We start from the raw sequence: 229,457 nt of genomic DNA on the forward strand, positions 1-229,457 counted from the left end.
AGGTGCAAGCACCCGTGCTGCCGTTCGACTTGCATGTGTAAGGCATGCCGCCAGCGTTCAATCTGAGCCAGGATCAAACTCTTCAGTTTAAACCTGTTACTGTTTTCGGTTCTCTCGAACCGGTCGCTCACTCAAAGCTGACAGGTCATTGAATAAATTCAAGAACCTGACTTACTTTAGTGTGAGACTCTTGATACTTTTGCTGCTCCCGACCTCGCTCCGGAGAACAAGGTCAGGCCGCCACCGCATCAAGCGCCCACACTTATCGGCTGTAAATTTTTAAAGATCGATCGCGAAAACCACCGACAAACTGCGTTACTGCCCGGCGTTTTCTGCGTTGCTGCGTCAGCAGCAGAGAAACGAGATTCTGAAGACTGCCCGGCGATCTGTCAACAGGTTTTTTTACTTCCTTCACCCTGCCGCTCAACTTCCAGTCACCCGCAGACCCAGTCGCCACAAGGCTTTCGCCCGGGCTTCCCGTCTCCCCGCGCCTTCATCGAAAGCGCGAAAGACCGGAATTCTAGTCATGCAGGTGACATCTTGCAAGCGGTTTTTTGACGGGCTAGCAAAGCCGGACTGAACACGGCTTGCCTGCTCCATATAGCAGTCGCCATAGTGCCTCCGGCCGGTACCTTCCGAGTCCGCGCCAACGACGATCACGCATCGCGCCCGCGCCCATCCGACGCGCCCCTGCTGTCCAATCCGATGGCGCGCACGGAACCGACTAGAATATAGGGTTCTCTGCACCCCAACTCACAGATTTATGCGCTCGCGAATCGCCAAACGCCTTCCTCCTGACGCCGACAAGCTCGTCGGCCTCTCGCTCGCCCTGTTCGCCTCGGGCAGCCGCACCGAAGACCGCTTCTGGGAGGCCAAGCTCGACACGCTGCTAGCGAAGGTCGTGCGCAACGGCAATCAGACTACGCTCGACGCCGCGCTCGATCATCTGCAGCAGAATCACCCGGACGCCTACGGCGCGCTTGCCGATATGGCCGAGACGCACAGCGAATCGTTCATCGTCGAACACGACGGCGTGCAATACGAGGCGTTGCTCGTCGCCGCGCCGGTGCTGGCCTGGACGCGCTATGTCATCCCTTCGGGCCCGCTGAAGGCCGAGGGGGCAGACGCGCTGCGCACCCATCTGCAGGCCCACGTGCTCGCGAACGGCACGCGCGTCGCGATGGCCCCTTATCTCTATAGCATCGACCAGTTGCCGCGCCACCATGTCGAAACCTGGCGCCTCGCACAACAACTTACGCAGGCGGCGCTGAGCGGCGCACCGCCGAAAATCAGCTCGGGTGAATTGCCGGAAACGTCACCGATCCTCGCCGATCCGCGTTTCCTGCTCGCTGTCGTCGCAGCACCCGTCGGCGCCCCGCTCTTCCGCTGGCAGGAAGAGGAGCACGGCTCGCGCATTGAGCGCGGTCAATGCCTGGAGCAATGGGCCACTCAGGGCGGCGCCAACCTTGCCGTCGTCATGCCGGGCTGCGAATTCGAGTGCCTGCTGCCGGACGCCTACTACTCCGCCTGCCGCGACGCGGACGAGCGCGTGCGCCCGCACACGATTCGCACCGCGGTGCGCTATCTGCTCGACACGATCGGCGCGGGCGCGCAGGACTTGCGCGCCGTCGTCGCCGGCTTCGGCGAGCGCCGTATCGACGAATACCGCATCGGCTTCACGAAGCGCGGCAGCAATGATGTGCTGTATGGCGTGGTCTGGCCGCTCTATGGCCGCGAGAACGGCGACGCCGACATCGACGAAGAACCGACCGAGGAGAGTGTCAGCAGTGGTCCGCTCGAAGAGATCGTTGCGCTGTTGAAGGAATCGGGTATCACCGACATCCGTCGTCACGCCGGCCGTTTCGAGCCGGAATATTGCGATGACTGCGGCGTTCCGCTCTATGCGGATCCACTCGGCGAGATCGTCCACGCCGAGATGCCGGAAGATGCTGAGCCTGTACAGCCACACTTCCACTAAGACAACTCCAAAATTCCTACCCGGTCCCGCCTGTGTGCGGGACTTTTTTTTGCCCTATGTCTTATGCCTTTTGGACAGGCCGCCAGCGCTCGACCTTTTTGTCATCATGGTGGTGTTGGTCTAGTTCACCGCCACGTAGAAGCGGTGCGCGTTGCACAACATTTCGAGAGACCGTCAACGAGAGGAGGGCAAATCCATGCGGTTCGTTGTACTCAATCCGGACGCCGAAAGGCGTGAAGGGCTCAAGGCGCTGTTAAGACAAATCGACCGTCGCGCACGCTTCAATGACGCGCCGGACTGGCGCAGCGCTGAGCGCGCCATGCAACGCTTCACCCCAAACCTGATCGTGATCGACTGGCACGACGGCATTCGCGCCGGCGAGTTGCGTCACTTTGTCATGCGGCACCGCAGCCTGCCCGTGGCCATCCTGGTAGACAGCACCGAGACGCCCACGAGCGTGCGAGCGCTCATCGACGAAGGCGCCCGCGGCATCATCCGGCGCACAACGGACTCCATCCTGATCGTGAAGTTTCTGGAACTGATCATGCTCGGCGGTGATCATCTGCCCGCCGACGTGCTCGGTCCGTGCACGCCTTGGCCCCTGCCGCCCCGGCGCAACGCCAAGGCCGCCGCACAGGCCCGCAGGGTGCGCCCAAAGGTCCACTTGTCGCCGCGACAGGAGCAGATCCTGCGCTGCGTCCATATGGGCAATACGAACAAGATGATCGCGAGAGCGCTCGGCATCAGCGAGGGCACGGTGAAAGTCCATCTGACAAGCATCTTTCAGCAACTCGGCGCGCCCAATCGCGCGGCGGCCGTCGCGATCTACAACGGATTGCTCGCGAACCATCTGCAGGTGCTGCGCGCGCAGTGCGAGCGGCCGGCGAAGCCCAGGCACGGCGAGCACGGCCCGGTGCCGTTGCGCGCGCGCGAGGATCTGGCGTTTCGCTATCCGTTGCTGTCAGGCGACAGTGCGGAGCCGTTGCCCATCGCGGCGGAGCCGCAGGCGCCTTATGGCGACCCTGCCGCGGCGCAGCAGGTGCGTCCCGTCGAGGCCCAGGACGCCAGCGAGAGCGCGGACGAGGAAGCCCTGGTGCTCGCTCGCGCACACGTCTTGCCCTCCAACGAGTAATATGAAGCCCATGGGGTTCCTATTTACGCCGCTTCCGCTCTGGGTTGCTGTCGGTGCCTGCATTGTCACCGCGGTGTTGCTCGCGCTCGCGCTGTGGAAGAACCCCTTCAAGCGTCTTCAGGACGCGACGCTCCAGCACGTGTGGCTCGCGATCGTCGTCGCGATCTCGGTGCTGTGGGCGAGCAACGCGTGGCTTGAAGACGGCACCGTGCTGCACCTGCTCGGCGCCACGCTCGTGGTTACGCTATTCGACTGGGGGCTCGCGCTCGTCGCCATGGGCGTCGTCGTGGGGCTCGCCGCACTCGTCTTCGACGCCCCTTGGGAAGGCATCGCCCTCACCTTCCTGATATTCGGCGCGTTCCCTGTCGCGATTTCGGCGCTGCTGCAACGCGCCTGCACTGCGTGGCTGCCGCGCAACCTCTTCATGTTCATCGTCGGCCAGGGTTTCGTCTCGCCGGCCATCGCCGTTTCGGCGGCGGCTTATCTCGCGCTCGGCACCCATGTCGCACTCAACGGTGGATCAGCGATCACCGTGCCCGCGGGTTATGCATTTAGCGTGTTTCTGCTCGCTTCGGGTGAAGCCTGGTTCACGGGCATGGCAACGGCGTTGATTGCCGTCTACCGGCCGACCTGGGTCACCACGTACGACGTGCGCCGCTATCGGTTGGGCGGGCCGCGGACCTGAGCCGCTGCTTGCGCCGATAGCTCCGCCGCCAGCAAGGTGATGGCGGGCGCGACGACACGTCGCGATCGGCCGGCAGTGCATACGTAGCAGCGCTTGCGCCGATCCCTCCGCTCAGACAGAAGAAAATAATTGTTTCCGGATTGAACTCAACCCGGCTGTGCCGCATCTTACGGTGCCTGATGTCACACCCTCTTCCCTAGTAAGCAGATGGACTGCAACCATGCATCCCGCCGGCTGTTGTTCGTAGCCGGTCAACTGGCGGCGTGCGCCGCGAGCCTCATGCTCATCGTCGCGCCAGCCGCGCGGGCCGATCAACTCGATCAACACAACAATCTCGTCAATCAGTTCGTCACCCAGCTGCACGCGGACCCGCTAGTCGCGGACTGCGCGGCGCACGGCGATTTCGTAGCAAGCACGTCGGCGGCGCTCGATCACGTCGAGTTTCCGCCGAGTTCGTTCGACAGTGCGCACTCGAGCATGACGCCGTGGAACGACTCATTCGACGAAGGCAAGCAGCGCGTGAAGGTCGACACGATCGTGACCGTCGACGGCATCGGCATTCCCAAAGATAGCGGCAATGCGCCCTACGATCTGAAGTTTCGCTGCGGCTACGTCGGGCAGCAGATGCTCGCGTTCAGCTGGAACGATCCCGTCCCGCCAGCGCACGCCCGCAGCGAGCGCGGCACGGCGTCGCAGGGCGGCGCACACGCTAAGGGCAAGCATTCGACCAAGAAGGCCACCGGTTCGAAGAAGGGGACACCGGGCAAGTCGAGCCACAAGTCGTCGACGAGTGGCACGAAGTCGGCCAGCAAATCGACGAAATCGACAACGAAATCCACTGCAAAGAAAACGACTTCCAAGAAGAAGACGACGGCTCACTGAAAGTCGTCGGTGCTCTCGATGCAAAAAGGGGGAAACGGCCTGGCCGCTTCCCCCTTTTTAATGCCTGCGTGGCCAAGACGCCGTTACGCAAACGTCTCCACGTGATGCAAAATGGCCTGCAACATCGCAGCGCCGAGCGCGGCGCTGCGCTCGCCATTCCAGCCTACGCGTTCGTCGGGCAGATTGGCGTTGTCCTTGAACGGCATCTCGAGCGTGAGGGACAGGCAGCCATGGCGATGACCAATAAACTTCGATGCGAGCTTGAGCGCGTCTTCGCGGTAGCGGCTCGCCTCGTAGCCGTGCTGATCCTGGAAGTCTGGGCTCGCCACCTTGAACGCCTCGATGAACGCCTTCTGCTCCGTGCGTTGCTGATCGGTAAAGCCTGGCAGCATTTCCGAACCCGCCACGAATACATACGGCAGCGTCTCGTCGCCGTGGATGTCGAAGAAAAGATCCACGCCCGTGGCTTCGATCGCATCGCGCACGACCTGCACCTCGGGGCTGCGCTGCGCGTCCGGCTCCATCCACTCGCGGTTCAGGTTCGCGCCCACGGCGTTGGTGCGCAAATTACCGTGCACGCTGCCGTCCGGATTCATGTTCGGCACGATATGGAACACGGCCCGGTCGTACAGCTTGCGCGCGACCGGATCGCCCGCCCAGTCGCCCCAGCCGGCGAGCCGCTTGACCAGGCCTTCCACGAACCACTCGGCCATGCTCTCGCCCGGATGCTGGCGCGCGATGATCCAGACAGTCTTCTTGGGCTTGCCGTCAGGCGCGGTATCGCCCGGCATGCCGAGCGAGAGCAACGACATGGGACGGCCTTCCACGCTCTGACCGAGTTCCGTGAGCGCGGCGTGCGGCAGTTGCTGAAGCGAGCCGAGGAACTCCGCGTGTCGCTCTTCGCTATACGGCTCGAAGTACGCGTAGTAGATGCTGTCGAAGTCGGGCGTGTGGTCGATGACGAGCTGCTTGCCGTCATAGGTGGTCGGCACGCGGAACCAGTTCACGCGGTCGTAGCTCGCCGCGGCCTGGTAGTCGCGCCAGCCCTCGGGAAATGCACAGGCCGACGCATTTTCGAACGTCATCACGCAGCGTTCGCCGCGCACACCCGACACGCGGAAGTAGAACCATTGCGCGAAGTCGGACTGGTTGTCCGCCCGCACGCGCAGACGGATGTCGTCGGCGCGCTCGCTCGACAGAACTTCGATCGCGCCCGCATCGAACTGGCTGGTGATGGCAATTGTCATAGTCTTTTCCTTCCGGCTTGCTTGTTCACTTACTCGGCGATGCGCCGACGAAATACATAGGTCGAATCGTTCGATGCATCCGCATCGAATGCATAGCCTTCCACGTCGAACGCCTTGAGCGCTTCGGGTTCAACAACGCGGTTCTCGACGGCGTAACGCGCCATCAACCCGCGCGCCCGCTTCGCGTGGAAGCTGATGATCTTGTAGCGCCCGCCCTTCCAGTCTTCGAATACCGGCGTGATGACCGGCGCGGCGAGCTTCTTCGGCTTCACGGCCTTGAAATACTCGTTCGACGCGCAGTTCACCAGCACGTTGGCGCTCCTCGCCGCGACTTCCCGATTGCGCTCGATCTGCGCATTGATCGCGTGCGTGATGCGCTCGCCCCAGAATGCATAGAGATCCTTGCCGCGCGCGTTTTCGAAACGCGTGCCCATTTCGAGACGATAAGGCTGAAGCAGGTCGAGCGGACGCAGCAAGCCATAGAGCCCCGAGAGCACGCGCACGTGCTGTTGCGCATAGTCGAGATCCGCCGGCGAGAGCGACTTCGCGTCGAAGCCTTCATAGACGTCGCCGTTGAACGCGAGCACGGCTTGTTTCGCGTTGGTCTGGCTGAACTGCTTCGACCAGTCGGCATAGCGCTGGAAATTCAGGCGCGCGAGCGGGTCGGAAATGCTCATGAGCGATCCGATCTGTTGCGGCGAGAGGCGACGCAGGCCCGCGATCAGCTCGGCTGCGTCGTCGACGAAATCGGGGATGGTGTGGGTTTCGATGTGCGCCGGCGTGTCATAGTCGAGCGATTTGGCCGGCGACAGAACGATTATCATAGAGGCTTGCAGGCACGACGTGCCGATGTTCAAAGGCGAAAGCCCGATTGTAGCGAATTCACGAATGACCGGCCTCACGCCCCCGACAGCAGCATCCCTTTCGTCCGCCGCCGCACCGGCGCTTCCCGTGGTTCTCGACTCCAACGTCTGGCTCGATATTCTCGTGTTCGACGACCCGCACACGCGCCCGATTCGCGAGGCGCTCGAGCGCGGTGCCATCCGGGCGCTGATCGATGAACGCTGCCGGGCCGAGCTGGCCCACGTGCTCGACTATCCGCAGTTCGCCGGCCGCGGCGTCGCGAAAGCGGACGCACTCGCCGCGCTAGCCGGGCTCGTCGCGCTGATCGAATTGCCCGAGCTTCCCGCTGACGCGCGGCCCCTGCCCCAATGCCGCGACCGCGACGACCAGAAATTTCTGGAACTGGCGCGTGCGAGCGGCGCACAGTGGCTCGTCTCGAAGGACCGCGCGGTGCTCAAGCTCGCGAGGCGCGTGGCGCGCGACTTCGGCTTTCGCATCGCGACGCCCGACGCCTTCGTCGCCGAATGCGTGCAAAGCGCCGCTCAAGCGGCGCAGTCCTGAGGACAGCGCACCACGGCGCACGCGCCCGGCCGGATCACCGCAGCCACGCCGATTTGCCTACAATCAACCTTTCCCGTTCCAACGTCTGACTTCCGCACGCGACATGAACGCACCGCATCCCACGCAGAATTCGCAGGACACCCTGCTCACGCCCTCTTTTCCGTCGCGTCTGCCAAACGTCGGCACGACGATCTTCACCGTGATGAGCGCGCTCGCCGCCGAAAAGGGCGCGGTCAACCTGGGTCAGGGGTTTCCCGACTTCGATTGCGACGCACGGATCGTCGACGCCGTCGCGCAAGCCATGCGCGAGGGCCATAACCAGTACCCGCCGATGGCCGGCATCGCCGCGCTGCGCGAGGCGATCGCGGACAAGATCGAGCATGTGTACGGTCGTCGCTACGACGCCAACAGCGAGATCACGGTGACGGCGGGCGCCACGCAAGCGCTGCTCACGGCGATTCTCGCGACCGTGCACGCCGGCGACGAAGTCATCGTGGTCGAGCCGACCTACGACAGCTATCTGCCGTCGATCGAACTGGCGGGCGGCAAGCCCGTGTTCGTCACGCTCGAAGCGCCCGACTACGCGATTCCGTTCGACCGCCTCGCCGCGGCCATCACGCCGAGAACGCGCCTCATCCTCATCAACACGCCGCACAACCCCACGGGCACGGTGTGGCGCGCCGAGGATATGCAAAAGCTCGAGGAGATCGTGCGCGGCACCAACGTGCTGGTCCTCTCCGACGAGGTGTACGAGCACATGGTCTATGACGGTCAGCCGCACGAGAGCGTCGCGCGCTATCCGGAACTGGCCGCGCGCAGCTTGATCGTGTCGAGCTTCGGCAAGACCTATCACGTGACGGGCTGGAAGGTGGGCTATGTGGCCGCGCCCGCGCCGCTCACGGCCGAGTTCCGCAAGGTGCATCAGTTCAATGTGTTCACCGTGAACACGCCGATGCAATTCGGCCTCGCGCAATATTTGCGCAATCCCAAACCGTATCTGGAACTGCCCGCGTTCTATCAGAAGAAGCGCGACTTCTTCCGCGCGGGCCTCGCCAACACACGCTTCAAGCTGCTGCCGTGTGAAGGCACCTACTTCCAGTGCGTGGATTATTCGGCGATCAGCGATCTGCCCGAAGCGGAATTCTCGAAGTGGCTCACCGCTGAAATCGGCGTGGCCGCGATTCCGGTTTCGGCGTTCTATCACGAGGCGCACGAATCGGGCGTGGTGCGCTTTTGCTTCGCCAAGCAGGAAAACACGCTCGCGACCGCGCTCGAGCGGCTCGCGCGACTCTGACGTGCTTCGCGCGCGATGATTCCGCGAACGGCAGTGCGTTCCCGATCATCGCGCGCGAGAGCATGCGCGGCGCATTGCAAGGCGCCGCATCACTTACGAGTTCGCCTCGATATAGGCCTTGCGGTCGGCGTTGACGCGCTGCGCCGCCGGGTGCTCGCCGACCAGCTTGATATACGACTTCCAGTCGATGCCTGCGTCGGCAAGGAAATCGCTGCCATACACCGCCTGCGTCGTGCGTCCCACGAGCGGCAAGCTCACGAACGCAGCAGCATCGGCCACGCCGAATCGATCGCCCGCCACGTAAGGCGCGAACCTGGCAATCCGCCTGAAGGCCACCGCATAACGGCGCAGCCGCTTTTCCATGGTCGCCTTGACCTCTTCGGTCACCTTTCCTCCAAAGAACGCCTCGCCGTAAAGCTCGCGCGCGTTGAGCTCGAGATGCGTCTCGATGAAAACGATGAGTTCACGCTCCTTCGCCGCCTGCCACGGATCCGCCGCGAAAATGTGCTTGTCTGGAAAGCGCGCCGCCAGATACTCGACGATCACTTGCGACTCGCACAAAAAACCCTGTTCCGTTTCGATAAAAGGCACCTTGCCGGCCGGCGACTGCGCGAGCAGCGCCTCTTCGAGCGGCAGTTTGTTCGGCACCTCTTCGAACGCGATACCGTGTTCGAGCATCAAGAGCTTGACCTTGTTGTAGTAATTCGAAAGCGCGAACCCGTGCAGCTTGATCATCCTTATTGCCTCCTTGAGAAGGGCAGTTCCGTTGCCGGAACGGCCGAACCGTTTTCATACAATTGTACGACCGTGCTATTCTAGGCCAATCATGGAGCCAGGCTTCCAATGACTTCACATCATTTCAACATTGAGACAATCGGCATAGTCGGCACCGGCGCGATGGGCCGGGGTATTGCCCAGATCGCCGCGCAGGCGGGCCTCGCCGTGCGCCTCTACGACACGAACCCGCACGCGGTCGCCGCCGCGCGCGATTATCTCGCCGACACCTTCGCGAAACTCGCGGCAAAAGGCAAGCTCGACGAGCCCGCCGCCAAGGCCGCGCTCGAACGCATGACCGGCGCGCACACGCTCGACGAACTCGCGGTCTGCGATCTCGTGATCGAAGCGATCGTCGAGAATCTCGAGGCCAAACGTACGCTGTTTCGCGAGCTCGAAACCGTGGTGGGCGAGCGCTGCCTGCTCGTTTCGAACACCTCTTCCCTCTCTATTACCGCCATCGCCGCCGCGTGTAGCGACCCGTCGCGCGTCGCAGGCTATCACTTTTTCAACCCCGTGCCGCTCATGAAGGTGGTCGAAGTGATCGACGGGCTGCGCAGCGATCCCGCCGCCGGCGATGCGCTAATGGCGCTCGCGCGCCGCATGGGCCACACGCCGGTGCGCGCGAAGGATATGCCCGGCTTCATCGTCAATCACGCGGGCCGCGGCATGAACACCGAAGGCCTGCGCGTGGCGGGCGAAGGCGTGGCGAGCTTCGTCGAGATCGATCGCATCATGCGCGAGCAGGCGGGCTTCCGGCTCGGGCCGTTCGAGCTGCTCGACCTCACCGCGCTCGATGTGTCGCATCCGGTGATGGAGTCGATCTATCACCAGTTCTATGAGGAGCCGCGCTTCACGCCCTCGCCCATTACGGGCGTGCGGCTCGCGGGCGGCCTGGTTGGCCGCAAGGCGGGCGAAGGTTTCTATCGCTATGTCGATGGCAAGCAGCAGGTGCCCGACGAGCTCGTAGCGCCCACTGCGCTGCCCGCGCGCGTCTGGATGAGCCGCAGCAACGCCGCCGCGCGTGACGCCGTCATCGCCCTCGCGTTGAAAGCCGGTGTGGCCGTTGACGAAGGCGATACGCCCGCCGCCGACGCGCTGATCGTGGTCGCGCCACTCGGCCTCGACGCCACGACCGCCGCGCTCGACGAGCAACTCGACGCGTGCCGCGTCGTCGCCATCGATACGCTGTTTCCGCTGGACGCTGCGAAGCGCCGCACGCTGATGACGACGCCCGCCACCACGCGCGAAGCACGCGACGCTGGCCACGCGCTCTTCGCCGCCGACGGTGTGCCAGTCACGGTGATCCGCGATTCGACGGGCTTCGTCGCGCAGCGCATCGTTGCGACGATCGTCAATATCGGTTGCGACATCGCGCAGAAGCAGATCGCAACGCCCCGCGACATCGATCTCGCGGTCACGCTCGGGCTCGGTTATCCGCGCGGCCCGCTCGCGCTCGGCGACGCGCTGGGCGCACGCACGATCCTCACGATCCTGCGCAACATCCACGCCGTGCTCGGCGATCCGCGCTATCGCCCGTCGCCGTGGCTTGCGCGACGCGCGCAGCTCGGCCTTTCACTGACGCAAGCAGAAGCAGCAGACATCAACGCATCGAACGAGGCACCGCAATGAGCGCCGAACTCCGCAGCACCCGCCCGCAAGGCCACGAATCGACACTCGTCCTCACGCTGTCGAACCCCGGCGCACGCAACGCGCTGCATCCCGACATGTACGCTGCGGCGATTGAAGCCTTCGACGCCGCCGAGCGCGACCCGTCGCTGCGCGCGATCGTCCTGACGGGCGCCGACAACTTTTTCTGCGCGGGCGGCAACCTCAATCGCCTGCTCGAAAACCGCGCGAAGGACCCTTCGGTGCAGGCCGCCAGTATCGACATGCTCGCCGCTTGGGTCACCGCCATGCGCCAGTCGAGCAAGCCGATCATCGCGGCAGTGGAAGGCGCAGCCGCCGGCGCGGGCTTCTCGCTCGCGCTCGCCGCCGACCTGCTCGTCGCCGCCGATGATGCGAAGTTCGTCATGGCCTATTCGCGCGTGGGTCTGACGCCCGACGGCGGCGGCTCGTGGTTCCTCGCGCGCTCACTGCCGCGCGCGCTCGCGTTCGAGCTGATGGTGGAAGGCAAGCCGATTGGCGCCGCGCGTCTCGCGGAACTGGGCGTGGTGAACCGGCTCGCGAAACCGCAAACGGCACTCGACACGGCGCTTGCCTGGGCCGACGAACTGGCGAAGATCTCGCCCAATTCGGCGGCTCGCATCAAGGGTTTGACGAACGTCGCGGACACGCAACCGCTCGAAGCGCAGCTCGCCGCGGAGCGCGACAGTTTCGTCGCGTCGCTCCATCACCGCGACGGCCTCGAAGGCATTACCGCGTTCCTCGAAAAGCGCGCTCCCGTCTACAAGTAAACACGCTCGAGCGCGGCGGCCCACAGGAGAATCAGGAGAAGGGAGACGAATATGGCGCAAGCCACCCCGGATGGAGACACGCAAAAAGCCGCGCAAACGCGCACCGACTACTCGGCGTTCGAAGGCACGCGCCCGGTTGCCGAGCGCCAGCGCTTCGACACCGAGGCGCTGACCGCCTGGCTCACCGCTCACGTGGAAGGCTTCAAAGGCCCGCTCACGATCGAGCAGTTCGCCGGCGGCCAGTCGAACCCGACGTTCAAGCTCGTCACGCCCGGGCGCACCTATGTGATGCGCGCCAAGCCAGGCCCCAAGGCGAAACTGCTGCCCTCCGCGCACGCGATCGAACGCGAATACCGCGTGATGGATGCGCTCGCCGCAACCGACGTACCGGTCGCGAAAATGCTCGCGCTCTGCGACGACGAATCGGTGATCGGCCGCGCATTCTATGTGATGGAGTTCGTCGAGGGCCGCGTGCTCTGGGACCAGTCGCTGCCCGGCATGACGCGCGAAGAACGCGGCGCGATCTACGACGAGATGAACCGCGTGATCGCCGCGCTCCACAACGTGAAGCCCGATGCCGTGGGCCTCGTCGACTACGGCAAGCCCGGCAATTATTTCGCACGCCAGATCGATCGCTGGAGCCGTCAGTATCAGGCCTCGGAAACCGAACGCATCGACGCAATGCATCACCTGATCGAATGGCTGCCGAAACACATGCCGGACGATGCAGGTGCACGCGTATCGGTCGTGCATGGCGACTACCGCCTCGACAACCTGATCTTCCACCCGAGCGAACCGCGCGTACTGGCCGTGCTCGACTGGGAACTCTCCACACTCGGCGACCCGCTCGCCGACTTTTCGTATCACTGCATGGCCTGGCACGTCGATCCCGCACAGTTCCGCGGCATTGCCGGGCTCGACTGGCAGGCGCTCGGCATTCCCGACGAGGCCCAGTACGTCGCGCGCTATTGCGAGCGCGCCGGCCTCGAGATTCGCAGCGACTGGAACTTCTATCTTGCCTACAACATGTTCCGGATCGCGGCGATCCTGCAGGGCATCATGAAACGCGTGGTGGACGGCACCGCCGCGAGCGCGCAGGCAATCGACGCAGGCCGCCGCGCGAAGCCCATGGCCGAACTCGCCTGGCGCTACGCGCAGAAGGTTCGCTAAAACGCATACGAGAACGACTTATCTTTCACTGTCACTGCATCGCATTGCGAGGTCACCGATGAATTTCGATTACTCCCCGAAAGTGCAGGCGCTGCGCGAGAAACTGCTCGCGTTCTTCGACGAACACATTTATCCGAACGAGACGGTCTTCCATGAGGAAGTCGAGCGCAATCGCGCGAACGGCAACCCGTGGGTGCCCACGCAAATCGTCGAGCACTTGAAGGAGAAGGCGCGCGCGGCCGGACTATGGAACCTGTTCCTGCCCGCCTCCGAGCGCGGCGCGGGCCTCACGAACCTCGAATATGCGCCGCTGTGCGAAATCATGGGCCGCGTGCACTGGGCGCCCGAAGTGTTCAACTGCAGCGCGCCCGACACCGGCAACATGGAGACAATCGAGCGCTACGGCAGCGAGGCACACAAGCAGCAATGGCTCGCGCCGCTGCTAGCGGGCCAGATCCGCTCGGCGTTTCTGATGACCGAGCCCGACGTGGCCTCGTCGGACGCGACGAACATCCAGACGCGCATCGAACGCGACGGCGACGATTACGTGATCAACGGCACGAAGTGGTGGTCGTCGGGCGCGGGCGACCCGCGCTGCGCGATCTATATCCTGATGGGCAAGACCGATCCCGACGCACCGCGCCATGCGCAACAGTCGATGATCCTCGTACCCTCGGATGCGGCCGGCATCACCGTGCGCCGCCCGCTCACGGTATTCGGTTACGACGACGCGCCGCACGGCCACATGGAAATCACGCTCGAAAACGTACGCGTGCCCGCATCGAACATCTTGCTGGGCGAAGGGCGTGGCTTCGAGATCGCGCAAGGACGCCTCGGACCGGGCCGCATCCATCACTGCATGCGCCTCATCGGTCTCGCTGAGCGTGCGCTCGAGTTCATGGCGAAACGCGCCCTCTCGCGCGTGGCGTTCGGCAAGCCGGTCGCCCAGCAGACCGTCACGCAGGAGCGCATTGCCGAAGCGCGCTGCATGATCGAGCAGGCGCGCCTGCTCACACTCAAGACGGCGTACATGATGGACACCGTCGGCAACAAGGGCGCGCGCGGCGAGATCGCGATGATCAAGGTGGTCGCGCCGAACATGGCCTGCCAGGTGATCGACTGGGCGATGCAGGTGCACGGCGCGGCGGGCGTGAGCGGCGACTTCCCGCTGGCCTACTCGTACGCTTCGGCGCGTACGCTGCGCTTTGCGGATGGCCCCGACGAAGTGCACCGCAACGCCATCGCCAAGCTCGAACTCGCGCGCCATATGGACGCGGGCGCGGCATCACGCGTGGAAATGCCGGTCACGCGCTCGTAAGTCCACAAGTGCAGCAGGGGCGCTCGGCCGCCCTCTGCGAGCGACGCCGATCTATGCTAATTTGCGCCAGATCCGGCGTCGCGCGCACTATCGCGGCGCCTTCCTTCATGGTGCCAAGGAGCCACGATGATCGACGTCTACAGCTGGGCCACGCCGAATGGCCACAAAGTCCATATCCTGCTCGAGGAAACCGGCCTCGAATACCGGGTGCATCCGGTCGATATCGGGGCGGGCGACCAGTTCAAGGCCGAATTCCTCGCCATCAGCCCGAACAACAAGATTCCCGCCATTACCGACTCCGAAGGCCCGCGCCGTGCCGACGGCCAGCCGTTTTCGCTGTTCGAGTCGGGTGCGATCCTGATTTATCTCGCGGCGAAAACGGGCCGCTTCATGCCTGAAGACCTCGCTGCGCGCTACGACGTGCTGCAATGGGTGATGTTCCAGATGGGCGGCCTCGGCCCCATGCTCGGGCAGGCACACCACTTCCGCATCTACGCGCCCGAGAAGATCGACTATGCGGTCAATCGCTACACGAACGAAGCCAAGCGCCTCTATAACGTGATGGAAACGCAGCTGGAAAAGACTGAATATCTGGCCGGCGACGAGTACACCATCGCGGATATCGCCGCTTTCCCGTGGACGCGCTCCTGGCAAAACCAGGGCATCGATCTCGATTCGCTGCCCAACGTGAAGCGCTGGCACGAGGCGATCGCGGCGCGGCCTGCGGTCAAGCGTGGCGTCGAAGTGCTCGCGAATGCGCGCAAGCCGCTCATGGACGACAAAGCGAAGGAAATGCTCTTCGGCGCGACGCAATACGCCAGGCACTGATTACGCTGATTGCGCTGAGGTCCAGGCAAAACTAAAGGGGCGCTCGCCTTGCAGCGGAGCGCCCCCTTTCGTTGAGCACGCAACAACTTCAGAAGTAATGCCGCGTGATGAACTCGGCCACGCAAGCGAGGCGCTCGCTGCCTTCGCGCTCGATGCTCACATCCCACGCGACCTGCACGCCGCCGCCTTCCACGTCGCTCACTTCTTTCACCGCGATACGCGCACGCACCTTCGCGCCCACGGGCACCGGCTGCGTGAAGCGCACGCGGTTGAGCCCGTAGTTCACGCCCATGCGCTGGCGCATGTGCAGCGTTCCGCCGAGCAGCACAGGAATCAGCGAAAGCGTGAGAAAGCCGTGCGCAATTGGGCCGCCGAATGGCGACTCGCGGCGCGCACGTTCGGCGTCGATGTGGATCCACTGATGGTCGCCCGTGGCATCGGCAAAACCGTGCACGTCCGCCTCGCTCACTTCGCGCCAGCTACTCACGAGCGGCCCCGCGCCGACCAGCGCGCGCAACGCCGCCGCGTCGGCAATCTGCGTGATGTCGCTCTCGCTCACGATGCGCTCCCCGGGTGGCGAAGGCCGAAGAGCGCCTTCGAACGCACGACCACGATCAGTTCGCCGTGCTGATTATGGCCTTCCCACTGCGTTTCGACGATGCCGCGATCGGGCTTGCTCGCCGAAACCCGCTTGCCCACGATCGTGTTGGTCATCGTGAGCGTGTCGCCTACGCGCGTGGGCTTGAGCCAGCGAATCTCGTCGACGCCAGGTGAGCCCATCGAAGTCGAGTCCTTCAGGAAGTTGCGCACAAGCATGCCCATCATGACCGAGCAGGTATGCCAACCGCTCGCGACGAGGCCGCCAAACATCGACGCCTCGCCCCCGGCCTCGCTCACGTGGAACGGCTGCGGATCGAACTGCTCCGCGAAATGCACCACCTCGTCGCGCTCAAACGTGTGGGAACCGACCGTATAGCGCTTGCCCACTTCGAGATCTTCGTAACTCAGGCCCATCCGTACTCTCCGCTGATATTGCTTGCTGCCGCCACGCGTTACGCTGCCTGCGCGAAACCGGGCAGCGAGGCGAAGCGTTCAAGATGATGATCGACATCACCGAGCGTCGTTTCGATGATCGCGAGACGCTTGAACAAATGCGCGGCCGCCACTTCGTCGGTGACACCCATACCGCCGTGCAATTGCACGGCCTGCTGACCGATGAAGCGCGCCGCCTGGCCGACGCGCACCTTCGCCGCCGAAATCGCGCGGCGCCGCTCATCGGCTGATTCGCTACTGTAACGCGCGGCAGCGAGATAAGTCAGCGAGCGGGCCTGTTCCGCGTGGATCAGCATCTCGGCCATGCGGTGCTGCAGCGCCTGGAAGCGCGCGATCGGCACGCCGAACTGCTGACGCGTTTTCGTGTATTCGACCGTGGCGTGGTTGAGCGCGTCCATCGCGCCCACGGCTTCCGAACACAGCAGGAACGTGGCGTAGTCCGCAATCTTTTCCCACGTCGCCGCGCCCGAGTGTGCGTCGCCGAGACGACGCGCATGCGCTTCCTTGAAGGACAGCGTTGCGGCGCGCTGGCCGTCGATTGTGCGGTATTCGTTCACCTCGACGCCCTTCGCATCGCGCGCGACGGCGAAGAGCGCCACCTCGCCCGCGAACCGTGCCGGCACGATCCAGTAGTCGGCCTGGGCACCGTGCTGCACAACCGATTTCGTGCCGGTGAGCGCGAAGCCGTCGCCGGTTTCCTTCGCTTGCGTTTCCAGCGAGAACAGGTCGTACCGCGACTGCGGCTCATGGAACGCGGCGGCGAGCTTGATCTCGCCCGAGGCAACGCGTTCGAGCAGCGCCGCATTATCCGCGTTAGCCGCGCCGCCCGCGAGCTTGAGCGCCTCGACGCCCACCGCAGTTGCGCAATAAGGCTCGATCACGAGCGCTCGGCCCAGCTCCTGCATGACGACGAGCATATCGAACGGCGTGCCGTCGAAGCCGCCCTGCTCCGTCGGTACCGGCAGCGCGGTCAGACCAAGTTCGACGAACGCGTTCCAGTGCTGCCCGGATACGCCCGCAGGCGTCTTCACGATCGCCTGGCGCGCTTCGAAGCCGTAGTTTTTGTCGAGATAGCGACGCAGCGCGTCGGCGAGTTGCTGTTGCTCTTCGGTGAAATTGAAGTTCATTGCGTCGCTCCTCAAATCCCCAGAATCATCTGCGAGATGATGTTCTTCTGGATTTCATTCGACCCGCCATAGATCGACGTCTTGCGATAGTTGAAGTAGTACGCCGCGAGGGGCGCCGCGTCGTCATCGCCGCCTGCGGCGTGTTCGTGCTCGCCCTCGAGGAAGGCGGGATCGAACGGCGCTGCAAGCGGGCCGACCGCATCGACCATCAGCTCGGTCAGCGCCTGCTGGATCTCCGTGCCCTTGATCTTGAGCATCGACGCTTCGGGACCGGGGCCGCGTCCGTTCGATGCGCTCGCGATCACGCGTTCGGCGGTGACTTCGAGCGCCATCAGTTCGATTTCGACGGCTGCCACACGCGCCGCGAACACGGGATCTTGCAGCAGCGGTTTGCCGTGCTTCTTCTGCTTGAGCGCGACGCCCTTGAGGAACGCCAGTTCGCGATTCGACGCGCCCACCCGCGCGATGCCCGTGCGCTCGTGACCAAGCAGATACTTCGCGTAGGTCCAGCCGCGGTTCTCCTCGCCAACGAGATTGTCGACGGGCACCTTCACGTCTTCGAAAAATACTTCGTTGACCTCATGGTCTTCATCGAGCGTGATGATCGGACGCACGGTGATGCCGGGCGATTTCATGTCGATGAGGAGGAACGAGATGCCTTCCTGCTTCTTGGCCGCGGGATCGGTGCGTACGAGGCAGAACATCATGTCGGCGTGCTGGCCGAGCGTGGTCCAGGTCTTCTGGCCGTTCACGACGTAGTGATCGCCCTCACCGCTTTTGACGAGGACCGCGCGCGTGCGCAACGACGCGAGGTCGGAGCCCGAGCCCGGCTCGGAGTAGCCCTGGCACCACCAGTCTTCACCGGAAAGGATGCGCGGAAGATAGCGGCCCTTTTGCGCTTCGTTGCCGTACTTCATGAGCACGGGCGCGACCATCGAAACACCGAACGGCAGCACCGGCGGTGCGCCGATGCGACCGCACTCGGCGTCCCAGATGTGGCGTTGTGCTTCGGTCCAACCGGGGCCGCCCCATTCCTTCGGCCACGCCGGCGCGGACCAGCCCCGCGCCCCTAGCAGCTTGTGCCAGTTGGCGATGTCGTCGCGCGAGAGGCGCTTGTGGTTGAGAACCTTGTCGCGCATCGCTTGAGGCAGATTGGCCTCGAGCCAGGCGCGGATTTCGGCGCGAAATGCGTCGTCAGCGGGGGTGTAGTCCAGATCCATGCGCTAAGTCTCCTGGCCGCGGCCGGTGCGAAGCGTTCCTCGCGCCGCGGCAAAGACCCGCATGTCGTTATTGCAGCGGACCCTTCAGCGCGGCCGGAACCGGCAGCGGCATCACATCGATGCCTTCTTCGACGAGAGCTTGCGCATCTTCCGCAGAAGCAATTCCACGGATGTTGCGCGACGGCGCTTCGTTGTAGTGAATGCGCCGCGCCTCCTCGGCGAAACGGTCACCTACGTTCTCCGTCTTGTCGAGGACCTCGCGGATTACACGCATCGCATGCGCTTGCCATTGCGCCGCCTGCTCGTGCGACGACGCTTTCGGCGTTTCGCTCGCGCCGGACAGGTTCAACCGGGGCGCGGACGGCAAGCGGGTCACGTGGGTGGCGCCGCACATCGGACATTCGACCAGCTTGCGGGACAGTTGCGACTCGAAATCGTCAACCGATGCGAACCAGCCTTCAAACCGATGGCCGTCTGGACACTGTAAATCGAGGACCTTCATGGGGAATCGAGGCTTGCGGTGAGTTTAGCGCAAATCGTAAATTTGTGAACGACCGTTCGAAAAAAATCCGGCGGCCGGCCACCGGGGATTTTCCCGGGGGTTCGATTGTAGCGCCGCTCGGGCGCGCGCGCTGAGGGTGCTTGCGCGCGTAGAAGCGACAACGGCGGCCACGAGGGCCGCCGTTGATCTGAAGGGCGATGCACGGGTAGCGTGTCAGCCCTGCTCTGCCTTCGCGAGCGGCCACGCGCCCGACAGCGCCTTTTCGAGCCAGAACGTACCGATGATCGTCTTCACGTCGGTGATCTTGCCGGTGCGCACCCATTCGAGCAGTTCGGGAACCGTTGCCGTGAAGGTTTCAAGAAACTCGCCGTCGTCGAGCTCCGCCGCGCCTGCGGTCAGCCCGCGCGCAAGATAGATGTCGATGAATTCGGTCGAGTACGAGATCACGGGATGGATCTGCGCGAGATAGACGTACTCGCGCGCCGTATAGCCCGTCTCTTCCTTGAGTTCGCGGATTGCGCAGGCGAGCGCGCCTTCCTGCGGATCGAGCTTGCCGGCGGGGAATTCCGTCATCACGCGCGAGAGCGGATAGCGGTACTGGCGCTCCATCAGCACGCGGCCGTCGTCGAACAGCGGGATCACCATTACCGCGCCGGGATGCTGAACGAACTCGCGCGTGGCGTGCTTGCCGTCTGGCAAGGCGACCGTATCGCGCTTCAGGGTAAGAAAATTACCCGCGTAGAGCGTCGTGCTTTCCACGCACGTCTCGGCGAGCGCCGGGTCGTGTTGATGATGTTCAGCCATAGTCAGCCTCGTGGGTGCTCAGAAAAATCGGGAAGTCGCGGGCGCGCCGCAAGAAGTGAAATCGGCCAGACGGCCGACCAGACTGCGAGGCGCACGGCGCGAGCCGGCCGCGGGCCGGCGACTTGCGTCACGCCGGGCGGCGCTTGACTAGATATTGCCAGGTGAAGCCGGGGAACGCGAACACGACAAAAAGACTGAAGGTGATCGCATAGAACTGCCAGCCCTGGTCAAAACGGTTGCCGGCACGCGCCTCCAGCAGGAAGCCGAACGTACCGACCACAAAATACAGCACGATCATTTCAGCGATGCGAATCCACGCACTCTTCTTCGGTGCGCGAAGCGGCACGACGCCGAACAATCGCTGGTTGAAGAACGGCAGGTTGGCGCCCGCGAGCGCCAACAGCACGATGAACCAGCCCGCTGCCGACATTAGAGCGGCAGCGTATGCGTGACGGCCTGCAGGCAGATCGACATCAGCGGGCCCGGGATGATGCCTAGCACGAGCACCGCAGCGCCGTTGAGCGTGAGCAGCGCGCGGTTGCACGCATGGCTCTCGATCGGTGCTTCGTCCTGCGGTGCGTCGAAGTACATCAGCTTGACGATACGCAGGTAATAGAACGCGCCGAACAGCGACGTGATCACGGCGAGCACGGCGAGCCACGTGAGGCCCGCGTTCATGGTCGCTTCGAGCACGGCGAGCTTCGCATAGAAGCCAACCGTCGGCGGAATACCGGCGAGCGAGAACATCATGAGCATCATGACGAACGCGAACACCGGGTTGCGCTGGTTCAGGCCCTTGAAGTCGTCGATGGTTTCCGCTTCGAAATCGCGGCGGGACAGCAGCATGACCACACCAAACGCGCCGAGCGTCGTGATGAGGTAGACGATGCTGTAGAACATGGCCGAGCTGTATGCGCTGGCCGCGCCCGTCGCCTTGTTGTCGACGATGCCGGCGAGCAGGCCGAGCAGCACGAAGCCCATGTTCGAAATGGCCGAGTACGCGAGCATACGCTTGACGTTGCGCTGCACGATACCCGTGATGTTGCCGACGATCATCGAAAGCGCTGCAAGGATGATCAGCATCTCTTGCCAGTCCACTGCCAGCGGCAGCAGGCCCATCACGAGGAAGCGCACGGCCCAGGCGAATGCCGCGACTTTCGGACCGCCGCCGGTGAGCAGCGTCATGGCCGTAGGCGCGCCTTGATAGACGTCGGGTACCCACATATGGAACGGCACCGCGCCCATCTTGAACGCCACGCCGGCGACGATGAACACCACGCCGAACAGCAGGACGATATCGTTGATGTGACCCGAAGCCACGGCCTTGAACACTTCGTTCAACTCGAGCGAGCCGGTCGCGCCGTACAGCATCGAGATGCCATAGAGCAGGAAACCCGAAGCGAGCGCACCCAGCACGTAGTACTTCATCGCGGCTTCGTTCGACTGCGCCGCGTTACGACGCAGTGCGATGACCGCGTAGAGCGAGAGCGACATCAGCTCGAGGCCGAGGTACAGCGTGAGGAAGTTATTGCCCGAGATCATTGTGATCTGGCCGAGCAGCGAGAACATGCCAAGCAGGAAGAACTCGCCCCGGAACATGTCGCGGTCTTCGAGATACTTGCGCGAGTACACGATCGTGACCGCGTAGCCGAGCGTGACCACCGACTTCATCGCGCTCGCGAACGGATCGATCACGTACATCCGCGTGAAGTAGTAGTACACGTGCGGATCGAACGCGTTCACCGCAAACCAGATACCGGCTATGACCGTGGTCAGCAGCGCGATGAAATAGGTTGTGCGACGGCCCGAAGGGCCGGTGAACGTGTCGTTGAGCCACGCGACGACGAGGCCGGTCATCACCAGCGCGTCGGGTAGCAGAGCGTTCAAAGGGGCGTTTGGCATGATCTTTTGTTCCTCCGCTCGGTATTACTGTGACAGCGGCAGTTTCGACACTGCGACGTGGGAGAGGAGGTTTTCCACGGAGACGTGCATCACATCGGTAAAGGGCTTCGGGTAGATGCCCATGAAAAGCGTAAACAGCGCGAGCACCGCAAGCATGAAGTATTCGCGACAGTTGATGTCCTTCAGCTCGCGAACGTGATCGTTCGCGACGGCGCCGAAGTACACCCGCTTGTACATCCACAACGTATAGGCCGCGCCCAGGATCAGCGTGAACGCCGCCCCGAAAGCGATCCAGAAGTTGTACTGCACGGCCGCCAGAATCACCATGAATTCGCCGACGAATCCAGAGGTGCCCGGCAGGCCGCAATTGGCCATGGCGAACAGCATGACCAGCGCCGCGAACTTCGGCATGGTGTTGACCACACCGCCGTAGTCCGCGATATCGCGTGTGTGCATACGGTCGTACAGCACGCCGATGCACAGGAACATGGCGCCCGAGACAAAGCCGTGCGAAATCATCTGGATGATCCCGCCTTCCATCGCGAGCTGGCTCGACGGGCCGAACATAAAGAAGCCGAGCGTGACGAAGCCCATGTGGGCAATCGACGAGTACGCGACCAGCTTCTTCATGTCCGCCTGCACCATCGCCACGAGGCCGATGTAGATCACGGCGATCAACGACAGCGTGATGATGATCGGCGCCAGGTAGTGACTTGCGTCCGGCGTGACCGGCAGCGAGAAACGCAGGAAACCGTACGCGCCAAGCTTGAGCATGATCGCGGCCAGCACGACCGACCCGCCCGTCGGCGCTTCGACGTGCGCGTCCGGCAACCACGTGTGGACCGGCCACATCGGCACCTTGACGGCGAACGCGAAGAAGAACGCGATGAACAGCAAGATTTGCGGCGTCATGGCGATCTTCGCGGCCTGCCAGGAGGCGAGGTCGAAGGTCCCGGTAATACGGTACAGGTACAGCAACGCGACCAGCATGAGCAGCGAGCCGGCCAGCGTGTAGAGAAAGAACTTGAACGCTGCGTACACACGGTTCGGTCCGCCCCACACGCCGATGATGATGTACATCGGAATGAGCGTGGCTTCGAAGAAAACGTAGAACAACAGACCGTCGGCGGCGCAGAAAACGCCGATCATGATGCCCGAAAGGATGAGGAACGACGCGTAATACTGCGCGACGTTCTTCGTGATGACCTGCCAGCCCGCGATCACGACGATCACGGTGATGAGGGCCGTGAGCACGACGAACCACATCGCAATGCCGTCGACGCCCAGGTGATACGAAATATTGAACCGCTCGATCCAGACCGACTTCTCCTCGAACTGCAGGGAAGCGGTGGTCGTATCGAAGCCCGCAACGAGCGGAAGGGTGACGAGGAAACTAAGCACCGAACCGATGAGTGCGAGCCAGCGGTCCGCACTCGGGTTCCGACGGGAACCCACTACAAGAACGATGATGCCGAATACGATCGGCATCCAGATCGCAATACTGAGAATCGGAGTTGCGTGCATGCGTTTCCTCGCCTTATTTTGCCTTATTTGCCGCCGAGCGTTACAAACAGGGTAAGGAGGCCAAGCATGCCAATGATCATGGCAAATGCGTAGTGGTAGATGTAGCCGGATTGCAGGAAACGAATGACAGTTGCAAACCAGCCGATAAACTTGGCGCTCCCGTTTACGACGCCATCGATCACGACGACATCGCCCTCCTTCCACAGACCGCGACCGATAGCGACTGCTCCGCGAGCGAAGACGATTTCGTTGATCTTGTCGAGGTAATACGCGTTTGCCAGCAGCTTGTAGACCGGCGAGAACGTGCGCGACACGACGGCCGGCAGATCCGGGCGCTTCATGTAGAAGAACCACGCCACCACCACACCCGCGAGTGCGAGCCACACCGGCAGACCCGAGAACGCATGCGCGCCCATCGCGGCCCAGCCCTGGAATTCCTTGCCCATCTCCGTGAGCGCTTCGTGGTTCTCGCCAACAAAGATGACGTTCTGGAACGCCACGCCATGCGAGAAGAAGTCACCGAAGAGCAGCGGCTGGATCGCGATCGCACCGGCGATCACCGAGGGGATCGCGAGCAGAACGAGCGGCACCCAGATGACCCACGGCGACTCGTGCGGCACATGTACGTGGTGCTCGTCGTGACCGTGGCCGTGATCGCCGTGACCGTTGTGGGCCGCATTAGCGGCTTCGATCGCCATCGGCGACTCGGGATGCTTCGGACCGCGGAAGCGCTCTTCACCGTGGAACACGAGGAAATACATGCGGAACGAGTACAGCGCCGTCACGAACACGCTGGCAACCACTGCGAAGTAAGCGAAGCCCGAACCCGGCAGGTGCGAGAGCTTCACGGCGTCGATGATCGAGTCCTTCGAGTAGAAGCCCGAGAAGAACGGCGTGCCGATCAGCGCGAGCGAACCGACGAGCGAGGTGATCCACGTGATGGGCATGTACTTGCGCAGACCGCCCATGTTGCGCATGTCCTGGTCATGGTGCATACCGATGATGACCGAACCCGCGCCGAGGAACAGCAGCGCCTTGAAGAATGCGTGCGTCATCAGATGGAAGATCGCGACCGGGTAAGCCGACACGCCGAGTGCGACCGTCATGTAGCCGAGCTGCGACAGCGTGGAATAAGCGACCACCCGCTTGATGTCGTTCTGCACGATACCAAGGAAACCCATGAAGAGCGCGGTGATAGCGCCGATCACGACGATGAAGGAGAGCGCGGCTTCCGAAAGCTCGAACAGCGGCGACATACGTGCGACCATGAAGATACCGGCCGTCACCATGGTTGCCGCGTGAATCAGCGCGGAAATCGGCGTCGGGCCTTCCATCGAGTCCGGGAGCCAGACGTGCAGCGGGAACTGCGCCGACTTACCCATTGCGCCGATGAAGAGGCAGATACACGCAACGGTGAGCAGGTTCCACGAGGTGCCCGGGAACGTCAGCGCGGCAATTTCATGACCCTTCGCGAAGATGTCGTTGTAGTTCAGCGAGCCGCCGTACGCGAGCAGAAGGCCAATACCGAGCAGGAAGCCGAAGTCGCCCACGCGGTTCACGAGGAACGCCTTCATGTTCGCGTAGATGGCGCTTTCACGCTTGAAGTAGAAGCCGATCAGCAGGTACGAGACGAGACCCACCGCTTCCCAGCCGAAGAACAGCTGCAGGAAGTTGTTGCTCATCACGAGCATCAGCATCGAGAACGTGAAGAGCGCGATGTACGAGAAGAAGCGCTGATAGCCCTCTTCTTCCGCCATGTAGCCGATCGTGTAGATGTGCACCATCAGCGACACAAAAGTCACGACGACCATCATGAGCGCCGTCAACGAGTCGATGAGGAAGCCCACTTCGAACTTCAGGCCGCCGACCGACATCCATTCGTAGACAGTCGCGTTGAAGCTCGCACCGCCCATCACGTCGAACAACGTGATGCACGAAAGCACGAATGCAATCGCGACGCCAAGAATGGTCACCGTATGCGCGCCCGCGCGCCCGACCGTTTTGCCGAACAAACCGGCAATGAGAGAACCGGCGAGAGGCGCCAGCGGGATCGCCAGCAATAAGGTTTCGTTGAGTGTTGTTGCCATAGCAGCCTGCCTTAGCCTTTGAGCTGATCGAGGTCCTCGACGTTGATCGTGTCGAGGCTGCGGAACAGAGTCACAAGAATAGCCAGACCAATCGCGGCTTCCGCTGCCGCAACAGTTAGCACGAAGAACACGAAAATCTGTCCGTGAACGTCACCGAGATAATGCGAGAACGCGACGAAATTCGTGTTCACCGCCAACAGCATCAGCTCAATCGCCATCAGGATGATGATGACGTTGCGCCGATTGAGAAAAATGCCAACGATCGAGATCGCAAAAAGGATCGCGCCGAGGACGAGGTAATGGGCCAGTGTCAGCATGGTTCGCTCCTTCGCGCTTAGCTCTTCGTTGCCGGTGCAGCCGCGGGGGCACCAGCCGTGCCTGCCGCGGGCGCAGCCCCGGCTTCGGCTTGCGCCGGTTCTGCCGGCTCCGGCACTTCCACGACGGCCTGCATCTTCACGAGGCGCACGCGGTCCTGGCGACGCACGCTGACCTGCTTCGACACGTTCTGGCGCTTCGAGTCTTTCGGCTCGCGCACGGTCAGTGCGATGGCCGCGACAATCGCCACCAGCAGTACGAGGCCGGCGACTTCGAAGGCGAAGATGTAGTCGGTGTAGATGATCTTGCCAATCAGGTGCGCGTTCGAGATCGCGGCGGCGGCAGCTGGCGTGGTGTCGGGCACCGGCGTGGTCGTCGCGCCGTAGCCGTGCCACAGGATCAGCGCGGTTTCCACCACGATGATCGCGCCCACGATGGTCGCCACCGGGATAAAGCGCTTGAAGTCGCGGCTCAGCACGTCGACGTTGATGTCCAGCATCATCACCACGAACAGGAACAGCACCATCACTGCGCCCACGTAGACGAGCACCAGCAGGATCGCGAGGAATTCGGCCTCGAGCAGCATCCAGATCGCGGCCGCGTTGAAGAACGCGAGCACGAGGAAGAGCGCAGACGCGACAGGATTGCGCGAAGTGATCACCTTCAGCCCTGACAGCGTGAGCAGCAGCGCGAAGATGTAGAACAGGACGGTCGTGAATTCCATGATTACTGGTTCATCGTTGAGGCCTTCGTGAAGCGGATTGCGCGGCGCAGACTGGCGGCCAGACCAGGGGCGTCGCGCCGCGGCGGTTGGGCTGTGGACAAGCGCGGCTCGTTTGGCACACGCGTTTCCCACAGCCTGCCCGAACCGCGGGCCGATGCAGCGTCAAACTGAAAGATCAACGGTACGGTGCATCCGCTGCCTTGTTCGCCGCGATCTGCGCTTCATAGCGATCGCCAACGGCCAGCAGCATATCCTTCGTGAAATACAGATCGCCGCGCTTCTCGCCGTGATACTCGAGAATGTGCGTTTCGACGATCGAGTCGACCGGGCAGCTCTCTTCGCAGAAACCGCAGAAGATGCATTTGGTCAGGTCAATGTCGTAACGCGTCGTGCGGCGCGTGTTGTCCTCGCGCACTTCCGATTCGATCGTGATCGCGAGCGCGGGGCACACGGCCTCGCACAGCTTGCACGCGATGCAGCGCTCTTCGCCATTTTCATAGCGGCGCAGCGCGTGCAGACCGCGAAAACGCGGGGAAATAGGCGTCTTTTCTTCCGGGAACTGCACCGTGAACTTGCGCTTGAACGCGTAACGACCCGTCAGCGCGAGACCCTTAAGCAGCTCGGTCAGGAAAAACGTCTTAAAGAAGTTTTGGATAGCGTTCATGGTTGTGTTCGCCCCTTATTTCCAGATGCTCAACGGCGACATGTACCAGAAGCCGACCACGATCAGCCAGACGATGCACACCGGAATGAACACCTTCCAACCGAGACGCATGATCTGGTCATAGCGATAGCGCGGGAACGTCGCGCGGGCCCAGATGAAAATCGACAAGAGGCAGAAGACCTTCAGCACAAGCCAGAACACGCCCGGGATGAAGTCGAGGAATCCGAACGGGGCGCTCCAGCCGCCAAGGAACAGCACCGAGGCGAGCGCCGAGATCACGATCATGTTGATGTACTCGGCGAGGAAGAACAGCGCGAAGGCCATACCCGAGTAATCGATCATGTGACCCGCGACGATTTCCGACTCCCCTTCCACCACGTCGAACGGGTGGCGATTCGTCTCAGCAATGCCCGAGATGAAGTAGACGACGAACATCGGCAAAAGCGGCAGCCAGTTCCACGAGAGGAACGTAATACCCCAGTTTGCGAACATGCCGCGCATCTGGCCTTCGACGATCACAGAAAGATTCAGGCTGCCCGACACCATCAGCACGACGACGAGCGCGAAACCCATCGAAATTTCGTACGAAACCATCTGCGCCGCGGCGCGCATGGCGCCGAGGAACGCGTACTTCGAGTTCGAGGCCCAGCCCGCCAGAATCACGCCATACACGCCGATCGACGAGATCGCCATCGCGTAGAGCAGGCCCGCGTTGATGTCGCCGAGCACCGCGCCCGCCTGGAACGGAATCACCGCCCAGACCGCGAATGCCGGCACCACCACCATGATCGGCGCGACCATGTAGATCCAACGGCTTGCCTGCGCGGGCTGAATCACTTCCTTAAGAAGCAGCTTCAGCACGTCGGCGATCGGCTGCAACAGCCCTGCCGGGCCCACGCGATTCGGACCGAGACGCACGTGCATCCAGCCGATCAGCTTGCGCTCCCAGAGGATCAGGTACGCGACGCACAGCAGGATCACCACCGCGACGACGAGAATGCGCACCAGCGCCCACACGGTGGGCCATGCCACGCCGAGCAGCTGGCTGCCGCCTGCATTGATCGTATCGAACAAGCTCATTTACGCCTTCTCCACCAGCAGTTCACCGAACAGGCTGCCGAGTTGCGCACCAGCCGGCGTCGCCGCCGACACGCGCACCACCGTCGGCGCAAGATTCGCATCGCGCGTTGCGGGCGCCGTTACCGACAGATCGCCTTGGCGCACGCGCACGGCGTCGCCTTCCTTCAGGCCGAGCTGGTCGAAGTATGCCGCCGGCAGGCCGATCGCGTTCGCCAAGCGGGCAGCCGTGGTGAGCTGCAGCGCTTCGCCGCGGCGCACGATTTGATCGGCGTGGTAAATGGGTACGTCGGCGATGCGCTCGAAGCGGCCTTCCGCGGCTTTCGCGAGGCTGCCGCGCGCAACCGTAGCGCTGGCCTTGTTCGACAGACGGCCTTCGAAGCTGCCGTCGCCGAGCGCTTTGCGGCGCACTTCTTCGGCCGTGTCGTACTCGAAGCCCTTCGCGCCCAGGAGCGTGCCGAGCACGCGCAGGACCTTCCATGCCGGACGCGTGTCGCCGAGCGGGCGCACGACGCCGTTGAAAATCTGTGCCGTACCTTCGGCGTTGATGAAGGTACCCGAGGTTTCCGTGTACGGAGCGATGGGCAGCAGCACGTCCGCGTAGTCGAGGCCCGTCTTGTACGGCGAGAACACGGCGACCATTTCGGCCTGCGCAAGCGCGGCGCGCGCGGCTGCGGGGTTTGCCGTATCGAATTCCGGTTCGACGTTGAAGAGCAGATAGCCCCTGCGCGGCTGCTCGAACGCTTCGCGTGCGTTCAGGCCGTCGCGGCCCGGCAGTGCGCCGGCAATGTGCGCGCCAACCGTGTTGGCCGCTTCCGTGAGGAAGCCAAGCGTCGCGCCAGTCGTCTCGGCGATGAACTGCGCGGCTGCATGCAGGCGCGAGAATTCCGGATGCTGGACCGCGGCGTTGCCGAGCAGCACGTAGCGTCGCTCGCCACTCGCGAGCGATGCGGCGACTTGCTTCGCGGCGTCGGTAGCCTGTGCGCCTGAGAAGCCTTCCGGCACCGCAACGCCCTTCGCTTCGGCCACAGCCGCTGCGATCGCCGCGAGTTCGTCGAGCCATGCCGACGGCGCGGCGACGATGCGCTGCGCGTTCGGAATCAGCGAGCCGTCAGCGGTGGCCTGCAGGAAGCTGACCTGTGCACCGCCCTTTGCCGCCTGGCGCAGACGCGCGGCGAACAGTGCGTGGTCGCGGCGCAGGAACGAGCCGATCACGAATGCCGAGTCGGCGTACGAGAGTTCGGCGATCTTCGTGCCAAGCCACGGCGCGCCTTCGAGCGGCGCCGAAAAATCGCTCTGGCGCAGGCGGAAATCGACGTTCGGCGTACCGATCGCGTCCGCGAACTGCTTCGCGAGAAAGAGTTCTTCGAGCGTGCTGTGCGGGCTCGCGAGCAGCGCAAGCTGGTTCTCACCGTGCTCGTCGCAAATGCCTTTGATGCCCTTCACGACGTATTCCAGTGCGGTCTGCCAGTCGGTCTCGATCCACTCGCCGCCCTGCTTGATCATCGGGCGCGTGAGGCGGTCTTCGCTGTTCAGGCCTTCATACGAGAAGCGGTCCTTGTCCGAAATCCAGCATTCGTTGATGGATTCGTTCTCGAACGGCAGCACGCGCATCACGCGGTTGTTCTTCACCTGAACGACGAGGTTCGCACCCGTCGCGTCGTGCGGGCTCACCGATTTGCGGCGCGACAATTCCCACGTCCGCGCCGAGAAGCGGAACGGCTTGCTCGTGAGCGCGCCGACCGGGCACAGGTCGATCATGTTGCCCGAGAGTTCCGAGTCGACCGTCTTGCCGACGAACGAGGTGATTTCCGAGTGCTCGCCGCGGCCGAGCATCCCGAGTTCCATCACGCCGGCGATTTCGTCGCCAAAGCGCACGCAGCGCGTGCAGTGAATGCAGCGCGACATCTCTTCCATCGAGATGAGCGGACCCACGTTCTTGTGGAACACGACGCGCTTTTCTTCGCTGTAACGCGAAGCGGACTTGCCGTAACCAACGGCCAGATCCTGAAGCTGGCATTCGCCGCCCTGATCGCAGATCGGGCAGTCGAGCGGGTGGTTGATCAGCAGGAATTCCATCACGGCTTGCTGACCCTGCACGGCCTTGTCCGACATGGTGCGCACGACCATGCCTTGCGACACCGGCGTCGCGCACGCGGGCACGGCCTTCGGCATCTTCTCGACATCGACGAGACACATCCGGCAGTTGGCCGCGATGGAGAGCTTCTTGTGATAGCAGAAGTGCGGGATGTACGTGTCCACGCGCTGAGCAGCCTGGATCACCATGCTGCCCTCGGGCACCTGCACCTTCTTGCCGTCTATTTCAAGTTCAACCATGATGGTTAATCGTCCCTAACCTGTTACCGCTCAATTTCACAGCGGCATTCCCCGTTGCGTCGTGCTACGCCGCGATGTGCGCAACCCGGCACAACGCGCTGTCCTTCGCTTTCAGGCGGCCACTGTTTCCGTGGCCGCGTGCGAGCCGGCATGACCGCCGACGAGACAGCGCTTGTTGTGCACGTGATATTCGAATTCGTCCCAGTAGTGCTTGAGCATGCCGCGCACCGGCATGGCCGCCGCGTCGCCGAGCGCGCAGATCGTGCGGCCCATGATGTTGCCCGCCACCGAGTTCAGCAGGTCCAGGTCTTCCTGGCGACCCTCGCCGTGCTCGATGCGGTTCACCACGCGATACAGCCAGCCCGTGCCTTCGCGGCACGGCGTGCACTGCCCGCATGACTCTTCGTAATAGAAGTACGAGAGACGCAGCAGCGAGCGCACCATGCAGCGCGTTTCGTCCATGACGATGACCGCGCCCGAGCCGAGCATCGAGCCCTGCTTGGCGATGGAGTCATAGTCCATGTCCGTCTGCATCATCAGGTCGCCCGGAATGACCGGCGCCGACGAGCCGCCCGGAATCACGGCCTTCAGCTTCTTGCCGCCACGCACGCCGCCGGCGAGCTCCATGAGCTTCGCGAACGGGGTGCCGAGCGGAATCTCGTAGTTGCCCGGACGCTCCACGTCGCCCGAGATCGAGAAGATCTTCGTGCCGCCGTTGTTCGGCTTGCCGAGCTCCATGTACGTCTGCGGACCCACGGTCAGCAGGAACGGCACCGCGGCGAACGTCTCGGTGTTGTTGATTGTCGTCGGCTTGCCATACACGCCGAAGCTCGCCGGGAAAGGCGGCTTGAAGCGCGGCTGGCCCTTCTTGCCTTCGAGCGACTCGAGCAGCGCGGTTTCCTCGCCGCAGATGTACGCGCCATAGCCATGGTGAGCGTGCAGCTGGAACGAGAAGTCCGTGCCGAGAATGTTGTCGCCGAGATAGCCGGCCTGGCGCGCTTCTTCCAGCGCGGCCTCGAAGCGGCGATACACCTCGAAAATTTCGCCGTGGATGTAGTTGTAGCCCACGGTGATACCCATCGCGTATGCGCCGATGGCCATGCCTTCGATCACGCTATGCGGATTCCAGCGCAGGATGTCGCGGTCCTTGAACGTGCCCGGCTCGCCCTCGTCCGAGTTGCAGACGAGATACTTCTGCCCCGGAAACTGACGCGGCATGAAACTCCACTTCAGGCCCGTCGGAAAGCCCGCGCCGCCGCGGCCGCGCAGACCGCTCGCCTTCACGTCGGCGATCACCTGCTCGGGCGGAATCTTCTCTTCGAGAATACGGCGCAGCTGCTTGTAGCCGCCGCGCGCGACGTAGTCTTCGAGATGCCAGTTCTCGCCGTTAAGGCCCGCGAGAATCAGCGGTTTGATGTGACGGTCGTGCAACGAAGTCATTTCGAAAGCTCCTCGAGCAGCTGGTCGATCTTCTCGCGGCTCATGAAGCTGCACATACGGTGATTGTTCACGAGCATCACCGGTGCATCGCCGCACGCACCCATGCACTCACCTTCTTTCAAGGTGAACTTGCCGTCGGGCGTGGTTTCGCCGAAGTCGATACCGAGCTTCTGCTTCAGGTATTCGGCAGCGCTTTCCGAGCCGCCTTCCGGGCCGAGCTGGCACGGCAGATTCGTGCAGAGCGTGATCTTGTGCTTGCCGACCGGCTTGGTCTCGAACATCGTGTAGAACGTGGCGACTTCCTGGACCGCGACAGGCGGCATGCCGATATAGTCGGCCACGAACTGCATGATTTCGGGGGACAGCCAGCCGTGCTCTTCTTGAGCCACGGCCAAAGCCGCCATCACGGCGGACTGTCGCTGATCGGCGGGGTACTTCGTCAACGCGCGATCGATTTCTTTCAGGCCTTCAGCTGAGATCATTTTCAGACACGACTCTTTCAATTCCTACCGTTTCAATTCCCGCCACACAGACACCCGCCGCGCGTTAGCCTACCTGCTCGCTGCGACGGACGTGGCGTTCCCGGTATTTCGCAGTGCGCCCTTATTGACCGGGCGCACTGGCAGTTTGCTGCTTAGCGGTCAATTTCACCGAACACGATGTCCTGCGTGCCGATGATCGTGACCGCGTCGGCAATCATGTGGCCGCGCGCCATTTCATCGAGCGCGGACAGGTGGGCATAACCCGGCGCACGGATCTTCAGACGATAAGGCTTGTTCGCGCCATCTGACACCAGGTAGATGCCGAATTCACCCTTCGGATGTTCGACGGCAGCGTACGCTTCGCCTTCGGGCACATGGAAGCCTTCCGTGAAGAGCTTGAAGTGATGAATCAGCTCTTCCATGTTCGATTTCATGTTCACGCGCGAGGGTGGCGCAACCTTGTGATTGTCGATCATCACGGGGCCGGGATTCTTGCGCAGCCACTCAATACACTGTTTCGCGATGCGAGTGGACTGGCGCATTTCTTCGACGCGCACGAGATAGCGGTCGTAGCTGTCGCCGTTCACGCCCACCGGAATGTCGAAGTCCATCTGGTCGTAGACTTCGTACGGCTGCTTCTTGCGCAGATCCCACTCGATACCCGAACCGCGCAGCATCGCGCCCGTGAGGCCGAGCTGCATGGCGCGCTCGGGGCTCACCACGCCGATGCCGACCAGACGCTGCTTCCAGATACGGTTGTCGGTGAGGAGGGTTTCGTACTCGTCGACGCAACCCGGGAAGCGCGTGAAGAAGTCGTCGATAAAGTCCAGCACGGAACCCTGGCGCGCCTCGTTCATGCGGGCGAGCGCCTTCTCGTTGTGGATCTTCGACGCCTTGTATTGCGGCATCGCGTCGGGCAGGTCGCGATACACGCCACCCGGACGGTAGTACGCCGCGTGCATACGCGCCCCCGAGACCGCCTCATAGACGTCCATCAGGTCTTCGCGCTCGCGGAACGCGTAGAGGAACACCGCCATCGCGCCGACGTCGAGCGCGTGCGAGCCGATCCACATGAGGTGGTTCAGCACGCGCGTGACTTCGTCGAACAGCACGCGGATGTACTTCGCGCGGATCGGCACTTCGATGCCGAGCAGCTTTTCAATGGCGAGCACATAGCCGTGCTCGTTGACCATCATCGACACGTAATCGAGACGGTCCATGTACGGCACCGACTGGATGAACGTCTTGCCCTCCGCGAGCTTTTCCGTCGCGCGATGCAGCAGACCGATGTGCGGATCGGCGCGCTGGATCACTTCACCGTCGAGCTCGAGCACGAGGCGCAGCACACCGTGCGCTGCCGGGTGCTGCGGGCCGAAGTTGAGCGTGTAGTTCTTGATCTCTGACATGCGACCCTCTTAGTGTTTCTTCAGACCGCCGTAGCGATCCTCGCGGATCACACGCGGCGTGATCTCGCGCGGCTCGATCGTGACGGGCTGGTAGACCACGCGCTTCTGCTCCGGGTCGTAACGCATTTCGACGTAGCCCGAAACCGGGAAGTCCTTGCGGAACGGGTGGCCGATGAAACCGTAATCGGTCAGGATGCGGCGCAGGTCGGGGTGGCCTTCGAAGACGATGCCGAACAAGTCGAACGCCTCGCGCTCATACCAGTTGGCCGAATTCCAGATCTCGACGAGCGAGGGCACGATAGGCACTTCGTCGTCCGGCGCGAACACGCGCAGACGCACACGCCAGTTGTTCGCGAGCGAGAGCAGATGCGACACCGCGGCGAAGCGCGGGCCTTCCCACGCGCCGTCACCAAAGGTCTGATAGTCGACGCCGCAAAGGTCGATCAGTTGCTCGAAGCGCAGCGAGGGATTGTCGCGCAGCTCCTGGGCCACTGCGAGGGACTCACCCGCCTTGACGACCAGCGTCAGCTCGCCGAGCGCCTCAGTGAGGCTGACGATGCGCGCGCCGAGGGCCGCTTCGAGGTTCGCTTTCAGGGTCTCGAGTTTGCTTGCCATATTGTGGGGAGGCACTCGGCCTTTATTGACGGGCGATGGTGCTGGTGCGGCGAATCTTCGCCTGCAACTGGATCACCCCGTAGACCAGGGCTTCCGCTGTCGGCGGGCATCCCGGCACATAGACGTCGACCGGCACGATGCGATCACAACCGCGCACGACCGAATACGAATAGTGGTAGTAGCCGCCGCCGTTGGCGCACGACCCCATCGAAATGACCCAGCGCGGCTCGGCCATCTGGTCGTAGACCTTGCGCAGCGCAGGCGCCATCTTGTTGCAGAGCGTGCCGGCGACAATCATGACGTCCGACTGACGCGGGCTCGGACGGAACACCACGCCGAAACGGTCAAGGTCATAACGGGCCGCGCCCGCGTGCATCATCTCGACCGCGCAACACGCCAGACCGAACGTCATCGGCCACAGCGAGCCAGTGCGCGTCCAGTTGATCAGCTTGTCAGCCGTGGTGGTGACAAAACCTTCCTTCAAGACCCCTTCGATACTCATGTGCTTTCCACTCCAGACGGACAGCCCACAGTTTCCCCGCAGTGCCGCCCATACAATCCGGCGATTAACCCATTATTCCCAGTCGAGACCGCCCTTCTTCCAGATGTAGGCAAAGCCCAGCAGGAATTCGAGCAGAAACAGCATCATCGACAGGAAGCCCGGCCAGCCGATATCGCGCAGGGCCACGCCCCACGGAAACAGAAACGCCGTTTCGAGGTCGAAGATGATGAAAAGGATGGCGACCAGGTAGTAGCGTACGTCGAACTTCATTCGGGCGTCTTCGAAGGCTTCGAAGCCGCACTCGTACGGCGAATTTTTTTCGCTGTCTGGCCGGTTGGGACCGAGGACCTTGCCGATCGTCACTAGCGCTATACCCAGGCCAACACCCACGAGGAGGAACAGAAGGACGGGGAAATAGGCAGCGAGGTTCAAGGCTATCCTCTATATCGGTTGGTTCTGAGGTTCCGCTGGAACTTGCATCGCTCCGCGGGAATCACTTCACGTACTTCGCGCTGCGAACAGAAGACGAACACGACGTAAGAAGCAAAAATGCCAGCCGAAGCTGAAGCAAGCGGCTGGCATTTTTTAGATAACATTGGTGCCGACGGCGAGACTCGAACTCGCACAGCTTTCGCCACTACCCCCTCAAGATAGCGTGTCTACCAATTTCACCACGTCGGCACTACATGCAATCCGGGACAACAATTATTGCAACCCGCGAATCGCTTCAAGACTTAAATTCTAACTTGTTTCCGTTCTTTGTTCAACGCACAAAACAAGTTTTTCAAATTTATTTCGGAACGTCGTTGCCGGGTTGCGAGGCTGCTGCAGCCGGCGAAGCCGCCGCCGCGGCGGTTGCGCCAGGAGCCGATGCAACCGGTGCCGAAGCAGCCGGCGCCGAAGCCGAATTCACCTGCGCGGGGGCTGGAACCGAAGCGCCAAGCACGCCCGCCGAAGGCTTCGCATGATACGACCCCAGGTAGGTTAACGCAAGGGTCGATACGAAAAACACCGTTGCGAGAACTGCAGTAGTACGCGAAAGGAAGTTCGCGGAGCCGCTCGCGCCGAACAAGCTACCCGACGCGCCGCTGCCGAATGCGGCACCCATGTCCGCACCTTTGCCGTGCTGCAGCAAGACGAGGCCGATCACCCCGAGCGCCGACAGAAGCTGGACGACGATAATCAACGTTTTCAAATACAGCATCACACTCACCTGAGTCCTGGTTGAACGCCCACCCCTCCCGGAGCGGACGCGTAAGCAGCCCGCACGACGCGCTTTATTCCGAATGCCCCGTGCGCAAGCCTTTAGCTCGCGACACTGGCGCCCGCCGTAGCGGCCGCGCAGATCGCAAGGAAATCACCTTCTTTCAGCGACGCACCGCCGATCAGGCCACCGTCGATGTCGGCCTGACGGAAGAGCTCCGCCGCATTTTCCGGCTTCACGCTGCCGCCGTAGAGCAGCGCCACGTCCGCCACTTGCGCGCCCTTGGCAGCGAGGCGCGCACGCAGGAACGCATGCACCTGCTGGGCCTGCTCCGAACTTGCGCTCTTGCCCGTGCCGATCGCCCAGACCGGCTCGTAAGCAACGACGATACGTGCCGCCTCTTCAACTGACAGCATGGCCAGCACCGCATCGAGCTGTGCGCCAACCACACGCTCGGTCGCACCCGATTCGCGTTCTTCGAGCGTCTCGCCCACGCAGACGATGGGCGTGAGGCCCGCCGCCAGCGCGCGCTGCGCCTTCACGGCGACGAGTTCGGAGCTTTCGCCGTGGTAAGCACGGCGCTCCGAGTGACCAACGATCGCAAAAGCGGATTCGAAGTCGGCAACCATGCCTGCCGCGACCTCGCCCGTATAGGCACCCTGCTCGTGCGCCGAAACGTCCTGCGCGCCCCACTGAACCCGGCTGCCGCCGAGCAGCGCCTGCGCCTGCGCGAGATACGGAAACGGCACACACACACCGACGTGCACGTCCGAGGGCAGCGCCTGCGCACCGCGCGCAACGCCTTCTAGCAGTGCCGCATTGACCGCGAGGCGGCCATGCATCTTCCAGTTACCGACTACGAGCTTGGATCGTTGTTTCGTCATTGTTCCGGTTGCTGTTAAAAGCGGACGCAAAACACATAATTTTACTGCGTGAAATCCAGGCGGGTCAAACCACCCCGCCTGCGATGCACAACAAATACGCGAAAAAAATGCCGAAAAATCAAGCACGAGCGATTCGCCCGTGCCGGTGCGCCGTCAGGCCGCGCTGCTCCAGTCGAGCATGATCTTCCCGATATGCTCGCTGCTTTCCATCAACGCATGGGCCTCCGCGGCCTGCGCGGCGGGAAATACGCGGAACACGACGGGTTTGATGCGCCCCTCTTCGATGAGGGGCCAGACCTTCGCCTTGAGTTCCCGAGCAATCTGGGCCTTGAACTCTACAGAGCGTGCACGCAGCGTCGAACCGGTCACGGTGAGCCGGCGGCGCAAGATCTCGCCCATGTTGAGTTCGGCCTTGGAGCCGCCGAGCGTCGCGATAAGCACGATGCGGCCCCCAGTCGCGAGCGCGGAAAGCTCGCGCGCCACATAGCCGCCGGCCACCATGTCGAGAATCACGTCGACGCCGCGGTCGTTCGTGAGCGCCTTCACGACCTCCACGAAATCGCTGGTGCGGTAGTTGATGGCGCGCTCGGCGCCAAGCGCCTCACAGGCGTGGCACTTATCGTCCGAACCCGCGGTGGCGAACACGCGAAAGCCAAGGGCATGCGCGATCTGGATCGCCGTCACGCCAATGCCACTCGAGCCGCCCTGCACGAGCAGCGTCTCGTTTTCGCCGCCCTCACCCTGGCCAAGGTAGGCGCGCTGGAATACGTTGCTCCAGACCGTGAAGAAGGTTTCGGGCAGCGAGGCCGCCTCGACATCCGTGAGCCCCTTCGGCACCGGCAGGCATTGCCCGAGCGGTGCGACCGCGTATTCGGCGTAACCGCCGCCCGCAATCAGCGCACACACGCGATCGCCAATCTTCAGCCCGAACGGATTGTTCTTCTCATCGATCGAGCCGCCGACGATCTCGCCCGCCACCTCGAGCCCCGGCAGCTCGGAAATGCCCGGCGGCGGCGCATACGAGCCCTTGCGCTGGAACACGTCCGGACGATTGACGCCCGAAGCACTCACCTTGATCAGCACTTCGCCGGTTTTCGGCTCAGGGGTTGGCCGTTCGGCCAGCTTGAGCACGTCCGGCGCACCGAATTCCGTAATCTCGACAGCCTTCATCTCGCGTCTCCTCAGCGCCTCGCGCCCGGGTCTGAAAGGCGCTGCGTACGCGACACGATTGACGCGTGCGCACTGCCATTCATCCTCATTGTCATAAAAAACGGCCGGCGCGTTTTGCACGCTGCCGGCCGTTGGAGCTTACTGCTTTACTGCTGCGGCTCGCCCTGCGGTGCGCCACCATTGGCTTGCTCGTTGAGCAGCGCCTTGGCGGACAGACGCACGCGGCCCTTCTCGTCCGTCTGGATGACCTTGACCTTCACAACCTGGCCTTCCTTCAGATAGTCGTTGATGTCCTTGATACGCTCGTTGGCGATCTCGGAGATGTGCAGCAGACCATCCTTGCCCGGCAGCAGGTTCACGATCGCGCCGAAGTCCAGAAGCTTGAGGACCGCGCCTTCGTACACCTGGCCCACTTCGATTTCGGCCGTGATGTTCTCGATGCGCTTCTTTGCCTCAGCCATGCCTTCGCTCGACGTCGAAGCGATCGTCACGACGCCGTCGTCCGAGATGTCGATGGTCGTGCCGGTTTCTTCGGTCAGCGCGCGGATCACCGAACCGCCCTTGCCGATCACGTCGCGGATCTTTTCCGGGTTGATCTTGATAGTGATCATGCGCGGAGCGTACGCCGACAGCTCGGTGTTCACACCCGAGACCGCCGAGGTCATCTTGCCAAGGATGTGCATGCGGCCTTCCTTCGCTTGCGCGAGGGCGACCTGCATGATTTCCTTCGTGATGCCCTGGATCTTGATGTCCATCTGCAGCGCGGTCACGCCAGCTTCCGTACCCGCCACCTTGAAGTCCATGTCGCCGAGGTGATCTTCGTCGCCGAGGATGTCGGTCAGCACGGCGAACTTGTTGCCTTCGAGGATCAGGCCCATCGCGATACCCGCGACGTGCGCCTTCATCGGCACGCCGGCGTCCATCAGCGCGAGGCAGCCGCCGCAGACCGAAGCCATCGACGACGAACCGTTCGACTCGGTGATTTCCGAGACCACGCGGATCGAGTAGCCGAACTCTTCGGCGCTCGGCAGGCACGCGACGAGCGCGCGCTTCGCGAGACGGCCGTGGCCGATTTCACGGCGCTTGGGCGAGCCGACGCGGCCCGTTTCGCCGGTCGCGAACGGAGGCATGTTGTAGTGGAGCATGAAGCGGTCGCGGTACTCGCCTTCGAGCGCGTCGATGATCTGCTCGTCGCCCTTGGTGCCGAGCGTCGCCACGACCAGCGCCTGCGTTTCGCCGCGCGTGAACAGCGCCGAACCGTGGGTGCGCGGCAGGACGCCCGTGCGGATCTCGATCGGACGCACGGTGCGCGTGTCACGACCGTCGATACGCGGCTCGCCGTTCAGGATCTGCGAGCGGACGATCTTCGCTTCGAGGTCGAACACGATGTTGCCGACCGTGGCCTTGTCGGCCGCCGTCGTGCCGGCCGCAGCCGCTTCTTCTTCGAGCTTGGCCGACGTGGCTGCGTAGACTTCCTTCAGCTTGGTCGAACGCTGTTGCTTGTCGCGCAGCTGGTACGCGGCGAGCAGGTTGTCGTTGGCGATAGCCGTGACGCGCGCGATGAGCGCTTCGTCCTTCGGCGCCGGCGTCCAGTCCCACTCGGGCTTGCCGCCGTCACGCACGAGTTCGTGGATCGCGTCGATGGCCGTTTGCATCTGCTCGTGGCCGAACACGACCGCGCCGAGCATCACGTCTTCCGGAAGCTGGTCGGCTTCCGATTCCACCATCAGCACGGCACGCTCGGTACCGGCCACGACGAGGTCGAGGCGCGATTCCTTGATCTGCGCGCGCGTCGGGTTCAGCACGTACTCGTTGTTGATGTAGGCAACGCGCGCCGCGCCGACCGGGCCGTTGAACGGCAGACCCGAGATCGCCAGCGCAGCCGAGGCGCCGATCAGCGCAGGGATGTCAGCCGGGACTTCCGGGTTGATCGACAGGACGTGGATCACGACCTGCACTTCGTTGTAATAGCCTTCCGGGAAGAGCGGACGCAGCGGACGGTCGATCAGGCGCGAGATCAGCGTCTCGCCTTCCGACGGACGGCCTTCGCGGCGGAAGAAGCCGCCCGGAATCTTGCCGGCCGAGTAGGTCTTTTCGATGTAGTCGACGGTGAGCGGGAAGAAGTCCTGACCCGGCTTGGCGGTCTTCGCGCCAACGACGGTCGCGAGCACGACGGTGTCTTCGACGTCGACGATGACAGCACCGCTGGCCTGACGGGCGATCTCACCCGTTTCGAGGCGAACATTGTGCTGGCCCCATTTGAATTCCTTCACGACTTTATTGAACATGGTCATGGTCACTCACTCCTTACTCATTTGTTATGCGCCGCCCGCACACGCGGACGACGCGGCAAGACAGGCTCCGGCACCGCGCAGGAAGAGGAGTGTTATGCCATTCCAGCGGATCGCGAGGTTGCAAACCTGTTGCCCTGCGGCTGTGACGCATCGCCGCGTACGATCTGCTGGAATGACACAAAGCTCTGCCCCGAGGCCCGGCCCTGCTGCTTGTACTGCTGGTGCTACGTGGTGTTGCCTTAAGTTTTGAACCGGCGTTTATCGCATCAAGACGACTTGAAAAGCAGCATGAAGCGCACCGTTCAAAAACAAAATGCCTGCATCAGCGGAACTGACACAGGCATCTTTGTGGAAGACCTTCCGATTACTTACGCAGACCCAGCTTCTCGATCAGCGCGCGGTAACGGTCGGCGTCCTTGCCCTTCAGGTAGTCGAGCAGCTTGCGGCGGCGGCTCACCATGCGCAGCAGACCGCGGCGGCTGTGGTGATCCTTCGCGTGCGACTTGAAGTGCGAGGTCAGTTCGTTGATACGCGACGTGAGAAGCGCAACCTGAACTTCGGGCGAACCCGTGTCATTGGTGCCGCGCGCGAATTGCGCGACGACGTCGGACTTCTTGATATCTGCTACGGACATTTTGCTTTTCCTTTAAAACAAACGAGCGGTCACGGAAGAAAGGCCGTGCCGTGGCTTGGTTCCAACTACTGATTGTCTTGCCGCAGGTTCGCGACAAGGGGCGTATTGTAGCACAGCCCCGATTTGCCGCGAACCCGCTTGTAAGGCGCGCCGTCAAGGCCGCTTCATCTGGCAGACAGTGGCCGGCACGGTGCGCTGCGCGGGCAGCGCCAGCACGGTGCGAAAGCCGTAGCCTGCGCCCTCGTTGTCGTAACGCACACCGGGCGTACCCTGCTTATCCATCTCCATGACATAAAGGGGCTGGATTACCTGGTGGTCGTCGGCGCGCATCCACATGGGGTGGAAACCGGCTTCGCCGCCTTTGAAGCGCATGCCCTCCAGCGCCTTCGCGACCGCCTCGGGGTCGGCCGTGCCGGCCTTCGCCATGGCCTGCGCGAGCATCTCCACCATCATCGACATGCGCAACACCGGGTAGTCGTCCTTGGCCGCCGGGTAGCGCGCGCGGAACGCCTTGTACCACGCGTCGGAGTCCGCGCCACCCACGTTCGGGTGCCAGTCGGCGACCGCGATCACGCGCTTCACGCCCGCGTCGCCCAGCGCCGCCGGCGCGCCGAGACTGTTGCCGTAGAACGTGTAGAACGTCGTGTCGAGCCCCTGCTCGCGCGCGGCCTTCACGAGCAGCGTGAGGTCGTTGCCCCAGTTTCCGGTGATGACGGCGTCGGCGCCCGCGGCGCGAATCTTCGCGACGTACGGCGCGAAGTCCTTCACGCGGCCAATGGGATGGAACTCGTCGCCGACGATGGCAATGTCCGGACGGTCCTTCGCGAGCGCAGCGCGAGCGAGTGTGCTCACGTCGTGGCCGAAGCTGTAGTCCTGGTTGAGCAGATACACCTTCTTCACGGACTTGTCCGCGGCGATGACATCTGCGAGCGCGTCCATGCGCATGCCCGCGTGCGCGTCGAAGCGGAAATGCCAGAAGCTGCAATTCGCGTTCGTGAGCGCGGGATCGTCGGCGGAATAGTTGAGGAAGATCTGGCGGTTCTCCGGATCGCGCTCGTTTTGGCGATCGATTGCCGTCACGAGGGCCGCCGCCACCGCCGAGCTGTTGCCCTGCATGACATAGCCGATGTGGCGGTCCTGCGCCATGCGCAGCTGCACGAGCGCCGCCTCGGGGCTGCCCTTGCTGTCGAGCGTGACCAGTTCGAGCGGATGCCGCCCGTCACGCAGCACGACGCCGCCGCTCGCGTTGACCCGCTCCACGCCGAAGCGCAGGTTGCGCTCGACGGCCGCGCCCGCGTCCGCGAACGGGCCCGACATACCTTCGATGAGCGCGAGCTGGATCGGCTTGCCGCCCGACGTCTCATCCGCCTGTGCGCCGGTTGCGCTCGCGAGCCCTGCCGCCATCGCCGCCATGGCGAACATGGCCGCTGCCGCACGCGCCACGCGTGCCGTTATGCGCTTCTCTCTCATTCTCGATGCCAGCCGGATTTTCATTCGAAGCGCGGATCATAGGCCGCGAGGCGGTGCGACGGCAAGGCCGCGATTCACCGCGTGACCGCGCAGGCCCGGCCCGCGAGCGCGTCGCGCCGTGTCAAAATAAGGGCTCCACAGTCACGGCGGTCATTAGAACCTTGCCATCGGGGGACATCATGTTCACGCGCCTATCAACCTCGCTCGCAACGCCTGTGCGCCCCGCCTTGCATCGCTTGCGTCTCGCCCTCCTCGCGGGAGTGGGCGCACTCGCGCTCGCCGGCTGCGCGCAGCCGTGGCAGCAATTCCATGCGGGCGACGACGCACAGTCCGTGATCGCCCGTTTCGGGCCGCCGGCCGAAACCTACGACCTGCCCGACGGCGGCAAGCGCCTTATGTGGCCGACCCAGCCGATGGGCGAAACCACCACGGCCGCCGACATCGACGCCAACGGCCGGGTCGTGAACGTGCGCCAGGTGCTGCAACCCAACGAGTTCTATCGCGCGGAAATCGGCAAATGGACGCGCACCGACGTGCTCGTGAACTTCGGTCGCCCGGTCGAGACCTCATACTTCCCGCTGATGAAGAAGGAAGCGTGGACCTACCGCTACCTCGAAGACAACGTCTGGTACATGCTCTACAGCTTCTACTTCGACGACCAGGGCATTCTGCGGCTCACGCAGAAGACGCCCGATCCGCTACACGACCCTGATCGACGCAGCCTGTTCTGATCGCTCTGCTCCCCGTGCAGCAAAAACAAAACCCCCGCGCTCTTGCGAGCCCGGGGGTTTTTCATTGAGCGGCGAAGCGAAGCGCCCCGCCTGCGCTTACACCGCTTCGGAGCGCTGCGGATTGACCTTGTCGCCCGAGTAGAGCTTATTGAGCGCCGAGATATACGCCTTCGCCGAAGCAGCAACGATATCCGGATCGGTGCCCACACCATTGACGATGCGACCGGCCTTCGAGAGACGCACCGTCACTTCGCCCTGCGCCTGGGTGCCCGTCGTGATCGCGTTCACCGAGTACAGCAAAAGCTCCGAGCCGCTGCCCACTTCGGTTTCGATAGCGTTGAGCGTGGCGTCCACCGGGCCGTTGCCCGCGGCTTCGCCAGTCACTTCCTTGCCGTCGGCCGAGAACACCACGCGCGCGTGCGGACGCTCACCCGTCTCCGAGTGCTGCGCGAGGGAGATGAACTTGAAGTGTTCCTTGTCCTGCGCCTGTGCCGACTCTTCCGTGACGATCGCAATGATGTCTTCGTCGAAGATTTCGGCCTTCCGGTCGGCCAGCTCCTTGAAACGCGCGAACGCGTTGTTCAGTTCGCCTTCGCCGTCGAGCTGGATGCCCAGCTCCTGCAGACGTTGCTTGAACGCGTTGCGGCCCGAGAGCTTGCCGAGCACGATCTTGTTCGCGCTCCAGCCCACGTCTTCCGCGCGCATGATTTCGTAGGTGTCGCGCGCCTTGAGCACGCCGTCCTGGTGAATCCCCGAGGCGTGCGCAAAAGCGTTCGCGCCCACCACTGCCTTGTTCGGCTGCACGACGAAACCGGTGATCTGCGAAACGAGCTTCGAAGCCGGCACGATCTGCGTGGTGTCGATGCCGAGATCGAGGCCGAAGTAGTCCTTGCGGGTCTTCACGGCCATCACGATTTCTTCGAGCGACGTGTTGCCCGCGCGCTCGCCGAGACCGTTGATCGTGCACTCCACCTGACGCGCGCCGCCGATCTGCACGCCGGCCAGCGAGTTCGCCACGGCCATGCCGAGGTCGTTATGGCAGTGCACCGAGAACACCGCCTTGTCCGAGTTCGGAATGCGCTCGCGCAGCGTCTTCACGAGGTTGCCGTACAGCTCGGGAACGCCGTAGCCGACCGTATCGGCGATATTGATCGTCGTCGCGCCTTCGTTGATCACGGCTTCGAGCACACGGCACAGGAAGTCCATGTCCGAGCGGCTACCGTCTTCGGGTGAGAACTCCACGTCGTTCGTGAACTTGCGTGCGAAGCGCACCGCCAGCTTCGCCTGCTCGAGCACCTGCTCGGGCGACATGCGCAGCTTCTTCTCCATGTGCAGCGCCGAGGTGGCGATGAACGTGTGAATGCGGAAATGGTCGGCGGGCTTGAGTGCGTCGGCGGCGCGCTGGATGTCCTTGTCGTTCGCGCGGGCGAGCGAGCAGATCGTGCTGTCCTTGATCATGCCGGCAATCGTGTGGATCGCGTCGAAATCGCCATTCGAGCTGGCCGCGAAGCCGGCTTCGATGATGTCGACCTTCATGCGCTCGAGCTGCTTCGCGATACGGATCTTCTCTTCCTTCGTCATCGACGCACCGGGCGACTGCTCGCCGTCGCGCAACGTCGTATCGAAGATGATGAGCTTGTCTGCTGCCATTTCGGGTCTCCAGGGGGACTTGTTCAGTGTCTAAAACGGATTTTGGGTGTTCGCGCCACCGATGGCGACGCTGACAATGAACGAGGCTTACGGAGGGCGAGCGAGATCAGCGCGGCAGGCGCGCTAGCGCTAGCGTGCTTAGTAGCGCGCCGGCTTGAAGAGAGAAGAGGGGGAACTGGATGGTGTCCATGCCGCCGACTATAGCCGGAATCCGTCGATAGCGCAATTGGAAGAGACCAGCGCGGGCGAGCGCAAAAAAAAGGGCCGCGCTCGCGCGCAGCCCTCTTTTCCGGCATTCCCGCACCTGCGCCCTACCGCTCGCGCGGCAAAGAACGCGCCGGGTTCGAGCGTCCGCGCACGCCCTGGTACGCCCAGAACACATAGCCCGAAAGCCCGTAGAGCACGAAGAGGCCGAACAGCATCAACGGCGGATCGGACGACACCAGCACGAACGCCACCACCACGAGCAGCGTGGCCGCGAACGGCACGCGGTGGCGCACATCGAGCGCCTTGCCGCTGTAGAACGGCGCGTTGGATACCATCGTCACGCCCGCGTAGATCGTCAGCACGAAGGCCACCCACGGCAACCACGAAAGCTTCACGGGCACGCGGTTGTCGGTGGCGAGCCAGACGAAACCGGCGATGAGCGCGGCCGCTGCCGGGCTCGGCAGGCCCTGGAAGAAGCGCTTGTCCACCACACCGATATTCGTGTTGAAGCGCGCAAGACGCAGCGCCGCGCCCGAACAGTAGACGAAAGCCGCGAGCCACCCCCAGCGCCCCAGATCCTTGAGCACCCACTCGTACATCACGAGCGCGGGTGCGACGCCGAACGACACCATGTCCGAAAGGCTGTCAAACTGCTCGCCGAACGCGCTTTGCGAGTGCGTCATGCGCGCCACGCGCCCGTCCATGCCGTCGAGCACCATCGCCACGAAAATGGCGATGGCCGCCACCTCGAAGCGCACGTTCATGGCCTGCACGACCGCGAAAAAGCCGCAGAAGAGCGCCGCCGTGGTGAACGCGTTGGGCAGCAGGTAGATCCCGCGCTTCTTCAGGAACTCCTGGCGCGCCGCGCGCCGGTTCGCCGCGACGCCCATGGGCTCCTGCACGGACTTGTTGCGGCGAAACGGCCGCGGCAGCGGCGCGCCAGCCGGGTTACGGGGTCGACGTTTGAATCCGGCCATCGCAGCCCTCCTTTATGCCGACTGGGTCGGCAGTTCGGCGAGGATCGTCGACGAGGCGGACACCTTCTCGCCAATCGACACACGCGGGCGGCTGCCCACAGGCAGGTAGACGTCGACGCGCGAGCCGAAGCGGATGAAGCCATAGCGCTGGCCCCGCGAAAGCGGCTCGCCGGCGCGCACGTAGCAGAGAATGCGGCGCGCGATGAGGCCCGCGATCTGCACCGAGGTGACGGTCGTGCCGTCCGCCATCGTCAGGACGACGGCATTACGCTCGTTCTCGGTCGAAGCCTTGTCGATGGCGGCGTTCAGATACGCGCCCGGGAAGTACTCGACCTTGGCGACGGCGCCATCCACAGGCGAACGTTGCGAGTGGACGTTGAAGACGTTCATGAACACGCTGATCTTGAGCGCTTCACGGTTTGCATACGGGTCATGCGCGGTTTCCACGGCGACGATGCGGCCGTCAGCCGGGCAGAGCACGGCGTTGGCCTGGCTCGGGATCGGGCGCGGCGGGTCGCGGAAGAACTGAACGACGAAGATCAGGATCAGCCAGAAGGGCCATGCGAGTCCGAAGCCTGCGACCGCATGGATCAAGAGCGCCACGACGGCCGCAATGGCGATGAACGGCCAGCCTTCGCGCGCGATGATCGGATGGGGGTAATTCATGGTGGCTTCGCTGTTATTTTGAAAACCGTAGGATAGCAAAAGCCGCCCAGGGTTCATCCCACCTGGGCGGCTTTTTCGGGTCTGACTCAGATCAAACTGCTGCGCGACGGTACAAAACCGCACGCGCAATCAGATTTGAACCGTCAGATTAGTTCTTCGACTGGTCGACGAGCTTGTTCGCGGCGATCCACGGCATCATCGCGCGCAGCTTCGCACCGACCACTTCGATCTGGTGCTCGGAGCCCAGGCGGCGGCGCGACTGCAGCGTCGGCGCACCGGCCTTGTTTTCCAGGATGAAGCTCTTCGCGTATTCGCCGGTCTGGATGTCCTTCAGGACTTCCTTCATGACCTTCTTCGTCTCGGCCGTGATGACGCGCGGGCCCGTCACGTACTCGCCGTACTCGGCGTTGTTCGAGATCGAGTAGTTCATGTTGGCGATGCCGCCTTCGTAGATCAGGTCGACGATCAGCTTCAGTTCGTGCAGGCACTCGAAGTACGCCATTTCCGGCGCGTAACCTGCCTCGACCAGCGTTTCGAAGCCAGCCTTGATCAGGTCGACCGTACCGCCGCACAGCACGGCTTGCTCGCCGAACAGGTCGGTTTCGGTTTCTTCGCGGAAGTTCGTTTCGATGATGCCGGCACGGCCGCCGCCGTTCGCCGCTGCGTACGACAGAGCGATGTCACGCGCTGCGCCCGACTTATCCTGGTGAACAGCGATCAGGTGGGGCACGCCGCCGCCTTGCGAGTACGTGCCGCGAACCGTGTGGCCCGGCGCCTTCGGGGCGATCATGATGACATCCAGATCGGCGCGCGGGATCACCTGGCCATAGTGCACGTTGAAGCCGTGTGCGAACGCGAGCGCTGCGCCGTTCTTGATGTTCGCGTGGACTTCCTTCGCGTAGACATCGGCGATCTGCTCGTCGGGCAGGAGCATCATGACGACGTCGGCGTTCTTCACCGCTTCGGCCACTTCCTTGACCTGCAGGCCGGCGTTCTCAGCCTTGCTCCACGATGCGCCGTTCTTGCGCAGACCGACCGTGACGTTCACGCCGCTGTCCTTCAGGTTCAGCGCGTGTGCGTGGCCTTGCGAGCCGTAACCGATGATCGTGACCTGCTTGCCCTTGATGAGGGAGAGATCGGCGTCCTTGTCGTAGAAAACTTTCATGTTGGTTCCTTGGCGAGAGTCTGGTGAATTTCGGTACTGCTATTAGCTTTTGCTGCGCCGGATGCGGTTGAAAACGCATCCGGACAAGTTCCGGTGCAAGATCGACTGTGGTCGGGTCACACCTTCAGAATGCGCTCTCCGCGCCCAATGCCCGAGCCGCCCGTACGGACGGTTTCGAGAATTGCGGTCGCATCGATCGCTTCGATGAACGCGTCGAGCTTGTCGCTCGCGCCCGTCAGTTCGATCGTGTAGGTCTTTTCGGTGACGTCAATGATACGGCCACGGAAAATATCCGCCATCCGCTTCATCTCCTCACGTTCCTTGCCGACCGCCCTTACCTTGATCAGCATCAGCTCGCGCTCGATGTGGGCGCCCTCGGTAAGGTCGACCACTTTCACCACCTCGATCAGGCGGTTCAGATGCTTCGTGATCTGTTCGATCACGTCGTCCGAGCCAATGGAAACGATGGTCATGCGCGACAGCGAACGGTCTTCGGTCGGCGCCACCGTCAAGGTTTCAATGTTGTAGCCGCGTGCGGAGAAGAGGCCGACGACGCGCGAGAGCGCGCCCGGCTCGTTTTCCAGCAGAACGGAAATAATGTGTCTCATGATGTGATCCGCGATTTATCCAGGTGAGCGTGATGCCGCCCTTCCCCGCGAACTCGCGCGTCCGTTGTGTGGACGCGCGCCGCGCGAAGTCGAAACGGCGCCGTTCAATAACCGTTACAGGTCTTCCGAGCCGAGCAGCATCTCGGTGATGCCCTTGCCGGCCTGTACCATCGGCCAGACGTTTTCGGAAGGGTCGGTCTGGAAATCGAGGAACACCGTGCGGTCCTTCAGGCGCAGCGCTTCCTTGAGCGCCGGCTCGACGTCCGCCGTCTTTTCGATCCGCATGCCTACGTGGCCATACGCTTCGGCGAGCTTCACGAAGTCAGGCAGCGCATCCATATAGGAATGCGAATAGCGCTTGCTGTATTCGATCTGCTGCCACTGGCGGACCATGCCGAGGTAGCGGTTGTTCAGCGAAATGATCTTCACGGGCGTGTCGTACTGCTTGCAGGTCGACAGCTCCTGAATGCACATCTGGATCGAGCCTTCGCCCGTGATGCACAGCACGTCGTCGTCGGGGTGCGCCATCTTCACGCCCATCGCCGCAGGCAGGCCGAAGCCCATCGTGCCGAGACCACCGGAGTTGATCCAGCGGCGCGGCTGGTTAAAGCGATAGAACTGCGCGGCCCACATCTGGTGCTGGCCGACGTCCGAGCACACGAACGCGTTGCCGCCCGTGAGCTCCCACGCCTTTTCCACCACGTACTGCGGCTTGATGATGTCGCTCGAACGGTCGAACTTCAGACAGTTCTTCTCGCGCCAGCCTTCGATGTCCTTCCACCAGTCGGCGAGCGCGGCCGTATCCGGGCCGTGCTCGGCGTGCTGAAGCTGCTCGATGAGTTCCTTGAGCACTTCCTTCACGTCGCCGACGATGGGGATATCGACCTTCACGCGCTTCGAGATCGAAGACGGGTCGATGTCGATGTGAATGATCTTGCGCGGACGCGAGGCGAAGTGCGCCGGGTCGCCGATCACACGGTCGTCGAAGCGCGCACCGATCGCGATCAGCACGTCGCAGTGCTGCATCGCCATGTTGGCTTCGTAGGTGCCGTGCATGCCGAGCATGCCGAGGAACTTGCGGTCGCTCGCGCGGTAACCGCCCAGACCCATCAGCGTGTTCGTGACCGGGTAGCCGAGCAGATCGGCGAACTGGTTCAGTTCGCGCGACGCATCCGCGAGGATGATGCCGCCGCCGGTGTAGATATACGGACGCTTGGCCGAGAGGAGCAGCGAAACCGCCTTGCGGATCTGCCCCGAGTGGCCCTTGGTGACCGGGTTGTACGAGCGCAGCGCGACGTTTTTGACCGGTTCATACGCGCACGGCGTCTTCGACACGTCCTTCGGAATGTCGATCAGCACGGGGCCCGGACGGCCGGTGCGCGCAATGTAGAAAGCTTTCTTGACGGTAGCGGCGAGGTCACGCACGTCCTTCACGAGGAAGTTGTGCTTCACGCAGGGACGCGTGATGCCGACCGTATCGCACTCCTGGAAGGCGTCTTGACCAATCGCGGCGGTAGGCACCTGGCCGCTGATGATCACCATCGGGATCGAGTCCATGTAGGCCGTCGCGATGCCCGTCACCGCATTGGTGACGCCAGGTCCCGAGGTCACGAGGCATACGCCGACATTGCCGGTCGAACGCGCGTAGGCGTCGGCCGCATGCACGGCTGCCTGTTCGTGGCGCACGAGAACGTGCTGGATTTTGTCCTGCTTGTACAGCTCGTCGTAAATGTAGAGCACCGAGCCGCCGGGATAGCCCCAGATGAATTCGACCTGCTCGTCGGCGAGCGCCTTCATCAGCACGGTTCCGCCGATAGAGGTAGCAGCTTGAGGGTCAGATTCTTGCGAAGGGGGGACCGACGTGGAGAATTCCGCGCTGGGCATATTCATCATTGACCTTTCGAATTTTCGGCAAAAAATTGATCGGGTGCTCTCTGCCGGGCTTGTGGCTCGGGTTCAAGCGGCGCGTCCAGTTGACAGATGAGCTTCTTGGGCCACATCCGAATTGAGACAAGTCACTTATGTTGCGAACCGTCGAAGATAGCGGCTCGATGCCTTCCGGTCAAGCAATTATTGAGATAGCGGGCACGGACGTTGCGTCACTGCGCACGCCTCGCAGCGCCCGCCAGGGGCCGACAGGGAAGCCACCGAGGCATTTGCATCCATGTGCGAAACATTCTCACGGCCTTCCCGCTACCCTGCCGGCGCGAAAATTTGCTAGGATCCGCGAGTTTTACGACATTTTTCGAACGATTACGCGTACGCTGGCGGCGGCGCCCTGCAACGGATGGCATCAGACAAGGAACTCGCCGACTTTCTGGCGGGCGTCGAAAGACGCGCGTTCAAGCAGACGGTCTACGCCGTAAGGGACGACGACGCCTCGCTCGACATCGTGCAGGACGCGATGATCAAGCTCGCGGAAAAATACGGAGACCGCCCGGCCGCAGAACTCCCCCTGCTCTTTCAGCGTATTTTGCAAAATACGATGCACGACTATTTTCGTCGGCAGAAAGTACGCAATACGTGGGTGAGCCTGTTTTCGTCGCTCGGCAACGCTGACGACGAGGAGTTCGACCTGCTCGAGACCTTCGAGGCCCAGCAGGGAACCGCCGGCGCCGAGAGTAGCGAGCAGCAGATCGAGCGCGCACAGGTACTCCAGATGATCGACGACGAAATCCAGAAATTACCGGCACGTCAACGGGAGGCGTTTCTGATGCGTTACTGGGAGGATATGGATGTCGCCGAGACTGCCGCCGCAATGGGCTGCTCCGAAGGCAGCGTGAAAACGCACTGCTCCCGGGCCACCCACACGCTGGCGCAAGCGCTCAAGGCCAAAGGAATCACGCTATGAGCTCCGCCCTCGAAAACAAAGAACTAGCGTTCGTGCGGGAGATGCGTCGTGCGCTCGACGAGAGCGCCGCCAACCTGCCCGCTGGTACCACTGCGCGGCTCGCCGCCGCACGCAAAAGCGCACTTGCCCACAAAAAGGCAGAGGTCGTGCTCGTGCGCGCACCGGCGCTCGCCGCGGCCGGCGTTGGCAGCCTGTCCGGCGCGCCTGCGCACCTGCCCGCGCGGCGCCGTTCAGCGTTCGCGCGCTTTGCGCTCGCCTGGCCGCTCGCGGCGCTCGTGGCGGGCCTCTTTGCCATCGCGTACTTCGAAGATCAGCAACGCACCGCTGAACTCGCCGATATCGACGCGGCCATGCTGAGCGACGACCTGCCGCTCACGGCCTACCTCGATCACGGGTTCAACGCGTATCTGACGCGCGCGCACTAAGGAAAATCTGAGCAGGAGACTGACGGGGTGAGTTACAAGCGCGGCCTGGCCGTTGTCATTGGATCTGTGGTCGCGGCAGTCGTGTCGTATATGGCGACCTACCCGCGCTTTCACCCCGAGCCGACTGGCGAAAACACCGCTGGCACGGCCACTCAGGGGAAAGCGCCCTCGGTCGACAATTCGATCACGACCGCGTTCGCGCCGTTGCCCGGCCAGTCCGACCCGCTCGCGTGGGTGCATCTCAGTGAAGTCCAGCACGCGGCCCTCGCGCCGTTCGCCGTGGAATGGGATCGCTTCAGCGACGAGCGAAAACGCAAATGGCTGAAGATCGCCGCACGTTACCCAAAGATGTCACCGGAAGCGCAGAAGCGTTTGCATGAGCGCATGGCGGAATGGGTCGGCATGACGCCGGAGCAACGGCGCGTCGCGCGCGAAAATTACCAGGTTTCCAAGGAATTGCCGGCGCAGGCGCGCCAGCGTGCCTGGAAGGCTTACCAGCAACTCCCCGAAGAGCAGAAAGAACGCCTTGCCGCGAGCGAGCACAAGCGCCGGCCCACCGTCGTGAGCGCCCCGCCCAGTGGCAACAAGAGCGAGATTCGCGATATCGAGCGCCTCGTCAACGAGCGCGATCACCGCGGCTCGCCGCATACGCCCGCGGGCGTCACCGGGGCATCGGGCGCGGCTGGCGCCAGCAGCACGGGCTCGGGTCTCGCGCCCGCAGCGCCCGGCGCGCCGAGCGAGCCGGCCGCTTCGTCGTTTGCGTCGGGCATTCCCGCTGCCGGCAGCTTCGTGCCCGCCACGCCGATTCCCGTCTCGCCCGCCGAAGCGCCCGCAGCGTTCAAGGGCTCCTGAAGCTTCCACCGGCGCTCGCGCTAACCTCGCGCGCACCCTCCGCACGCATCCTCGTTAACCCCGCCGCGGCGTTCCGGCCATTTCGTCGCGCGCGTTTTCGAGGTTATGCTTGGGCGTCCCGTCCCCGAACCGACGCCATCGTGTCCGAAAGCGCCCAAGCCGCCGCCCTGCCGTCCACCGTCGCCTTCCAGGTTGAATCTGCGCCCGTTTCGATTCGCCGCCGCCTCGCCGCGTTCGTCTACGAAAGTGTGCTGCTTTTCGGCGTCGTCTTCGCCGCCGGCCTCGCGTTCAGTCTCATCATGCAGCAGCGTAATGGCTACACCCATCACAACGCGATGGCGGTCTGGATCATCTTCGTAGCCGGCGCGTACTTCGTCGGCTTCTGGCACAAGGGCGGCCAGACGCTGCCGATGAAGACCTGGCGCCTGCGCGTGGTCGGCCCGGACGGCAAGCCGCCCACGCTCGCACGGGCGACGTTGCGCTATCTCGCAGCGTGGCTGTGGTTTCTGCCGCCGCTCGTGCTGCACCCGCTGCTCAGTCTTTCGATTCCGCACACGCTCGCGCTCGAAGCCATCTGGTTCGTGATCTGGGCCGCAAGCGAGCGCTTCTCCCACGACAGGCAGTTTCTTCACGACCGCATTGCGGGCACGCGCATTGTCGCGATCACGCGACAATGCGCGACGGCGTAGCAGCCGCACCACCTTCCCTATCGCACCGAAAAAGCGTCTGCACGGCACAACCTGGGACTGCGTAACGAGACCTTCTCGTGACTGTCATGTTGCCGTCACGGCAGCATGGCGCAATGCGCGTATTACAACCTGCCGCGCGCGCCATGGCCCAAAAGACGTCAGCGACCACCCTGTTCCGGCAGACCACCGGACGAGGCACCGACTCCGCCACGTTTCACCCGTCCCCCGGCGGAGCCACCTTTCCCGCCCCGCCCCTGCCGCCCTCGTCGATCGACGACGCCCCCACCACCGGCTCCCACGACGACGATCACCCCGACCCCACCCGCTACCGCACGATCTGGCTCTCCGATATCCATCTCGGCACGGGCGGCTGCCAGGCCTCGTATCTGCTCGATTTTCTGCGCCACAACGAGTCGGAGTATCTGTACCTCGTGGGCGACATCATCGACGGATGGCAGTTGAAGAAGGGCTGGTACTGGCCACAGGCGCACAACGACGTCGTGCAAAAAGTGCTGCGCAAGGCGCGCAAGGGCACCCAGGTCATCTACATTCCGGGCAACCACGACGAGAGCGCGCGCCAGTTCTGCAATCTCGCATTCGGGGACATCCACGTGCGCGAGGAAGCCTTTCACACGACGCTCAACGGCAAACGCCTGTGGGTCGTGCACGGCGATCTCTTCGACGGCGTGATCCAGCACGCCAAGTGGCTCGCCTATCTCGGCGACTCGGCCTACACGCTGATCCTCTTGCTCAACCGCTGGTTCAACCGCGTGCGCGCGAAGCTCGGCTTCCAGTACTGGTCGCTCTCGCAGTACCTCAAGCATCAGGTGAAAAACGCGGTGAATTTCATCTCCTCGTTCGAGCGCGTGATGACCGACGAAGCGCGCCGCCGCGGCTGCGACGGCGTGGTCTGTGGCCACATCCACAAGGCCGAGATCCGTGACATCGACGGCATTCTGTACTGCAACGACGGTGACTGGGTGGAGAGCCTCACCGCACTCGTCGAGACGTTCGAGGGTGAGTTGCGCATCGTGTACTGGACCGTGATGCAAGCGCCGCCGCAAGCGCAGGCCTCCACCCGCAAGGCGCGCGTGAGCGCCGCTTGAGAAACGACAACCGCTACGTAACTGCGGCCATAACCGCACTACGGAACAACGAGAGGGCCGACGACCGATGAAAGTAATGATCGTGACCGATGCATGGGAGCCGCAGGTGAACGGCGTGGTTCGAACGCTGAAGAACACGACGCGCGAACTCATCGCGCTCGGGCATCAGGTCGAACTGCTCACGCCACTGGAGTTCCGCACGATACCGTGCCCCACGTATCCGGAAATCAAGCTCTCGCTGCTTCCGAAGCGGCATCTGCGCGATCGCGTCCGCGCATTCGGGCCCGATGCCATCCACATCGCGACCGAAGGTCCGCTCGGACTCGCCGCGCGCCGCTACGCGATCGACCACGACCTGCCGTTCACGACCGCTTATCACACGCGCTTTCCCGAGTATGTGCAGGCGCGCTTCGGCGTTCCGCTCTCCGTGACGTACCGTTTCCTGCGCTGGTTCCACAAGCCTTCGCTCGCGGTGATGGCGCCCACGCCCGTCGTGAAAACCGACCTCGAGAAGTTCGGCTTCACGAACGTCGTGCTGTGGACACGCGGCGTGGACCTCGACATCTTCCGGCCAATGGAGTCGAAGGTGCTCAACACGGCGCGCCCCATCTTCCTCTATGTGGGCCGCGTGGCCGTGGAGAAGAACGTCGAGGCGTTTCTCAAGCTCGATCTGCCCGGCTCGAAGTGGGTGTGCGGCGAAGGCCCGGCGCTCGCCGAGCTGAAGTCGCGCTATCCCCAGGCGAATTACCTGGGTGTCCTGAGCCAGCCTGAACTCGCGAAGGTCTACGCCGCCGCCGACGTATTCGTGTTCCCGAGCCGCACCGACACCTTCGGTCTCGTGCTGCTCGAAGCGCTCGCATGCGGCACGCCGGTGGCCGCCTACCCGGTGACAGGCCCGATCGATGTGCTGGGCACGGGCGGCGCAGGCTCGATGAACGAAGACCTGCGTGAAGCGTGCCTCGAAGCGTTGAAGATCGAGCGCGCCGAGGCGCGCGCCTGGGCCGAGCGTTTCTCGTGGCGTGCGGCCTCCGAGCAATTCGCGGCACATCTGAAGCCGCACTCGCGTGCGACGATGGAGCCTTCCAGCGCCGCTGCCTGAGCACGAGGCCGGCCATGGTCCGCGCAACGACAGCCAGCAAGCGCGCCGGGGACACGGACGGCCCCGGCGCAACCGCCTCCCACGCGTGCGATACTGAGGTACTACCTGGCACCACCATGACGCCACGTCCTCCGTCACCGCCGCATAGCGCCCAGGGCGCTCGCAGTCCCAATCCGCCAGCCCGCCAAAGTGCCGGCGGCTCGACGCGTACCGCACGCGCCGCCGAAGCGCTCGATCCGCGCGCGCCAGTTTCTACCGTTGCTGCACCTGGCGTCGCGCCGCAAGCCGCATCGGTGATCGAGAACGCCAATCCCATTGCGCCCGCTGCCGCACTGGAGCCGCCCGAGCCGCCGCACCTGCACGAACCGCTCGGGCCGGACGATCCGCTCGCCCCGCTGCCCTTCAACCCGTACAAGGGCAACCGCGGCATCACCCGCGCATGGAAGGCGCTCAAGTACTCGATCAAGGGCTTTCGCGCCGCCATCCGCGAGGAAAGCGCGTTTCGCCAGGAGCTTACGCTCGCGGCCATCCTCGTACCCATCGGCGTTTTCATTCCGGTCGAGCCGGTCGAGCGTGTGCTGCTGCTCGGCTCGGTGATCCTCGTATTGATCGTCGAGTTGCTCAATTCGAGCATCGAGAACGCGGTGGACCGCATCGGCCTCGAGCGCAATGAGCTTTCGGGGCGCGCCAAAGACCTCGGCAGCGCGGCCGTTACGCTCGCCTTGCTGCTCTGCGTGATGACCTGGGGGCTGATCCTCGTGCCCCGTTTCGGGCCGCTGCTGCTGCACGGAATCGGCGTACTGTAGCGCCCCACCCCCTCGTATAGCGAGGGCCTCGCCTCTGTCCCACGCTCTCGACAGGCGCAAGCTGTCGGTGCGCGCGGGCCGTCGGTTTATAATCGAACGACAGTCTTATAACGACCAACCGCGTCCGGGCCGCGCGCACCGCTACCTATTGGCGGGCGCCTGGGCCCGGCACAGCATTTTCAGGGCCGGACGACATGGATGCCAAACCTCCCCGCCGCACTCGCGAACGGATACTTGAATTGTCGTTGAAGCTGTTCAACGAGATCGGCGAGCCGAACGTCACCACGACGACCATCGCCGAGGAAATGGAGATCAGTCCAGGCAACCTGTACTACCACTTCCGCAACAAAGACGACATCATCAACAGTATCTTCAGCCAGTTCGAGCAGGAGATCGAAAAGCGTCTGCGCTTTCCCGAAGACCATCGCGCCACCATCGACGAGATGTGGGCGTACTTGCAGTACATGGTCGACTTCACGTGGCGTTACCGCTTTCTCTATCGCGACCTGAACGACCTGCTCGCGCGCAACCGCACGCTGGAGATGCATTTCAAGCAGATCATCAGCCACAAGGTGCACTTCGCGAAGCAGTTCTGCGAGCAGCTCGTGGAAGACGGCGACATGGTCGCCACGCCCGCCGAGATCGACGTGATTTCGACCAATATCGGCGTGATCGCCACCTACTGGCTCTCGTACCAGTTCGTAATGAACCCGCGCAAGTACAACGACCAGGAAGCGATTCGCGACGAGTTGCACCAGGTGAGCGTGCAGATCGTCTCGCTGATGGCGCCGTATCTGCGCGGCCGCGCGCGCGAGCTGTTCGACGATCTCGTTTCGGGCAAGCTCCCCAAGCGCGAGTTCTACGACTACCTGCCGCCGCGCGAAGGCGCGGGCGCCGCCAAGGACAACCGGGAATAAAGGCCAAAGCCGAATGAAAGCAGTCTGCGTGTATTGCGGCTCCTCGCCTGGAGCCAACCCGATCTACACCGAAGCCGCACAGGCCTTTGGCCGCGCGCTCGTCGCCGCGAACCTCGCGCTCGTCTATGGCGGCGGCAAGGTCGGCCTGATGGGCGTGATCGCCGACACCGTGATGGCGGGCGGCGGCCGCGCCATCGGCGTGATCCCCGAGCTGCTGGTGGACAAGGAAGTGGGCCACGCGGGCCTCACCGAGCTGCACGTCGTGCCCGACATGCACCACCGCAAGAAGATGATGGCCGACCTCTCCGACGCTTTCGTCGCGATGCCGGGCGGCGCGGGCACGCTCGAAGAGCTGTTCGAGGTCTACACCTGGGCGCAGCTCGGCTATCACCGCAAGCCGGTGGGCGTGCTGAACATCGGCGGCTTTTACGATCCGCTGATGGCGCTGCTCGACCACACGGTGCGCGAAGGCTTCATGCGCCAGACCTACCGCGACATGCTGCAAACCGACAGCGATCCGGTCGCGCTGATCGCGAGGCTCAAGCGCTATCACGCGCCAGCGAAGGACAAGTGGGCGGACTTGCGCGAGAACGTTTGATCTAGCCGCGCGCCGCTGCCTCCCGACAAACCGCAGTCACTACGCGCAGTTACCACCATGAGTCCATCGCGATGAGCAAGGTTGTCCTGATCACCGGCGCAAGCCGCGGCATAGGCCGCGCGACGGCGCGTCTGCTTGGCGCGCACGGCTGGACCGTGGGCGTGAACTATCTGCACAACGAACCGGCTGCCGACGAAACTGCCGCCGAGGTGGGCCGCGCTGGCGGCCACGCGCGCGTGCTGCGCGGCGACGTGGCAAGCGAGGCGGACGTTGTCGCCATGTTCGACGCGCTCGAATCGGCCTATGGCCGTATCGATGCGCTCGTGAACAACGCGGGCATCGTGGCTCCCGGCAGCCAGGTCGCCGACATGAACGCCGAGCGTCTGAAGCGCATGTTCGACGTGAACGTGTACGGCGCGTTTCTGTGTGCACGCGAAGCGGCGCGGCGCATGTCGAAGGATCGTGGCGGCGACGGCGGCGCGATCGTCAACGTCTCTTCTGCGGCCGCCCGGCTCGGCTCGCCTAACGAATATGTCGACTATGCATCGTCGAAAGGCGCGGTCGACACGATGACGATCGGACTTGCCAAGGAACTCGGCCCGCAGGGCGTGCGCGTGAACGCCGTGCGCCCCGGCCTCATCGACACCGAGATCCACGCGAGCGGCGGCCGCCCGGATCGCGCGGCCGTGCTTGGCGCGCAAACGCCGCTCGGCCGCCCCGGCAGCGCCGACGAAGTCGCACAAACGATCGTGTGGTTGCTGAGCGACGCCGCCTCGTATGTCACAGGCGCCCTACTCGACGTGAGCGGCGGGCGCTGAAGTCGCGCGCTAGTCTTGGCTAGAACGACGAACCGCGCTCGCGCAGGAAGGCGGTTTCCTCGTCGGTGCAAACGCGGCCCAATTGCGCATTGCGATGCGGAAACCGCCCAAAGCGCTCGATGATCTTCGCGTGGCGCACGGCGTAATCGTAGTAGCCCTTCCCTTCAGGATCTTTTGCCAGCTCGCCGAAAAGTCGCAGCGATTCGCGCTGCGCTTCGGCATTTTCGGCATGCTCGAACGGCAGATAGGCGAATGAGCGGTGCTGCAACGTGGGCAGGCGCAGATCCGCACCGCTCGCCACCATCTCGCGCGCGATGCCGAGCGCCTTGTCGTCCGCGGAGAAGGCGTGCGGCGTGCCGCGATGGCAGTTGCGCGAGAACTGGTCGAGCACGATCACGAGCGCGAGCGCACCTTCGGGCGTCTCGCACCATGCGTCGAGTTCGCCCGCGCAGGCAGTGTCGAGCAGCGCGCCGAAGCGTTCGCGTAGCTGTGCGTCGAACGCTGCGCTCTTGCGGAACCAGATCTTGCGCTCGCGGCCGAACACCTCCGAACCCGGCGCACCGAACCAGAAGTCGAGCACTCCCCGCGCACGCGGGTCGAGATTCATTACGCCAGTTCCAGTACGAGACGCCGCGTGCGCGCGCTCTTCTTCTCGAGCTTCGCCACGCGCAACGCGCCGATCTCCTGCGTGTTACGCACGTGCGTGCCGCCGCAAGGCTGCAAATCGACACTCTCGATGCGTAAGAGGCGCACACGGCCGAGGCCCATCGGCGGCTTCACGCTCATCGTGCGCACGAGTTCGGGGCGTTGCGCCATCTCTTCGTCGGTGATCCATTCGGTCGCCACCGCGTGCGCGGCCGAAACGAGTTCGGCAAGCCGCGCCTCCACCATGTCGCGCTCGATCGGCTCGACCGTTGCGAAATCGAGGCGCGCATAGTCGGTCGTGATACTGCAGCCGTCAACGGGGTACGGCAGCACCGCGCACATCAGATGGCTCGCCGTATGCAGACGCATGTGCCGGTGGCGGCGCGCCCAGTCGATCTCGGCGCGCACACGCTCTCCGGCGGCCAGGCGCGCGAGCAGCGCTTCCTGGCCTGGAGCGGGCACGTGCAGCGCGTCGTCGGGCGTCGCGCCTTCGAACTTCGCCTTGCGTGTGTCGGCAATCTCGATGCGCGTGCCGTCGGCGAGCACCAGCGCGCCGGCGTCGCCAGCCTGGCCGCCGCCGAGCGGATAGAACACGGTCTGGTCGAGCCGCACGCCGTCCTCGCCGACGGCAAGCACGGTCGCTTCGCACTGCGTGAGATAGGCGTCTTCGCGAAAGAGCGCGCGGGTGGTCGTCATCGTGGGTGTCTCCTCGTTTTGCTTACGGCTGGCCGCGCGCAGGCGCCCACCAGCCAAAGGGGCATTATGGGCGCGTCGTGACACACCCCGCTGGACGGCCGCGATGCGCGAGCGCCTGACTGTACTGGCCCGCGGACCGGCACAATCGAGCGCTGCGCATCAACCCGGGTGATTGCGCATCCAGTCCGCGGTATCGAAGAACGAGTGCAGCAGGCGCTCGCGCAGCGGCTCTGGGAGGCCCACGTCTTCCATCGCCCACGCCATGCAGCGCAGCCACTGGTCGCGCTCGGACGAGGCGATCGCGAACGGCAAATGACGAGCGCGCAAGCGCGGATGACCGAAGCGCTCGATGTAGTGGTCCGGGCCGCCAAGCCAGCCGCAGAGGAACCAGAACAGCTTGTCGCGCGAACCGTCGAGCGTTTGCGGATGCATCGCGCGGATGCCCGCAAAGTCGGCCTCGAGGTCCATCAGGTCATAGAAACGGTCGACGAGTTCGCGCACACGCGCCTCGCCGCCGACGAGTTCGAAGGCCGTGGGTTTCTGCGGCGCTTCGTCGGCTGGATTGGTCATACGGTTGAATCAGGACAAAAAGAGGGACGGCAGCGCACTGCCGCAAACCCATGATTCTCGCATAGCGGCGCGTGGCGGCGGGTTCGCACCCCGCGCCTCACGCGTCGCGCAGCGACTGCAGCGCCGGCCGCGCGAGCACGTGCCGCAAGCTGATCCACCCGCCCACGCCGGCGCACACCACGCCTGCGGCGATGCCGGCCGGCAGGAGCCAGGGATCGAACGGGAGATAGAACAGAAACACGTGCGTGGCGAGCACCGAGCCGACCGCCTGCGCGCCGATCGCAGCCATGAGCCCCGCGAGCGCACCCACGGAGATGAATTCGGCCACCTGCACCGCGCGCACCTGCTGGTGCGATGCCCCAAGCGCCCGCAGCAGCGCCGACTCGCGCATGCGCTCGTCGCGTGTGCCCGCGAGCGCCGCGTAGAGCACCAGCACGCCGGCGGCGAGCGTAAAGAGAAAGAGGAACTGCACCGCGCCGATCACCTGCTCCAGCACGCGCTCGATCTGCGCGAGAATCGGCGCGATGTCGATCGCGGTGACGTTGGGATAGCGGGCCACGAGACCGTCCACGACCTCGCGCTGCCCCGGCGGCAGGTGAAAGCTCGTGATGTAGGTCGCCGGAAAATCGCGCAGCAACCCGGGCGGCATCAGCACGAAGAAGTTGACCTTGAACGAGCCCCAGTCGAGCTTGCGCACGCTCGTCACGGGCGCCGTGACTTCGAGGCCGGTCACATCGAACTTGAGCACATCGCCAGGCTTCACGTTGATGAGCTTCGCCAGGCCCTGCTCGATCGAAAGCTGCGGCGTGCTCGAATCGCCATACCAGCTGCCCGCCTCGATGCGGTTGTCGTCGGGCAGCGTCGTCGTGTACGAGAGATTGAACTCGCGATCCACGAGGCGGCGCGCATCCTCGCTCTTGTACGAGTCGGGATTCACGGGCTTGCCGTTGATCGAGATGAGGCGCCCGCGCACCATCGGCTGGAGATCGCTATCAGCAGCCCCGGCGATGCCGTGCGTGCGCAGCCAGGCCGCCACGGCGTCGCGCTGGTCGGGCTGGATGTCGATGAGGAACTCGTTGGGTGCGTCCGGCGGCGTGGACTTGCGCCAGCCATCGACGAGGTCGTTGCGCGTCATCGCGATCAGCAACAGGCACATGAGGCCGATGGCGAGCGCCGTGATCTGCAGCGCGCTTGCGCCCGGCCGCCGCTCGAGCGACGCCAGCGCATAGCGCCAGCCCACGCCCGCGCGCGCCTGGCCGGAAAGGCGTGGGCTGCGAGCCACGCGCGCCGCACACCAGAGCGCTGTGCGCGCGACGCAGGCGAATACGAGCAGCCCGATCGCGAAACCGCCAGCGACGATACCGCCCAGCTTCAACTCACCCGCCGCGATCACGAGCAGCCCCGCAAAAAGCGCAATACCGACGCCATAGGCCGCCCACGCGGCGCGCCCTTCGTCGCCCCACTCGCGGCGCAGCACGCGCACCGGCGGCACGCGCGTGAGCGGCAAGAGCGGCGGCAGCGCGAAGCCCAGCAGCAACACGAGGCCCGCGGCGATGCCTTCGAGCACGGGCAGCGGGCCGGGCTGCGGCAAGACGACGTCGATGAGATTGCCGAGCCACGCCAGCAGCGCGAGATGGCCCGCGTAGCCGAGCGCGACGCCAACCGCACCGCCCACGAGCCCGAGCCCCGCGAACTCCAGCACAAAGAGCGTGCGCAGCGTGCGTTGACTCGCGCCGAGGCAGCGCATTGCGGCGCAGGCATCGAGATGGCGGCGCGTGTAGCGATGCGCGGCCATCGCGATCGCCACTGCCGCGAGCAGCGCCGTGAGCAGCGAAACGAGCGTGAGGAAGTGGCGCGCGCGGTCGAGCGTCTGGCGCACCTGCGGCTGGCCGTCCTGGAGCGATTCGAGCGCGACGCCGCGCATCTTGCCGCCATCCACGCGCGCACGCGACCAGGACGCGAACTGCGCGACGGCCGGATCGGCGCCCGCCACGAGCAGGCGGTAAGTCACGCGGCTGCCATAGCCAAGCAGACCCGTCGACGCAACTTCGTCCGCGCGCATCATGAGGCGCGGCGAGAAGTTCACGAACGAAAAGCCACGGTCGAGTTCTTTCGTGATGAGCGCGTTCACGGTGAAGGTGCGCGTGCCGACTTTCACTGTGTCGCCGACATGCAGTTTGAGCGCGTCGAGCAGTTCGTCGTCCACCCAGACGGTGCCCGGCGGCGGAATGCCCTGCGCCGCGTGATCGGGCGCACCGGGCGCCGCGGCGATGCGCAGCGCGCCGCGCAGAGGATAGTCTGCTGAGACAGCCTTGACGGCGGCAAGGCGCGTGGCCGTTGCGCCCGGGGCGGCGGAAGCGCCCGCCGCTGCCGCAACTGATGGCGCACCCGCACTCACCATGCTCGGAAAGATCGCCGTGGTCGCAGTGCGCAGCGAGAGCGATTGCGCCTCGCGCACAAACATGGGATCGACGGGGTGATCGGCGCGCACGATGAAATCGGCGGCGATCATGCGCCGGGCATCGCGTTCGAGACCGCGCTGCAGGCGATCGGCGAGAAAGCCCACGCTTGCGAGCGCCGCCACGGCGAGCACGAGCGCGAGCAGCAGCATGGTGAGTTCGCCCGCGCGCCAGTCGCGCGCCGTCATGCGCGCGGCAAGACGCACGAGATCGGACCCGCTTGGGGTGGTACGCACGGCCACGGGCCCACGCGGACCGCCTTGGCCGCCCCCGGTTGCACCGAGCGGCTCAGCCTGCACGAAGCCCGGGCCGCCTTCGCTGCGCGCAGGCTTTGCGTTGGAAGAAGGCGCGCCGCCGCTCAATCGTGACGACCCCGCAACGAAAGACGCGAAACCATGTGCGTCGCCATGCCGCGAAAACCGCCTTGCACGCCGCGCCACAGGCGCGGCAGCGCCCAGACCGCGAGCAAGAGGAACGCCATGAGCATGACGAGGAAGAGCAGCGGCACGAAGAACGCAAGCAGCACGCCCACGAAGGTCATGCCGTCCTCGGCGCTCGACGTGACGACGTTCGACACCGGCTCAGGCGAAAGATTGATGAGCGCGCGCGTGCCCGCTTTGGCGAGATGCGCCGTGCCCGCGAGTGTGCCGCCCGCCAGCGCGGCGACGGTCAAGAGCGCCGGATCGGCGTGGCCGAGCGCGGCGGCCGCCAGCACGGCCCCGGCCGGAATGCGGATGAAGGTATGCACCGCGTCCCAGAGCGAATCGAACGCGGGGATCTTGTCGGCGAGGAATTCGAGCACCGTGAGCGCGGCGGCGATGCCGATCACCCACGGCGAAGCGAGCACGGCGAGCGTGTCGGGCAGGTGAATCAGGCCAAGACGTTGCAGTACGCCGGCCATCAGCACCGTGAGATAGAGACGCAGGCCGCTGCCCCAGGACAGGCCCGCCGCTAGCGAAAGTGGTTCCAGCATGGCTGCCTCCTCGCGCGGCGCGGCCGGCGCGCCGGCGCTCCACACGCGAAACGGGAGAGCAGGCGCTGTGCGCACACGCTCGCCGCTCATGCGGCGCGGAGTGTTATCGGGTTATGACCGTTCCATTATAGCCACGCTCGCTGCGGCGCCGCAGCGGTGTTGCGCGGCCGCGGCACAGTGTCCGGACCGAGGTATGCGCAGCGAATTGAATCAGGCGGACGAAGAAAGCTTGAGACCGATGAGGCCGAGCACGATCAGTGAGGCGCTCGCCACCCGCGCGGCACTCACTGCCTCGCCCATCATGACGATGCCGAACACGAACGCGCCGACCGCGCCGATGCCCGTCCACACCGCATAGGCGGTGCCGAGCGGCAATTGACGCATGGCCATGGCGAGCAGGACAAAGCTGCCCAGCGCCGTGACCACGGTGAACACCGAGGGCCAGAGCCGCGTGAATCCTTCGGACGATTTGAGACCGGCGGCCCACGCCACTTCGAGCAGGCCAGCGATGAGAAGGAGAAACCAGGACATAGGCAAACGCTCCATTCAAAAAAATGGGGCCGTCCCCGATGACATAAACGTCTGCAAGGCCGTCCTTACAGAGTTGTAATTATAGCACCGACGCCGCGCAGGCTTACTGCACGCCGACCAGCCGGTATCCCACGCCCGTCTCGGTGATGATGTGCTCGGGCTGCGCGGGATCGCGCTCCAATTTCTGCCGCAGATGCGCCATGTAGATACGCAGGTAATGGCTGCTTTCCACATGCGATGGCCCCCAGACCTCGCGCAGCAGTTGACGGTGCGTCAGCACGCGCCCGGCGTCGCGCACGAGCGTGGCGAGCAGGCGGTACTCGATGGGCGTGAGATGCACGGGCGCGCCGTCGCGCGTCACCTGGCGCAGCCCGAGATCGACGTTCACAGCGCCGAAGCTCACCTGCGGCGCCTCGTTCGCCCCGCTGCGGTTGCGCCTGCGCAGCTGCGCCCGGATGCGCGCAAGCAACTCGGACACCCCGAACGGCTTTGTCAGGTAGTCGTCGGCGCCAGCGTCAAGTGCGGCCACCTTCTCGCTTTCCTGGGTGCGCGCCGAAAGCACGATCACGGGCAGATCGCTCCAGCCGCGCAGTTCGCGGATCACGTCGAGGCCGTCGGTGTCGGGCAGGCCCAGATCGACGATCACGAGGTCGGGCTTGCGCGTGGCGGCCTCGACGAGGCCCTGCTTGCCGGTCTCGGCGTCGTGCACGACGATACCCTCGCCCTCCAGCGTTGCGCGCACGAATCGGCGAATCTGTTTTTCGTCTTCGATCAGGACGACGGCGATGCTCGGGTCACTCATTTGCGGGTTTGGGATCGACGGTTTTTTGGGAGGTGGGCATCCGTGGGGCGGGCATCCGTGGGGCCGATTCGGCCCTGACGGGTTCAATAGCGCTCGCGCGTTGCGCGTCGCCATGCGGCTCGAGCGGCTCGAGCGCTTCATGCACATCTGACGCATCGGTCACATCGGCGGGCAGCGGCGGCGGCGACTCCACGGGCAGCGCAAACCAGAACGTCGCGCCTTCCACATGGCCGTCGGCGGCAACGCGATTTGTCGCGCCGATTGTACCCCCGTGCGCCTCCACGATCGCCCGGCAGATGGCGAGTCCGAGCCCGATGCCGGGCTTGGCCGACTCCTTCTCGCCACGCGTGAACTTCTCGAACACACGCTCGCCCATGCCGGGCGGCAAACCCGGCCCGTTGTCCTCGATCGACACGCGCACGAACGGCTGGCCGCCCGTCTCCACGCGGCGCGCCGCGATGGACAGCGGCGTGTCAGCGGGCGTGTACTTGGCCGCGTTCTCCAGCAGGTTCGAAAAGAGCCGCTCCATCAGCACGGCGTCGAGCTGGAGCAGCGGCAAGCCCTCCTCCAGCAACACCCGCACGGGGTGCCGCGCGAGCACGCGGCGGCAAGCGGCGAGCGCCGCGCCCACGGTTTCCTCGAGCAGCGTCCACTGACGATTGAGCCTCAGGCTCCCGGCCTGCAGGCGCGCCATGTCGAGCAGGTTCGTGACGATGCCCGTCATGCGCAGCGCCTCGTCGTGAATCGCCTCGATCAGCTCGCCCGAGCGCGAATCCCGTGCATCCTCGGGCTCATGGGTTTGCGCGAGCATCGACGAGAAGCCGACGATCGTCGTGAGCGGCGTGCGCAGGTCGTGCGAAATGGCCGAGAGCAGCGAATTGCGCAGCCGCTCCGACTCCATGTTGACGAGCGCGTCGCGCGCGATGTCCACGTAGTGCACGCGCTCGAGCGCGAGCGCGATCTGCGCGGCGAACGCGTCGAGCATGCGCTGCTGCTCGGGCACCTGCAGCTCGCGCGCATCGCGCGTCACGACCGCGAGCACGCCGCGCGTGCGCATTGGCGCCTTGAGCGGCAAGTAACGCGCAACCGCGGCCGGCAGCGTATCGGTGCCGTTGCCCGCGGGCTTTTGCTGGTCGTACACCCACTGGCCGACGTCGATGTCGAGGTTTTCGGCGTCGAGCATGATCTTCGGATCGGGCTCCTCGATCTTCTGCTGCACCTTGTCGACGCTATCGGGCAACAGCAGCGCCACGCGCGCGCCGAACACCTCGCTCACGTGACGGCTGCCGATCGCCACGATCTGTTCCGTGGTGAGCGCCGCGGCCAGCTCGCGCGCCATCGCATACATCGCGCCCGTGCGCTGCTCGCGCCGCTGCGCGACGCTCGCCTCGCGGCGCAGGCTCGACGTGAGATGGCTGATGACGAGCGAAGTGAGCAGCATGCCGACGAAGGTCAGCAGATATTGCGTGTCCGTCACCGAAAACGACATGCGCGGCGGCACGAAGAAAAAGTCGTACGCGGCGACGCTCGCAAACGAGAGCATGACGCCCGGCCCGCGCCCGAGCTTCGTCGCCGCGAAGATCACGCCGAGCAGATACAGCATGACGAGGTTCGCGAGGTCGATGCGGTCGATCAGCTGGCTCGCAATGAGCGTCACGCACGCGCAGATCACGAGCGCGGCCGCGTAAGCGCGCGGCGGCGAGCGCTCGGCGCCGCCCACCGCGAGCGCCTCGCGCCAGGCGTTGGCGGCGCGTGTTGCTGCGCTGACCGCATTGGCCTCGCTGCCCGAGCGCACCGCGTCGCCCGCACTCGCGCGCACGAGCGTGAGATCGACATCGCCGGCTTTTTCGGCCAGGCGCTCGCCGAACGGGCGCTTCACCCAGCGCGAAAAGCCCGTGCGCAAGGAGCCGCCCGCCACGAGCTTCGATACATTGCGCAGCCGCGCATAGCCGACGAGTGTCGTCGCGGCGTCCTCGCCCGCGAGCGTCGCCGTTTCGGCGCCGAGCTCGGAGGCGAGCTTGAGCGCGCCGAGCGTGCGCTCGCGCGTCGCATCGGGCAGACGCTGGAGCTTCGGTGTCTCCACATACACGGCGATCCAGTCGGCCTTCAGGCTCGCGGCGAGCCGCGCGGCAGCGCGCACCAGCGCGTTCGCCTCGGGCCCCGGCCCCACGCAGACGAGCAGGCGCTCGCGCGCCTGCCAGACATGCTGGATCGAGCGGTCGGCGCGGTACTCGCGCATCTGCGCGTCCACGCGGTCGGCCGTGCGGCGCAGCGCCAGCTCGCGCAGCGCGATCAGGTTGCCCTTGCGAAAGAAGTTGCGCACCGCGCGCTCGGCCTGCGCCGGCATGTAGACCTTGCCGTCGCGCATGCGGTCGAGCAGTTCTTCGGCGGGCAGGTCGACGAGCGTGACTTCGTCGGCACGATCGAACACGCGGTCGGGCACGGTCTCCCACACGCGAATGCCCGTGATCTGCCCGACCACGTCGTTGAGGCTTTCGAGGTGCTGCACATTGACGGTCGTGTAGACGTCGATGCCAGCGTCGAGCAGCTCGTACACGTCCTGCCAGCGCTTCATGTGCCGCGCGCCGGCCACGTTCGAATGCGCGAGCTCGTCGACGAGCACGAGTTGCGGCTTGCGCTCGAGCGCCGCGTCGAGATCGAATTCTTCGAGCAGACGCCCGCGGTAGGCAATGCGCTGGCGCGGCATGACGTCGAGGCCGGCGGTAAGCGCGGCGGTCTCGCTGCGGCCGTGCGTCTCGACGATGCCGACCACCACATCCACGCCTTCCTCGGCGCGGCGGCGCGCAGCCTGCAGCATTGCATAGGTCTTGCCCACGCCCGCTGACGCGCCGAAAAAAACCTTCAGCTTGCCGCGGCGGCGTTTTTCTTCGTCACGCTGCAGCCGGTCGAGCAGTTCGTCGGGATCGGGGCGGTTCATGCGGAAGTCGGATTGGATTTCACGTGGATTGCACCTGGAGCACGAAAGATCGTCTCACCGTGGCGCGGAAATGGCAAACCGCACGTTCGACGCGCAAGGCGTCGAGCGTGCGGTGCGGTGTGGCGTTGCCGCTTAGCTAACCTCTTTGCCGTCGAGCGCGAGGTTCAGTTCGAGCACGTTCACGCGCGGCTCGCCGAACAGGCCAAACTGACGGCCCTTCGTGTAGCGGTCCACGAGCGCCTGTACGTCGTTCGCGCTCAGGTGGCGCGCTTGCGCCACCCGCGCCACCTGGTACGCGGCGGCGGCCGGCGAGATCTCCGGGTCGAGGCCGCTGCCCGAGGACGTCACGAGGTCGGCGGGAATGGGCTGCGAGACATCGGTGCCCGCGGCCTTCAGGGCGTCGATGCGGCCTTTGAGCTCGTCGGCAAGCGCCGGGTTGGTCGGCCCGAGGTTCGAGGCGCCCGAACCCGTCGCGTTGTACGGCATCGGCGAGGTGGCCGAGAGACGGCCCCAGAAGTACTGGGGCGCGTCGAACTGCTGGCCGATGAGCGAGCTGCCCACCACCTTGCCATCCACTTCGACCAGACTACCGTTGGCCTGATGGTGGAACGCGGCCTGGCCGAACGCGGTCATCACGGCCGGATACACGAGGCCGGTGATGACCGTCAGTACGGCGAAGATCACGATCAGAGGACGAAACTGCGATTTCATTTTGGCTTCCTATGTATCTATCCGTATGAGTCTGCGTGTGTGTCTGTCTGCGCGACTCAGACCCAGCCGAACGCGGCCAGCACCATGTCGATCAGCTTGATGCACGGGAACGGCAGGAGGATGCCGCCGAGGCCGTAGATCAACAGATTGCGGCGCAGCAGCGTCGCCGCGCCGAGCGGCCGGTACTTCACGCCCTTGAGCGCGAGCGGAATCAGCATCACGATGATGAGCGCGTTGAAGATCACCGCCGAGAGGATCGCCGACGCCGGCGATGTCAGGTGCATGACGTCGAGCACACGCAGTTGCGGATACGTCGAAGCGAACGCCGCCGGGATGATCGCGAAGTACTTCGCGACGTCGTTGGCGATCGAGAACGTCGTGAGCGAGCCGCGCGTCATGAGCATCTGCTTGCCGATCTCGACGATCTCGATGAGCTTGGTCGGGTTCGAATCGAGGTCGACCATGTTGCCCGCTTCCTTCGCGGCCTGGGTGCCCGTGTTCATCGCCACCGCCACATCGGCCTGGGCGAGTGCCGGAGCGTCGTTGGTGCCGTCGCCCGTCATCGCCACGAGCTTGCCCTGCGCCTGGTGCTCGCGGATCGTCGCGAGCTTGGTTTCAGGCGTGGCTTGCGCGAGGAAGTCGTCCACGCCGGCTTCGGCAGCGATCGCGGCGGCGGTCAGGCGGTTGTCGCCCGTCACCATCACGGTCTTGATGCCCATCTTGCGAAGCTCGGCGAAACGCTCCTTGATACCGCCCTTCACCACATCCTTCAGTTCGATCACGCCGAGCACGCGTGCGGTGCCGTCATGCATTTCCGCGACTACGAGCGGCGTGCTGCCACGGCGCGCCACGTCGTCCACGGCGTTGTCGACTTCGCTCGGAAAGCGGCCGCCGTGGGCTTCGACGTAATGCTTCACCGCGTCGGCGGCGCCCTTGCGGATCTCGCGGCCCGGCATGTCCACGCCGCTCATGCGCGTTTGCGCGCTGAAGGCGAGGAACACGGCGTGCAGCGAGTGCATGTCGCGCTGACGAATGTTGAAGCGCTGCTTCGCGAGCACGACGATGCTGCGGCCTTCCGGCGTTTCATCCGCGAGCGACGAGAGTTGCGCGGCGTCCGCGAGCACTTCCTCGCTCACGCCCGGCGCGGGCACGAACATCGACGCCTGACGGTTGCCGAGCGTGATCGTGCCGGTCTTGTCGAGCAGCAGCACGTCCACGTCGCCGGCGGCTTCCACCGCGCGGCCCGACGTCGCGATCACGTTGGCCTGCATCATGCGACTCATGCCGGCCACGCCGATTGCCGAAAGCAAACCGCCGATGGTCGTCGGAATCAGACAGACGAGCAGCGCCACGAGCGCCGTGATCGTGACCACGTGGCCCATCTTCGCGGCTTCGACCGAGAACATCGAGAACGGCAGCAGCGTTGCGGTGGCAAGCAGCAGCACGATGCTCAACGCGACGAGCAGGATCGTGAGCGCGATTTCGTTAGGCGTCTTCTGGCGCTTCGCGCCTTCGACCATCGCGATCATGCGGTCGAGGAAGGCTTCACCCGGATTCGCCGTGACGCGCACGACGATCCAGTCGGAAAGCACACGCGTGCCGCCCGTCACCGAAGAAAAGTCGCCGCCCGACTCGCGGATCACCGGCGCCGATTCGCCCGTAATGGCCGATTCGTCCACCGATGCCACGCCTTCGATCACTTCGCCGTCCGCTGGAATCGTGTCGCCGGTCTCGACCAGCACCACGTCGCCGCGGCGCAGATCGGAGGCCGTCATGATGCGGATCGGCGCCTTCGGATGCGGCTCGTTGAGCTTCTTGGCCATGACGTCTTTCTTGGCCTGGCGCAGCGACGCGGCCTGCGCCTTCGAGCGGCCTTCGGCGAGCGCTTCCGCGAAGTTCGCGAACAGCACCGTGAACCACAACCAGAGCGCGACCGCAAGGATGAAACCTGCGGGCGCTTCGGCCTGGCCCATGAGCGCCGCGACCCAGAGGATCGTCGTGAGCACGCTGCCCACGTAGACGCAGAACATCACCGGGTTGCGCAACTGCGTGCGCGGTTTGAGTTTTCTGAACGAGTCCACGATAGCCGGGCGCACCAGCGCCGGATCGAACATGGACCGAGTTGCACTATGCTGATTCATTTTCGTTTCGCTCATGTTGCGAAGGCCCCGTTCAATGCACGCCCATCATGATCAGATGCTCAACGCCGGGACCGAGCGCGAGTGCGGGCACATAGGTAAGCGCACCGACCAGCAGCACCGTGCCGAGCAGCAGCACGACGAAGAGCGGACCATGCGTGGGCAGCGTGCCGCCCGTCACCGCAATGCGCTTCTTGCTCGCAAGCGACCCCGCGATGGCCAGCACCGGGATGATCGTGCCGAAGCGGCCGAACCACATCGCAATGGCGAGCAGCCAGTTATAGAACGGCGTGCTCACTGTCAGGCCGGCGAATGCGCTGCCGTTGTTGTTGGCCGCCGAGCTGAACGCATACAGGATCTCGGAGAAGCCGTGCGCGCCCGGATTGGCGATCCCGGCCTTGCCCGCGTCGGATAGCACGGCGATCGACGTGCCGAGCAGCACGAGCAACGGCGTGAGCAGCACGACGATCGAAACCATCTTCATCTCGAACGACTCGATCTTCTTGCCGACGTATTCCGGCGTGCGGCCGATCATGAGCCCCGCCACGAACACCGCGAGCAGCGCGAACACGAGCATGCCGTAGAGACCCGAACCGACACCGCCGAAGATCACCTCGCCGAGCTGGATGAAGAGCATCGGGATGAGGCCACCGAGCGGCGTGAGCGAGTCGTGCGCCGCGTTCACGGCACCGCACGAGGCCGCCGTGGTGGCGACGACGAAGATGCCCGTCTGCGCGATGCCGAAGCGCGTTTCCTTGCCTTCCATGTTGCCGCCCGCCTGCAGCGCGCTTGCGTGCTGGTCGACATTGAGCGTCGTGAACATCGGATTGCCCGCCTGCTCGGCTGAGAACACGCAGCCCACGGCCACGACGAACGCAACCGTCATCACCGCGAGGACGGCCACGCCCTGCCTGCGGTCGCCCACCACATTGCCGAACACGAGACACAGTGCCGCCGGAATGATCAGGATCGCCAACATTTCGATGACGTTCGAAACCGGCGTGGGATTCTCGTACGGATGCGCCGAGTTCGCATTGAAGAAGCCGCCGCCGTTGGTGCCGAGCATCTTGATCGCGACCTGTGAAGCGACCGGGCCCATGCCGAGCGTTTGCGACGTGACCTTCGTGTCGACCGTTTCAGGATTGCCCTTCGCGTCCTTCACCGGGTTGCCCTGGGCGTCGAGCTTCGGCGCGGCGTAGGTCGTGGTTTGCAGCACCGGCACGTCCTGATACGCCTTGAAGTTCTGGATCATGCCCTGGCTCATCAGGAGCGCGGCGATGATCGCCGACATCGGCACGAGGATGTACAGCGTCGTGCGCGTGAGGTCGACCCAGAAGTTGCCGATGGTCTGCACCGAGTGGCGTGCAAAGCCGCGAATCAGCGCGATCACGACCACGATGCCCGTCGCCGCCGAAAGGAAGTTCTGCACGGTGAGACCGAGCATCTGCGTGAGATAGCTCACCGTTTGCTCAGGCGTGTAGTCCTGCCAGTTGGTGTTGGTGACGAAGCTCACGGCCGTGTTGAACGCGCCGTCCACCGTCATCGGGCCGAACTGCTGCGGGTTGCCAGGCAGCCAGCCCTGAATACGCAGCAGCACATAAAGAAAGCCCACGCCGAGCACGTTGAACGAGATGGTGGCGAGCGCATAGCGCTTCCAGTTCATCTCGGCGGCCGGATCGACGCCGGCCACGCGATAGAGCAGGTTTTCGAGCGGCGCGAACAGACGCACGACGCGCGAGCGCCCATCGAGCACGCGCGTCATGTAGCCTGAGACAGGCACCGCGAGCGCGAGCAGGACGACGAGGAAAATCCCCGCCTGGAGCAGATTGTTGGCGTTCATTCGATATCCTCCGCGCGCAGGAGCGCATGGACGAGATAAACGAACAGCAACAGCGTTGCCGCCCCCGATAGCCAGAAGATCCAGGTCATGGGCGCACCCCCTTCGCACCTTGATCGCGGCGGTACTGCATAAGCTTCTCGCAGCCCGCGATCAACGCGTATGTGAGCGCGGCGAAAACCACCAGCCCCCCGATATACAGCACATCCATTGTCGTGTTCTCCATTCGCGGATGACGGATGGCTGAAAGTTACCCGCTACGGCATTAAATCCGGATCAAAGGTTTTGGCGCTTGTATAAAAAACGTGTAAACGCGGGAGCGAAAGTCGGCGCAGGCAGCGGCGAAAAGAAAAAAGGCGCGCAACATTGGCGTTGCGCGCCTTTTGGGTCTCCATGACGCAATCGAGGAACGTCAAGGTCGAGTCAATGTACCGGCGCCGATGGCATGCCCCATGCGGCGTGGCAGTGCATCAATTTTTACGTCACGGGATCAGGACGGTCGAACCCGTGGTCTTGCGCGCTTCGAGTTCGGCGTGAGCCTGGCCGACGTCCTCGAGTGCATAGCGCTGGTTGATCGACGTCTTGACCTTGCCGGAGGCGACCACGTCGAACAGTTCGGCGGACATCGCTTCATAGTCGGCGCGCTTCGCGATATAGGTGAAGAGCGTCGGGCGCGTGAAAAAGAGCGAACCGCGCCCCGCGAACTCCGACGAATCGATCGGCGGCAACGGCCCCGAAGCATTGCCGAAGCTCACGAACAGGCCGAGCGGCGCGAGACAGTCGAGCGATTTCGTGTAGGTGTCCTTGCCAATGGAGTCGTACACCACGGGGACACCCGCGCCGTTCGTAATCTCGCGCACACGCGCCGTGAAGTCCTCGCGCGTGTAGACGATCGGATGATCGCAGCCGTGCGCCTTCGCGATCGCGGCCTTTTCGTCCGAGCCCACGGTGCCGATCACGGTCGCGCCCAGCGTCTTCGCCCACTGGCACACGAGCAGGCCCACGCCGCCTGCCGCCGCCTGAATGAGGATGGTGTCGCCGGCCTTCACGCGATACGTGCGGCGCAGCAGGTATTGCGCCGTGAGGCCCTGCAGCATGAGCGAAGCCGCCGCTTCGTCGCTGATCGCGTCGGGCAGCTTGATCACCTGGTCGGCGCGCAGCACGCGCTCCTGCGCGTAGGCGCCCGGCGGACGCCCGACATACGCCACGCGGTCGCCCACCTTCAGCGCGCTCACGCCTTTTCCCACGGCCGTCACCTCGCCGGCCGCCTCCATGCCGAGCCCGGCGGGCAGCGGCTGTGGATACAGCCCGGTGCGGAAATACACGTCGATGTAATTGAGGCCGCACGCGCTCTGGCGCAAACGCACCTCGCCCTCGCCCGGTTCGCCCACGTCGACGTCCACCCACTTCATCACTTCGGGGCCGCCGGTTTTGTCGTATCGGATTGCCTTGGTCATCACGTCTCCTTGGTGTTGTCCTCGCTGTTGGCTACTTATCGGCTAGCCGTTGCCCACCTGCATGGCGCAACGCGCCCGCGCGCTTCAGACCGCGTTTTTCTGGCGCAGCGTAAGCACGTCGAGGAGCATGCGCGCCGTCGAGATATTCGTCGCGCACGGCACGTCGTGCACGTCGCACGCGCGCACGAGCGCGTTGATGTCGGGTTCGTGCGGCTGCGGGGTCATCGGGTCGCGCAGGAAAATCACGATATCGATGTTGCCTTCCGCAAGCCGCGCGCCGATCTGCAGGTCGCCGCCATGCGGGCCCGACAGCATGCGCTCGACGTTCAAGCCCGTCGCGGCCTCGATGCGCGAGCCGGTCGTGCCGGTCGCGATGATCTCGCAGTGGCGCAGCGTATCGACGTACTCGCTCGCCAGCTTGACGATGTCTTCCTTCTTGTGGTCGTGCGCGATCAATGCGACGCGAGTTGGCATGGCGTAAGTCTCCTTGACGTGTGGTTTGCGTACGTAATCGTCGTGATGTGTGTCGTGATGCGGCGCCAGGGCGGCCGTGGCTGCCTGGCGCCGACTCCGCTGACTCAATAGGTGCCGGGATAAGCCCCGCCGTCGATCAGCCAGTTCTGCCCGGTGATATAACCCGCGTGCACGCTGCACAGGAACGCGCAGGCGCGCCCGAATTCCTCGGACGTACCGAAACGCCCCGCCGGAATCGTCTTCATGCGGCGCGCGCGCGCTTCTTCTTCCGAGATATGACTCGCCTTCGCCTGCGCGACGATGGTGGCCTGGATGCGATCGGTATCGAATGCGCCCGGCAGCAGGCTGTTGATCGTGACGCCGGTGGCGGCGACCTGGCGCGCCACGCCCGCGACGAAGCCCGTGAGGCCCGAGCGCGCGCCGTTCGAGAGGCCGAGCACATCGATCGGCGCCTTCACCGAGGAACTCGTGATGTTGACGATGCGCCCGAAGCCGCGCGCGATCATGTCGTCGATGGTGGACTGGATCAACGCGATCGGCGTGAGCATGTTCGCTTCGAGCGCCGCGATCCACGCCTCGTGCGTGTACTTGCGGAAGTCGCCCGGCGGCGGGCCGCCCGCATTGTTCACGAGGATGTCCGGCGACGGGCAAGCGGCGAGCGCGGCGGCGCGGCCCGCTTCCGTGGTGATGTCACAGGCCACGGCCTTGACGTCCACGCCCGTGCTCTTGCGGATATGCGCGGCGGTTTCCTCCAGCGTCTGCGCGGTGCGCGCGACGATCGTCACGTTGACGCCTTCGGCGGCGAGCGCCTCGGCGCAGCCGCGTCCGAGTCCCTTGCTGGCCGCGCATACCAGCGCGGTGCGTCCTGCGATGCCCATGTCCATTGTATTCGTGTCCTTTTTGCGTGGATGACCGTCCTGTGACAGGGCGGACACGGCCAAGCCTTGCGCCGCACCGCCCTGCGACCTTTTTGGGATTCTAGAAGAATCGGGCGCGGCGCGTGAAAGGCCGATGGCCGCGAGGCCCGGCAGCCGTGCGCGAAGTGACGCTGCAGCGTGCCAAGCGTGCGCCGGTGCGCACGTGCTTACCGTATACTTGCGGGTGTAGCGCGGCCCGGCGCCTTCGCAAGCCATGAGCGCTTGCCGCGCGCGGCGGGCCGTGCTCGCCGCAACCGCACAGCCCGGGCACACTGCGTCGGGCTCGCGCGGCAGCGGCACGACCGATTCTCCGATTCCCTTGCAGCCTTGTGCGCCCCGCCATGAAACAGGACAGCCGTTTCCCGAATCTCTTCATCCTCGATCACCCGCTGATCCAGCACAAGCTCACGCATATGCGCGACAAGGACACGTCCACGCGCACCTTCCGCGAGCTGCTGCGCGAGATCACGCTGCTGATGGGCTATGAAATCACGCGTGACCTGCCGGTGGCGTCGCGCCGCGTGCAGACACCGCTCGTCGAAGTCGATGCGCCCGTGATCGCGGGCAAGAAGCTCGCCATCGTGCCCGTGCTGCGCGCGGGCGTGGGCATGTCCGACGGCCTGCTCGAGCTCGTGCCCTCCGCGCGTGTTGGCCATATCGGCGTGTACCGTGCCGACGACCATCGCCCGGTCGAATATCTCGTGCGCCTGCCCGACCTCGAGGATCGCACCTTCATCCTGTGCGATCCGATGGTCGCGACGGGCTACTCGGCGGCGCACGCTATCGACGTGCTCAAGCGCCGCGGCGTGCCCGGCGAGCGCATCCTGTTCCTCGCGCTGGTGGCCGCGCCCGAAGGCGTTGACGTCTTCCAGAAGGCGCACCCGGACGTGAAGCTCTACGTGGCGTCGCTCGACTCGCATCTGAACGAGCACGCCTACATCATTCCGGGCCTGGGCGACGCCGGCGACCGGCTCTTCGGCACGAAGAACTAAAACCTGCACCACTGTTGCATAGGGGCGGCCGGCAGGACTGGCCGCCTTCCCCCTTTTCTGCCTTCTGCGGGCACCCGATCCCGCCCCCTATGTCCCCTCCGCGGCCGGCGCCAGCGGCAATCGCCTGGCGCCTCGTCACGTAGTGTCGTCACGCAGGGAGGCGAAGCCGGGCGGTCCTGGCGTGATAAAATTCAGATCCACCTGAACGGGCGCTGCGTCCCGTCCTGTCGGCACATCCTGCCGCGCAGGCGTTGCGGGAGAGTTCCGAGAGGCGTGCGCAGAGTCAGGCGCGCCGCGCGAACGACGCACGAAGCCCGCGCCCGGGAACATCGCAACGACAACAGCACATTGCACACTGCACGCGCATGGCGCGTGAGACGGAGAAAGGTATGGCGGGTCATTCGAAATGGGCCAACATCAAGCACAAGAAGGCTGCTGCTGACGCGAAGCGCGGCAAGGTCTGGACGCGGCTCATCAAGGAAATCCAGGTCGCGGCGCGCATGGGCGGCGGCGATGCCGACACGAACCCGCGCCTGCGTCTGGCCGTCGACAAGGCGTACGACGCCAACATGCCCAAGGACAACATCAACCGCGCCATCCAGCGCGGTGTGGGCGGCGTGGACGGCGCGAACTACGAGGAAATCCGCTACGAAGGCTACGGCATCGGCGGCGCGGCCGTCATCGTCGACACGATGACCGATAACCGCACCCGCACCGTCGCGGAAGTACGCCACGCATTCTCGAAGTTCGGCGGCAACATGGGCACGGACGGCTCGGTTGCGTTCATGTTCGATCACGTCGGCCAGTTCGTGTTCGCGCCGGGCACGCCCGAAGACGAACTCATGAACGCCGCGCTCGAAGCGGGCGCCGACGACGTCGTGACGAACGACGACGGCTCGATCGAAGTGGTCTGCCCGCCGTTCGACTTCACGAAGGTGAAGACCGCGCTCGAAGCCGCGGGCTTCAAGGCGGAAATGGCCGAAGTCACCATGAAGCCGCAGAACGAGGTCGAATTCACGGGCGACGACGCCGTGAAGATGCAAAAGCTGCTCGACGCCCTCGAAAACCTGGACGATGTCCAGGACGTGTACACCAACGCGTCGATCGCCGAGGAATAAGGCGTCGGCCCGGGAGGCCACGCTCTAGCCAGGCTTAGGCCCTGCTTTTGCCCCGCCTCCCGCGTGCGATTTTCACGGCCGGCGCACTGTGCGCCGGCCGCAACTGTTTCTGGTCTTGGTCTTTCGGGGATTCTCATGAAGTTACTCGTCGTCGGTTCTGGCGGCCGCGAACATGCGCTGGCGTGGAAGCTCGCGCAGGCGCCGCGCGTGCAGCTCGTCTACGTCGCACCCGGTAACGGCGGCACCGCGCAGGACGAGCGGCTCGCCAACGTCGACATCACGGACATCCACGAGCTCGCCGATTTCGCCGAGCGCGAAGGCGTCGCCCTCACCGTGGTCGGCCCGGAAGCGCCGCTTGCCGCGGGCATCGTCAACGTGTTCCGCCAGCGCGGCCTGAAGGTGTTCGGCCCGTCGAAGGAAGCCGCGCAGCTCGAAAGCTCGAAGGACTTCGCCAAGGCGTTCATGAAGCGCCACAACATCCCGACCGCAGTGTACGAGACATTCTCGGACGCCACGGCGGCGCACGCCTACGTCGAGAAGAACGGCGCGCCCATCGTCATCAAGGCCGACGGCCTGGCTGCCGGCAAGGGCGTGGTCGTGGCGATGTCGCTGGAAGAAGCGCATCAGGCGATCGACATGATGCTCGCCGACAACAAGCTCGGCGACGCCGGCGCGCGCGTGGTGGTCGAGGAATTCCTGGCTGGCGAGGAAGCGAGCTTCATCGTCATGGTGGACGGCAAGCACGTGCTCGCGCTCGCTTCGAGCCAGGATCACAAGCGCCTGCAGGACGGCGACCAGGGCCCGAACACGGGCGGCATGGGCGCCTACTCGCCCGCGCCCATCGTCACGCCGCAGCTGCACGCGCGCGTGATGCGCGAAATCATCCTGCCGACCGTGGCGGGCATGGAGAAGGAAGGCATCCGCTACACGGGGTTCCTCTACGCCGGCCTCATGATCGACGCGCAAGGCAACCCGAAGACGCTCGAATTCAACTGCCGCATGGGCGACCCCGAAACGCAGCCGATCATGGCGCGCCTGAAGGGCGACTTCTCGAAGGTCGTGGAGCACGCCATTGCCGGCACGCTCAACCAGGTCGAGCTCGAATGGGACCGCCGCACGGCGCTGGGCGTCGTGCTCGCCGCGCACAACTATCCGGACACGCCGCGCAAGGGCGACCGCATCAGCGACATCCCGGCCGAGACCGCCGATTCCGTCACGTTCCACGCGGGCACGCAGAGGGTGGACGGTAAGCTCGTGACCTCGGGCGGCCGCGTACTGTGCGTCGTGGGTCTGGCCGATTCGGTGCGCAGCGCGCAGAACGTGGCGTACGAAACCGTAAACCGCATCTCGTTCGACGGCATGCAGTATCGCAACGACATCGGCTATCGCGCCGCGGGGCGCAAGCAGTAAGGGCAGCGCTTGCCTGGGGCCGCCAGCGTCGATGCGGCCCCGAATGAAACGAATGGCGATGGGCGGCCACCTCGATGCGCGCCGTAGCCACCGCGCAACGGCGCGCCCACGGATTTTTCGTTTGTCGGCTTAGGCTCTGCGTAAAGCCGTCCAACGCGAGCAAATCAGCGCAGCAGCCTGAGCGCGCTCAGCACGCAGCCCACGCGGGCGCCGTTGCCGCCGGGCGTCGCGCCAATCGGCGCTACACTGCCGCTGTCAGGCCGCCCCGGGGCGGCCTATCCGAACAACCCGACGATTCACCTGACGAATAACCCGATTCCAGCGCCGGCGCGCTGCCGTCCCATTTTATCGATGACCGACTCCCCTAACTGCGCCTCCCCCGACAGCGCCGCCGTCCGCGCCTGGCTGGCCAGCCTGCAGACGCAGATCGCCGACACGCTCGGCGCCTTCGACGGCACGCCATTCGCCACGGACAACTGGCAGCGCGGGCCCGGCGAGAAGCTGCGCGGCGGCGGATGCACGCGCATCATCGAAGGCGGCCAGTTCTTCGAGCGCGGGGGTATCGGCTTTTCCGACGTTTCCGGCGACGCCCTGCCGCCTTCGGCAACCGCGGCGCGCCCCGAACTCAACGGCCGCGGCTTCGAGGCGATGGGCGTTTCGCTCGTGCTGCATCCGCGCAATCCGTACTGCCCGACGGTGCACATGAACGTGCGCATGCTGCTCGCCACCAAGGCGGGCGAGGCGCCGGTGTTCTGGTTCGGCGGCGGCATGGATCTCACGCCCTACTACGGCTTCGAGGAAGACGCGCAGCACTTTCACCGCGTGTGCCGCGACGCGCTCGCGCCGTATGGCGCGGACCTCTACCCGCGCTTCAAGCGCTGGTGCGACGACTACTTTTTCCTGAAGCACCGCAACGAAGCGCGCGGCGTGGGCGGCATTTTCTTCGACGACTACGCCGCAGGCGGCTTCGACGAGGCGTTCGGCATGCTCAAGAGCGTGGGCGACGGTTTCCTGAAGGCCTATGTGCCGATCATCGAAAAGCGCCGCGCCGCGCCCTACGGCGAAGCCGAGCGGGAATTCCAGGCGTACCGTCGCGGCCGTTACGTCGAATTCAATCTGGTCTGCGACCGCGGCACGCATTTCGGCCTGCAAAGCGGAGGCCGCACGGAGTCGATCCTGATGTCGATGCCACCGGGCGCGACCTGGCGCTACGACTGGCAGCCGCAGCCGGGCACGCCGGAAGCGCGCCTCTACAGCGATTTCCTGCCCGTGCGCGACTGGGTCTGATGCCGTGACGCACGCTTTCACAGTCCCGCCCAACGCGCTCGAGAGGCGTGTCGGGCTGCTCGGCGGCACCTTCGATCCGATCCACGAGGGCCACCTCGCGCTCGCGCGCCATTTTGCGCGTGTGCTGGGCCTGAACGAACTGATCCTGCTGCCGGCGGGCCAACCGTGGCAAAAGCCGGGCGTGACCGCGGCGCAGCATCGGCTCGCCATGACGCGCGCCGCCGCTGCCTCGCTCGCGCAACTGGGCGTGACGGTGACGGTGGACGCCGACGAAATCGAGCACAACGGACCGACCTACACGGTCGACACCCTGCGCCGCTGGCGCGCAAAAAGCGAGAGCAACCGCACCGCCGCGCTCACGCTGCTAATGGGCGCCGATCAATTGCTGCACCTCGATTCGTGGCACGAATGGCGTGAGCTTTTCGCGCTCGCGCATCTGGGCGTGGCGAGCCGCCCGGGCTTCGGCTTTGACGTCGACCTCACGGCGTTGCCGCCCGAGGTCGCGCGCGAAGTCGCTACGCGGCGCGCGAGCGCCGCCGTGCTTGCGGCAACGCCACATGGCCACTTGCTGGTCGACGAAACGCTCTCACTCGACGTTTCGGCGACCGAAATCCGGCGCGACCTGCCAGCCTGCGTGGCGAGCGGGCAGCGTCGCGGCACCGCCGCCGACAAGCTTCCCGCGGCCGTGTGGGACTATATCCTTCAACATCATCTCTATCTGCATCACGGGTAACTATGGACATCCGCAAACTTCAACGCGCCATCGTCGACGGTCTCGAAGACGTCAAGGCACAAGACATTCGCGTCTTCAACACGAGCCATCTCACCGAGCTGTTCGACCGCGTGGTCGTCGCCAGCGGCACATCGAACCGCCAGACCAAGGCGCTCGCCAACAGCGTGCGCGAGAAGGTCAAGGAAGCCGGTGGCGACATTGTGAGCACCGAAGGCGAGGACATCGGCGAATGGGTACTCGTGGATTGCGGCGACGCGGTCGTCCACATCCTCCAGCCCGCGCTGCGCCAGTACTACAACCTCGAGGAAATCTGGGGTGACAAGCCGGTGCGCGTGAAGCTCTCGACCAACACGGGCTTCATGGGCGCACGCGCGAGCGAGCCGATGGACGGCGAGGACGAAGACGAGGAAGCCGCGCCCGCCGTGAAAAAGCCCGCGCGCAAGACCGCTGCGCGTAAAGCCGCGAAGTAAGCGCAGCGCTTGCGAACGACAATCGACAATCGTCACGCACGATGAAACTGCATATCGTCGCCGTCGGCCACAAGATGCCGGACTGGATCGCCGAGGGCTTCGAGGAATATACGAAGCGCATGCCGCCTGAGCTGCGCATCGAGCTGCGCGAGGTGAAGCCCGAGCAGCGTTCGTCGGGCCGCTCGGCCGAGAGCGTCATGGCGGCCGAGCGCACGCGCATCGAAGCCGCGCTGCCCAAAAATGCGCGCATCGTCGCGCTCGACGAACGCGGCAAGGACTGGACCACGATGCAGCTCGCCAAGGCGCTGCCGCTCTGGCAGCAGGACGGCCGCGACGTAGCGTTCCTGATTGGCGGCGCGGATGGCCTCGACCCCGAGCTCAAGTCGCGCGCCGACACGCTCCTGCGCCTCTCGTCCCTCACGCTGCCGCATGCGATGGTGCGCGTGCTGCTCGCCGAGCAACTTTACCGCGCGTGGACCATCACGCAGAATCACCCCTATCATCGCGTGTGATGCAGGTATGAAGCGCGCCTGCGCCGCTTTTCGTCGTGCGCCTGCGCCCCGCTTGCAGCCCTTTTGCGGCCCGCTTGAGCCCCGGAAAGCTGGCGCGCACGTCAACCCGAAGTCCGTAACGACAAAGACGCTCCGATGCCCACCAACGCGCCCTATCCGTTCGTCTATCTCGCCTCGCAAAGCCCGCGCCGCCAGGAGCTGCTGCAGCAGCTCGGCGTGCGCTTCGAGCTGCTGCTGCCGCGTCCCGACGAAGACGCCGAAGCGCTCGAAACCGCGCTTCCCGGCGAACAAGCCGCCGTCTATGTCGAGCGCGTGTGCGCCGCAAAGGCCGACGCCGCCCGCGCGCGCCTCGTCGCGGGCGCGCACAAGCATGCGCCGATTCTCACCGCCGACACCACGGTCTCCATCGACGGCCATATTCTCGGCAAGCCGCACGACGCGGCCGACGCCTACGCGATGCTCGAACGCCTCGCCGGCCGCGAGCACGAAGTGCTCACGGCCGTGGCCGTGGTGAACGCCGAAGGCGTGTGCCTGCCGGTCGCGCTCTCGCGTTCGCATGTGCGTTTCGCGCCTGCGATGCCCGCCGCGATCGCGCGTTACGTGGCGAGCGGCGAGCCGTTCGGCAAGGCCGGCGCTTACGGCATTCAGGGCCGCGCGGCGGAATTCGTCGAGCGAATCGACGGGTCCTATTCGGGTATCATGGGTTTGCCACTATTCGAAACGGCCGCCCTCCTGCGCGCCGCGGGCATCGACTTCTAGAACAAATCATGAACGAAGAAATCCTGATCAACGTCACGCCCCAGGAGACGCGCGTCGCATTGGTCCAGCAAGGCGCAGTACAGGAGCTTCACGTCGAGCGCACGCTGTCGCGCGGGCGCGTCGGCAACGTCTATCTTGGCAAGGTCGTGCGCGTGCTGCCGGGCATGCAGTCCGCGTTCATCGACATCGGTCTCGAGCGCGCCGCGTTCCTTCATGTGGCCGACATCTGGCACCCGCGCATTGCCGGCGAAGCGCATACGAGCGTGCATCATCAGCCGATCGAAAAGACCGTGTTCGAAGGGCAAACGCTCATGGTGCAGGTCGTGAAGGATCCGATCGGCACGAAGGGCGCGCGGCTTTCCACGCAGGTGAGCATTGCGGGACGCACACTGGTCTATTTGCCGCAGGAGCCGCACATCGGCATCTCGCAGAAGATCGAGAGCGAGGCCGAGCGCGAAGCGGTGCGCGCGCGCCTCACAGCCGTGCTGCCCGCCGATGAAAAAGGCGGCTATATCGTACGCACGATCGCCGAAGACGCTACGAGCGAAGAACTCGCAGCGGACGTCGCGTATCTGCGCAAAACGTGGGCGACGATACTCGCCCAGGCGCAGCGCGTGCCCGCCACGAGCCTGCTCTATCAAGACCTGAATCTCTCGCAGCGCGTGCTGCGCGACTTCGTGAACGACGAGACCTCGCGCATTCAGGTCGATTCGCGCGAAACGTTCCAGAAGCTCACCGAGTTCGCCAGCGAATTCACGCCCAACGTGCTGCCGAAGCTGCATCACTACTCGGGCGAGCGGCCGCTCTTCGACCTCTACAACATCGAGGCCGAAATCCAGCGCGCGCTCTCGCGTCGCGTGGACCTCAAGTCGGGCGGTTACCTCGTGATCGACCAGACCGAGGCGATGACGACCATCGACGTCAATACGGGCGGCTATGTGGGCGCGCGCAACTTCGACGACACGATCTTCAAAACGAATCTCGAAGCGGCGCATACGATCGCGCGGCAATTGCGTCTGCGCAATCTGGGCGGCGTCATCATCATCGACTTCATCGACATGGAGAACGTCGAGCATCGCGACCAGGTGCTCGGCGAACTGAAGAAGGCACTCTCGCGCGACCGCACGCGCGTGACCGTGAACGGCTTCTCGCAACTGGGGCTCGTGGAGATGACGCGCAAGCGCACGCGCGAATCGCTTGCGCATGTGCTGTGCGAGCCGTGCCCGATATGTCTCGGCAAGGGGCAAGTGAAGACCGCGCGCACCGTCTGCTATGACGTGCTGCGCGAGATTCTGCGCGAGTCGCGGCAGTTCAATCCGCGCGAGTTTCGCGTGGTCGCTTCACAGCAGGTCATCGACCTCTTTCTCGAGGAAGAGTCGCAGCATCTCGCGATGCTGATCGACTTCATCGGCAAGCCGGTTTCGTTGCAGGTGGAGTCGAATTTGAGTCAGGAACAATACGACATCGTGCTGATGTAGCGCGACGCCGTTGCAGGCATCATCGGAGCTTCGCAGTTGAATCACCAGCGCGTCAGCATTGAACAGATCGGTGAATTCGACGAGATTGTCGACGTACGAACGCCGCTCGAATTTGCCGAAGACCACGTTCCCGGCGCGATCAACGCGCCTGTGCTCAGCAACGAAGAGCGCGTGATCGTCGGGACGATGTACAAGGATTCGCCTTTCGAAGCCACGCGCGTGGGCGCAGCCATGGTGGCGCGCAACATCGCCATGCATCTCGATACGCTGTTCGCCGACCGTCCACGCAACTGGCGTCCGCTCATCTACTGCTGGCGCGGCGGCAAGCGTTCCGGGTCGATGACAGCGTGGTTCAACATGATCGGCTGGCGCGCGCGTCAGCTCGATGGCGGATACAAGGCGTACCGGCACACGATCATGGAGGCGCTCGGCACGTTGCCCGGAGCGTTTCGCTATATCGTGCTGGCCGGGCCGACCGGTAGCGGCAAGACCCGCCTCTTGAAGGCGCTGGGACAGGCCAACGCGCAGATGCTCGATCTCGAAGCGCTCGCCGCGCATCGCGGCTCGCTGCTGGGCGCGCTGCCCACGCAAGCGCAGCCCTCGCAGAAGTCGTTCGATACGGCGCTCGTGCAGACGCTGCGCGCCTTCGACGCCGCGCGCCCCGTGTTTGTCGAGGCGGAGAGCCGGCGCATCGGCGTTATCACGCTGCCGCCCGCGCTCGTAGAACGTCTGCACGCGGCACCTTGTGTCGTACTCGATGTGGCGCGCGAGGAACGGATCGACTTGCTACTCGAGGAGTACGGTCACCTGTTCGATGAGCGCGTGTATTTTCGGGAGCAACTGAACAAGCTCACGCCGCTGCACGGGCGCGAGCGCATCGAATCGTGGTGCAAGCTGCTCGACGAAGATCGCAGGGCGGAGCTTTACGAGACGCTGATCGCGCAGCACTACGATCCCGCCTACACGCGCAGCACGCGGCGCAACTTCGCGAAGCTCGAGAAATCGATGCACTTCGCGTTCCAGCCGATGAAAGGCGACACGCTCGTGCAAGCCCGCACGCTGCTCACACAGCTGGAGGAAACGTCGTACGCCGCAGAACCCGCGCGCAGCGAAGCTGAAGCGCCTCGCGCCGTCTGACGTCTCCCCTTCCCTTCGCTCACTTCACAAACAACACACGCGACGCGATGGCTTAGCGCGAGTACATCGCGTTCCAGTCTTCAGGCGAAACCGTGGCGCGGCCGCCCGATTGCGAGGCGTTCGCCACGCCGCCGTAGCTGCTGTTTGCACCATTCAAAGCGGCGACCTTCGCCTGGGCGGCCTGGATCGCATCGGGATAATGGGCGTTGTCGCCATCGCCGACGCGGTAGCCCACCTGTTGAAGCTGCACGAGTTCGGCGCGCACCTGGGCGCGGGTGATGGTCGAGTGCGACTGCGCGAACGAAGCGGTGGGAACAGCGGCAGCGACGAGAGCGGCGGCAACGGCAACAGCTTGAATCAGGGACTTCATGGTAACGACCTCCAGTTGGATCAGGCGGTCGACGTGCGACGGTATGTGCATGCGACCGATGTACGCATCGTATGCTCGTCCCCTTCCAGGGTTAACCCCTGGAATCCTAAGGCACTGTTCCAATTCGAGGCAAAGTCAGTGCGATTCGTCCCCGTGGGGTGCCGCCGACGCCTCCCGCCAGCCTGCTCCCTTGGGACAACGCGATCGTTAGCGCGATGACTGGCGCGGCGTGGCGCTTTGCGTCAACGAAGCGGTGTGCTGAAGCTGCGCGGGCAAATCGGGCTCCCACGCTTCGAGATCTTGAGTCGGGTAAAGGCCGAACGCGTAGATCACCCGTTTGAGACGGCTCACGAAGTTGGGCCGCGGCACGTTGGGAAGCGTGCCAGGCGCGGCGTCGGCCGTGCGGGCCATGTAGTTGTATTTGAAATCGCGCTGCGTCACACCCCACTTCATGAGGAATTCGCGGCCGCCGCGATTGCGGCGAATGCGTCCCGTCGTGCGGCAACCGAAATGGTAGATACGACTCTTGCCAACCGAGCGGAACGTGCGGCAGCCGACCAGCCAGAGCTTCATCAGAAAGTCGTCGTCGCTGCTCATGCCCGGCCCGAACTCGATGCTATAGCCACCCACGCGCAGCCAAAGTTCGCGGCTCACGAGCGTCGGCTGCAGCGCAATGCCGTTGCGGTCGGCTGTGTTCATCTTCGCGGCGAATTCGAGCAGCCCGGCCTCGTTGAAGTCGGCAGGACCGGTGCCGAAGTGGGCGACCGTCACGAGGCTGTTGCCGGTGTCGGTAGGCTCGATGATCTGCGAGGCGAGATAGGCGGGTGCTTCGCCGATTTCGCGCAATGCATCGACGAAGGCCGAATCCCAACCGGGCGTGCAGAACATGTCGTCGTTCATGAACAGCACCCACTCGTGCGAAGCGAGGCGGGCCACATCGTTCACGGCGAGGCATACGCCCACGTTCCCCTTGCTCCACGTATGGCGAATGCCCTGTTCGCGGACCCAGTCGAGCGTGCCGTCGCTGCCGTCGTTGACGTGCACGAGAATCTCGTGCTCGAACGCAGAATGGCGCCGGATGCTGTCGACGCACAGCTTGAGGTACGGCAGGTTATTCCAGGTCGGGATCAGAATACTGAACATGAAGATTTACCCGAGAAAGGGTCAGATTTGACATCCGCGTCCTGTGATCGCCGCACGAACGGCGAGCATGGACGCGTAGAAAATGGGTTCTCTTATAACGTCCTCACTACGTACCTTTTTAGGTGCGAAGCATGACGAGAAACGCGATATTGTACGCATACATTCTTCTCACCCGGACTTGCCGCAGAAGTTCGTACCTCGCGATGGTCGCCCAAGTCGCCGTCCCTAATTATTCGCGCGGCACGCGAGCAAGCGCCGTGCGATAATGAGCGGTTATCTTGATTAGTAACTTGGCTCGTGTTTCAGCAGACCAACTTAAACACTTCGTGGGGTTCGCCGGCAAGCTGGCTCGATCGCGCCGTTTCCCGGTCCTGCATGATCCCCTACCAGGGCGTGCCTTACGAGCCGGATGCGTTTCTTCGTAGCACCAGTCGCCTCAAGATCGCGAAGAAATACCTGCACAAGCAGTTTCTTCTGAGGGCGCATGGCCAGACGCGCCTCGAACAGACGCATCTGGACGCTTCGCAGCGAATCCTGTGGGTCTATGCCAAACGCAATTTCGGCGACGCGACGATGGACATGGCCGGCCGCGCGCTGCTCAAGGGCCTCGGCGTGCGCATCGATCTGCTCGCGCTGCCGTCGCTTGCGCCGCTATTCAGCGAAGACGACGTGTTCGGCAAGGTCTACGGTGACCCGAGTGAGGTCGATGCGAGCCGCTACGACGCGATTCTGCTCTCCGAGTACAACCTGCCCTCGATTCGCATCAAGACCCAGCACTTCGCGAAACTGCCCTACGCGGGCCTCTTCCGTTACTTCAACGGCCCCGACCGCAACCAGACCTGCTTCAGTTTCGCGAGCGTGAACGACGTGTTCTCGCTCGGCCACGACGCCGGCACGCTCGCCGCGCTCAGCAAGCCTTATCTCGCCAGCAAGCCCGCAACGCGCGAATCGGTGCGCGCTCTCTTGCCCGCACGCCCGTTCATCGCGCTCGCGGCGGGTGGCGTGGACCCCGATCGTACCTACAACCGCTGGTCCGAAGTCATCGAATTGTTGAGCAAGTACGACAGCGCGAGCGCCGCGAAGGAAATCGTCGTGCTCGGCTCGGACAACGGCACGGAAATCGCGCAGCAGTTGTGCGCGAGCGCGCCAGCCGACGTGCGCGTCCGATCGCTGACCGGCAAGCTCGCGTTCCTTCAGGCACGCGAGATCGTTGCGCACGCCGAGCTGTTCGTAGGCGCGGACGGCGGCCTGATGCACGTCGCCCACACCACGCAAACGCCCAGCGTTTCGCTGTTCAGGCATCAAGAGCCGCCTTACCTGCGCTTGACCGAAGCCTGCCGATCCATCGGCTTGCAGGGCAGCGGCAACGTGGACACCATCCCGCCCGCGCAGGTCGTTGGTGCGGTGTTGCGCCAACTCGCCGCTCAGGTCCCCGCGACGGCGTCCGCCGCCGCCTGATAAGCCCGAACGGGGCTGCTTAGGCCCACGCCGCGCACAAGCGCGGCTTCATGACCGCGGCGCGCCCAGACTCGCGCGCCGCATCATCGCCGTGGCGCGTCAGGCCGCGCTCTGCTGATACTGGATCTTGTGCAGGTGCGCGTACATACCGCCCCTCGCGAGCAACTCCTGGTGCGTGCCCGATTCGACGATATGGCCGCCATCCATCACGAGGATGCGGTTCGCACGCTCGATCGTCGAGAGGCGGTGCGCGATCACGAGCGTCGTGCGGCCGCGCATCAGCGTTTCCAGCGCCGCCTGCACGTGGCGCTCCGATTCCGAATCGAGTGCCGACGTTGCCTCGTCGAGAATCAGGATCGGCGCATCCTTGTAGATCGCCCGGGCGATAGCCAGGCGCTGGCGCTGGCCGCCCGAAAACTTCATGCCGTTGTCGCCGATCAGCGTGTCCACGCCTTCGGGCAGTGCCGAGATCGTCTCCCACAGGTTCGCGGCGCGCAGCGCGCGCTCCACGCGCTCGCGGTCGGCCGTCTGGCCATAGGCGACATTGTTCGCGACCGTGTCGTTGAACAGCACCACGTCCTGGCTCACCATCGCGATCTGGTTGCGCAGCGCATGCACGTCGTAGTCGGCGATCGATACGCCGTCGACCATCACCTCGCCACCGCTCGGATCGAAAAAGCGCGGCAACAGGTTCACGAGCGTGGTCTTGCCGCTGCCCGACGGGCCGGCGAGCGCCACCATTTCGCCGGGACTGATGCGGAACGACACATGGTCGAGCGTCACGCGATGGCTCTCGCCATAGGCGAACGACACGTCGCGGAACTCCACCTCGCCGCGCGCGCGTTCGAGCGGCAAGCCGCCGCCAGCGGGCTCGGGCGGCTCGTCGATCAGCCCGAAGATCAGCTCGGCCGCGGTCATGCCGCGCTGCAGCGGCTGGTTCACGTCGATCAGGTGCTTGAGGGGCGAGATCACGAGCAGCATCGACGTGACGAACGCCACGAAGCCGCCAACCGTCGTCTGGTCGTTCGAGGCCTGCACGACCGCAATGGTGATGACGATCGCCAGCGCGATCGAAGCGAGGAATTGCGTCAGCGGCTGCGCGAGTCCGCCCGACACCGTCATGCGCATCTGGTAGCCGCGCAGGCGTTTGCTCATTTCGCCAAAACGGTCCTTCTCATAGCGCTCGCCGTTGTGAACCTTGACGACCTTGTAGCCGCCCACCGTCTCCTCGACGATATAGGACAGGTCGTTCGTGAGCATCTGATGCTCGCGGTTCAGCCGACGCAGACGCCGGTTGATCTTGCTGACGAGCCAGCCGATGGCCGGCAGCAGCACCGCGACGATCAGCGTGAGCCGCCAGTTCAGGTAGAACAGGTAGCCAAGCAGGAAGACGACCGTGAGCGAGTCGCGCACGAGCGTGACAAGCACGCCGAGCAGCACGCCGAGAATCTGGTTGACCTCGAACACGATCGCATTGATGACCGTGCTCGCGGTTTCGCGCTGGAAGAAGCCGACGCTCGCGTGAATCATGCGCTCGAACATCTTGAGCCGCAGCGCGAGCAGCACGCGGTTCGACACGTACTGCAGCAAGTAACCGGACGCGTATTGCGCGAGGCCGCGTACGAGCGCCAGCCCGATCACCGCGACGGGCACCAGCCATTTCGCTTTCGGATCGCCGCGCGTGCCGAAGCCGTGATCGAGCAGCGGCTTGAGCAGCGCGGGAATGCCGGCTTCGGTGGCGGCCACCACGGCCATCGCGATCACGCCTGCGAGGAGCACCCACACTAGCGGCTTCACATACGGCCACAGCCGCCGGCCAATCACGATCGGCGACGACTTGGTGTCGGAGCCGATCGGCTTGCTCAAGGTTGATCTCTCGCTCAAAATTTCCTCGAAAAAAATGCGGGTAATCTGCCCGCCCCCTGGCAAACAGGTACGCCATTGTAAACGTTCGGCCCAGGGGGCGATGTATCCGCCCGGCCGGGGCCTGCGCCGGGGCGGTTTCGTAGCGGCCGACGTTTTTGTATATACTCATCGATTCGGCTTCGGGGCACGAACGCGCGTGCAATAAGCCTGCGCGCGAAGTTCTCTCCCGAACGCGAGGCCAGCGCCAGCCGGCCGTCGCACCTGCCCACCTTCTTCACCTTCTTCCAGCCATCGCGAGCCAGCGCCGATGAACGACAGCGCCAAACCCGATGCGATCAGTGTCATCGTCATCGTCAAAAACGAAGCACACGATATTCGCGACTGCCTCGCTTCCGTGCACGGCTGGGTCGACGAAATCGTCGTGCTCGATTCGGGCAGCACGGACGGCACCCAGGCTATTTGCCGTGAGTTCGGCGCGACGGTCGTCGAAACCGACTGGCCCGGTTTCGGGCCACAAAAACAGCGCGCGCTCGACACGGCCCGCGGACCCTGGATTCTCTCGCTCGACGCCGACGAGCGCGTGTCCCCCGCGTTGCGCGACGAGATTCTCGCAAGCGTGAAGGCGAACGGGGCCGACCTGTTCCGGGTGCCGCGCCAGTCGAATTACTGCGGCAAGTGGATCCGCCATTCCGGCTGGTCGCCCGACTATGTGACGCGGCTCTTTCGCCGCGACGTCGCGCGCTTCTCGAACGATCTCGTGCACGAACGCGTGATTGCCGCGCCCGAGGCGCGCGTCGGCACGCTCGCTCAGGCGCTGATTCACTACAGCTTTCGCGACTTCTCGGAAGTGCTCGGGAAGATCGACAGCTATTCGACCTACGGCGCGACCCAAGGCGCGGCGCGCGGCAAGCGCGGCGGTCTGCGCAAGGCGCTGCTGCACGGCTTCTGGTCTTTCGTGCGCAGCTGGATCATCCAGCGCGGCTTTCTCGACGGCAAGATGGGCTTCGTGCTGGCGATCTCCAACGCCGAAGGTACCTACTACCGCTACCTGAAGCTCATGCTCCTCGAGACACAGCAGTCCGGCGCGGCAAAAGCCCGCGACGCCGCACCGGAGAGCCGATGAACGCCCGCCGCGACGTGCTGATTTCGGTGATCGTCAGCACCTATAACCGGCCCGATGCGCTCGAGCGGGTCCTCGCCAGCTTGAGCGCGCAATCCGACACGCACTACGAAATCATCGTCGCCGACGACGGCTCGGCGAACGCGACCCGCGAGACCGTGGAACGCTGCGCCGCGTCGAGCCCGGTGCGCATGGAGCATGTGTGGCACCCGGACGATGGCTTCCGTCTTGCGGAGATCCGCAACAAGGGTATCGTGCAGGCCCGTGGCGACTACCTGATCTTCCTCGACGGCGACTGCGTGGCGCAGCACGATTTCGTTGCGCGCCACCGGCAGCTCGCAAGCGAGCGCGTCATCATCACCGGTAGCCGCATCCTGCTCGACGAAGCGCTCACGCAGCGGGTGATCGGCCAGAAGCTCCCGTTGGCGGATCAGGGCTTCGGCTTCTGGGTGCAGGAACGCCTCGCTGGCCACGTCAACAAGATCGCGCCCCTCTTCGTGAAGCTGCCGGACCGCAAGTGGCGCGTGATCGAGCAGTTCAAATGGCGGGGCATCAAGGGCTGCAACATGAGCGCCTGGCGCAGCGATATCGAGCGCGTGAACGGCTTCGACACCAGTTTCACCGGCTGGGGGCACGAAGACGCCGATTTCGTGGCACGCCTCGCCAACTGCGGCGTGCACCGCAAGCTCGGCGCCTACGCCACGGAAATCTTCCATCTGTGGCACCGCGAGCAACCGCGCGAGCAGGCGAGCTCCAATGAGGAACGGGTCAAGGTGCGCATTGCGGACGGCACCGTGCGTGCCGAACGCGGCCTGGCCGAACTCGCGAGTTAACCACGCGTTTGCCCGAACGACGGCGCGGCATGGCAGCGTGAACACTTCCACGCCGCCAGCCGCCCAATCCCTCAGTAAACGATCTCGATCTCGCTGCCCGCAAACTCGCCACGCAGCGCGGCGAGCAGGTCGTCGGAGGGCTTGACGCGCCAGGCGTCGCCCAGACGCACTTCGCCTTCGGCCCGATCGTTGCGGTAAGCAATCTGCACCGCAAGCCCGTTTGGAATGACCGCTTGCGCGCGCTCGCCGCGATCGCGCCCGAAGCCACCGCGGCCACGCGCTTGCGTGGCCGGTGCCGGCAGCGAGTCGTCGGGCTTCGCGCGATACGCTTCGAGCACCGTGCGCAGCGCGAGCGCATTGGCGTTGCCGTTCACCTGCAGCTTCACGGCCTGCGCGTAGCGGCTGCGCGCACGCTCCAGATCCATCACCGTATCGACGGTGAAGCGAATGCCGCCCGTGAACGCATCATTGCGCGCTCCGCCCTGCACGACGAGCAGTTCGTCTTCCTTGAAGAGCGCCTTGTGCTCTTCAAACTGCTCATTGAACACCGTCACTTCGCACTGGCCGGTGCCGTCGTCGAGCAACGCGATCAGCATCTTGCCGCGTTGGGTCATTTGCGTGCGCAACGAAGCGATCACGCCCGCGATGAGCTTGTCGCGCCCTTCCTTCAACTCGCCGATCTTCTGGCGCACGAAGCGGCGCACTTCGTCCTTGTAGGCATCGAAGAGGTGCCCCGAGAGATAGAAGCCGAGCGCGGCCTTCTCCTCCTGCAGCTTGCGCTTCTCGCCCCACGCGGGTTCATCCACCAGTTCGTGCGCGGCGAGCGGCGCGTCACCCATATCGAACAGGCCCGCCTGCATGGCGTTGGCGCTCGCCTGGTCGGCGGCTTCCATCGCCATCGGCACGGAGGCGAGCAACTGTGCGCGGTTGGCGTGAATCGTGTCGAATGCGCCGGCGCGGATCATCGCTTCGATCGTGCGGCGATTCACGAGACGACGGTCGATGCGCTCGCAGAAGTCGAACAGGTCCTTGAAGGGACCGCCTTCTTCACGCGCGCGCAAGATTTCTTCGATGGCGTTCTGGCCGCTGCCCTTGATCGCGCCAAGACCGTAGCGGATCGTGCGCGAGCGTTTGCCTTCTGCGACGCTCGAATCGGCCACAGGCTCGAAGCGATACGCCGAAGCGTTCACGTCCGGCGGCAGCACGGCCATCTTGTTGGTCAGGCAGTCCTCGAAGAGGATCTTCACCTTGTCGGTGTCGTCCATGGCGAGCGACATATTCGCTGCCATGAATTCCGCCGGATGGTGCGCCTTGAGCCACGCCGTGTGATACGCGAGGAGCGCATAAGCGGCCGCGTGCGACTTGTTGAAGCCGTAGCCCGCGAACTTCTCCATCAAGTCGAAGGTTTCGTCGGCCTTTTCGCGCGTGAGGCCGTTCTTTGCCGCCCCTTCCGCGAAAATCTCGCGGTGCTTGGCCATTTCCTCGGGCTTCTTCTTACCCATCGCGCGGCGCAACAAGTCGGCGCCGCCGAGCGAGTAGCCGCCGATGATCTGCGCCATCTGCATCACCTGCTCCTGGTAGACCATGATGCCGTAGGTCTCTTTCAGAACAGGTTCGACGCGCGGATCGGGATACTCCACCACTTCGCGGCCATGCTTACGCGCGCAGAAGCTCGGGATCAGGTCCATCGGGCCCGGACGATACAACGCCACGAGCGCGATGATGTCCTCGAAGCGGTCGGGCTGCGCGTCCTTCAGCATGCCCTGCATGCCGCGGCTTTCCAGCTGGAACACGGCGACCGTGTTGGCCTTCTTGAGGATCTGGAACGACGGCGCGTCGTCGAGCGGCACCTGGGCGAGCGACCAGTCTTTCTTCGACGGATCGAGCCTGCGGATATAGCGCTCGGCCCAGTCGAGAATCGTGAGCGTGGTCAGGCCCAGAAAGTCGAACTTCACGAGGCCGACGGCTTCCACGTCGTCCTTGTCGTACTGGCTCACGACGCCGCTTTCGTCGCCCTGCGTGTAGAGCGGGCAGAAGTCGGTGAGCTTGCCCGGCGCGATCAGCACGCCGCCCGCGTGCATGCCCACGTTACGCGTGAGACCTTCCACGAGCTGCGCGAGGTCGAGCAGCTGGTGGACTTCGTCTTCGTTGTCGTAGCGCTCCTGGAGGAGCGGCTCTTCCTTCATCGCATCGGCGATGGTGACGTGCTTGCCCGGCTTGAACGGAATGAGCTTGGCGACGCCATCGGTGAAGTTGTAGCCGAGATCGAGCACGCGGCCGATGTCGCGCACCGCGGCCTTCGCGGCCATCGTGCCGAAGGTGGCGATCTGCGAAACCGCATCGGCGCCGTACTTCTCCTTCACGTACTGGATGACGCGGTCGCGCCCGTGCTGGCAGAAGTCGATGTCGAAGTCGGGCATCGACACACGTTCCGGATTCAGGAAGCGCTCGAACAGCAGGTTGTAGCGCAGCGGATCGAGGTCGGTAATGCCTAGCGCGTAGGCGACCAGCGACCCCGCGCCCGAACCCCGGCCCGGCCCAACCGGCACGCCGTTGTTCTTGGCCCAGTTGATGAAGTCCGCAACGATCAGGAAGTAGCCCGGGAAGCCCATCTTGATGATGGTCCCGCACTCGAATTCGAGCCGCTCGTTGTAGCGCGCGCGCGCCTGCTCGCGTTCGGCTTCGTCGGGATACAGCTGCACGAGGCGCTTTTCAAGGCCTTCTCTCGAAAGCTGCACGAGATAGTCGTCGAGCGACAGGCCGTCGGGCGTCGGGAAGAGCGGCAGCTTCGGCTTGCCGAGTTCGAGCGTGAGATTGCAGCGTTTGGCGATCTCGATGGTGTTCGCAATGGCCGACGGAATGTCCGCGAACAGCGCGGCCATCTCTTCCTGCGTGCGAAAACGCTGATCGGTCGTGAAACGCTTCTGGCGGCGCGGATTTGCGAGGATGTCGCCTTCCGAGATGCACACGCGCGCTTCGTGTGCGGTGTATTCCTCGTCGGTCATGAACTGCATGGGGTGCGTGGCGACCACCGGCAGCTTCAGTTGCGACGCGAGCGCCACTGCCTGCCCGACATACTGCTCGCCGCCGGGCTGCCCGCAGCGCTGCAGCTCGATGTAATACGCGTTCGGAAACAGTTTCGCCCAGCGCTGCGCGTGGCGCTTCGCGCTTTCGGCATTGCCCGCCGCGAGTGCGAGACCCACGTCGCCCTGCTGCGCGCCCGAGATCGCGAGCAGGCCCTCGGCCAGACCGTCTTCGAGCCACGCAACGTCGACTTCCGCGCGGCCACGATACTGATTCGTGAGCCACGCCTTGGAAAGCAGCTCGCACAGATTCAGATAGCCGCGCTTGTCCTTCACCAGTAGCAGAAGGCGCGACGGCTTGTCGCGGTCGTCGGGATTCGTGATCCAGACGTCGCAGCCGGCAATGGGTTTGACCCCTTTGCCGCGAGCTTCGGTGTAGAAACGGACGAGGCCGAATGCGTTGCCGAGGTCGGTGAGCGCGAGCGCGCCCTGGCCGTCTTTGGATGCCGCCTTGACGAGGTCGTCGAGGCGCACGATGCCGTCGGCAATCGAGAATTCGGAATGGACGCGGAGATGGACGAAGCGGGGATCTGACATGGCCGACATTGTACCTTCAGGGGCACGCGATTTTCGGCGCTCGCTCGCATGCGCGCGTGACGTTGGCCGGGGCGGCCCAACCGATCCGGACAAGCGCTTGCGCGAGCGCAGAGCCGCGGCACGGCGTGTCGACTACGCCGCAGGCGGCGCGAGGCATGATTGAGGGATAATAGCGGATTGCGCCCGCCGCGCGCCCTGCCCCAATTCCCGTTTTCAAGGGGCCGGCAGTTAATAGGCAGCACGCGAGTCAGCACGCGAGTCAGCCCGCGCGCCCGGCTCCAGTTTCACGCGCTTTGATAGCGCCTTTCCCGTTGCACCATGCGTATCCTCAATCTCTCCGCTTACCAGTTCGCCACGCTCGACAAGACCGCCGAGTGGCGCCCGCTCGTGCTCGAGCGCTGCAAATCGCTCGATTTGCGGGGCACGATCCTGCTCGCGCCGGAAGGCATCAACCTGTTCGTCGCCGGCGATGAAGGCAACGTGCGCGCGTTCATGGACTACATCAACCACGACCCGCTCTTCGAGGGCAAGTTCGCGACGCTGCGGTTCAAGGAAAGCGTCTCCGAAACGCGGCCCTTCAACCGTATGCTCGTGCGCCTGAAGCGCGAGATCATCACGATGAAGAAGCCGGCGATCCGCCCCGAAGAAGGCCGCGCGCCCTCCGTGGCGCCGGTCGTGCTCAAGCAATGGCTCGACCGCGGCTTCGACGACGATGGCCGCCCCGTCGTCATGCTCGACACGCGCAACGCGTTCGAAATCGATGTCGGCACGTTCGACAAGGCCCTCGACTACCGCATCGACAAATTTAGCGAATTCCCCGGCGTGATCGACGCGAACCGCGCCGACCTCGAAGGCAAGACGGTCGTGTCGTTCTGCACGGGCGGCATTCGCTGCGAAAAGGCGGCCATCCACATGAAGGAAGTGGGCATCGAGCATGTGTATCAGCTCGAAGGCGGCATTCTCAAGTACTTCGAGGAAGTGGGCGGCGCGCACTACAACGGCGACTGCTTCGTGTTCGACCAGCGCACCGCGCTCAATCCGCAGCTCGAACCGACGGACACCGTGCAGTGCTTCGCGTGCCGCGCCATCGTCACGCCGCAAGAGCAGGCTTCGCCGCTCTACGTGACGGGCAAGAGCTGCCCGGCGTGCCATCCGGAGCGCGCGGGCGCAATGGATGCAGCGCCGTCGGCCCAGGCTGCCGCTTAAAGCCGCGCGCGTGAGCGCATCGCCGCAAGGGTATCGCGGGCGCTTTGCGCCCTCGCCCACTGGCCCGCTGCACTTTGGTTCGCTCGTTTCGGCGCTCGCGAGCTGGCTCGACGCGCGAGCGCATGGCGGCGCGTGGCTCGTGCGTGTGGAGGACATCGACGGCCCGCGCACCGTGCCGGGCGCAGCCGAGGACATTCTCGCGACGCTTGCGGCCTTCGGCTTTCACGCCGACGAGCCGCCGCAATGGCAGAGCCGCCGCACCGATCTGTACCGCGCGGCGCTCGACCGGCTGATCGTCTCGGGCCACGTCTACCCGTGCGGCTGCACGCGCAAGGAAATCGCCGATTCGCAATTGCGCGCGCACCAGCGCAACACCACGCTGATCTATCCTGGCACCTGCCGCGACGGCCTGCACGGCAAGCCCGCGCGCGCGTGGCGGCTGCGCGTGCCTGACGACCAAACTGCAGACCAAACTGCAGACGAAACTGCGGACGAAACTGCCGGCGCGCGTGACAATCCCGCGCTGATCCGCTTTGACGATCGCTGGCAGGGCTTGCAGCACCAGGATCTCGCGACCGAAGTCGGCGATTTCGTGCTCCTGCGCGCGGACGGCCAATGGGCCTATCAGCTCGCCGTGGTCGTGGACGACGCCGAACAACGCATCACGCACGTGGTGCGCGGCGCGGACCTGCTCGACTCGACGGCGCGGCAAATCTGGCTCCAGCAGTGTCTTGGCGTGCCCACGCCCGCGTACCTGCACGTGCCTGTCGTCACAAACGCGGACGGGGAAAAGCTCTCGAAGCAGACCGGCGCGCAAGCGCTCGATGCATCACGCCCGCTGGAAGCACTGATGGCCGCGGCGCGGCATCTGGGTCTCGAGTTGCACGATCCCGCACCCACAACGCTCGAGGCGTTCCAGCTAGACGCGATCGCGGCGTGGAAGCGGCGGCTCGCGCAATTGCCAGCCACATAAACAAAAACGGCATGCCGCCAGAAGCGACATGCCGTTTTTCTGCGTTGCGCGAATTTTTCGCGCTCAACCTCAGTTCGACGAAGACGACGTCGGCTTATTGCGCCACGACGACCCGAGTCCGCCCAGCAGCGCCGCGAGCGGCTGCTTCGACTGCTGCTTTTGCGGTGCGGCGTTTGCGGGCTTGTCTTCAGCGTTGCTGCGCGCGCTCGCCGAGGGTTCGTAGGGCTTCAGGAAAAAGTCGTCGATGGGCTGCGAACGATGATGATGCGCTCGCTCGAACGGCGCCGCACGGCGGTGCACACCACGCTCGCCACGTTCACCGCGCCCTTCGCGGCTTTCATGGCCGTCGCGCTCGCGGCGGCGTCCGCCGCCCTCGTGATGCGGCACCGGCACGTCGACCACAAGGCGCTCCACGGTCAGCGGACGCTTGATGAGCTTCTCGATATCGGCGAGCTGCTTCTTCTCGTTCGGGCTGCACAGCGAAAGCGCGTCACCCGAGGCGCCTGCGCGGCCCGTGCGGCCGATGCGGTGCACGTAGTCTTCGGCGTTGAAAGGCAGGTCGAAGTTGATGACGGCGGGCAGCTCGGCGATGTCGAGGCCGCGCGCGGCCACGTCGGTCGCCACGAGTGCTTCGATTTCGCCGCGCTTGAAGGCGTCGAGCGCCTGCATGCGCTCGCTCTGCGTGCGGTCGCCGTGAATCGCCGCCGCAACGATGCCCTGCTTTTCGATCTGACGGGCAAGGCGGCTCGCGCCGATCTTGCTGTTACAGAACACGATCACCTGTTTGAGACCCCGGTTGCGGATCAGCTGAACGACCGCGCCGGTCTTGTCGCCCTCGGCGACTTCGTACACGACCTGGGTGACGTTGGTCGCCGTGGAGTTGCTGCGCGCCACCTCGATGGTCTGCGGCGTGCGCAGATAAGTCGCCGCAAGCTTCTTGATCTCGCCGGAGAACGTGGCCGAGAAGAGCAGCGTCTGGCGCTCCTTCGGCAGCAGGTTCAGGATGCGTTGGAGGTCGGGCAGGAAGCCCATGTCGAGCATGCGGTCGGCTTCGTCGAGCACGAGCATCTGCACCTGACCCAGGTTCGTGGTCTTTTGCTGCACATGGTCGAGCAGGCGGCCAGGCGTCGCGATCAGGATTTCCACGCCGCGGCGCAGCTCGTCGGACTGCGGATTCATGTCGACGCCGCCGAACACCACCGCGCTGCGCAGCGGCGTGTGCTGCGCGTAGGTGCGCACGTTGTTCGCGACCTGATCGGCCAGTTCGCGCGTCGGCGTGAGAATCAGCGCGCGCACCGGATGGCGTGCGGGCGAAGCGCTCGTGCTCGCCATCGGCAAGAGGCGTTGCAGGATCGGCAGCGAGAAGCTCGCAGTCTTGCCCGTGCCGGTTTGCGCGGCGCCCATCACGTCGCGGCCCGTGAGCACGACGGGAATCGCCTCGGCCTGGATCGGCGTGGGCGTCGTGTAGCCCTGCTCCTTGACGGCCCTGAGAATTTCGGGGGCCAGACCAAACTGGTCAAAGTTCGCAGTGCTGGGCGTGACGGCTGTGTCGGACATGGTGGCTTCGCTATAAAGGCGCTATTCGCGCAAGGCGCGGAAGCGCCTCAAAAGGTCACTGCTGGGCATAGCAGGTCGATGCAAAGGCGCCGAACAACACATCAGGCACCCTGCGGCGACGAGCGGAACGTACGCCCGCGAGGGCCTCCCGGCAAACGGATGGCCCGGGATGGCCCGTGGACGACGAGAGAATCTGCTGGGGACGGGGCGCTGGCTCCATCGCCGCGCTCGCTCGGATTCAACCCAGCCAGACTCGCTCGATTCCAGATGGTTCCGGCGCCGCCCTGGTCTATCGACCGGCGCGCGCACCGGATTGGTCAAAACGGCTCGATCGGCTTTCAGGCCGATCCAGCAAGCCTTGGGGCGGCCTGCTGCCGGCGATCTGCGCGCCCTTTGCGGCAGGCGCAAAGGGCCGAAAGGCGCGTATTGTAGCACCTTGGCATAAATCCCTATGGCAGCAGGCCATGCGTTCTGCAACGCAGCGCACGAGAAAGCCTCGTGCGCCATGCGACGAAGCATCGCACCCTTTTTTGCCAGCCCCCGCTGCTCACCACGTCTCGCGCATCACCATCAGCCGCAGTTCGGTCATGTCCTCGATCGCGTAGCGCACGCCCTCGCGCCCGAGCCCGGAGTCCTTCACGCCGCCGTACGGCATGTTATCGACGCGAAATGACGGAATGTCGTTGATCACCACGCCGCCTACGTCGAGGCCGTCCCACGCGCGGTGCGCATTGGCGAGCGAGTCGGTAAACACGCCCGCCTGCAGGCCGAAATCGCTGTCGTTGACAATGTCGAGTGCGCGGCCGAAGTCGTCGAAACGCTCCAGGATCGCGACCGGTCCGAACGCCTCCTTGCGGTAGAGGTCGGTGTCGCGGCGCACGTCTTCGAGCAGCGTGGCCTCGAACATCGCGCCGTCCACCTTGCCGCCCGCGACGATCTTCGCGCCCGCGAGCACCGCGCTCTCCATCCAGCCCGCGAGGCGCTTCGACTCGGACTCGGAGATCATCGGCCCGACGAAGGTTTTCTCGTCCTTCGGGTCGCCCATCTTGAGCGTCTTGACCTTGGCGATGAGCTTCTCGCGCAGCGCGTCGTAAATCGACGCATGCACGAGAATGCGCTGCACGCCGATGCAGCTCTGCCCCGACTGGTAGTACGCGCCGAACGCCAGGCGCTCGACGACGTAATCGAGCTTGCCGCCCTGATCGGCGTCGACGATGGCCGCCGCGTTACCGCCCAGCTCCAGCACCACCTTCTTCTTCCCGGCCTTCTTCTTGAGGTCCCAGCCCACCGCCGGCGAGCCCGTGAACGAGAGCAGCTTGAAGCGCTCGTCGGTCGTGAAGAGGTCGGCGCCGTCGCGGTGCGCGGGCAGGATCGAGAACGCGCCCTTGGGCAGATCGGTTTCCGCCAGCACCTCGCCCATGATGAGCGCGCCCACGGGCGTGCGGCTCGCGGGCTTCAACACGAACGGCACGCCGGCGGCGAGCGCCGGCGCGACCTTGTGCGCAGCCAGATTGAGCGGGAAGTTGAACGGCGAGATGAACGAGCACGGCCCGATCGGCACGCGTTTCACATAGCCGTGATAGCCCTTCGCGCGCGCCGAAATCTCGAGATTCACGATCTCGCCGTCGATGCGCACGCTCTCTTCGGCGGCCACGCGGAACGTGTCGATCAGGCGCGTGGCCTCGCCGCGCGAATCGTTGATCGGCTTGCCCGCCTCGATGCACAGCGCCATCGCCAGCTCGTCGAAGCGCTCGCGAAAACGCGCCACGCAATGATCGATCACGGCCTGGCGATTGTACGGCGGGAACGCGCGCATGGCGGGCATGGCGGCTTCGGCCGCGGCGATGGCTTTGTCGATCGCTTTCGCGTCGGCGAGCGCGACGCGCGTGGCGACTTCGCCGCTGTATTTGTCGGTGACTTCGAGGTCGGTGTTGGCGGCGACGGCCTCGTTGGCCAGGTAGTACGGATAGGTCGATTTGAGCATGACGGGTTCTCCGTAAGTGCAGCGTCAAAGCTGCGCGCTCAGGCGCTTGATGTCGCGATTGAGCACGCGCTCGTTGTCCGAATAATCGATGGGCACGTCGATCACATGCACGCCGGGTTGCGCGAGACACTGCTCGACGAGCGGCTTGAATTCGTCCGCCGAGCCCACGCGGTGGCCATGCGCGCCGTAGCTCTGCGCATAGTCGACGAAATCGGGGTTCTGCAGCGTCATGCCGTAGTCGGGGAAATTCATGTTTTCCTGCTTCCAGCGGATCATGCCGAACGCGTCGTCGCGCAGCAGCAGCACGACGAGATCGAGCTTCAGGCGCACCGCCGTTTCCAGCTCCTGCGAATTCATCATGAAACCGCCATCGCCGCACACGGCCACCACCTTGCGCTGCGGGTGCACGATCTTCGTGGCGATGGCCGAGGGCAGTCCCGCGCCCATCGAGGCGAGCGCGTTGTCGAGCAGGATCGAATTGGGCTCACGCGCGCGGTAGTAGCGCGCGAACCAGATCTTGTACATGCCGTTGTCGAGGCAGAGGATGCCGTCGTCGGGCATCGCGCCGTACACGTCGTGCACGAGCCGCACCGGGTACATGGGAAAGCGCTCGTCGTGCTGCCCGCGGGCAAGATGCGCCTCGAAATGGCGCTTGATTTCCTCGAAGCGGACAAAGTCCCACGCGTGCTCGCGCGGCTTGAGGCTTTCCTTGAGTTGCCAGACGGCGTTGGCGATATCGCCCACCACCTCGATCTGCGGGAAATACACAGGGTCGACTTCCGCGCCGAGAAAATTCACGTGGATGACGGTCTTCTCTTCCGCGCTGCGCATGAAAAACGGCGGCTTTTCGATCACGTCGTGGCCGACGTTGATGATGCAGTCGGCGTGCTCGATCGCCCGGTGCACGAAGTCGCCGTCCGAGAGCGTGGCATTGCCGAGCCAGAGCGGATGCGATTCGTCGATCACGCCCTTGCCCATCTGCGTGGTGAAGAACGGTATGCCGGTTTCGTCGACGAACTCGCGCAACACATTGCGCGTGGTCTTGCGATTGCCGCCCGCGCCGATCATGAGAAGCGGATGGCGCGCCTTGCAGATCGCCCCGACCGCGTGGCTCACGGCCTTTTCCTCGGCCACGGGCCGGCGGCTGAAGCTCTTGGGAATGGGCTTGCCGTCGCCCTCTTCGTCGGCCACGTCTTCGGGCAGTTCGAGATGAACGGCGCCGGGACGCTCCTGCTCGGCCTGGCGAAACGCCTCGCGCACGAGCGCGGGAATATTGCCGATGGAGACGATCTGCCGCGCGTACTTGGTGAGCGGCTCCATCATGCGCACCACGTCCACGATCTGGAAGTGGCCCTGCTTGCTCGACTTGATGGGCTTCTGGCCCGTGACCATCAGCATGGGCATGCCGCCCAGCTGCGCGTAGGCGGCGGCGGTCACGAAGTTGGTGGCGCCGGGCCCGAGCGTGGCGAGGCACACGCCGGTTCTGCCCGTCAGCCGTCCGTAAGTGGCGGCCATGAAGCCCGCGGCCTGCTCGTGGCGCGTGACGATCAGACGAATCTTCGAGCGCCGCAGCGATTCGAGCAGATCGAGGTTCTCTTCCCCCGGAATACCGAACACATAATCGACGCCTTCGGCTTCCAGCGCCTTCACGAACAGATCCGATGCTTTCATCGACCACCTCGTTGGCAAGCGCGTGGCCGGCGGCGCGGGCGGCAGCCGGCCTTCGCGAACAGGCCGACAGGTTACTCCCGCAAGGCGGAATGTGTCGGGAAGCGTGCGTCCGGTGTTAGCGCATGATCGTCGCGCAGCCCGAGAGCACCGGCTTTGGACTCGCGTCGGACGTGACATCGTAGAGATCCGCGCCGGGACCCTTGGTCCACCACGTGTAGCGCTCGGCTACGTACCTTACGCCCGAAGCGGCGATCACGCCGACGAAAAGGAGCTTGCGGCCTTCCACGGGCACGAGTGCGAAGCTCTGGCCGTTGGCCGCGTTGAGATAGGTGACCTTGAAGGTTTTGCTGTTTGCGCAGGTGTAGCTGAACGTGTGGCGCGATTGCACCTGGATGTCGCGCACTTCGAGCGGGGCCGCGTTCGCCGCATTAAGGTGCAGCGCGGCCGCGAGACCGCACGCTGTTAGCGCGAGCGCGCCGCCGCGCGGGATTGAGCGGATTGCGCCGCTTCGACCATCGATCATGGTGTTCTCCGTGTGTTGCGTTGCCCCCGCGCCGCATGCCGCAGGGCATACGCGCGAAGGATTGGCTCACACGATAACCGGCACGCGCGACGGTCGCCTTGCGCGCGCCCCACGCAGCTTGCCGGCCGCACGCTTACTGCGCGGCGTCGCCCGGCACCGGACGCACCGCCGCGGCCGCTTCGCGGGCGCGCGAGCGGGCCTCGTCGGTGTCGGAGCCTGTCGCGAGCGCGACGCCCATGCGGCGCTTCACGAAGCTCTCGGGCTTGCCGAAGAGACGCAGGTCCGCACCCGGCACGGCCAGCGCCTCGGCTACGCCCTCGAATGCGATGCCGCGCGCGTCCATGCCGCCGTAGATCACCGCCGACGCGCCCGGACCGCGCGCCGTCGTATCGACTGGCAGACCGAGAATCGCGCGCGCATGCAGCTCGAACTCAGAGAAGCGCTGCGAGGCGAGCGTGACGAGTCCCGTGTCGTGGGGACGCGGGCTCACTTCCGAGAACCACACCTCGTCGCCGCGCACGAACAGCTCCACGCCGAAGAGGCCCCGGCCGCCCAGCGCCTCGGTCACCTTGTGCGAGATCTCGCGCGAGCGCTCGAGCGCCTTCGCGCTCATCGGCTGCGGCTGCCACGATTCGACGTAATCGCCGTCCACCTGGAGGTGGCCGATCGGATCGCAGAAATAGGTTTGCACCTGGCCGCTGGCCGGGTCGATGGCGCGCACGGTGAGCTGCGTGATTTCATAGTCGAAGTTGATGAAGCCCTCGACGATCACGCGCCCGCGATTCACGCGGCCGCCCGCCAGCGCATATTCCCAGGCGCGCTCGACGTCGGCGTCGCTTCGCACAACCGACTGCCCCTTACCCGACGAGGACATCACCGGCTTCACCACGCACGGGTAACCGACCTTGGCGACGCCGGCCTTCAGCTCGTCGAGCGAATCGGCAAACGCGTACGGCGAGGTGGCAAGGCCGAGTTCCTCGGCGGCGAGGCGCCGGATGCCCTCGCGGTTCATCGTGAGTTGCGCGGCGCGCGCGGTGGGGATCACCTCGGCGACACCCTCGGCTTCGACGGCGGCGAGTGCGTCGGTGGCGATCGCTTCGATTTCGGGCACGACGAGATGCGGGCGCTCGGCGTCGATGAGCGCGCGCAGCGCCTTGGGATCGGCCATGTCGATCACGTGCGCGCGATGCGCGACCTGATGGCCGGGCGCGTTTTCGTAGCGATCGACGGCGATCACCTCAACACCAAGACGCTGCAGCGCGATAATCACTTCCTTGCCAAGCTCGCCCGCGCCGAGCAGCATGACACGGGTGGCGGATGCGGAAAGCGGCGTGCCGATGCGGGGGCGGGTCTGCATGATGTCTCCAGAATGACGGTATGGCGCAAATGCGTAAGAGCGCCGATGTTAACACGCGGCATTGCCGCGGCGAGGCGCTTTGGACCGCCGGCGGCCGCCCTGTTCAAGCGTCTTGCGCGCACGTTTGCGCTCGCATGCTGCAGCGCGGTGCGTTACGCTTACGCCTTCGCCGATTACGAGGAACGATGCGATGCCTATCAGCCAGACGTCGAGCCAGACGCCGAGCCAAACGCCGAGCCACAGTCCGCGCGTGAATTTGCGCCAGCGCCTGCGCCCGGCCCAAGGCGTATTCGCGCGCAAGCTGGTCTCGCGCTCGGCGATGCTCGCTGCAGCCCTGCTGGTGTGCGCGTGCAAGCTGCCGGTGCACACCGACGCCTCCGCGCCGCTGCCCGATCCGTTCAACCCCGCCACGACCCAGCTGCTCGACAACACGCACTGGCAGCTCACGGAGTGGAAGCGCGCCGACGGCACGCTGCGCGCGGTGCCGGGTCCGAACGCTGACGCCGGCAACACCGAAAACCCCGACGCTCGCCCCATCACGCTCGACCTCTCGACCGAGAGCGGCCAACGCCGCGCAAGCGGCTTCTCGGGCTGCAACCGCTATTTCGGCGCCTATACGCTGAAGAACGGCCTGCTCTCGTTCAGCCAGCTCGGCGGCACGCGCATGGCGTGCATCGGCGCGGGCGGCGACATCGAGGGCGCCTATCTGGAAGCGCTCTCGCATATCGCGCGCTCGGGCGTGCAGATGCGCCCTCCGCAATCGCTCTTTCTCGTGCTCGAAAACGGCGACCGCCTGACGTTCGCCGAGCAAGGTGCCGCGCCCTTGCCTGGCGTTGCGCCCAGCGCTGCCTCCGACACCAAACCGGCGCAGTGAACGCTGCCCGCGTGAATCGCCGCGCCCTTGCCCGGCGCGGCTCTTTTTTTGTTGCGCGCGAACCAAAGCGACGCGCGCAGGGTCTTTGGCGTGTCGGGCGCGCAATGCCCGTCGGGCCGGGCGCAACACTGCCTTCAGGTGGATGGCGGCGCGCACGGGCCGAGCGGTTACACTCCACACGTCGCACACCTTCTCTACGTAAATCCTTGGCATGCACACGGTAGTTCCTGGCTGGTTCGGCGTTTCGGCCGTCTGGTTCATCCCTCTGATCTGGCGTCTCGTCAAGTCCGTGCTGCCCGGCGGCGCGGGCCTGCGCGGCCCGGGCACGATCCGGCTCTGGCTCGGCTTCGTTGGCGTGCTCGTGGCGAGTTGCGCGCTCGAAGCGACGCTTATCGACATCGCCGGTTTCGACGCGCTCGGACATGCGCTTTCGGGCGCAACGGCCAAGCTCATCGGCCACGTGGCCGCGCCGCTCGCCATGACGGCGCTCCTCCTCGTGAGCTTGCCGTGGCTGCTCGACTTCCATTGGCGCGAATTCCTCGCCTGGGCCGACATCTCGCTCGGGCTCGGCCTGAACATCCGCGCCGCGCGCGAGACCGACGAGAGCCCGCGCCGCGAACGCCGCAGCCGCCGCGCCGCGGCCGAAGATGGACTTCCCGCCCATAGCGTCGCCGCCGTCAACCCGTCGATGCCAGGTGAAGGCTCGCGACGCAAGCGGCCGACGAGCTGGCGCCCGCCTGCACGAGAAGCGCGCGAGGCGCGCGATAACTCGCGCACAGCCGGCGCGATGGCCGCCGGACTCGGCGCAGCGTCGAGCGCTGCCGCAGCACAGGACGCTTTTGCGGATAGCGCGTCGTGGCGTGCCGAACCAGGCTTGCGTGGTCCCGCCGATCCCTCCGCGGCATGGGCGCGCACCGAGCCGACCGCGGCAGCCGACTGGCTGCGCGGCACGCGTGCCCCGGTGCAAACGCCGCCTGTGGCCGCGCCGCGAGCACCGATGGAGCCCCCGCGCGCGCCTTTGCAGCAAGGCGCGCCGCTCGGTGACGCGCGCCGCCAGCCGGCGCGTGGCGTGAGCGCTGTCCCAGATGTGGCCGGCGTGCATGGCGCGCCCGCGCAACCCAATGCGCCGTGGCGCGCTGAGCCGAGCCATGGCCGGCCAGCCATGGCCGCCGCGATGGCGGGTGCGGGTGCGCGCGCGGCTTCGGCTTCAACTGCGGTGCACGGTGCGCCGCTCGCAGCCGGCGCCCCCGCCGCCGCGCGCAGTGCCGCGTTCGGCTCGACCCCGGCACCGCTTGATCCGCTGACATCGCCGTTCGCGCAGCCAGTCATGCCGCGCCGCGCGGCGCCGGCGCCCGCGGCGGGCAGCACGGCAGCGCGCGCCGCGGCCGCCGCCCCGCCCCGCGTCGCGAAGCCGCCGCGCCCGTACGTCTGGCAGGGGCAGCCGGCGCGCGTGAACCCTCGCCCGCCTATGGCCGCGCCGCGCACTGCGCCATTCACCTCGCAACTTGCCGAAACGCCGCCCGCTACACCCCCTACGCCCGCTTACTCGCGCCCCGCGCCCACCAGCGCGTCGCAAGCGGAAGCGCCGCTGTCGATGAGCGTCCTCGAAACGTTGCGCTCGATCGAAGAGAACGCCGCACGCTGGACGACACTCGCCGGCGCGAGCCTCGCACGCCGCACCCTCGACGAAGCGGGCACGCTCGCGGGCGACGAGGAAACGCACGCGCAATTCCCGAGTGCCTCGCCGGACATGTCGACGACGGCGGTGTCGGTGACGCCTTCGGGCGAGTCGCTGGAAACGACGTTCGCTCCGCTCACGCAGCAGGACGGTGACTACGTATCGCCAAGCCCGGGCGTGCGAACGTTGGAGGAGGCGCACGCCGTGCCGCAACCTCACGACGCGTCGACAGTCTGGACGCCCGCCGCTCATGCTGCTGCCTACCCTGCCGAGACTGACAGCCCCGCAGCGTCCGAGCCGAAGTCGGTCAGCGCCGACGACGCGGCCATGCCAACGCCGCGGCAGCCGACGCATACGCATGGGGACGAAGCCACGCAAGGCGCCTTGCGTGCGGCGACGCGTGTCGAGCCCGTGCAAGCCGCGGCGGGCGAAGCCGCAACACCATCGTCCTGGCCAACGCTGGATCACGGCATGCCATGGATCCTGCTCGATGACGAACCGTCGGCCGCCGCCCCCACGGAGAGTCACGCCGCCGAGCCGTTCTACACGTTCACCCCATCATCGACGGCGCAGGAACAGGCGAGCGCGCCTGCGGTGACCGTTGCTCCCGTTTCGGCACCAGCGCCCGCGACAACGCAAACACCGGTTGCAGCTAGCGCACTAGCCATGCAACCCGCTCCAGTCGAATCGCAGGATGGGCACGACGCATCGGCCACGTCGAACGTCGTGCACTTCCCCCGTTTCGCTCGCGAGGCACAACCCGAGGCCGCCGCGGCGCCTGTGCGTCACGCAACGCCCAACAGCGAGCAACCGCTTGACGTAAGCGCCCGCACCGACGTCGTCGATACGGCGTCGACGGCGGCCCGCGACGAATCCGCGTACGGCACTTACGGCAGCACGTTCGAAACCTCGGCGCGCGCGACGCCTGCACATGTCGCGCCTACGCTCGCGCATGCAGCTCCCGCGACGCCGTTCGACGCAGCGCCTTCGTCGCCGGCAGAGCAAGAGGCGAGCGCGGCTTTCGCCCCTGCTGCGCGTATCGTCGACGAGCACCCCGCGTCTGTCGACGAAGCGCTTGGGGTTGCGAGCGCGGCGGATGAGACCTTGCCGGCAATTGACGTGACGCCCCTGCCCCCCGTGCAGCAAGCGCCGGCGCCGGCACCCGCAGCAACGCCGCCGTGGGTCGCGCAAACGCAGCCGGAAAGCCGCCCCGCACCTGCCGAAGCCGCGTTCACGCCGAACCCCTCGCATCCCGCAGCGCCGGTTGCCACGCCGATTGTGCCGCCCTACCCCGACATCGCGACCGAACCCGGCGCCGCGAGCTCCGACTTCGAGCCCGAGCCCGAAGCAGTCGAAGCACCCGAACCTGTAGTCCAACGCCCCGCCGTGCGCGGCCACGCGCCCACGTCCTTCGTGTTCGAGCCGCTCAGCGCATCGGCGGTCGAACTGCCGGGGCTCGAACTACTCGATCGCGCGTCGTCCGAGATCGAGCCCGTCTCCGAGCAGAAGCTCGCCGAAACGAGCCAGCTCATCGAGCAGCGCCTCCAGGAGTTCAAGGTCCCGGTGACCGTGGTCGGCGCGTCGGCGGGCCCCGTGATCACGCGCTTCGAAGTGGAACCCGCGCTCGGCGTGCGCGGCAGCCAGATCGTCGGCCTCATGAAGGATCTCTCGCGCGGCCTCGGCCTCACGTCCATCCGCGTGGTCGAAACGATTCCCGGCAAGACCTGCATGGGCCTCGAATTGCCGAACGCGCGCCGCCAGATGATCCGCCTCTCCGAGATCCTCGAATCGGCGCCGTACCATCGCTCGCAATCGAAGCTCACGATCGCGATGGGCAAGGACATCGTCGGCCATCCGATCGTCACCGATCTCGCCAAGGCGCCGCACATGCTCGTGGCCGGCACGACCGGTTCGGGCAAGTCGGTGGCGATCAACGCGATGATCCTCTCGCTCCTCTACAAGGCGACGCCCGAGGACGTGCGTCTCATCATGATCGACCCGAAGATGCTCGAGCTTTCCGTGTACGAAGGCATTCCGCATCTGCTCGCGCCGGTCGTCACCGACATGAAGCTCGCGGCCAACGCGCTCAACTGGTGCGTCGGCGAGATGGAGAAACGCTACCGGCTGATGTCGGCGGTGGGCGTGCGCAATCTCGCAGGCTTCAACCAGAAGATCCGCGACGCCCAGGCGCAGGAGAAGAAGATCGGCAACCCGTTCTCGCTCACGCCGGAAGCGCCCGAGCCGCTCTCGCCGCTGCCGATGATCGTGGTCGTGATCGACGAGCTCGCCGACCTCATGATGGTCGCGGGCAAGAAGATTGAAGAACTGATCGCGCGTCTCGCGCAAAAGGCGCGCGCCGCCGGCATCCACCTGATCCTCGCGACGCAGCGTCCTTCGGTGGACGTGATCACCGGTCTCATCAAGGCGAATATTCCGACCCGCGTGGCGTTCCAGGTGTCGTCGAAGATCGACTCGCGCACGATCCTCGACCAGATGGGCGCGGAGTCGCTGCTCGGCCAGGGCGACATGCTGTTCCTGCCGCCAGGTACGGGCTACCCGCAGCGCGTGCACGGCGCGTTCGTCGCCGACGAGGAAGTGCACGCCGTGGTGGAATACCTGAAGCAGTTCGGCGAGCCCGAGTACGTCGAAGGCATTCTCGAGGGCCCGGCTTCCGAAGGCGCGCCGCAGGACCTCTTCGGCGACTCGCCCGAGGCCGAGGCCGACCCGCTCTATGACGAGGCCGTGGCCTTCGTCGTGCGCACGCGGCGCGCGTCGATCTCGTCGGTGCAACGGCAACTGCGCATCGGCTACAACCGCGCCGCGCGTCTGGTCGAGCAAATGGAAGCGGCGGGGCTCGTCTCGCCGATGGGCATCAACGGCAGCCGCGAAGTGCTCGTGCCCGGCGGCGGCCAGGGCGAGTGAAGAAGGCGCGCCTCGCGCCTTCTTTTTTCAACTCAACACACGGCTGCGCACGTTACTGCGCGACGAACTTGAAATCGACCGGCGAGCCGATCTCGACGCGCTTCGGGTTCGGCTCCAGCAAACCGGTCTGCTGATCGCGGCGGAACACGTAGGCGGTATCGCTGTTCTGGTTGCCGACGATGAGCCACTGTCCGGTCGGATCGATCGCGAACTCGCGCGGCGACTTGCCGAGGCTCGACTGGCGCCCCACGCGCGTCAACTTCCCGCTATCGCTATCGACGGCGAAGATCGAGATGTCGTTGGCGTCGCCGCGATTCGAGACATAGAGGAACTTGCCGTCCGGCGAAAGATGCAGCGCCGCCGCGCCCTGCGTTCCCTTGAAGCCTGGCTCCGCCAGCTTCTCGATCTGCTCCAGCTTCATGTGGCCATCGTGATACGCGAACACCGTCACGGTGGCGGCCAACTCGCTCGTGAGATACGCGTGACGGCCGTCATTGCCGAAGACCAGGTGACGCGGACCGCTGCCTGACTTCACATCGGTATAACGCCACTCGGTCGGACTCACGAGCCCGCGGCTGCCGTCCGGCGTGTAGAGGTAGGTCCAGAGCTTGTCGGTGCCGAGATCCTGCGTAAAGAGGTAGCGCCCATCCGGTGAAAACACCGTCGAGTGCACGTGCGCGTTGTCCTGACGCCCCTTCACGGGACCACCACCCTCGTGATGCACGGTCAGCACGGACTCGCCAAGCTTGCCATCCTGCTGCACGGGCAGGACTGCGAAGCTGCCGCCCGGGTCGGCCGCGACCGAGTAGTTCGCGACGAAGAGATAGCGCCCATCCGGCGAGAGGCTCAGGTAGCACGGATCGTTGCCCTGCGCCGACACCTTGTTGAGGAACGTGAGCTGCCCGCTTGCGGCGTCGAAGCCGAACGCGCTCACGTCACCGCGCAGGCTGGCGGGACCATTGTCGCCGGGCAGCTCGTTCACGGCGTAGACGAAGCGGTTGTCCTTGCTCACCACGAGAAACGACGGATTCACCGTCTTCGCCACGCTGACCGCCTGCATGTCGCCAGTGCTCGTATCGAAGTGATAGACGTAGAGGCCCTCGCTCTTGCCGCCCGTATAAGTGCCGACGATAAGGTTGTAGACACCGCCCGCGGGCGCGGTCGTGGAAGCGGATTGCGCGAACGCATGCGTCGCGGCGACGGAAGCCATGATGACAACACCTTTGATGAGCTGGGTAAGGAGATGCGCGGGTCCGCGCGCAGTCCGGCGCGCACGGATAGTCGATGAGCGGGAGGGCGCGGGCACGACGTTTGCGACGGCACGGCGAAGGAACATGTCGACCTCCTTTTTCTTGTCGATGCAGGGGAGCGGGTCCCGGATTCGTCTCGCTTTCGTCTGATACATGGGACACCGGCCCAGTATAAGAGAGGTCGCGAGCGCCCGCCCCGCAAGCGCGCAGCGACGAGTGCAGGCAAGAAAAAGCACGAAAAATCGAAGCAATAAAGGGTTCAACGCACAGGATCGAAACCAGCCGCAACCAGGGAGCCGTCATGAACATTCACGTCGCCATCGGGCCGCTCGTCGCGCTCATCGCAGGCATTCTGATTCTTGCCGTACCGCGCCTGCTCAATTACATCGTCGCGCTGTATCTGATCATCATCGGGATCATCGGGATTTTCGGCGTGGGCGGCCATCTTTGACCCGTCTGGTCACGCTCGCCAACGTTTGTTGACGCAGGCGAGATGAGTATTTGCGCGTGCTGCTGCGCAAAACGCATTGCGCAGGCGGCCCCGCTGCCACTACTCTTGTGCGTGCATGCTGCGGCGAGCGGCTATCGTTTTCGAGCAACGCTGTCAATCTGCTTACTATGCCCGCCCCCATTGAAGACTACGCATTGATCGGCGACGGCCACACGGCCGCGCTCGTTTCCCGCGCCGGATCCATCGACTGGCTCTGCTGGCCGCGTTTCGACTCCGGCGCCTGCTTCGCCGCCCTGCTCGGCACCGAGGAGAACGGCCGCTGGCTGATCGCGCCCGCGCAGCCCGAAGATGGCCGCAATGGCCAAAACGGAGTCGAGGTCAAGACCACGCGCCGCTATCGCGGCGACACGCTGATCCTCGAAACCGATTTCGAAACGCCCGAAGGCGCGGTGACGCTGATCGACTTCATGCCGCCCGGCAACGGCTGGTCCGAACTCGTGCGTATCGTCGTGGGGCGGCGCGGCACCGTGCGCATGGAAAGCCGGCTCGTGCTGCGCTTCGACTACGGCTTTTCGGTGCCGTGGGTCAGCCGTCTCACCTACGAGAGCGGCATCAAGGCGACGGTGGGCCCGGACACGGTCGTGCTGCGCACGCCTGTCGACCTCGAGGGCGAAAACATGCACACGCTCGCGCAGTTCGACGTGAAAGAAGGCGAACGCGTGCCGTTCTCGCTGTCCTATGCGGCCTCGCACTTGCGTCTGCCGCCGCCGCGCGACCCCTTCACGGCGCTTGCACGCACGGAAAACTTCTGGACCGAATGGGCCTCGCGCAGCACTGTCGAAGGTCGCTGGGCCGAACCCATCCGCCGCTCGCTCATCACGCTCAAGGCACTGGCCTACGAGCCCACCGGCGGCATCGTCGCCGCGCCCACCACGTCGCTGCCCGAACAGTTGGGCGGCACACGCAACTGGGACTACCGCTACTGCTGGCTGCGCGACGCGACGATCACGCTGCTTGCGATGATGCGCGGCGGCTACTACGACGAGGCGCGCGCATGGCGCGCATGGCTGGGCCGTGTGATGGCGGGCTCGCCCTCACAGCTGCAGATCATGTACGGGCTCGCCGGCGAGCGCCGCCTGCCCGAATTCGAACTCGACTGGCTGCCCGGCTACGAAGGCGCGAAGCCCGTACGCGTGGGCAACAACGCAGTCGGCCAGTTGCAGCTCGACGTGTACGGCGAAGTGATGAACGCGTTGCACCTCGCGCGCGTGGGCGGCTTGCAGGCCGACGACACCGCATGGTCGATCCAGTGCGCGATGCTCGAACACCTCGAAACGATCTGGACGAAGCCCGACGAAGGCATCTGGGAAACGCGCGGCGGCCGCCAGCACTTCACGTTCTCGAAGGTGATGGCGTGGGTCGCCTTCGACCGCGCGATCAAATCGGCGGAAAAATTCGACCTGCCCGGGCCGCTCGATCACTGGCGCGAATTGCGCTCGACGATCCACGCGACCATTTGCGAGCGCAGCTTCAACAAGGATCTGAATTCCTTCACGCAGATATACGGCGGCACCGATCTCGACGCGAGCCTGCTGCTCATGCCGCTGGTCGGCTTCCTGCCTGCGGCAGATCCGCGCATTGCGGGCACCGTCGCGGCGATCGAGCGCGATCTCATGTGTGAAGGCTTTGTGATGCGCTATCGCACCACCGAATTCAACGATGGACTGCCGCCGGGGGAAGGCACCTTCCTTGCGTGCAGCTTCTGGATGGTCGACAACCTGGCCCTGCAAGGCCGCATGGACGACGCACGCCGCATGTACGAGCGCCTGCTCGCGCTCGCCAATGACGTGGGATTGCTCGCCGAGGAATATGACCCCATTGCGGGGCGTCTGGTCGGCAACTTCCCGCAGGCGTTCTCGCACGTGGCGCTCGTGCATACCGGCCTGAACCTTATGCGGCATGAACAGGAAATGGCGAAGGAAACGGGACATCCGGCGGTCGACGGTGCGTCGCCCGAGCCGGCTGTTGCATCCGCATCGTGAATGTTCGAAAGCGCCTGGACGTTTTCGCGAGCTGGGGTACACTACGCATGCTGCGTTGCACAACAGCCGGGCGAAGCCGTACCGTCCGCGCCGCCTGGCAACGGGGCGAAACGTGTGTGCCGCCTTGCAGCGCGCTTGCAGCCAACCGCTGCGAAACGCATGCGGGTCTGCCCGCGCTAAAGCCCTCCGGGCGGCGGCCGATAAACTACCAGACTGACCGACCAACCTTGCCGGCCCGCATCTGCTCCGCGCCTGAACCGCGCGCGACCCGGGTGCGAACCGCTCCTTGAAGATGCCGGAGCGCCCATGCTCTATCAAATCCGTGAATTCCAGCGCGCGTTGCTCAGCCCGCTGACCGCCTGGGCCCAGGCCGCCTCGAAATCGTTCTCGAATCCGACGAGCCCGTTTTCACTTGTGCCGGGCGCGACGCGCTTCGCCGCAGGCTACGAACTGCTCTATCGCCTGGGCAAGGACTACGAGAAGCCCGAGTTCAACCTTCGCCAGATCGTGAAGGACGGCTTCAACATTCCGATCGTCGAACAGACCATCATCGAAAAGCCGTTCTGCCGCCTGCTGCGCTTCAAGCGTTACGCCGACGACACCGCGGCCGTGGCGGCGCTCAAGGACGAGCCTGCCGTGCTCGTGTGCGCGCCGCTCTCGGGCCACCACGCCACGCTCCTGCGCGACACCGTGCGCACGCTGCTGCAGGACCACAAGGTGTACATCACCGACTGGGTCGACGCGCGCATGGTTCCGCTCGAAGCCGGTGCGTTCCATCTCGACGACTACGTTGCGTATATCCAGGAATTCATCCGCCATATCGGCGCGAAGAATCTGCATGTGCTGTCCGTTTGCCAGCCGACAGTGCCCGTGCTCGCGGCCATCTCGCTCCTGGCGAGCCGCGGCGAAGACACCCCGCTCACGATGACGATGATGGGCGGCCCGATCGACGCGCGCCGCAGCCCCACCGCCGTCAACTCGCTCGCGACCGAGCACTCGCTCGACTGGTTTGCGAACAATGTGATCCATACGGTGCCGGCGAATTATCCGGGCGAGGGGCGCGAGGTGTATCCGGGCTTCCTGCAGCACGCGGGTTTCGTCGCGATGAATCCGGGCCGTCACACCACGGCGCATTGGGACTTCTACAAGAGCCTGCTGCGCGGCGACGAAGAGGACGCCGAAGCACATCGCCAGTTCTACGACGAATACAACGCGGTGCTCGACATGGCCGCCGAGTATTACCTCGATACCATCCGCACCGTGTTCCAGGATTTCAGTCTCGCTGAAGGCACGTGGGACGTGGCCGGCGAACGCGTGCGCCCGCAGGACATTCGCGACACGGCGCTCTTCACGATCGAAGGCGAGCTCGACGACATTTCGGGCGCGGGCCAGACGCGCGCCGCGCACGACCTGTGCACAGGCATTCCCGAGGCGGACAAGCATCATCTGACTGCCGAGAAGTGCGGCCACTACGGCATCTTCTCGGGCCGCCGCTGGCGCACGATCATCTATCCGCAACTGCGCGACTTCATCCGTCAGCACCAGCAGGCCGCCGGCCACACGGGCAAAGAATCACCTGCCCGCGGCCGCTCCGCACAGGGCGCTGTCGCCTGACCAAGGCTCGCGCTCCACTCGAGCGCACGCAGCACACGCCAGCAGCACAATCCGCGCGCCGTCCCAGGACGGCGCGCGGCGTTTGTGGAGCGTGAAACGATCTTGTGAATTCGCCGCGCACGACTCGTGAGCTTCTGGTGCGCTTCTGGTCCGCTACTTGCGCATGAGATACGCGAGCAGCATTTCCGTGTTGAGCTGAATGATTTCCGCGCGCTCGGCAGTCGTGCTGAAGTCGCGACCGAGCGTGGCGTTGAGCGTATAGCGGTTCGATACGATGTAGTAGCCCATGCCCGAAAGCGTCACATAGAGCCGCAACGGATCGATGCTCGGGCGGAACAATCCCGCAGATTCACCGCGCGTGAGAATCGAACCGAGTGTTGCCACGATCGGCGAGATCATCTCGCGAATTCGTGTGGACTTCTGCATATATCGCGCCTCGTGCAGATTCTCGTTGTTCACGAGCCGCAGCAGTTCGGGATTGTCGCGATAGTAGTCCCACACGAAATGCGCGAGCCGGGTGATCGCCTCGACAGGCGCAAGCCCCGAGAGATCGAGTGCGCGCTCGGCTTCATTGAGCGCGCCGAATGCGTGCTCAAGGACTGCCGTGAACAGTTGCTCCTTGCTGCCAAAGTAGTAATAGAGCATGCGCTCATTGGTTTCCGCGCGTCGCGCGATCTGGTCGACGCGTGCGCCGAACAGGCCGCCATTGGCGAATTCTTCCGCCGCGGCGAGCAGAATGCGGCGGCGGGTGCCTTCAGGATCTCTTTTGATTTTTGGCTGATTCATGGTGGCAGGATCTCGTTAAGCCGCGTTGTCCGGTTTGCGTTGTCGGGCAGTACCACGCCGGGCCTCTCCTAGCCCTGGTATCGACAACGTTGTGCGGGGCGCGCCAGGTTAATGGACAGACACCCTCCGACCTACGGTCTTGCGTTCCTTCTTGTTTGTTTGATGTCGTTGCGAGCCGACATCGTTCTTCCCCCTGTTGCTTCGTGCAAGACACAATGCCAGCCGCCCATGCATTGCGCCCACGCTTTACGTCTACTGATTCCCCCTCAACCGCAAAGCGCTTCGCATTAAGCGCTTTGATTATGGCACATGGCCCGCCGATGGCAATGCGGGAAATCGGCGATAATGCAAGCTTTGGCGCTGTGCGTGCGCACCCTGTCAAGCCAGTTGCGCAACCATGCGCACGGCCATGTGCGCCCAAGGTCACGCCTCCGCCCGCCCCGCCCCGATGTAGCGAACGTGAACGATCCCAAAACACTCGCAGATCGCATCGAAGATCTGCTGCCCCAGACCCAATGCACGAAGTGCGGCTATGACGGCTGCCGGCCCTATGCCGAAGCCGTCGCCGCCGGCACCGCCAACTACAACCAGTGTCCGCCCGGCGGTCTGGAAGGCGTTGAGCGCCTCGCGAAACTGCTCGGCAAACCCGTTATCCCGATCAATCCGGACAACGGCGTGGAACGTCCGCGTCCGGTGGCGTTCATCGACGAACAACTGTGCATCGGCTGCACGCTGTGCATGCAGGCATGTCCCGTCGACGCAATCGTGGGTGCACCCAAGCAGATGCACACCATCGTCAAGGATCAGTGCACGGGCTGCGACCTGTGCGTCGCGCCCTGCCCGGTCGACTGCATCGCAATGATTCCCGTTACGGGCGAAGCGACCGGGTGGGACGCGTGGACGCAACAACAGGCCGACGAAGCCCGCGTGCGGCATGACCGGCGCGCCGCGCGCCAGGCCGCCGAACGCAGTGCGGCCGAGGCGCGCGCCGCGGCACGCCGCGCGGCCACGAGCGCGCCTCAGGCCGAGGCGCCGCAAGACGTCGCGACGCAACCCGCAAGCCCTTCCGCCGACGACGCCGAAGCGAAGAAGAAAGCGATCATCCAGGCGGCGCTCGAACGCGCGCGCCGCAAGAAGATGGAGATGGCCGAACAGGGTGCGGGACCGCGCAACGTCGAGCACGTGAGCGCCGACGTTCAGGCGCAGATCGATGCCGCCGAGGCGCGCCGCAAGCGTATTGGTATCGAGTCGGATGCATCGGACTCAGCGCCCGACGACGACAAGCCCGCGCGCTAGCGCACCGCATTGCCAAAGGCCCCACGCACAACGAGCATGAACGCCACCAAGCGCCGCGCCATCTACGAAACGCTGCAAAGCCTCAATCCGCATCCCACGACCGAGTTGGAGTTCAGTACGCCGTTCGAACTCCTGATCGCCGTGATGCTCTCCGCGCAGGCCACCGACGTTTCGGTGAACAAGGCCATGCGCCGGATGTTTCCGGTCGCCAACACGCCGGAAACGGTGCTTGCGCTGGGCGAGGAAGGCGTCGCCGATTACATCAAGACGATCGGCCTTTATCGCACCAAGGCGAAGAACGTCATTGCGACCTGCCGCATTCTCATCGAGCAATGCGGCAGCGAGGTGCCGGCGACGCGCGAGGCGCTCGAAGCCCTGCCCGGCGTTGGACGCAAAACCGCGAACGTCGTGCTCAACACCGCGTTCGGGCAGCCGACCATCGCCGTCGACACGCATATCTTTCGGGTTGCGAACCGAACGGGGCTCGCGCCCGGCAAGGACGTACGCGCCGTCGAAACCGCACTCGAAAAATTCACGCCGCCCGAGTTCCTCCAGGACGCGCATCACTGGCTCATCCTGCATGGGCGCTACGTATGCAAGGCGCGCCGCCCCGAATGCTGGCATTGCGTGATCGAGCCGCTGTGCGATTTCAAGCCGAAGACGCCGCCGCCGGAGCTCTGAGCGAGCGCAAGCGCCCGGGCGTAAAATGACCGGTTCATGCGTCGCACGACCGCACCTCACCCATTCGACCGACTTACGATGTTCAATCCCAGCCGCGACGAAGTCCGCCGCTTTTTCACCGAGACCTGGCGCAAGCAACGCGCGGGCGAAATCCTCACGCCGCTAGAAGCGATCGCCGCCGACTGGATCGTCGAGCATCCCGAATATCACGCCGAACTCGGCGACGCCGATGCGGCCGCCACGCAGGACTACTCGCCCGAGCGCGGCCAGAGCAATCCGTTCCTGCATCTGTCGATGCACCTCGCGATCAGCGAGCAGCTTTCCATCGATCAGCCACCCGGCATCCGCGCGGCGCACGACCGGCTCGCCGCACGCCTCGGCTCCACGCACGACGCGCAGCACGCGATCATGGAGTGCCTCGGCGAAACGATCTGGGAAGCGCAACGCACGAACACGCCCCCCGACACGGACGCCTATCTCATGCGCATCGAGCGCCGCGCTTCACGCGACTGAGAACGACCGAAAGCGCGACCGAAGCAAAAGAAGCCGCAAAAAAACACCCCGCGAACACCTCGCCGAAAACGAGGCCCACGCGGGGTGATTTACATGATGGGGCACGCATGGCGCGCGCCGTGTTCACGCTTACTTCTTGTTGACCAGGTCGCCGCTGAGCGACTCGATGTACGCGGCGAGATCCTTCATGTCGCTCTGCGAGAGGCTCTGCACCTGCGCCTGCATGATCGGATTGTTGCGGCCGAGGTGCGGATTGCTCGTGCCCATCTGGTACTGGCGCAGCGCCCAGTAGATGTAGTCGGCATGCTGGCCGGCAAGCTTCGGATATTCGGGGCTCACAGGCTTGTTCAGGCCCGGGCCGTGACAGGCCGCGCAATTGTGGCTGTCGGCGAGGACCTTGCCGTTGGACGCGTCGGCCGCGTGCGCCGGATGCAGCGCGAGCGCGGCGGCCAGTGCGAGCCCGGCTGCCGCGAGCTTGATGGTTGCACCGGCAAACGAAGGCATAGCCGTATAGGGCTTGTTCATGGGTTCTCCACCTGCCGGTTATTTATTCGGATTGTCTTTCGACGCGGCCGTTTGCGACGCATAGTAGGCCGCGATGTCGGCGATGTCCTGTTCCGTGAGCGAGGACGCAATCGCGTGCATCGTCTCGAAGTGCCGGTCGCCCTTCTTGTAGGCGAGCAACGCGTTCATGATGTACTGCGCGTTCTGGCCGCCCAGAATGGGCACGTGGTAGACCTCGGGGTAAGCGGTGCGGTAGTCGGGAATACCATGACAGCCGATACACATCGCCACCTTGTCCTGACCCGCCTTCGCGTTGCCCACGATGTCCGCGTGAGCCGTGACCGCGAAGCACGCCAGCATGGTTATTGCGCCCGTGACGACGTGCTTGCCGACAATTTTTTTCATAGCATCCAACCTGGCTTGAGGGGATTCGAACGCCCGAACCGCAGGCCACGGCCTGCGCCGCATTACTGCTGTTTTACTTTTGGGGTCGCCGTGCAGGCCGAAAAAAATCGGTCCGAGTATACCGCGACGCCGCGCCGGCCGTCCACCGGCCGCGCCACGCCTGGCGGGCCTCGGAGCGGCTGGCGGGGCTCCGCGCCGGGCCTGCAGCGGCCACGCAGCGCCGTGTTGCGCTGGCTCGCCCGCAAGCAACCCGGAGGAACCCTGGCACACGCAACGGACTCGCCGCACGCTCGCCGCAGACGCCTGGCAGCCCCCGCGACCGTGCCCCAAAGAGCGGACCCAACGATACGCGGTGGCGCGCCGACGCAACACCCCATCTGACTTATACTTGGTTTTTTTCCCAGCGAGCGGATTCACCATGCGCGCCACGCGTTTCGAAGGCTCATCGCAGTACGTCGCCACCGACGATCTCAAGCTCGCGGTCAACGCCGCGATCACGCTGAAGCGCCCCCTGCTCATCAAGGGCGAACCCGGCACGGGCAAGACCATGCTGGCCGAAGAAGTGGCCGCGGCGCTGGACATGCCGCTCATGCAGTGGCACATCAAGTCCACGACGAAAGCGCAGCAAGGGCTCTACGAGTACGACGCGGTCTCGCGCCTGCGCGATTCGCAGCTCGGTGACGAACGCGTGAAGGACATCGCCAACTACATCGTGAAAGGCGTGTTGTGGCAGGCGTTCGAGTCGGAAGAACAAAGCGTGCTGCTGATCGACGAAATCGACAAGGCCGACATCGAGTTCCCGAACGACCTCTTGCGCGAACTCGACCGCATGGAGTTCTACGTCTACGAGACGCGCCAGCTCATCAAGGCGAAGCAGCGTCCGCTCGTCATCATCACGTCGAACAACGAGAAGGAACTGCCCGACGCTTTCCTGCGCCGCTGCTTCTTCCACTACATCAGCTTTCCCGATCCGGCCACGATGCAGCGCATCGTCGAGGTGCACTATCCGGGCATCCGCAAGGAACTGCTCAACGCGGCGATGGAAAGCTTCTTCGAACTGCGCAATATCGCGGGGCTGAAGAAGAAGCCTTCTACGTCCGAACTGCTCGACTGGCTGAAGCTCCTGCTCGCGGAAGAGATTCCGCCCGCGGCGCTGCGCGCGGCCGACGGCTCGAAGTCGATGCCGCCGCTCGCGGGCGCGCTGCTCAAGAACGAGCAGGACATGACGCTGTTCGAGCGCCTCATCTACATGAACCGTCACAACCGTTGACAAGGACCACGCGAGAGAGGGACGGAGACACCGCATGCTGATCGACTTCTTCTATACGCTGCGCGACGCGAAGCTGCCGGTTTCCGTGAAGGAGTACCTCACGCTCGTCGAAGCGCTCAAGGAGCGCGTGATCGCGCCCTCGCTCGACGACTTCTACTACCTCGCGCGCATGACGCTCGTGAAAGACGAGCAATACTTCGATCGCTTCGATCAGGCGTTCGGCGCGTATTTTCGCGGCATCGAGAAGAAGTCCGAACTTGCCTTCGAGATTCCCGAAGACTGGCTCAAGAAGCGTCTGGAACGCGACTTCACGCCCGAGCAGCGCGCGCAGATCGAAGCCATGGGCGGGCTCGACAAGCTCATGGAGCGCCTGAAGGAACTCTTCGAGGAACAGAAGGAGCGCCACGAGGGCGGCAGCAAGTGGATCGGCACGGGCGGCACGTCGCCCTTCGGCCATGGTGGCTATAACCCCGAGGGCATCCGTATTGGCGGCGAAGGCGGCCAGCGCAGCGCCGTGAAAGTGTGGGACGCGCGCGCGTACCGCGACTACGACGACCAGGTCGAAATCGGCACGCGCAACATCAAGGTCGCGTTGCGCCGCCTGCGCCGCTTCGCGCGCGAAGGCGCTGCCGAAGAACTGGACCTGGGCGACACGATCCGCAGCACCGCCGCGAACGCGGGCTGGCTCGACCTCAAGATGGTGCCGGAGCGCCACAACAAGGTGAAAGTGCTGATGCTGCTCGACGTGGGCGGCTCGATGGACGATCACATCAAGCGCACGGAAGAACTGTTCTCGGCGGCAAAAGCCGAATTCAAGCACCTGGAGTTCTACTACTTCCACAACTGCGTGTACGACTACCTGTGGAAGAACAATCGCCGCCGCCACGCCGAGCGCGCGCCCACGTGGGACCTGCTGCACAAGTTCACGCCGGACTACAAGCTGATCTTCGTCGGCGACGCCACGATGAGCCCGTATGAAGTGCTGCAGCCGGGCGGCTCAGTTGAGTACAACAACCCGGAAGCGGGCGCCGTGTGGCTGCGGCGTCTCGCCGACCAGTTCCCTCACTTCGCCTGGCTCAACCCCGAGCCCGAGCGACTATGGGAATACCGCCAGTCGGTGTCGATCATCCGCGAGATTCTCGGCCACCGCATGTATCCGCTCACCGTCGCCGGGCTCGAAACGGCCATGCGCGTGCTGAGCAAATAGGCGCCACCACTCCCGCCCTTTTCCGCTTTTTTCAAGGCGGCGCGTGCCTGAGTGCTTCATCAGGCCGCGCCGCCCGATGTCGTCATACCTAAGCAAAATCTGGAGACCACCCGCATGACCGCCCCCTCTTCTCCTGACCTGCATGCGACTTTCAGGCCAGGACCGCTGCGGCCCTTCGCCGACACCTCGGTCGCCACGATCGTGGCGGGCTTCGTCGCGATGATGACCGGCTACACCAGTTCGCTCGTGCTGATGTTTCAGGCTGGCCAGGCCGCGCATCTCTCGGACGCGCAGATCTCCTCCTGGATCTGGGCGCTTTCGATCGGCATGGCTTTGACCACCATCGGCCTGTCGCTGTGGTTCCGCGCGCCCATCGTGGTCGCCTGGTCCACGCCGGGCGCGGCGCTCCTCATCAGCTCGCTGCCGCATGTGCCCTATGCCGAGGCGATCGGCGCCTATATCGTGTGCGCCGTGCTGCTCACGGCCGTGGGCCTCACCGGCTGGTTCGACACGCTCATGAAGCGCATCCCCGCGGGCATCGCGGCGGCGCTGCTTGCGGGCATCCTGTTCGAGATCGGCATCGAGATCTTCCACGCCGCGCAGGTGCAGACGCCGCTCGTCCTCACGATGTTCTTCGGCTACCTGATCGTGAAGCGCTTCGTGCCGCGCTACGCGATCGTCGCGACGCTCGTGATCGGCATCGCCGCCGCCGCCGGGCTCGGGCTGCTCGACTTCAGCCACTTCCGCGTAGCGGTGGCCAAGCCCGTGTTCACGATGCCGGCGTTCTCGCTCACGGCGGTGGTGAGCATCGGCATTCCGCTTTTTGTCGTGGCGATGGCCTCGCAGAACGTGCCCGGCATCGCCGTGCTGCGCGCCGACGGCTACGACCACACGGCCGCGCCCTCCTCGCCGCTCATCGCCACCACGGGCCTCGCCTCGCTCGTGCTCGCGCCGTTCGGCTCGCACGGCGTGAATCTCGCGGCCATCACCGCGGCGATCTGCACCGGACCGCACGCCCACGAAGACCGCACGAAGCGCTATATGGCGGCCGTGTGGTGCGGCATTTTCTATCTGATCGCAGGGATTTTCGGCGCGACCATCGCAGCGCTGTTCGCGGCGTTCCCGCAGGCGCTCGTGGTGTCGATCGCGGCACTCGCGCTGTTCGGCTCGATCATGAGCGGCCTCACCAACGCCATGCAAAACCCCAAGGAGCGCGAAGCCGCACTCATCACCTTCATGGTGACGGCGTCCGGCCTCACGCTGCTTTCCATCGGCGCGGCCTTCTGGGGGCTCGTGGCGGGCGTGATCACCCAGTTCGTGCTGAACGCGCGGCGCGCGTGAAACGCAACGCCAGGCGTTTCCGCCATAAAATGATGAAGTGAGCCGCGCCCAGACGCGCGGCATATGCGCCCAGCCGGCTTCCCGCGCCATCCGCGCGGGCCAGACCGGAACGGCGCAGCGCCTTTTCGCGTTCCGCCCGGCGCGCCCCAGGTTCACGCCTGAAGCTCACCGGCCGTTCAACTCTCACCGATGCAGGCGCGCACGCGCCCACAAGGCCTGACATGACTACCGCACTCGACCAGCTCAAGCAGTACACCACCGTCGTCGCCGATACGGGCGACTTCCAGCAATTCGTGCAGTACAAGCCGCGGGACGCGACAACCAACCCGTCGCTGATCCTCAAGGCGGTCCAGAAAGCCGAGTACCGTCCGCTGCTCGAAAAAACCGTGCGCGATCACGCGAGCGAATCGCTCGGGTCGATCATCGACCATCTGCTGATCGCGTTCGGCACCGAAATCCTCAAGATCGTTCCGGGCCGCGTCTCGACCGAAGTCGATGCCCGCCTCTCGTTCGACACCAAAAAGTCGATCGACAAGGCCCACCACATCATCGACCTGTACAAGCAGGCCGGCATCGGCCGCGAGCGCGTGCTGATCAAGCTCGCCTCCACCTGGGAAGGCATTCGCGCCGCCGAAGTGCTGCAAAAGGACGGCATCCACTGCAACATGACGCTGCTCTTCTCGCTCGCGCAAGCCGCCGCGTGCGCCGAAGCGGGCGCGCAGCTCATTTCGCCGTTCGTGGGCCGCATCTACGACTGGTACAAGAAGGCCAAGGGCGCCGACTGGGACGAAGCGAAGGACGGCGGCGCGAACGACCCGGGCGTGCAGTCGGTGCGCAAGATCTACGCGTACTACAAGAAGTTCGGCCACAAGACCGAAGTGATGGGGGCGAGCTTCCGCAACACGAGCCAGATCGTCGAGCTGGCCGGCTGCGACCTGCTCACCATCAGCCCGGACCTGCTGCAAAAGCTCCAGGACAGCACCGAGAAGGTCGAGCGCAAGCTTTCGCCGGAAGTGTTCAAGGACGCGAAGATCGAGCGCGTGGCCGTGGACGAGCCGTCGTTCCGCTTCCAGCTCAACGACGACGCCATGGCGACCGAAAAGCTCGCGGAAGGCATCCGCGCGTTCGCTGCCGACGCGATCAAGCTCGAAAAGATGATCGAAGAGCTGCGCGCGAAGTAAGCGCTGGCGCTCGATGCAGAGCGCATTGAAATATCGATGACCGAGGGCCGCACATGCCGCATGTGCGGCCCTTTGTTTTGCAGGCGGCCCCCGCAACGTCCGTTCCCGTCTGCGCTCTCGCAAACCCTGACGACACATCGCTCGGTAACGACCTGGTGCGCGCCTAGAATCAGGGCAGCGGCGCAACCCGCCGCACGATCCGGCCCCGTGCATACCCTCGCATGAAAAACGGCCGGCCAACGTCCCGTCCGCAAGGAAACCGACGATGCAAATCCAGCCCTATCTCTTTTATCCCGGCAATTGCGACGAAGCGATCGCGTTCTATGGCGAAGCGCTCGGCGCGAAGGAAGTGATCAAGATGCGCTTCAAGGAAGCGCCGCCGGACCCCGAGCGCCCCATGGCGCCCGAATTCGCCGAAAAGATCATGCACGCGACGCTCCAGATCGGCGACGCGCAGATCATGGTGTCCGACGGCGGCTGCATGACGCAAAACGACAAGTTCCTCGGCTTCGGCGTCTCGCTGACCGGGTCCGACATCGCTACGGCCGAGCGTTACTTCAACGCACTGGCCAAAGGCGGCACGGTCACGATGCCGTTTCAGAAGACCTTCTGGTCGCCCGGCTTCGGCATGCTGACCGACAAGTTCGGCGTGCCGTGGATGGTCTCGGCGCCGCACGAGCAAGCCGCCTGAACGACCGCCACGACGAGCGTTGCGCGCCCGGCGTCACACCATGCGGTGCGTCGCGGCGCGCTCGATGTTCCAGCGCGGCTCGGTCTCGAGCAGGAGCGCGCGCAGGCGCCCCACCTGCTCCTCCACACGCAGGCTGAGCCAGTACGGACCCTGCATCTGCGGCTCGGGGCAGCCCTGCGGCGGTGCCGGCATACCTTCGTGGCCGGCCACGCCAGCCTTGCCCGCCATCTCGCCCTCGCCCCCCGTAACCGTGCGCAGCGCCTGCTGCGCCGCCTCGGGATGACGCCCGCCGCCAAACCGTAGCGCCCGCGCCGTGGCGAGCAGCGCCCGGCGCACGGTCTCGCTGCGCTCCGCGAACGCCACGCGCACGAGCGCCTGCTCGTAGCTGCCCGTGCCCGTACAGAGCATCTCCAGCGCGCTCAGGAGCGAGCGATGCAGGCGCTGCACCTGTTCGAGCCGAGCGATCGGCACATCGATTTCCTTGGCGACCGAAGGCATCAGCGCGCGCAGCTGCACGAGCCGTGCGTTCAGGCGCATGAAGGTCTGCACCTGCTCGTCGGCATCGACGTGCACGCCGTTGGCCACCTGCGCATACACGCGCGCGCATTCACGCAGATTGTCGGCGAGGCTGTAGCGCCACGAATACGTGGCGTGCAGCGGCAACGCGAACGAAAACACGAGCGCGATGACGATGCCGAGAATCACATTGAGCGTGCGCCAGAGGCCCGTATCGATGAGGTTATCGCCATGCCCCGCGACGATGCACATGGTGATGGCGGCAAGGAGCGCAACATAGCCCGGCTTGCCGATGGCGTAGTACCCGCACACGGCGGCAACGAGCGACATCAGCACGTAGGTGAGCGGCGCGGAACCCGTGATGGCCTGCACGACGATGAGCACGAGCCCGATCACGGCGCCTAGCAACGTGCCGAGCGCACGCTCGGCGGCCTTCTTGCGGATGTTGCCCTGGTGCTGCAGCCCGCCGATCACGACGAGCAGCGTGACCGACGCCCAGATGCCGTGCGGAATATCGATGCCCGAGGTCGCGAGAATCGAGGCGAGCATCGCGAGGCCCACACGCACGCTGTGTATCACCTTGGCGTTGCGATAGCGATAGTACGGCGACGTCAGCGCACGCCACATGCGCGCGAGGCGCGAACGGCGGCGCGGCGGGCGCAGGCGGCGCGCGCCGCCGTGCGCGGATCGGGAACGGGATTCGGTTTCGGATGAGGCCATGGCGCGGGCTGGACGTGAGCCAAATCAACAGCCATCGTGCACCAGAAAAACAAAAGCCCGCAACTATGTGTTGCGGGCTTTTTCGGCAAGCTCGGACCGGCGGCGTGCGCCGGGCCGGACTGTCCTGAGCGGATCAGCCTTCGACGACGTCGAGATAATCTTCCGGACGCGTGCGGTCCGCGCTCTTCTGCATGCCGACCAGATGCACGAGCGCCGACACGGCGATCGAGACCACGAGGTTCACGATCAGCGACCACACCGCGGCGTAGCCCGGAATCGCCATGCCGAACAGGTGGATCGTGAAGATCGAGCCTGCGAGCTTGAGCGAAATGGCCATCCACGTGCCGGTGGCGATGCCGACCGCCCAGCCCACCAGCAGGCCGCGGTAGTCGAGCATGCGCGTGTAGAGACCGAGCACGATGGCGGGCAGCGTCTGGATGATCCAGATGCCGCCAAGCAGCTGCAGCTGGATCGCGTACGTGAGCGGCAGGCCCAAGATGAACGCCACCGCGCCGACCTTCACGATCAGCGAGACCAGCTTGGCGATGTTGGTCTCCTGCTCGTGATTCATGTTGCGGTTGATGAACTCCTTGTGGATGTTGCGCGTGTACAGGTTGGCCGCGGCAATCGACATGATCGCCGCGGGCACCAGCGCGCCGATACCGATGGCCGCGAACGCCACGCCCACGAACCACGACGGGAAAAAGTGCAGGAACAGCGCCGGCACCGCGAAGTTCGGACCGAAGGCCTTGAAGTACGGTGCGAATTCCGGCATGTCCTTCACGCCCGAGGCAAGCGCCATGTAGCCGAGCAGCGCGAGCAGACCGAGCACCAGCGAGTACGCGGGCAGCATCGCCATATTGCGGCGGATGGTGTTGCCCGACGACGACGACAGAATCGCCGTGACCGAGTGCGGGTACAGGAACAGCGCGAGCGCCGAACCCACTGCGAGTGTCGCGTAGGCGCTATAGCCGTTCAAACTCGTGGCATCCGGCGACTTGAGCAGCAGCTTGGCCGGCGGCACCGCGCCGAAGATGTGGCCGAAGCCGCCCATCTGCGCGGGAATCACGATGATCGCGACAATGATCGTGATGTAGATGAGGATGTCCTTCACCACCGCGATCATGGCCGGCGCGCGCAGGCCCGACGTGTACGTGTACGCGGCGAGAATGGCGAACGCGATGATGAGCGGCAGGTCGCCGACGAAACCCGTCGTGTCGAAGCCGAGCGCGCCGATCACCACTTCGATACCCACCAGCTGCAGGGCGATATACGGCATGGTCGCGACGATACCCGTCACGGCGATGGCGAGCGCCAGCATGCGGCTGCCATAGCGCGCGCTCACGAAGTCGGCCGACGTGACGTATTGATGGCGCTTCGCGACGGCCCACAGCTTCGGGAACACGACGAACGCGAACGGATAGATCAGGATCGTGTACGGCAGCGCGAAGAAACCCGTTGCGCCCGCACCAAATACGAGCGCCGGCACGGCGACGAAGGTGTACGCGGTGTAGAGGTCGCCGCCGAGCAGGAACCACGTGACGATCGTGCCGAAGCGGCGGCCGCCCAGGCCCCACTCTTCGAGATGCGCGAGGTCGCCCTTGCGCCAGTGGGCGGCCACGAAGCCGAGCACCGTGACGCCGAGGAAGAACAGGATAAAGACAACGGTTGCTGTAACGTTCATTGCGCGCCCCCTGCATCGCCCTTGTTGCGGGCCTTCGTCTTGAAGTAGACGAGCGCGGTAATGACAGCGCTAATCAGCACCCAGAGAAGCTGATACCAGTAGAAAAACGGGAAGTCCCACAAAGTGGGCTCGATCTTGTTGTATGACGGCACCCAGATCATCGCGATCCAGGGCAGCAGCAAAAGCCATAGCCAGTGCTTGCTTGATTTTCCGGCGTCGGCGTCGTGAGCCATGACGTCTCCTCGTTGCTTATGTAGTTATGCGGCGTTGCTTTGTTCGCGGTCCGCCGTCCGGCCGGTCTGGCGTGTAGCGGCCGATGGCCTCACAGACGGATAGCCCGCAAGGTCCCCGAAAGCGCTGAAAAGAGTATCGAGGCCACGCCGCACGGTCAAGCAGGGCGGACCCCAATTCCGAGGACGTTGTCAAGAGCCAACGGCTTACGCCACTTCAAGACAATCGTTCACGAATACACGGTGCGCGCGAAAAAAAACCGGCCCTGAGGCCGGTTTTCTGTGCCGCAACGGCGTTGCCGCCGCTCGCGCGCATCAGATCGAGAACGTCGCGCCGTTCTGGCCGCTCGATTCGCGCAGCGCCTTCACCCATTGATGCGCCGGCAGGCCGAGCTTGCTTTCGAGCAGGCGCGCGCGCTTTTCGAGGGCCTCGTACGTGACTTCGAGCGCCGGGCCCGAGAAGGCGAGCGCCACGCGATTGCCTTCGTGCACTTCGGGCAGCGCGATCACACGACCATCGAAGGCTTCATTCAGGCGCTTCATGTTGCGCACGAAGCTCGGGTGGTCGCCGAACAGGTTGATCGTCGCGACGCCGGCATCGGTCAGGCACGCGCGCACGGCGCGGTAGAACGCCACGCTGTCGAGCACCGGGCCGCGCGCGGTCGCGTCGTACACGTCGATCTGCAGCGCGCCGATGGTGCCGTAATTGGCACGGTCCTGCACGAAGTCCCACGCGTCGAGCTCGCGCACGCTGAGGCGCGCGTCGTCGTACGGCAGCTCGAACATCGTGCGCGCGGCCACCACGACCGCCGGATTCAGCTCGATCGCCTCGACCTTCGCGGGACGCAGATAGCGGTGCGCGAACTTGGTGAGGGCAGCCGCGCCCAGACCCAGTTGCACGATGCGCTCGGGCGTGGCGAGGAAGAGCAGCCAGGCCATCATCTGCTGCGCGTATTCGAGTTCGATGTGCAGCGGCTTCGAAAGACGCATCGCGCCTTGCACCCACTCCGTGCCGAAGTGCAGATAGCGCACGCCGCTCTCTTCCGAGAACGTGACCGGCGCGAAACGCGGCTTGCGCGGCGCTTCGATGACCGGGGCGTTGTCGAGGTCGTCGGCGGCTGCAGCGGCTGCGCGGCGCGGGCGCTTCGTGACCTTCGCGGTCTCGCTCGACTGCGTCGCGTCGCCGGATTGCTTGAATGCGCGGGCCTCGGCGGAGGCGCGTTTGATGAGAGTCGTCATGTAGAAAATCGCTTGCTGTGGGGTCGCAAATGCAGGTGCATCTGCCGGGCGACCGAGAGCATAGCATTCGCGGCGCTTCGGGCCTGATTTGGCAGGCACTTCGAGCACGTAGCCCGCACGCGGCGCGAGTCAATGGCTATCGCTTGAACGTCCTTCGCTGTTGCCTGCGTCATGGATTCCGGGCTGCCCCGGCTGCAACGCCAGTGGATCGACCCGCACGGGATGGAAATGCATGTCGATACGCGCGATGTGCAGCGCGTGCGGTACCGCAGGCAACGGCGCGGCGGCGGCAATCCCGCGCTCGACGGCCTCATCGAGGTCGTCATTGCCGCTCGAACGCAGCAGCGTCACGGAAACGATGGAGCCGTCCGGCGCGGCGCGGATCGACACAATGGCTTCCGCCTCCAGCGGCACTTTCTTTGGATTGACGTGCACATATTGCCGCCGAGCTTGCAGTTCACGTAGCGCCTCCATTGCCACGAGTCGAGGCTCGCCTCCGTGGGCGGGGCGAATCCCGGCGTCGCGACCGCCGCGAGGCAGCGGGTCATGACCAGCTGCGGCGAGGGGCGCACGTGCGGACCCACCTGCGATACGTCGTCCGAAGCACAGGCGCTCAGTATGAGCGTGAGGGGGAAAACGATCAGGGGCAGGCGTTTCTTGTTCATTATGGTCTCGTGTCCCGTCTGCAGGGGCGCGCACCTGGGCGTGCGCGAGAGCATGCTAGCGCGGCTGGATTGCAGCGCGCTTACGCTTGTGTGCGCCAACGCTCATATGCGCGTCGGCGTCGCCCGTGAACGCATCTAATGCGCGCCACTGCACGAGCTTCGCCGCGAAGTTCATCGACGCATACGCAGGACTACTGGAAGGTAGCCGCAGAATCGTCACGGCCCGCGCATCCGCGCCAAGAATGCGCTCGCCGATGCGCGCCGCCGTGCCGCCGTTGAACGCAATCGCTTCGAGTGCGGGCAGGCCTTCGATGAGCGCCACGAGATCGTTGCCCTCGTGATCGCGGATATCGCCGTCGAGACTGCCCTCGCGGCGCGCCTGCGCCACGACGTCCCACAGGCCCACGCGATGCGCGCGCAGCGTTTGCAACCGCGCTTCGTACTCCATGACAACGAGATCCTCGCCGATCACCTCACCCACGAGATGCCAGAACTTGTTCTGCTTGTGCGCGTAGTACTGCTGATGCGCAAGCGACGCCTCGCCGGGCAGACTGCCAAGAATGAGCACGCGCGTATGCGCATCGACGACGGGGTCGAAGCAGCGCTTGAAGGTCATGGCAACAGGGCAGAACGTTCAACGCGGCGCGTGATGCGCGCGCGAGGCGGTGTGATCGAGCGGGCCGCGTTCGCGACCGAGATGCACACCGGTTTCCTGTGTAAGCGGACCGCTAGCGAGACGCGACCAAAGCGCAGGCAGCATGCATTCGGTCACGAGTAGCGGCGCGCCTGCGCGCTCGAACACCGAGCGGCGCGCGACGAACGCATGCGGTGCATGCACCGGTTCAGCCGCGCTCTCACGAGCCGCGAGAGCGTAAAGCGGATGTCGAGCGCTCACGCGCCGGCTCACGAGCGCCGAGCGAGCCACACCGCTATCGCTATAGAGGAGTTCCGCGAGCGGCCGCGTGCGCAAACGTCGCATGGCCTGCCACACGCCTTGACTCGCGGCGAGCGGCGTCACGCTGTGCGCGGCGACGAACGGCACGCCATCGACTTCGAGCACGATCTCGCGCACCCACGCCCGCTCGCGCGGTGCGAGGCCGAGTGCCGCATATTCGTCGGACCACGGCATATCGACGGCTTCGCGCGTCACGCGCACAACGACGCGTCCGAGCGCGCGCAAATGCGCCGTGAGCGAACCGCCGCGCGTGAGCCAGTCTTTCTGGTCGGGGTTCAAGGCCGGCAAGGGCGTGACGCGCCAGTGCGCGTTAGCAGCATCGAATCTCAGAGGCATGGCGCGCATTATAGGCTGCGAGGATTTCAGTTCGCTGCGAGCGGGGCGGACAAAAGAAAAAACCCCTTGCGGCGGGTAGCCGCAAGGGGTCTCGGTCGCGCAAAGCTGCGTGCGGCTGTGTGCGGCTGTGTGCTTTAGCCAGCGCGCCCAATCAGCAACGCATTCGTGCGCTTCACGAAACTCGCCGGATCTTCCAGCGCACCGCCTTCCGCCAGCAGCGCCTGATCGAACAGCAGATTGCACCAGTCGCCGAAGTCCGCGCTATCGGTGCGCAGCGCCTTCACGAGCGGATGCTCCGGGTTCACTTCCAGAATCGGCTGCATCTGCGGAGCCTGCTGCCCCGCCGCCTTCAACATGCGCTGCAGATAGCCGCTCATGTCGCCCTCGTCGGCCACGAGGCACGATGGCGAATCGGTCAGGCGGAACGTGAGACGCACGTCCTTGGCCTTGTCCTTGAGCGCTTCCTTCATGTGCTCAACGAGCGGCTTGAGTTCCTCGCTCACCTTTTCCTGCTGCTGCTTTTCCTCGTCGTTGAGCGCGCCGAGGTCAAGGTCGCCGCGCGCCACGCTCGCAAGCGGCTTGCCGTCGAACTCGTTCAGGAACGACAGCATCCACTCGTCCACGCGGTCGGTGAGCAGCAGCACTTCCACGCCCTTCTTGCGGAACACTTCGAGATGCGGGCTGTTCTTCGCGGCCTGCCACGTGTCGGCGGTGACGTAGTAGATCTTCGTCTGCTCGGGCTTCATGCGCGCAACGTAGTCGGCGAGCGATACGGTCTGCTCGTTCATGTCGTTGTGCGTGGACGCAAAGCGCGCGAGCTTCGCCACGCGCTCGCGATTGGCGTGATCCTCGCCAATGCCTTCCTTGAGCACCTGGCCGAACTCGGTCCAGAACGTCGCGTACTTCGCCTTGTCCTCTTCGCTTGCTTCGGCGTCCGTAACAGCGTTCGCCATCTCTTCGAGCATCGAGAGCACGCGCTTGGTCACGCCATCGCGAATCGCCTTCACGTCGCGGCTTTCCTGGAGGATTTCACGCGAGACGTTGAGCGGCAAATCGCTCGAATCGACCACGCCCTTCACGAAGCGCAGATAGTTCGGCAGCAGTTGCTCGGCGTCGTCCATGATGAAGACGCGCTTCACATACAGCTTCAGGCCGCTCTTGTGGTCGCGGTTCCACAGATCGAACGGCGCATGCGACGGCACGTAAAGCAGCTGCGTGTATTCGCTGCGGCCTTCCACACGGTTATGCGTCCACGCGAGCGGATTCTGATGGTCGTGCGCGAGATGCTGATAGAACTGCTGATACTGCTCGTCGCTGATCTCGCTCTTCGAACGGGTCCACAGCGCGCTCGCCTGGTTGATGGTCTCGTACTCGTCCTTCGTGACCATCTCGCTCTTTTCGGCGTCCCATTCTTCCTTCTTCATCTCGATGGGCAGGCCGACATGGTCCGAATACTTCTGGATGATCGACTTGATCTTCCATGCGGAAAGCAACTCGTCCTCGCCTTCTCGCAGATGCAGCGTGATCGTCGTGCCGCGCTGCGCGCGCTCGATCTTCTCGACGGCGAACTCGCCCTCGCCCGCACTCGTCCAGCGCACGCCCTCGGCAGCCGCCAGGCCCGCGCGGCGGCTTTCCACCGTGATCTTGTCCGCGACGATGAAGCCCGAATAGAAGCCCACGCCGAACTGGCCGATGAGCGCCGCGTCCTTCTGCTGGTCGCCCGAGAGCTTGCCGAAGAATTCCTTCGTGCCCGAGCGCGCGATCGTACCGAGGTTCGACACGGCTTCGTCATGGCTCATGCCGATGCCGTTATCGTCGATCGTGATGGTGCGTGCGTCCTTGTCGACGCCCACGCGGATGCGCAGGTTCGGATCGCTTTCATAGAGCGCGCTGTTCTCGATCGCCTCGAAGCGCAGCTTGTCCGCCGCGTCCGATGCGTTCGAGATCAGCTCGCGCAGGAAGATTTCCTTGTTGCTGTACAGCGAATGGATCATCAGGTGCAGAAGCTGTTTCACTTCTGCCTGGAAGCTCATGGTTTCTTGTGCCATGGTCGAGAGTCCTCTTTCGTTGCAGTTCTAGTCTGACAAATGTGTGGCCGCGCGTTCCACGCAAAATCGCAGTCGCATCGCGGCGCGCCGCCCGCGCAGTTGGGGACAGACGGCGCCGGTTTCAAGAGTCGCCGGCCGCGAATTCACGCTTGCGCGCCCCCGCCACGCCGGGCCACGCCTTCGAGATAGTCGGCGAGGAACGCGGGCAGCGCCGGATCGCCGCAGTTGGCGATGTTGAAGCGCATCCACGTGGTGGGCGACTGATGCGGCGAGAAGAGGCTCCCCGGCGTGAGCAGGAAGCCCGCTTCGTGGCCCGCCGCGGTAAGCGCGTCCGCGTCGACGCCGCTATCCGCCCACAGGAACATACCTGCGCCCGGCGCTGCGAAGAGGCGCAAACCGGCGCGCTCCAGCATGCGCGCCGCCTTGTCTCGCACGCCGTCCAGACGTCCGCGCAGGCGCTCCACGTGGCGCCGGTAGTGGCCCTCCGTGAGCACGCGGTAGAGCACGCGCTCGTTGAGCTCGGGGCTCGTCATGCCGACGAGCATCTTCTGGTCCGCCACCGCCTGGGCCACGTCGAGCGCGCTCGCGATATAGCCCACGCGCAGGTTCGGTGCGAGCGTCTTCGAAAAGCTGCCGAGGTAGATCACGCGGCGCAACTGGTCGAGGCTCGCGAGGCGCGTGGCCGGATAGCCCGCCGGGCAGAGGTCGCCGTAGATATCGTCCTCGACGACGATGAAGTCATACTGTTCGGCAAGCCGCAGAATGCGGAACGCCTGCGCGGCCGTGAGCGAAGTGCCGGTGGGATTTTGCAGCACCGAGTTGATGACGAGCATCCTGGGCCGCCACGTTTCTACCAATGCTTCGAGCGCGTCGAGATCCGGCCCTTCGGGCGTGTACGGCATGCCCACGAGCCGCGCGCCCTGCGAGGCGAAGCGCCCGAACATCTGGAACCACGCGGGGTCGCCCACGATCACCGTATCGCCGGGCTGCACGTAGATACGCGCGAGCAGGTCGATCGCCTGGGTGATGCCCGAAACGAGCACGATCTGGTCGGGCGTCGCGCCGATCTCGAGTTCCGCCATGCGCGTCTGAAGTTGCTGGCGCAGCGGCAGGAAGCCTTGCGGCGAGCCGAAGCCAAGCAGTTGCGTGCCGCTCTGGCGGCCAAGCGAGCGCATCGCGCCAGTCAACAGTTCGCCATCCAGCCAGCGCGCCGGCAGATAGCCCAGCCCCGGCCCTTTTTCTGGCCGCGTGGATGTGTGAAGCATGTTGCGCAGCAGCCAAACCACGTCGATGGTGGGCGGTGCGGGGGCGGCAGCCGTCGTGGCGCCTTCCGGGCGCGCCGAAGCGCCCGCCGTCACCGACGCGCGTTCGCCGCCCGTCACGAGCGCAAGCCGCTCGCGCACGTAGAAACCGGAACCGCGCCGCGAGTCGAGGTAGCCTTGCGCGACCAGACGCTCGTACGCCTCGACCACAGTGAAGCGCGACACACCCTTGTCGAGCGCGAGCTTGCGGATGGACGGCATGCGCATGCCGGGGCGGAACACGCGCTCCTCGATGCGGCGGCGGCCCCACTGCACGAGCTGGTCGACGAGCGTGAGCGTGGCCGCATCGTGCGGGGCGGGAATCTGGTCTAGCGGTACGGAGGACATGAGGACTCCCTGAACTCGAACTGTACAGAGCACTATCGGGTCGATTGTACCGTTACTGTCCGCAGCCATACCGGTACATTTGATCGCATGCGTACCGGTAAGGATTCGGTAGAGGCGTCGACACACTGTTCCGGCGCGTGCTTCCGCCCTCTGCCTTCCGGCCCCGAGATCACTGCTCGCCCCGTCCTGACATGAACGCCTCGCCGCTTCGCCTGGATCACCTCGTCGTTGCCGCGCGCACGCTGGAAGAAGGCGTGCAGTACGTGAGCGACGCGCTCGGCGTCGCGCCCGCGGGCGGCGGCGCGCACCCGCTCATGCGCACGCACAACCGTCTGCTCGGGCTGTGGGGCGGCGCGTATCTCGAAGTCATCGCGATCGATCCCGCCGCGAAAAGTGGAACAGGCAGCGGTGGAACAGGCAGCGGCGCGAACGCCCGCGCGCGTCTCTTCGCGCTCGACGATCCCGCCGTGCAGGCACGCATGGAACAGGGGCCGTACCTGTCGCACTGGGTCGCGCGTGTCGATCCGCCGAAAAACCTCGCGCGCTGGCGCGAACAGTACCCGCAGCGCATTCCCGAGCTCGTGCCGATGACGCGCGGCGACTTCTCCTGGCAACTCACCGTGCCGCAGGACGGCGCGTTCCCGGCCTGGCAAGGCGCGGGCGACGGCATTCTGCCCTCGCTGATCCAGTGGGACACGCCGCATCACCCGTCGCAGATGCTGGCCGACACCGGCATCGTGCTCACCTCGCTCACCGGTTTTCACCCACAGGCGCAAGCGGCGCGCGAGCAGCTTCAGTGGCTCGGCGCGACGCACCTGATCGCCGTGGAGGAAGCCCTCTCGCCCGCGCTCGTCGCGGAGTTCGAAACCCCGTCCGGTCCGCGCACGCTCGGCGCGCCGGCACGTTGATCCGTCGAGCGCAAAGTCCCGCATGAAAGCACGCGAAACCCAAGGCATGCTGCTCGGCCTCGTCGGCGTCATGATCTTCAGCCTCACACTGCCGATGACGCGCATTGTCGTCGCCGAATTCAATCCGCTCCTGAACGGCCTTGGCCGCGCGTTCGTCGCTGCCGTGCCGGCCGCGCTGCTGCTCGCCATCCGTCGCGAGACATGGCCCACCTGGCCGCAGGTCAAGAGCCTCGCGGTCGTGTCGCTTGGCGTGATCGTCGCGTTTCCGGTGTTTTCCGCCTTTGCGATGAAGACAGTGCCGGCCTCGCACGGCGCCATCGTCAATGGGCTGCAGCCGCTCGCCGTGGCGATCTACGCCGCGTGGCTCTCGCACGAGCGGCCCTCGAAGGCGTTCTGGGCCAGCGCGCTCCTCGGCAGCGCGCTCGTGGTCGCGTTCGCGCTCCAGGCGGGCGGCGGCTCGCTGCACGCGGGCGATGCGTGGATGCTCATCGCGGTGGGCATCGGCGCGCTCGGCTACGCCGAAGGCGCGCGCCTCGCACGCCAGCTCGGCGGCTGGCAGGTGATCTGCTGGGCGCTCGTGCTCTCGGCGCCGTTCCTCGCCCTGCCGGTGGGCTGGCTCGCGTGGGCGCACCATGTGGCGCATCCCGGCCCCGTCGCGCTGAAGACCTGGCTCGCCTTCGGATACGTCACGCTGTTTTCGCAGTTCATCGGCTTTTTCGCGTGGTACGCGGGGCTCGCCATGGGCGGCACCGCGCGCGTGGGCCAGGTGCAGCTGCTGCAGATTTTCTTCACGATGGCGTTCTCGGCGCTCTTTTTCGGCGAGCAGGTCGCGCCCTCGGCGTGGCTCTACGCAGCCGCCGTGATCGCCACCGTCGTGCTGGGCCGGCGTGCGGCGATCCGCACGGCCCCGGCGCCAGCGCGCGCATGAGCCGGTTTCGCGTCATAATCAAAGGTTTTCGGCGGCATCCGGCGGTGTGTGATCGCGCCCCATGCCGCTGCTGAATCTGTCACTCGCCCCACCCCAACAAGGAGACCCCATGGACCAGAGCGATCTCAAGGCCGCGCCCGCGTGGCAACTGTCCGAGCGTGCAATCAAGCTGACCAGCTCGGCGATTCGCGAAATCCTGAAGGTCACCGAGCGTCCCGAAGTCATTTCGTTCGCGGGCGGATTGCCCGCGCCGGCAAGCTTCCCGGCCGAGGAAATGCGCGCCGCTGCCGACCGCATTCTGCGCGACGATCCCTCGGGCGCCCTCCAGTACAGCGCGACCGAAGGCTATATGCCGCTGCGCGAATGGATTGCCGCGCGCCACTCGGTGGGCGGCGTGAAAGTGCGCGCCTCGCAGGTGCTCATCACCACGGGTTCGCAGCAGGCGCTCGACCTGATCGGCAAGGTGCTGGTCTCGCCCGATAGCCCCGTGCTCGTGGAAACGCCCACCTACCTCGGCGCGCTGCAGTCGTTCTCGCTTTACGAGCCGAAGTACGTCCAGGTCCCGACCGACGAGAAGGGCCTCGTGCCCGAAGGCCTCACGCCGGAACTGACGGCTGGCGCGCGCCTGCTCTACGCGATCCCGAACTTCCAGAACCCCACGGGCCGCCGCCTGCCGCTCGAGCGCCGCCAGGCGCTCGCGGAATTCGCGAAGCACTCGCCCTTCCCCGTGATCGAAGACGACCCCTACGGCGCGCTCCTTTACGCGGGCGAACCGCTGCCTACCGTGCACTCGCTTGCGCCCGAGCATGTCGTGCATCTGGGCTCGTTCTCGAAGATCCTGGCGCCGGGCCTGCGCGTGGGCTACATCATTGCGCCCGAAGACCTGCACTTCAAACTCGTGCAGGCCAAGCAGGCCACCGACCTGCACACGCCGAGCTTCACGCAGCGTATCGTCTACGAGGTGGTGAAGGACGGCTTCCTCGACACGCACATCCCGAAGGTGCGCGCGCTCTATCGCGACCAGTGCGAGGCAATGCTCGACTCGCTCAAGCGCAACATGCCCGAAGGCGTGAGCTGGAACCGCCCCGAAGGCGGCATGTTCATCTGGGTGACGCTGCCCTCGAACATCGACAGCATGAAGCTGCTGGCCGAAGCCGTCGCGCAGAACGTGGCCTTCGTGCCCGGCGCGCCGTTCTTCGCCGACGAGCCGCAACTCAACAAGCTGCGCCTGTCGTTCGTGACGGTGCCGCCCGCGAAGATCGAAGAAGGCGTCGCGAAGCTCGCGGCCCTGATCCGCGCGCACGCCTGAAACGCACGGAAGGCTTTTCCCGACTCAACACCCGAACGAGGAATCTTGATCATGGCTGACATCAACATCTACGACCGTCTCGAACAGCTCGGCATCACCCTGCCCGAGGCGGGCGCACCCGCCGCGGCCTACGTGATGAGCGCCCAGAGCGGCAACACGGTGTACCTGTCGGGTCACATCGCGAAGAAAGACGGCAAGGTGTGGGCCGGCAAGCTCGGCGAGTCGCTCACGACCGAAGAAGGCAAGGCCGCCGCGCGCTCGATCGCGATCGACCTGCTCGCCACGCTGCACGCCCACACGGGCGACCTCAACAAGGTCAAGCGCGTAGTCAAGCTCATGAGCCTCGTGAACTCGACGCTCACCTTCACCGAACAGCACGTCGTCACAAACGGCGCTTCGGAGCTGATCGCCGACGTATTTGGCGAGAAGGGCAAGCACGCACGCTCGGCGTTCGGCGTCGCGCAGATTCCGCTTGGCGCGTGCGTCGAGATCGAACTGATCGCCGAAGTCGAGTAAACCAAGCTTTAGTGACGTGCGCGGACCTGCGTCAAGGTCCGCGCACCTTCACGCAGTTTTCTGTTGCGCACTCGCGCAATCAGGCGCATCTTCTCGCGCCGCCCCTCCCCTCTACGATCGTCCCGCCATGACCCAGCACAGCGTGAGCTTCAAACAGGTCGACGTCTTCACGTCGGTACCCTTCAAGGGCAACCCGCTCGCCGTGGTGTTCGACGCCGAGGACTTGAGCGGCGACGAGATGCAGGCCATCGCGCGCTGGACGAATCTCTCGGAAACCAGCTTCCTGCTCGCCCCCACCGACGCGCGCGCCGATTACCGCGTGCGCATCTTCACGACCAAGGGCGAGCTGCCGTTCGCGGGCCACCCGACGCTCGGCACGGCGCACGCGTTCCTCGAGAGCGGCCGCACGCCGAAAACGCCTGGCCGCCTCGTGCAGGAATGCGGCGTCGGTCTCATCGACCTGGCCGCAGGCGAGAACGGCGCATGGGCCTTCGCCGCCCCGGCCGCGCGGATCACGCCGCTCGCCGCCGCGCAGTTCGATGCCTTGCGCGCCGCGCTGCGCTCGGAAGCCATCGACTTCACGGCGACACCCTGCGGCGTCGATAACGGCGCGCCGTGGCTCGTCGTGCGCCTGGCATCGGCGCAAGCGGTGCTCGCGCTCGACGTCGACTTTGATGCGATCGAAGCCGTGGCCGCGAGCGTGGGCGCACACGGCGTGGCCGCCTACGGCCCGCATGAGGCCGATGGCCCGGTGACCTTCGAAGTGCGCTGCCTGATGACGGGCCTCGGCAAAGGCGAAGACCCCGTGACCGGCAGCGCGAACGCCGCCATCGCCATGCTGCTCGAACAGCAGAACCGGCGCCCTGGCGCCCGCTATACGGTGCGCCAGGGGACGGCGCTCGGGCGCAACGGGCGCGTGCACGTCGACTATGACGATGCGGCGAAAAAGATCTGGATTGGCGGCCATTCGGTGACAGTCGTCGACGGGACCTGCCGGCTCGCCTGACCGGCCGCAGTCCCCTTCTCATGCAAGGTGCATGGCCCGGCATGCACCGCTTCGCATCTATGCACCGCACATGGGCATCGCGCGCGTGTTGAGGTAACCCTCGCGTATACCCGGGGGACCGCAGCTTCCTTAATCATTCCCCAACCAGTAATATCGAAACATCGGATGCATGCCGCGTCCGGCGTTCGTTGCTCGCGCGCAATGCGCGTATTCCCCAGCCATCCGTTATTCATGCCGCCGACTCAACCGAGCGCATCGTTGCCGTTCTGGCCGCCGCATCCGCGGTGCGAGATCACGCGCCTACGGCGGCCGCGATGAGCGCCACCCGGGGGCCGTTCTCGCGCGATTCGAGCCTGCGCAACGCGCCCGGCCCGGCGTATACGCGTCCGCGCGCGCTGCTCGCCATTCCGCTGCTCGGTGTGCTGGTGCTCGTGCTGCTGTGGGCTGTGATCTTCACGCGCCTCTCGGTCGAGAAGGAAGCGACCATGCGCGAGGCCACGGCCTCGGCGGCCATTCTCTCGGCGGCGCTCGAACAACACACCGTCAAGGCGATTCACCAGGTCGACCAGATCACGCGCTTCGTGAAGTACGAGTTCGAGAAGTCGCCGGGCCGCTTCGATCTCGCGAGCACCGTCGAGAAAGGTGTGGTGCAGAGCGACTCGCTCGTGCAGGTGTCGATCATCGACGAGCACGGCACGCTCATCGCCAACACGGCCGACCCAAACCCCAAACCCATCGATCTCTCGGACCGCGAGCACTTCAGGGTGCACGAGCACGAGAACGACGATCAGCTCTATATCAGCAAGCCGGTGCTCGGCCGCGTGTCCGGCCACTGGACCCTGCAGATGACGCGCCGCCTCAATCACCCGGACGGCTCGTTCGCGGGCGTGGTGGTGGTGTCGGAAGACCCGAGCTACTTCACGAGCGACTTCTACAACAACGCCGCGATCGGCCGTGACGGCGTGATCGCCGTGATCTCGGATAGCGGCGCCGTGCTGGCGCGCCGCACGGGCAGCGCCGATCGCGCGAACGGCACGTTCTCCGCGAGCGGCGTGTATCCCATTTCAGAGCACGTGTCGGGCACCTACGTCGACCCGATCGATCACGTCACGCGCATCGTCTCGTATCGCCACATCGACGGCTATCCGCTAGCCGTGCTGGTCGGCCTCTCGCAAGCCGAGGAGTTCGCCGACTACAACCACACGCGCGACGTCTACCTGATGATGGCGACGTTCATCTCGCTCGCCATGCTCTCGTTCTTCGCCGTGGCCACAGGGTTGATCGGCAAGCTGCTCGGGCGCGAGCGCGAGATGTCGCAACTCGTGCAGTACGACCTGCTCACAGGCCTGCCCAACCGCTACGCCACGCTGCAACGTCTGCGCCACGAAGTCTCGCAGCCGGGCAACCTCGGGCGCCTCGCCATTCTCTTCATCGACCTCGACAACTTCAAGACCGTCAACGACACGCTCGGCCACAACGCCGGCGACATCGTGCTGCAGATGAGCGCCGCACGCCTCGCCGACGCCGTGGGCGGCGCGGGCACGCTCGCGCGCATCGGCGGCGACGAGTTCGTGGTGATCGTGAAGGGCGACGACATCGAAAAGCGCGCCATCGCGCTCGCCGAGGCTACCAACGCCGCCTTCACGCATCCGTTCGACGTGCGCGGCAGCGCCTTCGTGTTGCATGCGAGCACGGGCATCGCGCTCTTCGCGGTCGCGCATGAGAGCGAAATCGATCTGCTCAAGAAGGCCGACCTCGCGATGTACGCCGCGAAGGAGGCCGGACGCAACTGCTTTCGCTTCTACTCGCCGCAACTCGCCCACCGCGCCGATCATCTGATGAAGTGGGAGCAGCAACTGCGCGTCGCGCTCGCGGAAGACCAGCTCTTCCTCGCCTACCAGCCGAAGATCGATTTGCGCCGACGCTGCATCACCGGATTCGAGGCGCTCGTGCGCTGGAACCATCCGCAATACGGACTCATTCCCGCGGGCGAATTCATTCCGGTGGCCGAATCCACGGGCCTCATCGTGCCTGTGGGCGACTTCGTGATCCGCACCGCCTGCGCTCAGCTCGCTCAGTGGCAACAGCAAGGCTATGAGTCGCTCACGCTCGCCATCAACATCTCGGCCGTGCAGTTCTGGCGCGGCGACCTCTACGAGACCGTTGCGCACGCAATCGAAGAAACCGGCATCGCCGCGCACCGGCTCGAACTCGAGATCACCGAAACCGCGATGATGGAGTATCCGGAGCTGGTGTCGGAGAAGATCTTCGCGTTGAAGCGTCTTGGCGTGCGCGTTGCGCTCGACGACTTCGGCACCGGCTATTCGTCGCTCTCATATCTGAACCGCTTCGCCGTCGACACGCTCAAGGTCGACCGCTCGTTCGTGCAGGCCATTCCCGCGGACCGCAGCGTGTGCGTGATGGTCTCCGCGATCGTCAATCTCGCGCGCTCGCTCGGGCTCACGGTGGTCGTCGAGGGTACCGAAACCGAAGAGCAGATCGCATGGCTTTCCGCGCTCGGGCCGATCGAGGCACAGGGCTTCCTGTTCTCGCGTCCTGTGCCGGTGGAAGGCGTGGCCGCGCTGATCGAGCGCTTCGGCGTGTGCAGCGCGACGCTGCCGGGCACGCAAGCCGCGCGCGAAGATCACCGCAACGAGCGCCTGAGCGACGCGCCGCAATCGCGCTGACGTTTGCCATTGCGAATGGTTGCGCGCATTTTCTGCGCAGTTTCCGGTGACGTCCGCGAGCCGCGTGCCTTCGCGCACAGACGCATACGCACCCTCGCACGCATGATGCATGCCATGCAAACCCGCACCGACGAAGCGATCGCGGCGCCTGATACGGGCAAATTCCGCGACAACGACGAACCGCTCCTGACGCTCTTTCGCGTCGTGCTGACCGTTTCCGCGGTCTCGTGGGGCGGCCTGGCACTCATGGCGCAACTGGAGCAGCACTACGTGGAGCGCGAGGCGCGGCTCACGCAAACCGCGTTCTCGGATCTGGTCGCACTCGCCTGGATGGTGCCGGGTCCGGTGGGCTGCAACGTCGCGGTGCAACTCGGCCACGCGCTGCGCGGGCGCGCGGGCGCCTGGGTCGCGGGCGTGGCGAGCGTGCTGCCCTTCTTCGCGCTGATGACGGTGTTCGCCATCTTCTACCGCACGCCGCTCGTGCACGCGGTTGCCTCACGCACGCTGCTCGACCATTTCAGCGTAGTGCTCGCCATGCTGATCGGCGTGACCTGGTACCGGCAAACCCGCGCGCTCGTGCGTGGCCCGCTCGAATGGGGCGTGGCGCTTGCGGCCTGCGCGACGCTCGCGCTCGCCGCGAGCGCCGCGGCGTACGTGGCGATTCTCCTTGTCGCGTTTGCCGCGGGCTGGCTCGCGAGCCCTGTGCCTTCGCAGCGGCTCGAATTGCGCGTGACGCGGCGCGACGTGCAGTTGCTTGCCGCGCTTGCTGCGCTGATCGTCGTGTTCGCGCTGCCGCTGCCGCACCCGCTCGACTCGGCGCTGCTCTGGCCGCGTCTCGCGGGCGCGGGTATGACGCTGTTCGGCGGCGGCTTTTCTGCGCTGCCCGTGTTGAAAACGCTGTTCGTCACGCCGGCGGTGGGCATCACCAACGACGACTTCACGCTGGCGTTCACGCTCTCCCCGCTTTCGCCGGGGCCGCTGCTGAACGTGGTGCCCTTCTTCGGCTATCTCGTGGATGGCTGGGTCGGCGCGCTCGTCGCCACGCTCGCGCTCTTCGTGCCTTCGGGCTGCCTCGTCGTGCTCGCGCGGCGGCACCTGCACCGCATGAAGGCGAACCCGCGCTTCGAGCACGCCATGCGCGTGCTGCGCGCCGCGACCACCGCGTTTCTCGCGATCGCCGTCTGGCATATCGCGCGACACGTGCCGCTACATCCGTCGTATCTGCTGACGGCCATGTTCTCGGCGATGTGCTTCGGCAAACTCAAGCTCCCCGCTTACGCGGTCTACGCGACGGTCGGGCTTGCGTGCGGGGTGTGGCTGCTTTGGGCCTGACGTGTGGGCCTGATGCGTGGGCGTGAAGCGCAAGCTCATGCGCTGATCAGCGCGCCCCCGTGAAGCCGCCGAAGAACGCGCGCGCGTTGTCTTCGAGACTTTCGAGGTGATAGCCGCCTTCCTGCACGATGACCGAAGGCAGGCCGAGCGCGCCGATCGCCGTGCCGAGCTGCCCAAACCCTTCGGTGCTCACGGCAACCTTCGACTGCGGATCGTCCTTGTAGATGTCGAAGCCGAGCGCAAGTACGAGCGCGTCCGGCTCGAAGCGCTTGAGAACGCGCAGCGCCGCCTCCACGCGCTCGAAGAAGACGGCTTCGGACGCGCCATGCGGCATCGGCAGATTGACGTTGTAGCCCTCGCCCACGCCATTGCCGCGCTCGTCCTCGTAGCCCGCGACCACGGGATAGAAGTTGGTCGGATCGCCATGGATCGAGATGTAGAGCACGTCGCTGCGGCCATAGAAGATTTCCTGCACGCCCTGGCCGTGGTGCATGTCGCTATCGAGGATCGCCACGCGCTTGAACCGGCTGCGCAGCGACTGCGCCGCGATAGCCGCGTTGTTCAGATAGCAGAAGCCACCCGCCGCGTCCGCGCGGGCATGATGGCCAGGCGGACGTGAAAGCGCGTACGACTCGCGCGCGCCATCGCTTACGCACGCCGCAGCGGCCAACGCGCTTTGCGCCGACCAGTAGGCCGCGCGCCACGTATTTGCACCCACGGGGCAGCTGCCATCCGCGAGATAGCGCGCCGCTTGCGCGAGTACGCCGCGCAGCGGATTCGGCTCGCGCACGTAGATGTTCGACATCACCTCTTCGCCCCAGTCTTCGGGCACGCGCTTCCATTCCGTGTGCGCTTCTTCGAGAAAGCGCAGATAGTTCATGTCGTGCACGGCGGCGATGGGAGCCGTGCCGAAGTCGGCGGGCGCCTTCACGTCGAAGCCGAGCGAGCGCGCCGCGGCAACGAGATGCTCGGCGCGCTGCGGCACTTCCTGCGGCTCACGTAACTGGCCGCGCGAAAAATAGGCGCGCGGATGGTGCAGCAGCTGATCGGGATGAAACCAGGTTTTCATGTTCAGTTCTCCTTCTATTTTTCTCACGCATCGGCGGCGGCGTCGGCGGCCACGCGCACGCCCGCGCGCGCCGCGACGGCGTTGAGCAGTACGTTCGCGCCAGCCGTGACGTCTTCCGGCAGGGCGTCCTCGGCTTCGTTGTGCGACAGACCGTCCACGCAGGGAATGAACACCATCGCGCTCGGGCAGTAGCGCGCGAGGTGGATCGCGTCGTGACCCGCACCGCTCACGATACGCTCGTGCGGATAGCCAAAGCGCTGCGTCGCTTCAGCAACCAGCGCGACGCACTGCGCGTCGAACGGCGTGGCCGGGCTCGTCCAGCAATGCGCGATCTGCACGCCGAGGCCACGCGCCGCGGCCACCTCCGCGCATAACGCGCGCAAGTCGCGCTCCATCGCGTCGAGCTGCGCATCGTCGGGATGGCGTAGATCGACCGTGAAGGTCAGATTCGCCGCGATCGTGTTGCGCGACGAATTCGCGATCTGCGCCTGGCCGATCGTCACGAGGCCGAGCGGCGCGTAGCGCGCCATCACGCGCTCGATGTCGAGCGACATTTGCGCCGCGCCGAACCACGCATCCTTGCGATAGCGCATGGGCGTCGTGCCCGCATGCGCGGCCACGCCCGTCACCTTCACATCGAACCAGCGGATCGCCTGGCCACCCGTCACGACGCCGATGGTCGTGCCGTTCGCCTCGAGAATCGGGCCCTGCTCGATATGGGCTTCGAAGTAGGCGTCGACGGCCACGCCTTGCACGGCGCGCGTGCCGCGCGCGCCGCATGCGTCGAGCGCGGCGCCGAGCGTCACGCCATCGGCATCCGTGCGCGCCAGTGCGTCCGCCAGCGTCATCGCACCCGTGAACACCGCCGAGCCCAGCATCGCCGGCGTGAAGCGCGCGCCCTCCTCGTTGGTCCACGAGCAGATCTCAATGGGCTTCACGGTCCGTGCGCCCGCGTCGTTGAGCGCGCGCACGACTTCGAGCGCCGCGAGCACGCCGTACACGCCATCGAAGCGACCGCCTTCGGGCTGCGTGTCGAGGTGGCTGCCCATCAGCACGGGCGCGGCCTGCGCGTCATCGCCTTCGCGGCGCGCGAACAGGTTCCCCACTTCGTCGGTCCACACCGTCATGCCCGCCTCGCGGCACCAGCGCGCGAACAGCTCACGACCACGCCGGTCTTCTTCGGTGAGCGCGAGGCGGCGTACGCCTGCCCCTGCCGTCGCGCCGATGCGCGCCATCTCCGAGAGGCTCGCCCACAGGCGCGGGCCGTCAATCTGCAAAAGGTCTTTCATCGGTCCATCCATTTCAGTCGAACTAATCAGTACACCTGCACAGCATCAGCGCGCACTCAACGAACACTCAGCGCCTCGGCAGCCGCCTCGTCATGCGCATGCTCGTGGCGGCGCGCGTCGAGCGCGACGATGCACAGGAGCGAGACGCCCGCGAGGCACGTATAGAACACGGCGAGGGGCCACCACTGCCCCACATAGTGATGCGCGAGCCACGTGCCGACGAGCGGCGTGAGGCCACCCGCGATCGCGCCGCACACCTGGTAAGAGAGCGAAATCGCGGAGTAGCGCACGCGCGTGGGGAACACGCCCGAAACGAAGCCCGCGATCACCGAATAGAAGCTCGCCATGCAGACCACGGCGATCGCGATGCCGATCACCATCGGCACGACCTTGCCGCTTTGCACGAGCACGAACATCGGATACGGCGAGAGCATCGCGGCCGTGGCGGCCCACTTGAGGAAGCGCGCGCCGCCCAGGCGTTCCGCGAGCCAGGCGGCGAGCGGCTGCACGAGGAACTGGATGATCGCGACCGCGAACAGACAATCGAGAATGAGCGAGCGCGTGATGCCGACGTACTGCGTGGTGTACGCGATCATGAACGTGTTGGTGAAGTACACGCCCGCAATGCCGATGGTATTCGCACCAATGCACAACAGCACGAGGCCCCACGACGAGCGGAACACTTCGGCGACGGGCAGCTTGAGCGTGCGACGCTGGTCCTTGAGCTTCTCGAACTCGGGCGATTCGTTGACGCCGAGCCGGATCATGATGCCGACCACGAGCAGCACCGCCGAAACGAGGAACGGCAGACGCCAGCCCCACGAAAGAAAGTCGGCCTTGTCGAGCGAGGTGACCGAGCGGAACGCCAGCAGCGAGAGGATCAGCCCCGCGGGCGAACCCAACTGCGCAAACGAAGCGAAGAACGTGCGGCGGCCTTCGGGCGCATGCTCACCCGCCATCAGGACGGCGCCGCCCCACTCGCCGCCCACGGCGATGCCCTGCACCACGCGCAGCAGCACGAGCAGCACTGGCGCGAGCATGCCCACGCTCGCGTACGAAGGCAGCAGGCCGACACAGACGGTGGCGACGCCCATCATCATCAGCGTGGTCATGAGCGCTTTCTTGCGGCCGATCCGGTCGCCCAGGTGGCCGAAGATCAGGCCGCCAAGCGGGCGCGCGAAAAAGCCGACGGCGAAGGTCGCGAACGACGCCATCGTGCTCACGAAACGATCTTCGGAAGGGAAATACAGTTCGCCGAACACCAGCGCGGCGGCCGTGGCGTAGATGTAGAAGTCGTACCACTCGATCATCGTGCCGATGAACGCTGCGGCGGCGGCGCGCACTGGCTGCCGGGTGCTGGGTTGTGGGTTAGCCATGCGTCGGTCTCCGTCAGGCGCGTTTGGGATGAATTTGCGTTGCATATACGCTTTATCGCTAGCCACAAATCATTAGTCAAATTTCGCGTTATTATTCAGCGCATAACTTTTGCTAATACCCTTGGCGCAGCACCGCGCCGGGAGACCGCCCATGCGCGCCGATACCACCCGCTTTCTCAACGACCGTCTCGACTGGAACCTGCTGCGCACCTATCTCGCGATCATGCAGGAGCGCAGCCTGAGCCGCGCCGCCGCGCGCCTGTACGTCACGCAGCCGGCCGTGAGCCAGGCGCTCAAGCGCCTCGAAGACGCGCTCGGCCGCAAGCTCATCGAGCGGCGCGGCGCGCAGTTCGTGCCGACCGAGGCGGGCGAAGAGGTCTATCGCATCGCGAGCGACATCTACGGCACGATTTCCCAGCTCGAAACCGGGCTCGATGAACGCACCGCCGACATCACCGGCTCGATCCGCCTGCTCACGGTGAGCCGCATCGAGTCGCGTGTGTACGACGAATTTCTCGCGGAATTCCACACGGCCTACCCGCGCGTCGATCTGCAGATCGAAGTCATGCGCTCGTCGGACATCATCTCGTCGCTGCTGCAGAAAACCGCGACCGCAGGCTTGAGCCTGTGCCGCACGCCCATCGACAAGCTCGACATGCGCTGCTTTTTGCGCCAGCGCTATGCGATGTTCTGCGGCCGGCATCACCGGCTCTTCGGGCTTTCGCAACTGACGATGGAGGATCTGCTTGCGGAGAACTTTGTCTCCTTCACGAGCGATCAGATCGGCGACAGCCTCTCGCCGCTCACGGTGTTTCGCGACCAGCGCGGCTTCACGGGGCGGATCGTGGCGTCGTCGCCGAGTCTCGATGAAGTGCGGCGGCTGATCTTCGCGGGCTACGGCATTGGCTGCCTGCCCGAGCATACGGTGCGGGACGATCTGGCGCGGCAGCGCCTGTGGCGGCTGCCGCCGGAGGAAGGGCTCGTGGACGTCGACATCCACTTGCTGTGGCATCGCGAACGCAAGCGCAATGCGGCCGAAGAAGCGTTCTTCGATGCGATGGAGCGCTGTATGCAGCGCCATGCGCTCGCGGAGCGGCTGTAGAACCTCAGGCGCGGGCCGCGAACGTTGCGGGAGAGACGAACAGAAGCGCGGATCAGAACCCGCGCGCGAGCACGGCAACGCCGATCGTCACGATGCCCAGCACGAGATTGATGACGACGAGCCGGCGCACGGTACCCACGGCGCGCGCACCGTCGGGCCACTTCTGCGCTTGCACGGCGCGGCGAATACGCGGAAACACGGCGAAGCGGATGTGGCCGAAGATCAGCATCATCAGCACGCCCAGGCCCGCCATGGCATGCAGTTGCCAGGTGGCGTGCTCGCCGCCGAGCTGCATGAGCAGGAAGCCGCCGGAAAGCAGGATCACGATGACCGAGACGCCCACCCAGTTGAAGAAGCGACCGAACACCGATTCGATGAGCGGCAGGCGCAGTTGCGGCGAGAGGTCTTCGAGCGCCGGGCGCAGACAGAAGTGCGCGAAGATCATGCCGCCCACCCAGACGGCGACGCCCAGCAGATGCAGAAAGAGCGCGACTGCGATCGCGTGGCCCATGCTTGAATTCCCTCGTAACGTGTAATTATCTGGCGCACGTGGACGGGAGCGCTCCCGTCTCATGCGTTGTGCGCGGCATTATTCCATGCCGAGCAGCGATTTGCGCCGGATATGTGTCGACCGGAGTTAGCGCTTTAGCACTTTGCGATCCGGAGTTAGTGCTTTAGCACTTACTCCGGTCCCACGCACAGCGCCTTTACCTCGGCAACACCGGACGCATCTCCGTCACGACCTTGAGCTTCGAGTCCGGCGCGCGGCCCTTGCGTGCGCGCTTGCCGATCTGCGGAGCCAACACCGCGCCGGCCATCAGGTCCTCGCCCGGCTTGCCGCCGCGGCCCGTGCCCACGAGCACGACGCCCGCCGCGCTGATCGCGAGCGCCTGCAGGAGCTTCTCTTTATCGTCGAGCTGCATGAGCGTGACGCCACGGCCGCCGCCGGAAAGCGTCTTCATCTCGTCGAGGCCGAACACCAGCAAACGACCGCCCGACGAAAGGCACGCCACCTGCAGCGCGCCGGGCAACATCGGCATCGGCGCGAGCGGCACGCAGCCCTCGTCGATCGTCATGAACGCCTTGCCCGCCTTCACGCGGCTCACCATGTCGCCGATCTTCGCGATGAAGCCAAAGCCGTTGCTCGAAGCCAGCAGCAATTGCTGTTCCGCATTCGCCGCGAAGTAATGCAGCAGATGCGTGCCCGCTTCGAGTTCGATGAGCGACGTGACCGGCACACCGTCGCCACGGCCGCCAGGCAGGTTCGCAATCGACACCGAATACACGCGGCCATTGCTGCCCCACGCGATGAGCGTGTCGGGCGTGCGGCACTGGAACGCCGCATAGAGGCCGTCGCCGGCCTTGAACGTGAAGCCCTGCGTGTCGAGCCCATGACCCTTGAGCGCACGCACCCAGCCCTTCTGCGAGACGACGACCGTGACCGGCTCGTCCACCACGCGCGCCTCGAAGCTCGCGCGCTTTTCCTGCTGGATCAGCGTGCGGCGATCGTCGCCGTACTGCTTCGCGTCGGCTTCGATTTCCTTCACGATGAGCCGCTTCATCGACGCGTCGTTCGCGAGCAGCTCCTCGAGCTTCGCCTTCTCGTCGCGCAGTTCCGCGAGTTCCTTCTCGATCTTGATCTTCTCGAGCCGCGCCAACTGACGCAGACGGATTTCAAGAATGTCCTCGGCCTGGCGCTCGGAAAGCCCGAACGCGCTCATCAGCGCGCTCTTGGGCTCGTCCGACTCGCGGATGATGCGGATGACTTCGTCGATATTGAGGAAGACGATCATCCGCCCTTCGAGGATATGGATGCGGTCGTCGACCTTCGTCAGGCGATGTTGCGTGCGGCGCGTGACCGTCGCGAAGCGGAAGCCGATCCACTCGCCCAGAATCTCGCTGATGCCCTTCTGGCGGGGACGGCCATCGGCGCCGATCATCACCAGGTTCAGCGAAGCGTTCGATTCGAGGCTCGTGTTGGCGAGCAGCGAATTGACGAATTCGCCCTGATCGATCTTGCTCGTCTTCGGCTCGAACACGAGGCGCACGGGCGCGTCCTTGCCCGACTCGTCGCGCACGGCGTCGAGCAGCGCGAGCATGGTCTGCTTGCTCTGCAACTGCTCGGGCGTGAGCGTCTTCTTGCCGAGCTTGAGCTTCGGGTTCGTGAGCTCCTCGATCTCTTCGAGCACCTTCTGGCCCGAGGTGTTCGGCGGCAGCTCGGTCACCACGAGTTGCCACTGGCCGCGCGCGAGCTCCTCGATCTTCCAGCGCGCGCGCACCTTGAGGCTGCCGCGCCCCGACTCATAAGCCGCAGCGATTTCAGCGTCGCTCGAAATGATCTGGCCGCCGCCCGGGAAATCGGGCCCCGGCAGACGTTCCATGATTTCCGCGTGCGAAAGCTTCGGATTCTTGATCATCGCCACGGCCGCCGTCGCCACTTCGCGCAGATTGTGCGAAGGGATTTCGGTGGCCAGACCGACCGCGATGCCCGACGCGCCGTTGAGCAGCAGCATGGGCAGGCGGGCCGGCAGCGTCTTCGGCTCCTGGAACGAGCCGTCGTAGTTCGGCATGAAATCGACGGTGCCCATGTCGATTTCGTCGAGCAGCAGCTTGGCGATGGGCGTCAGGCGCGCTTCGGTGTATCGCATGGCCGCCGCGCCGTCGCCGTCGCGCGAGCCGAAATTGCCCTGGCCGTCGATGAGCGGATAGCGCATCGAGAAGTCCTGGGCGAGACGCACGAGCGCGTCGTAGGCCGACTGGTCGCCGTGCGGATGGTACTTGCCGAGCACGTCGCCCACCACGCGTGCCGACTTCACGGGCTTGGCGTTATCGCCGAGACCCATTTCGTTCATCGCGAAGAGAATGCGCCGCTGCACCGGCTTCTGGCCGTCGCAGACGTCGGGCAGCGCGCGGCCCTTCACCACGCTCACCGCGTAGTCGAGATAGGCGCGTTCCGCGTAGTGGCCGAGCGTGAGCGTGTCGCCGTTCGGGGCGTCCGTCACTTCAGCAAAGAGATCGTCCATGTTTCAATCGTTCCGTAATCTGGTATGGGCGCGGGCGCTCAGTTGCGCTGCTCAGTTGCGCCGACTTGTGCGCTAACGTGTGCGCTTAGATATCCGCTTCGACTTCGTTGCCCTTCTCTTCGAGCCACGAACGGCGCGAAGCCGCTTCGCCCTTGCCCATGAGCATCGTCATGCGCGCCACCGTGGCCTCGTAGTCGAGGTCGCCGAGCGCGATGGGCGAGAGGCGCCGCGTGTCGGGGTTCATCGTCGTGTCCCAGAGCTGCTCGGCGCTCATTTCACCAAGACCCTTGAAGCGGCTGATGGTCCATTGCGTCTCGCGCACGCCGTCCTTGCGCAGCTTGTCGAGGATCGCCTCGAGTTCGCCCTCGTCGAGCGCATAGAGCTTCTGCGCGGGCTTCTTGCCGCGCGCGGGCGCATCCACACGGAACAGCGGCGGGCGCGCCACGCACACGTGACCGCGCTCGATCAGCTGCGGGAAATGCTTGAAGAACAGCGTGAGCAGCAGCACCTGGATGTGCGAGCCATCGACGTCGGCATCGGAAAGAATGCAGATCTTGCCGTAGCGCAGATTCGAGAGATCGACGGTTTCGTCGGGGCTGTGCGGATCGACGCCGATCGCCACCGAAATGTCGTGCACTTCGTTGTTCGCAAAGAGCCGGTCGCGCTCGGTCTCCCACGTGTTGAGCACCTTGCCGCGCAGCGGCAGGATGGCCTGGTACCCCTTGTCGCGCCCCATCTTCGCGGAGCCGCCAGCGGAATCGCCCTCCACGAGGAAGAGTTCGTTGCGCGCGATGTCGGTCGATTCGCAGTCGGTGAGCTTGCCCGGCAGCACGGCCACGCCCGAGCTCTTGCGCTTCTCGACCTTCTGACCCGCGCGCGTACGCGCCTGCGCCTGCTTGATGACGAGATCGGCGAGTTTCTTGCCATGCTCGACGTGCTGGTTGAGCCAAAGCTCCAAAGCCGGACGCGAGAACGACGAAACGAGCTTCACGGCATCGCGGCTGTTCAAGCGCTCCTTGATCTGCCCCTGGAACTGCGGGTCGAGCACCTTGGCCGAGAGCACGAACGAGACGCGCGCAAAGACGTCTTCGGGCAGGAGCTTCACGCCTTTAGGCTGAAGATTGTGCAATTCGACGAAGCTCTTCACGGCCTGGAAGAGACCGTCGCGCAGGCCGCTTTCATGCGTGCCGCCAGCGGGCGTCGGAATCAGGTTCACGTACGACTCGCGCGTGAGCGAGCCTTCCTCGCTCCACGCCACGACCCACGTGGCGCCCTCGCCTTCGGCGAAGGTGTCGTCGGTGGTGCGTGCGTCGGCGTAGCGCTCGCCTTCGAAGAGCGGGATCAGCAGGTCGGCGCCGCCCATGCCTTCGAGCAGGTAGCCGCGCAGGCCGTCTTCGTATTTCCAGCTTTGGTGCTCACCGGTCTTCTCGATCACGAGCGTGACCTCGACGCCCGGCAGCAGTACGGCCTTCGAGCGCAAGAGACGTTGCAGCTCGCCGAGCGGCAGATTGGGCGAATCGAAATACTTGGGATCGGCCAACGCGGTCACGCGCGTGCCCGTCTTCTTTTCGTCGCGCGCGGCGTTGCGCGTGGTGAGCGGCCTCGTGACATTGCCGTCCGAGAAGCCGATTTCGGCGACCTTGCCGTCGCGCCAGACGGTCACGTCCAGACGCGTGGAGAGCGCGTTGGTGACCGAGACGCCCACGCCGTGCAGGCCGCCCGAGAAGGTATAGGCGCCGCCGGCGGCCTTGTCGAACTTGCCGCCCGCGTGCAGGCGCGTGAAGACGATCTCGACGACGGGTACCTTCTCTTCAGGGTGCAGGCCGAACGGAATGCCGCGGCCATCGTCCTCGACAGAGACGGAATGGTCGGCGTGCAGCGTCACGGTGATGCGACGGCCGTAGCCGCCGAGCGCTTCGTCCGAGGCGTTGTCGATGACTTCCTGGATGATGTGCAGCGGATTCTCGGTGCGCGTATACATGCCCGGCCGCTGCCGGACGGGCTCGAGGCCCTTGAGCACCTTGATCGACGCTTCGCTATAGCCAGTGTTTCCAGCGTTGGACTTCTTCGTTGACATGGTGATCCACAGGGGGTTGTCCGCGCGCTTGTCCACAGGTCCTGTGGACATCTGCGGGGAAAACGCGTTGAGCGTTCAAAAAAACCGATACGAAACAACAGGGTGAACCGGCTGCACGCCGCGGTGGCAGATGCGCTCGCGGCAGCGCAGTCGTTCACGCAGTTATTCGAATTCGCGAGGTATTGTACTGATTTGGGCTCGCACGGCAATTTGCGCGAAGGTTGGCTGGCCGAACGGACGAGTGCGCCGCACCCATGCGCCGCAAAAAAAAGCGGCCTTCATCAGGCCGCTCTCTCTCGCATCACTTGCGCTTGCTCTCCAGTTCCTCCCACCGCTCCAGCGCAACGAGCAATTCGTCGTCGATCGCCGCGTAGCGTTCAGTCAGGCGAGCGCCCTCCTGCGCATCCTTCGCGAAGATCGAACCGTCCTCGATCTGCGCGCCGATGGTCTTTTGCTCCGTCTCCAGCGCCTCGATGCGCTTGGGCAGTTCCTCGAGCTCGCGCTGCTCCTTGAACGAAAGCTTCACGCTGCGCTGGGCATTGCGCCCCGCCGCGCTGTCCTTGGGCGCCGCCACCGCAGCAGCCGCTTCCTTCGGCGCGCGCGCCTCGGCAATTTCCTGCGCACGGGCGCTCTGCGTCTGCCAGTCCGTGAAGCCGCCCACGTACTCGCGCCAGCGCCCTTCGCCCTCGGATGCGATCACCGAAGTCACCACGTTGTCGAGGAACGCGCGGTCGTGGCTCACGAGCAGCACGGTGCCGTCGTAGTCGGTCAGCAGCTCTTCGAGCAGTTCGAGCGTCGGGATGTCGAGATCGTTGGTCGGTTCATCGAGCACCAGCACGTTCGCGGGCCGCGCGAACAAACGCGCGAGCAGCAGGCGGTTGCGCTCGCCGCCCGAAAGCGACTTCACGGGCGAACGCGCGCGCTCGGGTGCGAACAGGAAGTCGCCGAGATAGCTCATCACGTGCTTCTTCGCGCCGTTGATCTCTACCCAGTCGCTGCCGGGGCTGATCGTATCGGCGAGACTCTTTTCCATGTCGAGCTGCGCGCGCATCTGGTCGAAGTACGCCACCTGCAGATTCGTCCCCACGCGCACCGTGCCAACGTCCGGCTTCAGATCGCCGAGGATCAGCTTCAGCAGCGTGGTCTTGCCCGCGCCGTTCGGACCGACAAAGCCGATCTTGTCGCCGCGCATGACCGTCGACGAGACGTTATCGACGATCGTGCGGCCACCATAGCCCTTCGTCACATCCGTGAGTTCCGCGACGATCTTGCCCGACTTCTCGCCTTGCGCGACGTCGAGCTTCACGTTGCCCTGCACGTTGCGCCGTTCCTCGCGATCATGGCGCATCTGGACGAGGCGCGCGATGCGGCCCACGCTGCGCGTGCGGCGCGCTTCCACGCCTTTGCGGATCCACACTTCTTCCTGCGCGAGCAGTTTGTCGAACTTGTCGTTCTCCACGCGCTCGACTTCGAGCTGCTGCGCCTTGCGCTCCTGGTACTGCGAGAAGTTGCCCGGATACGAGAGCAGCTTGCCGCGATCGAGTTCGACGATGCGTGTCGCCACGCGGTCGAGAAACGCGCGGTCGTGGGTGATGAAGAGCAGGCTCGAACGCTGCGCCACGAGCAGTTCTTCGAGCCAGCGAATGCCGTCGAAGTCGAGGTGGTTGGTCGGTTCGTCGAGCAGCAGGATGTCGGGCTGCACGACGAGCGCGCGCGCGAGCGCCACGCGCTTTTGCATCCCACCCGAGAGCGCGCCCACGCGCGCGTCGCCTTCGAGGCCGATCTGCGCGAGCGTCGTCGACACGCGCGTGCGCCAGTTCCAGGCGTCGGCATGATCGAGCGACGATTGCAGCGTGTTCATGCGCGCGAGCAGCGCGTCGTGTTCCGCGCCTTCGGGCGTGTCCGCGAGCTTGTGCGCGACCGTGTCGTATTCGTCGAGCAGCGCACGCACGTCGGCGAGGCCCGAGGCGACGGTGTCGAACACCGTGGCGTCGGCGTCGAAGTCGGGCTCCTGCGGCACGTAGACGGTCGAGAGATCCTGCTGGCGCGTGATGAGCCCGTCGTCGGGCTTCGCGAGATCGGCGACGATGGTCAGCAGCGACGACTTGCCCGCGCCGTTGCGGCCGATCAGCCCGACGCGCTCGCCGGCTTCGAGCGAAAAGTCCGCGTGGTCGAGCAGCGCGACATGGCCGAACGCCAGTTGCGCGCCTGTGATGGTGTAAAGCGACATGGATGGAGAGCGATGCGTGCGTTGGACCTGAAGCGGGCATTGTACCGGGCCGCGCCGGTCGGGCCGCGGAGGTCCGGCCGGCGGGGCGCGCTCCACACAGGTCAGGCCTCAGCGTTTAGCGACCCTTTAGCGCAGCGGCACGCGATCCGTTTTCCGGTAACATCGCGGGTCGCGCGCGCCCGCCCTGGATTAAATAAAGGGTCGTATGCCGGGCCATGCATCGAATCGACTAGACGAAGGACACGTTGTGAGTGAAGTAATCGAATACAAGAGCTGGGTCTGCCTGATCTGCGGCTGGATCTACAACGAGGAAGAAGGTCTGCCCGGTGAGGGGATCGCCGCCGGCACGCGCTTTGCCGATATTCCCGACGACTGGCGCTGCCCGCTGTGCGATGTGGGTAAGCCGGAATTCGCCGTCGTCGAGTTCTGATCGCGACGACTCGCGGGGAACCGATAAACGCGGGACCCAAAACGCGGTGCCGGCGCTAAAGGGGCGTCATTTTCGCGCCCGAACACGTTTGCTATACTCTTGGCCCTGCGTCGCGATATCGCTCGGGCCCGCAAGGCCGAACCGCTTCGCGCGCCGCTCCGCGCCATGACGGGTCACTTGGGAAACATGGCGATCGAACGGAGCAATGCTCGACCGCGCTCCCTGTAGTTCAATGGATAGAACAAGTGCCTCCTAAGCGCTAGATGCAGGTTCGATTCCTGCCAGGGGGACCAGCCGCTCGAGCAGCCGGGCCGCGTAGGTCGAGCCGCGAAGGCCACCACCGGTTCGCGCGTCCCGTCCCGTCTCTTTCACGCACTCGCGCTCCCTCTTTCCCGAGCAGATTTTCCATGGACATCAACAAGCAAATCGCCGCCCTCACCGCCTCCGAACTGCAGACCGCCGGGGCCAGCCAGGCCACCGCCATTGCCGTGAGCGTGCTGCTGCGCCATCTGAATTCGCCTGAACTCGCGCGCCAGCTGGGCGCGGCGTTCGAAAACCATCAGGCCGTGATGCTGCAAACGCCTTGGCCTGAGCAGATGCTGAACGCGTTCGAAGCGACGCGGCGCTTCTTCGAAAGCGCGGCCCAGGTGCCGGGCGCGACGCCGCCTGCTGCCGAATAAACGGCAAAACAAACGACAGATAACCGGCGAATTAGGGGTAAGTACTGAGTCATATCCCCTAAAGAAGAAAAAAATAGTGCCGTAATGGCCTTCATGGACACCACGCGTCCCCTCCCCGCCGGTTATATGATGTCGAACCTCATCGACCAGGACATCACGCACATTCGTCGCGTGATGCCCTTGTCGCTCGCCGGCGACTTCGGCGGCCCGATTCTCCCCGCGAACTACTGGCGCCAGCGGCTGCACCGCCTGCTCGAGACCGGTTACGTGAACAAGGGCCAGCTGTGCGAAATCGACAGCCTGCTGCTCATCCTCGATCTGCACGAACTGAACGTCGCCTCTGCCTCCGTAGTGCTGGCGAAGCAGGCCAACGGCGGCCCGCAGCACTCCTGACTTCTCCCTGAATTCGACGCTCGCACGTAGAGGCATTCGCCTGCGCGGCGCGCGCCTGCGCACGCGCATCGGGAATTCCTGGTGCCGCGGGTCGACCATCGGTCATAATGTCCGCAAAAATACCCTAACGAGGACTCCGTGCACACGGCCGAACCGAGAGACCTGCTTCAGCAGGCACGCAAGCGTTTCACCCAACAGCAGATCGCCACACACGTCGGCCGCGACGTGAAAACCGTGCGGCGCTGGGAAAAGGGCGAAACGCCCTGCCCCGCGATGCTGGAAGCCGCACTGCGCGAACTGCTGCAAGGCAGCGCTCACGCGAACGGCAGCGCGGCGCGCTTTCGCTTCATCGACCTGTTCGCCGGCATCGGCGGCATCCGCAAGGGTTTCGAGGCGCACGGCGGCGAGTGCGTCTTCACGAGCGAATGGAATCCGTTCTCGCGCAAGACCTATCTGGAAAACTACGGCGAAGACCATCCGTTCATCGGCGACATCACGGCGGTGGACGCCGCCGACGTGCCCGATCACGACGTCCTGCTCGCGGGCTTTCCCTGCCAGCCGTTCTCGATCGCGGGCGTGAGCAAGAAGAACGCGCTTGGCCGTCCGCACGGCTTTGCCTGCACCACGCAGGGCACCCTGTTCTTCGACGTCGCGCGCATCATCGCCGAGAAGCGGCCTGCCGCGTTTTTGCTCGAGAACGTGAAGAACCTCGTCTCGCACGACCGCGGGCGTACCTTCGACGTGATCCTCCAGGTGCTGCGTGACGAACTTGGCTATGACGTGCATTACCGCGTGATCGATGGGCGCCATTTCACGCCGCAGCATCGCGAGCGCATCATCATCGTCGGTTTTCGCGAGCCGACGCAGTTTTCGTGGGACGCGCTCGCGCTGCCGGAAGAAGGCCCGCGGCTCGCCTCGATCCTCCATCGCACCGACGGCTGCGAGCCGCTGCTGCCCTGGGACGGCGAGCGCTTCTTCGATCACGGCGCGCGCCGCGTGCAGCCGAAGTACACACTCACGCCGGGTCTCTGGGCTTATCTGCAGCAATACGCCGAGAAGCACCGCGCGGCCGGCAACGGCTTCGGCTTCGGCCTCGCGTTCCCGGACAGCGTCACGCGCACGCTTTCTGCGCGCTATCACAAAGACGGCTCGGAGATCCTCGTCTATCAAGGCGAAGGATTGCGCCCGCGCCGCCTCACGCCGCGCGAGTGCGCCCGGCTCATGGGCCTGCCCGACACCTTCCGCATTCCGGTGAGCGACACCCAGGCGTACCGCCAGTTCGGCAACAGCGTGGTCATGCCGGTGATGCGCGAAGTCGCGCGCACGATGATGCCGCATCTCGATGCGGTGCTGGCCGCGCAGCACGAGGCGCTCCGTGCGCCCGCGCTGCCGGTTCCCGCCGTTGCACGCACAACGCGCACGGCCCGCACGTCGCGCAACGCAGCCCCGGCGACCGCCACGGCGGGAGGCCGCTGACCGGCGCGCGCCACGGCCAACCGAAGCGAGGCGACAGACGATGGTGGACGTCGTCGATACCGCGACGCGCAGCCGGATGATGTCCGGCATTCGCGGCCGCAACACGAAGCCCGAAAAGCTGATCCGCAGTCTGCTGCACCGGCGCGGCTTTCGCTTTCGACTGAACGTGCGCGAACTGCCCGGCCGGCCCGACATCGTGCTGCCGCGCCGGCGCGCCGTGGTATTCGTGCACGGCTGCTTCTGGCACGGCCACAACTGCGCGCTCTTCAAGTGGCCGCAAACGCGCCCCGAGTTCTGGCGCGAGAAGATCGCGCGCAACCGTCTGAACGACGCCAAAGCGCTCGCGGCGCTTGCGGCGCAAGGCTGGCGCGTGGCGGTGGTCTGGGAATGCGCGTTGCGTGGCGCGCAGCACGATCCGCAGGCGGTCGTCGAGCGGCTTGCCGCGTGGCTCGAAGACGAGTCGTCCGCATGGTTCGAGGCGCGCTCGTGATCGCGGCTCGACTCACATCGCAAACAGCGTGACATCGGGCCAATGCGAGCGGATGCGCCATGCATGTCACGCTGCGAAGCTGCCCCTGGTTGAACAGCCCGCAGTGATAAACTCGATCGACCGGCTGCGCTTGAAATGCACGCGCCACGCGCGCAAGCGCCGCCGTTCCATAACCCGAAGCGAAGGAGGCAACCGATGGCTGATTTCCGACTTTGGTCCGATGACTTTCCCAGCAACGGTTTCATGCCGAAGGCGCAGGAGTTCGACGACCGGGCCTTCGGTGTCGACGGCGACAACGTCTCGCCCGCGCTGCAGTGGGACGAGCCACCCGCCGACACGCAAAGCTTCGCGCTCACCCTCTACGATCCAGACGCACCTACGGGCAGCGGCTTCTGGCACTGGGTCGTGGTGAACATTCCGCCCGATGTGCGCTCGCTCGCCCGCAACGCCGGCAAGGCTGACGGCAGCCTGCTCCCGCAGGGCGCGGTGCAAGTGCGCAACGACTACGGCACGGTGGGCTTCGGCGGCGCTGCACCTCCACGCGGCGACAAACCCCATCGCTACATCTTCCGCGTGCACGCGCTGAAGGCGGCACAACTGCCCGTCACGCCGGAAACGACCAACGCGGTGGCGCGCTTCATGACGCATCTGAACGAGGTTGACTCGACCACTTACGTCGGGCTCTACGAGCTTAAGTAAGCCGCCGGACAACACCAGAAAACAACCGCCAGCCGGCGGCGCACGCCCATCGCGCGCCGCCTCTCCCGTCGATGCCCACGCTTTCCGAACTCTCCGCCGCTTCCTCCGCCGACATCGAATCCGGCCTGCCCTTCCCGCAGCGTTACTACGCGATCCTCGTGGTCGCGCTCGGCATCACACTCGCCGTGCTCGACGGCGCGATCGCCAATGTCGCGTTGCCGACCATCGCGCGACATCTTCATGCGAGCGCGGCGAGCTCGATCTGGATCGTCAACGCGTATCAGCTTTCGGTGACCATCTCGCTCTTGCCGCTCGCCTCGCTCGGCGACCGCATCGGCTACAGGCGCGTGTATCTGGCGGGCATGGTGCTCTTCACCATCGCATCGCTCGGCTGCGCGCTGGCGACCACGCTGCCCGAACTCGCGTTCGCGCGCATGGTGCAGGGCTTCGGCGGCGCGGGGATCATGAGTGTGAACACCGCGCTCGTGCGCATGATCTATCCGCGCGCGCAACTGGGCCGCGGCGTCGCCATCAATGCGATGGTCGTTGCGATCGCCTCGGCGGTCGGACCGACGCTCGCCTCGGGCGTGCTCGCCATCGCGACGTGGCCCTGGCTCTTTGCGATCAACGTGCCGATCGGCATCGCCGCGCTCGCGCTGGGTCTGCGCGCGCTGCCCGTGAACGAGCGGCACCCCGCGCCCTACGACTATCTGAGCGCCGTGCTCAATGCCATCGTATTCGGCCTCCTGATTTTTGCCGTCGATGGCCTCGGCCACGGCGAAAGCAATCGCCTCGTCGCGGTCGAATTCGTGCTCGCGATCGTGATCGGCTGGTTCTTCGTGCGCCGCCAGCTTACGCAGCCCGCGCCGCTTCTGCCCGTCGATCTGCTCGCCAACCCCGTGTTCGCGCTGTCGATCAGCACCTCGGTCTGCTCGTTCTGCGCGCAAATGCTCGCGTTCGTCGCGCTGCCTTTCATGCTGCAGGAAACCTTCGGCTTCTCACAGGTCGACACGGGCCTGCTCATGACGCCCTGGCCGCTCGTCATCATCGGCGCCGCGCCGCTTTCGGGCGCGCTCTCCGACCGTTATCCGGCGGGCATGCTCGGCGGCATCGGGCTCGCGCTCTTCGCACTTGGCTTGCTCTCGCTCGCCACGCTCGGCGCGCATCCCGCGGTGTTCGACATCTGCTGGCGCATGGCCTTGTGCGGCGTGGGGTTCGGCGTGTTCCAGTCGCCCAACAACCGGCAAATTCTCTCCTCCGCGCCGCGTGAGCGCAGCGGCGGCGCGAGCGGCATGCTCGGCACCGCGCGCCTCACGGGGCAAACGCTCGGTGCCGCGCTCGTGGCGCTCATCTTTGGCATTGCGCCGCAACACGGGCCGACCGTGGCGCTCTCCGTGGCGACGGCCTTCGCCGCCGTCGCGGCGGTGGTGAGCCTGCTGCGCCTGATGCCGGGCGCCGCGGCGCGGACGCCTGGCTAAGCGCGGCCTAACCCTGCGCTCGCGCAGGCACTAACATGGGTTTAGGGCGAGCCGCATTCGCGGCTGCGCCCGGCGAGTCAACCTGCCGAATCCGGCAAAGGGGGCTTCCCATGTCACTGATCGTCGCTGGTCGGTTCACGACCTTCCCCGCTGCCGAAGCCGCTGCTGAAAAGCTGTACGCGGGCGGCTTCCTCGAAGAAGACGTCAACCTGTTCTTCGTCAATCCACGCGGCCAGCATGCGCGCCACGCCATGCACGACGCGCGCTCCGCCGCAGGCGCGCCGCCCACGGCCTTCACCGTGCCCCCGCATCACACACGCAACATCACCGCTGGCGCGGTGGCGGGTGCCGTGGTGGGCGTGGTGCTCTTCAGCGCGTTCTCTGCGGCGCTGCCCTCGGTCGTGATCGCGGCCGGCGTGGGCGCCTGGATCGGGGCGCGCATCGGCGCGAGCGTGGGCGCGAAAGCCACCGCGCAACACATGTCGGCGCAGCACGAGAAGGTCCACCGCGAAATGCGCAGCGATGGCGTCCTGCTCTCGGTGCACGTCTGCTACGAGAATCAGGATCTCGCCGCGCAGTTGCTGCGCGACGGTGGCGCTGTCGATATCGAGTGCGCCTCGGGCCAATGGCACGACGGCCACTGGGCCGATTTCGATCCCACCCGAGCGCCGATGCCGTTCGCCGCGCCGAGCGGCCAGCGGATCTGAGCGCCCGCCGCGATGCGGCGGACGCAAAAAACACGGCGGCCCGAAGGCCGCCGTGTATGTGCATTTGCGTCGAGAGAACGCTAAACGGTCAAACGCCGCGCGCACGCCGCCGGGGCATCGCTACGCACGCGCTGCGCGCTCACCCTGTTCGGGCGCGGGCGTTTGCACAGACGTTTTACCTGCCGGCGCGGCACTGCGCGCTCTCGCTGTGACCGAAGCCGCCGTCGCGACGCTGCGCAGGTCGGCGAGGAACGTATCGCGCCACACCGAGAGATTGTTCTCGCGCAGCGACGCCATCATGTCGTTGTAGCGCGACACGCGCTCGGCGTGCGGCATGGAGAGCGCGCGCTCCAGCGCCTCGGCTGTCTGATTCAGGTCGTACGGATTGACGACCAGCGCGCCCGGCGAGTGCTCGGCTGCGCCCGCGAACTGCGACAGCACCAGTACACCGGGATCGTCGGGATTTTGCGAAGCCACGTACTCCTTCGCCACGAGATTCATGCCGTCGCGCAGCGGCGCCACGTAGCCCACCTGCGCCTCACGGAACAGCGCCATCAGCAGGTTGCGCTCGTACTTGCGGTTCAGGTACTGGATCGGCGTCCAGTCGAGCTGCGCGAAACGCCCGTTGATGCGGCCCGCCTCGCCTTCGAGATTGCGGCGGATCGTCTGGTAGGTCTGCACGTCGGAGCGCGTCGGCGGCGCGATCTGCAAGAGCGAAACGCGGCCATGCCAGCCCGGCCCGTTCTGCAGCAGGCGCTCGAACGCCTGGAAGCGCTCGGCGAGCCCCTTCGAATAATCGAGCCGGTCCACGCTCATGATCAGCTTGCGCCCGCGCATGGCTTCTCGCAGGCTGCGGACCGCCTTGCGGTCGGAGAACTGCGACGAGGCCTTGGCAATCGCGTCCGGATAGATACCGATGGGGTACGCCCCGACCTTCAGGAAACGGTCCCACGCGTGGACCATACCGTCATCGCTCGCCGTGCCGTGGCCGCCGCGCTCGACGTAGTCGAGGAACGCCTGGCGGTCGGCGTCGGTCTGGAAGCCGACCACGTCGTAGTGGCACAGGAACTTCATGAGTTCTTCGTGCGGCGGCACCGAGCGCATGACTTCGGGCACCGGCAGCGGAATGTGGAGGAAGAAGCCGATCGGGTTCTTCACTCCGAGATCGCGCAGGCACCGCGCGAACGGAATCAGGTGATAGTCGTGCACCCAGATGATGTCGTCGGGCTCGATGAGCGGCTGCAACTGACGCGCGAGCGAGACGTTCACGCGCAGGTAGCCGCCGTACTCCTGGCGCTCGTAGCGCGCGAGGTCGTTGCGGTAGTGGAACGTCGGCCAGAGCGTCGTATTCGAGAAGCCCTTGTAGTACTGGTCGTAGTCACGCCGGGTAAGACCTACCGTCGCGTAGGTGACGCTGTCTTTCTGCTCGATGACCGGTGCGGACGGCTCCGCGACGGTTTCGCCGCTCCACCCGAACCACACACCGCCGGTTTCCTTGAGCGCGTCCAATACGCCGACTGCAAGGCCGCCCGCTGCGGGACGGCCTTCCTGAGTCGGCGCAACGCGATTCGATACCACGATCAGTCTGCCCATTGCGGCTCTACCTCCTGTTTCGTTGGGTCCGAAGACGATGCTTCAAACACTCACGCAAGACGCGTGCCGGTTCGGCAGGGTCTGGAGCAAAAACCTTTTCTCATAAACGACCAGACGAGCAAATTCCGCGCGGCGAGCACGCAAGTGCGGAATACCCCGGTGATCTGTCAGGCCAGGAAACCGACCTGCCAACAGCGCGCGGCGACCGGCGGTTCGAAGAGAATCAGGCGTCCTGCTCCGAGCCGAGATCGCGCTGGTACTCGATGCCCTCAGCCCGCGCCCCGCCTTGGTTGTGCTCGCCGTCGGGCGGCACGCCCGGAGCCGCGCGGTTCTGGCCTGCGGGGTCCGGCTCGGCCGACGGCGCAGGACTGCTCTTCTCTTGTGAATCGCGCGGGCCACGCTTGCCCGTGTAACGTGCAGAGCGGCGCAGGGCAGGATGTCTCATGTCGATGCCTCCAGCGGAAGGCGGCCACGCGGCGGTGGCGTTTTTTTATAGTCTAGGGTTCGCCGCGTGATTTCGCCGGTAAAAAAGGTGGCGCTTTTGTAACTAGTACATAAAAGCCATCAGGTTCGTCTGACGGCTGCGGCATGGGATGCGAGCAGTGGCAGGCGCTGCGCCGCTCGAACGACGAATTCGCGAGGAGACCGAAGGGTCGAATGGACGCGCCGAGCGCGGCACTTCGACCGGTTGAGTTGGCGGATCGCCGATGGGCGGCACGTCGGGCTCACCGGGCTGATCCGGCGGCGGTTCGTCGGGCTGTGGGGTATGCGCGAGCCAGGGCTTCACGCGGACGGCATCACTGGATTTGCAGCTCGGCATCTTTCGCTCCTCATGATGGACGCGAAACTCACACTGCAAGCATCGTTCCGCCCGTGCGTGCGCACAGCACGGGCGCACACGCGAGTGCGGCTCAGACGCCCGCTACGCGCGCGGGCGCATCGCCCTTGCCGGCGCTTTCGTTGCCGTACTCCACAAGACGGTTATAGAGCGTCTTCAGGCTGATGCCGAGAATTTCCGCCGCGCGCGTCTTCACGCCGCCGCACTGCTCGAGCGTCGCGAGAATGAGCTGGCGATCGGCGTCGGCGAGCGAGGTGCCGAACGGGATCGTGACCGCGGTGCCCGCAATCGGCTTCGAGAGCGAGATCTGCAGCGGCACCGTGGCCGTGAAGTCGCCGTCGTTGCCCGACATGATGTGCGCGCGCTGAACGTAGTTCTTCAACTCGCGCACGTTACCAGGCCACGGATAGGCCGCCAGCATGTCGCGCACGGCCGCCGGAAACTGCTTTGTCGTACCGTGGCGCTCGTTCAGTTCGTCGAGGAACGCCTGGGCGAGCAGTTCGACGTCCTTCCCCCGCTCGCGCAGCGGCGGCAGGCTGATCGGAAACACGTTCAGGCGGTGATAAAGGTCCAGACGCAACTTGCCTTCAGCAACGGCCTGCTCCGGGTCGCGGTTGGTCGCCGCGATCAGGCGCACATCGGTCTCGATTTCCTTGGTCGTGCCCACGCGCATGAACATGCCGGTTTCGAGCACGCGCAGCAGCTTCACCTGCAACTCGATCGGCATTTCGGTGATTTCGTCGAGGAACAGCGTGCCGCCGTTCGCGCGTTCGAAATAACCCTTGTGCTGCCGGTCCGCGCCCGTGAACGAACCGCGCTCGTGACCGAACATTTCGGACTCGATCAGGTTCGGCGAGATCGCCCCGCAGTTCACTGCGAGGAATTCGTGCTTGCGGCGCAAGCTCAACTGGTGGATGGTCTGCGCGGCCACTTCCTTGCCGGTGCCCGATTCGCCCACCAGCATGACCGAAGCGGGCGTGACCGCGACGCGGCTGATCTGGTCGTACACGTCCTGCATGGTCGGCGAATTGCCGAGCATCAGGCCGAAGCGGCCCATGCGGCGCAACTCGCCGCGCAGCGTGCCGATTTCGGCCTTGAGGTCGCCCGCGCGTGGCAGGCGGTTCAGGATCGCCTTCACGCGCTGGAGATTGATCGGCTTGACCAGGTAATCGATCGCGCCGGACTTCAGCGCATCGACGGCCGTCTCGACGGTAGCATGTCCAGTAATGACCACGAGTTCCACGCCCGAGCGCGGGTCGAGATCCTCGAAAAGGTCGGTGCCACTGCCGTCGGGCAACTTCAGGTCGGTGAAGATCACGTCCGGCGTCTGCCGCACGAGCTGGATACGCGCCTCGCGCAGATCGCCTGCCTGCGCGGTGGTGAGCCCATCTTCGCCCACTACGGCCGCCAGCGCCTCGCGGGTTTGCGCATCGTCATCGACAATCAAAACATGTGGCATCGCGTCTCGTCAGCCTTGATAGGTGAGTGGCTCCAAAGCGCGAGCGCCGCGCCCTTCGCAAGCGCGCCGGGCAGAATTGCCCGACGCCGCGGAAGTCGCGACGCACGGTATTGCGCTGCAGTGGAGTACGAAACGGTCGGACGCACACTTCAGACAGCAAAAGCCTGAATGTTCGCGGTTTTGCTACAACTGAGCAACAATACCGTCAACAGTGGGCCGTCCGAACCTCGATTGTTGTTGATATGACTATTATAGACTTATTCGAGACAAGCGGGCACGGCTCTCGCGTGGCCCTGGCCATGCCCGCCTAGCTATGAGGAAACGGCCAAGGCATCCCGTTCGAGCCGTTCAGGCCATTAGCCGTCCGGCCCTTCATGCCATGTTCCGGTGAGTCTGGGACGCCTGCGGCCATCGCCATGTCGGGGCCCTCGCCGTTGTTGCCCGTGGTACCGGCAAGCGAGCCGCCTTCGCCTTCCCAGCGGCTCAAGTCGCGATAAAAAGTTTGCCGCTGGAGGCGGTGACGCTGCGAGAAACGCCAGGCCAGCATGCCCGCCATGGCGCCAAGCGCGCCGACGGTCACCAATTTTCCTACCAAACCGCTGCGGTTCTTGGACATATCGCTCTCTCCCAGATTCGCATCGTCAAGGACGGAAGACGCGCGAGTTGACTCGAATGGCATCGCCGGGGGGCGTGGCCAATGCGCCGCCCTTACAACGCAGACGGCGCAAGCTTGTGCAAGTTCCGCAGCAGGATGCGTGCCACGCTCGTTCGCAGATGCCTGGACAGGTCCATTGCCCTGTCAGGCGCGGCAGTGGTTAAATGTTTACGCGCGTTAACGCGTAAATTTCGAGCAAACTTCACGAGCAAACCCCGAGCGAGTCTCGGAGATGCAAACCTCGCGGCCGTCGGAGCGGGAAGTTCCGCACCTGTCCTGGACGGCCAGCCCCGGATCGCAGGGCCTGTTCCCCGATACGCGCAAAAGCACGCCGATGCGCGCAGAAGAGAACACCCCGCACTACATTTGCAGGACGAACATCCCTATGGCGTCAATCGAGCCGGGCTCGCCCGCCGCCACCAAGCGAAACAGCGGAGCCAGCGCAAACTCCGTCAATGCCGCACCGGACGCCGACGCGCGCGTCGCGGGATTGCAGTCGTACGGTCTGCTTTTCGGTTCGTCGGCGGTCATGCTGGATCTCTATGCGCAGATCGACTGCGTGGCCATGACCGAGGCCACGGCGCTCATCGTCGGCGAGTCGGGCACGGGCAAGGAGCTGATCGCCCGCACGATCCACGCGCACAGCGAGCGCCGCGACGGTCCGTTCATCGCGGTGAACTGCGGCGCGATTCCCGACGAGCTGATCGAGGCCGAACTGTTCGGCCACGAAAAAGGCAGCTTCACGGGCGCCGTGCAGGCGCGCGACGGTCACTTCGAGCACGCGCGCGGCGGCACGCTGTTCCTCGACGAAATCACCGAGATGTCGCTGCTGCACCAGGTGAAGCTGCTGCGCGCGCTCGAAACCGGCGAGTACTTTCCGGTGGGCGGCAACGAAGCGATTCGCGGCGACGTGCGTATCATCGCCGCCACCAACCGCGACCCCGTGACGGCCGTGAAGGAAAACTGCCTGCGCGAAGACCTGATGTACCGGCTCGCGGTGTTTCCTCTGCGCGCGCCGCCGCTGCGCGAGCGCGAGCGCGACCGCGAACTGCTCGCCCAGCACTTCCTCACCGAACTGAACGACCAGGAAGGCACGCAAAAAGCCTTCAGTAAGCGGGCGCTCGAAACCGTACGTAACTGGTCGTGGCCCGGCAACGTGCGCGAACTGAAGAACGCGGTGTACCGCGCATTCATCCTCGCGGAAAAGGCCGTGGAGATCGCGCATCCGCAACTGGTGCCGCGCGTGAAGAAGCCCGTCACCCAGGGCGACGCGATGAGCGTATGGATCGGCACGCCGCTCGCCGATGCGCAAAAGCAGATCATTCTCGGCACGCTCAAGTATTGCGGCGGCGATAAACGTCTCGCGGCACGCACGCTCGGTGTGAGCCTCAAGACGCTCTACAACCGGCTCGGCAGCTACGGCGCCGACGATGGTGAAGCCGAAGCGCCCACCGACCCGGACACGAACGACGCCTGATTGCCCTTCTCCACGCCTCGCGCGCGGTGCCCGTAGCGCGGCACGCTCGTTGCGCGGCGGTGCTGGAGCGGCGCGGCAGGCCGATCAAAAATCGGCCTGCCGCGCACGCCCTTTTGCAATTTCTTGCACTTTACCTACCCCGGTTAACAATCGCATGTTGCACAATCCGCAGCACGTTAAGTAAGCAAAACATGCTGGATGTCCGTGCAACGTCGGGCTATCCGGCTAGCGGCAGGAATCATCATGCAAGAACGAAGTGCACGGGCGCGCGTTGCGCCATCAATGTCAGCGGCAGTCGTGGGAACGATTGCCGGTGTGCCCCCGCTCCCTTCCGCTCCCCCCCGTCGGCGACACGTCATGTCGCTCACGCTGCTCGCCACGGTGGCGAGCCTCGCGTGCTCGGCCTGCAGCTCGCTCTACTCCGAAGGCGCGCAAACGGGCGCCGGCATTGCGGGCGCCGCGGTCGCCTCGAAAGTGACGAGCAACGCCGCCGTGGCGACTGGCATCGGCCTTGGCGCCGTGGCCGCGGCGAAGGCCGGCGTGCAGTACTCCGAGCGCGTCGTCCACACCAACACCCAGGACAGCATCGCGAAGGCGGCGGGCCCGCTCGACGTCGGCGCGGTCGCGCCCTGGTCGATCACGCACTCGTTCCCGATCGAGGACGACGAGCATGGCCGCGTCACGGTGAGCCGCACCATCAGCAGCGGGGCGCTCGACTGCAAGGAGATCGTCTTCTCCGTCGACCACGAGGCCACGAAGGACAAGCCCGCCTCCAGCGCTTTCTTCGTTGCTTCGGTGTGCCGCGACGGCGACAACTGGAAGTGGGCCTCGGCCGAACCCGCCACCGCCCGCTGGGGTGCGCTGCAATGAACGGCATGAACGCGCGCGCGCGTCGCGCACGGCACCTTGAAACGGATTCGTCGACGTCTCGCCCCACGAAGCTCATCGCGCTGGCCGCGCTCTGCGCAGGCGTCGCACTCGCCGCGAGCGGCTGCTCGTCGATCGGCGCGGCGAGCGGCGCCGCCGCGGCGGCGGCAACCGGCATCGTCACGGCGAATCCCGCCGTGGGCATCGGCGTGGGCATTGCCGTGCAGGCGGCCACCGACGAAGCCGTCGGCCGCTTCATGAAGAGCATGCACGCAGACCAGCAGGAGCTGATCGCCGAAACCGCCGGCCGCCTGCCCGTGGGCGGCATGGACATCTGGCGGATCAAGCACCAGCTGCCTGTGGAGAACGGCCACGGCCAGGTGCGCGTGACGCGCGCGTTCTCCAACGCGCTCACGCTCTGCAAGGACTTCGTGTTCTCGGTGCAGGACGGCGACAAGGCCGACTCGCCCGAGCAGTGGTTCACCGCGAGCGCGTGTCAGGACCAGTCGGGCTGGAAGTGGGCCACGGCCGAGCCTGCGGTGGAACGCTGGGGCACGCTGCAATAGCCGTCCTGGTCCGCAAACGAAAAACGGTCGCTGGGCTAGCTCAACCCGCGACCGTTTTTCACGCTTGCGAACAGCGCGCGGCTCAGGACTCCACGTCTTCGAGACTGAAGATTTCCGACTGGTCGTTGTACGAGAAGATCTCGCCATAACGACCCCAGTCGATCACGGTGTCGAGCGTTTCTTCCGCCGCGCCGTCGGAGAGAGAGTCCTCCAGTTCCTGCTCGAAGCGCACGCGCGGCGCGCGATGGCCTGGGCGCTCGTTGAGCACCTTCTTGATCCGCGCCGCGAGCGGCACGTGGCGCAGCAGATGCTCGGCGAACATCATCTTGCGCTCCTGCGTGCCGAATTCCGCGAACACGCGCGCGGGCGGCGTGAGGAGCACGTCGCCTTCGCGCACGTCGGCGAAACCCAGGTTCTGCAGCACTTCCGCGATCGGGAAGAGGTCGTCCACTTCCAGATGCAGCGAGCGCGCGATTTCCGGCATGTCGGCGCGGCCGTGGTACGGCGCGGCCGCGAGTGTTTCGATCAGACCGGCCATCAGGTTGGTCGACACGCGCGGCAGCCAGCTGCCAAGTTCCAGCCCCTTCTTCGTGGTTTCGTCGGTTTGACGCGCGGTCATCTTCGCGTAGATGTCGTCCACGAGCTTGCGGAACAGCGGGTCCAGACGGTTGCGCGGATGCTTGAACGGCACCTTGATCTCGGCCACCACGCGGCCGGGATTCGATGACAACACCAGAATGCGGTCGCACATGAACACCGCTTCCTCGATGTTATGCGTGACGATCAGCACCGACTTGATCGGCAGACGTCCTTGCGTCCACAGATCGAGCAGGTCGGTACGCAGCGTTTCGGCGGTCAGCACGTCGAGCGCGGAGAACGGCTCGTCCATGAGCATCAGCATCGGGTCGACCACGAGCGCGCGCGCGAAGCCCACGCGCTGGCGCATGCCGCCGGAAAGCTCGCGCGGGTAGGCGTTTTCGAAGCCGTCCAGACCGATCAGGTCGATGGCCGCAAGCGCCCGCTCGCGGCGCTCGCGCGCGCCGACGCCCTGCGCCTCGAGCCCCGCTTCCACGTTCTGCAGCACGGTGAGCCAAGGGAACAGCGCGAAGGTCTGGAACACCATCGCCACGCCTTCGGCCGGCCCGTCGAGCGGCTTGCCGCGCCAGGTGACGTCGCCGGAAGTCGGCGAGATCAAGCCGGAGATAATGCGCAGCAGCGTGGACTTGCCCGAGCCGGAACGGCCCAGCAGCCCGACGATCTCGCCCTCGCGCAGCTCGAGGTTGGCGTCGTCGAGCACGAGCAGCTCGCCCTGGGACTTGTTGAAGCCCCGGCACACGTCCTTCACGTTCAGGATGACTTCGCCGAGGCGTGGCGGGTTCGGAGCCGTCTGCACATCGCCGTGCGCGGCGCTCAGCGTCTTGGGGTTTTGCATCGCGTTACCTTCGATCATTCGTTGTTCGATCAGTCGTCGATCAGTCGAGCCGCAGCCGGGACTCGGCATACGTGTACAGCGGGCGCCACAAGAGGCGGTTGAACAGCGTGACGAAGAGCGACATCACGGCAATGCCGAGAATGATCTTCGGGTAGTCGCCGGCCGCCGTCGTCTGCGCGATGTAGGCGCCAAGGCCGTGCGCGACGACTTTCGTGTCGCCCCACTGCACGAACTCCGCGACGATGCTCGCGTTCCACGCGCCACCCGAGGCCGTGATGGCGCCCGTGACGTAGTACGGGAAAATGCCCGGCAGCATGGCCTGACGCCACCATTGCCATCCGCGGATATGGAAGTTCTTCGCGGCTTCCTTGTAGTCGTTCGGATAGGCGCTGGCCCCTGCAATCACGTTGAACAGGATATACCACTGGGTGCCGAGCACGATGAGCGGTGACAGCCAGATGTCAGGATTGAGGTGAAAGCGCACGATCACGATGACGAACACCGGGAACAGGAGGTTCGCCGGGAACGCCGCGAGGAACTGCGCGAGCGGCTGAACCTTTTCGGCGAGCGCCGGGCGCAGGCCGATCAGCACGCCCAGCGGCACCCAGATCACCGAGGCGATGGCGATCAGCAGCAGCACGCGAAGGAGCGTGATGAAGCCGAGACCGAGCACGTGCCACACCTCGTCGAGCGTCACGCCCGTGCGCACATACGCCACCACGCGCCACACGACGAACACGGTCAGTGCGATCACTAGCACGGCCCACACGGCGTCGCCGATGCGCGCACGCAAGCCGCCGCGGCGGCGCGCGACTGGCGCGGCGAACGTCACGTTCGGAAACGACGGCAGCTGGATCCGCATGCGCGCCGCCTTGGCGAAGAGCCAGCCGAGCGGCACGAGCAGTTGATGAATGAGATGGGTACGGCGAATGAGGTCGAGCAGCCACGACTCCGGCGCGTCGCCCGAACTCGTGTTCTCCATGCGGAACTTGTCCGCCCACGCCACGAGCGGGCGGAACAGGAACTGGTCGTACGCGAGAATCACCACGATCATCGCGAGGATCACCCAGCCGACCGCGTGCAGGTTCTTGTCCGAGATCGCCTGCGCCAGGTACGCACCGATGCCTGGCAGCGTGATCGTGTTATTGCCCACCGTGATCGCTTCGGAGGCAACCACGAAGAACCAGCCGCCCGACATCGACATCATCATGTTCCAGATGAGGCCCGGCATCGAGAACGGCACTTCGAGCTTCCAGAAACGCTGCCATGCGGTCAGGTGAAAGCCGCGCGAGACCTCGTCCAGATCGCGCGGCACGGTGCGCAGCGACTGGTAGAAGCTGAAGGTCATGTTCCACGCCTGGCTCGTGAAGATCGCGAAGATCGCCGCGAGTTCGGCGCCGAGCACGCGCGAGGGGAAGAGCGCGAGGAAGAACGTGACCGTGAACGAGATGTAGCCGAGCACCGGTACGGACTGCAGGATGTCGAGAATTGGCACGAGCACCTGGCCCGCGCGGCGGCTCTTCGCCGCGAGCGTGCCATACACGAGCGTGAAGACAAGCGAGGCGACCATCGCCGCCAGCATGCGCAGCGTCGTGCGCATGGCGTACTCGGGCAGGTTCGCCGGGTCGAGCGAGATGACCTGGGTCTTGAGCGTGGCGATCGGCGCCATGGTCTCGTGAAAGCCTACGGCCGCCATCGCGATCAGGCCGATCATCAGCGGGAACGCCACGAAGTCCCAGCGGTTCGGCAGCACGCGCCACGCCGAGGCGTTGGCCGTGCGGTTCAGGTTGAAGCTGAACTCCATTCAGATCCCCTCCGCGCCGGGTTTCAGGAAAGCGGACGACATGACGTCCGTGCCGGACAGGCGTGGCACTTGCTGCTGGGATGGCGGATCGACAAGGGCAAGGCGCATAGGATTTCGTTGGCGTTGATGACACGGCGACGATGCCGCGGTGGTACGCACCGCCCGCGCCGTAGTTGCAGCTGACGGCTGGCGGCTCGCGACTGGACTTGCCTCGACTGAAACGGCACGACACTACTACAACCTTCATGACACTCACAACCGCGCCCCGCACGCCACGAAAGCGAGACCACGCGGGCTTTCGTGGCGCTTTCGCAGGCCTTCTGGACAGCTTCCAGAACGCACCGCGCGCGGCTCCTGGACGTCATCGTGATGACGTATCGATGACGCCTTGATGACACAGCGTTCATCGCTCCTGCCACGTCGAGGCCGCCGACGCCAGTGGGCGTCGCTTGCGCGCCACACGCTGGCCCACGCGCGAACCCAGCGCGTGAAGCCGCACTGACCACGCTTGCGCCCCCGGCAGCCCGCTCATCGCCGCGTATCGCCGTGCTGACGGCATGCAGCTTGCATGTTAGCGATCTACGCACGCACCGCCGCCATCGCGCGCCGCCTTGCAACACCGCGCCGCCGCTTCGAGAGCGGGTTCGCGCGCCCCGTTCGAGGGGTAAAATCGACACGCTCCGCCAGTGGCGCTTCGATGCCCCGGGGGCACCGATACCACGCCTCAATACCACTCACGAACCAGAAGGCCGATGAACAGGAGACTCTTGCGCCAGGCAGCCGGACCCCTCGGGGTCGTGGTGGTCGCGCTCGTCTGCTGGGCGGCGGCCGACTGGCTCGCGGACCGCATGGTCCGCCAGGAGTTCGAGGCGGCGCTCACCGCACAGCGCCAGATGATGCGCTCGGTCGTGGACAACATGGCCGAAGTGATCGCAAGCGACCTCGCCATGTCGCGCGCCATTCCGGCGACGATGGCCGAAACCCGCGTCGTCCAGCAGGCGCTCACTGAGGCCGCGCATTATGCCGCGTCGAGCGATTCGACGGAACTAGCGCGGCGCAAGGAACTGCAAGGCGTGGAGGCGCTCGCCGGCGTCGACCGGTTCCTCCATGACGCCCAGGGCTTCTCCGGGCTCGATGCGATCTGGCTCGTCAACGCCAATGGCATCTGCATCGCGTCGAGCAACGCGCTCGAGAAAATCTCCTACGTCGGCATAGACATGCGTCCGCGCACGTATCTGAACGACACGCTGCTCGGCGCGTTCTCCGAAGCCTACGGCGTAGGCACGGCAAGCGGCGAGCCCGGCATTTTCGTCGCCGCGCCCGCCTATGACAACGGCCTGCTGGTCGGCGCCGTGGTCGCGAAAGTCAGCATCGCGCGGCTGCGCCACTGGGTCACGCACCCAGGCACCTTCGTCGCGGACAACAACGGCGTCATCATCATGGCCCATGACAGCGCGCTCGAAGGACGCGCCCTGCCGGGCTCGCATGTCGTGGAAATGAACGCCGTGGACCGCGTGAACACCTATCTGCGCGAGCTATTTGCGCCGCTCGAGCTGCGCTCGGCCTCGAAAGCCGCGTTGAGCGAGGCGCCGTGGATCCCGCGCGCCGACGCCGCGCAAATGATCGAGTTGCCGGGCCAACGCTCGCCTGCGCTCTACGAACAGCGCGGCGGCCTGAACTCCGGGCTCTCGGCGCATCTCGTGGATCCGGTCAATGCGTGGTCCGAGTTGATCGCGAACCACCAGCGCGACCGGCTCCTTATTTTCCTCACGCTCGCGGGCACGGCCGCGCTCGCGGCGGTGATCTCGGTCTCGTGGGTACGCGAGCGGCGCCTGCACCACGCGAGCCGCGATCTCGCCGGACAACTACAGGCCGCGAACGCGCTGCTCGCCGCCGAGGCCCGCCACGACGCCCTGACCGGCGCGCTCTCGCGGCGCTACTTCCTCGACCTGCTGCGCCGCGAGATCGATACGGCCTATGCGGAGGGAACGCCGCTGTGCATGGCGATCGCCGACCTCGACTACTTCAAGCAGATCAACGACCGCTTCGGCCATCCGGCAGGCGACCGCGCACTCCAGCATTTCGTGGAAACCTGCCGCGCCGAACTGCGTGCCGACGACGCCGTCGGCCGTCTGGGCGGCGAGGAGTTCGGCATCCTGTTGCCCGCAACCTCGCTCGCCACGGGCCAAGCCGTGCTCGACCGCCTGCGCCAGCAGCTCGGCAAGCGCATTTGCGCGGAACTGCCCGAGGAAGCGAGCGTGAGCGTGAGCATCGGCGTGACCGAGCTTGCCGCCGCGCAGGATCAGCCGGAGCGTCTGATGAGCCGCGCCGACCTCGCGCTCTACATGGCGAAGGCGGCCGGGCGCGACCGTTGCGAGGCCATGACGGCCGAGGGCGTCGTGCCGCCGCGCGCCGCAGCGCCGACCTGGTGAGTGCGCAACGAACGGCCGTAACAACTCACACGAGAGATGCCCGTACCAGGCTGCGGGGCTCGCCCGGCTCAACCGGCGAGGCGCGGTATCATGGGATGAACGGTGCGCGCCAGTCTGTGCGGCGCGCATGAATCAAACCGCGCCACTTCGGTGTTCCGCACAAATCTGGAGGCATGCATGAAGGGAAATCTGGTCATTGTCTGCCGCGATCAGGATGCGCTCGCGTTCGACCAGTTGATGATCGAGTACGGCGCGTTCCAGACGCGCCTGTCATCGACCGCGTGGTACCTGAAACTCGAGACCACGCCCGAGCTGATTCAGGAAGAGATTCTTGCCCGCCTCGGCAAGTACACCACGCACTACATCTTCGAGGCCGACACCGTGACCTACAACACGGTGGACAACGAAGCCGCCGCCGCGCTCGACACGCTTTTCACGGCCTGAGCGGGTACGTCTGGCTTCATCTGGCGTCGCCAGGGCGGCGCCTTCGGACGGAACATCAGGCAACACCCAAGCGGAACCCAGCTCACGCCCATCCGGCCATGCCCCACCTGAGCGGTGCGGGCTCCCGCAAGCCATTCAACCGCGAATTACCAGATCTGCGCCGCTTCGGTTACGGTGCGCTCCACCACGTCGAATGCAAACGTCATGTGCACCACAAGGCCGCCGCTTTCGCCGTTGCCGATCGACAGCTCGCCGCCCGCACGGCGCACGAGGCGCTCGACTATCGCGAGTCCCAAGCCGCTGTGGCCGTTGCCGCCGCGGGCGGGGTCGAGCCGCACGAACGGCCGGCTCGCCTGCGTGAGATCCTGGTCGGGGATGCCCGTGCCGTGGTCGCGCACGGTGAGCGAAAAACCCGTTGCCCCGCGCTCGCTCTCGATCACGACGGGCGGCGCGCCATACGCATGGGCGTTGTCGAGCAGGTTCGAGACCACGCGCTCGAGCGTGGCCGCGGGCAGACGAAACTCAGAACCCGCGCGCAGACGCGTTTCGATCGCAATCGTTTCGCCGTTCGCGGTGCGGTGGTTGCGCGCAATGCGCTCGCACTGATCGTCGACCTCGACGGGCTCGCTGCGATCGGCACCGTCGTGCGCGAACACGAGGAACTGGTCGACGATGTGCGCCATCGACTCCACGTCGCGTACTACGCCGTCGCGCACCTTTTGCTCGTCCATCATTTCGGCGCGCAGGCGCAGGCGCGCAAGCGGCGTCTTGAGATCGTGCGCCACGCCCGCCAGCATGACGGCGCGGTCTTTCTCGGTGCGCTCGACTTCCTTCACCATCTGGTTGAAGCCGAGCGTGAGCTGGCGCATCTCGCGCGGCCCGCGCTCGGGCACGGGGGGCACCGGCTCGCCCCGGCCAAAGCGGCCCACGGCCTGCGCGAGCGCGCTCAAAGGTTGCTGCAGCATCCACGCGGCCACGAGCGCGGCGATCACGGCGGTGGCGAAAATGGTGATGACCCAAGGCAGAAGTCTGTCGAGCGGCCGCATGACGCGCAACGGCTGGCCCGGCACGACGATCCAGCGGGCGTCCTGCGGCCCGCGCACCCAGAGCGTGGGCGGCCCGCCGGGCGGCCCGACACGCACGTCGGTGCCGGGCGGCATGCGCTCGCGCACATCGTCGATGAAATGGCGCAGCGGCTCAGGCATGCGTTCGGTGACCGGCGGCACGGCGGGGCTTGCCGGGTCGACGAGCTGCACGCGCGAAGGCAGCGGCTGGTCGGGCTCGCGCGCGACGTGCTGGCGCACCGCGTCGACGAGGAAGGTCGCCTCCTCGACGGCGTAGCGCGTTTGCATCTGATTGTGTTCGACGCGCATGAGCGTGAACCAGGCGACATGCGACACCAGCAAAACGCCGATGAAGATGACCGCGAGGCGCCCGAACAGCGAATCAACCGGCCGGCGCATGGTTGCCCTGCTCTCCGTCGGGAACGAACACGTAGCCGCGGCCGCGCACGGTCTGGATGAAGCGCGGCGTGGATGGGTCGCTTTCGAGAATGCGCCGCAGACGCCACACCTGAACGTCGATGCCGCGGTCCGTGCCGTCGTACTCGGGACCATGCAGCAACTCCAGCAGGCGCTCGCGTGTAAGCGTGCGCATCGGGTGGTTCACGAAAATCTTCAGCAGCGCGAATTCGCTGCCCGACAGCATGATGGGCTTGCCTTCCTGCTGCAGCGTGCGCGACTGGAAGTCGAGCGTGAAGCGGCCGAACGCGTACGGCTCGCGCTGCTCGGGCGCCGCGGCCGAAGGCACCGTGCGGCGCCGGCGCAGCACCGCCTGCACGCGCGCGAGCAACTCGCGCGGGTTGAACGGCTTGCCGAGGTAGTCGTCCGCGCCGAGTTCGAGGCCGACGATGCGGTCCACGTCGTCCGCGCGCGCCGTGAGCATGATGACGGGGATGTCGTCGCCGGCTGCGCGCAGCTTGCGCAGCGCAGTCAGGCCGTCCACGCCCGGCATCATCAGGTCTAGCACGATCAGGTCGGGGCGCTCGCGCTCGAGCCGCCGCTCCAGCGAGCCGGCGTCGTGCAGCACTGAGACTTCCATGCCTTGGCGCGCCAGATAGTCGCGCAGGAGGTCGCGTAGTTCGAGGTCGTCGTCGACGACAAGGATTTGAGTAGCCATGGGATGAAGTGTAACGCGCGCACGCGGGCCGTTTGCTTACAGGTCTTCCACCTGGGTTACGAGGTGTTACCGCGAAAGGCGTGCGTAATGTCGCGTAATCTCGGCGGCTTGCCGCGTAACACGCGCCACCCGCGGGGTCGATACGCTAGGGACACCGGTTGCGAGCGCCACCACTTCTGAAAGCGCCGCGCCAGACCGGATAAAACCCTTATGGATTTGTCAGGAGCATCACCATGTACAAGACGACTTCGCGCCTTCTCGCTATCGCCGCTGCCTCGCTCGCGCTCACCATGGGCGCCACCGCCGCCAACGCCCAGACGCCGCCGCCCCCGGGCGGTCCCGGCATGATGCACCACGGTCCGGGCATGCACGGCGACTTCATGCTCGGCTTCAAGAAACTGCACGACAAGCTGAATCTGAACGCCGCGCAGGAAAAGCAATGGCAGGCCGCGCTGGACACGATGAAGCAGAACCATCAGGCCATGCGCAAGAATCATGAACAGATGAAGCAGCAGTTCGATTCGATGAAGAACCAGCCGATCCTCGACCTGAACGCCATGCACACGGCGCACGAGCAAGTCGAGCAGCAGAACCAGCAACTGCGTGAGCAAACCACGCAAGCGTGGCTCGCCTTCTACAACGGCCTGAACGACCAGCAGAAGACGACCGTGAGCACGGCGATCAAGGAACGCTTTGCGAAGATGGAGCAGCGCCACGAGCAGATGCGGCAGCGGTGGGAGCAGCACCACAAGGGCGGCGCTTCGGCGCCGGCCGCGCAGCAGTAATCGGGCCACACACGCGCCGCCCCGGGGCGGCGCGCCGACACAAATGCGCGCGAATGTGCACAAACGCGCAACAAAGCGCCGCGGGATTCGCACCCCGCGGCGCTTTTTTCATGGCGCGGGCGTTTGCCCGCCTCACGCGGTCAAACGCTCAGGCGAGGTCGAACAGCAGCACTTCGGCCGCTACGCCGTTCGCGAGCGCGACACCCGCCTCGGCTTCGATCATCGCGGCATCGCCGGCTTCGAGGCGCTGCCCGTTCACATCCAGCGCGCCGCGCGCGACATGGAGATACACGCGCCGCCCGGCGGGCACCGGATACTCGACGCGCTCCTCGCCGTCCACGAGTCCCGCGTAGATCGAGGCGTCCGAGCGCACCGTCACCGCGCCGTCGCGCCCGTCGGGAGAGGCGACGAGGCGCAATCGCCCGCGCTTGTCGGCGTCGTCGAAGCGCTTTTCCTCGTAGCCGGGCGTCCCGCCGCGCTCGCGCGGCAGTAGCCAGATTTGCAGCAGGTGTGCTTCCTCTTCCTTCGAGCCGTTGAACTCGCTGTGCATCACGCCCGTGCCGGCGCTCATGCGCTGCACGTCGCCTGGGCGGATGGTCGAGCCGTTACCCATGTTGTCGCGGTGCGCGAGCGCGCCGGAAAGCACGTAGGTCACGATCTCCATATCGCGGTGGCCGTGCGCCCCAAAGCCCTGGCCGCCCGCGATGCGGTCGTCGTTGAGCACCCGCAGCGCACCGTAGTGCATATGCGCTTCGTCGAAATAGTCGGCAAACGAAAAACTGTGGTACGAGTCGAGCCAGCCGTGGTTGGCGTGGCCGCGTTCGTCGGCGCGTCGGATGGTCAGCATGGCAATCTCCGGTCAATCATGTCGATGTCCGAAGGTAAGGGCGGCGGCCCGCTTGCACAACCCGCAGCGGCGCACCGCATCGTTTCGCCAGCAACATCAATGGGCTGCGCGACCACCGTCGCCCTCCGTCAGACTGGCGCGCCCTTCGGCTTCGGGTAAAATACCGCGCTTTTCGGCTAGCGCGAGCCTGATGGCCCAGGGTGGACGACCCGGGGGCGGCTACCCCGCCGCGCCAACGCGCGCTGCCGCCGGCGCCGGAGTGCGTTGCGCTTTCCGACCCGCATTTTTGATCGCCTAGAATGGCGGCCAACGGTCACGAGCCGTAGCCGCCCCGCTTCGGCCGCGCGCCCCTTACCGCGCCGCGCCGCCCGTATCAGCCGCGCATGAGACCGGAGTCAGTGCAAAAGCACTCACTGCGGCTCGACAGGAGAATGATGAAGAAGTTTGCAGTGTGCGTGGCGCTGGCCCTGATCGCGGGCAGCGCCGCCGCCAAAGAGTGGAAAACCGTGCGCATCGGCGTGGACGCCAGCTATGCGCCGTTCGAGTCCAAAGCGCCGAACGGACAGATCGTCGGCTTCGATATCGACCTCACGAAAGCCCTGTGTACGCGCATGAACGTGAAGTGCGTCTGGGTCGAGAACGACCTCGACGGCATCATCCCGGCGCTCAAGGCCCGCAAGTTCGACGCGATCGTGTCGTCGCTGACCGTCACGCCGCAGCGCGCCCAGCAGATCGACTACTCCGCGAAGATGTTCGATGCGCCCGCACGCATGCTCGCGCGCACGGGCTCGCCGCTGCGGCCTACGCCTGCCTCGCTCAAGGGCAAGAACGTGGGCGTCGAGCAGGGCTCGACCCAGGAAGCGTACGCGAAGGCGCACTGGGCGCCGCAGGGCGTGAACGTGATCTCGTACCAGAATCAGGACCAGGTCTACCAGGATCTGATCGCCGGGCGCCTCGACGCCACGCTGCAAGACGAAGTCCAGGCGGACTTCGGCTTCCTGAAAACGCCGCGCGGCAAGGGTTTCGCGTGGGCGGGCCCGGAAGTGGAAGACCCGGCGACGATTGGTGACGGCACCGCGATTGGCCTGCGCAAAGACGACGCCGACCTGAAGGCGAAGTTCAACACGGCGCTGGCCGCGATTCATGCCGACGGCACGTTCGACAAGATCGCGAAGCAGTACTTCGACTTCGATATCTACAAAGGCAAGTGAACGGGAACGCACACGCAGGTAAATAAACAACGAGACATTACCGCTCGCGCCTCGCGCCACGACGCTTGAAGCCGGGGGCGCCTAGCCCCGGGGGCTCCCCGATAGACCGCCACCGGGCTTCGTATACAGTCACAGGCGCGCTCACGAGCGCAAACGCATCGGCCACGCGCGCGTACGCAACACCGCGCGGCCATGAACGGATTTGAACCGCGGCAGACAAGCGCCGCGCCTTTCGCGGTGTGAGAAGCGCACCGTCAAGGACTCGCCCATGTTTCTTCAAGGCTACGGCCCGCTGATCCTCGCCGGCACCTGGCAGACCGTCAAGCTCGCCGTGCTGTCGCTCGCACTCTCGTTCGTGCTCGGGCTGATCGGCGCGGCGGCCAAGCTCTCCAAAAATCGCGTCGCGCACGGCGCGGGCACGCTCTACACCACGCTCATTCGCGGCGTGCCCGATCTCGTGCTCATGCTGCTGCTCTTCTACAGCATCCAGATCTGGCTGAACAACCTCACCGACATGCTCGGCTGGGATCAGATCGATATCGACCCGTTCCTCGCGGGCGTGGTCGTGCTCGGCTTCATCTACGGCGCGTACTTCACCGAGACATTCCGCGGCGCGTTCCTCGCGGTACCGCGCGGCCAGCTCGAAGCGGGCCACGCTTACGGCATGACGAACTGGCAGGTGTTCGCGCGCATCATGTTCCCGCAGATGATGCGCTTCGCGCTGCCCGGCATCGGCAACAACTGGCAGGTGCTCGTGAAGTCCACGGCGCTCGTCTCGATCATCGGTCTCGCCGACGTCGTGAAGGCCAGCCAGGACGCCGGCAAGGGCACGCTGCGGTTCTTTTTCTTCACGCTGCTCGCCGGCGCGATCTATCTCGTCATCACCACGGTCTCCAACTTCGTGCTGATGTATCTCGACAAGCGCTACTCCACCGGTGTGCGCAAGGCGGATCTCTAAATCGCGCGAGGCCAAGACCATGCAAGACTTTGTCCAACTGATCCAGCAATACTGGCGCAACTATCTCTTCTCCGACGGCTACCATTTCAGCGGCGTGGCCATCACGCTGTGGCTGCTCGTCATCTCGATCGGGCTCGGCTTCTGCCTCTCGGTGCCGCTCGCCGTCGCGCGCGTATCGAAGAAAAAGTGGCTGGCCGGGCTCGTGTGGCTTTACACGTATATCTTCCGCGGCACGCCGCTCTACGTGCAGTTGCTGCTGTGCTACACGGGCCTCTACAGCCTCGAGATCGTGCGCAACCACGAGCTCACGAGCGCGTTCTTCAGAAGTGGCATGAACTGCACGCTGCTTGCGTTCACGCTCAACACCTGCGCGTACACCACCGAAATCTTCGCGGGCGCGATCAAGGCCACGCCCTACGGTGAGATCGAAGCCGCGCGCGCCTACGGCATGTCGCAATTCACGCTGTACCGCCGCGTGATCCTGCCTTCGGCGCTGCGTCGCGCACTGCCCTACTACAGCAACGAAGTCATTTTGATGCTGCACGCAACGACCGTGGCCTTCACGGCCACCGTGCCGGACATCCTGAAGATCGCGCGCGACGTGAACTCGGCGACTTATCAGTCGTTCGGCGCGTTCGGCATTGCCGCCCTGCTGTACCTGATCATTTCTTTCACGCTCGTGTGGCTGTTCCGCCAAGCCGAGCGCCGCTGGCTCGCATACCTGCGACCGCAAGGCAAGTGAGCCCGCTAGAGGTCAATTGATGAATTCCCAGAAGCAGAAGCTGTTCGTCGACTCCATCCACAAGAAGTACGGCGACAACGAAGTCCTCAAGGGCGTGTCCCTGAAAGCCAATGCAGGCGACGTGATCAGCGTGATCGGCTCGTCCGGCTCGGGCAAGAGCACGATGCTGCGTTGCATCAACTTCCTCGAGCAGCCCAACGCCGGGCGCATCGTGGTGGATGGCGAGGAAGTCGCCACGCGCGCGGACAAGCGCACGGGCGCGCTGCATCCCGCCGACGCGAAGCAACTCCAGCGCGTGCGCACCAAGCTCGCGATGGTGTTCCAGCACTTCAACCTGTGGTCGCACATGTCGGTGCTCGAGAACGTAATCGAGGCGCCGCTGCACGTGCTGGGTCTGCCGCGCAAGGAAGCCGAAGATCGCGCGCGCACCTATCTGGAGAAGGTCGGTCTCGCGCCGCGCGTGGAGAAGCAATACCCCTCGCACCTCTCGGGCGGTCAGCAGCAACGCGTAGCAATCGCCCGCGCGCTCGCCATGCACCCGGATGTCATGCTGTTCGACGAGCCGACCTCGGCGCTCGACCCCGAGCTCGTGGGCGAAGTGCTCAAGGTCATGCAGAAGCTCGCCGAGGAAGGCCGCACGATGATCGTGGTCACTCACGAAATGGGTTTCGCGCGCAACGTTTCGAACCACGTCATGTTCCTGCACAAGGGACTCGTGGAAGAGGAAGGCCAGCCGGCCGAAGTATTCGCCAATCCGAAGAGCGAGCGCCTGCGCCAGTTCCTTTCGGGCAGCCTCAAGTAAGACGACCCACTGGGTCGCCCCTTTCGACGATGTAGTAAAAGTAGTATTACGAGGCGCTTACAGCGCCTTTTCTTTTTTCGTCTTTTGCCCTCGAAAAGCCGCCGGTTTACGCTCAAAAACAGCGTTTTTCGCATTACTCCTTGTGCAATCACTAGTCAATAGTGGCAATCCTGAACTTAGCCATTTGATTGACGTGAGTCCCTTATCCCTTAAGGCTTCCGACCTATTTGCAATACCTCTCTGACCACCATCCAGGAAGGGCATATTGCAATTTGACGACACCCCGGGATGCGAGCACGAATTTGTTCGCCACCACGGACCTTTTTTGCTAAATTAGTAACCAAAGTAGCAAAACAAAGTTCATTAAAAGTAGTTTCACTTCAAAAAGAACGGGAGATGCCAGTCAACCAGGGGACCTGCAAGACGACCCAGCCCGGGTCATGCAGCGGCACCAGCCCGTACGCCGGTCCTCGGGGTAATTCTCCCTCACGCGACGATTTCTGTTCGCGGCGCCGCCAAGCGCACGGACGTCTTTCGCAGTACTAAGGTTGACTCTTTGACAGGGTATGGAGGAGAAGATGAAGAAAGCTTTGCTCGCCGCAGCATTGATGTCGGCTGGCGTGGTCGCGCATGCACAAAGCAGCGTGACACTCTACGGCCGCCTGGACATGGGTGTGGCATACATGAACGGCATTGGTGCTGGTGGCACCGCAAACACCCCCGCCACGCACGGCTCCAGCCAGGTGCAGCTCGAAAGCGGCTATTGGGGCACCAGCCTCTGGGGCATGAAGGGCGTTGAAGACATCGGTGGCGGCAACAAGGTTCTGTTCCACCTGGAAGGCAGCTTCAGCACGGCGAACGGCTCGCTCGGCTCGGCCGGCTCACTCTGGAATCGCTGGGCGACCGTCGGTGTAGCGAACGACCAGTTCGGTACGCTGCTCGCTGGCCGCATGCTCTTCATCTCCAACGGCATTTGGGACTTCGACCCGTTCGGTCAGTCGAACTGGTCGTCGGCTTCGATGGTCCGTGGTCGCAACTGGCCGCAATCGAGCAACAACATTTCGTACCAGTCGCCGAACTGGATGGGCTTCGACATGTACGGCCAGTACGCGTTCTCGAACGCGACGAACTGGAACGGCAACGGCTCGACGTCGCAAGGTCGCGAAGCTGGCCTGCAGCTCACCTACACCAGCTCGCTGTTCCAGATCCGCGGCCTGTATGACGAAATCCGCAATCCGGACAACGGCTCGCTGGGCGGTAATTACAACGCGCTCAACGGCGGCACGGTTGCCACCGGTTCGCAGGCAAACGGCAACGGTGTCTTCGCGTACTCGCGTGACTACATGGCCATGTTCAACGTGTTCCTCGGCGCGTTCAAGATTCAGGGCGGTTACGAAGCCATCCGTTCGGCAGGCATGAGCGGCCAGCTGATCGGCCAGCCGACCACGCTTGACCACGAGTGGGGCGGTGTGACGTGGCAAATGACGCCGGCTGCAGCGCTGATCGCGGCGGTCTACCACGTCAATGCGAACAACGGCGGCGGCAACGCCACGCTGTACACGGTTGGTGGTTCGTACAACCTGTCCAAGCGCACGCTGCTCGACATCCAGGCAGGCACGGTGCAGAACAGCAAGACGGCCAACTTCGGCCTGAACGCCAACAACTTTGGTACGGCGGCTGCAACCACGAACCCGCTGCCGGGCCACAGCCAGGTTGGTGTGTACGCAGGTATCCAGCACTCGTTCTAATTTGAAGCGAGTGTAGACAGAACAGCTACATCGACGTTTTCACGCTGCTGCGAGAGGCGCGTATCGGTGCGATGTCCGAAAGGGTATCGCACCGTTTTTTATGCTGGGGACGGGCCGCGAAAGCGGCGCCGTCCCCTTTTCTATTGGTGCATCAAGTGCTTCGTGTACTTCGGGGGCCGGCCGTGCAAAGCGAGCGGCCTCAAACCGCCGCTTCGTTCTCCTCGCCCGTGCGGATGCGGATCACACGCTCCACGTCGGTCACGAAGATCTTGCCGTCGCCGATCTTGCCCGTGCGCGCCGCGCCGATGATCGCGTCGATCACCTGGTCGGCCTGATCGTTCGCGACCACCACTTCGATCTTCACCTTCGGCAGGAAGTCGACCACGTATTCGGCGCCGCGGTAAAGCTCCGTATGGCCCTTCTGGCGGCCGAAGCCCTTGACCTCGGTGACGGTCAGGCCCGTGAGGCCCACTTCGGCGAGCGCCTCGCGCACTTCGTCGAGCTTGAACGGTTTGATCACGGCAGTAATGCGTTTCATGGCGAACCTCGTCTCGTTATCGGATATGTCGGAAATTTCGGAACCTATCGGGATTCTACGCTGTGCGGCCGGGGCTCACGCCGAGGGCTTGCCCGCAGGCGCCGCGCTTGCCCCACTCGCTTCGTCGGGTACCCGCTCCAGATCGGCGAGCCACACCACCGACTCCGAATCGCTCGGCGCGCGCCAGTCGCCGCGCGGCGAGAGCGAGCCGCCCGAGCCGACCTTCGGCGCATTCGGAATGCAGGTGCGCTTGAACTGGCTCTGCCGGAAGAAGCGGTCGAGGAAAATGCGCAGATTGCGCTTGATCGCCGCGAGATCGTACTGATTGCGCACGACTTTCGCGTTCTCGGGCCACGCCCCGGCTTCCCGGTCGCCCCACGCGTGGCGCGCGAGGAACGCCACCTTCGACGGCGCGAAACCGAAGCGCAGCGTGTAGTAGAGGTTGAAGTCCTGCAGCTCGTATGGCCCGATCGTGCTCTCGGTTTTCTGCTCGGGCGCGCCATCGGACTTGCCCGGAATCAGCTCCGGGCTGATGTCCGTGGCGAGAATCGCTTCGAGCACGTCGCGGCCGCTCTCCCCGTTCTGGCCAATCTGGCCCGTTTCGGCCACCCAGCGCACGAGATGCGTGATGAGCGTCTTCGGCACGCTCGCGTTCACGTTGTAGTGCGACATGTGATCGCCCACGCCGTACGTGCACCAGCCGAGCGCAAGCTCGGAGAGATCGCCCGTGCCGATCACGATCGCGTGATTGAAGTTAGCGAGGCGGAACAGGTGATTCGTGCGCTCGCCGGCCTGCACGTTTTCGAAGGTGATGTCGTAGGTTTCGTTGCCTTCCGAATACGGATGGCCAAGGTCTTCGAGCATCTGCATGCAACTCTGGCGAATGTCGATTTCGCGCGCCGTGCAACCCACGAGCGCCATCAGTTCGCGCGCCTGGCGCAGCGTGCGCTCGCTCGTCGCGAACCCGGGCATGGTGTACGCGAGGATGTTCGCGCGCGGCAGCCCGAGGCGATCCATCGCCTTCGCGCACACGAGCAGCGCATGCGTGGAGTCGAGGCCGCCCGAGACGCCAATCACCACTTTCTTGATGCCCGCCTGCGAAAGCCGCTGCACGAGCGCCTGCACCTGGATGTTGTAGACCTCGTTGCAGCGCTCGTCGCGGCGCTTCGGATCGGCCGGCACGTAGGGGAAGCGCTCCACGCGGCGCGACAGCGCGAGCGTTTCGCGCGCCCACGCGCCCTCGCCCGCCAGCTCACATGAAATCACGCGGAACTTCGCGACTTCTTCGGCGTGGCGGCGAATCGAATCGCCGAACGTGGTCTGGCGGATGCGCTCCTGCTGCAGCCGCGCGAGATCGACGTCGGCGAAGATGAGGTGCGAGTCGTCGGAGAAGCGCTCCGATTGCGCGAGCAGCTCGCCGTTTTCGCACACGAGTGCGTGGCCGTCCCAGGCCATGTCGGTGGTCGATTCGCCCTTGCCCGCCGAGGTGTACAGATACGCAGCGAGACAACGCGCCGACTGTTGCGACACCAGCTGCTGCCGGTAACCCGCCTTGCCCACCACGACATTCGACGCCGAAAGATTCACCAGCACCGAAGCGCCCGCGAGCGCCGCGAACGACGACGGCGGAATCGGCACCCAGACGTCCTCGCAGATCTCCACGTGAAAGCGCAGACCCGCGATCTGCGGCACCTCGAACAGCAGCGACGCGCCGAACGGCACGTCCGCGCCGGCGAGACGCACGGTGTCGGTGCTCGCGACATCGGCGGGACTGAACTGGCGCGGCTCGTAAAACTCGCCGTAATTCGGCAGGAAACTCTTCGGCACAACGCCCGCGACACGCCCGCCCGCCACGACCGCGGCGCAGTTGAAGAGCGAGTGACCCGCGCGCACCGGCAGACCGACGATCATCACGAGCGGCAGCGAGGCCGAGGCTTCCACGATCTGCGCGAGCGCTCGCTCGCAGGCGTCGAGTAACGCTTGCTGATGGAACAGGTCGTCGCAGGTATAGGCCGAAAGGCCAAGCTCGGGGAACGCGACGAGCGCCGCGCCCTTCGAAGCGGCCTCGCGCGCGAGCGCGAGCGTCTCGGTGGCGTTGAATGCGGGATCGGCCACGCGGCAGCGGGGCACGCCCACGGCCACGCGCGCAAAGCCGTGCGTATAGAGATTGAAGAAACGCTCTTTCATTTCGATAACCTTGAGGCGGGCGCGCTGCGCACGATAGCGCACGCTCTGACGTTCGGGCTGCTTGATGCCGCTTGATGCCGCTTGATACCGCTTGATGGCGCGTGGCTGCCGACGCTGCAAGAGGCGCGGCGGTCCTCACCCGCTCGGGACGTTTGCTTTACCATGACCGTTTGCTGCGGCAGGCGCTGCTGAAACCCCACGCCGCTTCCCACGCCAACGGGCACGCAAGTTGAATCAGGAACATTTCGATTATCGCACGGGCATCCTCGGCTCACTGTCCGAGGTCGACGCCGCCGAATGGAACGCGCTGCTCGCACGCCAGGCGCAGCCTACGCCCTTTTTACGCCACGAATTCCTCGCGGCGCTCGACGCCACGCGCTGCACCACGCCGAACGATGGCTGGGCCGCGCAGTTCGTCACGCTCACCGACACGCGCACGGGGCGCCTCGCCGCCGCCGCGCCGGTGTATCTCAAGGGTCACTCGTACGGGGAATACGTGTTCGATTGGGCCTGGGCCGACGCCTACAAGCGCAACGGCCTCGAGTACTACCCAAAGCTCTTGTGCGCCGTGCCGTTCACGCCGGTGCAGGGCACGCGCCTGATCGCCGCCGACGCAACCGCGCGCCGCCATCTGGCCGCAACGCTGCTCGCCTTCGCGGAGCAGGCCGACGTCTCGTCGCTACACGTGCTCTTCCCGACCACGGAAGACGCCGAGGCGCTGACCGACCTCGGCATGATGCAGCGTGACGGCGTGCAGTTTCACTGGCTCAACGACGGCTATCGCGACTTCGAGGACTTCCTCTCCACGCTTGAACAGAAGAAGCGCAAGAACATTCGCGCGGAACGCCGCAAGGTGAGCGAGGCGGGCGTGACGATGCGACGCGTGCGCGGCGAGGACATCAGCGACACCGAGTGGCGCTTTTTCAGCCGCTGCTACCGGCAGACGTACCGCGAGCATTTCTCGTCGCCGTATCTGAATCTCGACTTCTTCCGCATGATCGGCGAGACGATGCCGGAAAATCTGCTGCTCGTGATCGCCGAGCGCGAAGGCAAGCCGATCGCGAGTTCGCTCGTGGTCTGGCAGCGCGGTGAGAACGGTCAGGGCGGTACGCTCTATGGCCGCTACTGGGGCGCGCTCGAACACGTGCCCTGCCTGCACTTCGAGACCGCGTACTATCAGCCGCTCGAGTTCTGCATCGAGGAAAAGCTCGACGTGTTCGAAGGCGGTGCGCAAGGCGAACACAAGATGGCGCGCGGTTTCCTGCCCACCGCGACGCGCTCCGCGCACTGGCTCGCCCACCCTGCCTTCTCCGACGCCGTTGCGCGCTTTCTTGAAAGCGAGACGAACCATATTCACGCCTATATGCACGAGCTCAATGAGCGCAATCCTTTTCGTGCCTGATGCACCTGACGCGCCTGATGCGTGCGGAAAACCCGCGCGCAGCGTGTCCTGAAACGCCCTCGCCCATCACGATCATCGCTTCCAGAACTATGCCGTGGTTCCTCTATATGCTCGAATGCGCCGACGGCAGCGTGTATACGGGCATCGCCATCGATGTCGCCGCCCGCTTCGCCCAGCACGCGAGCGGCACGGGCGCGCGCTACACGCGCTCGCGCAAGCCGGTGCAGGTGCTCGCTCAGTTCGAGTTCGCCGACCGTGGGCGCGCGTCGAGCGCCGAATATTGGGTCAAGCGCCTCACCCCGCGAGAAAAGCGCGCGCTCGCGGCCGGCGCGCGCACGCTCGAATCGGTCCTGCCCCCACCGCCCCTGGATACGGCCTCGGAACCCGAAGCGCCGGAATGAGCAAACTGAGCAAACGTCATCCGCTCGGGCGTCTGCTCTTTTCATCGAACGCCCCGACTCAAGCCTAAAGCCGCGCTCAGCCCCCGCCGTTATTGCGCATAAGACGCCGGTCTTAGCCCCCGGCGTGCGCTCTCATTTCACCTGGCTAGCCGAAGGAACCGGTGAAGCATGAAGAGACCCACTAAAGCGGAGACGAGCCAGCTTGCCCCCGGTTGGCACGGATTGCGGCGCACGACCGTGGTCCTGCTGCCGCTATGGCTGCTCGCCGCCGTCATGGCGGTGATCGCCGCGGCTAGCCTCGCGATCATGTCGATCCTGCTTGCCTATGTGGCAGGGGAAAGCAGCTGGTCGAAGGGCCAGAAAGACGCCGTTCACGCCCTGGAGCGCTATGCGCGCACCGGCGACGAAGCGGATTACCGCACGTTCCTCGCCGGTATCGCCGTGCCGCTCGGCGACCGCGCGGCACGGCTGGAGATGAACCGCGCGCAACCGGACACCACGGCGATCCGGCGCGGCTTCGCACTAGGCCACATCGCGCCCGCCGACATGGACGGCATGACCTGGGGCTACCGCACGCTCAAGAACACGCCGTGGATGCGCCCGGCCGTGGCGTTCTGGGACATCGGCGACCGCTATATTCTGCGTCTCGCCGATACGGGCGAACGCCTGCACGCGCTCGTGCAGGCGGGTGGGCTGCACGCGCCGCAGTCCGCCAGCCTCGTGCGCGAGTTGCGCGAGATCGACAACCTGCTCGCGCCCATCGAAAGCGGCTTCTCCCACTCGCTCGACGACGCGGCGCGCGCCACGCGCTCGCTCCTTACGCTCGCGCTCGCCGCCTCCGCCATCGTGCTGCTCGGCGCGTTCTCGCAATTCATCCGCCGTGCGCTTGCGCGCAGCGACCGCCTCGAAGCCGAGGTTCGCAAGAACGAGGAGCGCCTCACGCTAGGCTTTGAAGGCATCAACGCCGGGCTCTGGGACTGGGAGGTCGGCAGCCGCCAATGCTACTTCTCGAACTGGCTCTACGAACAGCTAGGCTACGAAGTGGGCACGCGCTTCGAAAGCGACACCGGCCTCACACAGCTCGTTCATCCCGACGACCTCACGCTCGTGCGCCACGCGTTGCGCCAACACCTTGCGCGCGCAACGCCGTTCGACGTGGAATTTCGTCTGCGCACGCTCGCGGGCAGCTACTGCTGGTGCCGCGCACGCGGCCAGGCGGTGCGCGACGCGCGCGGGCGCGCTGTGCGCATGGTCGGCTGCCTGTTCGACATCTCCGAGCTAAGGTCTGCCGAAGCGAACGCCTATACTGAACGCGAACTGGCGGAGGTCACGCTGGCCTCGATCGGCGAAGCCGTGATCCGCACCGATGAAAACGCGCGCGTGACCTACTGCAACGCCGTGGCCGAACGCATGCTCGGCCGCGCGGCCGCCGATATGCTCGCACAGCCGTTCGACGCGATCTGCGACCTGCGCAACGACGCACATGAACCGCATCGCTTCGAAGTCCTCAAAAATTCACCAGCGACGGGCGCGACGGACGTGATGGACGACACAGGCGGCGCGAATCTCCACGTGATGCGTCCGGACGGCTCGCGCCTCGCGGTCGATTATTCGGTGTCGAAGCTACGCGACGTGCAGCGACGCGTGATCGGCACCGTCATCGTGCTCTACGACGTGAGCGCGCTGCGCGAACACGCTGCGCGCCTCGCCTACCAGGCGACCCACGACGAACTCACCGACATCTACAACCGCCGCGAGTTCGAGCGGCGTCTCGCCGCGCTGCTCGACGATGGCGGCAGTGCGCAGCCCGGAGAGCCTGGCCACGCGGTCATGTTTCTCGACCTCGACCAGTTCAAGGTCGTCAACGACACCTGCGGACATTCAACCGGCGACGAACTGATCCGTCAGGTCTGCCGCGTGCTCAAAAGCGAGTTGCGCGGCGAGGACATCATTGCGCGTCTGGGCGGCGACGAATTCGGCGTCGTGCTGCCGCACTGCACGGCGGCGCACGCATCGCTGCTCGCGGAGAACCTGCGCGCGGGCATTGCCGCGATCCGCTTCACGGGCGCCGGCCGCATCGTGCCGACGAGCGTGAGCATCGGACTGGTCGGCGACGCGGCGGGCCTCGTTTCCGTCAAGGAAGTGATGAAGGCCGCGGACGTAGCGTGCTACATGGCGAAGAAGAAAGGCCGCAACCGCGTGCACCGCTTTCGCGATGACGACGAGGAACTCTCGCAAACGCACGCGCAGATGGCGTGGGTCTCCGATATCAAGACCGCGCTCGAAAATGGCCAGTTCTGCCTGTTCGGCCAGGAGATTCTCTCGCTTGCGCAGGCATCGTCAGCCGACGACACGCACGTCGAACTGCTGCTGCGCATGCAGACCGCCTCCGGCGCGCTCGTGGAGCCATCCGCGTTCATCGGCGCGGCGGAACGCTTCGATCTCATGCCGGCCATCGACCGCTGGGTGATCGCGAGCGCGTTCGCGATGATCGCCGAAGGCACGCACCATTACGGCACCTGGTCGATCAACCTCTCGGGCGCCTCGCTCGGCGACGAGCAGCTCGCCGACTATATCGAGGAACAGCAGCGCATCTGGTCCATCCCGTTCGAGCGCGTGTGCTTCGAGATCACCGAAACCGCGGCGATCACGAACATGGACGACGCCATCAAGCTCATCGAGCGCCTGCGCGCGCAGGGCTGCCGTTTCGCGCTCGACGACTTCGGCGCGGGCATGTCGTCGTTCAACTACCTCAAGCATCTGCACGTCGATTATCTGAAGATCGACGGCAGCTTCATCCGCGGCATCATCGACAGTCCGCTGGATCAGGCTATCGTGCGTTCGATCAACCAGGTCGCCCACGCAGCGGGCAAGCTGACGATCGCCGAGTGCGTGGAGGACGCCGCCATCGTGGACTGGATGATCGCGATGGGCGTGGACTACGCGCAGGGCTACGGCGTGGGCAAGCCTGCGCGGTTCGACATCCTGCGCGGGCCTGAACTGCGCGACGTCGCTGCAGTGGGCTAATCGAGCGCCCATGAAAAAACCGCACGGCCTCCCGGCGCGTGCGGTTTTCAATCAAGCGTCAAGCGTGCGATTTACTTCTTGAAGTTCGCAACGCCTTCGGTGATTTCCTTGTGGGCGGCTTCGATGCCGACCCAGCCTTCGACCTTGACCCACTTGCCCTTTTCGAGCGCCTTGTAGTTCTCGAAGAAGTGCTTGATCTGATCCTTCAGGTACTCGGGCACGTCGTCGAGCGACTTGAGGTTGGCCGTCATCGGGCAGACCTTGTCGTGCGGAACCGCGATCAGCTTCGCGTCGACGCCCGACTCGTCGGTCATCTGCAGCATGCCGAGCGCGCGCGAGCGCACGACGGAGCCGGCCAGCAGCGGGAACGGCGTGATCACGAGCACGTCGACCGGGTCGCCGTCGCCCGAGAGCGTCTGCGGAATGAAGCCGTAATTCACGGGATAGCGCATGCCCGTGCCGACGAAACGGTCGACGACGAGCAGGCCCAGGTCCTTGTCGGCTTCGTATTTCACCGGATCGCTTTGCGCGGGAATCTCGATGATCACGTTGAAGTCTTGCGGCAGATCCTTGCCGGCGGGGACATTTGCAAAGCTCATGAGCGCTCTCTGTTGAGAAGGGAAAAAGCGACGGCTCGCGCGCAAAACCGGCGCGAAACCAGACGTTGGAGGATGGACGCCATTATAGCCAATCGGCCAGGGCGGCCGGCGCTTCGGCCCAGGGCTTTCCCGCACGCAGATGAAGTGCCTGCTGAATTCGCGCGCATGGCGCCTGCACTTGGCGCGATAATGAACCGGCCGGCGCGGCCCGCCATCGGGCGATCCGAGGCACCCTCCGGCGACGTTTCCCGTTTTGCGTTTCCCCTCGTTTCACCCCCATTTACGAGGCGCATGCATGGAAGAAGCGAAGCACTTCATCGGCGGCGAATGGCAATCGCCCGCCAGCGGCGAGACGCTCGCCGCGATCGATCCCTCCAGCGGCCAGCCCTTCGCGCAGCTCGCGCGCGGCAATGCCACCGACATCAACGACGCCGTCACCGCCGCGCGTAAAGCCTTTGAGGGCTCATGGGGCGCATTGAGCGCCACTGAACGTGGGCGCCTGCTGTTCGCACTCTCGGGCCTCGTCGGCCAGCACACGGAAGAACTCGCGCAACTCGAAGCGCGCGACACCGGCAAGCCGCTCAAGCAGGCGCGCGCCGACGCCGCCGCGCTCGCGCGCTATTTCGAGTTCTACGCCGGCGCCGCCGACAAGCTGCACGGCGAGACCCTGCCCTACCAGGCCGGCTACACGGTGCTCACGGTGCGTGAGCCGCACGGCGTGACGGGCCACATCGTGCCCTGGAATTACCCGATGCAGATCTTCGGCCGCAGCGTGGGCGCGGCGCTCGCCACCGGCAACGCGTGCGTGGTGAAGCCCGCCGAGGACGCCTGCGTGTCGCTGCTGCGCGTGGCCGAACTGGCACGCGTTGCCGGCCTGCCCGCCGGGGCGCTCAACATCGTCACCGGGCTTGGGCATGAGGCGGGCGCGGCGCTCGCCTCGCATCCCGGCATCGACCACATCTCGTTCACCGGTTCGCCGCAAACGGGCAAGCTCGTCACGCAGATGGCCGCCGAGCACCACGTGCCCGTCACGCTGGAGCTGGGCGGCAAGTCGCCGCAAATCGTTTTCGCCGATGCCGATTTCGACGCCGCGCTGCCCGTGCTCGTGGCCGCGATCGTGCAGAACGCGGGGCAGACCTGTTCGGCAGGCAGCCGCGTGCTGATCGAGCGCGGCGCGTACGAGCCGCTCATCGACCGGCTCGCGGCGTCGTTCGGCAAGCTGCGCGTGGGCCCGGCCAGCGCCGATCTCGACTGCGGCCCGCTCATCAACGAGAAGCAGCGCCAGCGCGTGCGCGGCTTTCTCGACGAAGCAGCCGCAAGCCGTATCGCCACGGTGGCAAGCGGCAGGCTCGAAGCCGATGCGCCGAGTGGCGGCTTCTACGAAGTCCCGACACTGCTGCGCGACGTGCCGCCGCAAAGCCGTCTTGCGCAGGAAGAGGTGTTCGGGCCCGTGCTCGCAGCGATGCCTTTCGAGAGCGAGGAAGAAGCGCTCGCGCTCGCCAACGGCACGCTTTATGGCCTGGTCGCCGGCATCTGGACGCGCGACGGCGCGCGCCAGATGCGTCTTGCCCGGCGCGTGCGCGCGGGCCAGGTGTTCGTCAACAACTACGGTGCGGGAGGCGGCGTCGAATTGCCGTTCGGCGGCACACGGCATTCGGGACACGGGCGCGAAAAAGGCTTCGAGGCGCTCTATGGCTTCACCGTGCTGAAAACGATCGCGATCCGGCACGGCTGAACACTTTCGCAGTCAAACAAGCGCCATACAAATGGAGACACCATGCGACTCAAAGGCAAGACGGCTGTCGTGACGGGCGCCGGCTCGGGCTTCGGCGAAGGCATTGCAAAGACCTATGCGCGCGAAGGCGCGAATGTCGTCATCAACGATCTGAACGGCGAAGCGGCCGAGCGCGTCGCGAGCGAGATCGCGCTCGCGGGCGGACGGGCGATCGCGGTGCAAGGCGACATCACACGCGAAGCCGACTGGCACACGCTGCGCGACGCGGCTATCGAAGACTTCGGCAGCGTGCAGATCGTCGTCAACAACGCAGGCACCACGCATCGCAACAAGCCCGTGCTCGAAGTGAGCGAAGCGGAGTTCGACCGCGTCTACGCCGTCAACGTGAAAGGTCTCTACTGGAGCGTGCGCGCGTTCGTGCCGCATTTTCGCGAGCGCGGCGGCGGCGCGTTCGTCAACATTGCATCGACCGCGGGCATCCGGCCGCGGCCGGGACTCGTCTGGTACAACGGCAGCAAGGGCGCGATGATCGTGGCCAGCAAGGCGCTCGCCGCAGAGCTGGGCCCCGACCAGATTCGCGTGAACTGCGTGAATCCCGTAATCGGTGACACGGGCCTCACAGCGGAGTTCATGGGCGTACCCGACACGCCGGAGAACCGCCAGCGCTTCATCGCGACTATTCCGCTCGGGCGTTTTTCCACGCCGCAGGACGTGGCCAATGCGTGCCTCTATCTCGCCTCGGATGAGGCGGCATTCATCACCGGCACTTGCATCGAAGTGGATGGCGGGCGCTGCGTGTAGCTGTCAGTCGTTGTGTGTCGCTGCGCCAAGTCGTTGACTGATCGGTGTTTTCCCCGAGATTCACGCGCCGTCGCGCCACGGCGGCGCGTATAGAATGATCGTGCTTTCGCGTCGAATACCCGCCAAAACAAGGCGGCAATACAACGAACACGCCAATGAGCAAGATCTTGCTCTGCATGGGACCGGAGTAAGCGCTAGCGCGCCAACTCCGGCCGACATAGGAGACACCATGGCCAGTCCAGCGAATCACCTGCCGCAAGCGGGAGTGGGCACACCACCCTCCGCCTTCGAAGAAGCCACCTATCGCAAAGTCGCGTGGCGGCTCATTCCGCTTCTCATGCTTTGCTACGTGGTCGCGTATCTGGACCGCGTGAACGTGGGCTTCGCCAAGCTGCAGATGAGTTCGGCGCTCAATCTCTCCGATGCAGTTTATGGCTTCGGTGCGGGCATTTTCTTCGTCGGTTACTTTCTGTTCGAAGTACCAAGCAATGTGATCCTGCATCGTGTGGGCGCGCGCGTGTGGATCGCGCGCATCATGGTCACGTGGGGCCTCGTCTCGATCCTGACGATGTTCGTCACCACGCCCACCATGTTCTACGTCATGCGCTTTCTGCTGGGCCTGTGCGAGGCGGGCTTCTTCCCTGGCATCATCCTCTACCTCACCTACTGGTATCCGGCGCACCGGCGCGGGCGCATGACCACGTGGTTCATGACGGCCATTGCGCTTTCGGGCGTGATCGGCGGGCCGGTGTCGGGCTGGATTCTCAAGTCCTTCGATGGCGCGAACGGCTGGCAGGGCTGGCAGTGGCTCTTCCTGCTCGAAGGGCTGCCCTCGGTGATCGTCGGCGTGCTGGTCTTCTTCGTACTCGACGACCGCATCGGCAAGGCCAAGTGGCTCACCGAAGAAGAGCGCGCGCTGCTCGAACGCAACATCGCCGCCGAGGACGCCACCAAGGAAGACCTGCCGCTCATGACCGTGCTCACGAGCGCGCGCGTGCTCGTGATGAGCTTCACCTACTTCTCATTCGTCATGGGCCTTTACGGCGTGAGCTTCTGGCTGCCCACCATCATCAAGGCGACCGGCGTGAAAGATGCGCTCACGATCGGCCTGCTTTCGGCCATTCCGTTCGCGGCGGCCGTGGTCGGCATGGTGCTGGTGGCGAAGAGCGCCGACCGCACGCGTGAGCGCCGTTGGCACATCGCCGTGCCGGCCGCCATCGGCGCGCTCGGCCTCGTGCTTTCGGTCACCTGGGCGCATGACACCACGCTCGCCATGACGGCGCTCACCATCGCGACCATGGGCATTCTCACCACGCTGCCGCTGTTCTGGAGCCTGCCCACGGCCTGGCTCGCGGGCACGGGCGCGGCGGCCGGCATCGCGCTCATCAACTCGATCGGCAATCTCGCGGGCTTCCTGAGCCCCTATGCGGTGGGCTGGCTCAAAGAGGCCACGAAGGCCAATGATTCGGGCATGTACATGCTCGCGGCGTTCATGATCCTGGGCGGCCTGCTCGCACTTTCCGCACCGGCGAAACTCGTGAACCGCTGAAGCATTCCGAGGCTTCTCCAAAAACAAACGGCCGCCTGTTTTGCAGGCGGCCGCTTTCGTTTGGACTTCGGTTTGGACTTCAGTTGCGGCTTCTTCAGCCGCGTGGCGCAGGCATCAAACCACGTTCATCGACAGTGCACTTTCACGATAGTGCGAAGCCGCCTTCTCGCCGTCGCCGAGCTGCTCGTGCAGGCGCGCAAGTGCGCGATGCGAGCGGATCTTGAGCGGCTCGTTCTGCGTTGCGTCGGCGGACTTGAGCGCGGCTTCGAGGAACGACTGCGCCTTGCCCCACAGTTGCTGCTTCAGGCACAGACGGCCCAGCGCGAACAACAGGTCGCCGTCTTCGGGACGCTCCTTGCGCCACGCCTCGGCCTTCTGGATAAGCGGCAGCGCGTCGTTGCCCGCGGTATCCGGATAGCGGCGCAAGAGGCGCGCGTCCCAGTTCTGCGCGAGCGCTTCCTCGACGATCTTGCGCGCGTCGGCCTGGCGTTCGAGCGCGATCAGCAGTTCGGCGGCGCAGTCGGCCAGTCGCGGCGAATGGCGCTCGACGTTCGAGAGCGACTGCCACAGTTCGAGCAGCGCATCTGCATTGTGACGGCGGTCACGCAGCAGGTTTTCCGCCGCGAGCTGGCGCAGACGCACCGCCACGGCCGGGTGCAGCGCCTCACGCTTTTCCAGCGTCTTCACGAGCTTGAGCACTTCGCTCCAGTTTTTGAGCTGCTGCTGGGCGCGCAGCGCGATCTGCTGCGCGTGAATGCGGCGGCCGCCCTGCGTGCGCATTTCGGTGAGCGCGGCGAGTGCGCCATCGGCGTCGCGGCCGTCGGCGCGCATGTCGGCCGTCGCCATGAGGCGCGCTTCCTGGAGGTCGGGGTCGTCGACCTGGGTAAGCCATTCGTCGCGGCGCGCGTATTCATGCAGACGATGCGCGGCCGTCGCGGCGATGAGGCCCGCGGCGCTCGTGTTCCTGCCGTCGGCGAGCGAATCGCGCGCGGCCTTCTCGGCGCGCGAGAAGCGGCCCGCGTAGAGATTGCCCACGGCGTCGCGCAGCGCCGAGTTCGCCTTCTCGGCACGCATGCGTGCGCGGTACGCGGCGACGCGGCGCGGCATCGTCACGATGTTGCGCGCGAAACGCAGGATCGCGTACAGCAGCAGGAAGGCCACCACGATGCCGACCACGAACAGGTTGAGCGAGACGTCCACGCGATACGGCGGATAGACGAGCAGCACCTGCCCGGTGTCGAAGCGCCCGACGGTTGCGAGCGCGACGGCAATCGCGAAGAGAAGCGCGAGCCAGAGGAGTCCACGGATCGCCATGTCTTACCCCCGGCTCCGGTATTGCTGGATCGCCTTCAGGCTCGTGTCGAGCGTGGGCAGTGCGACGGCGGCCGAGCCATCGTTCACTTCCTTGAGCAGTTCGCGCACGGTTTGCGTGTCTTTCGAGGCGCCGTCGAAGTAGCGCGCAAGCGTGGCGTCGGCGGCCGCGAGGTCGGACTTGAGCGTGTCCTGGTTGCGCGAGAGCAGCGAGAGGCGCGCCGAGAGCAAACGCAGCTTCAGGTTCTGACGCATGAAGTAGCCTTGATCGGGCGAGACGAGCATGGCGTCCGCGTTGTCGATGCGGCGCACCTGCACGAGGCTCGCGACCTGCTTGCCCACGCCGTCGACGAACGTGTCGATCCACACCTTCCATTTCGGCTGGTTGGTCGCGGCGGCAACCTGCGCGACATCGGCGGGCTGCACAGCCTCGGGCTTCGTATGCGCGACGATCGCTTCGCCCGAAAGCGGCAGCGAGTCGATCTGGCCGAGCGCGGTATCGAGCTTGATGGCGAGGCCCGTCAAGTCCGTGGACGGCGCGGCCTTGAGCTTGTCGATGTCCTGCGCGATGGCCTTGCGCACGGCGATGGCCTGCGCGTTGTCCGAGGCGGCGAGCCGCGTGTCGGCGCTTTGCAGCGCGAAGAGCGCGAGCTGCGTGTTGCCCGTGAGCTGGAGCTGTTCGCTCGCGCTCGAGAGCATCTGGCCGACTTCGGCGAGCGTCCAGTCGTCACGGCTCTTCGAAAGATCGGCGTATTGCTGCGCGAGCGCCTGCTGCGAATTCTGCGCGTCGGCGATCTTGCCTTCGAGCTGGGCGATCTGCTTGTCGAGCTGCTGTGCGCCCGAAACGGCCTCGTCGGCGCGCGCACGCAGCGCGGCGATTTGCTGCTCGCCAGCCTGCTGGCGCTGCGCGAGCTGCGTGTCGAGCCGGTCGAGCTTGCGGTTGAGCGCGTAGCCGCCCGCTCCTGCACCCCCCGCGATCAGCACCACGACGAGCCACAGCAGCGCCGAGCCCGCGCCGCGGCGTACCGCGCCCGGCGGCTGGGTCAGCGGCGCGGAAGCACCCGCGCCCGACGACGCATACGACGACGGCCGCGCCGACGCGCTGCCCGAAGCCGACGCGCTGCCGGAGGAAACCGCCGCGCCCGTGGCGACGGCGCCCTGGTTTGCTGTGCTGCTTGAGTTGTTCGAATCTGTCATGCGTGGGTTTGCCGGCGCTTGGGCCGGGGTGTTCTGAACCGGTTGAACAACGGAAGAAGCGAGGCCTAGCAGCGTCTCGACGATGCGTTCGTCGCCCGCGCCGGACACCGTAATCCTATCAAAACCCATTGAGCGCGCCGTCTCGGCGATCCGCGGGTGGGGAGCGACGAGCGGCGCGTGGCGCAGTTCGACGATCTCGCCCGCCGTGAGGTGCTCGCGCGCGAGTTCGTCGAGGTTGCGCACGCCCTCTGAGCTCGTGACGAACCAGGCGTGCGGCGCACCTTCGAGGAGCGCGTGCACCTGTGTCCACGCGGCGATGGGCGGCTCCGGAACGACGCGGCGGTAAGCCGCCACGGTCTCCACCTCGGCGCCCGCTTCGCGCAGGCGCTCGGCGAGCCACTCGCGGCCGCCGTCGCCGCGCATGATCAGCACGCGCTTGCCCGCAAAGGCGTTCGCGCCGAAGGTCTTTTCAAGCGCAGCGTAAAGCGACTCCGAATCGAAGCGCGCCGGCTCTTCTTCCTCCGCGCCGGAAGGGCTCACCACGCGATGCCCGGGCGCAGCGACGCCGTGACGCTCGAGCGCGGCCACGCTCGCCGGGCCGACCACGGCCACGGGCAGCGCGGGCGGCCAGATCGACGACACGGAGGCATAGCATGCGAACGCACGATCGACGGCATTCGGCGAAACGAACACGACGAGCGCATACCGTTCGAGCGCGCCGAGCGCGGCGCGCAGCGGCGCTTCGTCGATCACGGGCGCAATGGAGATGAGCGGAAAGTCGAGCGTGTGCATGCCGTGCTGCGCGAGTCGCCCGGCGAGACCATCCGACTGACCGGCCGGCCGGGTAATGACGACGGTGAACGGCTTGTCACCACGGTTGCCGCTCTCGCCGCTTGCCGATGACGCGCGCTTCGCGCCGGTGGAGGCGTCACCCGGGCCGCCCCACTCGTCGGGCTGGCCAGCGTTGCCGCGCGGTTGCCAGGGGCCGGCCATCATCGGGAGGCCGGGCCTTCGCCCGCGCCGGTTGGGTTGCTCGTGGCGGCGCCGTTCCCAAGCGCCGTGTTCGGGCCATCGGCCGCCTGGGCCGCATCCGCAAGCGCCCGGACGATCTCGAGCGCGCCTTGCGCAATGAGGTCGTCGGCAACGCGGCGGCCGAGCGCTACGGCATCGTCGAGCGTGGACGCCGCGGTGGCCTCCTGCGCGGCGAGGACGCGGCTCGCGTCAGGCGTGGCGATCGTGCCGCGCAGCGCGAGCTTGCCGTCGTGCCACTGCGCGTAGGCCGCGAGCGGCACCGTGCAGCTGCCGCCCAACGCGCGCGAAACCATGCGCTCGGCCTCAACGGCTTTCGCGGTGGCGTCGTCGTGCAGCGGCGCGAGCCATGCGGCAAGATCGGCGCGCTCGGCGCGGATCTCGATGCCGAGCGCGCCCTGGCCCGCCGCCGGCAAGCTGTCCTCGGGCTCGATGAGCGCGCGGATGCGCGCGCCGAGGCCAAGACGCTTCAAGCCCGCAGCCGCGAGAATGATAGCCGCGTAGTCGCCGCGGTCGAGCTTGGCGAGACGTGTGTCGAGATTGCCGCGCAACGGCTTCACGTCGAGATTCGGATAGCGCGCGCGGATCATCGACTCGCGGCGCAGGCTGGACGTCCCAACCACGCTGCCCGCGGGCAGCGCGGCGAGCGAATCGTAGTCGTTGGAGACGAACGCGTCGCGCGGGTCTTCGCGCTCCATGATGGCCCCGAGCGTGAAGCCTTCGGGGAGCTCCATCGGCACGTCCTTGAGCGAGTGCACGGCGAGATCGGCGCGGCCCTCGGCCAGCGCCTGCTCCAGTTCCTTCACGAAAAGACCCTTGCCGCCCACCTTCGAGAGCGTGCGGTCGAGAATTTGATCGCCGCGTGTCGTCATTCCAACAATTTTCACGTCGCAGGCTGGATATAATTTGTGCAGCGCAGCTTGCACATGCTCTGCCTGCCACATCGCGAGGCGGCTCTCCCGCGAAGCGATCACCAGGGTGCGGGGCATGGGCGCGGATAACGTCTCGGAGTTCATGGCAAGTACATCGAATGACGGGATGAAAAGCAGGATCGGATGACAGGCAATGTTAGCACGCGCCCTTTTTACCGCCTCCCCGCAGGGACAGGCTGACAAGGCGCGGGCGGCTAAGGAAGAGACTCGGGCGAAGCACGCGGCGCTTACTGTACCCATCGTAGGCAATTCGGTACGTAATGCGCCGCGAGCCCGGCCACTAGCGATACGTCATGCGCACGGCGGCCCGAAGAGGCAGCATGACCGGCGCGCGTCTGGCCCGTGTGTGGTGCGTATCCGGCCCGCGTGGCCCCGGCCATCGCCGTGGCGCCGCTTCGGTTTGCGCTCGTCCTCGCAGCGGCGCACTCTCCAGCAAGGCCTGAACCCGGCGCACCGCCATTGGCGGCCCGCGCCGCCTCTGCACTATCCGTACGGCTCGCGCAGGGTGGCACCTTCCACCCTCTCCAGGTTGCACCCGCAGTAGACGGCCCGGCACGCGCCACGGCCATGCAGTTGGCAGTTCTCCGACTAACCTGCCCATATCCTGGCAAGCCTCAAGGAAAACATCGTGAAGTCTTCAGGCTCGGCGCGCGCAGAGCGCCGCAACAACGCATCGCAGAACGCAGCTTCGAAGGCCGTATCGGCCACGCCGTCCACGAAACCGGCGAAAACGACGAAGACCGCGAAGACCACGAAATCCACCACGACTGAACCGGCGACCCAGACCAAACAGGCCGCCGAGGCTGTCAAGGCAGCAAAGGCGGTGAAGACGCCGAAAGCCGCAAAAGCCACGAAGGCGGCGAAGGTTCCGAAAGCGAGCGGCGGCGCCTCGCGCAATGGCCGCGCGCGCGACGACAAGGACCAGCCGCTCTTCGAAGACATCCGGTATCTCGGCCGCGTGCTCGGCGCCGTGCTGCGCGAGCAGGAAGGCGACGCCGTGTTCGACATGGTGGAAAGCATTCGTCAGACCGCCGTGCGCTTTCGCCGCGAGGACGACAGCGCCGACGCGCTCGCGCTCGAAAAGCAGCTTCGCGCGCTCTCGCCTGAGCAGACCGTGAGCGTCGTGCGCGCGTTCAGCTACTTCTCGCATCTCGCGAACATCGCTGAAGATCGCCACCGCAATCGCCGTCGCCGCATTCACGACCTCGCGGGCTCGGCGCCGCAGGCGGGCACCATCGCGCATTCGCTCGAACGCCTGGTGCAAGCGGGCGCCGCCGCCACGCCAGTGCTCCAGCAGTTCTTCAACGACGCGCTGATCGTACCCGTGCTCACCGCGCACCCCACCGAAGTGCAGCGCAAAAGCACGCTCGACTCGCAGCACGACATCGCGCGCCTGCTCGCCGAGCGCGACCAGCCGCTCACGCACCGCGAACTCGAGCACAATGAGTCGCTCTTGCGCGCACGCGTGACGTCGCTCTGGCAAACGCGCATGCTGCGCGACTCGCGCCTGACCGTGGGCGACGAAATCGAGAACGCGCTTTCGTACTACCACACGACCTTCCTCACCGAGATCCCCGCGCTCTACAGCGAGATCGAAACGCAGTTGAAGGAGCACGGCCTTTCGGCGCGCCTGCCCGCTTTCTTCCAGATGGGCAGCTGGATCGGCGGCGACCGCGACGGCAACCCGAACGTCACCGCCGCCACGCTCGAGGAAGCCAGCGAGCGCCAGGCGCAGGTGATCCTCCAGCATTACCTCGATGAAGTGCACCGTCTGGGCGCCGAGCTTTCGGTGTCGAACCTGCTTGCGGGCGCAAGCGATGAACTGAAGGCGCTGGCCGAAGCCTCGCCGGACCAGTCGCCGCACCGCGTGGACGAGCCGTATCGCCGCGCGCTGATCGGCGTGTACACGCGCCTCGCCGCAAGTGCGCGCGTGCGCCTCGGCGAAGGCGTGGTGGCCGTGCGCAGCGCGGGCCGCAACGCCGCGCCCGTGCGCGCGAAGCCCTATGCCGATGCGGATGAGTTCTCGCGCGACCTGCATATCCTGATGGATTCGCTCGCCGAGCATCATGGCGCGTCGCTGGCGACCACGCGTCTCGCGCCGCTCATGCGCGCCGTCGACGTGTTCGGCTTCCATCTCGCCTCGATCGATTTGCGCCAGAGCTCGGACATCCACGAAGCCGTGATTACGGAGCTGCTCGCGCGCGCCGGTGTCGAAGCCGACTACGCGGCGCTTTCCGAAGAAGACAAGCAGATTGTGCTGCTCGCGCAGCTCGCCGATCCGCGCACGCTGCGCTCGCCGTACCTCGACTATTCGGATCTCGTGAAGAGCGAGCTGGGCGTACTGGAAATGGCGCGCGTGACGCGCGAGAAGTTCGGCGCGCGCGCGGTGCGCAACTACATCATCTCGCACACCGAAACGGTTTCCGACCTGCTCGAAGTGATGCTGCTGCAGAAGGAAACCGGCCTCATGAGCGGGCGCCTCGGCCACGCGGAAGACCCCGCGAAGGCCGCGTTGATGGTGATTCCGCTCTTCGAGACGATTCCCGACTTGCGCCACGCGCCGGGCATCATGCGCGACCTGCTCGCGCTGCCGGGCATCGACGGCATGGTCGAGCACCAGGGCAACGAGCAGGAAATCATGCTCGGCTACTCGGACAGCAACAAGGACGGCGGCTTCCTCACCTCGAACTGGGAGCTTTATCGTGCGGAACTGGCGCTCGTCGCACTGTACAAGCAGCGCGGCGTCACGCTGCGCCTGTTCCACGGCCGCGGCGGCACGGTGGGTCGCGGAGGCGGCCCGACCTACAACGCGATCCTGTCGCAGCCGCCGGGCACGGTGGAAGGCCAGATCCGCCTCACCGAACAGGGCGAAGTCATCGCGAGCAAGTTCGGTAACCCGGAGATCGGCCGCCGCAACCTCGAAACGGTAATCGCCGCGACGCTCGAGGCAACGCTGCTGCCGATGGGTGGCGCGAGCAGCGCGCCAGACCAACTGCCCGCATTCGAAGAGACGATGCAATCGCTCTCCGACGCCGCGATGGCCGCGTACCGCTCGCTCGTGTACGAGACGCCCGGCTTCACCGACTACTTCTTCGCCTCGACGCCGATTACGGAAATCGCGGAGCTGAACATCGGCAGCCGTCCGGCCTCGCGTAAGCTGCAGGACCCGAAGAACCGCAAGATCGACGATCTGCGCGCCATTCCGTGGGGCTTCTCGTGGGGCCAGTGCCGCTTGCTGCTTACCGGCTGGTACGGCTTTGGCACCGCAGTGGCCTCATACCTCGACGATGCAGGCAGCGACGCCGAGCGTGCGCGACGTCTTGCAATGTTCAAGAAGATGTACAAGACCTGGCCGTTCTTCTCGAACCTGCTCTCGAACATGGACATGACGCTCGCGAAGACCGACCTCGCGGTGGCCTCGCGCTACGCGCAGCTCGTGGCGGACAAGAAGCTGCGCAAGCTCGTGTTCGAGCGCATCGTGGCCGAATGGGAGCGCACGACGAAAGTGCTCGGCGAGATCACGGGCGCGGCCGACCGGCTCGCCGATAACCCGCTGCTCGCGCGTTCGATCAAGAACCGCTTCCCGTATCTCGATCCTTTGAATCACTTGCAGGTGGAACTGATCAAGCGTTATCGCGCCGGTGACCCGAGCCCGCGCGTGCGGCGCGGTATTCATCTGACGATCAACGGGATTGCGGCGGGGTTGCGCAATACGGGTTGAGCGTTCGCGCTGTGCTCATGTGGAAACGGCGTCGTGCCCTCGCGGTCACGACGCCGTTTTTTTGCCGCGACAGCGCTTCAGTCCCGCCGCGTCGCCTCGATCATCAGCGCGTCGAGCTTGAACGACAAATCGCTCTGCACGTCGAAGTATTGACGCACTTCATCGGGCGCGCGCTCCCACATCGAGCGAATCGCCGTCACGCGCTCGGGCGGCGTGCGCATGCGCGTGACCCACGAATCGAAGTCGAGTGCGATGCGCCAGCGCTCGCTCACCTTCGCGTCGAAGCCGGCGGCGTCGAGCATTGCGATCCACTCGTCGGCGCGATAGTCGCGAATGTGCGAAGCATCGCGCAACAGTTCGATCGCCTGAATATGCGTGTCGTAAAGCGGATCATCGATGCCCGCGATGTCGATGAACTTCAGTCGGCCGCCCGGCTTGAGCACGCGGTGCACCTCGGTGAGCGCGCGCGGCACGTCGCGCCAGTGATGCGCGCTCATGCGGCTCACGGCCCAGTTGAAGCTCGCATCGGCGAACGGCAGCGTTTCCGCCGCGCCCTGTTGCGTGCGCACGGTCGTCAAACCGCGCTCCTTCGCGGCGGTTTCGACCGTGGCGAGCATCTGCGGGGCGATGTCGTAGGCCACGACTTCACGCACGTGCGGCGCCACGGCAAAGCTCGCGTGGCCCGCGCCGCAGCCCATGTCCAGCACCGTCGCATTGCCGCAGGTGGCCGCGAAGGTCGCGGCGAGGTTCTCCAGATCCGCGCCGCTCGCGTGGACCTGGCTCGTGAGGTAAGCGGCGGCGGTCGAGCCGAATGCGTCGGCGACCTGATCGTGATGCTTCATCGCATGCTCCTTTTGCGGGTATTGATGCGCTGCTTTATGTAGGGCGCGAAGCGTTGAGCGCTGCGCGTCGTGGGTTCTGCAATCGGCGGGCGGTCTGACGTGGCGGCCCGTCGCCGCGTCAGACGCTACAATAGGGGCCGTTTTGTACCAGTACAAGTTAAGCGATTATTCTGGTATCGCCACCACCCGCCCCACTGCCAATGAGCTTCGACATGCCCGCCGCCGCCAGCGGCTCCGCCAAGACCCTCGACGCGACGCCCGCCCGCGCGCTGGGCGAATTCATCCGCGCCCACCGCGAGCGTCTTTCGCCCGCGGAAGTCGGCCTGCCGCCGGGCCCGCGCCGCCGCACGCCGGGCCTGCGCCGCGAAGAAGTCGCGCAGCTGTGCGGCGTGAGCCCGACCTGGTACACGTGGATCGAGCAGGGCCGCCCCGTTTCGGCTTCAGCGGACGCGCTCGCGCGCATCGCCGTCGCGCTGCGGCTCTCGCGCGCCGAGCGCGCCTATCTGTTCGAGCTGGCCGCGCAGCGCGACCCGGCCGAGCCTGACTCCGCCACCGCCGCGGACGCCCCCGCCACGCTGCTGCAGACGGTGAAGCTCGTGGACGCCCCCGCCTACGTGCTCGACCGCCAGTGGACCGCGCTCGCGTGGAACGCCCATGCGGCGGACCTCTTCACGGGCTGGCTCGACGGCGAGCATGATCGCAACCTGCTGCGCTTCACCTTCACCGAGCCGCTCGGGCGCGAGCTGATCGTGGACTGGGAAACGCGGGCGCGACGCCTCGCCGCCGAGTTCCGCGCCGATTCGATCCGCCATCTGAACGATGCGCCCACGCGCGCGCTGATCGATTCGCTGATCGCCGCGAGCGACGAGTTCGCGCGCTTCTGGGCCTCGCAGGACGTCTTCGAGCGCGAGGGTGGCCGGCGCGAGTTCAACCACCCGCGCCACGGCCGCATCGCCTACGACCAGATCACCTTCAAGCCCGCTCACCGCGAGGATCTCAAGCTCGTGGTGCTGGTGCGGCTCTGAGCAGCGCCTCGCGACGGTCCGGCAGACGGCCAATGTTAAAATTGTGATCTTTCACGCCGTGCGAGGCACAAAGCGCCGCGCGGCCCGCGCTTTTTCACGCTCATCACGCTCGTTCACGCCCCATCACCATGACGTCCCAACTGCACAAAAAAGGCGAAGCCTGGTCGGCTCGCTTCTCCGAACCCATGTCGGAGCTGGTCAAGCGCTACACGTCGTCGGTCTTCTTCGACAAGCGTCTCGCGCTCGTCGACATTGAGGGATCGCTCGCGCACGCGTCGATGCTGGCCGCGCAGAAGATCATCTCCGCCGACGACCTCGCCGCCATCCAGGGCGGCATGGCGAAGATCAAGGGCGAGATCGAGCGCGGTGAATTCGAGTGGCTGCTCGACCTCGAAGACGTGCACCTGAACATCGAAGCGCGCCTCACCGCCCTGATCGGCGACGCAGGCAAGCGCCTGCACACGGGCCGCTCGCGCAACGACCAGGTCGCGACCGATATCCGCCTGTGGCTGCGCGGCGAGATCGACCGCATCGGCGCTCTGCTCGGCGACCTGCGCGGCGCGCTGCTCGACCTCGCTGAACAGCACTCGGGCACGATCATGCCCGGCTTCACGCACCTGCAAGTGGCGCAGCCGGTCACGTTCGGCCATCACCTGCTCGCCTACGTGGAAATGTTCACGCGCGACGCCGAACGCATGGTGGACTGCCGCAAGCGCGTGAACCGTCTGCCGCTGGGCGCGGCGGCGCTCGCAGGCACGAGTTATCCGATCGACCGCTTCGCCGTGGCGAAGACGCTGGGCTTCGACGGCATCTGCGCGAACTCGCTCGACGCCGTCTCCGACCGCGACTTCGCGATCGAATTCACGGCAGCCGCTGCGCTCGTCATGACGCACGTCTCGCGCTTCTCGGAAGAACTGGTGCTGTGGATGAGCCCGCGCGTGGGCTTCATCGATCTGGCCGACCGCTTCTGCACGGGCTCGTCGATCATGCCGCAGAAGAAGAACCCGGACGTGCCGGAACTCGCGCGCGGCAAGACCGGCCGCGTGAACGGCCATCTCATGGCGCTCCTCACGCTCATGAAGGGCCAGCCGCTCGCGTACAACAAGGACAACCAGGAAGACAAGGAGCCGCTGTTCGACACCGTCGATACGGTGGCCGACACGCTGCGCATCTTCGCGGAGATGGTTGCGGGCATCACGGTCAAGGAGCAAGCGATGCGCGCAGCCGCGCTGCAAGGCTTCTCCACGGCCACGGATCTGGCCGACTACCTCGTCAAGAAGGGCCTGCCGTTCCGCGACGCGCACGAAGCGGTGGCGCACGCCGTTCGCATCTGCGTGGACCGCAACTGCGATCTCGCCGACCTCACGCTCGACGAGATGCGCCGCGAGTTGCCGGCCGTCTCGCACCTGCTGGCCGAAGACGTGTTCGAAGTACTGACGCTCGAAGGCTCGGTCTCGGCGCGCAACCATGCGGGCGGGACCGCGCCCGAGCAGGTGCGTGCGGCCATCGCGGCGGCGCGGGCGGCACTCAAGTAAGCGCAGCGTCGCGGGCTGAAAAAGCCCGCACTCAGCGGCCAATCGGGCGCGCGACGGACAAGGTCGCGCGCCCGGTTTGCTTTTTGGGCGGCGAACACCATGACAACGCGCATGACCGCGCGCTGTACCCGCAGCAAAATGTCGGAAGTGTGCGCCCGGCAGTCGCGCGCCATGGCCTACGATCCCGCGCCATACTGACGTATTGCTCCGTCAGGTTTGGCTTCGCTCCCACTACCCGCCCCATGATCGTCCGCCCTCACCTCCACTGGTTCCGCATGCTGCTCGCGTGGCGCGGCTCCGTGTTGCCGCAGCTTCTGCCGCGCCTTTTCATCGTCCTGGTCCTCTCGATCATCGCGGTGGCCGCGCACGATCACATCCTCAAGCTCACGGTGAACCTGAGCACGGTGCCGTTTTCGCTGATCGGTATCGCGCTTGCGGTGTTTCTCGGCTTTCGCAATAGCGCGAGCTACGACCGCTACTGGGAAGGCCGCAAGCTCTGGGGGCAAATGCTCAACGAAACGCGTTCGCTGGTGCGCGAGGCGCTTACGCTGCCTCGCAACGGCGACGAAACCGCAACGCGCGAGCGAGCCCGGGAACTGGTCGTTCTGCTCGGCGCGCTGCCGCATGCGCTGCGCCATCAATTGCGCAACACCGACCCGCGCGCCGATCTCGAAGCGTGCTTGCCGGGTGCACTGTTCGAGCGCGTGATGGCCTCACGTTACCGGCCGGCCACGCTCATGCTGTGCGCCTCGGAATGGGTCCGGCGCGAGACGCGCGAAGGGCGCCTCGACGGCTACGCGGTGCTCGCGTTCGAGCGCAATCTCAATGGCATTTCAGACGTGATCGGCGGCTGCGAGCGCATCGTCTCCACGCCGCTGCCGTTCGCCTATACGGTGATGATTCATCGCACCGTGTACTTCTTCTGCGCGACGCTGCCATTCGGCCTCGTCGATAGCATCGGCGGTTTGACGCCGATCTTCGCCGTGTTCGTGGCCTACGCGTTCATGGCGCACGAGACGATCGCCTCGCAGCTCGAAGACCCGTTCGGCACCGAGGACAACGACCTCGCGCTGAACCTGATGTCGGCCGGCATCGAAGTCGCGTTGCACGACCTGATGGGCGAGCCCACGTCGCTACCGGCGCGCGCGCCGGAACAGTTCATCCTCGACTGAAGGCGCACCCTCAGTGGTTGTTCACCGTTTCGGCGAGGCGCTTCAAGGTCGCAAGACGCCCGCCTAGCAGATCGAGCCGCGCATGCTCGTCGATGAGCGGCGTGGTCGCGTCGCGATACGCGCGCCAATCGCTTTGTGCGCGCGCAACCGCAGGCCGCGCGTGCTTCGGCATGCGCGCATAGAACTGACGGTAGTAGCGATTGAGGTCGTAGCTCACGTGCTCGCAGCGCGCGTCGGCGCTGCAGGCACGCACCTGCGGCGCGTCGCCGCCGTGCATGGCCGCCTGGTTGCGCAGCGCGAGCGCGCGGTCGCGCACGGGCTGCAGCCGCATGTCGGCTTCGTAAAGCTGGTAGGTGCTACCGCTCGTGGTCGCGAACGCGGCCCCGAGCATGGTGTCCTCGGCATCGCGCCAGGCCACCCACTTCTGCTGGCTCAGCTGCCAGCGCTTTTGCTGCGCGGCCGGCAACTTCGCGAGCAGTTGCGTGAGCGCGGTGTCGGCGGCCGTGCGCCACGCGGCGCGCGCGTCGCCCATGCACTGAATCTGCCCGGCCGTCGACGACCGGTCCGCGCGCGCGAGACATGCGCGCATGGCCGTGTCGATCGGATCGGCCGCCGCGACCTCGGCGTGCGCCGCCGGCGCCACGGCGACCAGCACCGTAGCCACCGACACCAGCGACAGCGCCGACGCCGACGCAGCAAAGAAACGCGCTAGCCGCGCCGATGAACCACCTGACATTCCCCTCCCCTCGCGCGTTCAGGCGCGCACGCAGTCCACGAAATACTCGATGCGGCCGTTGATGGTCTCGCCCACGAGCCCGTGGATGTCGGTGTGGAAGCCCGGGAAGCGCTCGTTGAACTCGCGCGCGAACTTCAGATAATTCACGATCGTCTTGTTGAAGCGCTCGCCCGGAATCAGGAGCGGAATGCCCGGCGGATACGGCGTGAGCAGGATCGACGTGACACGGCCTTCGAGTTCGTCCACAGGCACGCGGTCGATCTCGCGGTGCGCGAGTTTCGCAAAGGCGTCCGACGGCTTCATCGCGGGCTCCATGCTCGAGAGGTACATCTCGGTCGTGAGGCGCGCGATGTCATTGGCGCGGTAGACGCTGTGGATCTGCTGGCACAGATCGCGCAGGCCCACGCGCTCGTACATCGGGTGCTGCGCGACGAACTCGGGCAGCACACGCCACAGCGGCTGGTTGTTGTCGTAGTCGTCCTTGAATTGCTGGAGTTCGGTGACCATCGAGTTCCAACGGCCCTTCGTAATGCCGATCGTGAACATGATGAAGAACGAGTACAGGCCGGTCTTCTCGACGATGATGCCGTGCTCGGCCAGGTACTTCGTGACGATCGCGGCCGGAATGCCGGTCTCGCCGAACTCGCCGTCCACGTCCAGACCCGGCGTGACGATGGTCGCCTTGATCGGGTCCAGCATGTTGAAGCCTTCGGCCAGCGCGCCGAAGCCGTGCCAATGGTCGTTCGGGCGCAGCATCCAGTCTTCGCGCGAGCCGATGCCTTCCTCGGCCAGCTCGTCCGGGCCCCAGACCTGGAAGAACCAGTCGTCGCCGTATTCGGCGTCGACCTTGCGCATGGCGCGGCGGAAGTCGAGCGCTTCGGCGATCGACTCTTCCACCAGTGCCGGGCCGCCCGGCGCTTCCATCATCGCGGCGGCCACGTCGCACGACGCGATGATCGCGTACTGCGGGCTCGTTGACGTGTGCATCAGATACGCTTCGTTGAAGCGGTGGCGGTCGAACGCGCTATCTTCCGAATCCTGCACGACGATCTGCGACGCCTGCGAGATACCGGCGAGCAGCTTGTGCGTGGAGTGCGTCGCGAAAACGAGTGCCTTGGTGCGCGGACGGCCCGCGCCGATCGCATGCATGTCCTGGTAGAACTCGTGGAATTCGGCGTGCGGCAGCCAGGCTTCGTCGAAGTGCAGCGTGTCGAGCATGTCGCCGAGCAGATCCTTGATCATCTCGACGTTGTAGACCACGCCGTCGTACGTGCTCTGCGTGATCGTGAGAATGCGCGGCTTGACGTTCGGGTTCTTCGCGAGCACTTCGCGGGCGAACGGATTTGCCTCGATCTTCTTGCGGATGTTTTCCGGCTTGAACTCGTCGCGCGGAATCGGGCCGATGATGCCGAAGTTGTTGCGCGTCGGCGTGAGAAACACGGGGATCGCGCCCGTCATCGTGATCGCGTGCAGGATCGACTTGTGGCAGTTGCGGTCGACCAGCACGATGTCGCCCGGCGCCACCGTGGCGTGCCAGACGATCTTGTTGGACGTGGACGTGCCGTTGGTCACGAAGAACACGTGGTCGGCGCTGAAGATGCGCGCCGCGTTGCGCTCCGAAGCCGCGACCGGGCCCGTGTGATCGAGCAGTTGGCCGAGTTCCTCGACCGCATTGCAGACGTCGGCGCGCAGCATGTTCTCGCCGAAGAACTGGTGGAACATCTGGCCGAGCGGATTCTTCAGGAACGCCACGCCGCCCGAGTGACCCGGGCAGTGCCATGAGTACGAACCTTCGTCGGCGTACTTCACGAGTTCCTTGAAGAACGGCGGCGACAGCGCGTCGAGGTACACCTTCGCTTCGCGAATCACGTGACGCGCGACGAACTCCGGCGTGTCCTCGAACATGTGAATGAAGCCGTGCAGCTCACGCAGGATGTCGTTGGGCAAATGGCGCGAGGTGCGCGTTTCGCCGTACAGGAAGATGGGGATGTCGGCGTTGCGCTTGCGCACCGCTTCCATGAACGCGCGCAGCGCGACGATCGCGGGCGCGTGCTCCGGCGCGTCGCCGTCGGAGCCTTCCACGTAGGGCAGCAGCTCGTCGTCGTCGATCGAAAGAATGAAGCATGCCGCGCGGCTGGATTGCTGCGCGAACGACGTGAGGTCGCCGTAGCTCGTCAGCCCGAGGACTTCCGCGCCCTCTTTCTCGATGGCTTCGGCCAGTGCCCGGATGCCGGAACCCGAGATGTTCTCGGAGCGAAAGTCTTCGTCGATGATGACGACGGGAAAACGAAACTTCATGGGCGATTCTCCAAATGAAACGACCGCTGCATATGACGCGCAGCGGTCCCCGTATGTCGTTGTGTCCGGTGGTTGCGTGCGTCAGGTCTTCGGCAGGGTGACGCCGTGCTGGCCTTGATACTTGCCGCCGCGATCCGCGTAAGAGACCTCGCAGATCTCATCGCTTTCGAAGAACAGCACTTGCGCCACACCCTCGTTCGCGTAGATTTTCGCAGGCAAAGGTGTCGTATTTGAGAATTCGAGCGTCACATAGCCTTCCCACTCGGGCTCGAACGGCGTGACGTTCACGATGATCCCGCAGCGCGCATACGTGGACTTGCCCAGACACACGGTCAGGACGTTGCGCGGAATGCGGAAATACTCGACCGTGCGCGCGAGCGCGAACGAATTGGGCGGGATGATACAGACGTCGCCCTTGAAGTCCACGAACGACTTTTCGTCGAAGTTCTTCGGATCGACGATGGTCGAGTTGATGTTCGTGAAGATCTTGAATTCGTCGGCGCAACGGATGTCGTAGCCGTAGCTCGACGTGCCATAGCTCACGATCTTGCGGCCGTCTTCCGACATACGGACCTGATCGCGCACGAACGGCTCGATCATCTTCTGCTCTTCGGCCATGCGCCGGATCCACTTGTCGGACTTGATTGCCATGTTCGCTACTTAACGAGAAAATCGGGTCGGGAAAGCATGCGGACGGGCCCACCGGGCGCGTGCCGCGTGCGAAAGGCGCCTATTTTACGCGATGTGGATCGGCATGCCTGGAACTGCGTTTCACGCGGCCGCGAATCCCACACTCAGCCACACTCAGCCACGCTCACTCGGCGCGGATCAGCCCGCAGGCGAGCGCCGGGCCCGTGCCGCGCTGCGGGTACGCATAGGGGTCGATGGCGTCCCGATGCACGATCACCGCACGTTGCAACACGGAGCGCACGCCGTCGAGCGAAACGTCGGGTGCGACGATAAAGCCCGTCGCCACGCCATTCGAGTCCGCATGGATATTGCCGAGGTCGCCTTCCACGCGCGCGCCGGGCTTCAAGTGCTCCGCGGCGGGCGCGAACACGGCGCCGGCGCTCGAGGCGTCGGTGGCGTTGCAATCGCCGCGCTCATGCACCTGCAATGCGTGATCGCTGTCGGGCGGCAGACCCGCGAGGTTGTAGCTCACCTGCACGCCGTCCGAATGTTCGACGAACGAGACCGTGCCGCGCACCTGGTTGCCGACGGTGGGCAGCAGCTGCGCGATCGCGCGCTTGTCCTGCTGCCCCATGAAGCTCGTGCAGCCCGCAAGCAGCGCGCAGCCGCAGAGCGCGACGAGGGCGATCATCCAGACGACCTGCGCATTCCCCGCTTGCCTGTCGTGTCCTTTATCCATGCGATCCTCTTGCCGGGCGGCGGCAGCCCCGTTGCTGCCGCCATACCGGACCCGATGAAGCCCACATGATACCGCGCACGCGGCGCGCCGCGCGCCTATCTGTCCCCATGCGCGGGGCGCCGCACAAGCGCGGCGGCCCGCACCGGCGCTCAGGTGTTCTGCACGACGATGGTCGGGAACTTCGAGGTCATGTCGCGGGCGCGCTCGGCAATCTGGATCGCCACGCGGCGCGCGATCGCGCGATAGATTTCCGCCACCGCGCCCTGCGGCGCGGCCACGACGGTCGGGTTGCCCGAATCGGCTTGCTCGCGAATGGCGATGTCGAGCGGCAGGCTGCCGAGCACTTCCACGCCGTATTCCTTCGCCATGCGCTCGCCGCCGCCCGCGCCGAAGACATGCTCGGCGTGGCCGCAATTCGAGCAGATGTGCACGGCCATGTTCTCGACGATGCCGAGAATCGGAATGCCCACTTTCTCGAACATCTTGAGGCCCTTCTTCGCGTCGAGCAGCGCGATGTCCTGCGGCGTCGTGACGATCACGGCGCCCGTGACGGGCACACGCTGCGAGAGCGTGAGCTGGATGTCGCCCGTGCCCGGCGGCATGTCGACCACGAGATAGTCGAGTTCGCGCCAGTTCGTCTGACGTAGCAGTTGCTCGAGCGCGGAAGTCGCCATCGGGCCGCGCCAGACCATCGGGTTGTCTTGCTCGACCAGAAAGCCGATCGAGTTGGCCTGCACGCCGTGGCCTTCGAGCGGATTCATCGACTGGCCGTCGGGCGACTCGGGGCGGCCCTCGATGCCGAGCATCATCGGCAGCGAGGGGCCGTAGATGTCCGCGTCGAGCACGCCGACCGAAGCGCCTTCGGCCGCGAGCGCCAGCGCGAGATTCACGGCGGTCGTGCTCTTGCCCACGCCGCCCTTGCCCGAGGCCACGGCGACGATATTCTTCACATTGGGCAGCAGCTTCACGCCGCGTTGCACCGTGTGCGCGGCAATCTCACTTCTAACCGCAACGCGGCTCGCCTTCACGCCCGGCACAGCCGCGAGCGCCGCTTCGACCTGCTTGCGCACGGCTTCGAACTGGCTCTTCGCCGGGTAGCCGAGCACGATCTCGACGCCGACTGTATCGCCTTCGACAGTGACGTTGCGCACGCCCTTGGCCACCGCGTAGGGATGACCCGTGTTCGGATCCGTCAAGGCCGCGAGCGCGGCGTCGACCAAAGCCCGATCTATGCTCATTGAAACTCCGTGGGGAGAATGCCGGTCTGCGTTAGCGCCTGTCCGAGTGAGGACTGATCGCCTACGCGCCGGAAATCGAAAGAAATTGTTAAGCTGCATTGCGCAAAATTACCCGAAAGGGCACGCTTCGCGGCAGCATCGATTTCGTGTGCCGACCAGGTGCTCTCAAAGCCGCGATCCAGCGGCTTTTTGCCTGGCGGCGCAAACCTCAAGGCGTCATTGTAGTAGTTGCCGCCGCGCGCCGTTCGAAGACCCTCTTCGCATGCGGGGCCGCGAACGCCGCGGGCAGCGTCCGTTCCACTCAAGAAAGGAAAGCAAATGAACACAAGAATCCTGACACGCCTGTCCGTCTTTGCGGTTGCCGGCGCGCTCGTCGCCGGTTGCGCGACGCAGCAGGGCACCAACACGGCTCTCGGCACCGGTGTCGGCGCAGGCACGGGCGCGGCCATCGGCGCGATCTTCGGCGGCGGCAAGGGCGCGGCGATCGGCGCAGGCGCTGGCGCGCTGGTCGGCGGCGTCACCGGTTACAACTGGCAGAACATCAAGAACAGGCTGTCGGGCTCCACCAAGGGCACGGGCACGCAGATCACCGAGCAGCCGGACGGCTCGCTCAAGCTCAACATTCCGAGCAACGTGACCTTCGACACCAGCAGCTTCGCGATCAAACCGTCGTTCGCGCCGGTGCTCGACTCGGTCGCGCAGACGCTCCAGCAGAACCCGGAAGTCGTCGCGCAAGTCGTGGGGCATACGGATAGCACCGGCCAGCCCGCGTACAACCAGACGCTGTCGGCCAACCGCGCGCAGAGCGTGGTGAATTACCTCGCCTCACGCGGCATCCAGATGCAGCGCATGTCGGCCGAGGGCCGCGGCGACACCCAGCCGATCGCCGACAACAGCACGGAAGCCGGGCGCGCCGCGAACCGCCGCGTGGAAATCTATCTGCGCGCGACGGCACAGCACCAGGGCGGCTAAACCGGTTCGGCGCAGTTGCCGGAAGCGCTGCAGGCGGAAGGTCGCAGCAAAAAACAGCGACACATCAACGGGACGGCAACCATGCCGTCCCGTTTGCATTTTGAGCGGCCCGAAGGCGCGTGCCGAAACCCCTGCTGGACGGCCACCGGACGCCCGCTTAAAAGCACTAGCAGAGAATCGAAAAATTTTTCGAACTCTCGGGAAATCGTGCTGTCTGTCTTTACGGTACGTGTGCGGCAGTGCCGCCGCGTCACCATTCTCCTCTTGTCGTTGTTGCTCCGGGGCCATTCTTGCCCCGGTTTTTTTTGGCCGCCATTTGTGCGCCGCAGCATAGCCATGGCTCACGCGCCCGCGTTGCCTCCAGGCATTGCGCATACGAGCGTCCACCTGCTGGCCGAACGGCGCTACGTGCGCCCTGCTAAAATCGCCCTTTCCCCCCGCAACATCGGACTTCCCCTCACTTATGTCAGCACCCGCCACCGACCTCGCAGCAGCCGGCGCGCATGCCAATCCAAGCGGCCGCCGCCAGATTCTCGTTACGTCTGCTCTGCCGTACGCCAACGGTCAGATCCACATCGGCCACCTGGTCGAGTACATCCAGACGGACATCTGGGTTCGCGCGCTGCGAATGCATGGCCACGAGGTCTACTACGTCGGTGCCGACGATACGCACGGCACGCCCGTCATGCTGCGCGCGGAAAAGGAAGGCCTCACGCCGCAACAGCTGATCGCGCGCGTGTGGCAAGAGCACAAGCGCGATTTCGACAGCTTCGGCGTGTCGTTCGACAACTACTACTCGACGGACTCCGAAGAGAACCGCGTGCTCTCCGAGTCGGTGTATCTGGCGCTGAAGGAGGCGGGTTTCATCGAGACACGCGACATCGAGCAGGCCTACGACCCGGTCAAGAACATGTTCCTGCCGGACCGCTTCATCAAGGGCGAGTGCCCGAAGTGCGGCGCGAAGGATCAGTACGGCGACAGCTGCGAAGTGTGCGGCTCGACCTATGCACCGACTGATCTGAAGAATCCGTACTCGGTGGTCTCGGGCGCAACGCCCATCCGCAAGACCTCGACGCACTATTTCTTCCGCCTCTCCGACCCGCGCTGCGAAGACTTCCTGCGCGGCTGGGTGAGCGGCCTGGCTCAACCGGAAGCGACCAACAAGATGCGCGAGTGGCTCGGCGACTCGGGCGAATCGAAGCTCGCCGACTGGGACATCTCGCGCGACGCACCCTACTTCGGCTTTGAGATTCCGGGCGCGCCCGGCAAGTACTTCTACGTGTGGCTCGACGCGCCGGTGGGTTACTACGCGAGCTTCAAGAACCTGTGCGAGAAGCGCGGCATCGACTTCGAAGCCTGGGTGAAGGCCGGTTCGAAGACGGAGCAGTACCACTTCATCGGCAAGGACATCTTGTACTTCCACACGCTGTTCTGGCCGGCGATGCTCGAATTCTCGGGCCATCGCACGCCGACCAACGTGTTCGCGCACGGCTTCCTGACGGTGGACGGCGCGAAGATGTCGAAGTCGCGCGGCACTTTCATCACCGCGGAAAGCTATGTGACCACAGGCCTGAACCCCGAGTGGCTGCGCTACTACTTCGCCGCGAAGCTCAACAGCACGATGGAAGACCTCGACCTGAACCTCGAAGACTTCCAGGCGCGCGTGAACAGCGACCTCGTCGGCAAGTACATCAACATCGCGAGCCGCGCGGCAGGCTTCCTGATCAAGCGCTTCGAAGGCCGCGTGCAAGATAGCGCGATGAATCATCCGCTGCTCGAACAACTGCGCACGGCAATTCCGCAAATCGCTGCGCACTACGAAGCACGCGAATACAGCCGCGCGCTGCGCCAGACGATGGAGCTCGCCGACGCCGTGAACGGTTATGTCGACACGGCCAAGCCGTGGGAACAGGCCAAGGATCCGGCCAACCCGGTGGCGCTGCACGAGACCTGCACCGTGAGCCTCGAAGCGTTCCGCCTGCTTTCGCTCGCGCTCAAGCCGGTGCTGCCGCAGCTCGCTGAAGGCGTCGAGCAGTTCCTCGCCATCGAGCCGCTCACGTGGGCCGATGCAGGCAAGGCGCTGTCGTCGCAACAGCCGATCAACGCGTACAAGCACCTGATGACGCGCGTCGATCCGAAGCAGATCGAAGCGCTGCTCGCCGCCAACCGCGATTCGCTGCAGGCGACCGAAGCGCCCGCCGCCGCGGCTGCGGATGCGAACAAGAAGTCGAAGGCTGCGAAGGAAGCGAAAAAGCCGGCCGCCGATGAAACGCCCGAAGTCATCTCCATCGACGACTTCGCGAAGATCGACCTGCGCGTGGCGCTGATCGTCGACTGCAACATCGTTGAAGGTTCGGACAAGCTGCTGCAACTCACGCTCGACGTGGGCGAAGAAAAGACGCGTAACGTGTTCTCGGGCATCCGTTCCGCGTACAAGCCGGAAGACCTCAAGGGCAAGCTCACGGTGATGGTCGCGAACCTCGCGCCGCGCAAGATGAAGTTCGGCATGTCCGAAGGGATGGTGCTCGCGGCCTCTGCGGCTGACGAGAAGGCCGAGCCGGGACTTTATATTCTCGAACCGCATTCCGGTGCCAAGCCGGGCATGCGGGTGCGTTAAGGCGACACAAGCGCAAACGCCACGGCGTTGCGCGACTCGCAAAAAAGCACACCTCGGAGGTGTGCTTTTTTTTTGCTGTTTATTGATGGTTTCTGATTTTTCTACCTGCGAAGCCGATCAAACCTTCGCGTATAGAGAATATCGGCGCCATTGAACGTGCCGGTGTACATCACCAGCGACCAATAGCGCGAGAGGTTGATCGTCGCCTTCACCGCGTTCGACGCCGTCTGCAAACCCTGCTCGTAGCCAATCACGAGCCGCTGATTGATGACCTTCGCGATCATCACAACCTCGGGGTCGGTCAGGCCCACTTCGCTACGCCCGATCGAAAATTCGTCGAGGCCGATACTTTGCGCGATGCGCTTGCCCTGCGCGCTGCCAAGCAACGCGAGCGCCGTCGTCATGGCGTTCTGCTGGCCGAGGTTGTTGCCCTGGTCGGTGCCGTGGCCGAACAGCAGCCAGGAGAGCTTTTCGTTGTCGGGCACGTTCGGCTCGGAGACAAGCCTCACCGCTGGCGACTGCACCGTACCCGTAACCTGCACGCCCGCCTCGACCTGCTGATTGCGGCGCATGGCGAGAATATTGATGCCCGGATTGCCGACCGGCCCGTTGAACGTGAAGAAGCCGTTCTCGATGTTGAGCTTGGTGCCGAACGCCGTGTAGCTGGAGCCTTCGGTCACGCGCACGTTGCCGACCGCGCGCAGCGGAACGTCCGGCTCGCTATTCACCGCGATCTTGCCTGCGAGGCCGAGGTCCGCGCCCAGCCCGCGGAACCGGAAGTCGTTCCCGAGATCGATATCGATGTTCGCGCGCGGGGCGAAGCGCGGCGCGGGTTTCGTCGAGGCCGTTTCCTCGATGGGCGGCCGGCCGCCCATCGTGCTGCCGTCGGGACGCACGATCACGACGTCATCGCCGAGCGAGGGCGCGGGCGACGTGGGCATGTCGAAAAGCGCGTGATCGACGGTGAACTTGCCGTCGATCTGCATGCCGCCAAGATGGCCGCCGTTGGCGATGCTCGCGCTGCCAGAAAGCGACAGCTTGCGGTCGGGTGAAGCAAACAGTTCGAGCTTGTCCGCGACGATGCTCGCCGTGAGATCGGGTTCGGCGTTGTCGAGACGCACGCGCCCCGTTGCGCGCAGCGTACCGCTCGTCGCGCCATGGAACTCGACCTGCTGGAAGTCGACGAGGTTTTGCGAAAGCGCGATGCGGATCACGCCGTCCTTCAACTCCACGCCCTGATCGACCACGGTGGCCGAAAGCCCGTCGCCGACAAGCGAGCCCGTGAGATTCGGCTTCGCGACCGTGCCGCCGAGCGCGAGTTGCAACGCGAGATGGCCATCGAGCAGATAAGTCGGGCCTAACATGCCGCCCGTGGTCCTGAGCGAGGGCACGTTCGCCTTGATGGTGCCGCCAATCGGCGCCTCGTCCGCGACGGTGAGGATGCCATCGCGCGGCGCGAGCGTCGTGTAGGCGTCGATGTCGAGCAGGCCCACGCGGCTCGCCTGCGCATGCGCCGTGAGCGCGAGACGGTTGCCGCCGCTGAAGGCTGCGCGCACGTTGAGCTCGCCCACGCCGAGCGAGGCAAAGCCGCGGCCGACTTCGGTCGTGATGTCCCCCGAGCGGCGTTTGATCTGCGCATAGCCCGTGGCCGTCTGGCCGACAGAGAAGTCCCAGTCGCCGTCGAAGATCAGGTCGGTCCTGAGCGTGGACGGCACGCCCGTGAACTGCTGCCGGATTTGCATGATGCGCGCGAGCGAAACGTTGGTGAGCGTGCCCGCCGAGCGGATCCGGCCATGGTCGAGGTCGAACCCTTTCAGGTCGAGCGTCGCGCCTTCGCCCACGAGACGTGTCGCGCCAAGCGTGACGTGGCCGGCACCCGCGCTCACCGTCAGCGGCGATTGCAGCTTCACACCCGGCACGCCGCGGTTCTCGAGTTGCGTGACCGTGCCGTTCCAGCGCGATCCCTCACGCGTATCCTGGAGGCCGCCGTTCGCCGCCACCACGAAGTCGATCGGCTGGCCCTGCACCTTGCCCTTCGCGCTCGCGGTGAGCGTGTGCTTCGCGCGCGTACCGTCGAGGCGCGCGGTGAGCGTCGTGATATCGACACCCGCCACGGCAATCTCGCTCGCGTCGGTGCTGAAGGCGAGCGCGCCATTCGCGCCGTCGCGTGCGAGAGCACGGCCCTCGGCATGGCCGATGCGGTTGTCGCCGAACACCACGTGGTCGGCCTTGTAGTCGAGTGAGACGTCAGGATGCGCGAAGGTGCCGGTCACGTCGCCGTTCGCGGCGAGCTGGCCCGCGATGCCGAAGCCGAGCCGGTCGAGCTGCGGCGCATCCACGCGAAAGCGCAGGCGGTCCCCACGCGCGCCGAAGCTGCCTTGCAGTTCGACGGTATTGCCCGCGATCGAGAGGTTCGCGCGGCTTGGCAGAATGCGCGAGCCCGCCAGCTGGATGAGGCCCTGGCCCGTGAGCGGCAGGTCGTCGTAGACGCTCGGGCCGAGCTTGAACTCGGCCTTCGTCGTGAAAGTGGGCGCGAGCGTGCCGCTCGCGTTGAGCGTGCCGTTCACGCGCGCCTCGATGCGCCGGCCAGCGGGACGCGCGGCGGGTCCTGGTCGCGCTGCGGGTTGAGCCGCCCCGCCCTGCTGGGTCTGTCTTGCGTTCTCCACGCGCTTTTGCGCGGCGGCCTGCTCGCTGGATTGCGCGGGATTGAGCGACGGGTTCAGCGCCGGATTGAGCGCGAGATTGCGTTGCGGGTTGAGCGCGTCGGCGGCGGGCTGGGCCGCGGGTTGGGCCACATGCGTGGGCCTCGGCCGCGCGGCCGGGGCGGCCGACTTCGCCGTCGTGCGCGCCGGGATTTGCGACGTGAGCGTTAGCGGATCGAAATTGGTCAGCACCGCCTTGAGTTGATACGTGGAGCTGGCGTCGTGCTTGAGCGCGCCCGAAAGGTCGATGCGCCCCGCACCCGAAGTCAGCCGCACGTCGTTGAGCGACAGGCGCGCGGGGTCCTGCGTGACCTTGCCCTGCACGCGCAGCGCCGCCTTCGGATCGGCGAGATCGAGCGTGACGCTCTGCACGTCGCCGTTCAGCCGCACGCCAACCGGCCCCGCGAATTGCGTGGCGCGCACACTCGACTGGATCGCGTTGAGGTCGAGCCCGGCCACCTTCAGATCGAAGCGTCCGTCGCGCCCGCTGATCGTGCCGCCGCCGGTGATCGTCGCGTTCTTCACGAGACGCACGGCGAGCGTCGGGATGCGCTGCGTCTTCGCATCGAGCACGACGTCGGCGTGGGCGTCGATGAGCGGCAGCAGCTTTGCGTCGATGGCGCCCGGCTTCGCGTTCACGATCGAGACCGTGCCCGCCACTGTGAAGCCAGCCGCATTGCTGTGCGCGCGAGCCGCAGCGGCCGTGGCCGATGCCGCGGAGGCAGCCGCGGCATCGGGTTTCGCGCCACCCGCAGGCGCCGATGCCAACGCCGGCACGGAAGCCGGCGTCCCCGCCGACACCGCCGCTGCGGCCGAAGCCGCTGCGAGCGCCGCCGGCACGCCCGCCGCGCCACCCGGCACCGGTTGCAACTGCGCACGCACCGCGAGGTCGGCGAACGGCGCGCCGGGCGCGAACGCCTGCGGATTGACGTGATCGAACGCGAGCGTTGCGCGTTGCAGCGGCACGGAAGCGAACGGCGCAGCCTCCACGTGGGCGCGGCCGGTGAGCTTCATGCCGCTCGCCTCGATCTCGGCCGTGAGCGCCTCGAGCGAGCCGTCGAGGTTTGCACTCACCTGCACGTCCTCGCCGTTCACCTTGCCGGAGTAGCCCAGGTCGCCCGTCAGCGTGAACGGCCGCACGCCATCGAGCGACGCCCGCGCGCTCACCGCGCCAAAGGGCGTGTCGAGGCGCTCGATGGCGGCCTCGTGATGGCGGCCGTCACTGCGTCCGTGGAACTGGAACCGCGAGAACTCGTTAGTGGAGGTGCCTTCGTGCACCGTGAGCTTGTTCACCTGCAAGTCGCGAATCTCGAGCCCGAGCGGCAGTTGCAGGTTCTCAGGCAGCTTCATGGGCGAGGAAGGCTCGTGCGACGGCACGATGCGCATCTCGATATCGCCAGCATGCAGATAGTCCACCACGAAGCGCCAGGGCTTCTGGCGGAAGCCCTGCAGCTCCCATTGGCCGCCAATGCGGTCGACCTTGAGCGTGGTGCCGTCCGTGCCGCGCCAGCTCACGTTGGTAAAGCGCACACCGCTCGCGAGCGTGCCGCCTTCGAGCCTGCCCGCGAGCTTGCCGTCAAGCAGCTTGACGGCCACGCGCCACGCGTAAGCCGTGCCGCGCTCGGTGGTCAGCACGCCATACAGCAAGCCGGCGACAAGCCCGACCACCAGCACCGGCACGACGATAGCCCAGGCAAGCGCCTTCCAGAGCCGCGGCCCACGGCGCGGCGGCGGCGCACCGGCGTCACCGCCGTTGCCGCGCTCGCCGTTGCCACCATTGCCGCTGGGTTCACCGCGCGCTTCATCGCCCGGGCTGCGTCCGGCCTCCCCCGGCGGCACCGCGAACGTGGCGGGCAGCCACGCCAAAGCAGCGAAACGACGCGCGCTCATGCGACCACCTCGCCGTGCGGCGCAGGGGTCGTGGCGAAACGGAGCAGCGAGCGCGTCATCATCAGAAGGCGATCCCGAGTGTCAGATAAGGCCGCACGCTGTGAGTGCGAAAACCATAGGCGAGATCGAGGTTGACCGGCCCGACGGGACTGCGCCAGCGCGCGCCGATACCCGCGCCCGGGTCGAACTCCTTTTCGCCCCAGGTATCGGTGGCGGTACCGACGTCGAAGAATGCCGCACCGCCCCAGTCGTGGCTGAACCAGTGCTGGTACTCCGCTGACCCGGTGACGAGATACTTGGTCGGCAGGATCGAGCCCGACTGGTCGTTGCCGATGCTCTGGAACGAGTAGCCGCGCACCGAGTTCGACCCGCCCGCACGGAACAGCAGCGACGCGGGGATGCCGCTCGACGGGCCGCTCGTGAACACGCCGCCCAGCTCCGCGCGGAACACCATGATGTCGCTGTGGCCGATCGGCAGGTATTGCTGGCCGCGCATGTAGGCGCGCAAGAAGCTTTGCTCGGCGCCCACGTTCTTGAGCGCAAGGCCCGCCTCCAAACGAATGATGTTGCCCGTGCGCGGAAAGAGCGGGTCGTCGACGTTGCGGCGCGTCCAGCCCCAGGTCGGCACGAGCGCATAGGCCCGCGAGGACGGCCCAACGTTCTGTGTGAGGCGATCGTCGTAGAACATCAGCGCGTAGGCGTAGTCGATGTTCTGCGAGGTGCGCGTACGCTGCACCCCGACCCGCGCGCTATAGATATTCGTGTCCGAGACGTCGGTGGTCGTGTAGGAAGCGACGAGGCTGTTGGTCCAGGCACGCGGGCCCGGCGGCATCGAAAGCTGGACCTGGCCGAACTTCTGGATCTGGTCGAGCCGCCCCTGCACCTGGAACGGCCACGCCGCCCCGAACGTATTCAGATACGTATAGGAGCCCTGGACATGCGCGCCGGTGTCAGTCGAATAACCCACGCCGCCGCGGAAGTTGTTGTACGGGAACTCGCTCACCTTCACGTGTACAGGCGTATCGATCGGCTTTTGCGTGTTGGCGTCGACGTCGATCGCCACGCTCGCGTAGTACGGCGTGTTCTGCACCTGGCGCTGCAGTTCGGCCACGCGGCTCAGGTCGTAGATTTCGCCGGGCGAGAGCGGATTCACGTTGTCGATGATGTAGCCCGGATACCGCCGCGGGCCCGACACGTCGAGCTTGCCCAGCGTGAAGGTCGGTCCGCTGTCGAACGTTACGGAAAGTTGCGCGTCATGGCGCAGCGGATCGACGCGCGCCTCCGAAAACACGATCTTGGCGCCGAGGTAGCGGCGCGCCTGCAGCGCCTTGAGCGAGGCGTTCTTGGCATCGTCCCAGCCTGACTGCGTAAAGGCATCGCCGTCGTGCAGCGAGAACGCGAACCGCGCGGTGTTCTCCTGCGCCGGGTCTTCCGTGAGCACGGGGCCGCGAAAAACGAGCTTCACCGATGAAATCGTCGTGCGCGGCCCCGGGTCGACGCTCACCCGCACCTGCCGCCTGCCGTCGATCGTGTGCACGTCGGTACGCACGACCGGCGTGAAATAGCCCTCGGTCGAGGCAAGCTCTCGCACCTGCTGCGGCGTCGCGGTCACGAGGAACTCGAACTGGTCCTCGTTCACGTCGGCGCGTGTGGCAAAGCGCGCAAGGTCGAGGTGCGCCTCAAGGAGCTTGCGCAGGTCGCGCGGCGAGGCCTGGATATCGATGTCGTAGTAAGTGCGCGTGCGCATCCACGGCAGGAGGGTAGTCAGGATGTCGGCCCGAGCGGGCGTCGCCACGGCACAGAACTCGGCGACGCATATGATCAGGCACGCGGCGAGCCGTGGCCGCGCCGCCCACGCGGGGCGCCGCCGTGCGCACAATGCTTCGATCACCCATCCCGCCAAACGCCACCTCCGGCCGTCGTAGAACTGGTTGGCGCCGGTTGCGCCGCTCGCGCGCAGGGCACGGGGGGCGGCAACGGGCGCAAACGCGTTATTTCACCACATCGGCGCGTCAAAACCCCAGGAGCAGGCGCAAAGGCGCGGCAAGACGACGGCAAAGGCGGCGGAGCACGAAAGTCGGCGCGGATGTTCCGCGGCGTTGGCTTGCGGTAAAATTGCCCCCGACAGAATTAGCGGCGCGGCGCAATCAGGCGCCCCGCCTTACTAGACGGACGTCAGCCATGTATCAGTCGGACATCACGCAGTTCATCAACCAGCTCAAGCAGCAAAAGCCGCAGCTCGAAGAACAGCAACGCAAGGGCCGCGCGCTCCTGTGGGACAAGCAGCCGATCGACCTCGACGAGCGCGAGCGCCAGCAGGCTTCGCGCGTGAGGCAAACGTCCTACGTCTACTACCAGAACTTCTGATGGCCGAGGCCGAGGGGGCCGGCGCGCCGCCAGCGGGTGAGCACGCGGCCAGTCACGCGGGCCACGCGCCCGGGCAAACGCCCGGTGAGGCGCTGACCACGCCCACTACCGACTCGACGCCCGATACGGTCGACGGCGTCGCGTTCGCACGCCTTTACGGCGAGCCGCTCTTCAAGCTTCCGCAGGACCTCTACATCCCGCCGGACGCGCTCGAAGTTTTCCTCGAGACCTTCGAAGGCCCGCTCGACCTGTTGCTGTACCTCATCCGCAAGCAGAACTTCAACGTCCTCGACATCCCGATGGCGGATGTCACGACCCAGTACCTCGGCTACGTCGAGCAACTGCGCAAGACCAATCTCGAACTCGCGGCCGAATATCTGCTGATGGCGGCCATGCTCATCGAGATCAAGTCGCGCATGCTGCTGCCGGTCAAGAAGGCCGACACCGGCGAGGAAGCCGAAGATCCGCGCGCCGAGCTCGTGCGCCGCCTGCTCGAATACGAGCAGATGAAGCTCGCCTCCCAGCGGCTCGACCAATTGCCTCAGCTCGGCCGCGACTTCCTGCGCGCCGAGGTCTATATCGAGCAGAGCGTCACGCCGCGCTTTCCCGACGTGGACAGCAACGACCTCCGCGCCGCGTGGGCCGACGTCATCAAGCGCGCGAAGCTCGTCCAGCATCACAAGATCTCGCGCGAGGAACTCTCGGTGCGCGAGCACATGAGCATCATCCTGCGCCGGCTCCAGGGCGAGCGCTTCATGGAGTTCTCCGAGCTCTTCGACACCACGCGCGGCGTGCCCGTCGTGATCGTGAACTTCATCGCCATGCTGGAGCTTTCGCGCGAATCGCTCATCGAGATCACGCAGCCCGAGCCGTTCGCGCCGATTTACGTGCGACTCGCGTATTTGCCCGCCTGATCTTTGCCTCGACGCGTCCCGGGACAATAAATAGGACCGCATCGAACGGGGCATCTGCCGGACCGCACAGCGGAACGCCAGGACACCCCCCCTCCGCGAGGCGGGTGCGCAGCATTCACAAATCCACTACAATCGCCCGCGCCTACCCGGTCTCGTCCCATATACGGGGCACACGAAATACTCGCCGCGCCACCTGCGCGGACCGGGCACGCAACGTCCGCTCGCGGCCCTTCGTCCGGGTCTCTGGCTTGCGGCCGTGCCACCCAAGTCTTGCCCCGCGCGAGGCGTAACGCATCCGATCATGAAAGTCATTAGCTCGATTCAGGAATTGCGCGACCAGTTGCGCGGCCAAAACCGCACCGCGTTCGTGCCGACCATGGGCAACCTGCACGAAGGCCATCTCTCGCTGATGCGCCTCGCCCGCCAGCACGGCGACCCGGTCGTGGCGAGCATCTTCGTCAACCGGCTGCAGTTCGGCCCGAACGAGGACTTCGAAAAGTATCCGCGCACGCTCCAGGACGACATCGAGAAGCTGCAGAAGGAAAACGTCTACGTGCTGTTCGCGCCCACCGAGCGCGACATGTATCCGCAGCCGCAGGAATACCGCGTACGCCCGCCGCACGACCTGGGCGACATTCTGGAGGGCGAATTCCGCCCCGGCTTCTTCGAGGGCGTGTGCACGGTCGTCATGAAGCTGATGTCGTGCGTGCAGCCGCGCGTGGCCGTGTTCGGCAAGAAGGACTACCAGCAGCTCATGATCGTGCGCGCCATGTGCAACCAGTTCGCGCTGCCGACCGAAGTGATCGCCGCCGAAACGGTGCGCGACGCCGACGGCCTCGCGCTCAGCTCGCGCAATCGCTACCTCACTGAAGCCGAGCGCGCCGAGGCGCCGCAACTGGCGGGCGTCTTGCGCGCGATCCGCGAGTCGGTGCTGTCGGGCCGCCGCGACTTCCAGCAGCTCGAACTCGACGCCATGGCCACGCTCGCCGCGCGCGGCTGGAAGCCCGACTACATTGCGATCCGCAAGCGCGCGAACCTGCTGCCGCCCGCGCCGGGCGTAGCCGGTGACGCAGAGTCGCAGCTCGTCGTGCTGGCCGCGGCCAA

196 protein-coding genes, 2 tRNA genes and 1 rRNA gene (1 of these 199 running past the window's edge) are annotated in these 229,457 nt (G+C 65.2%); 93 read left to right on the forward strand and 106 right to left on the reverse strand.

What is annotated here, in order from left to right; all coding sequences use genetic code 11:
• Positions 1-89 (reverse strand): 16S ribosomal RNA (locus JMY28_RS00005); the annotation flags it as partial.
• Between the two features lie 674 nt (positions 90-763).
• Between JMY28_RS00005 and JMY28_RS00010 the strand changes: the two genes are divergently transcribed.
• The 4 genes from JMY28_RS00010 (at position 764) to JMY28_RS00025 (ending at position 4,677) form a co-directional block, all read left to right on the forward strand.
• Positions 764-1,978, forward strand: coding sequence for a DUF2863 family protein (locus JMY28_RS00010; protein ID WP_201693514.1), 1,215 nt, complete (start codon positions 764-766; stop codon positions 1,976-1,978).
• A gap of 196 nt (positions 1,979-2,174) precedes the next feature.
• Complete coding sequence (locus tag JMY28_RS00015; RefSeq protein ID WP_201693515.1) at positions 2,175-3,110, forward strand: helix-turn-helix transcriptional regulator; 936 nt, start codon at positions 2,175-2,177, stop codon at positions 3,108-3,110.
• A 10-nt stretch (positions 3,111-3,120) separates the two neighbouring features.
• A complete protein-coding gene (locus JMY28_RS00020; RefSeq protein WP_201693516.1) occupies positions 3,121-3,795 on the forward strand; it encodes an energy-coupling factor ABC transporter permease in 675 nt (224 codons plus the stop codon).
• Positions 3,796-4,002: 207 nt separating this feature from the next.
• On the forward strand, positions 4,003-4,677 hold the full coding sequence (locus JMY28_RS00025) for a BspC domain-containing protein (RefSeq protein WP_201693517.1): 675 nt from the start codon (positions 4,003-4,005) through the stop codon (positions 4,675-4,677).
• Between the two features lie 83 nt (positions 4,678-4,760).
• Here the strand turns inward: JMY28_RS00025 and JMY28_RS00030 are convergent, their stop codons facing one another.
• Positions 4,761-5,924 carry a M14 family metallopeptidase gene (locus JMY28_RS00030; protein WP_201693518.1) on the reverse strand — a complete coding sequence of 388 codons (1,164 nt, stop codon included), beginning with the start codon at positions 5,922-5,924 and terminating at the stop codon, positions 4,761-4,763.
• A 29-nt stretch (positions 5,925-5,953) separates the two neighbouring features.
• Positions 5,954-6,748 carry a peroxide stress protein YaaA gene (yaaA, locus tag JMY28_RS00035; protein WP_201693519.1) on the reverse strand — a complete coding sequence of 265 codons (795 nt, stop codon included), beginning with the start codon at positions 6,746-6,748 and terminating at the stop codon, positions 5,954-5,956.
• A gap of 64 nt (positions 6,749-6,812) precedes the next feature.
• Here yaaA and JMY28_RS00040 point away from each other — a divergent pair, with 64 nt between their 5' ends.
• Both JMY28_RS00040 and JMY28_RS00045 read left to right on the forward strand, forming a co-directional pair.
• Positions 6,813-7,328 carry a putative toxin-antitoxin system toxin component, PIN family gene (locus JMY28_RS00040; RefSeq protein ID WP_201693520.1) on the forward strand — a complete coding sequence of 172 codons (516 nt, stop codon included), beginning with the start codon at positions 6,813-6,815 and terminating at the stop codon, positions 7,326-7,328.
• 103 nt (positions 7,329-7,431) lie between these two features.
• Entirely contained in the window at positions 7,432-8,622 is a 1,191-nt protein-coding gene (locus JMY28_RS00045) for a pyridoxal phosphate-dependent aminotransferase (RefSeq protein ID WP_201693521.1), read from the forward strand.
• Positions 8,623-8,715: 93 nt separating this feature from the next.
• Here the strand turns inward: JMY28_RS00045 and JMY28_RS00050 are convergent, their stop codons facing one another.
• A complete protein-coding gene (locus JMY28_RS00050; RefSeq protein WP_201693522.1) occupies positions 8,716-9,357 on the reverse strand; it encodes a glutathione S-transferase family protein in 642 nt (213 codons plus the stop codon).
• Between the two features lie 108 nt (positions 9,358-9,465).
• Here JMY28_RS00050 and JMY28_RS00055 point away from each other — a divergent pair, with 108 nt between their 5' ends.
• The 5 genes from JMY28_RS00055 to JMY28_RS00075 all read left to right on the forward strand — a co-directional run bounded on the left by JMY28_RS00055 (position 9,466) and on the right by JMY28_RS00075 (position 15,129).
• Entirely contained in the window at positions 9,466-11,028 is a 1,563-nt protein-coding gene (locus tag JMY28_RS00055) for a 3-hydroxyacyl-CoA dehydrogenase (RefSeq protein WP_201693523.1), read from the forward strand.
• Positions 11,025-11,813 (forward strand): oxepin-CoA hydrolase, alternative type, encoded by a 789-nt coding sequence (locus tag JMY28_RS00060; RefSeq protein ID WP_201693524.1) that lies wholly within the window; start codon positions 11,025-11,027, stop codon positions 11,811-11,813. Before JMY28_RS00055 ends, JMY28_RS00060 begins: the two co-directional genes overlap by 4 nt.
• Positions 11,814-11,864: 51 nt before the next feature.
• A complete protein-coding gene (locus JMY28_RS00065; protein WP_201693525.1) occupies positions 11,865-12,983 on the forward strand; it encodes a phosphotransferase in 1,119 nt (372 codons plus the stop codon).
• A gap of 58 nt (positions 12,984-13,041) precedes the next feature.
• Positions 13,042-14,301, forward strand: a complete 1,260-nt coding sequence (locus tag JMY28_RS00070) for an acyl-CoA dehydrogenase family protein (RefSeq protein WP_201693526.1) — start codon at positions 13,042-13,044, stop codon at positions 14,299-14,301.
• 126 nt (positions 14,302-14,427) lie between these two features.
• Entirely contained in the window at positions 14,428-15,129 is a 702-nt protein-coding gene (locus tag JMY28_RS00075; protein WP_201693527.1) for a glutathione binding-like protein, read from the forward strand.
• A gap of 88 nt (positions 15,130-15,217) precedes the next feature.
• On the opposite strand, the gene JMY28_RS00080 is transcribed toward JMY28_RS00075, so the two are convergent.
• The 28 genes from JMY28_RS00080 to JMY28_RS00215 all read right to left on the reverse strand — a co-directional run bounded on the left by JMY28_RS00080 (position 15,218) and on the right by JMY28_RS00215 (position 42,500).
• Entirely contained in the window at positions 15,218-15,688 is a 471-nt protein-coding gene (locus JMY28_RS00080; protein ID WP_201693528.1) for a MaoC family dehydratase, read from the reverse strand.
• Positions 15,685-16,143 (reverse strand): MaoC family dehydratase, encoded by a 459-nt coding sequence (locus JMY28_RS00085; RefSeq protein WP_201693529.1) that lies wholly within the window; start codon positions 16,141-16,143, stop codon positions 15,685-15,687. Before JMY28_RS00085 ends, JMY28_RS00080 begins: the two co-directional genes overlap by 4 nt.
• Before the next feature lie 38 nt (positions 16,144-16,181).
• Positions 16,182-17,309: an acyl-CoA dehydrogenase family protein gene (locus tag JMY28_RS00090; RefSeq protein WP_201693530.1), complete on the reverse strand. Its 1,128-nt coding sequence runs from the start codon at positions 17,307-17,309 to the stop codon at positions 16,182-16,184.
• 11 nt (positions 17,310-17,320) lie between these two features.
• A complete protein-coding gene (locus tag JMY28_RS00095) occupies positions 17,321-18,529 on the reverse strand; it encodes an acyl-CoA dehydrogenase family protein (RefSeq protein WP_201693531.1) in 1,209 nt (402 codons plus the stop codon).
• Between the two features lie 67 nt (positions 18,530-18,596).
• Positions 18,597-19,031 carry a DUF1178 family protein gene (locus tag JMY28_RS00100; RefSeq protein WP_201693532.1) on the reverse strand — a complete coding sequence of 145 codons (435 nt, stop codon included), beginning with the start codon at positions 19,029-19,031 and terminating at the stop codon, positions 18,597-18,599.
• Between the two features lie 213 nt (positions 19,032-19,244).
• The gene (locus JMY28_RS00105) at positions 19,245-19,835 is read right to left on the reverse strand and encodes an NUDIX domain-containing protein (protein ID WP_201693533.1); all 591 of its coding nucleotides are present in this window, start codon (positions 19,833-19,835) and stop codon (positions 19,245-19,247) included.
• A gap of 127 nt (positions 19,836-19,962) precedes the next feature.
• A complete protein-coding gene (locus JMY28_RS00110; protein ID WP_201693534.1) occupies positions 19,963-20,265 on the reverse strand; it encodes a DUF2818 family protein in 303 nt (100 codons plus the stop codon).
• On the reverse strand, positions 20,265-21,737 hold the full coding sequence (gene nuoN / locus JMY28_RS00115; RefSeq protein ID WP_201693535.1) for an NADH-quinone oxidoreductase subunit NuoN: 1,473 nt from the start codon (positions 21,735-21,737) through the stop codon (positions 20,265-20,267). Before nuoN ends, JMY28_RS00110 begins: the two co-directional genes overlap by 1 nt.
• A gap of 24 nt (positions 21,738-21,761) precedes the next feature.
• Complete coding sequence (locus tag JMY28_RS00120; RefSeq protein ID WP_201693536.1) at positions 21,762-23,261, reverse strand: NADH-quinone oxidoreductase subunit M; 1,500 nt, start codon at positions 23,259-23,261, stop codon at positions 21,762-21,764.
• Positions 23,262-23,284: 23 nt separating this feature from the next.
• Entirely contained in the window at positions 23,285-25,348 is a 2,064-nt protein-coding gene (nuoL, locus tag JMY28_RS00125) for an NADH-quinone oxidoreductase subunit L (RefSeq protein ID WP_201693537.1), read from the reverse strand.
• Positions 25,349-25,359: 11 nt separating this feature from the next.
• Positions 25,360-25,665, reverse strand: coding sequence for an NADH-quinone oxidoreductase subunit NuoK (gene nuoK, locus JMY28_RS00130; RefSeq protein WP_006052894.1), 306 nt, complete (start codon positions 25,663-25,665; stop codon positions 25,360-25,362).
• Positions 25,666-25,682: 17 nt separating this feature from the next.
• On the reverse strand, positions 25,683-26,387 hold the full coding sequence (locus JMY28_RS00135; RefSeq protein WP_201693538.1) for an NADH-quinone oxidoreductase subunit J: 705 nt from the start codon (positions 26,385-26,387) through the stop codon (positions 25,683-25,685).
• Between the two features lie 175 nt (positions 26,388-26,562).
• The gene (nuoI, locus tag JMY28_RS00140) at positions 26,563-27,051 is read right to left on the reverse strand and encodes an NADH-quinone oxidoreductase subunit NuoI (RefSeq protein ID WP_028205671.1); all 489 of its coding nucleotides are present in this window, start codon (positions 27,049-27,051) and stop codon (positions 26,563-26,565) included.
• Between the two features lie 15 nt (positions 27,052-27,066).
• Positions 27,067-28,131, reverse strand: a complete 1,065-nt coding sequence (gene nuoH, locus JMY28_RS00145; protein ID WP_201693539.1) for an NADH-quinone oxidoreductase subunit NuoH — start codon at positions 28,129-28,131, stop codon at positions 27,067-27,069.
• Complete coding sequence (nuoG, locus tag JMY28_RS00150) at positions 28,132-30,465, reverse strand: NADH-quinone oxidoreductase subunit NuoG (protein ID WP_201693540.1); 2,334 nt, start codon at positions 30,463-30,465, stop codon at positions 28,132-28,134. It abuts the gene before it with no gap.
• A gap of 111 nt (positions 30,466-30,576) precedes the next feature.
• Positions 30,577-31,905 (reverse strand): NADH-quinone oxidoreductase subunit NuoF, encoded by a 1,329-nt coding sequence (gene nuoF, locus JMY28_RS00155; protein WP_201693541.1) that lies wholly within the window; start codon positions 31,903-31,905, stop codon positions 30,577-30,579.
• Positions 31,902-32,387 carry an NADH-quinone oxidoreductase subunit NuoE gene (gene nuoE / locus JMY28_RS00160; RefSeq protein ID WP_201693542.1) on the reverse strand — a complete coding sequence of 162 codons (486 nt, stop codon included), beginning with the start codon at positions 32,385-32,387 and terminating at the stop codon, positions 31,902-31,904. The genes nuoF and nuoE overlap by 4 nt, the downstream gene beginning before the upstream one ends.
• A 152-nt stretch (positions 32,388-32,539) precedes the next feature.
• A complete protein-coding gene (locus JMY28_RS00165) occupies positions 32,540-33,793 on the reverse strand; it encodes an NADH-quinone oxidoreductase subunit D (RefSeq protein ID WP_201693543.1) in 1,254 nt (417 codons plus the stop codon).
• A gap of 9 nt (positions 33,794-33,802) precedes the next feature.
• Positions 33,803-34,408, reverse strand: coding sequence for an NADH-quinone oxidoreductase subunit C (locus JMY28_RS00170; protein ID WP_201693544.1), 606 nt, complete (start codon positions 34,406-34,408; stop codon positions 33,803-33,805).
• A 22-nt stretch (positions 34,409-34,430) separates the two neighbouring features.
• Positions 34,431-34,910, reverse strand: coding sequence for a NuoB/complex I 20 kDa subunit family protein (locus tag JMY28_RS00175; RefSeq protein WP_027819582.1), 480 nt, complete (start codon positions 34,908-34,910; stop codon positions 34,431-34,433).
• A 72-nt stretch (positions 34,911-34,982) separates the two neighbouring features.
• The gene (locus JMY28_RS00180; protein WP_028205678.1) at positions 34,983-35,342 is read right to left on the reverse strand and encodes an NADH-quinone oxidoreductase subunit A; all 360 of its coding nucleotides are present in this window, start codon (positions 35,340-35,342) and stop codon (positions 34,983-34,985) included.
• 164 nt (positions 35,343-35,506) lie between these two features.
• A tRNA-Leu gene (locus tag JMY28_RS00185) sits at positions 35,507-35,591 on the reverse strand.
• A 109-nt stretch (positions 35,592-35,700) separates the two neighbouring features.
• Complete coding sequence (secG, locus tag JMY28_RS00190; RefSeq protein WP_201693545.1) at positions 35,701-36,114, reverse strand: preprotein translocase subunit SecG; 414 nt, start codon at positions 36,112-36,114, stop codon at positions 35,701-35,703.
• Between the two features lie 101 nt (positions 36,115-36,215).
• Entirely contained in the window at positions 36,216-36,998 is a 783-nt protein-coding gene (gene tpiA, locus JMY28_RS00195) for a triose-phosphate isomerase (RefSeq protein WP_201693546.1), read from the reverse strand.
• A gap of 153 nt (positions 36,999-37,151) precedes the next feature.
• Positions 37,152-38,168: an NAD(P)H-quinone oxidoreductase gene (locus JMY28_RS00200; RefSeq protein ID WP_201693547.1), complete on the reverse strand. Its 1,017-nt coding sequence runs from the start codon at positions 38,166-38,168 to the stop codon at positions 37,152-37,154.
• Positions 38,169-38,314: 146 nt separating this feature from the next.
• Positions 38,315-40,462 carry a polyribonucleotide nucleotidyltransferase gene (gene pnp, locus JMY28_RS00205; RefSeq protein ID WP_201693548.1) on the reverse strand — a complete coding sequence of 716 codons (2,148 nt, stop codon included), beginning with the start codon at positions 40,460-40,462 and terminating at the stop codon, positions 38,315-38,317.
• A gap of 364 nt (positions 40,463-40,826) precedes the next feature.
• The gene (gene rpsO, locus JMY28_RS00210) at positions 40,827-41,096 is read right to left on the reverse strand and encodes a 30S ribosomal protein S15 (RefSeq protein ID WP_042271770.1); all 270 of its coding nucleotides are present in this window, start codon (positions 41,094-41,096) and stop codon (positions 40,827-40,829) included.
• Between the two features lie 153 nt (positions 41,097-41,249).
• The gene (locus tag JMY28_RS00215; protein ID WP_236596670.1) at positions 41,250-42,500 is read right to left on the reverse strand and encodes a branched-chain amino acid ABC transporter substrate-binding protein; all 1,251 of its coding nucleotides are present in this window, start codon (positions 42,498-42,500) and stop codon (positions 41,250-41,252) included.
• 245 nt (positions 42,501-42,745) lie between these two features.
• Here JMY28_RS00215 and JMY28_RS00220 point away from each other — a divergent pair, with 245 nt between their 5' ends.
• Complete coding sequence (locus tag JMY28_RS00220; RefSeq protein ID WP_201693550.1) at positions 42,746-43,297, forward strand: hypothetical protein; 552 nt, start codon at positions 42,746-42,748, stop codon at positions 43,295-43,297.
• 96 nt (positions 43,298-43,393) lie between these two features.
• Here the strand turns inward: JMY28_RS00220 and JMY28_RS00225 are convergent, their stop codons facing one another.
• The 6 genes from JMY28_RS00225 to JMY28_RS00250 all read right to left on the reverse strand — a co-directional run bounded on the left by JMY28_RS00225 (position 43,394) and on the right by JMY28_RS00250 (position 50,460).
• Positions 43,394-44,947 carry a 2-isopropylmalate synthase gene (locus JMY28_RS00225; protein WP_201693551.1) on the reverse strand — a complete coding sequence of 518 codons (1,554 nt, stop codon included), beginning with the start codon at positions 44,945-44,947 and terminating at the stop codon, positions 43,394-43,396.
• A gap of 311 nt (positions 44,948-45,258) precedes the next feature.
• Positions 45,259-46,131, reverse strand: a complete 873-nt coding sequence (gene pssA, locus JMY28_RS00230; protein ID WP_201693552.1) for a CDP-diacylglycerol--serine O-phosphatidyltransferase — start codon at positions 46,129-46,131, stop codon at positions 45,259-45,261.
• A gap of 12 nt (positions 46,132-46,143) precedes the next feature.
• Positions 46,144-46,797 carry a phosphatidylserine decarboxylase gene (locus tag JMY28_RS00235; protein ID WP_028205688.1) on the reverse strand — a complete coding sequence of 218 codons (654 nt, stop codon included), beginning with the start codon at positions 46,795-46,797 and terminating at the stop codon, positions 46,144-46,146.
• A 148-nt stretch (positions 46,798-46,945) separates the two neighbouring features.
• On the reverse strand, positions 46,946-47,962 hold the full coding sequence (ilvC, locus tag JMY28_RS00240; protein ID WP_201693553.1) for a ketol-acid reductoisomerase: 1,017 nt from the start codon (positions 47,960-47,962) through the stop codon (positions 46,946-46,948).
• Between the two features lie 116 nt (positions 47,963-48,078).
• Positions 48,079-48,570 carry an acetolactate synthase small subunit gene (gene ilvN / locus JMY28_RS00245; RefSeq protein WP_027795483.1) on the reverse strand — a complete coding sequence of 164 codons (492 nt, stop codon included), beginning with the start codon at positions 48,568-48,570 and terminating at the stop codon, positions 48,079-48,081.
• 114 nt (positions 48,571-48,684) lie between these two features.
• Complete coding sequence (locus tag JMY28_RS00250) at positions 48,685-50,460, reverse strand: acetolactate synthase 3 catalytic subunit (protein WP_201694566.1); 1,776 nt, start codon at positions 50,458-50,460, stop codon at positions 48,685-48,687.
• A gap of 397 nt (positions 50,461-50,857) precedes the next feature.
• On the opposite strand from JMY28_RS00250, the gene JMY28_RS00255 reads away from it, so the two are divergent.
• The 10 genes from JMY28_RS00255 to JMY28_RS00300 all read left to right on the forward strand — a co-directional run bounded on the left by JMY28_RS00255 (position 50,858) and on the right by JMY28_RS00300 (position 58,731).
• Complete coding sequence (locus JMY28_RS00255) at positions 50,858-51,421, forward strand: RNA polymerase sigma factor (RefSeq protein WP_201693554.1); 564 nt, start codon at positions 50,858-50,860, stop codon at positions 51,419-51,421.
• Entirely contained in the window at positions 51,418-51,846 is a 429-nt protein-coding gene (locus tag JMY28_RS00260) for a DUF3619 family protein (RefSeq protein WP_201693555.1), read from the forward strand. Before JMY28_RS00255 ends, JMY28_RS00260 begins: the two co-directional genes overlap by 4 nt.
• Before the next feature lie 27 nt (positions 51,847-51,873).
• Positions 51,874-52,698 (forward strand): DUF3106 domain-containing protein, encoded by an 825-nt coding sequence (locus JMY28_RS00265; RefSeq protein WP_201693556.1) that lies wholly within the window; start codon positions 51,874-51,876, stop codon positions 52,696-52,698.
• 140 nt (positions 52,699-52,838) lie between these two features.
• A complete protein-coding gene (locus tag JMY28_RS00270; RefSeq protein WP_407945451.1) occupies positions 52,839-53,387 on the forward strand; it encodes an RDD family protein in 549 nt (182 codons plus the stop codon).
• Positions 53,388-53,530: 143 nt separating this feature from the next.
• Positions 53,531-54,493 (forward strand): UDP-2,3-diacylglucosamine diphosphatase, encoded by a 963-nt coding sequence (locus JMY28_RS00275; RefSeq protein WP_201693557.1) that lies wholly within the window; start codon positions 53,531-53,533, stop codon positions 54,491-54,493.
• Positions 54,494-54,560: 67 nt separating this feature from the next.
• Positions 54,561-55,592, forward strand: a complete 1,032-nt coding sequence (locus tag JMY28_RS00280) for a glycosyltransferase family 4 protein (protein ID WP_201693558.1) — start codon at positions 54,561-54,563, stop codon at positions 55,590-55,592.
• Between the two features lie 116 nt (positions 55,593-55,708).
• Positions 55,709-56,398 carry a diacylglycerol kinase gene (locus JMY28_RS00285; RefSeq protein ID WP_236596640.1) on the forward strand — a complete coding sequence of 230 codons (690 nt, stop codon included), beginning with the start codon at positions 55,709-55,711 and terminating at the stop codon, positions 56,396-56,398.
• 194 nt (positions 56,399-56,592) lie between these two features.
• Positions 56,593-57,315: a TetR/AcrR family transcriptional regulator gene (locus JMY28_RS00290; RefSeq protein ID WP_158757374.1), complete on the forward strand. Its 723-nt coding sequence runs from the start codon at positions 56,593-56,595 to the stop codon at positions 57,313-57,315.
• Positions 57,316-57,328: 13 nt separating this feature from the next.
• A complete protein-coding gene (locus JMY28_RS00295; protein ID WP_201693559.1) occupies positions 57,329-57,913 on the forward strand; it encodes an LOG family protein in 585 nt (194 codons plus the stop codon).
• 71 nt (positions 57,914-57,984) lie between these two features.
• The gene (locus JMY28_RS00300) at positions 57,985-58,731 is read left to right on the forward strand and encodes an SDR family oxidoreductase (protein ID WP_201693560.1); all 747 of its coding nucleotides are present in this window, start codon (positions 57,985-57,987) and stop codon (positions 58,729-58,731) included.
• Positions 58,732-58,750: 19 nt separating this feature from the next.
• Here the strand turns inward: JMY28_RS00300 and JMY28_RS00305 are convergent, their stop codons facing one another.
• The 16 genes from JMY28_RS00305 to JMY28_RS00380 form a co-directional block, all read right to left on the reverse strand.
• A complete protein-coding gene (locus JMY28_RS00305; protein WP_201693561.1) occupies positions 58,751-59,338 on the reverse strand; it encodes a DUF924 family protein in 588 nt (195 codons plus the stop codon).
• Entirely contained in the window at positions 59,338-60,072 is a 735-nt protein-coding gene (locus JMY28_RS00310; protein WP_201693562.1) for an alanyl-tRNA editing protein, read from the reverse strand. The genes JMY28_RS00305 and JMY28_RS00310 overlap by 1 nt, the downstream gene beginning before the upstream one ends.
• A 159-nt stretch (positions 60,073-60,231) precedes the next feature.
• Positions 60,232-60,642: a group II truncated hemoglobin gene (locus tag JMY28_RS00315; protein WP_201693563.1), complete on the reverse strand. Its 411-nt coding sequence runs from the start codon at positions 60,640-60,642 to the stop codon at positions 60,232-60,234.
• 97 nt (positions 60,643-60,739) lie between these two features.
• Complete coding sequence (locus tag JMY28_RS00320) at positions 60,740-63,289, reverse strand: ABC transporter permease (RefSeq protein ID WP_201694569.1); 2,550 nt, start codon at positions 63,287-63,289, stop codon at positions 60,740-60,742.
• A 170-nt stretch (positions 63,290-63,459) separates the two neighbouring features.
• A complete protein-coding gene (locus tag JMY28_RS00325) occupies positions 63,460-64,074 on the reverse strand; it encodes a DUF4126 domain-containing protein (protein ID WP_201693564.1) in 615 nt (204 codons plus the stop codon).
• Positions 64,075-64,284: 210 nt separating this feature from the next.
• The gene (sugE, locus tag JMY28_RS00330) at positions 64,285-64,605 is read right to left on the reverse strand and encodes a quaternary ammonium compound efflux SMR transporter SugE (protein WP_201693565.1); all 321 of its coding nucleotides are present in this window, start codon (positions 64,603-64,605) and stop codon (positions 64,285-64,287) included.
• 103 nt (positions 64,606-64,708) lie between these two features.
• The gene (kdpE, locus tag JMY28_RS00335; protein ID WP_201693566.1) at positions 64,709-65,407 is read right to left on the reverse strand and encodes a two-component system response regulator KdpE; all 699 of its coding nucleotides are present in this window, start codon (positions 65,405-65,407) and stop codon (positions 64,709-64,711) included.
• Complete coding sequence (locus tag JMY28_RS00340) at positions 65,400-68,345, reverse strand: sensor histidine kinase (protein ID WP_201693567.1); 2,946 nt, start codon at positions 68,343-68,345, stop codon at positions 65,400-65,402. The genes kdpE and JMY28_RS00340 overlap by 8 nt, the downstream gene beginning before the upstream one ends.
• 132 nt (positions 68,346-68,477) lie before the next feature.
• Positions 68,478-69,056 carry a potassium-transporting ATPase subunit KdpC gene (gene kdpC, locus JMY28_RS00345; RefSeq protein ID WP_201693568.1) on the reverse strand — a complete coding sequence of 193 codons (579 nt, stop codon included), beginning with the start codon at positions 69,054-69,056 and terminating at the stop codon, positions 68,478-68,480.
• Positions 69,057-69,112: 56 nt separating this feature from the next.
• A complete protein-coding gene (gene kdpB / locus JMY28_RS00350) occupies positions 69,113-71,197 on the reverse strand; it encodes a potassium-transporting ATPase subunit KdpB (RefSeq protein ID WP_201693569.1) in 2,085 nt (694 codons plus the stop codon).
• A gap of 31 nt (positions 71,198-71,228) precedes the next feature.
• Complete coding sequence (gene kdpA / locus JMY28_RS00355; protein WP_201693570.1) at positions 71,229-73,034, reverse strand: potassium-transporting ATPase subunit KdpA; 1,806 nt, start codon at positions 73,032-73,034, stop codon at positions 71,229-71,231.
• The gene (gene kdpF / locus JMY28_RS00360; protein WP_027819619.1) at positions 73,031-73,123 is read right to left on the reverse strand and encodes a K(+)-transporting ATPase subunit F; all 93 of its coding nucleotides are present in this window, start codon (positions 73,121-73,123) and stop codon (positions 73,031-73,033) included. Before kdpF ends, kdpA begins: the two co-directional genes overlap by 4 nt.
• Positions 73,120-73,242 carry a potassium ABC transporter ATPase gene (locus tag JMY28_RS00365; RefSeq protein WP_069265305.1) on the reverse strand — a complete coding sequence of 41 codons (123 nt, stop codon included), beginning with the start codon at positions 73,240-73,242 and terminating at the stop codon, positions 73,120-73,122. Before JMY28_RS00365 ends, kdpF begins: the two co-directional genes overlap by 4 nt.
• Before the next feature lie 271 nt (positions 73,243-73,513).
• Complete coding sequence (locus tag JMY28_RS00370) at positions 73,514-74,488, reverse strand: quinone oxidoreductase family protein (RefSeq protein ID WP_201693571.1); 975 nt, start codon at positions 74,486-74,488, stop codon at positions 73,514-73,516.
• An 84-nt stretch (positions 74,489-74,572) separates the two neighbouring features.
• Positions 74,573-74,962 (reverse strand): methylglyoxal synthase, encoded by a 390-nt coding sequence (locus JMY28_RS00375; RefSeq protein ID WP_201693572.1) that lies wholly within the window; start codon positions 74,960-74,962, stop codon positions 74,573-74,575.
• A 104-nt stretch (positions 74,963-75,066) separates the two neighbouring features.
• Positions 75,067-75,846 (reverse strand): SDR family oxidoreductase, encoded by a 780-nt coding sequence (locus JMY28_RS00380; protein ID WP_201693573.1) that lies wholly within the window; start codon positions 75,844-75,846, stop codon positions 75,067-75,069.
• 374 nt (positions 75,847-76,220) lie between these two features.
• Here JMY28_RS00380 and upp point away from each other — a divergent pair, with 374 nt between their 5' ends.
• The 10 genes from upp to mnmH all read left to right on the forward strand — a co-directional run bounded on the left by upp (position 76,221) and on the right by mnmH (position 85,775).
• Complete coding sequence (gene upp, locus JMY28_RS00385) at positions 76,221-76,871, forward strand: uracil phosphoribosyltransferase (RefSeq protein WP_110856382.1); 651 nt, start codon at positions 76,221-76,223, stop codon at positions 76,869-76,871.
• 389 nt (positions 76,872-77,260) lie between these two features.
• Complete coding sequence (locus tag JMY28_RS00390) at positions 77,261-77,989, forward strand: YebC/PmpR family DNA-binding transcriptional regulator (protein ID WP_069265309.1); 729 nt, start codon at positions 77,261-77,263, stop codon at positions 77,987-77,989.
• A gap of 135 nt (positions 77,990-78,124) precedes the next feature.
• Positions 78,125-79,399, forward strand: coding sequence for a phosphoribosylamine--glycine ligase (gene purD / locus JMY28_RS00395; RefSeq protein ID WP_201693574.1), 1,275 nt, complete (start codon positions 78,125-78,127; stop codon positions 79,397-79,399).
• 351 nt (positions 79,400-79,750) lie between these two features.
• Positions 79,751-80,686: an oxygen-dependent coproporphyrinogen oxidase gene (gene hemF, locus JMY28_RS00400; RefSeq protein ID WP_201693575.1), complete on the forward strand. Its 936-nt coding sequence runs from the start codon at positions 79,751-79,753 to the stop codon at positions 80,684-80,686.
• 4 nt (positions 80,687-80,690) lie between these two features.
• Positions 80,691-81,419 carry a nicotinate-nucleotide adenylyltransferase gene (locus JMY28_RS00405; protein WP_201693576.1) on the forward strand — a complete coding sequence of 243 codons (729 nt, stop codon included), beginning with the start codon at positions 80,691-80,693 and terminating at the stop codon, positions 81,417-81,419.
• A 2-nt stretch (positions 81,420-81,421) separates the two neighbouring features.
• Positions 81,422-81,889: a ribosome silencing factor gene (rsfS, locus tag JMY28_RS00410; protein ID WP_201693577.1), complete on the forward strand. Its 468-nt coding sequence runs from the start codon at positions 81,422-81,424 to the stop codon at positions 81,887-81,889.
• 41 nt (positions 81,890-81,930) lie between these two features.
• The gene (gene rlmH / locus JMY28_RS00415; protein WP_158757356.1) at positions 81,931-82,401 is read left to right on the forward strand and encodes a 23S rRNA (pseudouridine(1915)-N(3))-methyltransferase RlmH; all 471 of its coding nucleotides are present in this window, start codon (positions 81,931-81,933) and stop codon (positions 82,399-82,401) included.
• Positions 82,402-82,536: 135 nt separating this feature from the next.
• A complete protein-coding gene (locus JMY28_RS00420) occupies positions 82,537-83,160 on the forward strand; it encodes a Maf family protein (RefSeq protein WP_201693578.1) in 624 nt (207 codons plus the stop codon).
• Between the two features lie 8 nt (positions 83,161-83,168).
• The gene (rng, locus tag JMY28_RS00425; RefSeq protein WP_201693579.1) at positions 83,169-84,638 is read left to right on the forward strand and encodes a ribonuclease G; all 1,470 of its coding nucleotides are present in this window, start codon (positions 83,169-83,171) and stop codon (positions 84,636-84,638) included.
• Positions 84,639-84,674: 36 nt separating this feature from the next.
• Positions 84,675-85,775, forward strand: coding sequence for a tRNA 2-selenouridine(34) synthase MnmH (mnmH, locus tag JMY28_RS00430; protein WP_201693580.1), 1,101 nt, complete (start codon positions 84,675-84,677; stop codon positions 85,773-85,775).
• Between the two features lie 52 nt (positions 85,776-85,827).
• Here the strand turns inward: mnmH and JMY28_RS00435 are convergent, their stop codons facing one another.
• Positions 85,828-86,145 (reverse strand): DUF4148 domain-containing protein, encoded by a 318-nt coding sequence (locus JMY28_RS00435; RefSeq protein WP_201693581.1) that lies wholly within the window; start codon positions 86,143-86,145, stop codon positions 85,828-85,830.
• A gap of 207 nt (positions 86,146-86,352) precedes the next feature.
• Positions 86,353-87,288: a glycosyltransferase family 2 protein gene (locus JMY28_RS00440; protein WP_201693582.1), complete on the reverse strand. Its 936-nt coding sequence runs from the start codon at positions 87,286-87,288 to the stop codon at positions 86,353-86,355.
• Positions 87,289-87,663: 375 nt separating this feature from the next.
• Here JMY28_RS00440 and JMY28_RS00445 point away from each other — a divergent pair, with 375 nt between their 5' ends.
• Entirely contained in the window at positions 87,664-88,746 is a 1,083-nt protein-coding gene (locus JMY28_RS00445) for a glycosyltransferase family 9 protein (protein ID WP_201693583.1), read from the forward strand.
• A gap of 99 nt (positions 88,747-88,845) precedes the next feature.
• Here the strand turns inward: JMY28_RS00445 and msbA are convergent, their stop codons facing one another.
• Positions 88,846-90,630 carry a lipid A export permease/ATP-binding protein MsbA gene (gene msbA, locus JMY28_RS00450; protein ID WP_201693584.1) on the reverse strand — a complete coding sequence of 595 codons (1,785 nt, stop codon included), beginning with the start codon at positions 90,628-90,630 and terminating at the stop codon, positions 88,846-88,848.
• Between the two features lie 289 nt (positions 90,631-90,919).
• On the opposite strand from msbA, the gene JMY28_RS00455 reads away from it, so the two are divergent.
• On the forward strand, positions 90,920-91,735 hold the full coding sequence (locus JMY28_RS00455; protein WP_201693585.1) for a glycosyltransferase family 2 protein: 816 nt from the start codon (positions 90,920-90,922) through the stop codon (positions 91,733-91,735).
• Positions 91,732-92,565, forward strand: a complete 834-nt coding sequence (locus tag JMY28_RS00460; protein WP_201693586.1) for a glycosyltransferase family 2 protein — start codon at positions 91,732-91,734, stop codon at positions 92,563-92,565. Before JMY28_RS00455 ends, JMY28_RS00460 begins: the two co-directional genes overlap by 4 nt.
• Before the next feature lie 71 nt (positions 92,566-92,636).
• Here JMY28_RS00460 and dnaE read toward each other — a convergent pair whose 3' ends face one another.
• Complete coding sequence (dnaE, locus tag JMY28_RS00465; protein ID WP_201693587.1) at positions 92,637-96,194, reverse strand: DNA polymerase III subunit alpha; 3,558 nt, start codon at positions 96,192-96,194, stop codon at positions 92,637-92,639.
• A 309-nt stretch (positions 96,195-96,503) separates the two neighbouring features.
• Between dnaE and JMY28_RS00470 the strand changes: the two genes are divergently transcribed.
• Entirely contained in the window at positions 96,504-97,391 is an 888-nt protein-coding gene (locus tag JMY28_RS00470; RefSeq protein WP_201693588.1) for a sulfurtransferase, read from the forward strand.
• On the forward strand, positions 97,360-98,364 hold the full coding sequence (gene gluQRS / locus JMY28_RS00475; protein ID WP_201693589.1) for a tRNA glutamyl-Q(34) synthetase GluQRS: 1,005 nt from the start codon (positions 97,360-97,362) through the stop codon (positions 98,362-98,364). Before JMY28_RS00470 ends, gluQRS begins: the two co-directional genes overlap by 32 nt.
• A 69-nt stretch (positions 98,365-98,433) precedes the next feature.
• Here the strand turns inward: gluQRS and JMY28_RS00480 are convergent, their stop codons facing one another.
• The 5 genes from JMY28_RS00480 to purT all read right to left on the reverse strand — a co-directional run bounded on the left by JMY28_RS00480 (position 98,434) and on the right by purT (position 105,456).
• Entirely contained in the window at positions 98,434-99,921 is a 1,488-nt protein-coding gene (locus JMY28_RS00480; protein ID WP_201693590.1) for a DEAD/DEAH box helicase, read from the reverse strand.
• A gap of 547 nt (positions 99,922-100,468) precedes the next feature.
• Positions 100,469-101,905, reverse strand: coding sequence for an aldehyde dehydrogenase family protein (locus tag JMY28_RS00485; protein ID WP_201693591.1), 1,437 nt, complete (start codon positions 101,903-101,905; stop codon positions 100,469-100,471).
• Between the two features lie 24 nt (positions 101,906-101,929).
• Positions 101,930-103,576, reverse strand: coding sequence for an acetolactate synthase large subunit (locus JMY28_RS00490; protein WP_201693592.1), 1,647 nt, complete (start codon positions 103,574-103,576; stop codon positions 101,930-101,932).
• A 115-nt stretch (positions 103,577-103,691) separates the two neighbouring features.
• Positions 103,692-104,099, reverse strand: coding sequence for an MliC family protein (locus JMY28_RS00495; RefSeq protein WP_201693593.1), 408 nt, complete (start codon positions 104,097-104,099; stop codon positions 103,692-103,694).
• A 133-nt stretch (positions 104,100-104,232) separates the two neighbouring features.
• Positions 104,233-105,456 carry a formate-dependent phosphoribosylglycinamide formyltransferase gene (gene purT, locus JMY28_RS00500; RefSeq protein ID WP_201693594.1) on the reverse strand — a complete coding sequence of 408 codons (1,224 nt, stop codon included), beginning with the start codon at positions 105,454-105,456 and terminating at the stop codon, positions 104,233-104,235.
• A 190-nt stretch (positions 105,457-105,646) separates the two neighbouring features.
• Between purT and JMY28_RS00505 the strand changes: the two genes are divergently transcribed.
• On the forward strand, positions 105,647-106,330 hold the full coding sequence (locus JMY28_RS00505) for an META domain-containing protein (RefSeq protein WP_201693595.1): 684 nt from the start codon (positions 105,647-105,649) through the stop codon (positions 106,328-106,330).
• Between the two features lie 211 nt (positions 106,331-106,541).
• Positions 106,542-110,930 carry a DNA translocase FtsK gene (locus tag JMY28_RS39415; RefSeq protein ID WP_201693596.1) on the forward strand — a complete coding sequence of 1,463 codons (4,389 nt, stop codon included), beginning with the start codon at positions 106,542-106,544 and terminating at the stop codon, positions 110,928-110,930.
• A 52-nt stretch (positions 110,931-110,982) separates the two neighbouring features.
• On the opposite strand, the gene JMY28_RS00515 is transcribed toward JMY28_RS39415, so the two are convergent.
• Positions 110,983-112,266, reverse strand: coding sequence for a lactonase family protein (locus tag JMY28_RS00515; RefSeq protein ID WP_456238745.1), 1,284 nt, complete (start codon positions 112,264-112,266; stop codon positions 110,983-110,985).
• Between the two features lie 215 nt (positions 112,267-112,481).
• Here JMY28_RS00515 and JMY28_RS00520 point away from each other — a divergent pair, with 215 nt between their 5' ends.
• The 3 genes from JMY28_RS00520 to JMY28_RS00530 all read left to right on the forward strand — a co-directional run bounded on the left by JMY28_RS00520 (position 112,482) and on the right by JMY28_RS00530 (position 116,287).
• Positions 112,482-112,631 (forward strand): DUF3096 domain-containing protein, encoded by a 150-nt coding sequence (locus tag JMY28_RS00520; RefSeq protein ID WP_201693598.1) that lies wholly within the window; start codon positions 112,482-112,484, stop codon positions 112,629-112,631.
• A gap of 167 nt (positions 112,632-112,798) precedes the next feature.
• Complete coding sequence (locus tag JMY28_RS00525) at positions 112,799-114,673, forward strand: glycoside hydrolase family 15 protein (protein ID WP_201693599.1); 1,875 nt, start codon at positions 112,799-112,801, stop codon at positions 114,671-114,673.
• A gap of 306 nt (positions 114,674-114,979) precedes the next feature.
• Entirely contained in the window at positions 114,980-116,287 is a 1,308-nt protein-coding gene (locus JMY28_RS00530) for a polyhydroxyalkanoate depolymerase (RefSeq protein WP_201693600.1), read from the forward strand.
• 153 nt (positions 116,288-116,440) lie between these two features.
• On the opposite strand, the gene JMY28_RS00535 is transcribed toward JMY28_RS00530, so the two are convergent.
• Positions 116,441-117,073, reverse strand: a complete 633-nt coding sequence (locus JMY28_RS00535) for a TetR family transcriptional regulator (protein ID WP_201693601.1) — start codon at positions 117,071-117,073, stop codon at positions 116,441-116,443.
• 459 nt (positions 117,074-117,532) lie between these two features.
• Between JMY28_RS00535 and rsxB the strand changes: the two genes are divergently transcribed.
• From rsxB to JMY28_RS00550, 3 genes are all read left to right on the forward strand, one after another.
• Positions 117,533-118,369, forward strand: a complete 837-nt coding sequence (rsxB, locus tag JMY28_RS00540; RefSeq protein ID WP_201693602.1) for an electron transport complex subunit RsxB — start codon at positions 117,533-117,535, stop codon at positions 118,367-118,369.
• 36 nt (positions 118,370-118,405) lie between these two features.
• Entirely contained in the window at positions 118,406-119,050 is a 645-nt protein-coding gene (gene nth, locus JMY28_RS00545; protein ID WP_201693603.1) for an endonuclease III, read from the forward strand.
• A gap of 78 nt (positions 119,051-119,128) precedes the next feature.
• A complete protein-coding gene (locus JMY28_RS00550) occupies positions 119,129-119,563 on the forward strand; it encodes a DUF1841 family protein (RefSeq protein ID WP_201693604.1) in 435 nt (144 codons plus the stop codon).
• Between the two features lie 129 nt (positions 119,564-119,692).
• Here the strand turns inward: JMY28_RS00550 and JMY28_RS00555 are convergent, their stop codons facing one another.
• Both JMY28_RS00555 and JMY28_RS00560 read right to left on the reverse strand, forming a co-directional pair.
• Entirely contained in the window at positions 119,693-120,088 is a 396-nt protein-coding gene (locus JMY28_RS00555) for a c-type cytochrome (RefSeq protein WP_407945452.1), read from the reverse strand.
• Between the two features lie 18 nt (positions 120,089-120,106).
• Positions 120,107-120,472, reverse strand: a complete 366-nt coding sequence (locus JMY28_RS00560) for a c-type cytochrome (RefSeq protein ID WP_201693605.1) — start codon at positions 120,470-120,472, stop codon at positions 120,107-120,109.
• Between the two features lie 418 nt (positions 120,473-120,890).
• Here JMY28_RS00560 and JMY28_RS00565 point away from each other — a divergent pair, with 418 nt between their 5' ends.
• The 5 genes from JMY28_RS00565 to JMY28_RS00585 all read left to right on the forward strand — a co-directional run bounded on the left by JMY28_RS00565 (position 120,891) and on the right by JMY28_RS00585 (position 126,162).
• Entirely contained in the window at positions 120,891-121,742 is an 852-nt protein-coding gene (locus JMY28_RS00565; protein WP_201693606.1) for an AAA family ATPase, read from the forward strand.
• A 34-nt stretch (positions 121,743-121,776) separates the two neighbouring features.
• Positions 121,777-122,949, forward strand: coding sequence for a vWA domain-containing protein (locus JMY28_RS00570; protein WP_201693607.1), 1,173 nt, complete (start codon positions 121,777-121,779; stop codon positions 122,947-122,949).
• Between the two features lie 114 nt (positions 122,950-123,063).
• On the forward strand, positions 123,064-124,290 hold the full coding sequence (locus JMY28_RS00575; protein WP_201693608.1) for a benzoate/H(+) symporter BenE family transporter: 1,227 nt from the start codon (positions 123,064-123,066) through the stop codon (positions 124,288-124,290).
• Between the two features lie 221 nt (positions 124,291-124,511).
• Positions 124,512-125,471: a transaldolase gene (gene tal, locus JMY28_RS00580; RefSeq protein WP_201693609.1), complete on the forward strand. Its 960-nt coding sequence runs from the start codon at positions 124,512-124,514 to the stop codon at positions 125,469-125,471.
• Between the two features lie 265 nt (positions 125,472-125,736).
• Positions 125,737-126,162, forward strand: coding sequence for a VOC family protein (locus tag JMY28_RS00585; RefSeq protein WP_201693610.1), 426 nt, complete (start codon positions 125,737-125,739; stop codon positions 126,160-126,162).
• Between the two features lie 33 nt (positions 126,163-126,195).
• On the opposite strand, the gene JMY28_RS00590 is transcribed toward JMY28_RS00585, so the two are convergent.
• From JMY28_RS00590 to JMY28_RS00630, 9 genes are all read right to left on the reverse strand, one after another.
• Positions 126,196-127,305, reverse strand: coding sequence for an FUSC family protein (locus JMY28_RS00590; RefSeq protein WP_201694571.1), 1,110 nt, complete (start codon positions 127,303-127,305; stop codon positions 126,196-126,198).
• A gap of 226 nt (positions 127,306-127,531) precedes the next feature.
• Positions 127,532-129,082: a monocarboxylate uptake permease MctP gene (mctP, locus tag JMY28_RS00595; RefSeq protein ID WP_201693611.1), complete on the reverse strand. Its 1,551-nt coding sequence runs from the start codon at positions 129,080-129,082 to the stop codon at positions 127,532-127,534.
• A complete protein-coding gene (locus JMY28_RS00600; protein ID WP_201693612.1) occupies positions 129,079-129,315 on the reverse strand; it encodes a DUF3311 domain-containing protein in 237 nt (78 codons plus the stop codon). The genes mctP and JMY28_RS00600 overlap by 4 nt, the downstream gene beginning before the upstream one ends.
• Positions 129,316-129,627: 312 nt before the next feature.
• Positions 129,628-130,551, reverse strand: a complete 924-nt coding sequence (locus JMY28_RS00605; protein ID WP_201693613.1) for a class I SAM-dependent methyltransferase — start codon at positions 130,549-130,551, stop codon at positions 129,628-129,630.
• A gap of 129 nt (positions 130,552-130,680) precedes the next feature.
• Complete coding sequence (locus JMY28_RS00610; RefSeq protein ID WP_201693614.1) at positions 130,681-131,025, reverse strand: TonB family protein; 345 nt, start codon at positions 131,023-131,025, stop codon at positions 130,681-130,683.
• Between the two features lie 246 nt (positions 131,026-131,271).
• Positions 131,272-131,832 (reverse strand): DNA-deoxyinosine glycosylase, encoded by a 561-nt coding sequence (locus tag JMY28_RS00615; protein ID WP_201693615.1) that lies wholly within the window; start codon positions 131,830-131,832, stop codon positions 131,272-131,274.
• 18 nt (positions 131,833-131,850) lie between these two features.
• Complete coding sequence (locus JMY28_RS00620; RefSeq protein WP_201693616.1) at positions 131,851-132,507, reverse strand: chorismate--pyruvate lyase family protein; 657 nt, start codon at positions 132,505-132,507, stop codon at positions 131,851-131,853.
• 134 nt (positions 132,508-132,641) lie between these two features.
• Positions 132,642-134,555 (reverse strand): molecular chaperone HtpG, encoded by a 1,914-nt coding sequence (htpG, locus tag JMY28_RS00625; protein WP_201693617.1) that lies wholly within the window; start codon positions 134,553-134,555, stop codon positions 132,642-132,644.
• A 143-nt stretch (positions 134,556-134,698) separates the two neighbouring features.
• The gene (locus tag JMY28_RS00630; RefSeq protein WP_201693618.1) at positions 134,699-136,204 is read right to left on the reverse strand and encodes an aminotransferase-like domain-containing protein; all 1,506 of its coding nucleotides are present in this window, start codon (positions 136,202-136,204) and stop codon (positions 134,699-134,701) included.
• A gap of 191 nt (positions 136,205-136,395) precedes the next feature.
• On the opposite strand from JMY28_RS00630, the gene JMY28_RS00635 reads away from it, so the two are divergent.
• From JMY28_RS00635 to JMY28_RS00665, 7 genes are all read left to right on the forward strand, one after another.
• Positions 136,396-137,112, forward strand: coding sequence for a VOC family protein (locus JMY28_RS00635; RefSeq protein ID WP_201693619.1), 717 nt, complete (start codon positions 136,396-136,398; stop codon positions 137,110-137,112).
• Between the two features lie 22 nt (positions 137,113-137,134).
• Positions 137,135-138,040, forward strand: a complete 906-nt coding sequence (locus JMY28_RS00640; RefSeq protein WP_201693620.1) for a DMT family transporter — start codon at positions 137,135-137,137, stop codon at positions 138,038-138,040.
• A gap of 109 nt (positions 138,041-138,149) precedes the next feature.
• Positions 138,150-139,349: an aminotransferase-like domain-containing protein gene (locus JMY28_RS00645; RefSeq protein ID WP_201693621.1), complete on the forward strand. Its 1,200-nt coding sequence runs from the start codon at positions 138,150-138,152 to the stop codon at positions 139,347-139,349.
• 51 nt (positions 139,350-139,400) lie between these two features.
• Complete coding sequence (locus JMY28_RS00650) at positions 139,401-139,865, forward strand: RidA family protein (RefSeq protein ID WP_201693622.1); 465 nt, start codon at positions 139,401-139,403, stop codon at positions 139,863-139,865.
• Between the two features lie 127 nt (positions 139,866-139,992).
• The gene (locus JMY28_RS00655; RefSeq protein WP_201693623.1) at positions 139,993-140,871 is read left to right on the forward strand and encodes a PhzF family phenazine biosynthesis protein; all 879 of its coding nucleotides are present in this window, start codon (positions 139,993-139,995) and stop codon (positions 140,869-140,871) included.
• 314 nt (positions 140,872-141,185) lie between these two features.
• The gene (locus JMY28_RS00660; protein ID WP_201693624.1) at positions 141,186-143,558 is read left to right on the forward strand and encodes a bifunctional diguanylate cyclase/phosphodiesterase; all 2,373 of its coding nucleotides are present in this window, start codon (positions 141,186-141,188) and stop codon (positions 143,556-143,558) included.
• Positions 143,559-143,672: 114 nt separating this feature from the next.
• The gene (locus JMY28_RS00665) at positions 143,673-144,890 is read left to right on the forward strand and encodes a chromate transporter (protein ID WP_407945453.1); all 1,218 of its coding nucleotides are present in this window, start codon (positions 143,673-143,675) and stop codon (positions 144,888-144,890) included.
• A gap of 46 nt (positions 144,891-144,936) precedes the next feature.
• Here JMY28_RS00665 and JMY28_RS00670 read toward each other — a convergent pair whose 3' ends face one another.
• Genes JMY28_RS00670 through JMY28_RS00680 form a run of 3 tightly spaced genes read right to left on the reverse strand, consistent with a single transcriptional unit; the run spans position 144,937 to position 148,624 of the window.
• The gene (locus JMY28_RS00670) at positions 144,937-145,959 is read right to left on the reverse strand and encodes a histone deacetylase family protein (protein WP_201693625.1); all 1,023 of its coding nucleotides are present in this window, start codon (positions 145,957-145,959) and stop codon (positions 144,937-144,939) included.
• Positions 145,960-145,982: 23 nt separating this feature from the next.
• Positions 145,983-147,248, reverse strand: a complete 1,266-nt coding sequence (locus tag JMY28_RS00675) for a Zn-dependent hydrolase (protein WP_201693626.1) — start codon at positions 147,246-147,248, stop codon at positions 145,983-145,985.
• Between the two features lie 56 nt (positions 147,249-147,304).
• Positions 147,305-148,624 carry an MFS transporter gene (locus JMY28_RS00680; RefSeq protein WP_201693627.1) on the reverse strand — a complete coding sequence of 440 codons (1,320 nt, stop codon included), beginning with the start codon at positions 148,622-148,624 and terminating at the stop codon, positions 147,305-147,307.
• A gap of 151 nt (positions 148,625-148,775) precedes the next feature.
• Between JMY28_RS00680 and JMY28_RS00685 the strand changes: the two genes are divergently transcribed.
• Positions 148,776-149,726 (forward strand): LysR family transcriptional regulator, encoded by a 951-nt coding sequence (locus JMY28_RS00685; RefSeq protein ID WP_201693628.1) that lies wholly within the window; start codon positions 148,776-148,778, stop codon positions 149,724-149,726.
• 52 nt (positions 149,727-149,778) lie between these two features.
• Here the strand turns inward: JMY28_RS00685 and JMY28_RS00690 are convergent, their stop codons facing one another.
• The 4 genes from JMY28_RS00690 to JMY28_RS00705 all read right to left on the reverse strand — a co-directional run bounded on the left by JMY28_RS00690 (position 149,779) and on the right by JMY28_RS00705 (position 157,056).
• Complete coding sequence (locus JMY28_RS00690; protein WP_201693629.1) at positions 149,779-150,237, reverse strand: CopD family protein; 459 nt, start codon at positions 150,235-150,237, stop codon at positions 149,779-149,781.
• 196 nt (positions 150,238-150,433) lie between these two features.
• On the reverse strand, positions 150,434-152,749 hold the full coding sequence (parC, locus tag JMY28_RS00695) for a DNA topoisomerase IV subunit A (protein ID WP_201693630.1): 2,316 nt from the start codon (positions 152,747-152,749) through the stop codon (positions 150,434-150,436).
• Positions 152,750-152,834: 85 nt separating this feature from the next.
• Complete coding sequence (locus JMY28_RS00700; protein WP_201694573.1) at positions 152,835-154,826, reverse strand: DNA topoisomerase IV subunit B; 1,992 nt, start codon at positions 154,824-154,826, stop codon at positions 152,835-152,837.
• Between the two features lie 301 nt (positions 154,827-155,127).
• Positions 155,128-157,056 carry an ATP-binding cassette domain-containing protein gene (locus JMY28_RS00705; protein WP_201693631.1) on the reverse strand — a complete coding sequence of 643 codons (1,929 nt, stop codon included), beginning with the start codon at positions 157,054-157,056 and terminating at the stop codon, positions 155,128-155,130.
• A 247-nt stretch (positions 157,057-157,303) separates the two neighbouring features.
• Between JMY28_RS00705 and JMY28_RS00710 the strand changes: the two genes are divergently transcribed.
• From JMY28_RS00710 to JMY28_RS00750, 9 genes are all read left to right on the forward strand, one after another.
• A complete protein-coding gene (locus JMY28_RS00710; protein ID WP_201693632.1) occupies positions 157,304-157,486 on the forward strand; it encodes a rubredoxin in 183 nt (60 codons plus the stop codon).
• 218 nt (positions 157,487-157,704) lie between these two features.
• Positions 157,705-157,779, forward strand: a tRNA-Arg gene (locus tag JMY28_RS00715).
• A gap of 114 nt (positions 157,780-157,893) precedes the next feature.
• The gene (locus JMY28_RS00720; RefSeq protein WP_201693633.1) at positions 157,894-158,166 is read left to right on the forward strand and encodes a hypothetical protein; all 273 of its coding nucleotides are present in this window, start codon (positions 157,894-157,896) and stop codon (positions 158,164-158,166) included.
• Positions 158,167-158,250: 84 nt separating this feature from the next.
• Complete coding sequence (locus JMY28_RS00725; protein ID WP_201693634.1) at positions 158,251-158,559, forward strand: hypothetical protein; 309 nt, start codon at positions 158,251-158,253, stop codon at positions 158,557-158,559.
• A 138-nt stretch (positions 158,560-158,697) separates the two neighbouring features.
• Entirely contained in the window at positions 158,698-160,035 is a 1,338-nt protein-coding gene (gene dcm, locus JMY28_RS00730) for a DNA (cytosine-5-)-methyltransferase (protein WP_201693635.1), read from the forward strand.
• 40 nt (positions 160,036-160,075) lie between these two features.
• Positions 160,076-160,525: a very short patch repair endonuclease gene (locus JMY28_RS00735; RefSeq protein WP_201693636.1), complete on the forward strand. Its 450-nt coding sequence runs from the start codon at positions 160,076-160,078 to the stop codon at positions 160,523-160,525.
• 195 nt (positions 160,526-160,720) lie between these two features.
• Positions 160,721-161,224 carry a YbhB/YbcL family Raf kinase inhibitor-like protein gene (locus JMY28_RS00740; RefSeq protein ID WP_201693637.1) on the forward strand — a complete coding sequence of 168 codons (504 nt, stop codon included), beginning with the start codon at positions 160,721-160,723 and terminating at the stop codon, positions 161,222-161,224.
• 71 nt (positions 161,225-161,295) lie between these two features.
• Positions 161,296-162,702: an MFS transporter gene (locus JMY28_RS00745; RefSeq protein WP_201693638.1), complete on the forward strand. Its 1,407-nt coding sequence runs from the start codon at positions 161,296-161,298 to the stop codon at positions 162,700-162,702.
• 110 nt (positions 162,703-162,812) lie between these two features.
• Positions 162,813-163,409: a hypothetical protein gene (locus JMY28_RS00750; RefSeq protein ID WP_201693639.1), complete on the forward strand. Its 597-nt coding sequence runs from the start codon at positions 162,813-162,815 to the stop codon at positions 163,407-163,409.
• 120 nt (positions 163,410-163,529) lie between these two features.
• Here JMY28_RS00750 and otsA read toward each other — a convergent pair whose 3' ends face one another.
• From otsA to JMY28_RS00770, 4 genes are all read right to left on the reverse strand, one after another.
• The gene (gene otsA / locus JMY28_RS00755) at positions 163,530-165,002 is read right to left on the reverse strand and encodes an alpha,alpha-trehalose-phosphate synthase (UDP-forming) (RefSeq protein ID WP_201693640.1); all 1,473 of its coding nucleotides are present in this window, start codon (positions 165,000-165,002) and stop codon (positions 163,530-163,532) included.
• A gap of 223 nt (positions 165,003-165,225) precedes the next feature.
• Entirely contained in the window at positions 165,226-165,447 is a 222-nt protein-coding gene (locus tag JMY28_RS00760; RefSeq protein WP_201693641.1) for a hypothetical protein, read from the reverse strand.
• A 466-nt stretch (positions 165,448-165,913) separates the two neighbouring features.
• Positions 165,914-167,299, reverse strand: coding sequence for a sigma-54-dependent transcriptional regulator (locus JMY28_RS00765; protein ID WP_201693642.1), 1,386 nt, complete (start codon positions 167,297-167,299; stop codon positions 165,914-165,916).
• Positions 167,300-167,606: 307 nt separating this feature from the next.
• Positions 167,607-167,915 carry a hypothetical protein gene (locus JMY28_RS00770; protein WP_201693643.1) on the reverse strand — a complete coding sequence of 103 codons (309 nt, stop codon included), beginning with the start codon at positions 167,913-167,915 and terminating at the stop codon, positions 167,607-167,609.
• A 424-nt stretch (positions 167,916-168,339) separates the two neighbouring features.
• Here JMY28_RS00770 and JMY28_RS00775 point away from each other — a divergent pair, with 424 nt between their 5' ends.
• The 3 genes from JMY28_RS00775 to JMY28_RS00785 all read left to right on the forward strand — a co-directional run bounded on the left by JMY28_RS00775 (position 168,340) and on the right by JMY28_RS00785 (position 170,864).
• On the forward strand, positions 168,340-169,431 hold the full coding sequence (locus tag JMY28_RS00775; RefSeq protein WP_201693644.1) for a sigma-54 interaction domain-containing protein: 1,092 nt from the start codon (positions 168,340-168,342) through the stop codon (positions 169,429-169,431).
• Between the two features lie 357 nt (positions 169,432-169,788).
• Entirely contained in the window at positions 169,789-170,301 is a 513-nt protein-coding gene (locus tag JMY28_RS00780; RefSeq protein WP_236596641.1) for a hypothetical protein, read from the forward strand.
• Positions 170,302-170,306: 5 nt separating this feature from the next.
• Positions 170,307-170,864, forward strand: a complete 558-nt coding sequence (locus JMY28_RS00785) for a hypothetical protein (RefSeq protein WP_407945464.1) — start codon at positions 170,307-170,309, stop codon at positions 170,862-170,864.
• An 82-nt stretch (positions 170,865-170,946) separates the two neighbouring features.
• Here the strand turns inward: JMY28_RS00785 and JMY28_RS00790 are convergent, their stop codons facing one another.
• Together JMY28_RS00790 and JMY28_RS00795 are read right to left on the reverse strand one after the other, a co-directional pair.
• The gene (locus tag JMY28_RS00790) at positions 170,947-172,296 is read right to left on the reverse strand and encodes an ABC transporter ATP-binding protein (RefSeq protein WP_201694574.1); all 1,350 of its coding nucleotides are present in this window, start codon (positions 172,294-172,296) and stop codon (positions 170,947-170,949) included.
• 40 nt (positions 172,297-172,336) lie between these two features.
• Positions 172,337-174,100, reverse strand: a complete 1,764-nt coding sequence (locus JMY28_RS00795; protein ID WP_201693645.1) for an ABC transporter permease — start codon at positions 174,098-174,100, stop codon at positions 172,337-172,339.
• A 752-nt stretch (positions 174,101-174,852) separates the two neighbouring features.
• Between JMY28_RS00795 and JMY28_RS00800 the strand changes: the two genes are divergently transcribed.
• Positions 174,853-176,532, forward strand: coding sequence for a GGDEF domain-containing protein (locus tag JMY28_RS00800; protein WP_201693646.1), 1,680 nt, complete (start codon positions 174,853-174,855; stop codon positions 176,530-176,532).
• A 177-nt stretch (positions 176,533-176,709) separates the two neighbouring features.
• Positions 176,710-176,976 carry a double-stranded DNA-specific endonuclease gene (locus tag JMY28_RS00805; protein ID WP_201693647.1) on the forward strand — a complete coding sequence of 89 codons (267 nt, stop codon included), beginning with the start codon at positions 176,710-176,712 and terminating at the stop codon, positions 176,974-176,976.
• A 146-nt stretch (positions 176,977-177,122) separates the two neighbouring features.
• Here JMY28_RS00805 and JMY28_RS00810 read toward each other — a convergent pair whose 3' ends face one another.
• Both JMY28_RS00810 and JMY28_RS00815 read right to left on the reverse strand, forming a co-directional pair.
• Entirely contained in the window at positions 177,123-178,439 is a 1,317-nt protein-coding gene (locus tag JMY28_RS00810; protein WP_201693648.1) for an ATP-binding protein, read from the reverse strand.
• Complete coding sequence (locus JMY28_RS00815; protein ID WP_028207713.1) at positions 178,423-179,154, reverse strand: response regulator; 732 nt, start codon at positions 179,152-179,154, stop codon at positions 178,423-178,425. The genes JMY28_RS00810 and JMY28_RS00815 overlap by 17 nt, the downstream gene beginning before the upstream one ends.
• Before the next feature lie 233 nt (positions 179,155-179,387).
• Here JMY28_RS00815 and JMY28_RS00820 point away from each other — a divergent pair, with 233 nt between their 5' ends.
• Complete coding sequence (locus JMY28_RS00820; protein WP_201693649.1) at positions 179,388-179,939, forward strand: periplasmic heavy metal sensor; 552 nt, start codon at positions 179,388-179,390, stop codon at positions 179,937-179,939.
• Positions 179,940-180,087: 148 nt separating this feature from the next.
• Here JMY28_RS00820 and JMY28_RS00825 read toward each other — a convergent pair whose 3' ends face one another.
• The gene (locus tag JMY28_RS00825; protein WP_201693650.1) at positions 180,088-180,786 is read right to left on the reverse strand and encodes a pirin family protein; all 699 of its coding nucleotides are present in this window, start codon (positions 180,784-180,786) and stop codon (positions 180,088-180,090) included.
• A 434-nt stretch (positions 180,787-181,220) separates the two neighbouring features.
• Between JMY28_RS00825 and JMY28_RS00830 the strand changes: the two genes are divergently transcribed.
• From JMY28_RS00830 to JMY28_RS00850, 5 genes are all read left to right on the forward strand, one after another.
• Positions 181,221-181,997: an ABC transporter substrate-binding protein gene (locus tag JMY28_RS00830; protein WP_201693651.1), complete on the forward strand. Its 777-nt coding sequence runs from the start codon at positions 181,221-181,223 to the stop codon at positions 181,995-181,997.
• Positions 181,998-182,265: 268 nt separating this feature from the next.
• On the forward strand, positions 182,266-182,955 hold the full coding sequence (locus tag JMY28_RS00835; protein WP_201693652.1) for an ABC transporter permease: 690 nt from the start codon (positions 182,266-182,268) through the stop codon (positions 182,953-182,955).
• A 19-nt stretch (positions 182,956-182,974) separates the two neighbouring features.
• On the forward strand, positions 182,975-183,697 hold the full coding sequence (locus tag JMY28_RS00840; protein ID WP_201693653.1) for an ABC transporter permease: 723 nt from the start codon (positions 182,975-182,977) through the stop codon (positions 183,695-183,697).
• 19 nt (positions 183,698-183,716) lie between these two features.
• On the forward strand, positions 183,717-184,499 hold the full coding sequence (locus tag JMY28_RS00845; protein ID WP_201693654.1) for an ABC transporter ATP-binding protein: 783 nt from the start codon (positions 183,717-183,719) through the stop codon (positions 184,497-184,499).
• 578 nt (positions 184,500-185,077) lie between these two features.
• Positions 185,078-186,247 carry a porin gene (locus JMY28_RS00850; protein WP_201693655.1) on the forward strand — a complete coding sequence of 390 codons (1,170 nt, stop codon included), beginning with the start codon at positions 185,078-185,080 and terminating at the stop codon, positions 186,245-186,247.
• A 199-nt stretch (positions 186,248-186,446) separates the two neighbouring features.
• On the opposite strand, the gene JMY28_RS00855 is transcribed toward JMY28_RS00850, so the two are convergent.
• Together JMY28_RS00855 and JMY28_RS00860 are read right to left on the reverse strand one after the other, a co-directional pair.
• Positions 186,447-186,785, reverse strand: a complete 339-nt coding sequence (locus tag JMY28_RS00855; RefSeq protein ID WP_027795598.1) for a P-II family nitrogen regulator — start codon at positions 186,783-186,785, stop codon at positions 186,447-186,449.
• A 75-nt stretch (positions 186,786-186,860) separates the two neighbouring features.
• Positions 186,861-188,972: an NAD(+) synthase gene (locus tag JMY28_RS00860; protein WP_201693656.1), complete on the reverse strand. Its 2,112-nt coding sequence runs from the start codon at positions 188,970-188,972 to the stop codon at positions 186,861-186,863.
• A 229-nt stretch (positions 188,973-189,201) separates the two neighbouring features.
• Between JMY28_RS00860 and JMY28_RS00865 the strand changes: the two genes are divergently transcribed.
• The 3 genes from JMY28_RS00865 (at position 189,202) to JMY28_RS00875 (ending at position 193,802) form a co-directional block, all read left to right on the forward strand.
• The gene (locus tag JMY28_RS00865) at positions 189,202-190,374 is read left to right on the forward strand and encodes a GNAT family N-acetyltransferase (RefSeq protein WP_201693657.1); all 1,173 of its coding nucleotides are present in this window, start codon (positions 189,202-189,204) and stop codon (positions 190,372-190,374) included.
• A gap of 89 nt (positions 190,375-190,463) precedes the next feature.
• Complete coding sequence (locus JMY28_RS00870; RefSeq protein ID WP_201694576.1) at positions 190,464-190,775, forward strand: GIY-YIG nuclease family protein; 312 nt, start codon at positions 190,464-190,466, stop codon at positions 190,773-190,775.
• A gap of 168 nt (positions 190,776-190,943) precedes the next feature.
• On the forward strand, positions 190,944-193,802 hold the full coding sequence (locus JMY28_RS00875; RefSeq protein ID WP_201693658.1) for an EAL domain-containing protein: 2,859 nt from the start codon (positions 190,944-190,946) through the stop codon (positions 193,800-193,802).
• Between the two features lie 71 nt (positions 193,803-193,873).
• Here JMY28_RS00875 and ppa read toward each other — a convergent pair whose 3' ends face one another.
• Positions 193,874-194,401 (reverse strand): inorganic diphosphatase, encoded by a 528-nt coding sequence (gene ppa / locus JMY28_RS00880; RefSeq protein ID WP_028207725.1) that lies wholly within the window; start codon positions 194,399-194,401, stop codon positions 193,874-193,876.
• A gap of 295 nt (positions 194,402-194,696) precedes the next feature.
• Here ppa and JMY28_RS00885 point away from each other — a divergent pair, with 295 nt between their 5' ends.
• From JMY28_RS00885 to JMY28_RS00895, 3 genes are all read left to right on the forward strand, one after another.
• Complete coding sequence (locus JMY28_RS00885; protein WP_201693659.1) at positions 194,697-196,136, forward strand: aldehyde dehydrogenase family protein; 1,440 nt, start codon at positions 194,697-194,699, stop codon at positions 196,134-196,136.
• A 42-nt stretch (positions 196,137-196,178) separates the two neighbouring features.
• The gene (locus tag JMY28_RS00890; RefSeq protein ID WP_201693660.1) at positions 196,179-196,937 is read left to right on the forward strand and encodes an SDR family oxidoreductase; all 759 of its coding nucleotides are present in this window, start codon (positions 196,179-196,181) and stop codon (positions 196,935-196,937) included.
• 229 nt (positions 196,938-197,166) lie between these two features.
• A complete protein-coding gene (locus JMY28_RS00895; protein WP_201693661.1) occupies positions 197,167-198,486 on the forward strand; it encodes an MFS transporter in 1,320 nt (439 codons plus the stop codon).
• 114 nt (positions 198,487-198,600) lie between these two features.
• Here the strand turns inward: JMY28_RS00895 and JMY28_RS00900 are convergent, their stop codons facing one another.
• The 3 genes from JMY28_RS00900 to hemC are packed head-to-tail and all read right to left on the reverse strand — an operon-like array spanning position 198,601 to position 203,039.
• Positions 198,601-199,800 (reverse strand): heme biosynthesis protein HemY, encoded by a 1,200-nt coding sequence (locus JMY28_RS00900; protein ID WP_201693662.1) that lies wholly within the window; start codon positions 199,798-199,800, stop codon positions 198,601-198,603.
• A 3-nt stretch (positions 199,801-199,803) separates the two neighbouring features.
• The gene (gene hemDX / locus JMY28_RS00905; RefSeq protein ID WP_236596643.1) at positions 199,804-201,990 is read right to left on the reverse strand and encodes a fused uroporphyrinogen-III synthase HemD/membrane protein HemX; all 2,187 of its coding nucleotides are present in this window, start codon (positions 201,988-201,990) and stop codon (positions 199,804-199,806) included.
• Positions 201,987-203,039: a hydroxymethylbilane synthase gene (gene hemC / locus JMY28_RS00910; protein WP_201693663.1), complete on the reverse strand. Its 1,053-nt coding sequence runs from the start codon at positions 203,037-203,039 to the stop codon at positions 201,987-201,989. The genes hemDX and hemC overlap by 4 nt, the downstream gene beginning before the upstream one ends.
• 544 nt (positions 203,040-203,583) lie before the next feature.
• Here hemC and ppc point away from each other — a divergent pair.
• Positions 203,584-206,676 carry a phosphoenolpyruvate carboxylase gene (ppc, locus tag JMY28_RS00915; RefSeq protein ID WP_201693664.1) on the forward strand — a complete coding sequence of 1,031 codons (3,093 nt, stop codon included), beginning with the start codon at positions 203,584-203,586 and terminating at the stop codon, positions 206,674-206,676.
• A 77-nt stretch (positions 206,677-206,753) separates the two neighbouring features.
• Here the strand turns inward: ppc and JMY28_RS00920 are convergent, their stop codons facing one another.
• Positions 206,754-207,518, reverse strand: a complete 765-nt coding sequence (locus JMY28_RS00920; RefSeq protein WP_201693665.1) for a class I SAM-dependent methyltransferase — start codon at positions 207,516-207,518, stop codon at positions 206,754-206,756.
• Between the two features lie 212 nt (positions 207,519-207,730).
• Between JMY28_RS00920 and JMY28_RS00925 the strand changes: the two genes are divergently transcribed.
• The 3 genes from JMY28_RS00925 to JMY28_RS00935 all read left to right on the forward strand — a co-directional run bounded on the left by JMY28_RS00925 (position 207,731) and on the right by JMY28_RS00935 (position 211,250).
• A complete protein-coding gene (locus JMY28_RS00925; protein WP_201693666.1) occupies positions 207,731-208,543 on the forward strand; it encodes a helix-turn-helix transcriptional regulator in 813 nt (270 codons plus the stop codon).
• A 128-nt stretch (positions 208,544-208,671) separates the two neighbouring features.
• Entirely contained in the window at positions 208,672-210,078 is a 1,407-nt protein-coding gene (gene argH / locus JMY28_RS00930) for an argininosuccinate lyase (RefSeq protein ID WP_201693667.1), read from the forward strand.
• 242 nt (positions 210,079-210,320) lie between these two features.
• The gene (locus JMY28_RS00935) at positions 210,321-211,250 is read left to right on the forward strand and encodes a bestrophin family protein (protein ID WP_201693668.1); all 930 of its coding nucleotides are present in this window, start codon (positions 210,321-210,323) and stop codon (positions 211,248-211,250) included.
• Between the two features lie 10 nt (positions 211,251-211,260).
• On the opposite strand, the gene JMY28_RS00940 is transcribed toward JMY28_RS00935, so the two are convergent.
• The 5 genes from JMY28_RS00940 to apbC form a co-directional block, all read right to left on the reverse strand.
• Positions 211,261-211,986 carry a lysozyme inhibitor LprI family protein gene (locus JMY28_RS00940; RefSeq protein WP_201693669.1) on the reverse strand — a complete coding sequence of 242 codons (726 nt, stop codon included), beginning with the start codon at positions 211,984-211,986 and terminating at the stop codon, positions 211,261-211,263.
• Between the two features lie 18 nt (positions 211,987-212,004).
• Entirely contained in the window at positions 212,005-214,284 is a 2,280-nt protein-coding gene (locus tag JMY28_RS00945) for an arginine/lysine/ornithine decarboxylase (RefSeq protein ID WP_201693670.1), read from the reverse strand.
• A gap of 81 nt (positions 214,285-214,365) precedes the next feature.
• Positions 214,366-214,935: a dCTP deaminase gene (gene dcd / locus JMY28_RS00950; protein WP_028207739.1), complete on the reverse strand. Its 570-nt coding sequence runs from the start codon at positions 214,933-214,935 to the stop codon at positions 214,366-214,368.
• A gap of 163 nt (positions 214,936-215,098) precedes the next feature.
• A complete protein-coding gene (locus tag JMY28_RS00955; protein ID WP_201693671.1) occupies positions 215,099-215,653 on the reverse strand; it encodes a superoxide dismutase family protein in 555 nt (184 codons plus the stop codon).
• Between the two features lie 149 nt (positions 215,654-215,802).
• Positions 215,803-216,891, reverse strand: a complete 1,089-nt coding sequence (apbC, locus tag JMY28_RS00960; protein ID WP_201693672.1) for an iron-sulfur cluster carrier protein ApbC — start codon at positions 216,889-216,891, stop codon at positions 215,803-215,805.
• A gap of 318 nt (positions 216,892-217,209) precedes the next feature.
• On the opposite strand from apbC, the gene JMY28_RS00965 reads away from it, so the two are divergent.
• Both JMY28_RS00965 and metG read left to right on the forward strand, forming a co-directional pair.
• Positions 217,210-217,863: an OmpA family protein gene (locus tag JMY28_RS00965; protein WP_201693673.1), complete on the forward strand. Its 654-nt coding sequence runs from the start codon at positions 217,210-217,212 to the stop codon at positions 217,861-217,863.
• A 463-nt stretch (positions 217,864-218,326) separates the two neighbouring features.
• Positions 218,327-220,480, forward strand: coding sequence for a methionine--tRNA ligase (metG, locus tag JMY28_RS00970; protein ID WP_201693677.1), 2,154 nt, complete (start codon positions 218,327-218,329; stop codon positions 220,478-220,480).
• A gap of 101 nt (positions 220,481-220,581) precedes the next feature.
• Here the strand turns inward: metG and JMY28_RS00975 are convergent, their stop codons facing one another.
• Together JMY28_RS00975 and JMY28_RS00980 are read right to left on the reverse strand one after the other, a co-directional pair.
• Positions 220,582-225,072: a translocation/assembly module TamB domain-containing protein gene (locus tag JMY28_RS00975; protein ID WP_201693684.1), complete on the reverse strand. Its 4,491-nt coding sequence runs from the start codon at positions 225,070-225,072 to the stop codon at positions 220,582-220,584.
• Positions 225,073-225,133: 61 nt separating this feature from the next.
• Positions 225,134-226,819 carry an autotransporter assembly complex protein TamA gene (locus JMY28_RS00980; protein ID WP_201694578.1) on the reverse strand — a complete coding sequence of 562 codons (1,686 nt, stop codon included), beginning with the start codon at positions 226,817-226,819 and terminating at the stop codon, positions 225,134-225,136.
• A gap of 434 nt (positions 226,820-227,253) precedes the next feature.
• Here JMY28_RS00980 and JMY28_RS00985 point away from each other — a divergent pair, with 434 nt between their 5' ends.
• The 3 genes from JMY28_RS00985 to panC all read left to right on the forward strand — a co-directional run.
• Positions 227,254-227,439, forward strand: coding sequence for a DUF3460 family protein (locus JMY28_RS00985; RefSeq protein WP_028207745.1), 186 nt, complete (start codon positions 227,254-227,256; stop codon positions 227,437-227,439).
• Entirely contained in the window at positions 227,439-228,353 is a 915-nt protein-coding gene (locus JMY28_RS00990; protein ID WP_201693686.1) for a segregation and condensation protein A, read from the forward strand. Before JMY28_RS00985 ends, JMY28_RS00990 begins: the two co-directional genes overlap by 1 nt.
• A 301-nt stretch (positions 228,354-228,654) precedes the next feature.
• A protein-coding gene (gene panC / locus JMY28_RS00995) for a pantoate--beta-alanine ligase (RefSeq protein WP_201693688.1) crosses the window boundary here: on the forward strand, positions 228,655-229,457 show its 5' portion. The gene runs 40 nt beyond the window's last position; only the first 803 of its 843 coding nucleotides appear in the window; its start codon is at positions 228,655-228,657; the stop codon falls past the right edge of the window.

The sequence above is a fragment of the Paraburkholderia hiiakae genome (assembly GCF_904848665.1).
GTDB classification, from domain to species: Bacteria; Pseudomonadota; Gammaproteobacteria; order Burkholderiales; family Burkholderiaceae; genus Paraburkholderia; species Paraburkholderia hiiakae.

Excerpts from the sequence above, each read along its gene's own strand:
- JMY28_RS00815 (WP_028207713.1), bottom strand. The coding sequence starts at position 179,154 with ATGGCTACTCAAATCCTTGTCGTCGACGACGACCTCGAACTACGCGAC.
- JMY28_RS00850 (WP_201693655.1), top strand. The coding sequence starts at position 185,078 with ATGAAGAAAGCTTTGCTCGCCGCAGCATTGATGTCGGCTGGCGTGGTC.
- JMY28_RS00010 (WP_201693514.1), top strand. The coding sequence starts at position 764 with ATGCGCTCGCGAATCGCCAAACGCCTTCCTCCTGACGCCGACAAGCTC.
- JMY28_RS00470 (WP_201693588.1), top strand. The coding sequence starts at position 96,504 with ATGCGTATCCTCAATCTCTCCGCTTACCAGTTCGCCACGCTCGACAAG.
- nth (WP_201693603.1), top strand. The coding sequence starts at position 118,406 with ATGAACGCCACCAAGCGCCGCGCCATCTACGAAACGCTGCAAAGCCTC.
- JMY28_RS00660 (WP_201693624.1), top strand. The coding sequence starts at position 141,186 with ATGAGCGCCACCCGGGGGCCGTTCTCGCGCGATTCGAGCCTGCGCAAC.
- JMY28_RS00895 (WP_201693661.1), top strand. The coding sequence starts at position 197,167 with ATGGCCAGTCCAGCGAATCACCTGCCGCAAGCGGGAGTGGGCACACCA.
- JMY28_RS00650 (WP_201693622.1), top strand. The coding sequence starts at position 139,401 with ATGGCTGACATCAACATCTACGACCGTCTCGAACAGCTCGGCATCACC.
- JMY28_RS00255 (WP_201693554.1), top strand. The coding sequence starts at position 50,858 with ATGGCATCAGACAAGGAACTCGCCGACTTTCTGGCGGGCGTCGAAAGA.
- JMY28_RS00785 (WP_407945464.1), top strand. The coding sequence starts at position 170,307 with ATGAACGCGCGCGCGCGTCGCGCACGGCACCTTGAAACGGATTCGTCG.
- rpsO (WP_042271770.1), bottom strand. The coding sequence starts at position 41,096 with ATGTCCGTAGCAGATATCAAGAAGTCCGACGTCGTCGCGCAATTCGCG.
- JMY28_RS00705 (WP_201693631.1), bottom strand. The coding sequence starts at position 157,056 with ATGTCGCTTTACACCATCACAGGCGCGCAACTGGCGTTCGGCCATGTC.
- JMY28_RS00075 (WP_201693527.1), top strand. The coding sequence starts at position 14,428 with ATGATCGACGTCTACAGCTGGGCCACGCCGAATGGCCACAAAGTCCAT.
- JMY28_RS00590 (WP_201694571.1), bottom strand. The coding sequence starts at position 127,305 with ATGTGGCGTGCGCTGACGTCGCCGTACTATCGCTATCGCAACGCCAAG.
- JMY28_RS00025 (WP_201693517.1), top strand. The coding sequence starts at position 4,003 with ATGGACTGCAACCATGCATCCCGCCGGCTGTTGTTCGTAGCCGGTCAA.
- apbC (WP_201693672.1), bottom strand. The coding sequence starts at position 216,891 with ATGAGCATAGATCGGGCTTTGGTCGACGCCGCGCTCGCGGCCTTGACG.
- JMY28_RS00455 (WP_201693585.1), top strand. The coding sequence starts at position 90,920 with ATGAACGACAGCGCCAAACCCGATGCGATCAGTGTCATCGTCATCGTC.
- JMY28_RS00095 (WP_201693531.1), bottom strand. The coding sequence starts at position 18,529 with ATGGATCTGGACTACACCCCCGCTGACGACGCATTTCGCGCCGAAATC.
- JMY28_RS00015 (WP_201693515.1), top strand. The coding sequence starts at position 2,175 with ATGCGGTTCGTTGTACTCAATCCGGACGCCGAAAGGCGTGAAGGGCTC.
- JMY28_RS00635 (WP_201693619.1), top strand. The coding sequence starts at position 136,396 with ATGAACGCCTCGCCGCTTCGCCTGGATCACCTCGTCGTTGCCGCGCGC.
- JMY28_RS00505 (WP_201693595.1), top strand. The coding sequence starts at position 105,647 with ATGCCTATCAGCCAGACGTCGAGCCAGACGCCGAGCCAAACGCCGAGC.
- mctP (WP_201693611.1), bottom strand. The coding sequence starts at position 129,082 with ATGAACGTTACAGCAACCGTTGTCTTTATCCTGTTCTTCCTCGGCGTC.
- JMY28_RS00765 (WP_201693642.1), bottom strand. The coding sequence starts at position 167,299 with ATGCCACATGTTTTGATTGTCGATGACGATGCGCAAACCCGCGAGGCG.
- JMY28_RS00760 (WP_201693641.1), bottom strand. The coding sequence starts at position 165,447 with ATGAGACATCCTGCCCTGCGCCGCTCTGCACGTTACACGGGCAAGCGT.
- JMY28_RS00840 (WP_201693653.1), top strand. The coding sequence starts at position 182,975 with ATGCAAGACTTTGTCCAACTGATCCAGCAATACTGGCGCAACTATCTC.
- JMY28_RS00055 (WP_201693523.1), top strand. The coding sequence starts at position 9,466 with ATGACTTCACATCATTTCAACATTGAGACAATCGGCATAGTCGGCACC.
- JMY28_RS00900 (WP_201693662.1), bottom strand. The coding sequence starts at position 199,800 with ATGGCGATCCGTGGACTCCTCTGGCTCGCGCTTCTCTTCGCGATTGCC.
- JMY28_RS00045 (WP_201693521.1), top strand. The coding sequence starts at position 7,432 with ATGAACGCACCGCATCCCACGCAGAATTCGCAGGACACCCTGCTCACG.
- htpG (WP_201693617.1), bottom strand. The coding sequence starts at position 134,555 with ATGGCACAAGAAACCATGAGCTTCCAGGCAGAAGTGAAACAGCTTCTG.
- JMY28_RS00855 (WP_027795598.1), bottom strand. The coding sequence starts at position 186,785 with ATGAAACGCATTACTGCCGTGATCAAACCGTTCAAGCTCGACGAAGTG.
- JMY28_RS00735 (WP_201693636.1), top strand. The coding sequence starts at position 160,076 with ATGGTGGACGTCGTCGATACCGCGACGCGCAGCCGGATGATGTCCGGC.
- hemDX (WP_236596643.1), bottom strand. The coding sequence starts at position 201,990 with ATGATGGCCGGCCCCTGGCAACCGCGCGGCAACGCTGGCCAGCCCGAC.
- parC (WP_201693630.1), bottom strand. The coding sequence starts at position 152,749 with ATGGACGATCTCTTTGCTGAAGTGACGGACGCCCCGAACGGCGACACG.
- JMY28_RS00810 (WP_201693648.1), bottom strand. The coding sequence starts at position 178,439 with ATGCGCCGGCCGGTTGATTCGCTGTTCGGGCGCCTCGCGGTCATCTTC.
- JMY28_RS00615 (WP_201693615.1), bottom strand. The coding sequence starts at position 131,832 with ATGACCTTCAAGCGCTGCTTCGACCCCGTCGTCGATGCGCATACGCGC.
- kdpC (WP_201693568.1), bottom strand. The coding sequence starts at position 69,056 with ATGAAATCGCAGTTTCGTCCTCTGATCGTGATCTTCGCCGTACTGACG.
- JMY28_RS00290 (WP_158757374.1), top strand. The coding sequence starts at position 56,593 with ATGGATGCCAAACCTCCCCGCCGCACTCGCGAACGGATACTTGAATTG.
- JMY28_RS00420 (WP_201693578.1), top strand. The coding sequence starts at position 82,537 with ATGCCCACCAACGCGCCCTATCCGTTCGTCTATCTCGCCTCGCAAAGC.
- JMY28_RS00435 (WP_201693581.1), bottom strand. The coding sequence starts at position 86,145 with ATGAAGTCCCTGATTCAAGCTGTTGCCGTTGCCGCCGCTCTCGTCGCT.
- JMY28_RS00870 (WP_201694576.1), top strand. The coding sequence starts at position 190,464 with ATGCCGTGGTTCCTCTATATGCTCGAATGCGCCGACGGCAGCGTGTAT.
- JMY28_RS00605 (WP_201693613.1), bottom strand. The coding sequence starts at position 130,551 with ATGACGACTCTCATCAAACGCGCCTCCGCCGAGGCCCGCGCATTCAAG.
- JMY28_RS00260 (WP_201693555.1), top strand. The coding sequence starts at position 51,418 with ATGAGCTCCGCCCTCGAAAACAAAGAACTAGCGTTCGTGCGGGAGATG.
- JMY28_RS00070 (WP_201693526.1), top strand. The coding sequence starts at position 13,042 with ATGAATTTCGATTACTCCCCGAAAGTGCAGGCGCTGCGCGAGAAACTG.
- JMY28_RS00225 (WP_201693551.1), bottom strand. The coding sequence starts at position 44,947 with ATGGCAGCAGACAAGCTCATCATCTTCGATACGACGTTGCGCGACGGC.
- dnaE (WP_201693587.1), bottom strand. The coding sequence starts at position 96,194 with ATGTCGGCCATGTCAGATCCCCGCTTCGTCCATCTCCGCGTCCATTCC.
- JMY28_RS00835 (WP_201693652.1), top strand. The coding sequence starts at position 182,266 with ATGTTTCTTCAAGGCTACGGCCCGCTGATCCTCGCCGGCACCTGGCAG.
- JMY28_RS00825 (WP_201693650.1), bottom strand. The coding sequence starts at position 180,786 with ATGCTGACCATCCGACGCGCCGACGAACGCGGCCACGCCAACCACGGC.
- JMY28_RS00175 (WP_027819582.1), bottom strand. The coding sequence starts at position 34,910 with ATGAGTATCGAAGGGGTCTTGAAGGAAGGTTTTGTCACCACCACGGCT.
- JMY28_RS00235 (WP_028205688.1), bottom strand. The coding sequence starts at position 46,797 with ATGAATTACCCCCATCCGATCATCGCGCGCGAAGGCTGGCCGTTCATC.
- nuoF (WP_201693541.1), bottom strand. The coding sequence starts at position 31,905 with ATGACTTCGTTGCACGACCGTCACATCAAACCGCTGATTCTCGCGGGC.
- JMY28_RS00100 (WP_201693532.1), bottom strand. The coding sequence starts at position 19,031 with ATGAAGGTCCTCGATTTACAGTGTCCAGACGGCCATCGGTTTGAAGGC.
- JMY28_RS00860 (WP_201693656.1), bottom strand. The coding sequence starts at position 188,972 with ATGAAAGAGCGTTTCTTCAATCTCTATACGCACGGCTTTGCGCGCGTG.
- JMY28_RS39415 (WP_201693596.1), top strand. The coding sequence starts at position 106,542 with ATGCACACGGTAGTTCCTGGCTGGTTCGGCGTTTCGGCCGTCTGGTTC.
- JMY28_RS00600 (WP_201693612.1), bottom strand. The coding sequence starts at position 129,315 with ATGGCTCACGACGCCGACGCCGGAAAATCAAGCAAGCACTGGCTATGG.
- JMY28_RS00320 (WP_201694569.1), bottom strand. The coding sequence starts at position 63,289 with ATGACGGCGCGCGACTGGCGCGCGGGCGAACTCACCATGCTGCTGCTC.
- argH (WP_201693667.1), top strand. The coding sequence starts at position 208,672 with ATGACGTCCCAACTGCACAAAAAAGGCGAAGCCTGGTCGGCTCGCTTC.
- JMY28_RS00745 (WP_201693638.1), top strand. The coding sequence starts at position 161,296 with ATGCCCACGCTTTCCGAACTCTCCGCCGCTTCCTCCGCCGACATCGAA.
- tal (WP_201693609.1), top strand. The coding sequence starts at position 124,512 with ATGACTACCGCACTCGACCAGCTCAAGCAGTACACCACCGTCGTCGCC.
- otsA (WP_201693640.1), bottom strand. The coding sequence starts at position 165,002 with ATGGGCAGACTGATCGTGGTATCGAATCGCGTTGCGCCGACTCAGGAA.
- JMY28_RS00325 (WP_201693564.1), bottom strand. The coding sequence starts at position 64,074 with ATGCTGGAACCACTTTCGCTAGCGGCGGGCCTGTCCTGGGGCAGCGGC.
- metG (WP_201693677.1), top strand. The coding sequence starts at position 218,327 with ATGTCAGCACCCGCCACCGACCTCGCAGCAGCCGGCGCGCATGCCAAT.
- JMY28_RS00680 (WP_201693627.1), bottom strand. The coding sequence starts at position 148,624 with ATGGCTAACCCACAACCCAGCACCCGGCAGCCAGTGCGCGCCGCCGCC.
- JMY28_RS00975 (WP_201693684.1), bottom strand. The coding sequence starts at position 225,072 with ATGAGCGCGCGTCGTTTCGCTGCTTTGGCGTGGCTGCCCGCCACGTTC.
- rlmH (WP_158757356.1), top strand. The coding sequence starts at position 81,931 with ATGAAACTGCATATCGTCGCCGTCGGCCACAAGATGCCGGACTGGATC.
- JMY28_RS00515 (WP_456238745.1), bottom strand. The coding sequence starts at position 112,266 with ATGTTCCTTCGCCGTGCCGTCGCAAACGTCGTGCCCGCGCCCTCCCGC.
- JMY28_RS00655 (WP_201693623.1), top strand. The coding sequence starts at position 139,993 with ATGACCCAGCACAGCGTGAGCTTCAAACAGGTCGACGTCTTCACGTCG.
- nuoK (WP_006052894.1), bottom strand. The coding sequence starts at position 25,665 with ATGCTGACACTGGCCCATTACCTCGTCCTCGGCGCGATCCTTTTTGCG.
- JMY28_RS00720 (WP_201693633.1), top strand. The coding sequence starts at position 157,894 with ATGGACATCAACAAGCAAATCGCCGCCCTCACCGCCTCCGAACTGCAG.
- JMY28_RS00790 (WP_201694574.1), bottom strand. The coding sequence starts at position 172,296 with ATGCAAAACCCCAAGACGCTGAGCGCCGCGCACGGCGATGTGCAGACG.
- JMY28_RS00280 (WP_201693558.1), top strand. The coding sequence starts at position 54,561 with ATGAAAGTAATGATCGTGACCGATGCATGGGAGCCGCAGGTGAACGGC.
- upp (WP_110856382.1), top strand. The coding sequence starts at position 76,221 with ATGAAACAGGACAGCCGTTTCCCGAATCTCTTCATCCTCGATCACCCG.
- JMY28_RS00675 (WP_201693626.1), bottom strand. The coding sequence starts at position 147,248 with ATGAAAGACCTTTTGCAGATTGACGGCCCGCGCCTGTGGGCGAGCCTC.
- JMY28_RS00110 (WP_201693534.1), bottom strand. The coding sequence starts at position 20,265 with ATGTCGGCAGCGGGCTGGTTCATCGTGCTGTTGGCGCTCGCGGGCGCC.
- JMY28_RS00980 (WP_201694578.1), bottom strand. The coding sequence starts at position 226,819 with ATGCGCACGCGCACTTACTACGACATCGATATCCAGGCCTCGCCGCGC.
- JMY28_RS00315 (WP_201693563.1), bottom strand. The coding sequence starts at position 60,642 with ATGACCAATCCAGCCGACGAAGCGCCGCAGAAACCCACGGCCTTCGAA.
- JMY28_RS00310 (WP_201693562.1), bottom strand. The coding sequence starts at position 60,072 with ATGACGACCACCCGCGCGCTCTTTCGCGAAGACGCCTATCTCACGCAG.
- nuoL (WP_201693537.1), bottom strand. The coding sequence starts at position 25,348 with ATGGCAACAACACTCAACGAAACCTTATTGCTGGCGATCCCGCTGGCG.
- JMY28_RS00700 (WP_201694573.1), bottom strand. The coding sequence starts at position 154,826 with ATGTCAACGAAGAAGTCCAACGCTGGAAACACTGGCTATAGCGAAGCG.
- JMY28_RS00665 (WP_407945453.1), top strand. The coding sequence starts at position 143,673 with ATGCAAACCCGCACCGACGAAGCGATCGCGGCGCCTGATACGGGCAAA.
- ilvN (WP_027795483.1), bottom strand. The coding sequence starts at position 48,570 with ATGAGACACATTATTTCCGTTCTGCTGGAAAACGAGCCGGGCGCGCTC.
- JMY28_RS00820 (WP_201693649.1), top strand. The coding sequence starts at position 179,388 with ATGTACAAGACGACTTCGCGCCTTCTCGCTATCGCCGCTGCCTCGCTC.
- JMY28_RS00610 (WP_201693614.1), bottom strand. The coding sequence starts at position 131,025 with ATGGAGGCGCTACGTGAACTGCAAGCTCGGCGGCAATATGTGCACGTC.
- JMY28_RS00340 (WP_201693567.1), bottom strand. The coding sequence starts at position 68,345 with ATGAACCGCCCCGATCCCGACGAACTGCTCGACCGGCTGCAGCGTGAC.
- JMY28_RS00990 (WP_201693686.1), top strand. The coding sequence starts at position 227,439 with ATGGCCGAGGCCGAGGGGGCCGGCGCGCCGCCAGCGGGTGAGCACGCG.
- rng (WP_201693579.1), top strand. The coding sequence starts at position 83,169 with ATGAACGAAGAAATCCTGATCAACGTCACGCCCCAGGAGACGCGCGTC.
- nuoI (WP_028205671.1), bottom strand. The coding sequence starts at position 27,051 with ATGAACGCTATCCAAAACTTCTTTAAGACGTTTTTCCTGACCGAGCTG.
- purT (WP_201693594.1), bottom strand. The coding sequence starts at position 105,456 with ATGCAGACCCGCCCCCGCATCGGCACGCCGCTTTCCGCATCCGCCACC.
- kdpF (WP_027819619.1), bottom strand. The coding sequence starts at position 73,123 with ATGACCTGGATCTTCTGGCTATCGGGGGCGGCAACGCTGTTGCTGTTC.
- JMY28_RS00575 (WP_201693608.1), top strand. The coding sequence starts at position 123,064 with ATGACCGCCCCCTCTTCTCCTGACCTGCATGCGACTTTCAGGCCAGGA.
- JMY28_RS00215 (WP_236596670.1), bottom strand. The coding sequence starts at position 42,500 with ATGGCGGCAGGGCTCGCGAGCGCAACCGGCGCACAGGCGGATGAGACG.
- JMY28_RS00925 (WP_201693666.1), top strand. The coding sequence starts at position 207,731 with ATGCCCGCCGCCGCCAGCGGCTCCGCCAAGACCCTCGACGCGACGCCC.
- JMY28_RS00690 (WP_201693629.1), bottom strand. The coding sequence starts at position 150,237 with ATGGGCCACGCGATCGCAGTCGCGCTCTTTCTGCATCTGCTGGGCGTC.
- JMY28_RS00805 (WP_201693647.1), top strand. The coding sequence starts at position 176,710 with ATGAAGGGAAATCTGGTCATTGTCTGCCGCGATCAGGATGCGCTCGCG.
- JMY28_RS00750 (WP_201693639.1), top strand. The coding sequence starts at position 162,813 with ATGTCACTGATCGTCGCTGGTCGGTTCACGACCTTCCCCGCTGCCGAA.
- gluQRS (WP_201693589.1), top strand. The coding sequence starts at position 97,360 with ATGCAGCGCCGTCGGCCCAGGCTGCCGCTTAAAGCCGCGCGCGTGAGC.
- JMY28_RS00965 (WP_201693673.1), top strand. The coding sequence starts at position 217,210 with ATGAACACAAGAATCCTGACACGCCTGTCCGTCTTTGCGGTTGCCGGC.
- JMY28_RS00275 (WP_201693557.1), top strand. The coding sequence starts at position 53,531 with ATGGCCCAAAAGACGTCAGCGACCACCCTGTTCCGGCAGACCACCGGA.
- JMY28_RS00570 (WP_201693607.1), top strand. The coding sequence starts at position 121,777 with ATGCTGATCGACTTCTTCTATACGCTGCGCGACGCGAAGCTGCCGGTT.
- JMY28_RS00085 (WP_201693529.1), bottom strand. The coding sequence starts at position 16,143 with ATGGGCCTGAGTTACGAAGATCTCGAAGTGGGCAAGCGCTATACGGTC.
- JMY28_RS00300 (WP_201693560.1), top strand. The coding sequence starts at position 57,985 with ATGAGCAAGGTTGTCCTGATCACCGGCGCAAGCCGCGGCATAGGCCGC.
- JMY28_RS00135 (WP_201693538.1), bottom strand. The coding sequence starts at position 26,387 with ATGGAATTCACGACCGTCCTGTTCTACATCTTCGCGCTGCTGCTCACG.
- ppa (WP_028207725.1), bottom strand. The coding sequence starts at position 194,401 with ATGAGCTTTGCAAATGTCCCCGCCGGCAAGGATCTGCCGCAAGACTTC.
- pnp (WP_201693548.1), bottom strand. The coding sequence starts at position 40,462 with ATGACCATGTTCAATAAAGTCGTGAAGGAATTCAAATGGGGCCAGCAC.
- JMY28_RS00040 (WP_201693520.1), top strand. The coding sequence starts at position 6,813 with ATGACCGGCCTCACGCCCCCGACAGCAGCATCCCTTTCGTCCGCCGCC.
- JMY28_RS00640 (WP_201693620.1), top strand. The coding sequence starts at position 137,135 with ATGAAAGCACGCGAAACCCAAGGCATGCTGCTCGGCCTCGTCGGCGTC.
- JMY28_RS00480 (WP_201693590.1), bottom strand. The coding sequence starts at position 99,921 with ATGTCCGACACAGCCGTCACGCCCAGCACTGCGAACTTTGACCAGTTT.
- JMY28_RS00165 (WP_201693543.1), bottom strand. The coding sequence starts at position 33,793 with ATGTCAGAGATCAAGAACTACACGCTCAACTTCGGCCCGCAGCACCCG.
- JMY28_RS00555 (WP_407945452.1), bottom strand. The coding sequence starts at position 120,088 with ATGAACAAGCCCTATACGGCTATGCCTTCGTTTGCCGGTGCAACCATC.
- JMY28_RS00945 (WP_201693670.1), bottom strand. The coding sequence starts at position 214,284 with ATGAAGTTTCGTTTTCCCGTCGTCATCATCGACGAAGACTTTCGCTCC.
- nuoN (WP_201693535.1), bottom strand. The coding sequence starts at position 21,737 with ATGCCAAACGCCCCTTTGAACGCTCTGCTACCCGACGCGCTGGTGATG.
- JMY28_RS00795 (WP_201693645.1), bottom strand. The coding sequence starts at position 174,100 with ATGGAGTTCAGCTTCAACCTGAACCGCACGGCCAACGCCTCGGCGTGG.
- JMY28_RS00485 (WP_201693591.1), bottom strand. The coding sequence starts at position 101,905 with ATGCTCAAATCGACCTATCCGTACTACCTGGCCAACGAGGCCGTCGCC.
- JMY28_RS00060 (WP_201693524.1), top strand. The coding sequence starts at position 11,025 with ATGAGCGCCGAACTCCGCAGCACCCGCCCGCAAGGCCACGAATCGACA.
- JMY28_RS00845 (WP_201693654.1), top strand. The coding sequence starts at position 183,717 with ATGAATTCCCAGAAGCAGAAGCTGTTCGTCGACTCCATCCACAAGAAG.
- JMY28_RS00305 (WP_201693561.1), bottom strand. The coding sequence starts at position 59,338 with ATGAATCTCGACCCGCGTGCGCGGGGAGTGCTCGACTTCTGGTTCGGT.
- JMY28_RS00645 (WP_201693621.1), top strand. The coding sequence starts at position 138,150 with ATGGACCAGAGCGATCTCAAGGCCGCGCCCGCGTGGCAACTGTCCGAG.
- nuoE (WP_201693542.1), bottom strand. The coding sequence starts at position 32,387 with ATGATCTCAGCTGAAGGCCTGAAAGAAATCGATCGCGCGTTGACGAAG.
- JMY28_RS00390 (WP_069265309.1), top strand. The coding sequence starts at position 77,261 with ATGGCGGGTCATTCGAAATGGGCCAACATCAAGCACAAGAAGGCTGCT.
- nuoG (WP_201693540.1), bottom strand. The coding sequence starts at position 30,465 with ATGGTTGAACTTGAAATAGACGGCAAGAAGGTGCAGGTGCCCGAGGGC.
- JMY28_RS00375 (WP_201693572.1), bottom strand. The coding sequence starts at position 74,962 with ATGCCAACTCGCGTCGCATTGATCGCGCACGACCACAAGAAGGAAGAC.
- JMY28_RS00985 (WP_028207745.1), top strand. The coding sequence starts at position 227,254 with ATGTATCAGTCGGACATCACGCAGTTCATCAACCAGCTCAAGCAGCAA.
- JMY28_RS00620 (WP_201693616.1), bottom strand. The coding sequence starts at position 132,507 with ATGCCTCTGAGATTCGATGCTGCTAACGCGCACTGGCGCGTCACGCCC.
- JMY28_RS00200 (WP_201693547.1), bottom strand. The coding sequence starts at position 38,168 with ATGAAGGCTGTCGAGATTACGGAATTCGGTGCGCCGGACGTGCTCAAG.
- JMY28_RS00105 (WP_201693533.1), bottom strand. The coding sequence starts at position 19,835 with ATGGCTGAACATCATCAACACGACCCGGCGCTCGCCGAGACGTGCGTG.
- JMY28_RS00740 (WP_201693637.1), top strand. The coding sequence starts at position 160,721 with ATGGCTGATTTCCGACTTTGGTCCGATGACTTTCCCAGCAACGGTTTC.
- JMY28_RS00220 (WP_201693550.1), top strand. The coding sequence starts at position 42,746 with ATGTTCACGCGCCTATCAACCTCGCTCGCAACGCCTGTGCGCCCCGCC.
- dcd (WP_028207739.1), bottom strand. The coding sequence starts at position 214,935 with ATGGCAATCAAGTCCGACAAGTGGATCCGGCGCATGGCCGAAGAGCAG.
- JMY28_RS00445 (WP_201693583.1), top strand. The coding sequence starts at position 87,664 with ATGATCCCCTACCAGGGCGTGCCTTACGAGCCGGATGCGTTTCTTCGT.
- JMY28_RS00050 (WP_201693522.1), bottom strand. The coding sequence starts at position 9,357 with ATGATCAAGCTGCACGGGTTCGCGCTTTCGAATTACTACAACAAGGTC.
- JMY28_RS00955 (WP_201693671.1), bottom strand. The coding sequence starts at position 215,653 with ATGGATAAAGGACACGACAGGCAAGCGGGGAATGCGCAGGTCGTCTGG.
- JMY28_RS00885 (WP_201693659.1), top strand. The coding sequence starts at position 194,697 with ATGGAAGAAGCGAAGCACTTCATCGGCGGCGAATGGCAATCGCCCGCC.
- JMY28_RS00940 (WP_201693669.1), bottom strand. The coding sequence starts at position 211,986 with ATGTCAGGTGGTTCATCGGCGCGGCTAGCGCGTTTCTTTGCTGCGTCG.
- pssA (WP_201693552.1), bottom strand. The coding sequence starts at position 46,131 with ATGGCCGGATTCAAACGTCGACCCCGTAACCCGGCTGGCGCGCCGCTG.
- tpiA (WP_201693546.1), bottom strand. The coding sequence starts at position 36,998 with ATGACGAAACAACGATCCAAGCTCGTAGTCGGTAACTGGAAGATGCAT.
- rsfS (WP_201693577.1), top strand. The coding sequence starts at position 81,422 with ATGGACATCCGCAAACTTCAACGCGCCATCGTCGACGGTCTCGAAGAC.
- JMY28_RS00800 (WP_201693646.1), top strand. The coding sequence starts at position 174,853 with ATGAACAGGAGACTCTTGCGCCAGGCAGCCGGACCCCTCGGGGTCGTG.
- JMY28_RS00890 (WP_201693660.1), top strand. The coding sequence starts at position 196,179 with ATGCGACTCAAAGGCAAGACGGCTGTCGTGACGGGCGCCGGCTCGGGC.
- JMY28_RS00725 (WP_201693634.1), top strand. The coding sequence starts at position 158,251 with ATGGCCTTCATGGACACCACGCGTCCCCTCCCCGCCGGTTATATGATG.
- ilvC (WP_201693553.1), bottom strand. The coding sequence starts at position 47,962 with ATGAAAGTTTTCTACGACAAGGACGCCGATCTCTCCCTCATCAAGGGC.
- JMY28_RS00495 (WP_201693593.1), bottom strand. The coding sequence starts at position 104,099 with ATGATCGATGGTCGAAGCGGCGCAATCCGCTCAATCCCGCGCGGCGGC.
- JMY28_RS00875 (WP_201693658.1), top strand. The coding sequence starts at position 190,944 with ATGAAGAGACCCACTAAAGCGGAGACGAGCCAGCTTGCCCCCGGTTGG.
- JMY28_RS00490 (WP_201693592.1), bottom strand. The coding sequence starts at position 103,576 with ATGAAAGCATCGGATCTGTTCGTGAAGGCGCTGGAAGCCGAAGGCGTC.
- JMY28_RS00120 (WP_201693536.1), bottom strand. The coding sequence starts at position 23,261 with ATGCACGCAACTCCGATTCTCAGTATTGCGATCTGGATGCCGATCGTA.
- JMY28_RS00565 (WP_201693606.1), top strand. The coding sequence starts at position 120,891 with ATGCGCGCCACGCGTTTCGAAGGCTCATCGCAGTACGTCGCCACCGAC.
- JMY28_RS00380 (WP_201693573.1), bottom strand. The coding sequence starts at position 75,846 with ATGGACATGGGCATCGCAGGACGCACCGCGCTGGTATGCGCGGCCAGC.
- secG (WP_201693545.1), bottom strand. The coding sequence starts at position 36,114 with ATGCTGTATTTGAAAACGTTGATTATCGTCGTCCAGCTTCTGTCGGCG.
- JMY28_RS00935 (WP_201693668.1), top strand. The coding sequence starts at position 210,321 with ATGATCGTCCGCCCTCACCTCCACTGGTTCCGCATGCTGCTCGCGTGG.
- JMY28_RS00525 (WP_201693599.1), top strand. The coding sequence starts at position 112,799 with ATGCCCGCCCCCATTGAAGACTACGCATTGATCGGCGACGGCCACACG.
- JMY28_RS00535 (WP_201693601.1), bottom strand. The coding sequence starts at position 117,073 with ATGAATCAGCCAAAAATCAAAAGAGATCCTGAAGGCACCCGCCGCCGC.
- JMY28_RS00830 (WP_201693651.1), top strand. The coding sequence starts at position 181,221 with ATGAAGAAGTTTGCAGTGTGCGTGGCGCTGGCCCTGATCGCGGGCAGC.
- JMY28_RS00585 (WP_201693610.1), top strand. The coding sequence starts at position 125,737 with ATGCAAATCCAGCCCTATCTCTTTTATCCCGGCAATTGCGACGAAGCG.
- kdpA (WP_201693570.1), bottom strand. The coding sequence starts at position 73,034 with ATGAACGCCAACAATCTGCTCCAGGCGGGGATTTTCCTCGTCGTCCTG.
- purD (WP_201693574.1), top strand. The coding sequence starts at position 78,125 with ATGAAGTTACTCGTCGTCGGTTCTGGCGGCCGCGAACATGCGCTGGCG.
- JMY28_RS00630 (WP_201693618.1), bottom strand. The coding sequence starts at position 136,204 with ATGTCCTCCGTACCGCTAGACCAGATTCCCGCCCCGCACGATGCGGCC.
- hemF (WP_201693575.1), top strand. The coding sequence starts at position 79,751 with ATGACCGACTCCCCTAACTGCGCCTCCCCCGACAGCGCCGCCGTCCGC.
- JMY28_RS00030 (WP_201693518.1), bottom strand. The coding sequence starts at position 5,924 with ATGACAATTGCCATCACCAGCCAGTTCGATGCGGGCGCGATCGAAGTT.
- JMY28_RS00065 (WP_201693525.1), top strand. The coding sequence starts at position 11,865 with ATGGCGCAAGCCACCCCGGATGGAGACACGCAAAAAGCCGCGCAAACG.
- JMY28_RS00170 (WP_201693544.1), bottom strand. The coding sequence starts at position 34,408 with ATGGCAAGCAAACTCGAGACCCTGAAAGCGAACCTCGAAGCGGCCCTC.
- JMY28_RS00530 (WP_201693600.1), top strand. The coding sequence starts at position 114,980 with ATGCTCTATCAAATCCGTGAATTCCAGCGCGCGTTGCTCAGCCCGCTG.
- JMY28_RS00020 (WP_201693516.1), top strand. The coding sequence starts at position 3,121 with ATGGGGTTCCTATTTACGCCGCTTCCGCTCTGGGTTGCTGTCGGTGCC.
- JMY28_RS00920 (WP_201693665.1), bottom strand. The coding sequence starts at position 207,518 with ATGAAGCATCACGATCAGGTCGCCGACGCATTCGGCTCGACCGCCGCC.
- JMY28_RS00365 (WP_069265305.1), bottom strand. The coding sequence starts at position 73,242 with ATGGATGTGCTGTATATCGGGGGGCTGGTGGTTTTCGCCGCGCTCACA.
- JMY28_RS00370 (WP_201693571.1), bottom strand. The coding sequence starts at position 74,488 with ATGACCAAGGCAATCCGATACGACAAAACCGGCGGCCCCGAAGTGATG.
- JMY28_RS00550 (WP_201693604.1), top strand. The coding sequence starts at position 119,129 with ATGTTCAATCCCAGCCGCGACGAAGTCCGCCGCTTTTTCACCGAGACC.
- hemC (WP_201693663.1), bottom strand. The coding sequence starts at position 203,039 with ATGAACTCCGAGACGTTATCCGCGCCCATGCCCCGCACCCTGGTGATC.
- kdpB (WP_201693569.1), bottom strand. The coding sequence starts at position 71,197 with ATGAATCAGCATAGTGCAACTCGGTCCATGTTCGATCCGGCGCTGGTG.
- kdpE (WP_201693566.1), bottom strand. The coding sequence starts at position 65,407 with ATGAGTGACCCGAGCATCGCCGTCGTCCTGATCGAAGACGAAAAACAG.
- JMY28_RS00560 (WP_201693605.1), bottom strand. The coding sequence starts at position 120,472 with ATGAAAAAAATTGTCGGCAAGCACGTCGTCACGGGCGCAATAACCATG.
- yaaA (WP_201693519.1), bottom strand. The coding sequence starts at position 6,748 with ATGATAATCGTTCTGTCGCCGGCCAAATCGCTCGACTATGACACGCCG.
- JMY28_RS00440 (WP_201693582.1), bottom strand. The coding sequence starts at position 87,288 with ATGTTCAGTATTCTGATCCCGACCTGGAATAACCTGCCGTACCTCAAG.
- nuoH (WP_201693539.1), bottom strand. The coding sequence starts at position 28,131 with ATGAGCTTGTTCGATACGATCAATGCAGGCGGCAGCCAGCTGCTCGGC.
- JMY28_RS00250 (WP_201694566.1), bottom strand. The coding sequence starts at position 50,460 with ATGAATATGCCCAGCGCGGAATTCTCCACGTCGGTCCCCCCTTCGCAA.
- JMY28_RS00770 (WP_201693643.1), bottom strand. The coding sequence starts at position 167,915 with ATGTCCAAGAACCGCAGCGGTTTGGTAGGAAAATTGGTGACCGTCGGC.
- JMY28_RS00520 (WP_201693598.1), top strand. The coding sequence starts at position 112,482 with ATGAACATTCACGTCGCCATCGGGCCGCTCGTCGCGCTCATCGCAGGC.
- JMY28_RS00775 (WP_201693644.1), top strand. The coding sequence starts at position 168,340 with ATGGCGTCAATCGAGCCGGGCTCGCCCGCCGCCACCAAGCGAAACAGC.
- sugE (WP_201693565.1), bottom strand. The coding sequence starts at position 64,605 with ATGTCCTGGTTTCTCCTTCTCATCGCTGGCCTGCTCGAAGTGGCGTGG.
- JMY28_RS00780 (WP_236596641.1), top strand. The coding sequence starts at position 169,789 with ATGTCGCTCACGCTGCTCGCCACGGTGGCGAGCCTCGCGTGCTCGGCC.
- JMY28_RS00285 (WP_236596640.1), top strand. The coding sequence starts at position 55,709 with ATGACGCCACGTCCTCCGTCACCGCCGCATAGCGCCCAGGGCGCTCGC.
- JMY28_RS00460 (WP_201693586.1), top strand. The coding sequence starts at position 91,732 with ATGAACGCCCGCCGCGACGTGCTGATTTCGGTGATCGTCAGCACCTAT.
- JMY28_RS00090 (WP_201693530.1), bottom strand. The coding sequence starts at position 17,309 with ATGAACTTCAATTTCACCGAAGAGCAACAGCAACTCGCCGACGCGCTG.
- JMY28_RS00295 (WP_201693559.1), top strand. The coding sequence starts at position 57,329 with ATGAAAGCAGTCTGCGTGTATTGCGGCTCCTCGCCTGGAGCCAACCCG.
- JMY28_RS00670 (WP_201693625.1), bottom strand. The coding sequence starts at position 145,959 with ATGAAAACCTGGTTTCATCCCGATCAGCTGCTGCACCATCCGCGCGCC.
- JMY28_RS00685 (WP_201693628.1), top strand. The coding sequence starts at position 148,776 with ATGCGCGCCGATACCACCCGCTTTCTCAACGACCGTCTCGACTGGAAC.